The sequence below is a fragment of the Acetatifactor aquisgranensis genome, from assembly GCF_943193215.1.
Taxonomy (GTDB): domain Bacteria; phylum Bacillota; class Clostridia; order Lachnospirales; family Lachnospiraceae; genus Acetatifactor; species Acetatifactor aquisgranensis.
Map to the genome: position 1 here is coordinate 115344 of NZ_CALPDH010000001.1, position 228711 is coordinate 344054.

233 protein-coding genes, 3 tRNA genes, 1 other RNA gene, 1 pseudogene and 1 riboswitch (1 of these 239 cut by a window edge) are annotated in these 228711 nt (G+C 54.6%); of the genes and pseudogenes, 182 read left to right on the top strand and 56 right to left on the bottom strand.

Annotated elements, in window-relative coordinates:
• The 3 genes in view from NFS35_RS00525 to NFS35_RS00535 are tightly spaced (at most 44 nt apart) and all read left to right on the top strand, a layout consistent with a single transcriptional unit that may run on beyond the window.
• Nucleotides 1–635: the 3' portion of a vWA domain-containing protein gene (locus NFS35_RS00525; protein ID WP_251205190.1), read on the top strand. 466 nt of this gene lie to the left of the window's left edge; only the last 635 of its 1101 coding nucleotides appear in the window; its start codon lies off the left edge, out of view; its stop codon occupies nt 633–635.
• Nucleotides 636–679: 44 nt separating this feature from the next.
• Nucleotides 680–1147, top strand: coding sequence for a GyrI-like domain-containing protein (locus NFS35_RS00530; protein WP_251205191.1), 468 nt, complete (start codon nt 680–682; stop codon nt 1145–1147).
• A 17-nt stretch (nt 1148–1164) separates the two neighbouring features.
• On the top strand, nt 1165–1926 hold the full coding sequence (locus tag NFS35_RS00535) for an MBL fold metallo-hydrolase (protein ID WP_251205192.1): 762 nt from the start codon (nt 1165–1167) through the stop codon (nt 1924–1926).
• A 13-nt stretch (nt 1927–1939) separates the two neighbouring features.
• Here the strand turns inward: NFS35_RS00535 and NFS35_RS00540 are convergent, their stop codons facing one another.
• Genes NFS35_RS00540 through NFS35_RS00550 form a run of 3 tightly spaced genes read right to left on the bottom strand, consistent with a single transcriptional unit; the run spans nt 1940 to nt 3178 of the window.
• A complete protein-coding gene (locus NFS35_RS00540; protein WP_251205193.1) occupies nt 1940–2254 on the bottom strand; it encodes a hypothetical protein in 315 nt (104 codons plus the stop codon).
• Nucleotides 2251–2718, bottom strand: coding sequence for a DUF3021 family protein (locus tag NFS35_RS00545; protein ID WP_251205194.1), 468 nt, complete (start codon nt 2716–2718; stop codon nt 2251–2253). Before NFS35_RS00545 ends, NFS35_RS00540 begins: the two co-directional genes overlap by 4 nt.
• A 10-nt stretch (nt 2719–2728) precedes the next feature.
• Nucleotides 2729–3178: a LytTR family DNA-binding domain-containing protein gene (locus tag NFS35_RS00550; protein ID WP_251205195.1), complete on the bottom strand. Its 450-nt coding sequence runs from the start codon at nt 3176–3178 to the stop codon at nt 2729–2731.
• Between the two features lie 921 nt (nt 3179–4099).
• Between NFS35_RS00550 and NFS35_RS00555 the strand changes: the two genes are divergently transcribed.
• From NFS35_RS00555 to NFS35_RS00595, 9 genes are all read left to right on the top strand, one after another.
• Complete coding sequence (locus tag NFS35_RS00555; RefSeq protein WP_251205196.1) at nt 4100–4390, top strand: hypothetical protein; 291 nt, start codon at nt 4100–4102, stop codon at nt 4388–4390.
• A gap of 291 nt (nt 4391–4681) precedes the next feature.
• Nucleotides 4682–5260: a helix-turn-helix domain-containing protein gene (locus NFS35_RS00560; RefSeq protein WP_251205197.1), complete on the top strand. Its 579-nt coding sequence runs from the start codon at nt 4682–4684 to the stop codon at nt 5258–5260.
• A 314-nt stretch (nt 5261–5574) separates the two neighbouring features.
• Nucleotides 5575–6675 (top strand): tryptophan--tRNA ligase, encoded by a 1101-nt coding sequence (gene trpS, locus NFS35_RS00565; protein WP_251205198.1) that lies wholly within the window; start codon nt 5575–5577, stop codon nt 6673–6675.
• A gap of 238 nt (nt 6676–6913) precedes the next feature.
• Nucleotides 6914–7942, top strand: coding sequence for a stage V sporulation protein AD (spoVAD, locus tag NFS35_RS00570; RefSeq protein WP_251205199.1), 1029 nt, complete (start codon nt 6914–6916; stop codon nt 7940–7942).
• Between the two features lie 192 nt (nt 7943–8134).
• The gene (locus tag NFS35_RS00575) at nt 8135–8602 is read left to right on the top strand and encodes a zinc ribbon domain-containing protein (protein WP_251205200.1); all 468 of its coding nucleotides are present in this window, start codon (nt 8135–8137) and stop codon (nt 8600–8602) included.
• A 55-nt stretch (nt 8603–8657) separates the two neighbouring features.
• Nucleotides 8658–8900 (top strand): hypothetical protein, encoded by a 243-nt coding sequence (locus NFS35_RS00580; protein ID WP_251205415.1) that lies wholly within the window; start codon nt 8658–8660, stop codon nt 8898–8900.
• A gap of 35 nt (nt 8901–8935) precedes the next feature.
• Nucleotides 8936–9310 (top strand): RidA family protein, encoded by a 375-nt coding sequence (locus tag NFS35_RS00585; protein ID WP_251205201.1) that lies wholly within the window; start codon nt 8936–8938, stop codon nt 9308–9310.
• Between the two features lie 3 nt (nt 9311–9313).
• Nucleotides 9314–9808 carry a shikimate kinase gene (locus tag NFS35_RS00590; RefSeq protein WP_251205202.1) on the top strand — a complete coding sequence of 165 codons (495 nt, stop codon included), beginning with the start codon at nt 9314–9316 and terminating at the stop codon, nt 9806–9808.
• 256 nt (nt 9809–10064) lie between these two features.
• Nucleotides 10065–10421, top strand: coding sequence for a SpoVA/SpoVAEb family sporulation membrane protein (locus NFS35_RS00595; RefSeq protein WP_251205416.1), 357 nt, complete (start codon nt 10065–10067; stop codon nt 10419–10421).
• Here NFS35_RS00595 and NFS35_RS00600 read toward each other — a convergent pair.
• Nucleotides 10418–10921 carry a DUF5721 family protein gene (locus NFS35_RS00600; protein ID WP_251205203.1) on the bottom strand — a complete coding sequence of 168 codons (504 nt, stop codon included), beginning with the start codon at nt 10919–10921 and terminating at the stop codon, nt 10418–10420. The genes NFS35_RS00595 and NFS35_RS00600 overlap by 4 nt on opposite strands.
• 295 nt (nt 10922–11216) lie before the next feature.
• Between NFS35_RS00600 and NFS35_RS00605 the strand changes: the two genes are divergently transcribed.
• The gene (locus NFS35_RS00605; protein ID WP_251205204.1) at nt 11217–12053 is read left to right on the top strand and encodes a DegV family protein; all 837 of its coding nucleotides are present in this window, start codon (nt 11217–11219) and stop codon (nt 12051–12053) included.
• Between the two features lie 120 nt (nt 12054–12173).
• On the opposite strand, the gene NFS35_RS00610 is transcribed toward NFS35_RS00605, so the two are convergent.
• The 3 genes from NFS35_RS00610 to NFS35_RS00620 all read right to left on the bottom strand — a co-directional run bounded on the left by NFS35_RS00610 (nt 12174) and on the right by NFS35_RS00620 (nt 15245).
• A complete protein-coding gene (locus NFS35_RS00610; RefSeq protein ID WP_251205205.1) occupies nt 12174–12443 on the bottom strand; it encodes a DUF1294 domain-containing protein in 270 nt (89 codons plus the stop codon).
• Nucleotides 12444–12534: 91 nt separating this feature from the next.
• A complete protein-coding gene (locus NFS35_RS00615) occupies nt 12535–13758 on the bottom strand; it encodes an argininosuccinate synthase (protein ID WP_251205206.1) in 1224 nt (407 codons plus the stop codon).
• 416 nt (nt 13759–14174) lie between these two features.
• The gene (locus tag NFS35_RS00620) at nt 14175–15245 is read right to left on the bottom strand and encodes an MATE family efflux transporter (RefSeq protein ID WP_275564652.1); all 1071 of its coding nucleotides are present in this window, start codon (nt 15243–15245) and stop codon (nt 14175–14177) included.
• Between NFS35_RS00620 and NFS35_RS00625 the strand changes: the two genes are divergently transcribed.
• Entirely contained in the window at nt 15227–15925 is a 699-nt protein-coding gene (locus NFS35_RS00625) for a Crp/Fnr family transcriptional regulator (RefSeq protein ID WP_251205208.1), read from the top strand. The genes NFS35_RS00620 and NFS35_RS00625 overlap by 19 nt on opposite strands.
• A 21-nt stretch (nt 15926–15946) precedes the next feature.
• Entirely contained in the window at nt 15947–17533 is a 1587-nt protein-coding gene (cls, locus tag NFS35_RS00630; RefSeq protein ID WP_251205209.1) for a cardiolipin synthase, read from the top strand.
• A 97-nt stretch (nt 17534–17630) separates the two neighbouring features.
• On the opposite strand, the gene NFS35_RS00635 is transcribed toward cls, so the two are convergent.
• The 6 genes from NFS35_RS00635 to NFS35_RS00660 form a co-directional block, all read right to left on the bottom strand.
• Nucleotides 17631–19706 (bottom strand): FtsX-like permease family protein, encoded by a 2076-nt coding sequence (locus NFS35_RS00635; protein WP_251205210.1) that lies wholly within the window; start codon nt 19704–19706, stop codon nt 17631–17633.
• Entirely contained in the window at nt 19696–20463 is a 768-nt protein-coding gene (locus NFS35_RS00640; RefSeq protein WP_251205211.1) for an ABC transporter ATP-binding protein, read from the bottom strand. The genes NFS35_RS00635 and NFS35_RS00640 overlap by 11 nt, the downstream gene beginning before the upstream one ends.
• A gap of 202 nt (nt 20464–20665) precedes the next feature.
• A complete protein-coding gene (locus tag NFS35_RS00645; protein WP_251205212.1) occupies nt 20666–21676 on the bottom strand; it encodes a sensor histidine kinase in 1011 nt (336 codons plus the stop codon).
• The gene (locus NFS35_RS00650) at nt 21673–22338 is read right to left on the bottom strand and encodes a response regulator transcription factor (protein WP_251205213.1); all 666 of its coding nucleotides are present in this window, start codon (nt 22336–22338) and stop codon (nt 21673–21675) included. Before NFS35_RS00650 ends, NFS35_RS00645 begins: the two co-directional genes overlap by 4 nt.
• Before the next feature lie 53 nt (nt 22339–22391).
• Entirely contained in the window at nt 22392–23342 is a 951-nt protein-coding gene (locus NFS35_RS00655; RefSeq protein ID WP_251205214.1) for a methyl-accepting chemotaxis protein, read from the bottom strand.
• A 42-nt stretch (nt 23343–23384) separates the two neighbouring features.
• Nucleotides 23385–24440: an FIST signal transduction protein gene (locus NFS35_RS00660; protein WP_251205215.1), complete on the bottom strand. Its 1056-nt coding sequence runs from the start codon at nt 24438–24440 to the stop codon at nt 23385–23387.
• A 424-nt stretch (nt 24441–24864) separates the two neighbouring features.
• Between NFS35_RS00660 and argC the strand changes: the two genes are divergently transcribed.
• The 24 genes from argC (at nt 24865) to NFS35_RS00780 (ending at nt 50416) form a co-directional block, all read left to right on the top strand.
• Nucleotides 24865–25923 carry an N-acetyl-gamma-glutamyl-phosphate reductase gene (gene argC, locus NFS35_RS00665; protein ID WP_251205216.1) on the top strand — a complete coding sequence of 353 codons (1059 nt, stop codon included), beginning with the start codon at nt 24865–24867 and terminating at the stop codon, nt 25921–25923.
• A 101-nt stretch (nt 25924–26024) separates the two neighbouring features.
• The gene (locus tag NFS35_RS00670; protein ID WP_251205217.1) at nt 26025–26456 is read left to right on the top strand and encodes a pyridoxamine 5'-phosphate oxidase family protein; all 432 of its coding nucleotides are present in this window, start codon (nt 26025–26027) and stop codon (nt 26454–26456) included.
• Nucleotides 26457–26732: 276 nt separating this feature from the next.
• Complete coding sequence (locus tag NFS35_RS00675; protein WP_251205218.1) at nt 26733–27197, top strand: GNAT family N-acetyltransferase; 465 nt, start codon at nt 26733–26735, stop codon at nt 27195–27197.
• A 269-nt stretch (nt 27198–27466) separates the two neighbouring features.
• Nucleotides 27467–28690 (top strand): bifunctional ornithine acetyltransferase/N-acetylglutamate synthase, encoded by a 1224-nt coding sequence (gene argJ / locus NFS35_RS00680; protein ID WP_251205219.1) that lies wholly within the window; start codon nt 27467–27469, stop codon nt 28688–28690.
• An 83-nt stretch (nt 28691–28773) separates the two neighbouring features.
• On the top strand, nt 28774–29664 hold the full coding sequence (gene argB, locus NFS35_RS00685) for an acetylglutamate kinase (protein ID WP_251205220.1): 891 nt from the start codon (nt 28774–28776) through the stop codon (nt 29662–29664).
• 111 nt (nt 29665–29775) lie between these two features.
• Complete coding sequence (locus NFS35_RS00690; protein WP_251205221.1) at nt 29776–30978, top strand: aspartate aminotransferase family protein; 1203 nt, start codon at nt 29776–29778, stop codon at nt 30976–30978.
• Between the two features lie 35 nt (nt 30979–31013).
• Nucleotides 31014–32411, top strand: coding sequence for a sugar ABC transporter substrate-binding protein (locus tag NFS35_RS00695; RefSeq protein WP_251205222.1), 1398 nt, complete (start codon nt 31014–31016; stop codon nt 32409–32411).
• A gap of 102 nt (nt 32412–32513) precedes the next feature.
• Nucleotides 32514–32945: a DMT family transporter gene (locus tag NFS35_RS00700; protein ID WP_251205223.1), complete on the top strand. Its 432-nt coding sequence runs from the start codon at nt 32514–32516 to the stop codon at nt 32943–32945.
• A gap of 54 nt (nt 32946–32999) precedes the next feature.
• Nucleotides 33000–33644, top strand: coding sequence for a YczE/YyaS/YitT family protein (locus NFS35_RS00705; protein ID WP_251205224.1), 645 nt, complete (start codon nt 33000–33002; stop codon nt 33642–33644).
• A gap of 109 nt (nt 33645–33753) precedes the next feature.
• A complete protein-coding gene (locus NFS35_RS00710; RefSeq protein WP_251205225.1) occupies nt 33754–34368 on the top strand; it encodes a helix-hairpin-helix domain-containing protein in 615 nt (204 codons plus the stop codon).
• Nucleotides 34369–34398: 30 nt separating this feature from the next.
• The gene (locus NFS35_RS00715) at nt 34399–35097 is read left to right on the top strand and encodes a response regulator transcription factor (RefSeq protein ID WP_251205226.1); all 699 of its coding nucleotides are present in this window, start codon (nt 34399–34401) and stop codon (nt 35095–35097) included.
• Nucleotides 35098–35143: 46 nt separating this feature from the next.
• Nucleotides 35144–36646 carry a sensor histidine kinase gene (locus tag NFS35_RS00720; RefSeq protein WP_251205227.1) on the top strand — a complete coding sequence of 501 codons (1503 nt, stop codon included), beginning with the start codon at nt 35144–35146 and terminating at the stop codon, nt 36644–36646.
• A gap of 24 nt (nt 36647–36670) precedes the next feature.
• Nucleotides 36671–37585: a GerMN domain-containing protein gene (locus tag NFS35_RS00725; RefSeq protein WP_251205228.1), complete on the top strand. Its 915-nt coding sequence runs from the start codon at nt 36671–36673 to the stop codon at nt 37583–37585.
• A 77-nt stretch (nt 37586–37662) separates the two neighbouring features.
• Nucleotides 37663–38364 (top strand): response regulator transcription factor, encoded by a 702-nt coding sequence (locus tag NFS35_RS00730; protein WP_251205229.1) that lies wholly within the window; start codon nt 37663–37665, stop codon nt 38362–38364.
• Nucleotides 38365–38378: 14 nt separating this feature from the next.
• Entirely contained in the window at nt 38379–39998 is a 1620-nt protein-coding gene (locus NFS35_RS00735; protein WP_251205230.1) for a sensor histidine kinase, read from the top strand.
• Between the two features lie 121 nt (nt 39999–40119).
• Complete coding sequence (locus NFS35_RS00740; RefSeq protein ID WP_251205231.1) at nt 40120–40998, top strand: ATP-binding cassette domain-containing protein; 879 nt, start codon at nt 40120–40122, stop codon at nt 40996–40998.
• Nucleotides 40988–41770 carry an ABC transporter permease gene (locus NFS35_RS00745; protein ID WP_251205232.1) on the top strand — a complete coding sequence of 261 codons (783 nt, stop codon included), beginning with the start codon at nt 40988–40990 and terminating at the stop codon, nt 41768–41770. The genes NFS35_RS00740 and NFS35_RS00745 overlap by 11 nt, the downstream gene beginning before the upstream one ends.
• A gap of 14 nt (nt 41771–41784) precedes the next feature.
• On the top strand, nt 41785–44211 hold the full coding sequence (locus tag NFS35_RS00750; protein WP_251205233.1) for a ComEC/Rec2 family competence protein: 2427 nt from the start codon (nt 41785–41787) through the stop codon (nt 44209–44211).
• Nucleotides 44212–44351: 140 nt separating this feature from the next.
• Nucleotides 44352–45176: an AraC family transcriptional regulator gene (locus NFS35_RS00755; protein WP_251205234.1), complete on the top strand. Its 825-nt coding sequence runs from the start codon at nt 44352–44354 to the stop codon at nt 45174–45176.
• A gap of 132 nt (nt 45177–45308) precedes the next feature.
• Nucleotides 45309–46277 carry a sugar phosphate isomerase/epimerase family protein gene (locus NFS35_RS00760; protein WP_251205235.1) on the top strand — a complete coding sequence of 323 codons (969 nt, stop codon included), beginning with the start codon at nt 45309–45311 and terminating at the stop codon, nt 46275–46277.
• Nucleotides 46278–46462: 185 nt separating this feature from the next.
• Nucleotides 46463–47515 carry a Gfo/Idh/MocA family protein gene (locus NFS35_RS00765; RefSeq protein ID WP_251205236.1) on the top strand — a complete coding sequence of 351 codons (1053 nt, stop codon included), beginning with the start codon at nt 46463–46465 and terminating at the stop codon, nt 47513–47515.
• 22 nt (nt 47516–47537) lie between these two features.
• Nucleotides 47538–48302, top strand: coding sequence for a sugar phosphate isomerase/epimerase family protein (locus NFS35_RS00770; RefSeq protein ID WP_251205237.1), 765 nt, complete (start codon nt 47538–47540; stop codon nt 48300–48302).
• A 145-nt stretch (nt 48303–48447) separates the two neighbouring features.
• Nucleotides 48448–49527: a Gfo/Idh/MocA family protein gene (locus NFS35_RS00775; RefSeq protein WP_251205238.1), complete on the top strand. Its 1080-nt coding sequence runs from the start codon at nt 48448–48450 to the stop codon at nt 49525–49527.
• A 106-nt stretch (nt 49528–49633) separates the two neighbouring features.
• Nucleotides 49634–50416, top strand: coding sequence for a sugar phosphate isomerase/epimerase family protein (locus NFS35_RS00780; RefSeq protein ID WP_251205239.1), 783 nt, complete (start codon nt 49634–49636; stop codon nt 50414–50416).
• Nucleotides 50417–50497: 81 nt separating this feature from the next.
• On the opposite strand, the gene holA is transcribed toward NFS35_RS00780, so the two are convergent.
• Complete coding sequence (gene holA, locus NFS35_RS00785; protein WP_251205240.1) at nt 50498–51472, bottom strand: DNA polymerase III subunit delta; 975 nt, start codon at nt 51470–51472, stop codon at nt 50498–50500.
• Nucleotides 51473–51982: 510 nt separating this feature from the next.
• On the opposite strand from holA, the pseudogene NFS35_RS00790 reads away from it, so the two are divergent.
• Nucleotides 51983–52330: pseudogene (locus NFS35_RS00790) on the top strand (sporulation initiation factor Spo0A C-terminal domain-containing protein); the annotation flags it as partial.
• 92 nt (nt 52331–52422) lie between these two features.
• Here NFS35_RS00790 and NFS35_RS00795 read toward each other — a convergent pair.
• Complete coding sequence (locus NFS35_RS00795) at nt 52423–53757, bottom strand: FecR domain-containing protein (RefSeq protein WP_251205242.1); 1335 nt, start codon at nt 53755–53757, stop codon at nt 52423–52425.
• A 152-nt stretch (nt 53758–53909) separates the two neighbouring features.
• On the opposite strand from NFS35_RS00795, the gene glgA reads away from it, so the two are divergent.
• Both glgA and NFS35_RS00805 read left to right on the top strand, forming a co-directional pair.
• Nucleotides 53910–55355: a glycogen synthase GlgA gene (gene glgA / locus NFS35_RS00800; RefSeq protein ID WP_251205243.1), complete on the top strand. Its 1446-nt coding sequence runs from the start codon at nt 53910–53912 to the stop codon at nt 55353–55355.
• Between the two features lie 4 nt (nt 55356–55359).
• Nucleotides 55360–57012, top strand: a complete 1653-nt coding sequence (locus NFS35_RS00805; RefSeq protein ID WP_251205244.1) for a putative polysaccharide biosynthesis protein — start codon at nt 55360–55362, stop codon at nt 57010–57012.
• A 41-nt stretch (nt 57013–57053) separates the two neighbouring features.
• On the opposite strand, the gene NFS35_RS00810 is transcribed toward NFS35_RS00805, so the two are convergent.
• Nucleotides 57054–58868 carry an Rqc2 family fibronectin-binding protein gene (locus tag NFS35_RS00810; RefSeq protein ID WP_251205245.1) on the bottom strand — a complete coding sequence of 605 codons (1815 nt, stop codon included), beginning with the start codon at nt 58866–58868 and terminating at the stop codon, nt 57054–57056.
• An 18-nt stretch (nt 58869–58886) separates the two neighbouring features.
• Nucleotides 58887–59318: a hypothetical protein gene (locus NFS35_RS00815; protein WP_251205246.1), complete on the bottom strand. Its 432-nt coding sequence runs from the start codon at nt 59316–59318 to the stop codon at nt 58887–58889.
• Nucleotides 59319–59538: 220 nt separating this feature from the next.
• On the opposite strand from NFS35_RS00815, the gene NFS35_RS00820 reads away from it, so the two are divergent.
• The 12 genes from NFS35_RS00820 to NFS35_RS00875 all read left to right on the top strand — a co-directional run bounded on the left by NFS35_RS00820 (nt 59539) and on the right by NFS35_RS00875 (nt 71239).
• Nucleotides 59539–60417 carry a YicC/YloC family endoribonuclease gene (locus NFS35_RS00820; protein ID WP_251205247.1) on the top strand — a complete coding sequence of 293 codons (879 nt, stop codon included), beginning with the start codon at nt 59539–59541 and terminating at the stop codon, nt 60415–60417.
• Between the two features lie 10 nt (nt 60418–60427).
• A complete protein-coding gene (locus NFS35_RS00825) occupies nt 60428–60709 on the top strand; it encodes a DUF370 domain-containing protein (RefSeq protein WP_251205248.1) in 282 nt (93 codons plus the stop codon).
• 16 nt (nt 60710–60725) lie between these two features.
• Entirely contained in the window at nt 60726–61367 is a 642-nt protein-coding gene (gmk, locus tag NFS35_RS00830) for a guanylate kinase (protein WP_251205417.1), read from the top strand.
• Nucleotides 61367–61597: a DNA-directed RNA polymerase subunit omega gene (gene rpoZ, locus NFS35_RS00835; RefSeq protein ID WP_251205249.1), complete on the top strand. Its 231-nt coding sequence runs from the start codon at nt 61367–61369 to the stop codon at nt 61595–61597. Before gmk ends, rpoZ begins: the two co-directional genes overlap by 1 nt.
• 54 nt (nt 61598–61651) lie before the next feature.
• Nucleotides 61652–62980 carry a 30S ribosomal protein S12 methylthiotransferase RimO gene (gene rimO / locus NFS35_RS00840; RefSeq protein WP_251205250.1) on the top strand — a complete coding sequence of 443 codons (1329 nt, stop codon included), beginning with the start codon at nt 61652–61654 and terminating at the stop codon, nt 62978–62980.
• Between the two features lie 97 nt (nt 62981–63077).
• Nucleotides 63078–63644, top strand: coding sequence for a CDP-diacylglycerol--glycerol-3-phosphate 3-phosphatidyltransferase (gene pgsA / locus NFS35_RS00845; RefSeq protein ID WP_251205251.1), 567 nt, complete (start codon nt 63078–63080; stop codon nt 63642–63644).
• A 31-nt stretch (nt 63645–63675) separates the two neighbouring features.
• Entirely contained in the window at nt 63676–64947 is a 1272-nt protein-coding gene (locus NFS35_RS00850) for a competence/damage-inducible protein A (RefSeq protein WP_251205252.1), read from the top strand.
• Between the two features lie 299 nt (nt 64948–65246).
• Nucleotides 65247–66398 carry a recombinase RecA gene (gene recA / locus NFS35_RS00855; protein WP_251205253.1) on the top strand — a complete coding sequence of 384 codons (1152 nt, stop codon included), beginning with the start codon at nt 65247–65249 and terminating at the stop codon, nt 66396–66398.
• Nucleotides 66395–67018: a regulatory protein RecX gene (locus tag NFS35_RS00860; protein ID WP_251205254.1), complete on the top strand. Its 624-nt coding sequence runs from the start codon at nt 66395–66397 to the stop codon at nt 67016–67018. Before recA ends, NFS35_RS00860 begins: the two co-directional genes overlap by 4 nt.
• Before the next feature lie 326 nt (nt 67019–67344).
• The gene (rny, locus tag NFS35_RS00865; protein WP_251205255.1) at nt 67345–68892 is read left to right on the top strand and encodes a ribonuclease Y; all 1548 of its coding nucleotides are present in this window, start codon (nt 67345–67347) and stop codon (nt 68890–68892) included.
• A 242-nt stretch (nt 68893–69134) separates the two neighbouring features.
• Nucleotides 69135–70466, top strand: a complete 1332-nt coding sequence (locus NFS35_RS00870; protein ID WP_251205256.1) for an aminotransferase class I/II-fold pyridoxal phosphate-dependent enzyme — start codon at nt 69135–69137, stop codon at nt 70464–70466.
• A 173-nt stretch (nt 70467–70639) separates the two neighbouring features.
• Complete coding sequence (locus tag NFS35_RS00875) at nt 70640–71239, top strand: stage II sporulation protein M (protein WP_251205257.1); 600 nt, start codon at nt 70640–70642, stop codon at nt 71237–71239.
• A gap of 100 nt (nt 71240–71339) precedes the next feature.
• Here the strand turns inward: NFS35_RS00875 and NFS35_RS00880 are convergent, their stop codons facing one another.
• Entirely contained in the window at nt 71340–72368 is a 1029-nt protein-coding gene (locus NFS35_RS00880; protein ID WP_251205258.1) for a 3-deoxy-7-phosphoheptulonate synthase, read from the bottom strand.
• Between the two features lie 240 nt (nt 72369–72608).
• On the opposite strand from NFS35_RS00880, the gene NFS35_RS00885 reads away from it, so the two are divergent.
• The 4 genes from NFS35_RS00885 to NFS35_RS00900 all read left to right on the top strand — a co-directional run bounded on the left by NFS35_RS00885 (nt 72609) and on the right by NFS35_RS00900 (nt 75166).
• Nucleotides 72609–73088, top strand: a complete 480-nt coding sequence (locus NFS35_RS00885; protein WP_251205259.1) for an RNA polymerase sigma factor — start codon at nt 72609–72611, stop codon at nt 73086–73088.
• Nucleotides 73089–73271: 183 nt separating this feature from the next.
• Entirely contained in the window at nt 73272–73475 is a 204-nt protein-coding gene (locus NFS35_RS00890) for a KTSC domain-containing protein (protein WP_251205260.1), read from the top strand.
• A 170-nt stretch (nt 73476–73645) separates the two neighbouring features.
• Entirely contained in the window at nt 73646–73954 is a 309-nt protein-coding gene (locus tag NFS35_RS00895; RefSeq protein WP_251205261.1) for a PadR family transcriptional regulator, read from the top strand.
• A 12-nt stretch (nt 73955–73966) separates the two neighbouring features.
• A complete protein-coding gene (locus NFS35_RS00900; protein ID WP_251205262.1) occupies nt 73967–75166 on the top strand; it encodes a DUF4097 family beta strand repeat-containing protein in 1200 nt (399 codons plus the stop codon).
• Nucleotides 75167–75316: 150 nt separating this feature from the next.
• Here NFS35_RS00900 and NFS35_RS00905 read toward each other — a convergent pair whose 3' ends face one another.
• Nucleotides 75317–76513, bottom strand: a complete 1197-nt coding sequence (locus NFS35_RS00905; RefSeq protein ID WP_251205263.1) for an anhydro-N-acetylmuramic acid kinase — start codon at nt 76511–76513, stop codon at nt 75317–75319.
• 278 nt (nt 76514–76791) lie between these two features.
• On the opposite strand from NFS35_RS00905, the gene NFS35_RS00910 reads away from it, so the two are divergent.
• On the top strand, nt 76792–77847 hold the full coding sequence (locus tag NFS35_RS00910; RefSeq protein WP_251205264.1) for a serine hydrolase domain-containing protein: 1056 nt from the start codon (nt 76792–76794) through the stop codon (nt 77845–77847).
• 213 nt (nt 77848–78060) lie between these two features.
• Here NFS35_RS00910 and NFS35_RS00915 read toward each other — a convergent pair whose 3' ends face one another.
• Nucleotides 78061–78792, bottom strand: a complete 732-nt coding sequence (locus tag NFS35_RS00915; RefSeq protein ID WP_251205265.1) for an energy-coupled thiamine transporter ThiT — start codon at nt 78790–78792, stop codon at nt 78061–78063.
• 133 nt (nt 78793–78925) lie between these two features.
• Nucleotides 78926–79039, bottom strand: a riboswitch (TPP riboswitch).
• 126 nt (nt 79040–79165) lie between these two features.
• Between NFS35_RS00915 and NFS35_RS00920 the strand changes: the two genes are divergently transcribed.
• A complete protein-coding gene (locus NFS35_RS00920) occupies nt 79166–82024 on the top strand; it encodes a translation factor GTPase family protein (RefSeq protein ID WP_251205266.1) in 2859 nt (952 codons plus the stop codon).
• Nucleotides 82025–82082: 58 nt separating this feature from the next.
• Here the strand turns inward: NFS35_RS00920 and NFS35_RS00925 are convergent, their stop codons facing one another.
• Complete coding sequence (locus tag NFS35_RS00925) at nt 82083–83099, bottom strand: LacI family DNA-binding transcriptional regulator (protein ID WP_251205267.1); 1017 nt, start codon at nt 83097–83099, stop codon at nt 82083–82085.
• A 119-nt stretch (nt 83100–83218) separates the two neighbouring features.
• Here NFS35_RS00925 and NFS35_RS00930 point away from each other — a divergent pair, with 119 nt between their 5' ends.
• Both NFS35_RS00930 and NFS35_RS00935 read left to right on the top strand, forming a co-directional pair.
• The gene (locus tag NFS35_RS00930; RefSeq protein WP_251205268.1) at nt 83219–83758 is read left to right on the top strand and encodes a hypothetical protein; all 540 of its coding nucleotides are present in this window, start codon (nt 83219–83221) and stop codon (nt 83756–83758) included.
• Between the two features lie 289 nt (nt 83759–84047).
• On the top strand, nt 84048–85535 hold the full coding sequence (locus tag NFS35_RS00935) for a glycoside hydrolase family 32 protein (protein WP_251205269.1): 1488 nt from the start codon (nt 84048–84050) through the stop codon (nt 85533–85535).
• A 118-nt stretch (nt 85536–85653) separates the two neighbouring features.
• Here NFS35_RS00935 and NFS35_RS00940 read toward each other — a convergent pair whose 3' ends face one another.
• From NFS35_RS00940 to NFS35_RS00955, 4 genes are all read right to left on the bottom strand, one after another.
• Nucleotides 85654–86679: an RpnC/YadD family protein gene (locus NFS35_RS00940; protein ID WP_251205270.1), complete on the bottom strand. Its 1026-nt coding sequence runs from the start codon at nt 86677–86679 to the stop codon at nt 85654–85656.
• Nucleotides 86680–86955: 276 nt separating this feature from the next.
• Nucleotides 86956–87744: a hypothetical protein gene (locus NFS35_RS00945; protein WP_251205271.1), complete on the bottom strand. Its 789-nt coding sequence runs from the start codon at nt 87742–87744 to the stop codon at nt 86956–86958.
• A 263-nt stretch (nt 87745–88007) separates the two neighbouring features.
• A complete protein-coding gene (locus NFS35_RS00950; protein ID WP_251205272.1) occupies nt 88008–88733 on the bottom strand; it encodes a YesL family protein in 726 nt (241 codons plus the stop codon).
• 30 nt (nt 88734–88763) lie between these two features.
• On the bottom strand, nt 88764–89828 hold the full coding sequence (locus NFS35_RS00955; RefSeq protein ID WP_251205273.1) for a LacI family DNA-binding transcriptional regulator: 1065 nt from the start codon (nt 89826–89828) through the stop codon (nt 88764–88766).
• Nucleotides 89829–90243: 415 nt separating this feature from the next.
• Between NFS35_RS00955 and NFS35_RS00960 the strand changes: the two genes are divergently transcribed.
• From NFS35_RS00960 to NFS35_RS00975, 4 genes are all read left to right on the top strand, one after another.
• Nucleotides 90244–91209 carry an ABC transporter permease gene (locus NFS35_RS00960; RefSeq protein ID WP_251205274.1) on the top strand — a complete coding sequence of 322 codons (966 nt, stop codon included), beginning with the start codon at nt 90244–90246 and terminating at the stop codon, nt 91207–91209.
• Nucleotides 91210–91228: 19 nt separating this feature from the next.
• Nucleotides 91229–92122 (top strand): carbohydrate ABC transporter permease, encoded by an 894-nt coding sequence (locus NFS35_RS00965; RefSeq protein ID WP_251205275.1) that lies wholly within the window; start codon nt 91229–91231, stop codon nt 92120–92122.
• 118 nt (nt 92123–92240) lie between these two features.
• Nucleotides 92241–93905, top strand: coding sequence for an extracellular solute-binding protein (locus NFS35_RS00970; RefSeq protein ID WP_251205276.1), 1665 nt, complete (start codon nt 92241–92243; stop codon nt 93903–93905).
• Between the two features lie 243 nt (nt 93906–94148).
• Nucleotides 94149–95636, top strand: coding sequence for a glycoside hydrolase family 32 protein (locus NFS35_RS00975; RefSeq protein ID WP_251205277.1), 1488 nt, complete (start codon nt 94149–94151; stop codon nt 95634–95636).
• Between the two features lie 83 nt (nt 95637–95719).
• Here the strand turns inward: NFS35_RS00975 and NFS35_RS00980 are convergent, their stop codons facing one another.
• Nucleotides 95720–96109 (bottom strand): substrate-binding domain-containing protein, encoded by a 390-nt coding sequence (locus tag NFS35_RS00980; protein WP_251205278.1) that lies wholly within the window; start codon nt 96107–96109, stop codon nt 95720–95722.
• 40 nt (nt 96110–96149) lie between these two features.
• Between NFS35_RS00980 and NFS35_RS00985 the strand changes: the two genes are divergently transcribed.
• The 6 genes from NFS35_RS00985 (at nt 96150) to NFS35_RS01010 (ending at nt 103020) form a co-directional block, all read left to right on the top strand.
• The gene (locus tag NFS35_RS00985) at nt 96150–97103 is read left to right on the top strand and encodes a substrate-binding domain-containing protein (RefSeq protein WP_251205279.1); all 954 of its coding nucleotides are present in this window, start codon (nt 96150–96152) and stop codon (nt 97101–97103) included.
• A gap of 136 nt (nt 97104–97239) precedes the next feature.
• Nucleotides 97240–98448, top strand: coding sequence for a glucose-1-phosphate adenylyltransferase (locus NFS35_RS00990; protein WP_251205280.1), 1209 nt, complete (start codon nt 97240–97242; stop codon nt 98446–98448).
• Nucleotides 98442–99584 (top strand): glucose-1-phosphate adenylyltransferase subunit GlgD, encoded by a 1143-nt coding sequence (gene glgD, locus NFS35_RS00995; RefSeq protein ID WP_251205281.1) that lies wholly within the window; start codon nt 98442–98444, stop codon nt 99582–99584. The genes NFS35_RS00990 and glgD overlap by 7 nt, the downstream gene beginning before the upstream one ends.
• Nucleotides 99585–99825: 241 nt before the next feature.
• Nucleotides 99826–101733 carry a BMP family ABC transporter substrate-binding protein gene (locus tag NFS35_RS01000; RefSeq protein ID WP_251205282.1) on the top strand — a complete coding sequence of 636 codons (1908 nt, stop codon included), beginning with the start codon at nt 99826–99828 and terminating at the stop codon, nt 101731–101733.
• A 22-nt stretch (nt 101734–101755) separates the two neighbouring features.
• Entirely contained in the window at nt 101756–102376 is a 621-nt protein-coding gene (locus NFS35_RS01005) for a metallophosphoesterase family protein (protein WP_251205283.1), read from the top strand.
• Nucleotides 102377–102438: 62 nt separating this feature from the next.
• Nucleotides 102439–103020 (top strand): HDIG domain-containing metalloprotein, encoded by a 582-nt coding sequence (locus tag NFS35_RS01010; RefSeq protein ID WP_251205284.1) that lies wholly within the window; start codon nt 102439–102441, stop codon nt 103018–103020.
• A 98-nt stretch (nt 103021–103118) separates the two neighbouring features.
• Here the strand turns inward: NFS35_RS01010 and NFS35_RS01015 are convergent, their stop codons facing one another.
• Together NFS35_RS01015 and NFS35_RS01020 are read right to left on the bottom strand one after the other, a co-directional pair.
• A complete protein-coding gene (locus tag NFS35_RS01015) occupies nt 103119–103976 on the bottom strand; it encodes a helix-turn-helix domain-containing protein (RefSeq protein WP_251205285.1) in 858 nt (285 codons plus the stop codon).
• Nucleotides 103977–104050: 74 nt separating this feature from the next.
• Entirely contained in the window at nt 104051–104638 is a 588-nt protein-coding gene (locus tag NFS35_RS01020) for an HD domain-containing protein (protein ID WP_251205286.1), read from the bottom strand.
• 82 nt (nt 104639–104720) lie between these two features.
• On the opposite strand from NFS35_RS01020, the gene NFS35_RS01025 reads away from it, so the two are divergent.
• The 17 genes from NFS35_RS01025 (at nt 104721) to NFS35_RS01105 (ending at nt 124027) form a co-directional block, all read left to right on the top strand.
• Complete coding sequence (locus NFS35_RS01025) at nt 104721–105002, top strand: hypothetical protein (RefSeq protein ID WP_251205287.1); 282 nt, start codon at nt 104721–104723, stop codon at nt 105000–105002.
• 101 nt (nt 105003–105103) lie between these two features.
• Nucleotides 105104–105964 (top strand): 5-dehydro-4-deoxy-D-glucuronate isomerase, encoded by an 861-nt coding sequence (gene kduI / locus NFS35_RS01030; protein ID WP_251205288.1) that lies wholly within the window; start codon nt 105104–105106, stop codon nt 105962–105964.
• Nucleotides 105965–106018: 54 nt separating this feature from the next.
• A complete protein-coding gene (locus NFS35_RS01035; RefSeq protein WP_251205289.1) occupies nt 106019–106822 on the top strand; it encodes a gluconate 5-dehydrogenase in 804 nt (267 codons plus the stop codon).
• 35 nt (nt 106823–106857) lie between these two features.
• Nucleotides 106858–107496 (top strand): RpiB/LacA/LacB family sugar-phosphate isomerase, encoded by a 639-nt coding sequence (locus NFS35_RS01040; RefSeq protein WP_251205290.1) that lies wholly within the window; start codon nt 106858–106860, stop codon nt 107494–107496.
• A gap of 113 nt (nt 107497–107609) precedes the next feature.
• Complete coding sequence (locus NFS35_RS01045; RefSeq protein ID WP_251205291.1) at nt 107610–108569, top strand: bifunctional 4-hydroxy-2-oxoglutarate aldolase/2-dehydro-3-deoxy-phosphogluconate aldolase; 960 nt, start codon at nt 107610–107612, stop codon at nt 108567–108569.
• Between the two features lie 69 nt (nt 108570–108638).
• Nucleotides 108639–109670, top strand: coding sequence for a sugar kinase (locus NFS35_RS01050; protein ID WP_251205292.1), 1032 nt, complete (start codon nt 108639–108641; stop codon nt 109668–109670).
• Nucleotides 109671–109868: 198 nt separating this feature from the next.
• On the top strand, nt 109869–110471 hold the full coding sequence (locus tag NFS35_RS01055; RefSeq protein ID WP_251205293.1) for a hypothetical protein: 603 nt from the start codon (nt 109869–109871) through the stop codon (nt 110469–110471).
• A 116-nt stretch (nt 110472–110587) separates the two neighbouring features.
• Nucleotides 110588–111241, top strand: coding sequence for a response regulator transcription factor (locus NFS35_RS01060; RefSeq protein ID WP_251205294.1), 654 nt, complete (start codon nt 110588–110590; stop codon nt 111239–111241).
• Nucleotides 111242–111344: 103 nt separating this feature from the next.
• Complete coding sequence (locus NFS35_RS01065) at nt 111345–112727, top strand: sensor histidine kinase (protein ID WP_251205295.1); 1383 nt, start codon at nt 111345–111347, stop codon at nt 112725–112727.
• On the top strand, nt 112717–113562 hold the full coding sequence (locus NFS35_RS01070) for a hypothetical protein (protein ID WP_251205296.1): 846 nt from the start codon (nt 112717–112719) through the stop codon (nt 113560–113562). Before NFS35_RS01065 ends, NFS35_RS01070 begins: the two co-directional genes overlap by 11 nt.
• A 158-nt stretch (nt 113563–113720) precedes the next feature.
• On the top strand, nt 113721–115997 hold the full coding sequence (locus tag NFS35_RS01075; protein WP_251205297.1) for an ABC transporter substrate-binding protein: 2277 nt from the start codon (nt 113721–113723) through the stop codon (nt 115995–115997).
• A gap of 133 nt (nt 115998–116130) precedes the next feature.
• Nucleotides 116131–116973 carry a sugar phosphate isomerase/epimerase family protein gene (locus tag NFS35_RS01080; protein ID WP_251205298.1) on the top strand — a complete coding sequence of 281 codons (843 nt, stop codon included), beginning with the start codon at nt 116131–116133 and terminating at the stop codon, nt 116971–116973.
• A gap of 120 nt (nt 116974–117093) precedes the next feature.
• Nucleotides 117094–117969: a sugar phosphate isomerase/epimerase family protein gene (locus NFS35_RS01085; protein ID WP_251205299.1), complete on the top strand. Its 876-nt coding sequence runs from the start codon at nt 117094–117096 to the stop codon at nt 117967–117969.
• A 157-nt stretch (nt 117970–118126) separates the two neighbouring features.
• Nucleotides 118127–120262: an alpha-L-rhamnosidase-related protein gene (locus tag NFS35_RS01090; protein WP_251205300.1), complete on the top strand. Its 2136-nt coding sequence runs from the start codon at nt 118127–118129 to the stop codon at nt 120260–120262.
• 35 nt (nt 120263–120297) lie between these two features.
• A complete protein-coding gene (locus NFS35_RS01095; RefSeq protein ID WP_251205301.1) occupies nt 120298–121092 on the top strand; it encodes a copper homeostasis protein CutC in 795 nt (264 codons plus the stop codon).
• A complete protein-coding gene (locus tag NFS35_RS01100; RefSeq protein ID WP_251205302.1) occupies nt 121082–123319 on the top strand; it encodes a DUF2264 domain-containing protein in 2238 nt (745 codons plus the stop codon). The genes NFS35_RS01095 and NFS35_RS01100 overlap by 11 nt, the downstream gene beginning before the upstream one ends.
• Nucleotides 123320–123382: 63 nt before the next feature.
• Nucleotides 123383–124027, top strand: a complete 645-nt coding sequence (locus tag NFS35_RS01105; protein WP_251205303.1) for a DsbA family oxidoreductase — start codon at nt 123383–123385, stop codon at nt 124025–124027.
• A gap of 112 nt (nt 124028–124139) precedes the next feature.
• Here NFS35_RS01105 and NFS35_RS01110 read toward each other — a convergent pair whose 3' ends face one another.
• The 4 genes from NFS35_RS01110 to NFS35_RS01125 form a co-directional block, all read right to left on the bottom strand.
• On the bottom strand, nt 124140–125087 hold the full coding sequence (locus NFS35_RS01110; RefSeq protein WP_251205304.1) for a hypothetical protein: 948 nt from the start codon (nt 125085–125087) through the stop codon (nt 124140–124142).
• Nucleotides 125077–125313, bottom strand: a complete 237-nt coding sequence (locus NFS35_RS01115) for a helix-turn-helix domain-containing protein (protein WP_251205305.1) — start codon at nt 125311–125313, stop codon at nt 125077–125079. The genes NFS35_RS01110 and NFS35_RS01115 overlap by 11 nt, the downstream gene beginning before the upstream one ends.
• Nucleotides 125314–125326: 13 nt before the next feature.
• Nucleotides 125327–126271 carry a hypothetical protein gene (locus NFS35_RS01120; RefSeq protein WP_251205306.1) on the bottom strand — a complete coding sequence of 315 codons (945 nt, stop codon included), beginning with the start codon at nt 126269–126271 and terminating at the stop codon, nt 125327–125329.
• A 105-nt stretch (nt 126272–126376) separates the two neighbouring features.
• Nucleotides 126377–127771, bottom strand: a complete 1395-nt coding sequence (locus tag NFS35_RS01125) for a phospholipase D-like domain-containing protein (protein ID WP_251205307.1) — start codon at nt 127769–127771, stop codon at nt 126377–126379.
• 180 nt (nt 127772–127951) lie between these two features.
• Between NFS35_RS01125 and NFS35_RS01130 the strand changes: the two genes are divergently transcribed.
• From NFS35_RS01130 to NFS35_RS01150, 5 genes are all read left to right on the top strand, one after another.
• Entirely contained in the window at nt 127952–128251 is a 300-nt protein-coding gene (locus tag NFS35_RS01130; RefSeq protein WP_251205308.1) for an ATP-dependent Clp protease adaptor ClpS, read from the top strand.
• A gap of 2 nt (nt 128252–128253) precedes the next feature.
• Nucleotides 128254–130866, top strand: coding sequence for an AAA family ATPase (locus NFS35_RS01135; RefSeq protein WP_251205309.1), 2613 nt, complete (start codon nt 128254–128256; stop codon nt 130864–130866).
• 3 nt (nt 130867–130869) lie between these two features.
• Nucleotides 130870–131523 (top strand): leucyl/phenylalanyl-tRNA--protein transferase, encoded by a 654-nt coding sequence (gene aat / locus NFS35_RS01140; protein ID WP_251205310.1) that lies wholly within the window; start codon nt 130870–130872, stop codon nt 131521–131523.
• A gap of 183 nt (nt 131524–131706) precedes the next feature.
• On the top strand, nt 131707–133065 hold the full coding sequence (locus NFS35_RS01145; protein WP_251205418.1) for a Mur ligase family protein: 1359 nt from the start codon (nt 131707–131709) through the stop codon (nt 133063–133065).
• Nucleotides 133062–133799 (top strand): type 1 glutamine amidotransferase, encoded by a 738-nt coding sequence (locus NFS35_RS01150; RefSeq protein ID WP_251205311.1) that lies wholly within the window; start codon nt 133062–133064, stop codon nt 133797–133799. The genes NFS35_RS01145 and NFS35_RS01150 overlap by 4 nt, the downstream gene beginning before the upstream one ends.
• Before the next feature lie 99 nt (nt 133800–133898).
• On the opposite strand, the gene NFS35_RS01155 is transcribed toward NFS35_RS01150, so the two are convergent.
• From NFS35_RS01155 to NFS35_RS01180, 6 genes are all read right to left on the bottom strand, one after another.
• Nucleotides 133899–135098 (bottom strand): ABC transporter substrate-binding protein, encoded by a 1200-nt coding sequence (locus NFS35_RS01155; RefSeq protein ID WP_251205312.1) that lies wholly within the window; start codon nt 135096–135098, stop codon nt 133899–133901.
• Nucleotides 135095–135910 (bottom strand): ABC transporter permease, encoded by an 816-nt coding sequence (locus NFS35_RS01160; protein ID WP_251205313.1) that lies wholly within the window; start codon nt 135908–135910, stop codon nt 135095–135097. The genes NFS35_RS01155 and NFS35_RS01160 overlap by 4 nt, the downstream gene beginning before the upstream one ends.
• Nucleotides 135907–136734 (bottom strand): ABC transporter permease, encoded by an 828-nt coding sequence (locus NFS35_RS01165; RefSeq protein WP_251205314.1) that lies wholly within the window; start codon nt 136732–136734, stop codon nt 135907–135909. Before NFS35_RS01165 ends, NFS35_RS01160 begins: the two co-directional genes overlap by 4 nt.
• Nucleotides 136724–137959: an ABC transporter ATP-binding protein gene (locus NFS35_RS01170; RefSeq protein WP_251205315.1), complete on the bottom strand. Its 1236-nt coding sequence runs from the start codon at nt 137957–137959 to the stop codon at nt 136724–136726. Before NFS35_RS01170 ends, NFS35_RS01165 begins: the two co-directional genes overlap by 11 nt.
• A gap of 298 nt (nt 137960–138257) precedes the next feature.
• Complete coding sequence (locus NFS35_RS01175; RefSeq protein WP_251205316.1) at nt 138258–139706, bottom strand: D-alanyl-D-alanine carboxypeptidase family protein; 1449 nt, start codon at nt 139704–139706, stop codon at nt 138258–138260.
• Between the two features lie 82 nt (nt 139707–139788).
• Nucleotides 139789–140511, bottom strand: a complete 723-nt coding sequence (locus NFS35_RS01180) for a hypothetical protein (RefSeq protein ID WP_251205317.1) — start codon at nt 140509–140511, stop codon at nt 139789–139791.
• Nucleotides 140512–140573: 62 nt separating this feature from the next.
• On the opposite strand from NFS35_RS01180, the gene NFS35_RS28930 reads away from it, so the two are divergent.
• Nucleotides 140574–140702, top strand: coding sequence for a hypothetical protein (locus tag NFS35_RS28930; RefSeq protein ID WP_275564653.1), 129 nt, complete (start codon nt 140574–140576; stop codon nt 140700–140702).
• Between the two features lie 9 nt (nt 140703–140711).
• Here NFS35_RS28930 and NFS35_RS01185 read toward each other — a convergent pair whose 3' ends face one another.
• On the bottom strand, nt 140712–142628 hold the full coding sequence (locus NFS35_RS01185) for a S8 family peptidase (protein WP_251205318.1): 1917 nt from the start codon (nt 142626–142628) through the stop codon (nt 140712–140714).
• A gap of 233 nt (nt 142629–142861) precedes the next feature.
• Between NFS35_RS01185 and NFS35_RS01190 the strand changes: the two genes are divergently transcribed.
• The 5 genes from NFS35_RS01190 (at nt 142862) to NFS35_RS01210 (ending at nt 147438) form a co-directional block, all read left to right on the top strand.
• Nucleotides 142862–143263, top strand: coding sequence for a DUF3842 family protein (locus NFS35_RS01190; RefSeq protein WP_251205319.1), 402 nt, complete (start codon nt 142862–142864; stop codon nt 143261–143263).
• Nucleotides 143264–143530: 267 nt separating this feature from the next.
• Complete coding sequence (locus NFS35_RS01195) at nt 143531–144592, top strand: FecCD family ABC transporter permease (protein ID WP_251205320.1); 1062 nt, start codon at nt 143531–143533, stop codon at nt 144590–144592.
• On the top strand, nt 144586–145350 hold the full coding sequence (locus NFS35_RS01200) for an ABC transporter ATP-binding protein (RefSeq protein ID WP_251205321.1): 765 nt from the start codon (nt 144586–144588) through the stop codon (nt 145348–145350). The genes NFS35_RS01195 and NFS35_RS01200 overlap by 7 nt, the downstream gene beginning before the upstream one ends.
• 103 nt (nt 145351–145453) lie before the next feature.
• Nucleotides 145454–146638, top strand: coding sequence for an ABC transporter substrate-binding protein (locus NFS35_RS01205; protein WP_251205322.1), 1185 nt, complete (start codon nt 145454–145456; stop codon nt 146636–146638).
• 203 nt (nt 146639–146841) lie between these two features.
• Nucleotides 146842–147438 carry a class I SAM-dependent methyltransferase gene (locus NFS35_RS01210; RefSeq protein ID WP_251205323.1) on the top strand — a complete coding sequence of 199 codons (597 nt, stop codon included), beginning with the start codon at nt 146842–146844 and terminating at the stop codon, nt 147436–147438.
• Nucleotides 147439–147445: 7 nt separating this feature from the next.
• Here NFS35_RS01210 and NFS35_RS01215 read toward each other — a convergent pair whose 3' ends face one another.
• Nucleotides 147446–148225, bottom strand: coding sequence for a helix-turn-helix domain-containing protein (locus tag NFS35_RS01215; RefSeq protein ID WP_251205324.1), 780 nt, complete (start codon nt 148223–148225; stop codon nt 147446–147448).
• Between the two features lie 207 nt (nt 148226–148432).
• On the opposite strand from NFS35_RS01215, the gene arfA reads away from it, so the two are divergent.
• The gene (gene arfA, locus NFS35_RS01220; RefSeq protein ID WP_251205325.1) at nt 148433–149932 is read left to right on the top strand and encodes an arabinosylfuranosidase ArfA; all 1500 of its coding nucleotides are present in this window, start codon (nt 148433–148435) and stop codon (nt 149930–149932) included.
• A 73-nt stretch (nt 149933–150005) separates the two neighbouring features.
• Here arfA and NFS35_RS01225 read toward each other — a convergent pair whose 3' ends face one another.
• Nucleotides 150006–151913, bottom strand: coding sequence for a DUF5696 domain-containing protein (locus tag NFS35_RS01225; protein WP_251205326.1), 1908 nt, complete (start codon nt 151911–151913; stop codon nt 150006–150008).
• Between the two features lie 213 nt (nt 151914–152126).
• On the opposite strand from NFS35_RS01225, the gene carB reads away from it, so the two are divergent.
• Together carB and NFS35_RS01235 are read left to right on the top strand one after the other, a co-directional pair.
• Nucleotides 152127–155351 carry a carbamoyl-phosphate synthase large subunit gene (gene carB, locus NFS35_RS01230; RefSeq protein WP_251205327.1) on the top strand — a complete coding sequence of 1075 codons (3225 nt, stop codon included), beginning with the start codon at nt 152127–152129 and terminating at the stop codon, nt 155349–155351.
• 252 nt (nt 155352–155603) lie between these two features.
• Nucleotides 155604–155786, top strand: a complete 183-nt coding sequence (locus NFS35_RS01235; RefSeq protein ID WP_251205328.1) for a hypothetical protein — start codon at nt 155604–155606, stop codon at nt 155784–155786.
• 236 nt (nt 155787–156022) lie between these two features.
• On the opposite strand, the gene NFS35_RS01240 is transcribed toward NFS35_RS01235, so the two are convergent.
• The 4 genes from NFS35_RS01240 to NFS35_RS01255 all read right to left on the bottom strand — a co-directional run bounded on the left by NFS35_RS01240 (nt 156023) and on the right by NFS35_RS01255 (nt 159787).
• On the bottom strand, nt 156023–157027 hold the full coding sequence (locus tag NFS35_RS01240; protein ID WP_251205329.1) for a site-specific integrase: 1005 nt from the start codon (nt 157025–157027) through the stop codon (nt 156023–156025).
• A gap of 172 nt (nt 157028–157199) precedes the next feature.
• Nucleotides 157200–158063, bottom strand: a complete 864-nt coding sequence (locus tag NFS35_RS01245) for an Abi family protein (protein ID WP_251205330.1) — start codon at nt 158061–158063, stop codon at nt 157200–157202.
• Between the two features lie 290 nt (nt 158064–158353).
• Nucleotides 158354–159079, bottom strand: coding sequence for a hypothetical protein (locus NFS35_RS28935; protein ID WP_275564654.1), 726 nt, complete (start codon nt 159077–159079; stop codon nt 158354–158356).
• Nucleotides 159080–159124: 45 nt separating this feature from the next.
• Nucleotides 159125–159787, bottom strand: a complete 663-nt coding sequence (locus tag NFS35_RS01255) for a helix-turn-helix domain-containing protein (RefSeq protein ID WP_251205331.1) — start codon at nt 159785–159787, stop codon at nt 159125–159127.
• Between the two features lie 147 nt (nt 159788–159934).
• Here NFS35_RS01255 and NFS35_RS01260 point away from each other — a divergent pair, with 147 nt between their 5' ends.
• Together NFS35_RS01260 and NFS35_RS01265 are read left to right on the top strand one after the other, a co-directional pair.
• Nucleotides 159935–160126 (top strand): helix-turn-helix transcriptional regulator, encoded by a 192-nt coding sequence (locus NFS35_RS01260; RefSeq protein ID WP_251205332.1) that lies wholly within the window; start codon nt 159935–159937, stop codon nt 160124–160126.
• Nucleotides 160127–160172: 46 nt separating this feature from the next.
• Nucleotides 160173–160325 carry a hypothetical protein gene (locus NFS35_RS01265; RefSeq protein ID WP_251205333.1) on the top strand — a complete coding sequence of 51 codons (153 nt, stop codon included), beginning with the start codon at nt 160173–160175 and terminating at the stop codon, nt 160323–160325.
• Between the two features lie 2 nt (nt 160326–160327).
• On the opposite strand, the gene NFS35_RS01270 is transcribed toward NFS35_RS01265, so the two are convergent.
• The gene (locus NFS35_RS01270; protein WP_251205334.1) at nt 160328–160486 is read right to left on the bottom strand and encodes a hypothetical protein; all 159 of its coding nucleotides are present in this window, start codon (nt 160484–160486) and stop codon (nt 160328–160330) included.
• Between the two features lie 194 nt (nt 160487–160680).
• Here NFS35_RS01270 and NFS35_RS01275 point away from each other — a divergent pair, with 194 nt between their 5' ends.
• Nucleotides 160681–160854, top strand: a complete 174-nt coding sequence (locus NFS35_RS01275) for a hypothetical protein (RefSeq protein WP_251205335.1) — start codon at nt 160681–160683, stop codon at nt 160852–160854.
• A gap of 17 nt (nt 160855–160871) precedes the next feature.
• Here the strand turns inward: NFS35_RS01275 and NFS35_RS01280 are convergent, their stop codons facing one another.
• A complete protein-coding gene (locus NFS35_RS01280) occupies nt 160872–161048 on the bottom strand; it encodes a hypothetical protein (protein ID WP_251205336.1) in 177 nt (58 codons plus the stop codon).
• Nucleotides 161049–161170: 122 nt separating this feature from the next.
• Here NFS35_RS01280 and NFS35_RS01285 point away from each other — a divergent pair, with 122 nt between their 5' ends.
• From NFS35_RS01285 to NFS35_RS01390, 22 genes are all read left to right on the top strand, one after another.
• A complete protein-coding gene (locus NFS35_RS01285) occupies nt 161171–161458 on the top strand; it encodes a helix-turn-helix domain-containing protein (RefSeq protein ID WP_251205337.1) in 288 nt (95 codons plus the stop codon).
• A gap of 19 nt (nt 161459–161477) precedes the next feature.
• A complete protein-coding gene (locus NFS35_RS01290) occupies nt 161478–161681 on the top strand; it encodes a hypothetical protein (protein WP_251205338.1) in 204 nt (67 codons plus the stop codon).
• Nucleotides 161671–161841: a hypothetical protein gene (locus NFS35_RS01295; RefSeq protein WP_251205339.1), complete on the top strand. Its 171-nt coding sequence runs from the start codon at nt 161671–161673 to the stop codon at nt 161839–161841. The genes NFS35_RS01290 and NFS35_RS01295 overlap by 11 nt, the downstream gene beginning before the upstream one ends.
• Before the next feature lie 128 nt (nt 161842–161969).
• Nucleotides 161970–162518, top strand: coding sequence for a hypothetical protein (locus tag NFS35_RS01300; RefSeq protein WP_251205340.1), 549 nt, complete (start codon nt 161970–161972; stop codon nt 162516–162518).
• A complete protein-coding gene (locus NFS35_RS01305) occupies nt 162505–163041 on the top strand; it encodes a ribonuclease H family protein (RefSeq protein WP_251205341.1) in 537 nt (178 codons plus the stop codon). The genes NFS35_RS01300 and NFS35_RS01305 overlap by 14 nt, the downstream gene beginning before the upstream one ends.
• Before the next feature lie 43 nt (nt 163042–163084).
• On the top strand, nt 163085–163579 hold the full coding sequence (locus NFS35_RS01310; RefSeq protein WP_251205342.1) for a hypothetical protein: 495 nt from the start codon (nt 163085–163087) through the stop codon (nt 163577–163579).
• Complete coding sequence (locus tag NFS35_RS01315) at nt 163576–164208, top strand: DUF7666 domain-containing protein (RefSeq protein ID WP_251205343.1); 633 nt, start codon at nt 163576–163578, stop codon at nt 164206–164208. Before NFS35_RS01310 ends, NFS35_RS01315 begins: the two co-directional genes overlap by 4 nt.
• Nucleotides 164205–166319 carry a PcfJ domain-containing protein gene (locus NFS35_RS01320; RefSeq protein ID WP_251205344.1) on the top strand — a complete coding sequence of 705 codons (2115 nt, stop codon included), beginning with the start codon at nt 164205–164207 and terminating at the stop codon, nt 166317–166319. Before NFS35_RS01315 ends, NFS35_RS01320 begins: the two co-directional genes overlap by 4 nt.
• Nucleotides 166319–167815, top strand: a complete 1497-nt coding sequence (locus NFS35_RS01325) for a hypothetical protein (RefSeq protein ID WP_251205345.1) — start codon at nt 166319–166321, stop codon at nt 167813–167815. The genes NFS35_RS01320 and NFS35_RS01325 overlap by 1 nt, the downstream gene beginning before the upstream one ends.
• Nucleotides 167784–168092 carry a hypothetical protein gene (locus tag NFS35_RS01330; RefSeq protein ID WP_251205346.1) on the top strand — a complete coding sequence of 103 codons (309 nt, stop codon included), beginning with the start codon at nt 167784–167786 and terminating at the stop codon, nt 168090–168092. The genes NFS35_RS01325 and NFS35_RS01330 overlap by 32 nt, the downstream gene beginning before the upstream one ends.
• A gap of 80 nt (nt 168093–168172) precedes the next feature.
• Nucleotides 168173–168346, top strand: a complete 174-nt coding sequence (locus NFS35_RS01335) for a hypothetical protein (RefSeq protein WP_251205347.1) — start codon at nt 168173–168175, stop codon at nt 168344–168346.
• A gap of 8 nt (nt 168347–168354) precedes the next feature.
• On the top strand, nt 168355–168543 hold the full coding sequence (locus NFS35_RS01340) for a hypothetical protein (RefSeq protein ID WP_251205348.1): 189 nt from the start codon (nt 168355–168357) through the stop codon (nt 168541–168543).
• The gene (locus tag NFS35_RS01345) at nt 168540–169304 is read left to right on the top strand and encodes a hypothetical protein (RefSeq protein WP_251205349.1); all 765 of its coding nucleotides are present in this window, start codon (nt 168540–168542) and stop codon (nt 169302–169304) included. The genes NFS35_RS01340 and NFS35_RS01345 overlap by 4 nt, the downstream gene beginning before the upstream one ends.
• A gap of 31 nt (nt 169305–169335) precedes the next feature.
• Complete coding sequence (locus tag NFS35_RS01350; protein ID WP_251205350.1) at nt 169336–170163, top strand: DNA adenine methylase; 828 nt, start codon at nt 169336–169338, stop codon at nt 170161–170163.
• Nucleotides 170157–170867, top strand: a complete 711-nt coding sequence (locus tag NFS35_RS01355) for an NUMOD4 motif-containing HNH endonuclease (protein ID WP_251205351.1) — start codon at nt 170157–170159, stop codon at nt 170865–170867. Before NFS35_RS01350 ends, NFS35_RS01355 begins: the two co-directional genes overlap by 7 nt.
• A gap of 10 nt (nt 170868–170877) precedes the next feature.
• Nucleotides 170878–171048 (top strand): hypothetical protein, encoded by a 171-nt coding sequence (locus tag NFS35_RS01360; protein WP_251205352.1) that lies wholly within the window; start codon nt 170878–170880, stop codon nt 171046–171048.
• 131 nt (nt 171049–171179) lie between these two features.
• Complete coding sequence (locus tag NFS35_RS01365) at nt 171180–171404, top strand: hypothetical protein (RefSeq protein WP_251205353.1); 225 nt, start codon at nt 171180–171182, stop codon at nt 171402–171404.
• Nucleotides 171397–172023, top strand: coding sequence for a hypothetical protein (locus NFS35_RS01370; RefSeq protein WP_251205354.1), 627 nt, complete (start codon nt 171397–171399; stop codon nt 172021–172023). Before NFS35_RS01365 ends, NFS35_RS01370 begins: the two co-directional genes overlap by 8 nt.
• Before the next feature lies 1 nt (nt 172024).
• Entirely contained in the window at nt 172025–172363 is a 339-nt protein-coding gene (locus NFS35_RS01375) for a hypothetical protein (RefSeq protein WP_251205355.1), read from the top strand.
• Between the two features lies 1 nt (nt 172364).
• Nucleotides 172365–172793 carry a YopX family protein gene (locus NFS35_RS01380; protein ID WP_251205356.1) on the top strand — a complete coding sequence of 143 codons (429 nt, stop codon included), beginning with the start codon at nt 172365–172367 and terminating at the stop codon, nt 172791–172793.
• Complete coding sequence (locus NFS35_RS01385) at nt 172790–173113, top strand: hypothetical protein (protein WP_251205357.1); 324 nt, start codon at nt 172790–172792, stop codon at nt 173111–173113. The genes NFS35_RS01380 and NFS35_RS01385 overlap by 4 nt, the downstream gene beginning before the upstream one ends.
• Before the next feature lie 41 nt (nt 173114–173154).
• The gene (locus NFS35_RS01390; protein WP_251205358.1) at nt 173155–173556 is read left to right on the top strand and encodes a hypothetical protein; all 402 of its coding nucleotides are present in this window, start codon (nt 173155–173157) and stop codon (nt 173554–173556) included.
• A gap of 13 nt (nt 173557–173569) precedes the next feature.
• Here NFS35_RS01390 and NFS35_RS28940 read toward each other — a convergent pair whose 3' ends face one another.
• The 3 genes from NFS35_RS28940 to NFS35_RS01400 all read right to left on the bottom strand — a co-directional run bounded on the left by NFS35_RS28940 (nt 173570) and on the right by NFS35_RS01400 (nt 174493).
• A complete protein-coding gene (locus tag NFS35_RS28940) occupies nt 173570–173701 on the bottom strand; it encodes a hypothetical protein (RefSeq protein ID WP_275564655.1) in 132 nt (43 codons plus the stop codon).
• Nucleotides 173702–173867: 166 nt separating this feature from the next.
• The gene (locus NFS35_RS01395; protein WP_251205359.1) at nt 173868–174278 is read right to left on the bottom strand and encodes a type II toxin-antitoxin system HicB family antitoxin; all 411 of its coding nucleotides are present in this window, start codon (nt 174276–174278) and stop codon (nt 173868–173870) included.
• Between the two features lie 35 nt (nt 174279–174313).
• Nucleotides 174314–174493 carry a type II toxin-antitoxin system HicA family toxin gene (locus NFS35_RS01400; RefSeq protein ID WP_251205360.1) on the bottom strand — a complete coding sequence of 60 codons (180 nt, stop codon included), beginning with the start codon at nt 174491–174493 and terminating at the stop codon, nt 174314–174316.
• 217 nt (nt 174494–174710) lie between these two features.
• Here NFS35_RS01400 and NFS35_RS01405 point away from each other — a divergent pair, with 217 nt between their 5' ends.
• From NFS35_RS01405 to NFS35_RS01505, 21 genes are all read left to right on the top strand, one after another.
• Entirely contained in the window at nt 174711–175079 is a 369-nt protein-coding gene (locus NFS35_RS01405; protein WP_251205361.1) for an HNH endonuclease, read from the top strand.
• The gene (locus tag NFS35_RS01410; protein ID WP_251205362.1) at nt 175063–175305 is read left to right on the top strand and encodes a hypothetical protein; all 243 of its coding nucleotides are present in this window, start codon (nt 175063–175065) and stop codon (nt 175303–175305) included. The genes NFS35_RS01405 and NFS35_RS01410 overlap by 17 nt, the downstream gene beginning before the upstream one ends.
• A 49-nt stretch (nt 175306–175354) precedes the next feature.
• Nucleotides 175355–175771: a hypothetical protein gene (locus NFS35_RS01415; RefSeq protein WP_251205363.1), complete on the top strand. Its 417-nt coding sequence runs from the start codon at nt 175355–175357 to the stop codon at nt 175769–175771.
• Nucleotides 175768–177465 (top strand): terminase large subunit, encoded by a 1698-nt coding sequence (locus tag NFS35_RS01420; protein ID WP_251205364.1) that lies wholly within the window; start codon nt 175768–175770, stop codon nt 177463–177465. The genes NFS35_RS01415 and NFS35_RS01420 overlap by 4 nt, the downstream gene beginning before the upstream one ends.
• A 39-nt stretch (nt 177466–177504) precedes the next feature.
• A complete protein-coding gene (locus NFS35_RS01425) occupies nt 177505–178902 on the top strand; it encodes a phage portal protein (protein WP_330639934.1) in 1398 nt (465 codons plus the stop codon).
• Nucleotides 178841–179533, top strand: coding sequence for a head maturation protease, ClpP-related (locus tag NFS35_RS01430; protein ID WP_251205365.1), 693 nt, complete (start codon nt 178841–178843; stop codon nt 179531–179533). Before NFS35_RS01425 ends, NFS35_RS01430 begins: the two co-directional genes overlap by 62 nt.
• The gene (locus NFS35_RS01435; protein ID WP_251205366.1) at nt 179530–180765 is read left to right on the top strand and encodes a phage major capsid protein; all 1236 of its coding nucleotides are present in this window, start codon (nt 179530–179532) and stop codon (nt 180763–180765) included. Before NFS35_RS01430 ends, NFS35_RS01435 begins: the two co-directional genes overlap by 4 nt.
• A gap of 29 nt (nt 180766–180794) precedes the next feature.
• The gene (locus tag NFS35_RS01440) at nt 180795–181067 is read left to right on the top strand and encodes a hypothetical protein (RefSeq protein WP_251205367.1); all 273 of its coding nucleotides are present in this window, start codon (nt 180795–180797) and stop codon (nt 181065–181067) included.
• Nucleotides 181052–181399, top strand: coding sequence for a hypothetical protein (locus NFS35_RS01445; protein WP_251205368.1), 348 nt, complete (start codon nt 181052–181054; stop codon nt 181397–181399). Before NFS35_RS01440 ends, NFS35_RS01445 begins: the two co-directional genes overlap by 16 nt.
• Nucleotides 181365–181826 (top strand): hypothetical protein, encoded by a 462-nt coding sequence (locus NFS35_RS01450; RefSeq protein ID WP_251205369.1) that lies wholly within the window; start codon nt 181365–181367, stop codon nt 181824–181826. Before NFS35_RS01445 ends, NFS35_RS01450 begins: the two co-directional genes overlap by 35 nt.
• Nucleotides 181826–182176, top strand: coding sequence for a DUF3168 domain-containing protein (locus NFS35_RS01455; RefSeq protein ID WP_251205370.1), 351 nt, complete (start codon nt 181826–181828; stop codon nt 182174–182176). The genes NFS35_RS01450 and NFS35_RS01455 overlap by 1 nt, the downstream gene beginning before the upstream one ends.
• Nucleotide 182177: 1 nt before the next feature.
• Nucleotides 182178–182846 carry a hypothetical protein gene (locus tag NFS35_RS01460; RefSeq protein ID WP_251205371.1) on the top strand — a complete coding sequence of 223 codons (669 nt, stop codon included), beginning with the start codon at nt 182178–182180 and terminating at the stop codon, nt 182844–182846.
• On the top strand, nt 182843–183211 hold the full coding sequence (locus NFS35_RS01465; protein ID WP_251205372.1) for a hypothetical protein: 369 nt from the start codon (nt 182843–182845) through the stop codon (nt 183209–183211). The genes NFS35_RS01460 and NFS35_RS01465 overlap by 4 nt, the downstream gene beginning before the upstream one ends.
• A gap of 14 nt (nt 183212–183225) precedes the next feature.
• Entirely contained in the window at nt 183226–183480 is a 255-nt protein-coding gene (locus NFS35_RS01470) for a hypothetical protein (protein ID WP_251205373.1), read from the top strand.
• Between the two features lie 5 nt (nt 183481–183485).
• Nucleotides 183486–186179, top strand: a complete 2694-nt coding sequence (locus NFS35_RS01475; RefSeq protein WP_251205374.1) for a phage tail tape measure protein — start codon at nt 183486–183488, stop codon at nt 186177–186179.
• The gene (locus NFS35_RS01480; RefSeq protein ID WP_251205375.1) at nt 186146–186808 is read left to right on the top strand and encodes a hypothetical protein; all 663 of its coding nucleotides are present in this window, start codon (nt 186146–186148) and stop codon (nt 186806–186808) included. The genes NFS35_RS01475 and NFS35_RS01480 overlap by 34 nt, the downstream gene beginning before the upstream one ends.
• Nucleotides 186805–188550, top strand: coding sequence for a phage tail spike protein (locus NFS35_RS01485; RefSeq protein ID WP_251205376.1), 1746 nt, complete (start codon nt 186805–186807; stop codon nt 188548–188550). Before NFS35_RS01480 ends, NFS35_RS01485 begins: the two co-directional genes overlap by 4 nt.
• On the top strand, nt 188547–189344 hold the full coding sequence (locus NFS35_RS01490; RefSeq protein WP_251205377.1) for a hypothetical protein: 798 nt from the start codon (nt 188547–188549) through the stop codon (nt 189342–189344). Before NFS35_RS01485 ends, NFS35_RS01490 begins: the two co-directional genes overlap by 4 nt.
• A 125-nt stretch (nt 189345–189469) precedes the next feature.
• A complete protein-coding gene (locus NFS35_RS01495; protein WP_251205378.1) occupies nt 189470–190468 on the top strand; it encodes a hypothetical protein in 999 nt (332 codons plus the stop codon).
• 38 nt (nt 190469–190506) lie between these two features.
• A complete protein-coding gene (locus tag NFS35_RS01500) occupies nt 190507–190983 on the top strand; it encodes a phage holin family protein (protein WP_251205379.1) in 477 nt (158 codons plus the stop codon).
• Nucleotides 190961–191974, top strand: a complete 1014-nt coding sequence (locus tag NFS35_RS01505; RefSeq protein WP_251205380.1) for a GH25 family lysozyme — start codon at nt 190961–190963, stop codon at nt 191972–191974. The genes NFS35_RS01500 and NFS35_RS01505 overlap by 23 nt, the downstream gene beginning before the upstream one ends.
• 188 nt (nt 191975–192162) lie before the next feature.
• On the opposite strand, the gene NFS35_RS01510 is transcribed toward NFS35_RS01505, so the two are convergent.
• Nucleotides 192163–192236, bottom strand: a tRNA-Val gene (locus tag NFS35_RS01510).
• Between the two features lie 156 nt (nt 192237–192392).
• Here NFS35_RS01510 and NFS35_RS01515 point away from each other — a divergent pair.
• The 32 genes from NFS35_RS01515 to NFS35_RS01670 all read left to right on the top strand — a co-directional run bounded on the left by NFS35_RS01515 (nt 192393) and on the right by NFS35_RS01670 (nt 224735).
• Nucleotides 192393–192476 (top strand) — tRNA-Leu (locus tag NFS35_RS01515).
• A 171-nt stretch (nt 192477–192647) separates the two neighbouring features.
• Complete coding sequence (locus NFS35_RS01520; RefSeq protein WP_251205381.1) at nt 192648–193988, top strand: alcohol acetyltransferase; 1341 nt, start codon at nt 192648–192650, stop codon at nt 193986–193988.
• Between the two features lie 53 nt (nt 193989–194041).
• On the top strand, nt 194042–194782 hold the full coding sequence (locus NFS35_RS01525; RefSeq protein WP_251205382.1) for a DUF6320 domain-containing protein: 741 nt from the start codon (nt 194042–194044) through the stop codon (nt 194780–194782).
• Nucleotides 194783–194844: 62 nt separating this feature from the next.
• The gene (locus tag NFS35_RS01530) at nt 194845–195864 is read left to right on the top strand and encodes an alpha/beta hydrolase (RefSeq protein WP_251205383.1); all 1020 of its coding nucleotides are present in this window, start codon (nt 194845–194847) and stop codon (nt 195862–195864) included.
• 203 nt (nt 195865–196067) lie between these two features.
• Nucleotides 196068–197072: a deoxyguanosinetriphosphate triphosphohydrolase gene (locus NFS35_RS01535; protein WP_251205384.1), complete on the top strand. Its 1005-nt coding sequence runs from the start codon at nt 196068–196070 to the stop codon at nt 197070–197072.
• Between the two features lie 30 nt (nt 197073–197102).
• Nucleotides 197103–198878: a DNA primase gene (gene dnaG, locus NFS35_RS01540; protein WP_251205385.1), complete on the top strand. Its 1776-nt coding sequence runs from the start codon at nt 197103–197105 to the stop codon at nt 198876–198878.
• Between the two features lie 76 nt (nt 198879–198954).
• A complete protein-coding gene (gene rpoD / locus NFS35_RS01545; protein WP_251205386.1) occupies nt 198955–200064 on the top strand; it encodes an RNA polymerase sigma factor RpoD in 1110 nt (369 codons plus the stop codon).
• Nucleotides 200064–200807, top strand: a complete 744-nt coding sequence (locus NFS35_RS01550; RefSeq protein WP_251205387.1) for a tRNA (adenine(22)-N(1))-methyltransferase — start codon at nt 200064–200066, stop codon at nt 200805–200807. Before rpoD ends, NFS35_RS01550 begins: the two co-directional genes overlap by 1 nt.
• Nucleotides 200808–200821: 14 nt before the next feature.
• Complete coding sequence (locus NFS35_RS01555; RefSeq protein ID WP_251205388.1) at nt 200822–202477, top strand: nucleoside kinase; 1656 nt, start codon at nt 200822–200824, stop codon at nt 202475–202477.
• Nucleotides 202478–202586: 109 nt separating this feature from the next.
• Nucleotides 202587–202964: RNase P RNA component class A (gene rnpB / locus NFS35_RS01560), an RNA gene on the top strand.
• 117 nt (nt 202965–203081) lie between these two features.
• Complete coding sequence (gene pyrE / locus NFS35_RS01565) at nt 203082–203756, top strand: orotate phosphoribosyltransferase (RefSeq protein WP_251205389.1); 675 nt, start codon at nt 203082–203084, stop codon at nt 203754–203756.
• A gap of 45 nt (nt 203757–203801) precedes the next feature.
• Nucleotides 203802–203954, top strand: a complete 153-nt coding sequence (locus NFS35_RS01570; RefSeq protein ID WP_251205390.1) for a hypothetical protein — start codon at nt 203802–203804, stop codon at nt 203952–203954.
• Between the two features lie 170 nt (nt 203955–204124).
• On the top strand, nt 204125–204448 hold the full coding sequence (locus NFS35_RS01575) for a DUF6142 family protein (protein ID WP_251205391.1): 324 nt from the start codon (nt 204125–204127) through the stop codon (nt 204446–204448).
• Nucleotides 204445–206520 carry an aminopeptidase gene (locus NFS35_RS01580; protein WP_251205392.1) on the top strand — a complete coding sequence of 692 codons (2076 nt, stop codon included), beginning with the start codon at nt 204445–204447 and terminating at the stop codon, nt 206518–206520. Before NFS35_RS01575 ends, NFS35_RS01580 begins: the two co-directional genes overlap by 4 nt.
• Nucleotides 206521–206632: 112 nt before the next feature.
• Nucleotides 206633–207151: a 5-(carboxyamino)imidazole ribonucleotide mutase gene (purE, locus tag NFS35_RS01585; RefSeq protein ID WP_251205419.1), complete on the top strand. Its 519-nt coding sequence runs from the start codon at nt 206633–206635 to the stop codon at nt 207149–207151.
• A 67-nt stretch (nt 207152–207218) separates the two neighbouring features.
• Entirely contained in the window at nt 207219–208244 is a 1026-nt protein-coding gene (gene purM / locus NFS35_RS01590) for a phosphoribosylformylglycinamidine cyclo-ligase (protein ID WP_275564656.1), read from the top strand.
• Nucleotides 208238–208864, top strand: a complete 627-nt coding sequence (gene purN / locus NFS35_RS01595; RefSeq protein WP_251205393.1) for a phosphoribosylglycinamide formyltransferase — start codon at nt 208238–208240, stop codon at nt 208862–208864. The genes purM and purN overlap by 7 nt, the downstream gene beginning before the upstream one ends.
• A gap of 68 nt (nt 208865–208932) precedes the next feature.
• Entirely contained in the window at nt 208933–210210 is a 1278-nt protein-coding gene (gene purD / locus NFS35_RS01600; protein ID WP_251205394.1) for a phosphoribosylamine--glycine ligase, read from the top strand.
• A gap of 39 nt (nt 210211–210249) precedes the next feature.
• Nucleotides 210250–210702, top strand: coding sequence for a hypothetical protein (locus NFS35_RS01605; RefSeq protein ID WP_251205395.1), 453 nt, complete (start codon nt 210250–210252; stop codon nt 210700–210702).
• Nucleotides 210703–210721: 19 nt separating this feature from the next.
• Nucleotides 210722–212236: an SH3 domain-containing protein gene (locus tag NFS35_RS01610; protein WP_251205396.1), complete on the top strand. Its 1515-nt coding sequence runs from the start codon at nt 210722–210724 to the stop codon at nt 212234–212236.
• A 181-nt stretch (nt 212237–212417) separates the two neighbouring features.
• A complete protein-coding gene (locus NFS35_RS01615) occupies nt 212418–212786 on the top strand; it encodes a GntR family transcriptional regulator (protein ID WP_251205397.1) in 369 nt (122 codons plus the stop codon).
• 52 nt (nt 212787–212838) lie between these two features.
• Nucleotides 212839–215280 carry an ATP-dependent Clp protease ATP-binding subunit gene (locus tag NFS35_RS01620; protein WP_251205398.1) on the top strand — a complete coding sequence of 814 codons (2442 nt, stop codon included), beginning with the start codon at nt 212839–212841 and terminating at the stop codon, nt 215278–215280.
• Nucleotides 215281–215386: 106 nt separating this feature from the next.
• Nucleotides 215387–215800, top strand: coding sequence for an endosialidase (locus NFS35_RS01625; protein WP_251205399.1), 414 nt, complete (start codon nt 215387–215389; stop codon nt 215798–215800).
• Nucleotides 215801–215803: 3 nt separating this feature from the next.
• On the top strand, nt 215804–217186 hold the full coding sequence (gene radA, locus NFS35_RS01630) for a DNA repair protein RadA (protein WP_251205400.1): 1383 nt from the start codon (nt 215804–215806) through the stop codon (nt 217184–217186).
• A gap of 210 nt (nt 217187–217396) precedes the next feature.
• Nucleotides 217397–217467 (top strand) — tRNA-Trp (locus tag NFS35_RS01635).
• 101 nt (nt 217468–217568) lie between these two features.
• A complete protein-coding gene (locus NFS35_RS01640) occupies nt 217569–217958 on the top strand; it encodes a hypothetical protein (RefSeq protein WP_251205401.1) in 390 nt (129 codons plus the stop codon).
• Nucleotides 217959–218185: 227 nt separating this feature from the next.
• Nucleotides 218186–218647, top strand: a complete 462-nt coding sequence (locus tag NFS35_RS01645; RefSeq protein ID WP_251205402.1) for a hypothetical protein — start codon at nt 218186–218188, stop codon at nt 218645–218647.
• Between the two features lie 117 nt (nt 218648–218764).
• Entirely contained in the window at nt 218765–219367 is a 603-nt protein-coding gene (locus NFS35_RS01650) for a TetR/AcrR family transcriptional regulator (RefSeq protein WP_251205403.1), read from the top strand.
• Between the two features lie 84 nt (nt 219368–219451).
• Nucleotides 219452–223267, top strand: a complete 3816-nt coding sequence (locus tag NFS35_RS01655; RefSeq protein ID WP_251205404.1) for a phosphoribosylformylglycinamidine synthase — start codon at nt 219452–219454, stop codon at nt 223265–223267.
• A gap of 212 nt (nt 223268–223479) precedes the next feature.
• Nucleotides 223480–223752: a hypothetical protein gene (locus NFS35_RS01660; RefSeq protein ID WP_251205405.1), complete on the top strand. Its 273-nt coding sequence runs from the start codon at nt 223480–223482 to the stop codon at nt 223750–223752.
• A gap of 68 nt (nt 223753–223820) precedes the next feature.
• Complete coding sequence (locus tag NFS35_RS01665; protein ID WP_251205406.1) at nt 223821–224342, top strand: hypothetical protein; 522 nt, start codon at nt 223821–223823, stop codon at nt 224340–224342.
• Nucleotides 224343–224345: 3 nt separating this feature from the next.
• Nucleotides 224346–224735, top strand: a complete 390-nt coding sequence (locus NFS35_RS01670) for a hypothetical protein (RefSeq protein WP_251205407.1) — start codon at nt 224346–224348, stop codon at nt 224733–224735.
• A 70-nt stretch (nt 224736–224805) separates the two neighbouring features.
• Here NFS35_RS01670 and NFS35_RS01675 read toward each other — a convergent pair whose 3' ends face one another.
• The gene (locus NFS35_RS01675; protein WP_251205408.1) at nt 224806–226023 is read right to left on the bottom strand and encodes a flagellar filament capping protein FliD; all 1218 of its coding nucleotides are present in this window, start codon (nt 226021–226023) and stop codon (nt 224806–224808) included.
• Between the two features lie 205 nt (nt 226024–226228).
• Between NFS35_RS01675 and NFS35_RS01680 the strand changes: the two genes are divergently transcribed.
• Nucleotides 226229–226672 (top strand): hypothetical protein, encoded by a 444-nt coding sequence (locus NFS35_RS01680; RefSeq protein WP_251205409.1) that lies wholly within the window; start codon nt 226229–226231, stop codon nt 226670–226672.
• 156 nt (nt 226673–226828) lie between these two features.
• On the opposite strand, the gene NFS35_RS01685 is transcribed toward NFS35_RS01680, so the two are convergent.
• The 4 genes from NFS35_RS01685 to NFS35_RS01700 form a co-directional block, all read right to left on the bottom strand.
• Nucleotides 226829–227464, bottom strand: a complete 636-nt coding sequence (locus NFS35_RS01685; RefSeq protein ID WP_251205410.1) for a nucleotidyltransferase domain-containing protein — start codon at nt 227462–227464, stop codon at nt 226829–226831.
• A gap of 145 nt (nt 227465–227609) precedes the next feature.
• Nucleotides 227610–227783, bottom strand: a complete 174-nt coding sequence (locus tag NFS35_RS01690) for a hypothetical protein (RefSeq protein ID WP_251205411.1) — start codon at nt 227781–227783, stop codon at nt 227610–227612.
• 18 nt (nt 227784–227801) lie between these two features.
• Nucleotides 227802–228299, bottom strand: coding sequence for a hypothetical protein (locus NFS35_RS01695; protein WP_004054766.1), 498 nt, complete (start codon nt 228297–228299; stop codon nt 227802–227804).
• Between the two features lie 90 nt (nt 228300–228389).
• Nucleotides 228390–228711, bottom strand: a 322-nt coding sequence (locus NFS35_RS01700; protein ID WP_251205412.1) for a DUF4368 domain-containing protein, incomplete at its 5' end; no start/stop codon positions are given.

The following is a 228711-nucleotide window of genomic DNA, read 5'->3' on the forward strand; positions in this document are numbered from 1 at the left end:
AGCGGGGGCTGGACTTCCATCAGACCCATAACAGGGGCTACCTGCCCGCCGGGCTGGTGGAGGAGATCCGTGCCCTGTCCCAGCCGCCCATCCCCTGGGACGTGGAACTGGCCAGGTGGTTCGACGAGCGGTTCGAGCCTCTGGAAAAGCGGCGCACCTATGCCAGGCTCAGCAGGAGACAGTCTGCCACGCCGGACATCCCCCGGCCCTCTTACCGGTATGAGGAGGCGGCCCGGGAGGGGCGGACTTTCGGCGTGCTGCTGGACACTTCCGGCTCCATGGACCGGGCCCTGCTGGCCGCGGCTCTGGGGGCCATCGCCAGCTACAGCGCCGCCCGGGACGTGAACCGGGTGCGGGTGGTGTTCTGCGATGCGTCCCCCTACGACCAGGGGTACATGGAGGCGTCGGACATCGCCGGCAGCGTCCGGGTGCGGGGGCGGGGCGGCACGGTGCTCCAGCCGGGGGTGGAGCTGCTGGAGCAGGCCGGGGATTTCCCGAAGGAGGCCCCGCTGCTGATCATCACCGACTGCGAGTGCGACAGGCTGAACCTTTTTGGACGGGATCACGCGTTTCTGGTGCCCCGGGGAAGGAGCCTTCCTTTTCCGGCCAAAGGGCCGATATTTTATTTGGAATAGAAAAGCTTTTTTGATGCGCAAAAGAAAGAAGAGGAGATGATTAGATGGAAATCAAAAGATGCGTGAAGGAATCCTTTTCCGTGATAGGAAAGGAAGGCTCTACAAATGATGGGGAAGGCTTTATCCAGAGACTCTGGGAGGATGCCAACGGCCATTTCCAGGAGGTGCAGCACCTGGCCCAAAAGGACGGGGACGGCAATCTGGCGGGGATATGGGGCGCCATGTCCGATTTTTCCCATTCTTTCCGGCCATGGGAGAATGGGTTTACGGAAGGCCTGTATCTGGCGGGCGTGGAGGCCGCGGACGGCGCGGAAGCCCCGGCGGGCTGGGTGAAGTGGACGATTCCGGCTTACGAATACCTGTATGTGAAAGCCTCGGAAGACGATGTTTTCCGGAAAGTGCTGGACTATATGGCCGAACAGGGCCTGGAACTGGCAGGGGCCGTCCATGATTTCAACTGTCCGGCGGAGAATGGACAGGGCTATATGTTCTTTCCCATTAAGAAACGGTAGGAGAAAAGAGGAGAAAGATGAAGAAATGGTTTACGATTGATACGATTGACGAAGATACCTATTGCATCAGCGAATACCGCCACTGGGAGGAGACCCATTGCTATCTCCTGAACGGATCCGAGGGCAGCCTGCTGATTGATACAGGGCTGGGAATCTGCGACATCCATGAGGAAGTGGAAAAGCTGACGGACAGGCCGGTCACGGCTGTGGCCACCCATATCCACTGGGACCACATCGGCGGGCATAAATATTTTCCGGAGTTCTGCGCCCATGAGGAGGAGCTGGACTGGCTGTCCGGCGGCTTCCCGCTCTCCATGGAGACGATTCGGGGCATGGTCATTGACCGGTGTGATTTGCCGGAAGGCTATGATGTCAGCGGCTATGAGCTGTTTCAGGGAAAGCCAACGCGGGTTCTGCGGGACGGGGATGTAATCGACATAGGCGGCCGGAGGATAGAAGTCTGCCACACGCCGGGGCATTCGCCGGGGCACATGTGTTTCTGGGAAAAGGAGCGGGGGTATCTCTTTACCGGGGATCTGGTTTACAAGGACACGCTGTTCGCCTATTACCCGTCCACAGACCCGGAGGCGTACCTTGCCTCCCTGGAAAGGATAGCCGCTCTGCCTGCCCGGAAGGTGTTCCCGGCGCATCATTCTCTGGATATCCGGCCGGAAATCATCTTTCGGATGCGGGACGGGTTCCGGGAGCTGAAAGAAGCCGGGAAGCTGCACCATGGGAGCGGCACTTTCGACTATGGGGACTGGGCGGTCTGGCTGTGACGGGGAAGGGTTATCAGCAGAACAGTACCGGCGGCAATCCGTTCTCCGGCATCAAAAAAGCGAACCATGTGAACGCTGCCAGGCACAAAGTAATCAACATGAGCGTAATCTTGCCCAGGAAAGAGACCTTGTGCCTGGGCAGAAACAGGAGGATGTTGAGCACCAACGATACGGCGCAGATAGCCACATCGAGGATGAAGTTGACCCAAAGTATGGTGCGGTTCCCGCTGCCCAGAGTTCCCAGGATGAAAAAGGCGGCGGCAAAGATGCCATAATTTGCCCACAGCCAGATAACGATTTTTTTGCTGTCAGATGATAGTCTGTTCATTGCAGTCCCTCCTTGTCCGCCTGGATGGCGTTCCTTATTTTTACAATATCATTCCGCAAGTTTATCCAGCCGATGAGATACAGCAGCGCCGATATGGATCCAAGGAAAATCAGATAGCTGAATATTCCGACGAACAGATGTTCATACCAGCGCCCCAAAAATGAGACCGGCCCAAGCCCGGCGGTCAGAGCGCACAGATACCCCGCAGCCTGTCTCCACAAGGCCAGATTCGTACTGTTCCCGATAGCATACGCAGCCCCGCACATCCCTCCCAGCCAGAGAAAGGCCAGAATCTGCAGAATCCCGGCAGTCATTCCATTTCCGTAATCAGCCGCCAGCGCAGGCAGCACAAAACAGAATTCGCCCGTGTTCAGGCGCAAGGATAGCAGGATGGAAAAGAGCAGAAAGGCAAAGCTTCCCCAAAGCATCCCGTTTACGCCGCATTTTAAGATTGTTTTCTTCATTCACATCACCTCATATCCCCAATGATTTTTTGATTTTTGGAATATATCTTCTTGACACATAAGTGTACACATCCTCCCTGAAACGGATACAGATTCTCCCGGTAACGCTCAGGTCGATATCCTGAATCTTCCTGACATGGATGATTTCGGAGTTGGATATCCGCAGAAAGCGCTGCCTGTCAAGCAGTTCCTCCAGTTCGTACAGCCTGTGGCGGAGCAGGTATTCTGCTTTGGCCGTCTGGACATACACCTTTTGGTTCGCGGCATATATCCGCAGGATGTCCGCCACATCAATCAGGTACGCCTTGTCGCCGATATAGCCGGTGAGCGAAGCAGTAGGTTTTTTATCAAAATCCTCTATGACGTCCACAAGACGGCAAAGGAACCGGCTCCTTTTTTCCGCTGTGATCAGAACCTGCGTATCTTTCACCTCCGGGTCGATTTTCACTGTAACATTCAAGTCCTCACCTCCTAAGCTTTCTGTGATGATTATATCTGATTCCTGGCGGGAAATCCATATTTTGGCCGTAGGTGGCGGCAGATTCGAGATGGACGGTAAAAGGGTACTGTCAAGAATTACAAACAATAGTTGCAAAAAGAACCCATAGGGTAACCAGTATTCCACGACCACTTGACAAACTGCTCTGCGGCTATCCTGCCAATTTTCTCCCGTTCTCTTTTCCATCTTTTCTCCCTATGCTCTTTTCTTTCTGTTTCTGTTATAATAGCAAGTCCCTGGAGGGCTACTTGGACGCGACAAGCCGGATTTATATTTTATTTATGGTCTCCAGCAAAGCTTTTATTTTTTATCGGCTGTTTTTCCGCCTCCAGGAACCTGTCATTTCCGCGGACGAAATCATATTCTTGGCGCTCCAGCTCCTTCCCGCCGGAGGGCAAAAAGGAGCAGATAGGAAAATCAGGCCGATATCGGTCTGAAATGCCGATAATGCCGATTTGCGTGCTGATTTGGACAGGACACTTTTACAGAACTGTCCGGCAGTGGTATAATAAGCCGTAGGGGCAGGGCATCCGGCTTTACATAGACTATGCGAAGAGAGAGTCCTGTGATATAGATTCGTATACAGGGGAGTGTTTTTTTCAGCTTCCGCCATATGATATTTGGAAGGAATTTGCAGAGGAATACGAGGAAGCGATACAGGAAGAAGAGGATGAAGAGGATGAAGATGCAGAGGATTGGGAAAGCCCTGTGAAGAAATGGGAATCTTTCGAGAAAACCATCCTTAGTGAGGAAGAGCCGCACGCACGGTTCTGTAAGGGTATCGTGAGGTGACTGTCTGCGTTGATACCGATATAGAAGATCTCGAGATAGATTATATCGAAGTCGAGTTGGTCACTGGCAAGACCGTGACGGTGGACTGGGATGAAAGTGACATCACACGGGAAGACGATGGTTTTGAGGCCCGCTATAAGGGGGGCTTTTGATGAGGAATATGCGAACGGGAAGCTGTCCAGTCTCCATGGGATGCAGATTGAATATATGAGTCTCGATACGGAATCCGACAGCGATTCGGATATTGTCATAACGGATATGACTTTTGAGGATGAAGGAGAACGGTATACCCGGAGCATCTTCTTCCTGTCCTTAATCTGCTGCAGGGCAGAACTGACAGATTTGTCATCTGGCCATAAAATGCCCCGAATCTGCCATTGATGTTTCCTGTGTCAAACCCCTTTGACGCCTGTTTTCAGGCCAATGTCAAAGGCTTTTGGTGGAACTTGCACCTGTCTGATGGTACACTCGGGGCAGGTCAGGGATACAAGTCGCCGTTGCAAGGCGGGGCAGGTCAGGGATACAAGTCGCCGTTGCAAGGCGGGGCAGGTCAGGGATACAAGTCGCCGTTGCAAGGCGGCGCAGGTCAGGGAACGCATGTAAGGGCATGTTCCGGACGCAGCCCGCAGACCGGCAGGCATCAGGGAAATAAAAGGAAAGGAGAGAGGAAAATTGGAAGTCGGAGCGCAGATCAGGAAGTATCGCAGCAATATGGGAATCTCACAGGAGCAGCTGGCCGAAAAGGTGTACGTCAGCAGGCAGACTGTCTCTAACTGGGAAACGAATAAGAATTACCCGGATATCCACAGCCTGTTGCTGTTAAGCACACTGTTCGACATATCCCTTGACCAATTGATAAAAGGAGATGTTGAACGCATGAGAAAAGAAATCAAGGAAACGGAAATCAGGAGGCTGAACCGCTATGGAAACATCTATGCGGCGCTCCTGGCATCGACAGTGCTCTCGGCGGTGCCCCTTGTCGCGTGGATGGGCTGGTACGCGCTCATTCCATGGGCAGCGCTGGCTGGGGTCACAATGTATTTTGCGGTGAAGGTGGAGAAAGTCAAAAAGGACAATGACATCCATACCTACAAAGAAATCGTCGCGTTTACGGAAGGACGGCGGCTGGACGAGATGGAGACCTGGCAGGAGCTTGGAAAACGTCACTACCAAACGGTGCTGTACGCGCTTGGAAGCGCGGCAATCGGTTTCATAGTGAGCTTTTTTCTGGCAAAACTCTTTCTGGCATGAACGGCCCCGGAAGGCTGTAAGAAGACCGAAAGAAGGCCCAAAAAGACGGAAAGAAAGGCGAAAAGAAGTTCAAAAATAAGATTGCCTATCCGCAAATCCATGATATAATAGTCAAAGAGCGATTCTACTATCAAAGTGCTATAATGGGTGTTGGCCAGGGATGGTGCCAAGTCCTCTGTCATTGCCAGGAAGGGGTGCAATGTCCAGGAACGGTCATAGCGGCCAGGAGAGGTCACGATGTCCGGAAACGGTCACATCGGCCACCGTGGCCATTCCCCGGGCCGCAGACATCCCGTATAAAGGAGACAATTATCATGGAAAACAAAGCATGCGACAAAATCATCCTCACAGGAGACCGCCCCACGGGCAGGCTGCACATAGGCCACTATATCGGATCCCTGCTCAGGCGGGTGGAGCTGCAGAATTCCGGCGAGTATGAGAAGACATTCATCATGATCGCCGATGCCCAGGCTCTCACGGACAACATCGAGAACCCTGAGAAGGTGCGCCAGAACATCATCGAGGTGGCCTTGGACTATATCGCCTGCGGCCTTGACCCGGAGAAGTCCACTCTGCTCATCCAGTCCCAGATTTCGGAGCTGTGCGAGCTGACATTCTACTACATGGACTTAGTCACAGTGGCCAGGCTCCAGCGCAACCCTACCGTGAAGAGCGAGATCCAGATGCGCAATTTCGAGTCCAGCATCCCTGTGGGCTTCTTCACCTACCCCATCAGCCAGGCGGCGGACATCACCGCCTTCAAGGCCACCACAGTCCCCGTGGGGGACGACCAGCTGCCCATGATCGAGCAGACCAGGGAGATCGTGCACAAGTTCAACACGGTGTACGCCCCTGTGCTGGTGGAGCCGGAAGCCCTTCTGCAGGAGAACGAGGCCAGGCGCAGGCTCCCGGGCACGGACGGCAAGGCCAAGATGAGCAAGTCCCTGGGCAACTGCATCTACCTGGCGGACACGGCGGATGAAGTGCGCACGAAGATTATGAGCATGTTCACAGACCCGCTGCACCTGCAGGTCAGCGACCCTGGCCATCTGGAGGGCAACACGGTATTCACCTATCTGGACGCCTTCTGCAGGCAGGAGCATTTCGAGCGGTATCTGCCCGACTACGCGAACCTGGACGAACTGAAGGCCCACTACCAGAGAGGCGGCCTGGGGGACGTGAAGGTGAAGAAGTTCCTGAACAACATCATGCAGGAGACCCTGGAGCCCATCCGGAACCGCAGGAAAGAGTGGGAGAAGGACATCCCCGCCATCTATGATATCCTGAAGAAGGGCACCGATGAAGCCAGGGAGGTGGCGGCAAGAACTCTGTCCGAGGTCAAGAGCGCCATGCGCATCAATTATTTTGAAGACGCAGAACTGATACGCGCCCAGGCCGAGAAATACGAGGCGTAGGGCAGAAAAGCCGTATTCTGACAGTAAACTGAGAATAGATTTTCCTCCCCCGGAGATAATAATGGTAGTTAGCCGTCGCGCAGCGACAGCCCTGTATACAGCCTGGTAAAGTCGCGAAGACGCACGAGGGAAAATTTTGCGAGTGAACTTTCGAGAAAAATTTCCTCTCAAAAAAGTGCGTCGAAGTGACTTTACCCTTCAGAGCCGTCGCGCAGCGACTTAATTAGGAGGAAAATCTATGAACCAGAAATTGGGCAGAGCCAGCGTCCGGCTGGAGAGGCCGGTATATATCCTGAACAGCGCCAGCATAGTGGGCACCAAGGAGGGACAGGGGCCCTTGGGCCTGCTGTTCGACAAGGTAGGCCGGGACGACATGTTCGGCTGCAAGACCTGGGAGGAGGCGGAGAGCGCCCTCCAGAAAGAGGCCGTGGGACTGGCCCTGGAAAAGGCGGGTCTGCGGCCGGAAGACATTTCCTATATCTTTGCGGGTGACTTGCTGGGTCAATCCATGGCCACTTCTTTCGGCATCTCTTCCTATCAGATTCCCCTGCTGGGCGTATACGGCGCCTGCTCCACCTGCGGTGAGTCGCTGGCTCTGGGGGCCATGAGCATCGCCGGCGGCTTTGCCGACAAAGTTGCCTGCGTCACCTCCAGCCATTTCGCCAGCGCGGAGAAGGAATTCCGCTTCCCCCTGGACTATGGCAGTCAACGGCCCCTCTCCGCCACCTGGACTGTCACAGGCAGCGGGGCCTTTGTGCTGACGGATGAACCGGAGGGAGGAGGGCGGAAAGCCAGAGCCCGGATCAGCGCCATGACCGTGGGGAAAGTGGTGGATTACGGCCTGAAGGACTCCATGAACATGGGGGCATGCATGGCTCCGGCAGCGGCTTCCACCCTGGAACAGCACTTCACTGACTTTGCCGGTCAACCGGAAGAATACGACAAAATCATCACCGGCGACCTGGGAAAGGTGGGCCAGCGTGTGCTGATCGACCTGCTCCGTAAGCAGGGCTACGACATATCCGAGCAGCATATGGACTGCGGCCTTGAAATATATGACGCGGCCTCCCAGGACACCCATGCCGGGGGAAGCGGCTGCGGCTGCAGCGCCGTGACCCTGTCCGCCTATATCCTGAAGCAGCTGGAGGAGGGCAACTGGAAAAAGGTGCTCTTCATGCCCACTGGCGCATTGCTGAGCAAGACCAGCTTCAACGAGGGCATGAGCGTGCCGGGCATCGCCCATGCGCTGGTGATTGAGACCATATAGCCATGAAACAGAGAAGAGCATGAGAGAAATCGGGCATCTGACTGCTGCAAAACAGCCGTCGGCTGTCCGATTCTGCTGTTGTCTGTTGACAAAGAATCAATAGAACTATATAATATAGAATAGTGAGGGGTATTTGATGGCATTTTGCAAATGCTTACATATTATTTAAAGAAGGAAAGGGGTAAAGAAGTTATGGCAAATTGGAGAGAGAAGCTGAATCAGGCGGCACAGAACACGATTTCCAAGAGCAAGGAGGTAGCCGGCGTGGCGAAGCTCAATGTGGAAATCAGCACATTGAACCAGAGCATGAAGAACATCTATACGGAAGTGGGCAAATATGTCCTGGAGAATGGCTTTCTGTCCGAGGACGAGACTGTGGCAGAGTGGGCATCCAAGGCTGCGGATATCAAAGCGGACATCGAGGCCAATACGGAGAGAATCAAGACGCTGAAGAATGTCAATACCTGTCCGGGCTGCGGCGCAGAGGTGCCTAAGAGCAGCAAGTTCTGTGACAAATGCGGCACGCCAATCGTGGTGGCCAGCACGGATCCTGTAAACGAGGAAAAGGAGATTATCGACGCGGACTACAGCGAGGCTCCCCAGGAGACGGAAAAGGCGGAAGAAGTGAAGTCCGGGGAGACAGAGGGAACAGAGGTTTAAAGGCCGCCGGGGGACGAAAGAGAGGCACAGGCAGGAAAAAGGGGAGGTGGGCGTTCTGCGCAGAATGGAATTCAAGATGGAGCGAAAAGGCCTGTTAGAGCCCGGACAAAGGATTACGGTGACAGAGGGTCTGCTTCCCAGCAACTATTACTATGTGATAGACCCGGCTCTCGCCATGTCCGCCAATATTCCTTTCCGCAATCGTCTGAAGAGCGGCGAGGGCGTAGTGGTGGATGTGGTGGAAAATGCCAGAGGCTTTTATGTGACGGCGGAGTTTGACGAGCCGGAGACGGACTGAAATTTTTCAAATAATAAAGAAAAGAGGAAATTACCATGTTAAAGAAGATTTCGACAGATAAAGCGCCCGCGGCAATCGGCCCTTATTCACAGGGCATCATCGCAAACGGCATGCTCTTCGCGTCGGGCCAGATTCCCATCAACCCTGCCACAGGCAATATAGAGGGCGAGGATATCACTGCCCAGGCTGAGCTTGTGATGAAGAATGTGGGCGCACTGTTGGCGGAGGCAGGGACTGACTACACAAATGTAGTCAAGACTACCTGTTTTCTGGCTGATATGGGAGATTTTGCCGCGTTCAACGAAGTATATGCCAGATATTTCACGGAGAAGCCGGCCAGGAGCTGCGTTGCGGTAAAGACCCTGCCCAAGAATGTCCTCTGTGAAGTGGAAGTCATCGCTGCGGTGTAGGAGATGAAGGATAATATCGTGCTGATTGGAATGCCCGGAGCGGGAAAGAGCACCGTGGGCGTGGTGTTGGCCAAGCGGCTGGGATACCGCTTCGTGGATTCCGATCTGGTGATTCAGGAAAAACATGACAAGCTGCTCCACGAGCTGATAGAAGAGCATGGCGTGGAGGGCTTCTGGAAGATTGAAGAGGAGGTAAACGCCTCCTTAAAGCCCCGCAGGAGCGTCATCGCCACAGGCGGAAGCGTCATCTACGGAGCGTGTGCCATGGAGCACCTGCGGGAAATCGGCACAGTGGTTTATCTGAAGCTTCCTCTTGAGGATGTGGCCGAGCGTCTGGGGGATTTGAATGCCAGGGGCGTGACGCTGATGCCGGGCCAGACCCTTGCGGATCTTTATGAGGAGCGGGTTCCCCTGTATGAGAAGTATGCCCATGAAACGATAGACTGCCATGGGATACGGATTCGGGAAGTGGTCCAGAGGATTGCGGTCTTGAACTGACAGGCATCGCCCGCAGGCCATAAATAAGCAGCAAACGGGCCATAGAATGAAAGAGCAGATACATAATCTTCAAAAAATGGCAGATACTAGTCCCATGAAACCGAAATTCATGCTGACGATTGTTAAAACTTGCCAGGCAACCCGATTCACGAGCGAAAGCTTCCAGGGACATTGCGGCAGATTTTACCGCTCGTGAGTATGGCAAAGAAAGGAGCGGGCAGCCGTTTTGGACCGCCCGCAGAGGGAGTAGTATATGATGGATTATGTAAATGCGTTCTGGGTGGGCGGCCTGATATGCGCTTTGGTGCAGATTCTGATGGAGAAGACGAAACTGATGCCCGGGCGCATCATGGTGCTGTTGGTGGTGACCGGCGCGGTAATCGGATTCCTTGGATGGTACGAGCCGTTTCAGGAATTCGCGGGAGCCGGAGCCAGCGTGCCTCTGCTGGGCTTTGGAAATGTGTTGATGAAAGGCGTCAAAGAGGCAGTGGATGAACAGGGGCTGCTGGGATTATTCGCAGGCGGCTTCAAGGCCGGGGCCGTGGGAACTTCCGCAGCTTTGATATTCGGCTATCTGGCCAGCCTCATCTTCAAGTCCAGAATGAAGCGCTAGTCCAGCTCTTCATAGGCAATCCCTTTGCCGTCCAGGAACTTGCGCAGGGCCTTGTCCCAGATGGCGTCCGGCATTTTGGACAGATGGAAGCTGTTCAGGGCGGTGCCGGTGGTAAGGGTAGCCTTGGAGCCGTCGTAGCGGATGTTCAGCACCAGGGCTTTCACTTCGGACGGTTCCACGTCACAGTTTTCTTTTTCCAACAGGGCGGCCGCCTTGTCGGGCATTAAATGCAGTACGAAACGGAAGAACAGGGGTGTGCGCTTGCCTTTAATCAGGTCAAAGCACAGCCCTTTCACTTTGCCCCAGGGGCGGAATTCATAAGTATCTTTTTCTGAGGAATCCCCGTCGCTGCCAAAGAATTCCTGGTTGACGTGTCCGTCTATGTGAAAGGTGCATGCAGTGCTGATGACAGCCTCCTGCAGCAGGAAAGACTCGAAAGTATCTGCCACCAGAAGCTGGTTCATAAATTGTTTCATGGAAGTAATCTGCATTTGTTTCATGGAAATCCTCCTGATTCTGATGAAATTCCTGTCGAAAAGGATTATATCATAAAATTCGGCATGCGGTCAATCGGTGGCCGGTGTTTTGCATGGCCTGCACCTTTTTCCGAAAGTTTTTTTGTGTTTAAAAACGGAAAAGTTGGAGAATATGCTTTACAGGAAAGGGAAATATGTGCTATCATATATAGTAATTAAAACTATGTAAAAAAGAAAGCAAAACCTGAAAGAATGAAGCACTGAATCCAGATAATTGGTTTTCGCATCCATGAAGCGGATTCGGCTGGAGGGAGTCAAAATGAGTTATAAGATTGTGGTGGATAGTTGCTGTGAACTGCCTGCGGATTTTCTCTGGGATAAGCACTTCGAGAGAGTGCCTCTGGGGCTGGACGTAGGGGATTATCATATATTGGACGATGAGAATTTCAATCAGGCGGAGTTTCTGCGTAAGGTGGCGGAGTATCCAAAATCCCCGAAATCTTCCTGTCCCTCGCCGGAGCGTTTCATGGAAAGCTATCATGGGGAGGCTGACCATGTGTATGCGGTGACCCTTTCCTCCCATCTGAGCGGCAGCTACAACAGCGCTCATCTGGGGAAAGAACTCTACCATGAGAAATACGGCGGGAAGCAGATACACGTGGTGGACTCCGAGTCGGCCAGCGGCGGCGAGGCGCAGATTGCGCTGAAAATCATGGAGCTGGAGGAGAGCGGGCTTTCTTTTGAAAAAATCGTGGAGAAGATTGAGACGTTCCGGGACAGCATCCACACCTATTTCGTGCTGGACAATCTGGAGACGCTGCGGAAGAACGGCAGGCTCTCCGGCGTGAAAGCCCTGGTGGCCTCCACCTTGAATATCAAGCCCGTGATGGGCTCCCACAAGGGGGAAATCATTCAAAAGAGCCAGACCATCGGCATCAAAAAGGCGCTGGGCAAAATGGCGGAGCTGGCAGCAGCCGAAGTGAAGAACGCGGCGGAGCGCAGGCTGATAATCACCCACTGCAACGCATTGGAAAGGGCGGAACAGGTGAAGCAGATGATTTTAAAGAAAGCGGCGTTCAGGGAGTGCATCATCATGGATACCAGGGGCGTCAGCAGTATGTATGCCAATGACGGCGGGGTGATTGTGACGACATAGAGGATGTCTGTGCAGATACAGATTGACCGTTTTGGACAATGCTTTCCGTGAAGCGGATAAGGGACAGGGAGAATCCGTAAAAGCGGGATGCAATAGAGGAAAAACGGGGGCAAAGGCACGTCAGGACATCATATGGTACAGAAAAAGAAACAGGAAAGTCTCCGCGATAAAGATAATCGGCATACCGTACTTAAAGTACCAATGTTTCGTCTTGTGGCGGAAGTGCTGCATGCCCAGCGTGCAGCCCAAAGCGCCGCCCAGAAATGCGGTCAGGAATAAAGTAGCCTCCGAGATGCGCCAGGCACCCCGGATGGCTCTTTTTTTGTCCACGCCCATGACGACGAAGCCTGCTATATTGATGGCTGCTATGTAGATAATGAATATTTCCATGAAAACATCTCCTCGCCAGGGCATTTCCGCACCCAGGAACATCTGCCCGCCTGGGCGAACCATGGATGTTCCCGGGCATGGTTTTCGTGCTTTAGAACATCTGCTCGCCCTGTTCGGCCATCTTCATCGCCCTGACCTTGCAGGAAAGCCCGAACAGATTGATGAAGCCCTCCGCGTCATGATGGTCATACAGGTCGCCTGTGGTAAAGGAGGCGATGCTCTCATTGTACAGGGTATAAGGAGAGGTAGTCCCGGCTTTGATGATATTGCCCTTGTAGAGCTTGAATTTCACCTCGCCGGTCACATACTTCTGGGTCTCCTGGATGAAAGCCTGCTCGGCCAGGCGCAAAGGCGTGAACCATTTTCCCTCATACACAAGGCTGGCGAAACGGCTGCCAATCTCTTTCTTCATGGCATAGGTATCCCTGTCCAGGATAAGCTCTTCCAGCTGCTGATGAGCCTCCATCAAAATGGTTCCTCCGGGAGTCTCATACACGCCCCGGGACTTCATGCCCACCACGCGGTTCTCCACGATGTCGATGATGCCGATGCCGTGTCTGCCGCCCAGCTCGTTGAGTTTTGTGATGATATCGGAGACTTTCATCTTCTCTCCGTTCAGTGAGGCGGGCACGCCCTTTTCAAAGGTCATGGTCACATACTCGCCCTCCTCGGGGGCTTTCTCGGGCGTTACGCCCAGCACCAGAAGATGCTCGTAATTCGGCTCGCTGGCGGGATCCTCCAGCTCCAGCCCCTCATGGCTGATATGCCAGATATTGCGGTCGCGGCTGTAGGAGGAATCCGCGGAGAAAGGAAGATGGATGCCGTGGGCCCTGCAGTATTCTATCTCGGATTCCCGGGAATCCATAGTCCACTTATCGTTTCTCCATGCAGCGATGATTTTGATATCGGGGGCCAGGGCTTTGATGCCCAGCTCGAAGCGGATCTGGTCGTTGCCCTTGCCGGTGGCGCCGTGGCAGATGGCGGTAGCGCCCTCTTTCCTGGCGATTTCCACTAACTTCTTAGCGATAAGGGGCCTTGCCATGGAAGTGCCCAGCAGGTATTTGTTCTCATAGATGGCATTGGCCTGGACGCAAGGGACTACATACTCGTCGCAGAACTCATCGATGACATTCTCGATGTAGAGCTTGGAAGCGCCGCAAGCTATAGCGCGTCCCTCCAGGCCGTCCAGCTCATCTGCCTGTCCGCAGTCCACGCAGACGCAGATGACTTCGTAGTCGAAATTCTCCTTCAGCCAGGGAATGATGGCAGTGGTGTCAAGGCCGCCGGAATAGGCTAATACTACTTTTTCTTTCATGAATGGGAATCCTCCGTATAGAATGTATTTTGGTTCTTCTTTTATCTTAAAACACTATACAACATTCCGGTGGGAAATGCAACAATTCTGTTTAAAAAATGCAATAGTTTTAAAAAAAATACAATATTTTCTTTTAAATGCGGAGAAATATGCATTTGAAAGATAGTAATATGCAAAAAAATGCATATTTAAGGAGCTATGTGCCATGACGATGGAAGAAATCGGGCTTTTGCTGACTTGGAGCGGCAATGGTTTTGCTTTGTGACGGAGGAAGAGGGGCAGTGGCGTATGGGGTACGGCTGCCAATTTCCGGACAGTGAGAATGCGAAATCAGTTGCATCCACAGACTGGAGCATCAGGCGGCATTCCAACCTCTTTCCGGGGGAGAGGGAGTGTTCCCTGTTGTTCATTTCAATCTACATATCAATCCTGCCAGCTTTCAGGAGGAGCAGGCCAAGCAGTGCGGACAGGAAGTCCGCGGCGGGCTGGGCGGCTGTGACGCCGGCATACCCGAAGCATGCGGACAGGGTAAACAGCACGGCGGCGAAGACGATGCCCTGGCGGCTCAGGGACAGGAGCAGCGTGGCCAGGGATTTGCCCGTGCTCATGAACAGGGTACTGCACACCAGGAAGACACCGATACAGGGCAGGCCCAAGAGCAGTCGGCGCAGCATGAGAGTACCGGCCTCCAGGATGGCCGGGTCGTCCATGAACAGCCGAATCATCCGGGGAGCCGAAAGCATGAGGACGGTGCCGCCCGCGAAAGCAATCCCCATCTGTACCATCAAATCGAATTTCAGCACTTCCCGCAGCCTCGCCTTATTCCCGGAGCCGTAATTGTACCCGATCAGGGCCTGAGCGCCGAAAGCGAAAGCGATCATCACCATTGCCGCCATCATGTTCACCTTGCTGGCGATTCCCATTGCCGCCACCTTGTCGGCGCCGTAGGATACCAGGCTGCGGTTCAGCAGGGCGGTTCCAAAGCTGTTCATCAGATTATTGAGGCTGGAGGGCAGGCCGATGGCCAGGACAGCGGCTATGGTGGCCAGGTCGGTTTTGGCCAGCCGGGGGTCTGTGGTGAGCTTGCTGCTCTTTTTGCGGATACAGACGGCAAATACGATGTCTGTGGCCAGATTGCCCAGCACCGTGGCGATGGCCGCGCCGCCTGCGCCCATGCCGAGCCCGAAGATGAACAGGGGATCCAGCACGATATTGACCACGCTGCCCACGATGCTGCCTGCCATGGAAAGGCTTGCCAGCCCCTCCGTGCGCAGCTGATTGGCGGGAATCAGGGTCAGGATGATGCAGGGAGCGCCCAGCGCAATCCAGGTATAATACTGACTGGCATAGTGGAACACCTGGCCCTGGGCGCCCAGCAACCCGAGGATGGGACTCTTTGTTCTGCATCTGTTCTTCTCCTTTTTCTTTTCTGATATCTGTTTTTCTGAAAATATTTTAGCAGAAACACTTGGCAGATAACGTGACATATGTCACAATAAATATAAAACGGCCCATGGGGCGGGAAGGATGTGGGACTATCAAAAAAGTATATGACAAAGATATAGTAGAAGACAGCATCAGGAAAGCGAAGCTGTCAGACAAGTTCCGCACGGAGGGCCTGGACTTTTTTGTCATACTATACCAGCGGGGGGAATTTCTGTCCACGCCGGACAGCCAGATGCCATATTTCCAGTTCCTTGTCAGGGGGAGCGTGGCGCTGTATTATCTGGATGAGAACGGAGACAGGAGAAATGTGGCGCTGATGGACGGCGAGGGGCTGCTGGGGGATATGGAATTTGCCCTGGGCAACAGGCCCATCTTCTATATCGAGGCGGTGACGCCGGTGGTGGTGGCCGCGCTGCCCATGGAGAAGAACAGGGACAGGCTGGAGAAAGACAGCGATTTTCTGATGTATCTCCTGCGCAACGCTTCCCGCATGAAAGTGTTCACGGCCCGCAATTCGGTGGTGCTGCCCCGGCTGGAAGAACGGCTCCTCTATCATCTGAAGAATGAGTGCCTGCACCGGACTATCATCGGAATGGACGATACCGCGGCGAGGCTGCGCTGCAGCAGGCGGCAGCTGCAGCGGGTGGTAAAGAAGCTGGAGGAGCAGGGGAGGCTTAAAAAGCTCCGGAAAGGATGCTATCGGCTGCTGGGGGAGAACTGACTTTTCTACGAAAGGAGAAATATGGAGAAACGAAAGAACGATAACGACAATATGGGGATTCGCCTGTTGAAGAAAGGGCAGAATGGCATCATCCATGCGGTGTTCAGCCGTATGGGCTTGTTTCTGCTCCTGATGCTTTTGCAGATAGGGTTCCTGGTGAGCGTATACCAGTGGTTCAGGGAGTTCCGCCCTCATATCTTCAGCGGTACCATTTTGTTCACTGTCATTATGGTATTGTATCTTCTGAACTGCCGCCGGGATGCCACAGCGAAGATTACGTGGCTGATTGTCGTGATGTTTGCCCCGGTGTTCGGTTCCCTTTTGTATCTGTACACACAGAAGGATATCGGACACCGGGCGCTGAAAGCGCGTTTTGGCCAGATTATCGCAGCCACCAAAAAGAGCATCCCCCAGTCGGAAACAGTCCTGCAGAATCTGGCCAGGGAGGATGCAGGGGCAGCGTCTTTGGTCCATTATATCCAAAGGAGCGGCTGCCATCCGGTCTATGACAGGACGAAAGTGACCTATTTCCCGCTGGGGGAGGACAAGTTCGCCGAGATGCTGCGCCAGCTGGAGAAGGCGGAGCATTTCATTTTCCTGGAGTATTTCATCATCGCGGAGGGCCTGATGTGGGGAGAGATTCTGGAAATCCTCATCCGCAAGGCAGGGGAGGGCGTGGATGTGCGGCTGATGTATGACGGCACCTGCGAGTTCGCCCTTCTGCCCCATAAGTATCTGAAGCTTCTGCGGGCACAGGGAATTCAGTGCAAGGTATTCGCCCCGGTCTCGCCATTTATTTCCACCCATTACAATTACCGGGACCACCGGAAGATTCTGGTGATAGACGGCCATACCGCCTTTAACGGCGGGATCAACCTGGCCGATGAATATATCAATCAGGTGGAGAGATTCGGCCACTGGAAGGATACTGCCGTCATGGTGCAGGGCGAGGCCGCAAAAAGCTTTACGCTGCTGTTCCTGCAGATGTGGAATATCGATGTCAGGGAGCCGGAATTTGATAAATTCCTTGCTTTTCCGGCTTTTTTCGGGGAACAGGAGAAAGGCTATGTGGTGCCATATGGGGACTGGCCGCTGGACGATGACAAGCTGGGGGAGCGGGTCTACATGGACATCCTGAACCGGGCGGTGAAATATGTACATATCATGACACCTTACCTGATACTGGACGGCGAGATAGAGACCGCTCTGAAATTCTCTGCGGAGCGGGGCGTGGAGGTGGCGCTGATTCTGCCGGGCATCCCTGACAAGCGGATTCCCTATGCGCTGGCCAAGACCCATTATGCCTCTCTCCTGGAGTCGGGGGTGAAAATCTATGAATATACGCCCGGGTTCGTCCATGCCAAGGTCTTTGTCAGCGATACAAAAGAGGCGGTGGTGGGGACCATCAACCTGGATTACCGCAGCCTGTACCATCACTTCGAGTGCGCCACCTACATGCATGGGACAGACTGCATACCGGACATCGAGGCGGACTTCCAGGCCATGCTGCCCAAATGCCGCCAGGTGACCCGGGAGACCATCCGGGAGGAGAAATGGACCGTGAAGCTTCTGGGGGTGCTGATGAAAGTGGCGGCGCCGCTTTTGTGACAGCGAAAATTCGGAAAATTCCTGCTTGATACATCCAACAAATTTCGCCAAAGGACATCCGGACTCCTCCGCCGAGGAGAACGTACATTCAGAGAAATCAGGAACCCGGCTCTGTCAGCACATTCCGCTGGAACCCCACATAAGTCACCGCAAAATAAAACCCATAGACAGACAGGAACATCAAAAACGAAACCCCGAAATACCCTGCCGCCGCCGTGTGCGTGCCGGTATAGAAATTGAACATCCATCCCAGATACACCGAAATAATCCCGCTGACAAGGGCCGCGAACAAAATGGGGCACAGATAGAACAGGGCCAGCTGCTTCAGGATGACGCCGGATATCTCTTTCCGGCTCAGCCCGATCTGGTGCAGCACCTGATAGCGGAACCGGTACCTGGCGGAATCCGAGAGCTGCTGCACGGAGAGCACGGTCAGCGCCACGCAGACGAAGACCAGCCCCACATAGACCAGCGCGAAAATGACGGAGGACAGCAGGAACTTTGCTTCCGGAATCAGATTGTCCCTGACCATATTTTTGTATACATACACCGCGATTTGATCCGTGCCGGAGGCCATGGAGTCCAGCACCCTGTGGCTGCCGAAATCCTCATAACTGTCCCGTGATTCCAGGGCGTCCAGGGACTGCTGGAGGGTGTCGGGTGCTTTTTCCGCCAGATTCGCCACCAGCATCCTGTAATAGGGAGTCATCTGCCGGGCCGCCTCGTCGGAGACTACAAGCAGATAATCCGCTCCGTTATGGCCGTCCTGAGAGAGCGGCTCCGTGCGGATGCCTGCCGGGCGAAGCGCCCCGCCCTCCGGGCCGGATACCGCGATTTCCCCCGTGAAGTCCCCGGTCTCGTTCCAGACCCGTTCCTTCAGGTGGAGCAGATATTCCCCTTCGCCCAAAGCGACGGCGTAAAGACCGGCCATTTCCCGGATGCGGTTGTAGTCGGACAGCGCGATGTAGGTGTCGAACCTGTAATAGGCCCAGGTGTCTCTGCTTGTGATTTCCGCCTGGTTGGGAGTCCCGTCGCTGTTCAGGTAATCATCGCCGAAGATTCTGAGATGGGTGCACAGCCATGTATTGACCGGATTGGTACCGTTCTGATAGATAAAATAAGTATGGCTTTCCTCCACATGAGCCTCCCGCTCCAGCACCTCCCATTCCCGCCGGAAATCCTCCTCGGTATCCCCGCTGAATATCTGGATGTCAAAGGGCCATTTCACCGCCAGCATCTGGTTCTGGAAATCATTGAACATCAGAGCGATGGCGCAGCCTAAGAGCGCCAACACGAACAGGGAGGTCAAAGTGCCCAAAGTAAAGCGCAGCGTCCTGACCTTGGAGGCGAACTGCCGCAGCAGAAACAGGTTCTGCCCATGAAAGACCCCATTCCCTTTCTTCCGCACATAGCAGACAATCCTGGCCGCAAGGCCTGAGTAGAACAGGTAGATGACCAGCACCAGCCCCGCCAGGAAGCCCAGAATCGTGACATTGCTCCAGTTCTTATAGAAGAACAGCATCAGTCCCAGTCCCAGCAGTCCCAGCCCGGAAAGGGGGAGCAGCCAGCGCCTGGCCTCTACGCGGGACTCCTTGAGCTGTTCGTTCAGCCGCTCTCTGTTCATCAGGGCGTGGATGTTCATCTTCCGGAAGCGCCTGCGGCACCGCAGCAGCGCCAGCAGATAGCACCCGCCGTAACAGGCGGCGGTGGTGGCCAGACATCCCGGGTTCCACTCCAGGCGGATGCGGTATTCCATCTGGATGCAGCTGTATAGGATGGCCATCAGGATCTGCTGCAGCAGAAGCCCCAGCAGCAGCCCGCCCCCGAATGCCCCGACGCCCAGCAGCAGACTCTCCCGTAAGTACAGCTTTGCAATCTCTTTTTTCTTCATCCCGATCAGCAGGTAGATGCCGAATTCCCGGCTCCTTTTTTCCAGGATGAAGCGCACCATGTAATTGATCAGCCAGGCCACGATCAGGACTACGAAGAAAGAGGCCAGGCCAATCAGCACAGCAAGAAGCAGGGCCATCTCAAAAAGCTGCCGGAGGTCCTCGGAGAATATCAGGGAGTGGAAAGCGAACATGATGGCCGTCACCAGCATCATAGTCAGAAAATACACCATATAATCCCTGGCGGAGCGCAGGACATTGCGCAAAGCAAGCTTATTCAGCATGGGAAAGCTCACCTCCTGTCAGGGACAGCACGTCCAGAATCTCGTTCAGGAATTCCCGTCTGCTTTTCCGGCCCCGGCGCAGCTCGTGGAAAATCCGGCCGTCCTTCAGGAACAGGATCCGGCCGCAGTAGCTGGCGGAGAACGCGTCATGGGTCACCATGAAGATGGTGGCGTTCAGTTTCCGGTTCATGTCGGTGAAAGTCTCCAGAAGAGTCTGGGCGGAGCGGGAATCCAGTGCCCCGGTGGGCTCATCCGCCAGGAGCAGCCTGGGGCGGTTGGCCAGGGCCCTGGCACAGGCACAGCGCTGCTTCTGGCCGCCGGAGACCTGGTAGGGAAAGCTGTTCCGGATGTCTTCGATGCCCAGAAGAGAGAGCAGTTCCTGACAGCGGCCCAGGATTTCCGCCTTGTGCCGGCTGTGCAGAGTCAGGGCCAGCAGAATGTTCTCCTCGATGGTGAGGGTGTCCAGCAGATTGTACTCCTGGAAGACGAACCCCAGGTTCTGTTTACGGAATTCCGACAATTTGTTTTCGGACAGTTCCGTGATGTCGATGTCTTCATAATAGATGTGGCCTGCGGTGACGCTGTCGATGGTGGAGAGCATGTTTAAGAGCGTGGTCTTGCCGGAGCCGGAGGCCCCCATGACGCCCACGAACTCGCCCTGTTCCACCTGGAAACTGACCCGGTCTACGGCCTTGGAGGCGTTGGAGCCGTTTCCGTAGTATTTCTCCACATCGCATACCTGAATGTAATTGCTCATTGTATGTCCCTTTCTGCCTGTTCCGGCAGTTTTTATAATCCGTCTCAGCGTTGCCTGAAAAATGGTTCCTGCCGGGATAAGGCTTTGCATAAAGATACTATAACAGACAGAAGGGAAATATGGTATCAGGGTCCATTGCAATAATCTTTCTTTTTTGAAAGATTGTGCCAGCGGGGGGATGGGAACATCATGCCGAAAGCAGTCAGTGCTTCATCAGATAATCGCTCACAGGAAACTCCAGCATAATCCGCGTCCCGCGCCCCTCCGCGGACTCTGCCCCAATCCGGATTCCCAGCTTCCCGCAAAGCTTCCGGCACAGGTACAGCCCCATGCCGGTGGACTGGCCGCGGATCCTGCCGTTGGTCCCGGTGAAGCCCTTGTCGAAGATGCGGGGCAGCTCCTCCGGAGGGATGCCCAGCCCATTGTCCTCCACCGTCAGCAGGACGCTGCGGCTTTCCCTTTCGGTGGAAATCCGTATCCGGGGCCCGGAATCCCGCCGGTATTTCACCGCGTTCAGAATCAGCTGGTTCAGGATAAAAGCAATCCATTTTACATCGGTATACACGGTATCCGGGCAGCACACCTCCGCCTGTATCCGGTTTTCAATCAAATAATACTTGTTTTTCCGAAGCATCTCCTCCGCGGTGTCCTGCAGGGTGGTCTCTTTGATGAGATAGTCCTGATAGACTTCATCCGAGCGGGCGTAGAAGAGGGCCATGTCCACATAGTTCTCCGTCCGCCGGTTCTCCATCAGGATACGGCGGCCGATGCCGTCCTTTTGCTTCTCGCACAGCAGACCGATGTCCGCGATGGGGGCCTTGATCTCATGGACCCAGCTTTCGATGTACTCCCGGTAATCCTTTCCGGCGTCCTCCACAGCGTGGATTCGCTCGATGACGGATTTGCTGGATCTGCGGATCATGTCCCGGTACAGCCTGTCCTCCAGCCGGAAAGACTCCGGCATCAGCTCCCCCAGCAGATACTTCTGGTCGGCGTCCTCCAGAATCCGCTCCAGCTGCCGGAAATACCGCCGTCTGCGGACATACTCCCCCAGGAGCCACACAGAGAGGATCAAAAACCAACAGAACAGGAGGATGCCGATGGATGCCGCCGGATAGCCGGTGGCATACAAAAAAGCCGCCGACGCCAGCATACAGGCAGCCTGGAGCGTCAGCAGCAGTAGTTTGTCTTTCAGAAAGTCGAGAAAGTTCATATGAAATACCCCATTCCCCGTTTCGTATGGATGAAGTCAGGCAGGCCCAGCTCCTTTAGCTTGCCGCGGATGCGGGTGACATGGATGCTCAGGGAATTGTCGTCGATGAAGACGGAAGCGTCCCACAGATACTCAATCAGCTCTGTCCGCGGCACGATCTCCCCCGGATGCCGGAACAGGCAGTGCAGTATCTTCAGCTCGTTCCTGGTCAGCTCCGCCCGCCGCCCCTGATAGCGGACCTGAGCCTTTGCCAGATCCAGCTCCAGTCCCAGGTGGATCAAGACGGCGCTGTCCTGTGCTTCTTTCCGTGTCCGTTTCAGCACGGCCGAGATATGGGCCAGCAGCACGGAAGGGTGGAAAGGCTTGGTGATGTAGTCGTCTCCGCCTTTCAGAAGGGCAGCCGCCTCGTCCATGGAGTCCTCCCGCCCTGTGACGAAAATGATGGGGACATCCGAACAAGCGCGGATTTCCGCACAGAGCTCAAAGCCGGACTGCCCGGGAAGATTCCAGTCCAGCAGGATAAGGTCCGGCCGGAGGGAGAGGGCCTTTGGGACAATGCGGTCGAATTCCGTCAGCGCGGTGACATGATACAGGGAATTCTCCAGGAAATCTTTCACTTCCCGGCGGAACAGGGGATCGTCTTCTATAATCAAAATATGCATAAGCCACCGCCTTTATGCGGCTCCCAGGGAGCCCGGATGTGCGGCTGCGGGTTTCAGTCCGCGCCCGGATCGGTATCCTTTACGATGGGCGGAATCTGGGAGAGCATATTCTCCACATCCTCGAACATGACGCTCTTGGTGGTGCCCAGGCGGCTTGCCCGGTCGATATGCTTCACCACTTCCTGATACTGGAGCTTGATTCTGTCGAAGAACTGGCAGAGCGTCTGTAAGTCCTGCTGGGACCCGGCAATCACCCCGGAGATCTCTGCCTGTACAGAGGAAGCGCCTTCCGCGGCGGATGTGATCTGCCGGAAAGATTCCGACGTGCCGTTTACGATGCCGAAGCCCTGCCCCAGCGCATCCTGGGAAGCCTGTATGCTGCCGCTGAGTTCCGCGGCGCCTGATTCCACGTTATGGATACTGGAGTCCACGTCGTCGGTGAGCTCCTTGATCTCCCTTGCCAGCTCTCTGACCTTCTCGGCCACCACCGCGAAGCCCTTGCCCTGCTCCCCGGCCCTTGCGGCCTCGATGGAGGCATTGATGGCCAGGATGTTGGTCTCGTCCGCGATGGACACGATTTTGCTCATGCACTGCTGGATGCTTTTCACGGCGGCCTGGAGATGCTCAAAGGTATGCTCCATTTCGCTGTAGGTCTTCTGTACCTGTGCCGAGGTGAGCTTGAGCTCTTCCACCATATCCTGGGCTTCCGACACCGTCTGAGTGATATCCGTCCGCACCTGGGCGAACTGGCCGGCTGCCTGATTGATGCTGGAAAAAGACTGCCCGAAATCCTGGAGCTGTCCCTGGAACTGGTCGGCTTCGTTCAGCACGCCGTCAAAGGAGCTGCCCACCTTGCTGAGCTCCAACAGGGATTCCACTTCCTTTCGGACCATCTCTTTCTGGTAGTCCTTCAGGGTGCTGATCACATGCAGCACCGGGTAGAGGGTTTCCGCGTCGTGCAGCCCTTTCCTTTTGTTGGAGCGTCCTTTTTTTGAAAACAACATTATAATGTCCTCCTCGCATTCATCGGTTTTTCGTTCAGAAAACTACTCAAAGACAACACATGTCATGGACTGGTTCACGAACTGATTGTTGTAGTGCTCCCCATAGCCCACGAGACCGGCATGGCTGCCCAGGGCGCTCATTTCCTTCAGGTAATCCTGCATATAGCGGCGCTCGCTGAAGAGCTTGTACCGGAACAGGCAGTTCACGGAGAAGACAGCGGAGCGCTTGGGGAAATCCCGGCAGATCTGCTGTATGGTATTGCGCACCGTCGCCTGGTAATCGCCCAGTTCCAGCAGCATCAGCACATCGGAGTCGTTCACCTGGCGGAAACAGGCCAGGGAGTTGCCGCTGACTTCTTTGATGGAAATGATACAGGTGTCGTCTCCGTTGAGTTTGCCGAAAGGATTCTTGAAAGTCTGTGTGAGGATTTCCTGATCCGTCACATGCAGGATGTTCTGGTATACCTGCTTGGCGGGCTGACCGTTCAGGGAACCGATTATGTAATTGGCCCGGTCCGTATTTGACGCGATGAAACGGTAATTGCCGAGAGGATGGTAGATATTCTCCTTGTAGGCCTTCACCCGTCCGCTCTGGTTGCGGATCAGGGCATAGGCCACGGAATCTTCGTAGACCTTGCCGTTGGCGGACACCTTGCCGCCGTCGCCTGTGCCGCCTACCAGCTGGATGCCTCTGGATTTCAGCACTGTATAGAGCGTGGTCAGGGCGCAGGCATCGTTGCCGGTACAGAAATCGATGCATACCGTATCCTGCTTCGAAGCGTTGATCCTGCTCACGTCCGCTTCCAGCCGGTGGATATATTTTACCGGCATGAGGGATACCTGTTCCAGCACATTGGCCGTGGCGCTGACTCCACCCGAAAACGCGACGACTCCCACGCCGTTCTCCACGACGCTCGTGTCATAGCTCATTCCGATGCACCCGATGCTGGGAATACCGGGGTAAAGTTTCTCCAGGGTCTTCACATGCTCCTCGAACTGGGTGTTGTTCGACAGCAGCATGATGAACTGGGGGCTGCTCAGATTGCGGACCGCTTCCGACAGATCCCCACGCTTGCTCATTCCGAAAAATTGCCTCATACAGTAGCCTTCCTTCCATTGTTTAGGGTGTATTTCCAGCCATCGTGACAGTTCCGCGGATGACGGCTGTAATGATTATACTTTATCAGGCAAGGATACGTCAACAATGATTTGCCTTAAGTTTCGGCGGACGGGGCTGTTGACAAATACCGGGCGATTGGTTATTATAGTTCTGTCATCTGAAGTCTGTATTTTCCGGCAGAGTCTGTCAGAGAATCCTATGCTCACGAGCGGTTCGATTTGCCTGCGATGTCCCCGACGATGAATAAATATACATCAATATAAAAAGCTTTGCATAAAAATAAAAAAGATATAGACATTTATGCAAAATGTGCTATACTTACGTAAGGCGCATCCGCCTTGGCTCAAATGTCCGCTGAGCGGCATGCAGAAGACAGGGCCGTGCAGAAATGAGGAGAAGAGAATGATAAAAGCAGGGATTATCGGGGCAACCGGCTACGCGGGAGGCGAGCTGGTCAGGATTTTGAAGAACCACAGGGAGGTGGAAATCGTCTGGTACGGTTCCCGCAGCTACATAGACAAGAAATATTATGAAGTATACCAGAACATGTTCCGTATCGTGGAGGATGTGTGCAGGGACGACAATCTGGCGGAACTGGCTGAGCAGGTGGATGTCATCTTCACGGCCACGCCCCAGGGGTTCCTGGCGGGCCTTCTGACAGAGGAAATCCTCCGGAAAGTAAAAATCGTAGATTTATCAGCGGATTACCGTATAAAAGACGTGAAAGTATATGAGAAATGGTACGGCATAGAGCATAAGTCCCCCCAGTTCATCCCGGAAGCCGTCTACGGGCTGTGCGAACTGAACCGGAACCAGATCACGGCCTCCACCAGGCTGGTGGCAAATCCGGGCTGCTATACCACCTGTTCCATCCTGACCGCGTATCCGCTGGTCAAAGAGGGGCTGATTGATGTGGACACCCTGATTGTGGACGCGAAATCCGGAACCTCCGGTGCGGGGCGGGGAGCCAAAGTGCCAAACCTGTTCTGTGAGGTGAACGAGAATATCAAGGCATACGGCGTGGCCACCCATCGGCATACTCCCGAGATTGAGGAACAGCTTTCTATTGCGGGCGGCTGCGAAGTGACCGTCAACTTTACCCCGCACCTGGTACCTATGAACCGGGGCATCCTGGTGACGGAATACGCGAAGCTGAAGAGGAAAGCGGACGGCACCCTGCCCGCGTGGGAGGAAATCCGCGCCGCTTATGACAAATATTATGGGAAAGAGAAATTCGTCCGTATCCTGGACAAAGGCATCTGCCCCGAGACCAAATGGGTGGAGGGCAGCAATTACGTGGACATAGGTTTCGTCATCGACGAGAGGACAGGGCGCATCATCATGATGGGGGCGCTGGACAACCTGGTAAAAGGCGCCGCCGGACAGGCGGTGCAGAACATGAACCTGCTGTTCGGCCTGAAAGAGAGCGAGGGCCTGGAACTGGTGCCCTGTTTCCCGTAAGCGCGGAAAGCATCAATGACCAGGAAGAATAATGCCATTATGTGGAACCTCAAATGATTCAGGGAGACTTATCGACATCACAGAGAAAAATGGAGAAGAAAATGGGAGAGAAACTTTCGAAAGAAACCGCGGAAATCATGGATGAAAGATTCGGATGCGACACGCTGCTTTCCGTCGCCACCGTGGAGGAGGGCAGACCTTTCGTGCGGATTGTGAACAGCTACTACGAGGACGGCGCGTTCTATGTCGTCACGTATGCCAAGTCCAACAAAATGAGACAGATTGCAAAGAATCCGGCTGTGGCCATATGCGGCGAGTGGTTCACTGCCCATGGCACCGGCGAGAACCTGGGCCATGTCAGGGCAAAGGAAAATGAGGAAATCATGTCCAAACTGAGGACAGTTTTTGCGGAATGGTACGGCAACGGACATACGAATGAGGATGACCCTGCCACTTGCCTTCTGCGCATCCGGCTTGCCGAGGGGACGCTGTTCCATCATGGCACCAGATATGACATAGATTTCCGCGGATAACGAAAGAAGAGCGGAATCAGAGTTGGATAATCGCCGGATATCAATAGAATTGGATAGAAATGGAAAATAGCGTTGCCCTTTCCGGGAAAACGGTGTATACTATTGAAGTTTAAAAGCGCCGCCTGAGCAGAAAGGCAAAAAATTGCCGGAAGCGGAAAAGAATTTCTTGCCCCGGCTTTCTGCGGCGCAGAATGTATAGAGTGCATAAAATATACATAGCGCTGATAGAAAAAGCCGGGAGGACAGGAGTCGAAAAGACGGCCACGGAGTGGAAAGATGAAGGACAAGACATTTACCGTCAGAACGATGACGACAGAAGATTACGAGGGGCTCTATGCCCTGTGGAAAACCATTCGCGGCTTCGGTATGCGCAGCATCGATGATTCCCGGGAGGGCGTGGAGCGCTTCCTGAAAAGGAATCCCACTACCAGCGTAGTGGCAGTGGACAGGGAGGGTGACATTGTGGGAGGCATCCTCTGCGGCCATGACGGGAGGAGGGGCTGCCTGTACCATGTGTGCGTCCGGGAGGACTGGCGCAGGCAGGGCATCGGCAAAGCCATGGTAGTCCACTGCATGAACGCCCTGAAAGCGGAGGAAATCAATAAAGTCAGCCTGATCGCCTTCACGGCCAACGATGTTGGGAACGCGTTCTGGAAGCGCATCGGCTGGACCAGGCGGGAGGATCTGAATTATTACGATTTTACGTTGAACGAGGCGAATATTACGGCGTTTAACCGGTAAATGTGCTGTCCCTTTCAGACCGTTCCATCGGGCTGTCTGTTCTTCTGCTGAGCCCGTGCGGCTCCGGTACAGAGGCGGTTCGGGCGATAAACGGCGGAGGAATATCAGTGGCATCAGCGTGTTTGCGGGCCTGACGAATCTGGCCGGCCTGTATCTGAAAGGGAATGCTATAAGCGACTATTCACCTGTGGAGTTTGTGAATAATTTGACAAAATAAACATCCAAATTTTGATTGGTATATGCGCTGAAGCGCATACGGAGGTGTAAAAGTGAAACAAATCGAAGGCGGCGTGACCGCAGCGAAAGGCTTCCAGGCGGCGGGCGTGGAGGCAGGCATAAAATACAGGAACCGTAGGGACATGGCTTTGATTTACAGCACGGCTCCCTGTACGGCGGCGGGAACCTTTACCTCCAATGTAGTAAAGGCCGCGCCGGTAGTATGGGATAAAAAAATCGTGGAGGAGTCGCCCGCTGCCCGGGCAGTGGTGGTGAATTCCGGCATCGCCAACGCCTGCACCGGAAAACAGGGGACGGACTGCTGCGCGGCGGAGAGCAGATGCGCGGCGGAGGCCCTGGGAATCTCTGCGGATTCCGTGCTGGTGGCCTCCACCGGCGTCATCGGCATGCAGCTGCCTCTGGACAGACTTACAGAGGGCATAAGGAAACTGGCAGCGGTAAAATCAGACACCCTGGAAGCCGGATCGGACGCGGCGAGGGCCATCATGACCACGGACACCGTGCCGAAAGAAATCGCCGTAACGTTTGAAATCAGTGGGAAAACCGTCACCCTTGGCGGCATGTGCAAGGGCTCCGGCATGATTCATCCCAATATGTGCACCATGCTGGGTTTCCTTACGACGGATCTGAAGATTTCCAAACCCATGCTCCAGAAAGCCCTGCGGGCCGATGTGGTGGATTCCTTCAATATGATATCCGTGGACGGGGACACCAGCACCAATGACACACTGCTGATTCTGGCCAACGGCCTTGCGGACAATGAGGAAATCGCGTCCGAGGGAGAGGCCTATGATACATTCCGTGAAGCCCTGCGTTTCGTCACCACCTGGCTGGCCAGGAAAATGGCGGGAGACGGAGAAGGCGCCACCGCCCTGTTCGAGACGAAAGTCACAGGCGCCGCCACCAAAGAGGACGCCCGCACCCTGGCCAAGGCTGTCATCTGCTCTTCCCTGACCAAGGCTGCCATCTTCGGCCACGATGCCAATTTCGGCAGAATCCTCTGCGCCCTTGGCTATTCCGGCGTACAGTTCGACCCGGAGAACGTAGACCTGTATTTCCAGGGGAAGAACGACAGCATCCATATCTACGGAAACGGCGTAGCCTGCGACTACAGCGAAGAAGAGGCTACAAGGATACTTTCCGAGCGGGAAGTCACGGTTTTAGTGGATATGCATATGGGGGACGCGGAGGCCACCGCCTGGGGCTGCGATTTGAGTTATGATTATGTGAAAATCAATGCGGATTACAGAAGCTGAAGCCCGGCTGGCCGAACACTTTTCCGAAAAGGAAGAAATAAATAAAAAGAGAAATGGCAACAATTAGAAAGGAAACCAGAACCATGGAAAAAGACATGGAGAAAGTACTTCAGAAAGCCGAGGTCCTCATAGAGGCGCTCCCCTACATCCAACGTTTCAACCGTAAGATTATTGTAGTGAAATACGGCGGCAGCGCCATGAGCAATGAGGAATTGCAGAAAAATGTCATAAAGGACGTGACGCTCTTAAAACTGGTAGGCTTCAAGCCCATCATCGTCCACGGCGGCGGCAGGGAAATCAGCCGCTGGGTGGGGAAAGTGGGCAAGGAATCCACCTTCGTAAACGGCCTGCGCGTCACAGACGGCGAGACCATGGAAATCGCCGAGATGGTGCTGAACAAGGTGAACAAGAACCTGGTCACCATGGTCCAGGAGCTGGGCGTGAAAGCCGTGGGCGTCAGCGGCAAGGATGGCGGGCTGCTGCAGGTGGAGAAGAAATACTCCGACGGACAGGACATCGGCTTTGTGGGAGAGATCACCGATGTGAACCCCAAGGTGCTGTACGATTTATTGGAGAAAGATTTCCTTCCTATCGTAGCCCCCATCGGCCTGGACAGCAGGTTCCAGACCTACAACATCAACGCCGACGACGCGGCCTGCGCCATTGCAAAGGCCGTGAACGCGGAGAAGCTGGCCTTCCTGACGGACATCGAGGGAATCTATAAGGATTACGAGAAGAAAGAGGGCTTCATTTCCAGAATCACAGCCTCCCAGGCGGACGAGCTGGTCTCCGGCGGCTTCATCGGAGGCGGCATGCTGCCCAAGCTGAACAACTGCACCTCTGCGGTGCGCAATGGCGTGAGCCGCGTCCATATCCTGGACGGCAGGATTCCCCATTGCCTGCTCTTGGAGATTTTTACGAAACAGGGTATCGGCACCGCCATCGTGGAAGACGGAGAAGCCGGGCAGTTGTGAACCAATCCGGGGAAACGGACAGTTTTAGAACAGGATAAACAGTCTCAAGACGGAATTGGCCGGAAGGAAATTGAGGTGGCGAGGCGAAACTTTGAATCAGGAGGAAGACACATGAGCATGCAGGAGTATATCGAAGAAGCGGAGCAGTCCCTGCTCCATACCTATAATCGTTATCAGATTATCATCGAAAAAGGAAAGGGCGTCTATCTGTACGATACCGACGGCATAAAGTATCTGGATTTTGTGTCCGGTATCGCGGTATTCGCGCTGGGATATGGCAACAGGGAGTACAATGACGCCCTGAAAGCCCAGATTGACAAGGTGATTCACACATCGAATTACTACTATAACATGCCTGCCATCCGCGCGTCGAAGAAGCTGCGGGAAGTCTCCGGCCTGGACAGAGTGTTCTTCACCAATTCCGGTGCGGAGGCTATTGAGGGCGCCATAAAGGCGGCCCGCAAATACGCGTATTTAAAGGACGGCGCCACAGATCATGAAATCATCGCCATGAACCATTCTTTCCACGGCAGGACGTTCGGCGCCCTGTCCGTCACCGGCAATCCCAAGTACAGGGAGCCCTTTGAGCCCATGATCGGGAATGTCAGGTTCGCACAGATGAATGACCTGGAGAGCGTGGAAAAACTGATAAGCGAAAAGACGTGCGCAATCATCCTGGAAACCGTACAGGGAGAGGGCGGCCTGGTACCCGCAACGGAAGAATTCCTGAAAGGCGTGAAAGCCCTCTGCGAAGAGAGGGACATCCTTCTGATATTGGACGAGATTCAGTGCGGCATGGGCAGGACAGGGCATATGTTCGCCTGGCAGCGCTGCGGCGTGAAGCCCGATATCATGACAGTCGCCAAGGCCCTGGGCTGCGGCGTGCCCGTGGGGGCTTTTCTGATGACGGAAAAAGTGGCGCGGAATTCCCTGGCGGCCGGAGACCACGGGACTACCTACGGCGGGAATCCCCTTGCCTGCGCGGCAGTGGAAAAAGTGCTTGATTTATTTGAACAGAACCATATAATAGATAATGTGAGAGAGGTGGCGCCTTACTTAGAGCGGCGTCTGGAGGAATTAAAGGACAAGTACGACTGCATCACAAATAGGCGGGGAACCGGTCTGATGCAGGGGCTGGTGTTCGACCGCCCTGTGCGGGACGTGATAGAACGCGCTATGGAGAACGGCCTGCTTTTGATTAACGCTGGCCCGGACATTATCCGCTTCGTGCCGCCCCTTATCATTTCAAAGGAAAACATTGATGAGATGATCGAGATATTGGAGAGCTGTCTGGAACCTTCTGAGACAGAGTAGGGAAGGGCGCGGCGGCAGCGATATAGGAGTTTGGTATGTATCTGAAAAAGAGATTGACTGCAGCGGCGGCTGTGCTGGTCATGGCTGCTGCCGTTTTATATGGAAGTACCTTTGCTGCGGGCGACGCGGAGGAGACGGGCAGCCCTCTCACATGGGGGGACGATAAAGAGACTATTTATTTCTGGTATTCCGATGACGGGATGACGAATTTCGTCAATAGTGCATCCGTGTCTTTCGGTGAGAGGGAGGGAGTGAGGGTCATTCCCGTGCTGACTTCCGAGAGCGAGTATCTGGAGGCAGTCAGCAGGGCCAGCGCCGGCTCCAGCCAGGTGCCGGACGCTTACCTGATTAGCCACGATTCTCTGGAGAAAGCATATCTGGCGGGACTGGCCACGCAGATTCAGGACATAGAGGGAATCTGCACCGAGTCCAATTTCCCTCAGGCGGCTCTGTCGGCGGTATCCTATCAGGGGATGCGGGTGGCGTATCCGCTCTGCTTTGAGACCAGCGCTCTGGTCTACAACGAGACGTATCTTCATGAATGGGCCTCCCAGATTGCTACAAAGGAGCTTCTGGAGGCCGGCGAGGAAGAGGAGAATCCGAGTGAGGATTCATCGGGAATCGAAGTGGATGAGGCGCTGCTGGCGCAGAATACGGAAAATTATTTCCGGAACGCGGTTCCCGGTACCATAGACGACATCCTGCACATCGCGGATACTTTCGATGTGCCACAGGGCGTGGACGTCATGAGATGGGATGTGTCGGATATCTTCTACAATTACTGGATTGTGGGGAATTATATGATTGTGGGCGGGGACGCGGGGGATGACGCCTCGCTGGTCAATATCAACAATCCTGAGACGATACAGTGCCTGGAGGTCTATAAGGCCCTGAACCAGTTCTTTTTCATAGAGCCGGACAAGGTGGACTATGAATCTGTAATGGATGACTTCTGCCAGGGCAGGCTGGTATTCACCATAGCCACCACAGATGCTGCGGCGCGGCTGGCCGAGGCGAAAGCGAGCGGGGAGATTGCCTTTGACTACGGCATCGCTCCCCTGCCCCGGATAAGTCCCGAACTGCTAAGCCGCACCATGTCGGTCACCACTGCCGTGGCGGTGAACAGCTATTCCGCGCACGAGGAGCTGGCCAACCGTTTCGCGGCCTACCTGGTGGGCGAATGCGCCCAGTCCCTGTACGACAGGACGGGCAAGGTGCCTGCGAAGCTTGGGGTGAACGAGGAGAACGGAGCGCTGCAGATTTTCAAGCTGGCTTACGCGGACAGCATACCGCTGCCGAAGATGATGGAGACAGGAAATTTCTGGGTACAGCTGGAGAGCCTGTTCTCAAAGGCGTGGAACGGGGCTGACGTGACGGCTCTGGTACAGGAGCTGGCCGGCCAGATTCAGCTGCAGATCGATGCTTCGCGTTGACGGGAGACAGGAAATTGATATATGCATAACCGATAGTGCGCATATTTTTCCAATCATGGGAGACACTTTTGTTCATAAGATGTGTAAAGAAAGGTGGAACCTATGATTGGAATTTTTATTGCATTGATTTCCGGAGCGCTGATGAGTGTACAGGGCGTGTTCAACACTCAGGTGACCAAGTCCTCCAGCATCTGGTCAGCCAGCGCCTTCGTGCAGCTGACGGCACTGTTGGTCTGTCTGGGAGCCTGGGTCTGTACGGACAGGAGCAATCTGCTGCAGGTATTTCAGGCAGAGCCCAAGTACATGCTGCTGGGCGGCGCAATCGGAGCATTCATCACCTACACCGTCATCAGGAGCATGGATATGCTGGGGCCTGCCAGGGCGGTCATGCTGATAGTGGTGGCGCAGCTGGCGGTGGCCTACGCAATCGAGCTCTGCGGGCTTTTCGGGGTGGAGAAGCAGCCCTGGGAGTGGCGCAAGGCAATCGGGATGGGACTGGCTGTAGCGGGCATCATCATCTTTAAGTGGAAGTGAAAACATTGATTCCCGGCTTCGGGCCGGGACAGAGATTAAGAGTGGGAAAGTAAAATGGAAAAAACGGAAAAGAAATGTTTTGCAAGACCTCCTAAATTCAGGAACCGGTTCATCATGATGATTCTGGGAGTCACCGTGCAGGGATTCGGGCTGTCGCTTCTGATCAGGCTGAATCTGGGCACGGATCCCTGCACCAGCCTTACCCAGGGCGTGGTCAACCATGTGCCGATCAGCTTCGGAACGGCGCAGCTGCTGTGTCAGCTTATCCTGTTCGGGTTCGTGATACGGTATGACCTGAGCAAGATCGGCTTCGGGACCATAGGGAATATGGTCTGCATGGGCTATATCGCGGATTTCTTCGGCTGGGTATGGGACAGCGTCCTGCCGGAGGGTTTCTTCGCGGGACTGCCCATGCGGCTGGGGTTCCTGATTCCTGTGCTGATCGTGTTCATCGCGGGAGCCGCCACCTATATGGCCGCCGGACTGGGGACATCACCTTATGACGGAGTTCCTTTCATCATCGCGGACCATGTACATAAACTGTCCTTTCGGATGGTAAGGATGATTTGGGACATCTGCGTCATGGCCATCGGAGCGGTCCTCGGAGGTGATGTGGGGCCTGTCACCATAGTCGCCGCGTTCTTCATCGGGCCGGTGATAGCCTGGGTCGGGAAGAGGCTGGAGAGATTCATACGCTGATTATTTTTTGTGAAGATTTCTGAAAGGCACTTGATAAAAAGCTGCCTTTCCAGTACAATAAAATCAGTCAGCATAGAGAGGCAATCCCTTTTTCAGAGAGAAAGGGACTATGATGAAAAAAAGTATATTCAAAATCGCGTGCCTGATAACGGCATGTCTGTTGCTGTGTTGTGGCTGCGGCGATAAGGGGGCCGAAATACTCATCGGAGAAGCGGATGGTACGGAGACGGCGGATTCCGCGGAAGCGGGGGCGGCAGAGGCCTCTGAGGGCACAAAACAGCCGGAGGCCGCCCGGCAGGATACGACAATCCGTGTCTATGTGTGCGGCGCAGTTGTAAATCCCGGCGTGGTGGAGATTCCCCAGGGCAGCCGGGTGGAGGATGCGCTGAAAGCCGCAGGGGGCTTCGGGGCGGATGCCGGGCAGGAGGCCGTGAATCTGGCGGACTGGGTGTCCGACGGGCAGAAGCTGTACTTTCCCACAGCGGACGAAGCGCCGGAGGAAGGCCAGACGCAGGCCGATGCGGCAGCGGGGCTGATAAATATCAATACCGCGGATGAGGCGGCGCTGTGCACCCTGCCGGGAATCGGGGAGAGCAGGGCCCGGGATATCATAGCCTACAGAGAGGCCAACGGCAGGTTCGAGAGCTGTGAGGATATCATGAAAGTATCCGGCATCAAGACAGCGGCATACGAGAAAATACGTGACAAGATAACGGTTAAATGATTAGAAGATGGTGGATAGCAGGGGGTTGACATGGCAAAGAAGAGGGCTTTGGTGGTAGACGACGAGAAGCTGATCGTAAAGGGAATCCGTTTCAGCTTGGAGCAGGATGATATGCAGGTGGACTGCGCATACGACGGGGAGGAAGCCCTGGAATACGCGCATAATAACCAGTATGACATCATCCTGCTGGACGTGATGCTGCCGAAGCTCACCGGCTTTGAGGTCTGCCAGCAGATTCGCGAGTTCTCCAATGTGCCCATCGTGATGCTTACGGCAAAGGGCGAGGACATGGACAAGATACTGGGGCTGGAATACGGCGCCGACGACTATATCACCAAACCTTTCAACATCCTGGAGGTAAAGGCGCGCATCAAGGCGATCATGCGCCGCATAGAGCCCAAGCGCATCATGGGGGAGGCGTCTCCGGCAAAGGTAGTGGAGCATGGGGAAGTGCGTCTGGACTGCGAGGGCAGGAGGGCTTTCATCGCCGGAAAGGAAATCGGGCTTACGGCCAAGGAGTTTGAGCTGCTGGAGCTTCTGATGACCAACCCGGACAAGGTGTACAGCCGCGAAAATCTTCTGCATCTGGTGTGGGGCGCGGATTACCCGGGGGATGTGCGCACCGTGGACGTGCACGTCAGGAGGCTCAGGGAAAAGATAGAGCCCAATCCCAGCGAGCCCCAGTATGTATATACGAAATGGGGAGTCGGTTACTACTTTAGGAACTGAGCAGGGATGCGCGTAACTTGACTGGGTAAAAGCCGGAGTAGGGAAAATGATAGCAAAAATATTCAGAGAGCTGAAAGCATTTCTTTCCATGCGCAGCTTACAGACACGCATGTTCCTGGTGGTGTTGGTGGCCGGGCTTGTGCCCAGCGTCATCATGCGCTACGGAATCCTGGGAAGCTATGAGGAGCGTTCGGTACAGCAGCGTATTTCTACCGTTCAGAATCAGCTGATGATTGTGGGAAATCACCTGATCAGCAACAATTATTTCAATACAAAGCCCGAGGGCTATACCAGCAGCGTGTCCAGGGAAGTAATCGATGCGGAGCTGGAAATGATATCGAATCTGTATGAGGGCCGGGTCATGATCATCGACCCCGGGCTGAAAGTGCTGAAAGACACCTATGGCATCAGCGAGGGGAAGACTATCATCTCCGAGGAGGTCATCAAGTGCTTTCAGGGGCAGATCACCAATAATTACGACAGCGAACACGGCTACATAGAGATGACCACATTCATTACGGATGCCGGCAGCGATACCGGGGAGATCATCGCGGTCATGCTGACCAGCATATCCAATGAATCCATCGCGGCCAACCTGGAGGTGCTGGGGCGCAATGCGCTGATTCTGGAGAGCCTGATGATCGTGGTCATCGTGGCCATGGCAATCGTGCTGTCGGTGGTGATGACGAGACCCTTTAACAGGGTGACGGAGGCCATCAATGAGGTGAAAGCCGGTTACAGGGATGAGAGCATTTTCGTGCAGGGCTACGCGGAGACGGACCATATCGTGGACGCGTTCAATCAGTTGCTGAAACGGATGAGGACGCTGGACAATTCCAGACAGGAATTCGTGGAGAACGTGTCCCATGAGCTCAAGACCCCCATGGCTGCCATCAAGGTGCTGGCGGATTCTCTGCTGGCCCAGGGAGACGCCCCGGCGGAGCTGTACCGGGAATTTCTGGAGGACATCGCTTCAGAGATAGACAGAGAGAACCAGATCATCACGGATCTCCTTGCGCTGGTCAAAATGGATAAGAAAGCCCAGGAGCTGAACATCGTCTCGCTGAACATGAACGAACTGGTGGAGCTGATTTTAAAACGCCTCCGCCCCATCGCCAGAAAAAAGGATGTGGAAGTGGTCTTTGAGAGCATCCGCCCTGTGGTGGCCGAGGTAGACGAAGTGAAAATGACATTAGTCATGACTAATCTGGTGGAGAACGCCATCAAGTATAACAAGGAGCATGGCTGGGTGAAAGTGGAACTGGACGCGGACCACCAGTATTTTATCTTCAAGGTCAGCGATTCCGGGCTGGGAATCCCGGAAGATTCCCTGGCGCATATCTATGAGAGGTTCTACCGGGTGGACAAATCCCATTCCAGGGAAATCGGAGGAACGGGGCTGGGACTTGCCATCACAAAGAGCTCTGTCCTGATGCACAGGGGGAGCATCACTGTGGCCAGCGTGGAGGGGGAGGGGACCAGCTTTACGGTAAAGGTTCCTCTGATTCACACGGTCGGCAATGCGGTTCTGGCAGCGGAAAGAGTATGAGTCGCAGGATTGAGGAGTGGCATTATGAAGAAAATATATGGAATCCTGCTGGCATGTATATGTATGCTGGCAATCGTCTCCTGTGGTCAGGATGGCACGGAGGCGGAAAATCTGTACCAGGTCTATTATGTGAGCAACTCCGAGACCAAGGTGGAGATGCATGCCCATGAAATGGAAGCGCTTACGGCAGAGGATGAACTGCAGGAGCTGATGGAATGCCTGTCCACCAGCCCGGAGAAGCTGGAGTATAAGGCGCCTCTGGATATGGGATTCCGGGTGCTGGGCACAAAGCTGGAGGAGGGCAATCTGGCGATTGACGTGGACGCCGCCTATAATGAACTGCCGGTGATGACGGAGGTCCTGGTGCGGGCTGCGGTGGTGCGCACCCTGACTCAGCTGGAGAACGTGAATCTGGTGATGATAACCGTGGAGGGGAACCAGCTAAGCGACAGGAACGGCAATGTGATTAGCTGGATGAACGCGGATCAGTTCATCGACAATGACGGCAATGAAATCAATACCTATGAGCTGGCAAGGGTAAAGCTGTACTTTGCCGGGGAGAGCGGTACGGATCTGATAGCCGCTTACCGGGAAAAACATTATTCCACCAATACGCCCATGGAGCGCTTCGTGGTGGAGGAGCTGATCGCAGGTCCCAGCGGCCAGATAGAGGGGCTGTATCCGTCCATCAATCCAAATACGAAAATCGTCAATGTAATGACCAAGGACGGCGTCTGCTATGTGAATCTGGACGAGAATTTTCTGAATGTGGTGAATAACGTATCTACGGATGTATCTGTCTATTCTATCGTCAATTCCCTGGCGGAACTGAGCAATATCAATAAAGTGCAGATTCTGATCAACGGGGAGGTGCCGTCGGCGCTGTCTTCCGCCGCCTATGAGAGGAATCTGGACATCGTGACGACTCTGGAGAATTAATTTTTGCCTCTGTCTTTACAATCTTCATATGAAATTCACATCAAAGTGTTATAATAACACCCGGAGGGATGCTTAAAATGAAAGAGACAGCGTACAGGGTCTTATTTCTGGAGGATGAGCCCACTATCCGGGAAGTCCTGACAGAATATATGACAATGTCCGGATACCGGGTGACCGGGGCAGAGCGGGGCGACAAGGCGATGGCGCTTCTGCGGGAACAGGATTTCCACATAGCGGTGCTGGATATCTGCGTGCCGGGGGCGGACGGCTTTGAGGTGCTGCAGTCTGTCAGGAACAGCGGGAAAGACACGGCGGTAATCATGCTGACGGCGCTGGAGGATGAACAGACCCAGGTGAGAGCCTTTAATCTGTATGCGGACGATTATGTCATCAAGCCGGTCTCCCCCATCATTCTGCTGAAGAGGATGGAGACCATTCTGCGCCGCACCGGGGGCGGCGGGGGAGAACAGGCCAGGAAAGAGGGCCTTGTGCTGAAAGAGGAGGCATACTGCGCTTTCTATCAGGGGGAGAAACTGCCTCTGACACTCAGCGAGTATCTGCTGCTGCACACGCTGATGGGACATCCTGACAGGGTCTTTACCAGAGAGCAGCTTATCTTAAGTATCTTTAACGAGGATTACATCGGAAATGACAGAATCATCGATGCCCATGTGAAGAATCTGCGCAAAAAGCTCCCCATCCCCTGCATCAGGACGGTGATCGGCGTGGGATATCAATTCGACAGAAACGCGCAGCAGCCTGCCCCGGGCGGCGGCTGAGACAGGAGATTTTCATGCGTCTGGGACGAAAGAATTTATTCTACAGTATGGCCCTGGCGGGGATCATGCTGATATTTCTGGTAGGGTATTTTATCTATATGCTGCCCTCCCTCTACGTGGATTACGTGATGGAAGAGAATCTGAAATCCATCCGCAGGCAGCATGAGGCCTATGTGGAGCAGGGCTCATATGAGGGGGTCAGCGTGAGGAATTCCACGGCCTGCATTTCTCTGGAAATTCCCCTGGAGGAGGACTATGTCCTGGTTACGGGGAAGGCGTTTTCGGCGGAGATCACCTTTCATGATGAGCGCATGAACCAGATTCTGGACAGATGCCGGGAGCTGCTATTTTTGGCGGATGCAGAGGAGGACGGGGATTTACGGGAGGAGATGGGCCGGTTCGGCGATATCCTTGAAGAGGTTGTGCAGGAGGACAGTTCCCTGCCGGTGAGCCTGAATTTCCGTTATCTCCAGGACATGGAAGAAGAGTTCTACAATGAATCTGTCAAAATTCACACCTATTCTGACAATCTGTTCATCACCGAGTTGAGCGTGGAGGATGCCAGCAACCGATACACCAATTACATCGCCTTTGAGAAGACGGAAGAACGTATGATCATGTCCGTCCTGCCGGTGGTGGCTCCTGATGTGGACGAAATCCGACCTGTTGTGCTGCAGAGCCTCCCTATGCTGGGCGCGGTTATATTTCTGCTGGTGCTGCTGTCTTCCCGCCTGTATTCTAAAGGCATCGTAAGCCCTGTCATGGAGCTGGTGCGGCATACGGAAGAGATGAAATACGACAGGAATTTCTCCGTGAAGCGGCTTTCCGAAAAGCGGCCGGATACAGGGGACGAGATACAGGAGCTGGCAGATACCCTGGATGATCTGTATCAGCAGATCAAAGAAGGCTACTGTCAGCTGGAAGAAAAGAACAGGGAGCTGGCAGAGGAGAACAGGCGGCAGGAAATCTTCCTGAGGGCTTCCTCCCATCAGCTGAAGACCCCGATTGCGGCGGCGCTTCTGCTGGTGGACGGCATGCTGAACGAAATCGGCAGATATAAGGACACGAAAGTCTATCTTCCCAGGGTAAAGGAACAGCTTCTTTCCATGCGCAAGATGGTGGAGGATATCCTGTATCTGAACCATTGCGCGGAGGATATGCGAATCCGGCAGACAGATGTGGGAAAGCTGCTGGAGGAAAGGCTGCGGTCCTGTCAGGTGGCTCTGGCGGATAAAGGGATTGCGGTGGATGTGCCGGAAAATATGGTGTTTGCGGCAAAGACGGATGAGATGATAATCTCCCAGATACTGGACAATCTGCTGTCCAATGCGGTGCGGTATACGCCTGAGGGAGGACATATCCGAATCGCGTATTTAGAAGCGGGGGGCTGTGGGCGGAGGATTCTGATTGAGAACTTTGGCGTGACCATTCCCGAAGAGCTTGCGCCCCATATCCTGGAACCTTTCGTCAGCGGCAGCCACCAGGCGGATTCCTCCGGGATGCGCAGCCATGGTCTGGGTCTGTACATCGCCTCTTATTACGCGAAAAAGCTGGGCATCCTCCTGGAAGTGCGAAATGGGGAGGACAGTGTGGCGGCGGAACTGACTTTTCTGCCAGAATATCAGAAATCATAAAGTTTCATCTATTCTTCATTTGAAATTCATCCGGATTTGCTAAGCTGATTATAGCCGCTGAAGTTACGGGGAATTCAGTGGAAATGTCCCAAAGGGGAATAAGGCAAAGGAGATGATTCATATGTTGTTATCCATTCAAAATCTCACAGTGCGCTATGGAGCGGATACGGCCCTGTCCGTCAGCTCGCCCATAGACATTGAGGAAGGGGACCGGGTGGGGGTGATAGGTTCCAACGGCGCGGGGAAGACCACGCTGATAAAAAGCATCCTGGGGCTTGTGCCCTATGAGGGCGCGATTCGGACGGGCCTTAGGCCGGAGCAGATGGCGGTGCACATGCAGTTCAATGAATATACGGACGCCATGCCGGTCCGGTATATCATGGAGGCGGTTCTGGGGACCAAAATCGCCCGGGACAAAAAGCTGCAGGAGCTGATTGCCTTTTTTGAGTTCGGGGACTGCCTGCGGAAAAAGTACGCGAAGCTTTCCGGCGGGCAGAAGCAGCGGTTCACTATCATCATGGTCATGATGCAGGAGGCGGCTCTGACCTTTTACGATGAGGTCACATCGGGGCTGGATTTTGAGACCAGGCAGAAGCTGGTGGAGAAACTGGTGGAATGGTACCGGGGAAAAAAGGAGAGTCTTGTGGTGGTGTCCCACTACTATGAGGAGCTGGACCAGCTGGCCGAAAAGCTGCTTATACTGGACAAAGGGCAGGTCATCGATTACGGCAGCAAAGATGAACTGTTCCGGAAGTACTGCGGCAGGGCAGTCATCGTGGTAAGCCATTCCGAGAGGAACGAAGAGCTGCTGTCCGGTTTTCGGAAACTGTCCGCTCCGGCCCATTTGATTGCCGTGTCCTGCGAGAGCGAGGGAACGGAAAAGGCGGTCACGGAGCTATTGCAGAGAAATGATGTGAATTACAAGCGCAGTAACAATGATATCGAAATACTCTATACCAATGCAAAGGCTGCGAAAGGAGGGCAGACTGATGGAAAATAATGAACGGAAAACCGTATCCCGCCAGATGCTGGCATTTGAGTTCCGCAAGACGATTGGAAATCCCTATGTGCATATTTTCGGCGTGGGCATGCCGGTGCTGATGATGATTATCATCACCCGGGCCGTAGTAGGCGAAATCGCGGATGCTGCAATACGCTCCGGTGTCAATACAACTGTTTTTCTGGGAATCGGCGCATTGATTCCCATGGCTACCATCTTCATGGGCTACGGCGTATCCAATGCCCAGGAACTGGAGAAGGGCATTCCCCAGCGCATGGAGCTGTTCGGCATCAAGCCCGGCGTCACTATCTGTAACCGCATTCTGGCGGAAGCCATCTTCATGTTTCTTGCCTTTCTGATTTATTTTGCGGTGGGGTATGCGGCGGTGGACCTGGAGGCGCCTGAACTGTCGGGGGCTCTGCTGTATGCGGTCTGTATTTTGGGCTTCAGCGTATTTCTGTTCTGCTTCGCCTATGGGATTTCATCGCTGCTGCGGAAATTTTCGCTGACCTACTGCGTGACCATGCTGCTGTATTTCGCGATGATGATACTGGGAGGCATGATGGGAATCAGCTATGAGAATCTGCCCCCGGCGGTGCAGCTGGTGGCAAAGCTCCTGCCGGTCACATATATCAACCGGGATTTTTATACTGTGTGGAAAGGGGAGAATTATAATTTCGTGCCCATGCTGCAGTCCTATCTGCTGATGGGGGCGGCAGCGGGGATTCTGATGTTCTTTACCATGAAGCGCAGAGAGAGGAAACTGCATTAAGTGGGGGGATCTGTATGAGGAAAAGGCCATTGTTCCTGGCGGCCCTGTTCCTGGTAATCGTGGCGGCCCTCCGGCTGGGAGCCGGAGGCGCCTCAAATCCGCCGCCGGGCTTTCGGAGCACGGCAGAGCTGAATACGGCGGAAGAGCTGCTGATTGCGGGACAGGTATACCAAAAGGACGAGACATCTATTTATCTGAAATCTGTTGTCATTTTGAAATCTCATGCCTTAGGGCATTCGGCCGCGGATTTGCGGCAGGGGCTTCCATGTTCGGAAAATTTCATATGCGAGGTAGAGAATCCGGGGGATTTTCCTTTGGGGAGGACTGTGGCGGTACAGGGCATTTTCTATCCCTGTTCTTCTGCCACGAACCCGGGGGAATTCGATTCGGCAGTGTATTATCGGACGCTGGAAATCGGCGGGAGACTGCGGAAAGCGGAGGTAAATGCCTGTGGGGAGGATTCCTGGCCTGTACGGAACGGCCTGTATGAGCTGAAATGCATATTGAAAGAGCGGCTGTATAGCATCTTCCCGGAGAAAGAGGCGGCTGTGATGAGCGCGCTGCTTCTGGGAGATAAAAAGGACCTGGACAGTGAGCTGAAAGATTTGTATAAGAGGAACGGCATCCTGCATATCCTGAGCATTTCGTCGCTGCACATCACTATCATCGGTATGAGTGTATACAAGCTGCTGCGGAAAATGGGCCTGTCGGTCTGTCCGGCTGCTGTCGGGGGCAGTGTCCTGCTGCTTCTATATGGCGGCATGACAGGATTCAGTGTGTCCGCCTGCCGGGCTATCGGGATGTACCTGATCAGAATGCTTGGAGAGATTGCAGGCAGGACTTATGATATGCTGACGGCGCTGGGGGTGATGGCAGCGGTGATGGTGATCAGGAATCCCTGGTATCTGAGAAGCAGCGGCTTCCTGCTCTCCTTTGGCTCAGTGCTTGGGATTGGCGTGGTGTGTCCGGCCCTGTCGCCGGAACTGCCCCGGGGAAAGCCCGGCCTGTTCAAATCGCTGTTCCAATCCGTCATAGCCAGTCTGTCCATCACTTTGATGACCCTTCCCATCCAGCTCTGGTTCTATTATGAGATTCCGGTCTATTCTGTTTTTTTGAATCTGTTCGTCTTACCTCTGATGAAACCCATGATGATAACAGGGCTCCTGGCCATGCTGGTGCCGGGGCTGGGAATATTGGGCGGCGTGGATTATTTTATCCTGAAATCCTATGAAATTCTGTGCGGCTGTTTCGACAAGCTGCCTTTCCGCACATGGAATCCGGGCTGTCCGGCAATCTGGCAGATTGTGGCGTACTATCTGCTGCTGGCAGGGGTGGTCATGGCGGGAAACCGGGGAAAAAGGAAGAGGGACGCGGCGTTCCCGGAGGACGGAGAGAGGCGGAGAGACGCAGGCCTGCCAGAGAGGGCGGAATTGCTGAAAATGGCAGAAGTACAGAAAGGCATTGCGGCGCCGGAAGCCCCTGCGGGTGACAGGACAGGGGGATTGCGCGGGAGGATGAAAGGACGGGCTGCGGGCATTCTCGCGGAAGTATGTATCCTGACGGCTGCGGTCCTGCTCTTCGCGCTCCGTCCGCCCGCGGTAAACAGAGTCACATTTCTGGATGTCGGACAGGGGGACTGCATCCTGGTGCAGACCGCCTCCGGCCAGAATTATATTTTCGACTGCGGCAGCAGCAGCCGGAGCAGCGTGGGAAAATATCTGCTGATTCCCTGTTTAAAGTATAACGGAATACGTTATATCGATGCCGTATTCCTCTCCCACCCGGACGCGGACCATGTAAACGGTGCGGTGGAACTGTTTGAGATGGGAGGGGAGAACAATATTACCGTAGGCCAGCTGCTGCTCCCCGCTATCAGGAAGGAGGCCAGGCAGGAGCATCTGGGAGAGCTGATTGCGGCAGCCGGGGAGGCCTCCCGGGAAAAACCTGTCTCTGTAGGCTATCTGAAAGCCGGGGACAGCTTTCGCTGCGGCAGCGCGGACTTTACCTGTCTCCATCCCGATGAAAGCATTGGCACTGAGGACATCAACGCATGCTCGGAATGTTTCTATGTGGAGTTCGCGGAAAGAAAAGGGCAGAGCTGGACCATGCTTCTGACAGGGGACGTGCAGAACGAGGGGGAGGACGCCCTGCAGGAGGAGCTGGAATCGCGGGATATCAGAGACATCACGGTGCTGAAAGCTGCGCATCACGGTTCCAGGAATTCCACGCCGGAAGAAATGCTGGAACGTCTCTCTCCCATGCTCACTGTGATTTCCAGCGGCAGGGACAATCGCTACGGCCATCCCCATGCAGAGCTTTTGGAGCGTCTGGAGGAAAGTGGCACCGTCATTGCCCAGACAGCACATTCCGGCGCGATTACCGTCAGCTTCGGCCGGAGCGGAATCAGAGTGTCTGTTTTTTGCGCAGAACCGCCGCGCTGAAAGGAGTGTTTTCGGCAGGTATTTCGGCGGGCGGCGCAAAGAAAGATTTGCATAATCCGCGCATTTGTAATATAATATCACTAAAGCCCCGGGCAACCGGTGGGGGACATGATGCCTTATATTGATATGAGGGGAAGGATATGCAGTCGCTAGAATTATATGAACAGAAGATTATCAGTGATTCCGAGTTTCCGGTCCAGATGTTCGTCAACGATGTGAGCAAGAAGACCTGGTATTTCACCCAGCACTGGCATGAGCATATCGAGCTCCACTATGTGCTGGAGGGGAAGACTACGCTACGGCTGGGGCAGAGGGAGTTTCTTGCCAGGGAGGGAAATCTGGTCATCGTCAACAGCAACGAGCTCCATGCGGGATACTGTGACGGAACCCATATGAGGGTATTGGTAATCATATTTGACATGAGCGATTTTTATAAGGAGCTGGCTGACAAGAATGTCATTTTTCAGTCTCTGGTGGAACAGGACGAGGCGATAGATGCCATCATGTCCGCCATCCAGAAAGAATACAGGGAGCAGAAAATCGGCTACCGCCTGATCTGCAAGGGAGAACTGCTGCACTTAATCGTCCATCTGGCCCGGGAATACGCGGCAGAGGTGCTCACGGAGCGGGAGAGCGATAGCAGAAAGAGACGTTTGGAGCGGCTGAATACAGTGCTGGATTATATCCAGATGAATTATACCAAGCAGATCAGCAACAGGGAGTTGGCCGACATCATTCATCTCAGCGAGGACAGGTTCAACCATCTGTTCAAGGAAAGCATGGGAATGCCGCCGCTTCAGTACATGAACGAGGTTCGCATGAAGAAAGCCATGAACCTGCTCAAGAGAAAAGAGGGCACCGTGGTGGAAATCGCGGACAGCGTGGGATTTACGGATTATAATCATTTCGGGAGGCAGTTCAGACGGTATTACGGCTGTACGCCGTCGGAAATCCTGAAGAAATAGGTTTTGGTCAATTTTGAAAATAAATAGCAGAATCGTATGTATAAACAGCAGAAAGAATCTATCTTCTTCTGCTGTCTTTTTTTATAATCAGTACAATAGGTGAATTTGTATAAAAGAAACGGAGGAGATATCATGAAATTAGGTACATTGACGGTTGCGCTGGGAGATTTGCCCTTTGACGAGGCATGCAAGTTCCTGGCAGAGAGAGGCGTGCAGATGGTGGAAATCGGATGCGGCGGTTTCCCCGGCAAGGCTCACTGCGACGGGGCGGCTTTTCTGGCAGACCAGAGCAAGAGAGAGGCCCTTATGGAAACGCTGGATAAGTACCATCTGGAAATCAGCGCCCTGAGCAGCCATGGGAACATGATTCATCCCAATCCCGCCATAGCGGAAAAGTTCGAGCAGGATTTCGACAACGCCATCCTGCTTGCGGAGAAGCTGCATGTGCCGGTGGTGAACACTTTCTCGGGCTGCCCCGGAGGAAGCAAGGATGACAAGACTCCCAACTGGGTGACCTGCCCCTGGCCGGACGACTTCAGCGAGATTCTGGAGTATCAGTGGAATGAAGTGCTGATTCCCTACTGGAAAAAGAAAGCGGCTTTCGCCCAGGCCCATGGCGTGAAAATTGCTTTTGAGCTGCATCCGGGTTTCTGCGTCTACAATACCAAGACCATGCTGCGCATCCGCAGGGAAGTAGGGCCCCAGATCGGCGCGAATTTCGATCCCAGTCATCTGATCTGGCAGGGCATGGATCCCTGTGCTTCTATCAGGGAGCTTGGCAAGGAGGGAGCTATCTTCCATTTCCATGCCAAGGATACTCGCGTGGACGCCAGGAACACCGCTGTCAACGGCGTGCTGGATACTACCCATTACGGGGAAGAGCTGGAGAGGTCCTGGATTTTCCGCACGGTGGGCTATGGAAACGGCGAGGATTACTGGAGAGACATCATTTCCCAGCTGCGCATGGTGGGCTATGACTATGCCATCAGCATAGAGCATGAGGACGGCCTGATGTCCGGCAGGGAGGGCCTGGAGAAAGCAATCAGTTTCCTGAAGAATGTATTGATATACGAAGACAGAGGGGCCATGTACTGGGCCTAGCGCGCAAAGAAGTTCCAGGGCGTCAAAGTATGCCGCCCAAGAACTTCTAAGCTGTACGCGGGAGAATGCCCAAGCGAATCCTGCTCGGGTTGCGCAGGGGTATCTGTTCGAACTTGCACCTTGGAATGCGAAAGTAAGCCCAAAGCGGGCAGGAGAATCATGCCTGCGGGCGAGGAGGTATAGAAATGAAGCATAAGATGGCCATTGTCGGTTTTGGAGGAATGGCAGGCTGGCATTATGATGAGATTCAGACCATTGAGGGGCTGGAGATTGCCGGCATCTGGGACATCAAGGAAGAAAGGAGAGTCTATGCCGCTGGGGAGAAAGGGCTCCATGTGTACAGCAGTCTGGAGGATCTTTTGGCGGATCCGGAGACGGATTTGGTGCTGATCGCTACGCCTAATGACGTACATAAGCCCGTGGCTATCGCCGCCATGGAGGCAGGCAAGAATGTGATCAGCGAGAAGCCCATCACCTTGAATTCCGCGGATCTGCAGGAGATGATTGACGCCTCCGAACGGACCGGGCGGTTCCTGACAGTCCATCAGAACAGACGCTGGGACGAAGATTTCCTGACGGTAAAGAAAATCCTGGAGGAGGGGAAACTGGGAGAACTGTTCCGCATAGAGTCCAGAGTGCACGGCTCCAGAGGCATTCCCGGAGACTGGAGGCAGGAAAAGGAGCATGGCGGCGGAATGATTTTGGACTGGGGCGTCCATCTGTTGGATCAGCTGCTGCAGATATTTGCCGATGTGCCTGTAAAAAGCGTCTACGGAGTGGAGACCCATGTGACCAATCAGCTGGTGGACGATGGCTTCTACACGGAGATTACCTTTGAGAACGGCGTGACCGCTCTGGTGGAGGTAGGCACCAGCAATTTCATCTCCCTGCCCAGATGGTATGTGATGGGAGCGGACGGAACGGCAGTCATTGAAGACTGGTCCCTGAACGGGAAAATCGTGCGTGCGTCCGGCGTAGATGAAAAGGACGTGGCGCCTGTGATTACCGCAGCCGGCCTGACCAAGACCATGGCTCCCAGAAGAGACGACAGCATCTTCACGGAAGAACTCCCCAAAGTCAAGAGCGATGTGAGGGATTTCTATTTCAACGTGATGGCCGTAATGGAGGGCAGGGAGGAAAGCCTGATTCGCCTGCCCGAGGTGATGCGCGTCATGAAGCTGATGGAAGCGATTCATAAATCGGCGGAGACAGGAGAAATCATAAAAGAGGCTATATAAAAAAGAAAGGTGGCTGAATCATATGGGAAAAATGGGAATTGCCGCACAGGTATATTCCGTGCGTGACGAGGCAGAGAAAGATTTTGCCGGAACCATGAAAGCGCTGAGAGAATGCGGCTATGAGGGCGTGGAACTGGCAGGATTGTATGGATTGAGCCCGGAGACAGTCCGCGACTGCTTAAAGCAGCTGGGACTGGAAGCTGTCAGCGCCCATGTGGGACTGGAGCCGTTCATGGAGGATATGGAGGGGACGGTAAAAGCCTACCAGACCATAGGCTGCAGCTACATCGGAATCCCCGGAATGTCCATGGACTGCCATTACGGCGGAGCGAAGTTCGAGGATACCTGCCAGTTCATCAGGAAGCTGGCGGACTGCTGCGCGGAGCATGGAATCATATTGATGTACCACAATCATGACTTTGAATTCAAGAAGACGGATAAGGGCACCTGTTTCCTGGACGAACTGTTCGGCGCCGTGGAGGCTAAATGGCTGCAGACAGAGCAGGATACCTGCTGGGTGAATGTGGGCGGAGTAGACCCGGTGGCCTATCTGGAGAAATATAAGGGACGCTGCCCCGTGGTCCACATGAAGGACTTCATCCGAAACAATGGGGAAGTGGAGCAGGTGGCCCTGGGCGGAGGCGAGCAGGACAATGCCGCCATCGTGAAGAAAGCCGGGGAATGCGGCACGAAATGGCTGGTAGTGGAGCAGGATGACCATCCATACGGAGAACCGATGGAAAATATGGCAAAAAGCGCACAGTATCTGAAAGGAATCCTGGCCTGAAGCGCTTCTCTGCGCCCGAGAGGCCGGGGAGAGCGACAGTAGGACATAGCGGAGCGTCACCAGACGGCCCAAGTAAAACACAACGCCTGCCTGTCCGGACACAGCCGGGCGATGCAGGTGCGGAGCATAAACAAGGAGGCTTAAAATGAGGAAATTAAGAGTAGGAATCGTAGGCTGCGGAGGAATCGCCAACGGAAAGCATCTCCCCGCAATGAAGAGGAACGGGAACTTCGAGTTCGTCGCGTTCTGTGACCTGATTGAGGAGAGGGCCCAGAAGGCCAAGGAAGAGTACGGCACAGAGGAGTCAAAGGTCTATACCGATTACAATGACCTGCTGAAAGAGGACATCGAGGCCGTCTATGTACTGACTCCCAACAGCGTCCATGCGCCCGTGAGCATCGCCGCCATGGAGGCCGGCAAGAACGTCATGTGCGAGAAGCCCATGGCGAAGACCTACGCCGAGGCCAAGAAGATGGTGGAGACCGCCGAGCGCACCGGCAAGGTCCTGACCATCGGCTACCAGAGCCGTTACCGCGGGGATTCCGCCTATCTGAAGAGAGCCTGTGTGAACGGAGATTTGGGAGAGATTTATTACGCCAAGGCTCATGCCATCCGCAGGAGAGCCGTTCCCACCTGGGGCGTGTTCCTGGATGAGGAGAAGCAGGGCGGCGGTCCGTTGATCGACATCGGAACCCATGCGCTGGATCTGACCCTGTGGATGATGGACAACTATGAGCCTGAGATGGTGGCAGGCTCTGTATACCGGAAGCTTGCGGACCAGAAAGGGGATACCGGCAATGCCTGGGGCGACTGGGATCCGGAAATCTATACCGTAGAGGATTCCGCTTTCGGCTTCATCAAGATGAAGAACGGTGCTACTATCGTGCTGGAGTCCTCCTGGGCGCTGAACAGCCTGGACGTCAACGAGGCCAAGACTTCCCTGTGCGGCACCAAGGCGGGAGCCGACATGCTGGACGGCCTGCGGATCAACCGCGTGAACTATGGCAAGCAGTGTGTGGAGAAGCCCGAGTTGGCAGCCGGCGGCGCGGCGTTCTTTGACGGAAAGTCAGAAGCGCCTGAAGACATAGAGCAGAGGGTGTTCTACAATGCCATCGTAAACGGCGAGCCTTTGACCGTAGAGCCCAGACAGGCCATGGTAGTGACCCAGATTCTGGAGGCCATCTACGAATCCGGCAAGAGCGGGAAGCCTGTATTTTTTGAATAATGACTGAATAATTTGCGGACAGGGACTATAGGTCTGTAGTGAAACGGCTGCTGTCTGCCCCCGTCCGGCGGGGCAGGCGGTGGCATTCGGGAAAGGATATGGAGCAATGAAGCTTGGAAGAATCGCATGGTTTGAAGAGAAAGATTTCCAGAGCGCAAAAGAGCGCGGCATGGCGTTCATCGAACTGGATGTGAATGACAGGGCCCAGGAATTCCTGGACAATGTGGAAGTCATCCGGGGGAGGAGCCTGGAGTACCAGATACCTATCGGGGCTGTGGGCAGATGGGGGAGCGACCGCATCTGCAAGGACGGCATCCGTAAAGAGGAACTGGAACTGGAATATAAGCTGATTGATGCCGCAGCACAGCTGGAATGCGGAGTGTACATCACCGGCTGCAACCAGGTGGAAGAATTGTCCTACTATGAGAACTGCGGCCTGGCAATCGCCTATTTTGAGAAGCTGATTGCCTACGGTGCGGAAAAGGGCGTAAAGATAGCGGTCTATAACTGCAGATGGAACAACTTCGTCTGCGACCCTATGGCCTATACCGTGATCATGGGGTACTTGAAAGACCTGTATATCAAATACGATCCCTCTCACTGCATCTATGCAGGAGGAGACTATCTGCAGGAGACCAGGGACTGGGGCGACAGATTTCTTCATGTGCATCTGAAGGGCTCCCTGGTGATCGGCGGCGAGCGCTACGATGATCCCCCCGCAGGTCTGGACCAGACCAACTGGGGCGCGTTCCTGGCCATTCTGTATGCCAAGGGATACGACAAGGGCTTAAGCATCGAGCCTCACTCTGCCAACTGGAGAGGCGAGCTGGGAGAAAAGGGAATCGACTTCACGGTTCAGTACTTCCGCAATCTGATGCTCAAGGACTGAGACAGGGCATCTGTATAAAAGAATGTATGAAAAAGGGCCATCGCAATATGCGGCGGCCCTTTTTGTGGCGATTATGTCTCATTACAGCACAGACAATATGAGAATCTCCACGCTCATCTTATCGTTCATGCGCCCGGTCTTGACGGCCTCCTCGGCCTCCACGCACTTTTCCACGGCATCCCGCAGGGCTGCGGTCTTAAACTTCGCCGCCTGCCCGGCATACTTTCCTGCCACAAAGGGCGGAACCCCTATTTTGGAGGCAATGGTGCGGTTGTCGAATCCCTTTGCGCTCAATTCCTTTACCTGGAGCAGCATATTGCACTGCCTGGCTATCAGGAACAGAATGCGCATGGGCGGCTCTTTCAGGGCAAGCAGGTCATAGTACAGCTCCAGGGCCTGTTTCTGCTGCCTGGCGGCGATGGCGTTAATCATGTCGAAAATGTGGTTGCTGACGCGGACGGTACAGACCGTTTCCACATCCTCAGCCGTGACCACGTCCCGCCCCATGCAGTAGCAGATCAGTTTCTCCAGCTCCATCTGGATATTCTCCATGTCCGTGCCGGTCTTCGACAGGAACAGCTGCACTGTATTTTCCGTAATCTTCAGGTTTTCCCTCCCCAGAATGCCTGCCGCCCAGCGCTTTAAAGTATTCTCGTCCTGCTCGGCGAATTCTGCCGCGTAACCCTTTGCCTTCAGGGCCTTGTACAGCTTGCTGCGCTTGTCCACTTCGTTTTCCGTGAAGATGAAATAAGTGCTCTCACTGGGATTCGACATATATTCCGCCATTTTTTCACCGCCGGATTTGAACAGGCCGCTGTCAGTGATAAAAATGACACGTCTGTCAGCAAAGAATGGCATAGTCTCCGCCAAATCGATGATTTCCCCCACAGAAATGTCTTTTCCCTCAAAAAAATGGGTATTCATCGTGTCCCCCTCCTGGCAGAGGGCCCTTTGGAGTTTTTCCCGGTATTGTCTGCGCAGATACCGCTCCTCCCCATAGAGGAGATAGAACTGCCTGAAATTCTGTTGTCTGATATCTTCGTTGATCTGTCTCATGTCCCGGCATTCCCTTCTGATGCGATTTCCTATGATACTTATTGTGCCCTCTCGCCTGCCCTGCTGTCAAGCATAAATTGCAGGAGTCGTATTTTATCAGAATTTCAAAACAATTCTGGAAATATCAAAAATTATAGTTTTTTACACATCTTTTTGGAAAATGCGGTAGAATTTACTTTTATTTTGTATTCATTTCAGTGGTTTTTGGGGTTATCGCGGTGGATATCGGTTGCTGTAACAAAGGATTCTCTTTTATAATGGGAAAGGACGAATTTAGACAATTTGTAACGCGAGAACAAAAAAAGTCCACGAATTTTCGCGAGGAGGTAAGATATGGAACAGCTGAATATCACAGCTACAAAGGACAACGAGAAGATATACAGGATTCTGGGCGATTTGATGAACGGGGACAAGGAGTTCCAGATTATGATTACGGTGCCGTCCGGGAAAGGCGCTGTCCACAAAAGCGCATCCCAGGAACCGGTGAAGACGCAGACAGCGATGCGCAATCTGGAACAGGATGTCACCAACATGATACATGAGATAGGAGTTCCTGCACATATCAAAGGATACCAGTATCTGAGGGAGGCAATCATGATGTCCGTGGACGACCCGGCCATGATCAGCTCCATCACCAAGATTCTCTATCCCACCATAGCGAAGCGGTTCCAGACTACGCCCAGCCGTGTGGAGCGTGCCATCCGCCATGCCATCGAGGTGGCCTGGAGCAGAGGCAAGATGGAGACATTGGACGCGCTCTTCGGATATACCATCGACACAGGGAAAGGAAAGCCTACCAATTCGGAGTTCATCGCCCTGATCGCGGACAGGATAAGGCTTTCCTACCGGATGAAATAAAATGCCCTTTTATGTCGCTGGCTCAGACGGCTTTGCAGTTTTCTGCTCCCGATGCTCTCGGGGACAGGAAACCGCATGGCTCGTCCGGACTGTTACTCCGCTGCGGCGGCATAGCTGTTCAGTGCCGCGATTACATCCTCTGCCGGAGCCAGGCCTACGATCTCGCCCGAAGAGCCGTCAGGTTCTATGAAAACATAGGCAAGGGAGTCGTCCCTAAGCCATTCACGAATCCACTGTGAATATTCGTCACCGGATACCTGGGCGCCGTCGATAACGTAAGTGGAAGGCAATTCCCAGGACGAGGTAGTCGAGGGTTCATCAGGGATTTGGCCGTCCGTGAACGCATATGCCTCCCAGAACCCGTCTGTACCGCCGGATTCGCCCAGAGTCAGGTGATTCATGTGAAGATGGAACCAGGTCTCCTTTACAGAGAGGCCGTCCTCTGTATAATACAGGAAGCAGGGCATGGATGGAAGTTCGCCCACATCGTCCCCATCGTACTGGGTGGCGGAGGTGAACAGCAGCGCGGGCACCCCGCATCCGGGATCGAACAGGGCCGCATAGCTGCCGGAGTATAAGTCGCTGAGCCATAAGTCGCCAAGCCGCTTCTGTTCGGCAGCCATCCGTTCCCCGATGGCATTGGCCAGCTCCGTCGCTTGCTGGGCCGTCATGATGCACGTCTCCGGATCGCCGTAGTAGAGGATTCCCTCCAGCGCCGCCCTGCGGGCAGCATCCCGCTGTGCCTGTAGAGCCAGCTCTTCTTCCTGTTGCCGGAGCAGCTCCAGTGTGTCGGCTATTTCCGCATTGTCCGTGTCAGCCACTTCTTCCGATACAAATGCGGGGACATCATCCGCCTGAAGCTTCCGGACGATGATTTCTCCGTCCGCGGACATGGCCGCCATCTCCCCGGCGTTCACGACAGAGGTCTGCTCCCCGGCACGGCATTCCACGCTGCCCTCGAGCAGGTAGAGGTTCATGTGGTCCGGGTCGGGGACTTCCGTCCAGCCGCAGGTGCCCCGGATGCCCGCCATCATGGAAGAAGAACGGATTTCCATTGTCTCGTCCTCCGCCAGGGGTTCCGTGACCTGGAAGAACAGGGAGCCTGTCTTCATCTGGATTTCCAGGTACTTGTCCTCTTTGACGATCTCGGCCTGGCTGTCCTGGTCCAGTTTGGTCAGCTTCACCTGATCCAGGTCGATCCAGGCATAGCTGTCGGATTCGGTGCCCACCCCGTAGCCGGAGTAAAGATTCAGGTTTTCCGCAGGGGCCACGTCTTTTCCCGCGCCGTCACGGACGCTCACAGTCCCTTCTGTGCGGTTCAGATGCATGGACGTGGCTTTGGCGCCGCCGCAGGAGCCAAGGACCAGTGCCGACAGCAACGCAATAAGAATTATTAAAAAACGTTGAGACAAATATGTTTTCTTCAAGATGATTCCTCCCCACTGTAATGATGATATAGAACATAGGATATTATAACAAAGAATCGGGAAAGATGCAAAAGAAATGCTTTCCACTGAAGCGATATTGTTGTATAATAAAGATAAGATTGTTGTGATTTCATAAGCAGTGGAGGTTTCCGATGAAAAAAATTCTATTCGCGGCGTCAGAGGGAGTCCCTTTTATCAAGACCGGCGGCCTGGCCGATGTTGTGGGATCCCTGCCGAAATGTATCGACAAGCAGTATTTTGACGTAAGGGTCATGATTCCGAAGTATGCCTGTATGAAGCAGCAGATGAAAGACAAGATGAGATATGTGACCCATTTCTACATGGATTTCAACTGGACAAGTTCCTATGTGGGAATCTTTGAGGCAGAGGAAGAGGGCGTACATTACTATTTTATTGACAATGAATATTACTTCAGCGGCGACAAGGTCTACACGGACGATCCCAGGTGGGAGATTGAGCGCTACGCATACTTTTCCAAGGCAGTGCTTTCCGCTCTGCCTGTGGTGAATTTCCAGCCGGATGTGGTCCACTGCCATGACTGGCAGACCGGCCTGATTCCTGTCTATATGAAAGAGCGCTTCAGGGGCGGGGATTTCTTCCGTAATATGAAATCCGTCATCACCATCCACAATCTGAAGTTTCAGGGAAAGTGGGATACCAAGACCGTGCGCAATATTACGGGGCTGTCGGATTATTTCTTCACGGCAGACAAGCTGGAGGCTTACAAGGACGCCAATCTCTTAAAGGGCGGAATTGTCTACGCGGACGCGGTGACCACGGTAAGCGCGACCTACGCGGAGGAAATCAAGACGCCTTTCTACGGAGAGGGCCTGGACGGCCTGCTGAGGGCCAGGAGCAATGACCTTCGTGGAATCGTGAACGGCATCGATTATACGGATTTCAACCCGGAGACGGATAAGCATATCCCCAATCCTTACAATGCCGTCAACTTCCGCAAGGAAAAGGTGAAGAATAAGCGCGCGCTGCAGCAGGAGCTGGGACTGGCAAAGGATGACAGGAAGATGATGATCGGCGTGGTCTCCAGGCTCACGGATCAGAAAGGCTTCGACCTGATAGCCTATATCATGGATGAACTGTGCCGGGACGATATCCAGCTGGTGGTGCTGGGAACCGGCGAGGCGCGCTATGAGAATATGTTCCGTCATTTCGACTGGAAGTACAGCGACAAGGTGTCGGCCAATATCTACTATTCCGACCCTCTGTCCCACAAGATTTACGCGTCCTGTGACGCGTTCCTGATGCCATCCCTGTTCGAGCCCTGCGGTCTGAGCCAGCTCATGGCCCTGCGGTATGGGACCATCCCCATCGTCCGCGAGACAGGAGGCCTGAAGGATACGGTACAGCCCTACAATGAATTTGAAAGTACAGGTACAGGTTTTAGCTTCACCAACTATAATGCCCATGAAATGCTGAATACAATCCGGTATGCGGAGCGTATCTATTATGATAAGAAGCGTGAATGGAATAAGCTGATCGACAGGGCCATGGCGGCGGATTTCTCATGGCAGGTATCCGCGAGAAAGTATCAGGAAATGTACGATTGGCTGATAGGTTAGAGGTATGTCGGGTAAAAAGAACGATTTCATTGTGCAGGCGGGGATTCTGGCGGCGGCCGGAATCATCAGCAAAATCATCGGGCTCCTTTACAGGAGCCCTTTGTACAATATCGTCGGGGCGCTGGGGATGGGGTATTACAACTCCGCGTACAATTATTATTCCATCATCCTGATGATATCCACTTACAGTATCCCCTCTGCCATGTCAAAGGTCATAGCCCAGAAGCTGGCGGTGAAAGAGTACCGCAATGCCCACCGGATTTTCCTGGGGTCCATCGGCTATGTGCTGGCGGTGGGAGGCGTGGCCAGTCTGGCACTGTATTTTGGCGCAGGGCTTTTCGTGTCGGGAAATGCGGTCCCGGTGCTGAGGACATTCGCGCCCACTGTTTTCATCTACGGAATCCTGGGGGTGCTGCGGGGATATTTCCAGGCCCATGAGAGCATGGTGCAGACCTCCGTGTCCCAGATACTGGAGCAGATTTCCAATGCGGCCGTCACCATCGGCGCCGCTTATCTGCTGATACGGGGCCAGATGGGCAGTCTGGAAATGCCTGCGGATGAGGCCGGACAGGTGAAAAGGGCGGTGTACGGAGCCATCGGCAGCGCTACGGGAACCGGGGCAGGCGTGGTGGTGGCGCTTCTGTTCATGGCGGCGGTCTATGGGATGAACCGCGGTATCATCAAGAAGCGTATTGCAATTGACAAACATAAGAATACGGAATCCTATGGTGACGCCCTCAAGATGATCACCATGGTGGTGACGCCCTTTATCTTAAGCAGCGCAGTGCTCAATATGAGCAGCGTGGTGAACAACAGCTTGTACCTGAAGCTGCTGCCTGCCCGGAAGGAGCTGGATGAGCTGGCGCTGAACGCTCGCTGGGGTGTCTTCCAGACCCAGCCTGTGACCATATCCAATATTCCCACCGCCTTTGCCATGGCCATGGCGGCGGCTATGATTCCTGTGGTAGCGCAGCTGATTGCCTCCGCCGATTATGCGGGAGCCAGGGAGAAGATAGGACTGTCCATCAAGACTACCATGATTATCTCCATCCCCTGTGCGGTGGGCCTGTTCGTGCTGGCCCGTCCGGTGACAGGGCTGCTTTTCCGCAATACTGCAGAGGAAGAGGATCTGGCCACAGGACTTCTGATGGCGCTGGCCCTGTCCATCATATTCTACGCCCTGTCCACTCTGACCAGCCAGATCCTGCAGGGGCTGGGCAAGGTGAGCATACCGATTGTCAATGCGGGCGTGGCGCTGGCCCTGCAGACAGCTACCGCGGCATTGCTGCTGCTTTTCACGGAGCTGGATCTGTATGCTATCGTGATTGCGAACACGCTGTATGCGGGCAGCATCTGTGTGCTGAACCAGATAGCCGTCCGCAGGGCGGTAGGCTATAGGCAGGAGATTGTGAAGACTTTCCTGATTCCCGGGCTGGCTTCAGCCTGTATGGGAGGAGTGGCCTGGGCAGTCTACGAGGGCCTTCTGATGCTCACATCCTCGCCGAGGATTTCCGTGGTGATTGCGATCTGTGTGGCGGCATGTGTGTATTTCGTCATGCTGCTCCTGTTCCGGGGGCTGTCGGAGGATGAGCTGAGAGGGTTCCCCAAGGGATATCTGCTGGTGAAGCTGGCGAAGAAATGCAGACTGATGAAATAGAAAAAGGGCGGAGGTTTCCGCCGGGGCGGGCTTTCCCGCCCCTATTCATTTACAAGCTGTATATTGGAGATATCACTGTCGATTGCCATGGAGAAATTCGTATAGTAGACCACAAAGCCCGGTTTGCTGCCGCCCGGCTTTTTTACATGCTTTTTCTGGATATAGTCGATTTCCACTTTTTCCTGCCCGCGGCCCCTGGAGTAGTAAGCGGCCAGGCGCGCCGCCTCTTCAAAGGTGCGGTCCGGCAGTTCGTCCGCGTTCCCCGTCTTTACGATGACATGGGAGCCGGGAACCTGCTTGGCGTGGAACCACCAGTCGTTTCCTGTGGCGAATTTGAAAGTCAGTTCGTCATTCTGGAAATTATTCTTCCCCACATACATATGGAACCCATCGCTGCTGAGATAGTGGAAAGGCTTGCTGGTGATTTTCTGCTTCTTTTTGCCTCCGTTTCGGGGGCTGCCTTTCCGGCGGATATAGCCGTTCTCGGTGAGCTCTTCCTTGATCTGGGCCAGATCCTCCTCGTACAGAGCGATGTCCAGGGCATTGGAGACGGACTCCAGATGCTGGATTTCTTTCTTGACTTCTTCGGTCAATTGCGACAGGGCCTCATAAGTCCGCTTCATCTTCCCATATTTGTCGAAATATTTCTTGGCATTTTCCGTGGCGGTGAGGGTGGAATCCAGCGGGATGGTCACCATCTCATCGGTATAGTAGTTCAGCGCCTCAAAAGATTTAGCGCCGGGTTCGGCGCTATAGCCGTAGGTGTTCAGCAGTTCTCCGTAGACACGGTAAGTCTCCCGCTTTTCCGTGTCTTTCATCTGGCGCAGCTGCAGGTCATATTTCTTTACGTTCCGCTCCAGGGCGGTCTGCACGATGCGGCGCAGATCCGCAGATTTCTGGCGGATGCGGGTCAGGATGTTCTTCTCCGCGTAATAGTTCTCCAGCAGAGCGGACATGGAACCGTAGGCGACCACATGGTCCTGCGCGGGAGCGGATTCCGGATTGACTGATTGAGTCGAAGCGGAATCCGCCCGGCTATATCCGTACATGGTCAAGGGCAGAGCGCAGAACTCCACAGGGCTGTCGCCTGTGTATGCGATATTGGGGGAAAATCTTTCTTCCCGAATGGCGGAGACCATGCGGGCGAAGGCGTCATACAGCCGCTCATAATTCAAATCGGTCAACGCCGCGGTGGGCATATCTCCGTCAACGCCCGCCTCATAGCACAGCTCCTGTGCCAGAACGGGGGAAATGCCTGTAAAGCTGCCGTAAATGGCCTTAAAGACAGCCTGGGGCCTGGCGGAAAGGGCGTTTCGGAATGTCCCTTCCTCTGTGGTCAGGGCATCCAGCTTGTCCTGGGTCTGGGCCACGAAATAGGGCTTGCCCGGCAGCACCTCGCGGAGGGAGCTGACAGCGGCGGACACATGCTTAATGCTGTCGATAATCGTGTTGTTGCCGTCGCAGAAGATGATATTGCTGTGCTTTCCCATGATTTCCACCACCAGAGTCTTCCGGCACAAATCCCCCATTTCGTCCAGATGCTCGATTTCGATGTGGACGATGCGCTCCAGTCCCGGCTGGAAGATGTCCGTGATGCGGCCGTTCTGCAGATGTTTGCGCAGGAGCATGCAGAAATTGGGGGCTGTCATGGGGCTGGGCTTGCTGTTCTCGGTCAGGTAAAGCAAGGGCAGGGAAGCCTCCGCGGAAATCAACAGTTTCTTTGTGCCGTTTGGCTGTTTGATGGTGATCAGCAGTTCGTCCGCTTCCGGCTGAGCGATTTTATAGAGCCGCCCGCCCATGAGCTCTTTTTTCAGTTCCGATACCACATTTGCTATGGTTACGCCGTCAAAGGCCATTTTTTGATTCCTCCGTCCTTAAATCTGGGTCCTGACGCCCTTTTGCTTCAGGAATGCGATGATTTCATGGGCGTTTTCCATGTGGAAATCATCGAATGTCACGAGTTTCTTTCCGTCTTTTCCATAGAGGATGTAAGTCTTTCCGCCCATGTCGATTCTGTCAAGGTCGCTGTAGGACAGGTTCCTGGGCGTGCCGAAGAGGGGCATGTAGACACAGTCGTTTGCCTGCAGGGTCAGCTTGTGCTTTCGCGTCCGCACCAGCCGGAGCAGCAGGAATATGCTGCCCAGCAGAACGATGCCATAGAGAATCACAAGAACCAGCGTGCTGCCGGGGGCTTCCAGCTCCGTCATCAGATAGAGCACCGCAACGAGTCTTGCCGAGGCCGTAATGAGGACGAGGACCGTGATTGACAAAAGTACATTATCTTTTTGGGATTTAATCGTATACATGGCATTGGCTCCTTTGTCATAAATGATACAATCCTTTGATTGCGGAATAATTTCATTATGGCATAATTCCCGGGGCTTTGCAAGACAGAGGCTGGAAAAATCAGGAAAATCGGGAAAATATGGAAAAGGAATGTCAGTGCCCCTTGACGCTTGCCGAAACTTATTCTATAATAAGAAGAAGTATGCAGCAACAGGGAGTCATTCCCGGACAGGAGCGCCTATGATTAAGAGCATGACTGGTTTCGGCAGATGTGAGGTGGCCGAGAACAACAGGAAATTCACGGTGGAGATTAAGTCGGTGAACCACCGTTATCTGGATATCAATATCAAGATGCCCAAAGCGCTCAATTTCTTTGAATCATCCATCCGAAATGAATTGAAGAGCTATATCTCCAGAGGGAAAGTGGATGTCTTTGTCTCCTATGAGGATTTTTCCGAGAAGACCTCTGTGGTGCGCTATCACAGAGAGGTGGCGGAGGAGTATCTGGGATATCTGAACCAGATGGCGGAGGAGTTCGGGCTGGAGAATGATATCCGTGTGTCCGCGCTTTCCAGATTTCCCGAGATTTTCACCATGGAAGAGGCCGGGGTGGACGAGGAAGAGCTGTGGAAGGAGCTCCGCAAGGCTCTCATCGGCGCTGCCGGGATGTTCGTGGATACCCGGGTGGTGGAGGGTGAGCATCTGAAAAATGACCTGATAGAGAAACTGGACGGAATGCGGATGAGAGTGGACTTTATCTCGGAGCGTTCCCCGCAGATTGTGGCGGAATACCGCCGTAAGCTTAAGGAACGGGTCAGGGAGCTTCTGGAGGATACAAATATCGACGAGGGAAGGCTTCTCACGGAGGTGACGATTTTTGCGGATAAGGTGTGCGTGGACGAGGAAATCGTGCGGCTGCGCAGCCACATCGAGACCACGAAAAATACTTTGCTGGAAGGCGGCTCCATAGGAAGGAAGCTGGACTTCATCGCCCAGGAGATGAACCGGGAGGCCAATACCATACTGTCCAAGGCAAGCGACCTGGAGACTTCCAACTGTGCCATAGAGCTGAAGACAGAGATTGAAAAGGTCAGAGAGCAGATTCAGAATATAGAGTAGGAGTGGCGGCATGCTGATTCATATCGGATTCGGAAATATCGTGAATTCTTCAAAAATCATCGCCATAGTCAGCCCCGAATCCGCGCCCGTCAAGAGGATGGTGCAGAGCGCCAGGGAAAAGGGCATTGCCATCGACGCCACGCAGGGGCGCAAGACTAAGTCCGTGCTGGTCATGGAGAACAGTCAGGTGGTACTGTCGGCGCTTCTGCCGGAGACCATCGCGGGGCGTGTGCAGGGCAGCGCGCAAATGCAGGAGGAAAGCAGCGTGGAGGGGACGGATGAAAGACAGTAACGCATTATTATATGATATGGAACAAAAAGGAATTCTGATTGTCATATCCGGTTTTTCCGGCGCGGGAAAGGGTACACTGGTAAAGGAACTGCTGCGCAGGCATGCGAACGACTATGCTCTGTCGATTTCCATGACCACTCGTACCCCCAGGCCGGGAGAGCGGGACGGTGTGGAATATTTTTTCACGGACAAGGAACGTTTCGAGGAGACCATAAGGCAGGACGGACTCATTGAGTACGCGTCATACTGCGGGAATTACTATGGGACGCCAAAGGCCTATGTGGAGGAGCAGCTGTCCGAAGGCAGGAATGTCATCCTGGAGATAGAGATACAGGGAGCCTTGAAAATCAAGGAAAAATTTCCGGAGAGCCTGCTGATTTTCGTGACGCCTCCCAATGCCGGGGAACTCAAGCGCAGGCTTGAGGGAAGAGGGACAGAGAGCGAGGAGGCAATCGCCAGCCGTCTGGCCAGAGCCGCGGAGGAATCGGAGGGCGTTGAGTTCTACGATTATCTGGTGGTGAACGACAAGCTGGAGGAGAGCGCGGAGGAGGTACATCACCTGGTGGCCGCAGCCCGCAGAGCTCCGGTGAGAAGGGAAGAATTTGTAAAAGGAATCAGAGAGGAACTGTATAGTTTCGCGAAAGGAGCGCAAGAGTAATGTTACATCCATCCTATTCAGATTTGATGAAAGTAGTGAACAAAGGGGTAGAGCAGGGAGATACTCCCGTGGTGAGCAGCCGCTATTCCATCGTCATGGCTACGTCCAAGAGGGCCAGGCAGCTGATCGGCGGCGAGGAGGCCATGGTGGACAGCAAGGACAAAAAGCCTCTGTCCGTGGCGGTCGAGGAGCTCAATCAGGGCAAAATCAAGATACTGGGCAGCGAATAAAGAGGAGGGATAGCTGGCAGTTTGCCAGCTATTTTCATCCCATATGAGGTTTTTATGGATATTTTATTTATATCGCTTGGCTGCGACAAGAATCTCGCCGACACGGAGATGATGCTGGGCATTCTGCAGAAAAAGGGCTTTGGCTTCACGGATGATGAAGAAAAGGCGGATATTGTGATAGTCAATACATGCTGCTTCATCGGAGACGCCAAGGAGGAGAGCATAGGGACTTTGCTTGAGATGGCGCAGCTCCGCAAGGCGGGAAAGCTGAAAGCTTTGATTGCCACAGGCTGTCTGGCCCAGCGCTATCAGGAGGAAATCCAGAAAGAGATTCCTGAGGTGGACGCGCTGGTGGGCACGGCCGCCATAGGAGAAATCGGAGATGCGTTGGAGGAGGTGCTCTCTGGAAACGGACGAAACCGTTATCGGAATCTGGACGCGCCTCCTGCCTCGTGCAGGGACAGGATTGTGACCACAGGAGGCCATTATGCCTATCTGAAGATTGCGGAGGGCTGTGACAAGCGCTGTACTTACTGCATCATTCCAAAGGTTCGGGGCAGATACCGCAGCATTCCCATGGAGAGTCTGGTGGAACAGGCCGGGGTATTGGCCGGGGGCGGCGTGAAAGAGCTGATTCTGGTGGCCCAGGAGACCACCTTGTACGGCACAGATTTATATGGAAGAAAGAGCCTTCCTGAATTGCTTTGGAAGCTGGCGGCCATCCCTGGCATCCGCTGGATTCGTGTATTGTACTGCTACCCGGAGGAGATTACGGAAGAGCTGATAGACGTGATTGCCAGAGAGCCGAAAGTATGCCATTATCTGGACATTCCCATTCAGCATGCTTCGGATGAAATCCTGCGGCGGATGGGCAGGCGGACCAATGAGGAGCAGCTGCGGCGACAGATTGCGATGCTCAGGGAGCGGATCCCGGATATCTGTCTGCGGACGACGCTGATCAGCGGTTTTCCCGGGGAGACCCAGGAGGACTTTGAGGAGCTATACCGCTTCGTCAATGAGATGGAATTCGACAGGCTGGGGGTGTTCCCCTATTCTCAGGAGGAGGATACCGTGGCGGCGGCCATGCCGGACCAGATTGCGGAGGATGTGAAAGCATTCAGGCGGGACGAACTGATGGAGCTTCAGCAGGCCATTGCCTTTGAGAGAGCCGGGGACATGATCGGGCGCGAGCTCACTGTGATGGTGGAGGGCAAGGTGGCCGACGAGGATGTGTATGTGACCCGGACCTACCGGGATGCGCCGGATGTGGACGGGTACCTGTTCCTGCACACGGACAGGGAGCTGATGAGCGGGGATTTTGTCAGAGCCCTGGTGACGGATTTCAACGAGTATGATTTGATTGGCGAGATAGTCAGTCAGTAACGATTGATCAGATGCCCGCCGGAGCGGGCGGGTCACTCGGAAATTTTAACTGTTAAGCAGTATAATATACGCGCCAAAGCGCGCAGGGGGTGTAAAGATGAATTTGCCTAATAAACTGACGATATTCCGTATCCTGCTGATTCCGCCTTTCGTACTGCTCCTGCTGGGAGAGGGCAGCGGCTGGGGCTGGTATGGGGCGCTGTTCGGCGGTATCCTGGAATATGTGGACTACATTGCACTGGCGGTCTTTATCATCGCCAGCCTGACGGATCTCATAGACGGCAAGATTGCCAGAAAATACAATCTGGTGACGAATTTCGGCAAGTTCATGGATCCGCTGGCCGACAAGCTTCTGGTCTGTTCTGCCTTGATCGCGCTGATAGAACTTGGGCGGATTCCGGCATGGATTGTCATCGTCATTATCAGCAGAGAGTTCATCATCAGCGGATTCCGTCTGGTGGCCGCAGACAAGGATGTGGTCATAGCCGCCAGCTACTGGGGGAAGTTCAAGACCACTTTCCAGATGGTCATGGTATGCCTGATGATCGCAGATATCCCGCAGCTGCAGCTGGTGACGGATATCGTCATGTGGGCCGCGCTGGTGCTGACTGTGATATCCCTGGCGGACTATCTGGTGAAGAACAAAGGCGTGATGCGGGAGTAGAAATAGCGACACAGCACGGAGGAGAAGAATTATGAAAGTTGAACTGATTTGCGTGGGAACGGAGATTCTGCTGGGAAATATCGTGAATACCAACGCCGCCTATCTGTCTGAGAAATGTGCCGCCCTGGGTCTTTCCTGCTATTTCCAGACTGTGGTGGGGGACAATGAGGAGAGGCTTGCGCAGGTGATAGAGACAGCCGTGGGGCGCTCCGACATCGTGATTCTTTCCGGGGGCCTTGGACCTACGGAGGATGATCTGACGAAAGAGACGGCGGCAAAGGTCTGCGGGAAGTCCTTGTATCTGCACGGGCCCAGCAAGGAAGCCATAGAAAAATTTTTTGCCGACAGGGGGATGGAACCTACGGACAACAACTGGAAACAGGCCATGCTGCCCGAGGGAGCCATCATCATGGAGAACCATAACGGCACGGCGCCGGGGGCCATCATAGAGACGGAAAGCGCAAAGGTGATTCTGCTTCCCGGACCGCCTAACGAGCTTTATCCCATGTTCGAGGAGAGCGTGGAGCCCTATCTGGCATCCCTGAATTCCCAGGTAATCTGTTCCCAGACAGTGAAAATCTGCGGCGTGGGGGAGAGCAGGGCGGAGACCATGGTGAAGGATTTGATCGACACCCAGACCAATCCCACCATCGCCACCTATGCCAAGACCGGCGAGGTGCATATCCGCGTCACGGCCAATGGGGAGGATAAAAAGAGCGCGGGCAAGCTGATCAAGCCCGTGGTGAAAGAGCTGAAAGCAAGATTCGGCAACCATGTGTATACCACCGATGAGACTGTGACCCTGGAGAAATCCGTGGTGGATCTGCTCCTGGCCAATGACCTGACTATCACCTGTGCGGAGTCCTGTACGGGAGGGATGCTCTCCGCCAGACTGGTGAACGTGCCGGGCATTTCGGAGGTCTATAAATTCGGTATGGTTACTTATTCCAACAAGGCAAAGCGGCGTTTCCTGGGGGTGAAGAAGAGCACCCTGCAGAAGCACGGTGCGGTCAGCGAGAAGACGGCGGAGGAGATGGCGAAAGGAGCGGCTCTGGAGTGCAAGGCGGATGTGGCGGTGGCCATCACGGGCATCGCGGGCCCGGACGGAGGGACGCCGGAGAAGCCGGTGGGCCTTGTGTACATCGCATGCTTCGTAAAGGGAAAGACCACCGTGAAGAAATGTCAGTTCTCCGGGAACCGGAGCAAGATACGGGAGTCGGCGGTGTCCTCTGCCCTGACCCTGACTCGCAGCTGTGTGCTGGAATACTTCAGTAAGGTGACATTTGGAAAAAAGGAGTCCTGACTCCTTTTTTCTTTGCGATTTCTCTGCATATTACCGATTATCCTGTTGCCACCGGCGGTATCCTGTGGTATGATTTTCTTGTCTGATTCAATCTCTGATAGTTCGCAGATTCGTATTGTTCTCAGAATCCGGCGCTTTCGCCACAGTTTTCAGAAAGAATTTCCAGACAGGAAGGTGGGATGCCTTTGAGGGAGTTTTAAGGTACTTAAAATAAGGTAAAATATAGTTGACAAATGCGAACGGATGTTTTATCCTAATAATAGGGAAGAACGTCTGTTCTTGTAAAAAGGAGATTCCAGATGGAAAGAGAAGAAAAATTAAAAGCATTGGACGCGGCAATCGGCCAGATTGAGAAGCAGTACGGCAAGGGCGCAGTGATGAAGCTTGGCGACCCTAACAGACAGATGAACGTAGAGACCGTCCCCACAGGCTCCTTAAGCCTTGACATAGCGCTGGGGCTGGGAGGGATTCCCAAGGGGAGGATCGTGGAGATATACGGACCGGAATCCAGCGGTAAGACCACAGTCACCCTGCATATGATCGCGGAGGTACAGAAGAAAGGCGGCATAGCCGGCTTCATCGACGCGGAGCACGCGCTGGATCCCGTATATGCCAAGAACATCGGCGTGGACATCGACAATCTCTATATCTCGCAGCCTGACAACGGAGAGCAGGCGCTGGAGATCGCGGAGACTATGGTGCGCTCCGGGGCCATCGATATCGTGGTGGTGGACTCCGTAGCGGCGCTGGTGCCCAAAGCCGAGATTGACGGTGACATGGGCGAGAGCCATGTGGGCCTGCAGGCTCGTCTGATGTCCCAGGCGCTGCGCAAGCTCACCTCCATCATCAGCAAGTCCAACTGTGTGGTGATATTCATCAACCAGCTCCGCGAGAAAATCGGCGTCATGTTCGGCAACCCGGAGACCACTACCGGAGGCCGGGCGCTGAAATTCTATTCCTCCGTCCGCATGGATGTGCGCCGTGTGGAGTCCCTGAAACAGGGCGGGGAAGTGATCGGTAATCACACCAGGGTCAAGGTGGTGAAGAATAAGGTGGCCCCTCCTTTCAAGGAGGCGGAATTCGACATCATGTTCGGCAAGGGCATTTCCAGGGAAGGAGATATCCTGGATCTGGCGGCGGATTTGAATATCGTGGTGAAGTCCGGCGCATGGTACGCTTATGAGGGGAATAAAATCGGCCAGGGCCGTGAGAACGCAAAGCAGTATCTCAGGGACAACCCGGAAATCTGTAAGACCGTGGAAGATAAGGTGCGGGCACACTATGGATTTGGTGATGCTGCCGCAAACGCGGAGGCGGTGAATAAGGAAAGCGGCAAGACAGAGGCCAAGGCCGGGACGAAGACGGGGGGCAGGGCAGGCGGCAGAACCAGCGCGTCCAAGGCAGAGGAGAAAGCGGCTGATGGAGATGGGGCCGAGCAGGAGAATAAATGAAGGTTACGCAGATGACAGAGGTCTCCAAATCCCGCGTCAGAGTATCTACGGACGAGGAGTATGCTTTTGTACTATATAAAAGCGAACTGCGCAGATTCCATATCTGTGAGGGCGAGGAGATAGAGGAGACCGTTCTGTGTGCCATTACAGAGGAAATCCTGCCGAAGCGGGCGAAGCTGCGGGCCATGAATCTGCTGAAGAACCGGGACTACACGGTAAAGCAGCTTCATGACAAGCTTAAAAGCGGCGGCTATCCGGAGCAGATCATAGCGGAAGCATTGGGCTATGTGGAAGGTTTCCGCTATACGGACGACTTGCGGTATGCCGTGAATTTCATACGCAACCATGCCCAGGACAGGAGCCGCAGGCGGATAGAGCAGGATCTCCTTGGCAGAGGAATCGGCAGGGAGGTCCTGGAGAGCGCCTGGGACGAATGGGAGAAAGAGGGCGGCGGCCAGAATGAACAGGCCATGATACAGTCGCTTCTTAAAAAGAAAGGCTTTGACTTTGAGACGGCAGAGCCGAAAGCGCGCCAGAGGATATATGGCTTTCTGATGCGGAAAGGGTTTTCCGGTGAAGAAGTGCGGAAAGCCCTGCATTCGGATATGTGGTACGAATAAAAGGGGTCGGTTTCCATTTTTGTGCAAATACTACAAGAAATTTTCGGGATTTTAGGAAGATCTTTTGTAAAATATGTAGACTTATGCTTGACATTAGCTTCATTTGCGGTTAAAATAGAATTTGTTGCAAATTGCTTGTTAGAATGTTGTACATATACTCACGAGCAATAGGGTTTGCCGTTGCGCTCATAAGTGGTTTTGCTCATGGGTCGGATAAAATGGCAAATGTCAGTGGCAGTGTGTATGCATTCTAAAAACTGCGGGGCAATGGCAATGCCCCATGGTTTAAATGTACAATGAAAATGGAATAAGGAGGTGCTCCTGTAATGCTTGAGATTATAATCACGATCGTTGTCTCTGTGGCAGTGACTGCGGTGGTGACAGCATTCATCGTCCTGAATCATTACAAAAAGACGACGGAAGCGACCATCGGTAACGCACAGGATCAGGCCAGGGAAATCATTGATGAAGCTCTCAAGACTGCAGAGTCCAAAAAGCGAGAATCGCTCCTTGAGGTAAAGGAAGAGTCCATTCGTACCAAGAATGAGCTGGACAAGGAAATCAAGGAACGCAGAGCGGAGGTACAGCGCTCGGAGCGCAGGATTCAGCAGAAAGAAGAGAACATTGACAAGAAAACCGAGGCCCTTGAACGGCGCGAGACAAATCTGGCGGCCAAAGAGGAAGCCTTGAACAAAATCAAGGTAGAGGTCTCCAAATTAAACGAGCAGCGAGTGCAGGAACTGGAACGTATTTCCGGGTTGACCTCTGAACAGGCAAAAGACTACTTATTGAAAATTGTCGAAGACGAAGTGAAGCATGAAACGGCCGTGATAATCAAGGAAATGGAGAGTCGGGCCAAAGAGGAAGCAGACAAGAAGGCGAGGGAATATGTGGTGTCAGCTATCCAGAGATGTGCTGCAGACCATGTCTCTGAGACCACGATTTCCGTCGTACAGCTGCCGAACGATGAGATGAAGGGAAGAATTATCGGGCGCGAGGGCCGCAATATCCGTACTCTCGAGACCATGACAGGTGTGGATTTGATTATCGATGATACGCCTGAGGCAGTCATTCTGTCAGGCTTCGACCCTATCCGCCGGGAGGTGGCAAGGATTGCGCTGGAAAAGCTGATTGTAGATGGACGTATCCATCCCGCCAGGATTGAAGAGATGGTGGAGAAGGCGCAGAAAGAAGTGGAAATCATGATTAAGGAAGAGGGAGAGGCTGCCACGCTGGAGGTTGGCGTGCATGGCATCCATCCCGAACTGGTCAGGCTGTTAGGTAAGATGAAGTTCAGGACAAGCTATGGCCAGAATGCATTGAAGCATTCCATCGAAGTGGCGCAGCTGTCAGGACTGCTGGCGGCGGAGCTTGGATTGGATGTCCGGATCGCGAAGCGTGCCGGACTGCTCCATGACATTGGTAAGTCCGTGGATCATGAGATGGAGGGTTCCCATATCCAGCTGGGTGTGGAACTCTGCAGACGGTATAAGGAAAATGCCACTGTCATCAACGCCGTGGAATCCCATCACGGCGATGTGGAGCCTACTTCCCTGATTTCGTGTATCGTACAGGCTGCAGATACGATATCCGCTGCAAGACCAGGGGCAAGGAGGGAGACGCTGGAGACATATACCAGCAGATTGACCAAATTAGAGGAAATCACAAACAATTTCAAAGGTGTAGATAAGTCTTTTGCTATTCAGGCAGGCCGGGAAGTCCGTGTAATGGTAGTTCCGGAACAGATTACGGATACCGATATGGTTCTGTTGGCGCGTGATATCTCCAAACAGATTGAAGCTGAACTGGAATATCCCGGACAGATCAAGGTAAATGTCATTCGCGAAAGCCGCGTCATTGATTATGCCAAATAGTCATCAAAATTGAATAAAGAAAATGTCACAAGAGGGACGTCGGACCGAAAGGCCGGCGTCTCTTATACATTTTCACTAATTGTCGTAAAAATTTACCGACAAATTTGTTATATTACCACTTGTGCATCGAAGCGGCTTATAGTATGATAATTCAAGCGCCTGATTGTATACAATGATACAAATGTGCGGGTATAATGTGATAATAACGAGGCGTCATGGCGGCGCATGGGATGGAGGAAGACATGAAGGCATATCAGGAACTGAGCAGAGAGGAATTATTGTCACTGAAAGCGAAGCTGGAGAAGGACTATGAGGATGTGAAGGGAAAGGGACTGAAGCTTGATATGTCCAGAGGGAAGCCCTCTGTGGCGCAGCTGGAGATGGGAATGGATATCTTTGATGTCCTGAATTCCCAGAGCGATATGATCAGCAGGGAAGGCGTAGATGTCCGCAACTACGGCGTGCTGGACGGCCTGAGCGAGGCAAAGCATATGATGGCTAATATCATGGGCGTCCAGGCGGAGAATGTGATCATATACGGCAACGCGAGCCTGAATATCATGTATGATGCCGTTTCCAGCGCCGTGACTCATGGCGTTATGGGAAGCACGCCCTGGTGCAGGTTGGACAAAGTGAAGTTCCTCTGTCCTGTTCCCGGCTATGACAGACATTTTGCCATCACACAGTATTTCGGTATCGAGATGATTACGGTGCCGATGACTCCTCAGGGACCCGATATGGATTTGGTGGAGAAGCTGGTGTCTGAGGACGAAAGTATCAAGGGAATCTGGTGCGTGCCTAAATATTCCAACCCTCAGGGCTATACCTATTCCGATGAGACGGTGAGAAGATTTGCCAATCTGAAGCCGGCTGCTAAAGATTTCCGCATTTTCTGGGATAATGCCTACTCGGTGCACCATCTCTACGATGAGGAAGAGCGGCAGGATCAGCTTCTGGAAATCTTAAGTGAGTGTGAGAAAGCGGGCAATCCTGATATGGTATATGAGTTCGCCTCCACTTCCAAAATCAGCTTTTCCGGCGCAGGCGTAGCGGCCATCGCATCCTCCCAAAAGAATCTGGAGTGCATCAGGAAGGCGCTGACCATACAGACCATCGGATATGATAAAATCAATCAGCTCCGCCATGTGCGGTACTTCAAGGACTTTGAGGGCATCAAGGCACACATGAGAAAGCATGCCGCCCTGATGCGGCCGAAGTTTGAGGCGGTGCTGAAAGTGCTGGAAGAGGAGCTGGCCGGCACGGGAATCGGGGAATGGACCAGGCCTAATGGCGGCTACTTCATTTCTTTTGAGTCCATGGAAGGATGCGCAAAGGAAATCGTGGCAAAATGCAAAGAAGCGGGAGTCACGATGACCGGGGCAGGCGCTACCTACCCTTACGGAAGGGATCCTAGGGACAGCAATATCCGTATTGCGCCCACCTATCCCTCGCCGGAGGAGCTGGCTCTGGCCACGGATCTGTTCGTGCTCTGCGTGAAGCTGGTGAGCGTAGAGAAGCTTTTGGAGAACTATGCCGGGGGCGGGAATGGATTCAGCGACAGACTGGCGGGCTGAGGCTGGGTAGGATTAAGACAAGATACAGATTCCGCTCTGCATAGATGACGGAGCCGCCGCATACAAATGGATGAGGGACATTTCATGGAAGAGGAGCTTTCCATGGAAGAGGAGCTTTCCATGGAAGAGAGGTATTCCATGAAGTGTCACGATTTCAGAGAGGCGGTGGGCAGATGCAGCTTGCAGGGAGGAGGTTCCTGTCCAGACAGCGCAATTTCCTGGCTTGTTTCGGCGTGGGACTGTTGATAGGAATTATCGTGATAAACATAGGAAAGAGCATTCTGTTGGGCGAGACGGGGCTATTCGATGAATATACCCTGTACCATATGAAATACATGACAGTGGACAGCAATGCTCTTTTCTGTTATATTTTCCGAAAGCGGATTGGCAGGATGCTGATATTGGCGGTGATTTCCACCACCTATCTGGGGCTGGTGGCCTGTATGGGCGCGGCTTTCTGGTACGGCATGTCCGCAGGGGCTTTCCTGGCCTCGCTGGCTCTGCGCTATGGGCTGAAAGGGATATTGCTGGCGGTTATCAGCCTGTTTCCCCATTATCTGCTCTATGTACCGGCGATTCTGCTGCTGTTGATCTGGTGCGAGGAGCTTTTCCGCGGAATCTATGTGAGGGGAGAGTTCAGTGTGGAGGACAAGGGCTTTCTGCTGAAAAAGGCAGGACGGCTTCTGCTCATCCTTGTCTTGATTACGGCGGGATGCCTGCTGGAGGGATATATGAACCCGTATCTGCTGTTGGGCTTTCTGAAGATTTTCTGATCTGCCTGTCGAATGATATTCAATGGAATACAGTGCAAAGCCCCGCCATGAAAACGGCAGATTCAGATGCCGGCTTTCCTGGCGGGGCTTTTATAGGGTCTTATTCATATTCTGCAATTTCGTAGATCAGCTTCTCGGACGCTTCCCAGCCAAGGCAGGGGTCCGTGATGGACTTGCCGTAGATGCCGCCGCCCACTTTCTGGCAGCCCTCTTCGATATAACTCTCGATCATGACGCCCTTTACCAAATCGTGGATGTCGCGGCTGAGCTTGCGGCTGTGCATGACCTCCTTGGTGATGCGGATTTGCTGCTCGAACTGCTTGCCGGAATTGGAGTGATTGGCATCGATGACACAGGCGGGGTACATCAGATCCATCTTTCCATACAGCTCAAAAAGGAGATTCAGATCTTCGTAATGATAGTTGGGCACGTTGTTGCCATGTTTGTTCACGGCGCCCCTTAGGACAGTGTGGGTCAGCTCGTTGCCGGTGGTGGATACTTCCCAGCCTCTGTAGATGAAGGAATGGGGATGCTGGGCCGCATAGACGGAATTCAGCATGACGGACATGTCTCCGCTGGTAGGGTTCTTCATGCCGGCAGCCACATCGAAGCCGCTGGCGGTGAGGCGGTGCTGCTGGTCCTCCACGGAACGGGCGCCGATGGCCACGTAGGAGAGGATGTCGGAGATGTATCCCCAGTTCTCGGGATATAACATCTCGTCCGCGGCGGTGAGGCCTGATTCCTCAATGGCGCGGATGTGCATTTTCCGCATGGCAATCAATCCGGCCAGGAAGTCCGGCTTTTTCTCCGGATCCGGCTGATGGACGATGCCCTTATAGCCCTCGCCGGTGGTCCGGGGCTTGTTGGTGTAGATTCTGGGTATCAGTATCAGCTTGTCCTTTACGCTTTCGTTTATTTTTGCCAGCCGGCTGATGTAGTCGCAGACAGAGTCCTCGTTGTCCGCGGAGCAGGGACCGATGATGACGAGAAATTTGCTGCTTTTTCCGATGATGACATCTCTGATTTCAGCATCCCTCTCCTTCTTGATTTCCGCGAACCTTGCGGGGAGGGGATGTTCCAGCCTGATCTGTTCCGGAGTGGGCAGATGCGTTATGAATTCAAAACTCATGGTATTTTCTTTGCCGTAGCAATCCTTTCTGTATAGTATTTCATTCAATCCACTATTATAATATATGAATTTGTATCCTGCAAGGCTTTTATGTATGGGGTTGCGGCCGGCTGCATGGGAGTTTAGGAAATATGAAAAATGCGGGAATAATTCTACATATTGTGAAAATCGAATAAATGTATAGAAATAAATGATAAATTATTCATCGAAAGTATATCTAACTAACGAGGAGGATTGTCGATGGATAAGTGGATTGATGCATTTGCGGAAGTTTACGAGGCATATTTTGACGATGTTTTCAGAGCGGTGTACCGTAAGGTTTTGGAAAGGCAGACAGCGGAGGATATTGCGCAGGATACTTTTTTTGCGGCGTTCAAGATCGGAGAGCATTTCCTGGAACATCCGGAACCAAAGCTGTGGCTGCTGCGCACAGCGTACAATAAGGTACATGAGCTGTACAGGAGGAGAAAGCGCCGGGCCACAGAGCCTCTGGAGAACTGCAAAGAGCTTGCGGAGCAGGACTGCCATTACGGGGAGGTAGAGCTGAACCTCTCGGCGCTGGCCACTGTCACTGAGAAGGAGTGGCGGACAGTCATGGCGCATCATGTGTTCGGGACCACCATTGCGGAGATGGCGGAATCGGAGGCAGTGACGGAAAATAATATGCGGGTGCGCCTGTTCCGCGTCAGGAAAAAGCTGAAAGACGGGATTGAACGCTGATTTTTTGACAAAAGTAAGATTATTTTGTAATAAACTGTCGATTTGAAGTCATATATATAGTAGAAGGATAATTTAATCAGGCTTCAGGGAAAGGAGGAGAAACATCCTTCAAAACAATACTAATGAGAAATGGAGGAATAGACGATTAAGCATATAAGTTTTTACACTGGATTGATTCAGACAATGGGGTATGACCCACAATGCGCTGTCCTGGAAATCAGGCTGAAAGACAGGGGAGAGACGCGGCAGTACTGTGATGTACCGGAAGAAATCTGGTACCATCTCAGGGAAAGCCGCCAGCCGGATACCTATTACCGAAGATACATCTGCGGACGCTTTGCGGAATCTGTGGTTCCTTACGGGAGGGCCATGAATAATCTGACTTGATACATAGCGGGGCCGGGAAGCTTTCAATTTCCGGCCTCAAGCTATGCGGAAAGATAAAAGTTTATAATTTGTTAATATTTATTTTAAAATAGTATATTGCAATATATAATAGTATATGATAAACTGAACCTGTCAAAGATAAGTAGTGGAACTCGGAAAGGAGGTTGCACATGAATACACAATTTAAAAAAGGCGCTCTGGAGCTCTGCGTCCTGTCCCAGCTCGTGGGAGGGGACAAGTACGGATATGAGCTGACGGAAAAAATATCCGGTGAGATGTCCATCGCAAGCGGCACATTGTATCCCATTTTAAGGAAGCTGAAGGCGGATGACTATGTGACGACATATCTGGTGGAATCAGAATCCGGCCCGGCGAGGAAGTATTATAAGCTCACCGAAAAAGGGAAGCGGTACCAGTCGGATGTGAAGCAGGAATGGAAAGCATTTGCCAATGCAGTGAATCAGTTGATTATGGAATAGGAGGGATGCGCGATGACAAAGCAGGAATATATGGCCAAATTGCAGGAAAAGCTGGAGCGTTTCGGCCGGGAGCTGCAGGAGGAGATTCTGGAGGATTACAGGCAGCACTTTGCCGAAGGGGAAAATGAGGGAAAGACGGATGGGGAGATTATCGAAGAGCTGGGCAATATCGAGGAGATGATCAGGGAGCTGTCGGAGGAGGATCTGACTGAAGAGTTCACCCAGAGGGCTATATCCGAGAGGGCAGGAGAAGAGATTTCCAAGGCCGGGGAAGAGGCAGGCCGGGAGCCTGGGGATACGGATTTGAAGAGGAGCTTTTCCTACTCAGGTTTCTATAAAGCGATGGTCCTGGAGGGGAAGGTGGCGAACGTGCATGTGGAGCGCTCCGAGGATGACCAGATTCATGTGGAGTATGAGGCAAAGGGCGTCAGCAGCCAGATAAATTATGAGTATTATCAGTACGAGGAGGACGGAGTCTTCTACGCGGGAGTGAAGCGCAGGAAAGGAGCCAGGGACGAGGATGACAATGGGGAGAAGATGGTGAAGGTGACTCTGTTCGGGCATACCATCATATCCTATGGGAACGTGGGAGGCTTCAATATAGGCGGGCAGAGCATCACTCTGACAGTGAGAGTGCCAAAGAGCGTGCCCAAGCTGACCGCCAAGGCGGCCAGCGGGAACGTGAATGTGTCCGGCATCGAGATGGAGTCGCTGGAGATTGCCAGCGCCAGCGGGAACGTGGGCGTAGGGGAAGTCGTGGCAGACAGGCTGAAAGCCCGCGCAGCCAGCGGCAATGTGGCAGTGAATCACGCGGAGTTCATTTCGGCGAACCTGGATACGGCCAGCGGGAACGTGAAAGCAGAGATGATAAAAGGCAGGGATCTGCACTGCGGCACCGGAAGCGGGAATGTCAAGGTGGACGCCGCCGTGGCGGAGTATCATCTGGGCACCGGAAGCGGCAGTATCAGGCTCAAATCCGTGGGAGCCTGTGAGAGGATTGACATGGGCACCGGAAGCGGCAGCATCAGGCTGGAGATGGAGGGCACAGAGGGCATGGAGGCAACGGTCAGGAGCGGCTCCGGAAGCATCCACATCGGCTGGGGCGATGAAGAGCCGCAGAAGATGAAGAACGGCACCTATGCCTATGGGAACAGCGCCTGCAAGGTGAAGGCCAGCACAGGAAGCGGCAGCATCAGGCTTTTCGGGAGATAAGGCGCGGACTGCATTAGCATCTGCGGAATAGGGGCAGTGTCCGCAAAGGGAAAAGCAGCTACGAAAGAGGTAGCTGCTTTTCTTCTGTCCTGACGGCGGGCTGTCCGGGAAGTAATCCCATTCAGGGAAACGGCAAGAGAAGCGGAATGTCTAAGGCAGGGAAATCTTGCCCATGACCACGGGTTTCTCCGCTCCTGTGACGCTGGGGAGGGTGTTGGGCAGGCCCCGGACGCAGCGATCTGCCAAAAGGGCGAAAGCCACTGCCTCCTTGGCGTCGCTGCTGAAGCCTAAATCCTCCTGGGTCTGGACTTCCACGCCGTAAGGGGCGAATCGCTTCTGCAGGAAACCGAGCAAGGTCTTATTGTAGCTACCGCCTCCGCCTACCACCAGCTTTGAGGCCCGATATTTTGGCAGCACATACTGCTCATAGGCGTTTTCGATGGACCAGGCGGTGAGATCCGTGACAGTGGCCACCAGGTCTGCCTCAGGAATCCGGTGGGCTCCCTGCCAGCTTAGGATTTTTGCCGTATACTGGGTGCCGAACAGTTCCCGTCCGGTGGTCTTCGGCAGGGGCCTGGTATAATAGGGCTCCTGCCGCAGCAGGGCCAGAAGTTCCTCGTTTACAGTGCCTTTCGCGCCAAAAACACCGCCGTCATCGAAAGCTTTCGCACCTTTAGTGAGGGCTGAGATGACCGCGTCGATGATCATGTTGCCGGGGCCTGTGTCGAAAGCGCAGACTTCCTCCGGCTTTGCGGAAGCTGGCATGACAGTCATGTTGCCGATGCCGCCGATGTTCTGGAGCAGCAGCGTCTCATCCTCCCTGCGGTAGAGGAGATATTCCGAGAAAGGCACGAGAGGAGCGCCCTGCCCTCCGGCGGCCATGTCGGCTACCCGGAAATCAGATACCGTGACCAGGCCGGTGCGGTTTGCGATGACGCTGCCCTCTCCAATCTGAACCGTGTAGCGCACAGGCCAGCCGTCCCTCCCGCAGGGCACAGGCTCATGCCAGATGGTCTGCCCATGGGAACCGACGAAGTCCACGTCGGCGGGGGTGAGTCCGGCCTTTTCGATGACAGACAGAGCCGACTGGGCATAGATTTCGCCCAGAAGGAAGTTCATGTAGCCGATTTTGTCCACCGTGGCGGTCTCGGGGCGGAAAAGCGCAAAAATCTGCTCCCGCACCGCCTCCGGGTAGGGGTTATTCTCAAAGGCCAGGAGCTTTATCTGCAGCGAACCGTCATTTTGACGGATTTCCACCAGAGCGGCGTCCACGCCGTCCACGGAGGTGCCCGACATCATGCCCACTACGCGGCGGACCTTATTTTCATGCATACTTTGGAATATCATTTTAAGCCTCCTCTCTGTTGCGCATGATTGTGCCATTATTATAGCAGATATTCTGTAAAAAACATACCCCGGAAGCGATAAATCCGCAGCTGTCGGTTCGCTGCCTGTGCGCGTTGCTTTTAGATGTGACAGACCGGCATTTCAGGTAAAATGCCGGTTGCCCGATGCAGACGGACAGGGAATTCCCGCAGACTTATGGACTTCCTCCCATGGTTTTGCTATACTGGGGATACAGGGGAATCCGGCAGTCAGAGTTTCCGCGAGAGGAGAGTGGATTTATGGATTTTAATCGGATTGACAGCATTCTGGAGGACTATCGGGAGAAAGGGTACTATCCGTCTGCTGTATGTGAGATTTTCGATAAGGAAAAGACGCTTTATCATAAAGCGTTCGGTGATGCGGCGCCAGATACATGGTTCGATTTGGCTTCTGTGAGCAAGATTATCTGTACTACCATGCTCTTGTCCGTCATGGAAGAAGGGAGGCTGTCGCCGGAGAATCTGGCGCTGGATCATCTGCCTGCGGATAAGCTTGGGCCTGTGACAGGGGAGCGTCTGCGGGATGTGACCATTGCCAGGCTGATGACCCATACCTCGGGCATCGTTCCCTGGTATCCGTTCTATGCGGACGGCAGGGAGTTCTATTCGGTTCTGGAACATGTGCTCGCCGCATCTTCCGTGGAGGAGGGGATGGCATACAGCGATTTGAATTTCATGCTGCTGGGGGAGATTTTTTCCCATATCACGGGGCTGACGCTGCGGGAGGGACTGGAACGGTATATAAAGAAAGGAATCGGCATCTCCGAAATCGCCTATGGTCCTGTGGAGCCATCCCTCTGCGCGCCCGGCTGCTATGGAAATCAGATTGAAAAGCGGATGTGCGCCGAGAGAGGGATTGTCTTTGAGGGCTGGCGCCCTGACGGGGTGGAGGTGCGGGGCAGCTGTAATGACGGCAACGCTTATTATTACTGGAAAGGGGCCAGCGGGCATGCGGGAACTTTCGGAAACTCCCGGGCGCTGGCTGAGCTGTGCCGGTTTTATATGAATACGGATAAGCCCGCTTTTTGCCATGCCATGGAAGCAGAGATATGCGGGAGAGGGCTGGGATTCGACAAGAGCGACGTCTATCCCGAGGGCTGCGGCCACAGCGGCTTTACCGGTACCAGTATATGGTTCAGCCGCAAATACAATATCGGCGCAGTGATACTTACCAATAAATATTTCTGCGGGGAGGAAAAAGCCATTGGGAATTCCAATGAATTCCGAAAGGCGGTGCACTATGCGCTGCTGAGCGCCGCGGGCGGCCCGGATTATGCCTGGAACTGCTGTCGATAGGGGACACAGGCCAGGGGACGAAATGTCCGCAGAGCAAACGGATTGCTTTGCGGACATTTTTAGCTCCTGTTTCGGGAAGAACGTCATGCTCAAGTGCGTCTGCGGCAGACGTGTCCCGGTTTCCTGAAGTCCCGCCTGATTTTGACTGGAGCAGTCAAACTGGTGGGCCGGGATTGTCGGGCGGCTCTCAGACCTGCACCGATATGCCGGGCATCAGGACGCAACGGCCATCTGCTTCACTTTCGCGAAGGTCCTCCGCACGGCGGGGATGGCCAGGAGGATGCAGGTGACGGCGGCTTCGGCGAAGATGTAGATGCCATTGTAGACCAGGGAGTAGGGCAGAGGGGCCCATCCGTCCCAGGCGTATTCCGCGAAGAAAATCCAGCCGGAGATGGTGACGAAGATCCACCGGCCGACTATGCCTGTGGCGTAGCCTTTCAACAGGCCGTTCTTCCTGTCGGTGAACAGGCCCGAAAGCCCTAAAGCACCGAAAGCCAGCGGGTAATCCACCAGCAGCTGTACGGGATGGATGACATAGGGGTCGATGATCAGCTGCAGCACGCCGTAGGCCACGCCGGTGATCAGGCCGGCTTCCGGTCCGAACCAATAGCCGGGGAGGCAGATAATCAGCATGGAGAACAGGGTGATGGATCCGCCGAAGGGAAATTCATAGATTTTCAGGTTGGAGAGCACCGTGCCCAGGGCGATGGCCATGGCGCAGAATGCCAGCTGCTTTGCGCTGAGCCTGGCCGACGCGCCTTTCCGGCCGGAGGCTGTTTTGCTTTCCGCGGCATCGGAAAGGGATTTTGAGCTCGCCGATTTCTTTCCCGCAAAGAAGACGGCAGCGGCCAGCAGGGCGAAAAAGACGGCGGCCAGAGCCACCTTGCCGAGTGTGGTGGGGATATAGCTGACGCTGTCCCCGTCTGCGATTACATTGTACAACATAAAAAATCCTCCTTACTTTTGGCTAAGGAGGAACGACATCGGCAACCCGGGACGGAAATGGACCGGCTGACAGGGTCTGTCCTGTGCAGGCAATCCGTTAGCCGCCGCAGGATTATGGCTGTCTCGCGGCTGTCCTTTCGTTGCTGTGCTTCCTTACGCCGGTATTATCCGGTTCAAGTAGTGAGGGTTAGAAACCGTGCGTCGGCACTGGTTTCAGTCTCAGCGATGTGCTCCCCTAGCGGTTATTTTGTTTACACATCCCACTATACGGGATTCCGGCGGGTGTGTCAAGGGGAATTTTCAAAGCGTCTCGACTAACGCTTTTTCTTGTGATATACTGAAAAGCATGTAATCAAGACTAGGAGGCGCTTTCATGAGCGGAGGGGAATCCAAAAGAGCGAAAAAACAGATATGTATCGGCCTGCTGGCCCATGTGGACGCGGGGAAGACCACGCTGGCGGAGGCGCTTTTGTATACCGGAGGCAGAATCCGCAGACTGGGCCGGGTGGATCATCAGGACGCGTTTCTGGATAATGATTCCATGGAGCGGGAGCGGGGCATCACGATTTTCTCCAAGCAGGCGCAGCTTACCTGGGAGGGGCTTGACATCACACTGCTGGACACCCCGGGACATGTGGACTTCAGCGCGGAGATGGAGCGCACCCTGCAGGTGCTTGACTACGCCATGCTGGTCATCAGCGGCTCGGACGGCGTACAGGGGCATGTGCAGACGCTCTGGAGGCTGCTGGGGGAGTATGGGATTCCCATATTCCTTTTCATCAATAAAATGGACCAGCCGGATACGGACAGGGAAAAACTGCTCCGGGAGCTGCAGGCGAAGCTGGACGGCAGCTGTCTGGAATTCGGCCCGGAGGCGGAGAAAAAAGGAGAGGACTGGCTGGAGGAGCTTTCCATGTGCGGCGAGGATCTGCTGGAGGAATATCTGGAGACGGGCAGCCTGGCAGATGCCTCTCTGGCGGGAGCCATAGCAAAGAGACGGATTTTCCCCTGCTATTTTGGTTCCGCATTGCGTCTGGAGGGCGTGGAGGAACTGCTGAGGGGTGTCCGCAGGTTCACAGAGAAACCGGAATATCGAACAGAATTCAGCGCAAGAGTGTACAAAATCTCCAGGGATTCCGCCGGCAACCGCCTGACCCATCTGAAAGTCACAGGGGGCGTTCTGCGGGTGAAGATGCCTGTGAGCAATGCGGAGAGTGCGGAGTCGGATGCGGATATCTGGGAGGAGAAAGTGAATCAGCTGCGGGTGTACGGCGGCGCGCAGTATGAGGCAGTGGAGGAAGTGGCGGCGGGCGGTATCTGTGCCGTGACGGGGCTGGACAAGACTTTTGCGGGGCAGGGGCTGGGAAAGGAGAGCAGGAATGAACTCCCGATTCTGGCGCCTGTGCTGACCTATGGGCTGCTGTTGCCGGAGGGCAGCGACGGGGTGAAAGTGCTGGGACAGCTGCGGAAGCTGGAGGAGGAAGAGCCCCAGCTCCATGTGGTCTGGCAGGGGGCGGCAGGGAGCGGACAGGCCGGAGGCACGGGCACCGGTCCACAGATTCATGTGCAGGTTATGGGCGAGGTGCAGATAGAGGTTTTGAAAAGGCTGGTTTCTGAGAGGTTCGGCCTGGATGTGGAATTCACGGATGGGCAGATTCTGTACAAGGAGACCATTGCGGGCACGGTGGAGGGCATCGGGCATTTCGAGCCTCTGCGCCATTACGCGGAGGTGCATCTGCTGCTGGAGCCGGGAGAGCCCGGCAGCGGCCTGCAGTTTGGAAACGTCTGCAGCGAGGACGTGCTGGACAGGAACTGGCAGAGGCTGGTTCTGACCCACCTGGAAGAGCGTTCCCATCCGGGGGTGCTGACAGGCTCGCCTATTACGGACATGAAGATTACGCTGCTGACGGGCCGCGCCCATATCAAGCACACGGAGGGCGGCGATTTCAGGCAGGCCACCTACCGGGCGCTGAGACAGGGGCTGATGCAGAGCAGAAGCGTGCTTCTGGAGCCGGTGTTCTCGTTTACCCTGGAAGTGCCCGGGGGACAGGTGGGCAGAGCCATGTCCGATATACAGAGGATGCATGGACGGTTCGACGTGCCGCAGACTTTTGGGGAATATGCTGTCATCACCGGCAGTGCTCCGGCGGAGACCATGCGGGGATACCAGAGCGAGGTGAACGCCTATACCCGGGGATTGGGCAGGCTGAGCTGTATTTTGAAAGGATATGAGCCCTGCCATGACATGGAGCGGGTGGCAGAGGCGTTTGGGTACGACCCGGAGGCGGATGTGGAGAATCCGGCTTCTTCGGTCTTTTGCGCCCATGGGGCGGGTTTTATCGTGCCCTGGGACCAGGTGGCGGAATATGCCCATTTGGAGAGCGGCTGGCATGGGGAGGCTGCGCTCCGCGGCGGTAGCGGGTCCGGAGGAGTTGAAGCCGAGGGGGCCGGTGAGGGGATGTCTGGCAGCGATGGGATTGCGGCATCCGGCCGAAAGCGGGCTGCCGACAGAAAGCAATCCGTTTCTGATTACATCACGCAGGAAGAAATCGAGGAAATCTTCAGCCGCACTTACGGAAAAAGCAGCAGCGATTATACGCCCTACCGATATAACGGGATGCAAGGGCGGTCTGGCGGGCAAAATGCCGGCAGAGGGACAGCGGCGGAAGAGGCATCTCTTTCCGGGCAGGCTGCCGGGTCAGGGCCGGAGAAAGAGGCGGCAGAGAGAGGCTCTCTTTCCAAAGGCAGTCAGGGGAAGCGGGAGGAATATCTTCTCGTGGACGGCTATAACATCATCTTCGCCTGGGAGGATCTGCGCGGCCTCGCGGAGGTGAATATCGACAGCGCCAGAGACCGTCTGATGGATATCTGCAGCAACTATCAGGGATTTGCGGGCTGTACTTTGATTCTGGTCTTTGATGCCTACAAGGTAAAGGGGAATACGGGCTCTGTGCAGAAGTATCACAATATCTATGTGGTGTATACCAAAGAGGCGGAGACTGCAGATCAGTATATCGAGAAGACCGTGCATGAAATCGGCAGGAAACATGCAGTGAGCGTAGCCACATCCGACAGGCTGGAGCAGATGATTATCTGGGGGGAGGGCGCGGTGAGGCTGTCCGCGGCAGGGTTCCGGGAGGTCATAGAGGAGACCTCGGCGCGGGCCAGAGAGCAGTATGAGCGGCAGGTGGAAATCGTCAGGAACCGGCCTTTCGAGGGATTGAAGCCCTGAAAAGGCCCTAAAATACTTTCTGTGACGCCATGGCTTATGCGATATGTTGCCGCGTTATCTAGGGTTGTTCACTATGGTTTGCCGCACCCGGAGTTTCCGCCGTAGTCCCCCCATACGCATAACTGACCGGCAAACAGACCAGCGGCGGCTTCACGGACATATTCTCCTGCAGCAGAAGCGCCACGCACATTTCGGCGATTTCCGCCACAGGCTGCACGATGGTGGAACACACGTAATCCTGTACACCAAAGTGCCTCGTACCGTCAAATCCAATCAACTGCACATCTTCCGGCACCCGCTGGTTCAGCCGCTTCAGCACTTTCAGGATATAATAGGCCAGAGAATCCGTCACACAGAAAATCCCGTCAAAGGTCAGTCTGCCATTCTGTATATGCTTTGTCAGGAATGCATCAAATTCTTCCAGGGAATCTCCGTCATTCAATATTTTCATCTCATAAGGAAGACTCCGGGACAGGCAGCCATTTTCAAAACCGGCTTTCCGTTTGTTGGGCTCGTTGGTCAGGGATGCGCCTGTCCGCAGGAAAGCCACATTTCTGCACCCTAAATCTGCCAGCTTTTCTGCGGCCAGCTGCCCGCCTGCGAAATTGTCGCTGGCCACACAGGGAATCTTCTGTCCCATGGAGCGGTCGATGGCGATGAAAGGCGTGCCCTCCTCGATGACCAGGTTGGGATTGTAGGTCAGGCCTATGATGCCGTCCACCTTATTCTGCCGGGCCATTTTGATGTACTCCTGCTCCTGACCCATGTCGGAATCGGTGGAGCAGAGCAGCATCCGGTAGCTGCGCCTAAGCAGGGCGCTGTTGATATGGTAGGCCAGGGAACCGTAATAGGGCTCCTGGGTGTTGGGAATCAGGAGGGCCACGGTGCGGGTCTTGTTCAGCTTGAGGCCCTGGGCGTAGCTGTTGACCTGATAGTTCAGCTTTCGGATGGCCTCTTCCACGCGTACCCTGTAGGATTCGCCTACGGGCAGGCCGTTCACCACCTTGGATACCGTGCCGAGAGCCACGCCGGCTTCAGCGGCCACATCTTTCATAGTAGGATTTGCCTTGCTCATAAAAACCTCCGATGAATCGTTTTGCGAAAAAGGTTTCACGAAAGGCGCGCAGCGTGAAGCGAAAGTCAGCCGGAATGCGTTTCGATAAAATCATCCGCCTGACAGGAAAGGAGAGAAATATGAGCAAGAACAAGTCGGCTGCCATCCGTCCGGCAGTGAGAGTGAAAAGGCCGCTGAAAAAACGTATAGCGGACAATTGGCAGCTATATGCGATGCTGGCGGTTCCCGTGATACTGACAGTCATCTATAAGTACATACCCATGTACGGCATACAGATCGCGTTCCGGGATTACAAAGCCAGCCGTGGCTTCATGGGGAGCGAATGGGTGGGTCTTGAGTGGTTTCAGCGATTCTTCAGCGCTCCTACCTTTGGCCGTATGATGAAGAACACCATACTGCTGAGCCTCTTCAGCCTGCTGTGGAGCTTCCCGATTCCCATCATTCTGGCGCTGATGCTGAATCAGGTAAGGTTCCAGCGCTTTAAGAGAATCACTCAGACCGTGCTGTATGCGCCCCACTTCATCTCCGTCATGGTGGTCTGCGGCATGATCAAGATATTCTTAAGCCCCTCCGGCGGCCTGCTGAACCTGATTGCGGGAACGTCCATCGATTTCCTGACAGAGTCCTGCTATTCGGGCAAGGCGGCTGACGGCGAATAGCGTGAGGGAATTTTGGCCTGTGGGAAAATAATCAGCGCAGCCATCATGACGAGGGGCAAAAGGCTTAACATCGGAGCGGAGAACAGAGAGCAGAGAGGCTTCCGCTCCGATGTTTTGCTTCAGCAGACAGAAATAATCGGAATAACATACAAAAGGGCGTCTTGCGGCGATATGCGGGAACGGAATCCGATGTATGCCGTAAAAATGAAAATTTCGGAAAATGTATTGTGAAAACAAAACGAAAATGATAGACTGGGAATAAAGTTTTGGAAAAGGAGCAGGTTATTGTATGAGAAGTCAGACATTATGGGAAGCGCGTAAATACGAGGAAGCTTTCGGGAAAGCGATTTCGCTCCAGGAGCGGCCGGGCTTCCATCTGTCCCCCCGGACCGGGTGGATGAACGATCCCAACGGATTCTCCTGGCATGACGGGAAGTACCACATGTTCTACCAGTACCATCCCTATGATTCCCACTGGGGCCCCATGCACTGGGGGCATGCGGTGAGCACGGATCTCCTGCATTGGGAATATCTTCCGGCGGCGCTGGCTCCGGATGAAATCTATGACAGGGACGGATGCTTTTCCGGCAGCGCGATTACGCTTCCGGACGGCAGGCAGCTTCTGATGTACACAGGCGTGGTCAAGGAGCGCCAGGCAAACGGCGGTTATAATGAAGTCCAGGCACAGTGCCTTGCCGTGGGGGACGGAGTGGACTATGTAAAGTATGATAAGAATCCGGTTCTGGACGAGAAAGATATCCCGGAAGGCGGCAGCCGATTCGATTTCCGCGATCCCAAGATGTGGAGGGAAGAGGACGGGACCTACCGCTGCATCATCGGCAACAGGCCTGCGGACGGCAGCGGACAGATCCTGCTTTTTGAAAGTCCGGACGGTTATGCGTGGCATTATAAAAAGGTGCTGGCGGCGAATCACAACCGTTTCGGGAAGATGTGGGAATGCCCTGACTTTTTCCCGCTGGACGGGAAGTGGGTGCTGCTCACCAGCCCCCAGGACATGCTTCCCTCCGGCTTCGAGTACCATAACGGGAACGGGACGTTGTGCCTGATCGGGGCGTATGACAGGGAAGCGGAGGAATTCACGGAAGAGACAGATCAGTCGATTGACTATGGAATCGATTTCTATGCGCCCCAGACTGTCCTGACGCCGGACGGACGGCGGGTGATGATTGGATGGATGCAGAACTGGGATACCTGCAACCACAGGAGGATTCATGACGAGGCCTGGTTCGGCCAGATGAGTCTGCCCAGGGAGCTGTCCATAAAGAACGGACGGCTTTATCAGACGCCTGTCAGAGAGCTGGAGGAGATGCGGCGCGACAGGGTCTCTTACCAGGGAGTCACTGTCTCGGGTACGGTCAGGCTGGAAGGCGTCAGGGGGCGGAGAGTGGATATGGAAGTGACGGTCCGTCCGGAGGAGGGCTGTGACCTTTATCGGAAGTTCGCGATTCGCCTTGCCCAGAATGACCTGTATCATACTTCCCTCAGTTTCCGGCCCGGCGAGTCCGTGCTGAAGGTGGACCGGAAGTTCTCCGGCTCCAGGAGGGCGATTATCCATCAGAGGCGCAGCAAGGTGAACCATCGGGGCGGGGAGCTGAAGCTGCGGATTATCCTGGACCGGTTCAGCGTGGAAGCTTTTGTGAACGATGGGGAGCAGGTCCTGTCGGCTGTGCTGTACACGGATCAGGAGGCAGACGGGATTTCGTTCCTTGCGGACGGGACTGTGAACATAGATGTAGTCAAGTATGACCTGGTGTAACGGAGTGGTACGCCATCTTTAAGGGGGCCAAGATGGATGAAGCCCCCGTTTTGCGACACTATCTGAAGACACGGGAGCCGCCATAAGGGCTTCCCGTGCATCAGGCAAGAGATGCGATTCAGCGCCGGGCAGGGCGCTTTTTCCTTTTGCGGCTTGGCTTTTGACTGGAAACATGCTTCTTATTTTTTGTCTGTGGCAAAGTTTCGATTTCTGAAAGCGACAGTCCTGTCATTTTTGAGAGATACTCAGGGGAGGCTCCGTTTTGGAGCATGGTGCTTAGCAGACGGTTTTGTCCTTGTTGCAATCCCTGCTGCAATCCTTCCTGCAATCCTAATGTCCGTCCTTCTTTCAGTCCTTCTTCCCGGGCTTCTTTGCGGAACATCCGCATGTACTTCTTTTCGTTGTATTCGGTCAACAGCATTTTCGTCACCTCCGCCCAAAAGGGCAATAAAATATCTTCCATGATACCGTGGTCAATACAATATACTACCGCATTTTCGATGGCCTGAACGGCAGAGCTGCCGTTCTTGCGGTATGCCTTGATGCAGTCGACAAAGAGGGAATATTCCTCCAGGCGCCTGCAGCCTGCAGTCAGCTGACTGTTATGGCCATAATTGATGTTCAGCATCCGGACTGTCAGCTCCAGGCAGGGTGCGCCCTTTGCGTTCGGAAAGGCATCTGCCAGGTGCAGGTACTGTTCATCCGGCATTTCGTCATCCCCATTGTAGAATACCACACACTGGGGCGCGGGAAGGGGGATGAGCGTCTGCCCGTAAATGTTCGCTTTCATTCTTGCCACCAATCCTTCATACTCCGCGGCGATATAGAGCAGGAACCGCAAGGGAAGATTGGGGCAGAATGTGCTCTGATGCTCATACAGGTTCAAAGCCCCGGCCAGGAGGAAAGCCACATCGTTCTTCATGGACATATAGACTACATTGTCCAGGGTGACAATCTGCAGCGCCTGGGAATCCTGGTAGTCCGTATGGTTCAGCGCATTGTAGAGTTGCAGCAGAGCTTCTCGGTCGTGCTCGAATATATAGCAGAAAAGCCTGTCCTTTACATTGCGGTTGCCGGTGAAGCGCCGCAGAGGCAGCCGGAAACGCCGGTTCTTTCGCGGAACGAATTCCATCCTGGGATTCATGTGATATCCTCTCTTTTTGAAATGGTGGGCAGAGGACATACATGACCAGAGGGCCGCCCCTGCCAATGTGTGAAAAATATCCGGCAGAAACTGCCTGAACGTGCGATGTGCACCCTTCACAGATAAAATATTGATAAGATTATCATAATACAGAAAGACAGGGTTGTCAAATAAATTTTTTCCACCTGTGCGGTTGCAATCCAATGGCTTGTCTGCATGCAAGCTATTGCAATGCAGACGGGCCATTGGATTAGCAACCGCACAGGTGGAATTTTTTCAGGATTCTTCACCCGCGGTCAGATACCGCAGGTACTCCATGACGGCATCCAGCCGGGGGGAATTGGCGATGATGCCCAGATAGACCGGATCTTCGAACCCGGCCTGACGGATGAGAGGTGTGTCCGACAGATCCAGCCCATAAAGAGCCTCCCGGGTCACTGCGGTGTATTCCACAGAATCGTCCAGGGCCAAATCATCGGCATTATCCTCCAGGATGACCATGTTGCTGACCAGGTCCGGCCTCAGATATTCATACAGGTCCGGGGCGTGCTCGGAAAGGATGCTGTCCAGGTCATGCAGATACCCGTTCTGGGAAAAAGCGTCGAAGGCCTCCTGGTTCATGAGAACCACATCCATCTGTTTCCCTTCGATGCAGGCCAGGATCTTCATGCGGGAGGCATAGGTATATTCATGATAGGCGTTCAGCTCATCGTCTGTCAGGTACAGCTCAGTGTAGAGCTTCAGCTCATATTTGGACAGGTCTGCTCCTGAGCGCGCCAGGAAATCCTCCCCAAGCTGCCTGGTCAGATCCTCCCCGGCCACCACGTTCACCAAAGCGGCATAGAGGACTATGTCCTTGTGGGTAAAATGCCTGTGGACATTGTAGCCGATGATATACAGGAAAATGCACAGGATGACCAGGGGAAATTTATAGTAAGCCAGGATATGCCCGATTTTCTTCCGGCCATGAAGGGTGTTCAGATTATCGTCCTTCAGCAACAGGGCCAGGCGCTCCTGGATGGACTTAGGGGCGGTATCTGTGGAATCATTTCCTGCGGATTTCATTGCGTTTATCCTCCTGTCATGCTGGCTTCGCGGCATCCCGGTGTCGCTGAAAGTTTTCTTACCTGCCAGACGCCGGGATGCGGAGACGGGTTTCTCTGCGGTTTTGAGAGACTGCCGTCTGCCGAAGCCGCTTTCTTTACGGTTTTGAGGGTCTGTCATCTGCCAGAGCCAAGTATATTTTGCAGAATTTGGCCATAGGGTGTCTGCGTTCTGGGATGCAGGACATATTAGTGGGATTCCGCACTACTATTATCCGCGTAGCGTCATGTTGTATAGTCCTGGCCTTCAGGCACGCTTTCGTTTCCGTTTTTCCCTTCGCCCTCCGCCATATCGGTCATATCCGCTGTGTCCGCCATAGTTTCGCTTTCCGGCCTCTCCGCTTTCTCCTCGCACATCAGCAGGATATTGGACAGCAAATAGGAGCACAGCAGGGCGCAGAGCCCCTCCCCGAATACGACAGCCGGCGTGAACACATTGATGACTACGAAGACCATGACAAAATAGATGACAGCCATCGCGGCAGTGCACAGCAGAAACCGCATCCCCAGCATAAGGGAATTGAAGAGCATGGCCCGGACCGTGTTCTCGAACCGGGCAAGCAGCGGGAAGATATACATCAGCACGACGGCGTAGGCCGCCAGCGCCACCAGAAAGACAGCGGTGCCCACGGTCCAGAACGCGTTCTCATACCGCATATGGTAGAACACATATCCGTCCAGCGCCAGCACCACGCCCAGCCCCAGAAGAATCAGCCAGATTACAGTGGCTTTTTTGAAATTCTGCCGGAAAGCCTGGAAAAAAGATTTTGTGACATTCCCCTCCTCATCCTTAGCCATCTTCAGGGTCACATAAAACAGCGCGGTAGTGGACGCCCCTGCCGTCACAACGGGCAGGCAGCAGAAGAACCACAGAATGTTCAGGTACGCGCTGTAAGCGATTTTGGTAAAAAAGAGCATCACTTTCCCTTCCGGATTCAATAAACTGTTCATACGCATTCTCCTCGCTTTTGATATTCGGTTTTAGTCCCCTGTAGACTCCCTGTAGATCAGGCTGGTCTCCGTGTGCATGGTGCGGAAGTTCAGGGACGGCTCCTTGATGCGGGACAGCAGCAGGTGCGCCGCCGAGAATCCCATGATCTGGCTGTGGATATGGATCGTGGTGAGGGAGGGCGTCACCACTTTCGACTCCGGCGAATCGTCGAAGCCGCACAGCCAGATGTCCTCCGGCACGGACAACCCCAGCTTCTTCAGCACCGCCAGGGCGTCCAGGGCCACGAAGTCATTGGCGCAGAGGAACACGTCAGGCATGGAGCGCAGGCCCCGGAAAGCTTCCTCCAGATACTCTCTGTAGTCGTCCGTGCTGGATATCTTAGTCCCCTCTTTGCAGCCGATGATGCAGTATTCCTCCGGGCAGGGCAGCTTCAGCAGGTGCATGGCGTTGCGGTAGCCCATATAGCGCTCGAAGAAAGACTGGCAGTGCAGATACTCGCCGATGAAGCCGATCCGGTCCTTGCCCCGTCTGTGCATTTCCTTGACGATGTTGTAGATATTGGACTCGTTCTCCATGTAGAGACAGTCCGCCCGCAGAGGCTCGCCCAGGCCTGCCACCGGAGAGTCCACGAACAGGATGGGCTTTTCCATGCCGCAGAGCATGGCGCTGTATGCCCTGTCGAAAGTCTCCACGCAGATGATGCCAGCTGTTCTTTCCTTATTATAAGAGGAGGGCAGCTGCATGGCTTCCAGCTCCTCGTCATGAATCCTGTGCATGGTAAAGCTGTAGCCCAGCTGGGAAAGCTCCCGCTGCAGTTTGTCCAGCATAGTGGACGCGAAGTGGGAATTGCCGATGGGGCTGGTGGAAAACATGGCGATTTCCTTTGCCGGCGATGGGACTTCTGTCTTCCTTTCGTTCAATCCAGCGATGGTCACATAGGAAAACTGCTTGTATCCCATGTCCATGGCTTTCTGCAGGACTTTCTCCCTGGTGGACTCGGCCAGGAGCCCTGTGTTGTTGATGGCCTTGGAGACTGTGTTCCGGGACAGCCCAAGGGCGTCTGCGATGTCTTGAATCGTAACTCTTTCTGCCATACGTATTTCTCCGTCTTTGTTGTTACAGTTTGCTGCAGCGTCTCATTACTTCTATTATAGTGTACAAATCAAAAAGTGTCAAATGTAAAAGTGCAAAATGAATAATATTCTTCATGAAGCATTTGCCGATTCCTACGAGGAATTCCCGGAATAAAAAACAAAAATCGGCGATATGGGCATAATTATAAAAATAAAATAGTCAAATGTAAAAATTAAATAAAAAATATTAGATAAAATGTAAAAAAGGTATTGACCAATCGTAAAATATGTGATACATTATTGCTATGAAAACGTAAATATGATTTTACAAATGCACAATAACAGCGCAGCGAGGAGGGGAGGAAGAGGATGTGCGGTGCAGATTGTAATTTTTTATGAGTGATTTTATAGAGAAAACGGAAAGGAGAAATCTTTCATGAAAACAAGTACAAAAACGGCTTCTTCCAAGGGCGTCGCTCCCCTGGGGAAGGAAAAAGAAGGAAAGGGGCTGCACGGCACGCTTGTCTACCTGCGCCAGCACTGGCAGCTGTATGTGATTTTCCTGCTTCCGGCATTCGCCCTGACGATCATCTTCCGTTACATACCCATGGGCGGCATCCTGATTGCCTTTGAGGACTACAACGCAATCAAAGGATTCCTTGGCAGCCCGTTCGTAGGCTTCAAGCACTTCCAGAGGTTCCTGTCCTCGCCGGACTTCCTGGCCTATCTGGTGAACACCCTGAAGCTGAGCATCTACGGCCTGCTGTGGGGCTTCCCCATTCCCATCCTGCTGGCCTTCCTGCTGAACCGGGTGGAAAGCTCCAAAATCAAGCAGAAGATTCAGCTGGTGCTCTACATGCCCAACTTCATCTCTGTCATCGTGCTCTGCGGTATCGTGAGGATTCTGTTATCGGTTACCGGCCCTGTGAACCTGCTGCTGGGCACCTCCACGGACTTCATGACCATGCCCGAGGCGTTCCGCACCATCTACATCGCCAGCGGCATCTGGCAGGGCGCGGGCTGGGGCTCCATCATGTACACGGCAGCTCTTTCCAACGCCAGCCAGGAACTGAAGGAGGCGGCCGTCATTGACGGAGCCAACATCTTCCAGCAGATCAAAGCGGTAGAGTGGCCTGCCATCAAGGACGTGGTCATCATCCAGTTCATCATGTCGGCAGGCAATATCATGAGCATCGGCTTTGAGAAGGCCTACGCGCTGCAGACGGACCTGAACATGAAGACATCGGAAATCATTTCCACATATGTGTACAAAAAAGGTCTTCTGGACGGCGACTATGGCTTTTCGACGGCGGTGGGGCTGTTCAATACGGTCATCAATCTCATCTTGCTGGTCACAGTGAACAAGGTCGTGGCAAGGATGAACGAAGGCAAAGGACTGTAGAGGAGGTGCGAAACATTTTATGAAGAAAAAATTTAGCAGATATTCCTTACAGGATAAGACATTGCTGATGACAGGCTACATCCTGCTGGGGCTGTTCGTGGTAGCAATCATCATTCCTATGATTTACATCGTGGTGGCATCCTTCATGGATCCCATCACTCTGCAGAACAAGGGCATCACCTTTGATTTCAGCAAGTGGACTCTGACGGCTTATGAACGTGTGTTCAGCAACGCGCAGATCTGGATTGGCTTCCGGAATGCAGTGATTTATTCCGTGACATTCACGGCGGTGTCGGTGTTCATCACCCTGCTGGCAGCGTATCCCATGTCCAGGCCGGATTTCAAGGGCAAAGGATTCTTTAATGTAATCTTCGTCATCACCATGTTCTTCGGCGGCGGCCTGATTCCCACCTACCTGCTGATCAAGAGCCTGGGCATGATAGACACCATCTGGGCCATCATCATCCCCGGCGCCTTCAGCGTGTGGAACATGATCATCGCCAGGACTTACTACCAGGGCATCCCCACGGAGCTGCGGGAGGCGGCGGACGTGGACGGAGCCAATGAGATGACATTCTTCTTCACGATCCTGCTCCCGGTATGTATGCCCATCATCGCCGTGCTGTGCCTGTGGTCCTTCGTGGGCATGTGGAACAGCTACTTCGATGCCTTGATCTACCTGGACAGCGCGTCAAAGAAGCCCCTGCAGGTGGTGCTGCGCTCCATCCTGATTCAGAATAAGCCGGAATCCGGCATGATATCGGATATGCAGAGCACTGCCGCCAGAGCCCAGCTGGCAGAGCTGCTGAAATATGCCACGATCATCGTCTCCAGCCTGCCCCTTCTGGTGATGTACCCTTTCTTCCAGAAGTATTTCGATGCCGGGATCATGGTAGGATCCGTAAAGGGTTAAGAGAGGTTGCTGCGGCAGGATGCCCTGCGGGATTCTGCCGTGAAAACAATAAAGCAATGCAGCAAGCTGCAAAGTGAATAAGTATACAGGAAAGTATACATAAAAATAGGAGGAAAGTATGAAGAACAAAGTATGGAAACGAATCGTCACCGCAGGGCTTGCGGCGACCATGGTATTTTCCCTGACGGCATGTGGGGGGGATGAAGCAGAGCTGAACGACGGTACCTTTAAGCCCATGGACGCAGGCGAGCTTGCTTTCCCTCAGGCAGAGAAGGTGACCCTGACCGGTCTGATCAACTATCCGGCCAACACCACGGAGCCCAAGGACCGTACCATCTTCAAGCGCCTGGAAGAGCAGACCAACGTACATATCGAATGGAATGCCATCACCAACAGTGAGTGGGGGGATAAGATCCAGACCCTTATGACGGACGTGAACTCCCTGCCTGACTTTATCTTCACAGCGGGATTCGGCGAGGCTGACCTGCTCCGGTTCGGCCAGGGCGGCACCATCATCGCCCTGGAGGAGTACATTGACAACTATATGCCGAACCTGAAGAGCGTGTTCGACAAATATCCTGAGTACAGGAAGATGACCACTGCTTCCGATGGCCATATCTATTCCCTTCCCTGGATCGAGCAGCTGGGCGCTGACAAGACTGCCATCCAGGTCATCGACAATATGCCCTTCATCAACAAGAAGTGGCTTGATTTTCTGAAACTGGAGGTTCCTCAGACCGTTGAGGAGTTCGAGGCGGTGTTGATCGCATTCCGTGACCACGCGTCCGAGCTGCAGGCGGAGTTCGGGATTGAAGGAAGCATCATCCCCATGTCCTGTATCGTAAATGACGGCGGACAGGATCCCGGTGTCCTGTTCAACTCCTTCGGCGAGGGCTATGGCGATGCTGACAAGTGGAGACATATCGCTGTTACCGATGATAAGAAGGTCGTCTGCAGCGCCACCTCAGAAGGCTGGAAGGAAGGTATCGCATGGCTGCATTCCCTGTATGAGCAGGAACTGATCGATCCCGAATCCTTCACCCATGACTGGTCTACCTATGTGGCAAAGGGCAAATCCCATCGCTACGGCGTGTTCTTCAGCTGGGATCCGGCGAACATTGACAATCTGGAAGACTATGTCCCCCTGCCTCCTCTGGAGAAGGACGGCAAGAGGGTGCTCACTCCCTGCAACGGTTCCTACACCAGCGGCTATGACCGCGGACGTGCAGTGGTGACGGCCACCGCACAGAAGCCCGCGCTGGTATGCGCATGGCTCGACCAGATGTACGCTCCCATCCAGTCCCCGCAGAACAACTGGGGCACCTACGGCGAGGAGGATGATTTCGATATTTTCGTGATGGGCACCAATGCCAACGGCGGAGAAATGCTGCAGCATGCCCCTCTGGGAGACGCCTCCCCTGTAGAAGTAAGAGAAGCAGAGGCTGTAGGCGGACCTCTTGCGATTCTGGACGAGTACTACGGCGAATATGTGACCTGCCCGGACGATGCCCAGTACCGTCTGGACTGGATCAAGGAATACTATACTCCTTACATCGAGGCGGAATATGTATATCCTCCCATCTTCATGAATAAGGAAGATATCGAGGAGCTGTCCAATATCATGGCTGATATCGGTAAGAACGTAAATGCCAAGAAGGCCGAGTGGATCCGCGACGGCTTCACCGATGCGGACTGGGATGCTTATAAAGAAATGCTTCAGAGCTACAAGCTTGACAGGTATCTGGAAATCTTCCAGCAGTATCTCGATGAGTACTATAAATAGGGTATGCTGTAGAAGCAGAGCGGATTTTGAGAAGGATAGCAGGAATTATACTGCATAACGCTGAATACTGCCTAATGTAATCATGCGATTGAACCAGTCAGCGTTATGCAGTCTGGCTTCACGGCAAGTGAAATCGTTAAGCAGTATAAGTTCAAGTAAGGCGAGGCGGCCGTCCAGTCCTCTGCGAGAGTGGCTGGATGGCCGTTTTTGACAAAATAATGAATCAGGAGCATGGAAAGTATTATGACAAGTCAGACATTGAGAGAAGCGCGCAAATATGAAGAGACCTTCGAGAAGATGATAACCGATGAGGAAAGGCCCGCATTCCACCTGTCCACGCGCACCGGATGGATGAACGATCCCAACGGCTTCTCCTGGTATCAGGGAAAATACCATCTGTTCTACCAGTACAACCCCTATAATTCCTACTGGGGCCCCATGCACTGGGGGCATGCGGTGAGCACAGACCTCCTGCACTGGGAATACCTCCCTGCCGCCCTGGCCCCGGATGAGGTCTATGACCGGGACGGCTGCTTTTCCGGCAGCGCGGTGGAGCTTCCTGACGGCAGGCAGCTTTTGATGTACACCGGTGTGGTCAGAGAGCGCCATCCCAATGGGGGGCATACGGAGATTCAGACCCAGTGCCTGGCCGTGGGGGACGGGATGGACTATGAGAAATATGAGAACAATCCGGTCCTGGACGAGAGGGATCTGCCGGAGGGCTCCAGCCGGAACGATTTCCGGGATCCCAAGATGTGGCAGGAAGAGGACGGGACCTATTGCTGCGTGATAGGCAATCGGCCGGCGGACGGAAGCGGCCAGCTTCTGCTCTATACCAGCGGGGACGGATTCCACTGGGCGTTCAAAAGCATACTGGCATCCAACAATAACCGGATCGGCAAGATGTGGGAGTGCCCCGATTTCTTCCGGCTGGACGGGAAGTGGGTGATTCTCACCAGCCCTCAGGATATGCTGTCCAAGGGCTTCGAGTACCACAACGGCAACGGTACGCTGTGCCTGATCGGCGATTACGATAAGGAGGCCGGGAGGTTCCTTGAGGAGAGCGACCAGTCTGTTGACTACGGCATCGACTTCTATGCTCCCCAGACCGTGCTGACGCCGGACGGGCGGCGGGTGATGATCGGGTGGATGCAGAACTGGGATACCTGCGGCCACAGGAGAAAGAATGAAGAAGCCTGGTTCGGGCAGATGAGCCTGCCCCGGGAGCTTTCCATCCAAAACGGCAGGCTCTACCAGAAGCCCGTCCGGGAGCTGGAGGACATGAGGAGCAATAAGGTCGCCATAGAGGGGCTTACCTTCTCGGGAAATGTCTATCCGGAAGGCCTTAAGGGGCGCAGGGTGGACATGGAAATCGTGGTACGCCCGGTGGAGGGCTGCGACATGTACCGGAAATTCGCGGTGCGCTTCGCCCAGAACGACCAGTACCAGACCTCCTTCAGCTACAGGCCCGGCGAATCCGTGCTCAAGGTGGACAGGAAATTCTCCGGTTCCCGCAGGGCCATCATCCACCAGCGGCGCAGCAAGGTACTATGTAAGGACGGCGTGCTGAAGCTGCGGATCATCCTGGACCGCTTCAGCGTGGAGGCCTTTATCAACGACGGAGAACAGGTCATGACCGCCGTCCTGTATACAGACCAGGAGGCGGACGGCATCTACTTCTCCGCGGACGGGACCGTGAGCATAGATGTGGTGAAGTACGATCTTATGTAAGAAAAAACAGACGCGCTATGCGCATGGGAAAGCCAGGCTGCTGATGACGGCAGTCTGGTTTTTTGGCATCCGGAAGCGCCTGTTCACGGTGCCGGCTCCCGGGTGCTCCCTCCGCAGACATAAGTGACAGGAAGACAATAAGTGTGGAGCCTGGCGGAGGAGGGCTCCCGGAACAAAAGGCCGACGCTTATCCGGGCCATTTCCTCCACCGGTTGGACGATGGTGGAGCAGATATAATCGAAATCCCCCAGCTGGCGGATGCCGTCGAAACCGATTACCTGCACGTCTTCCGGAATCCTCAGGTTCATGCGCCGCAAGGCTTTCATCACGTAATAAGCCACCTTGTCCGTCACGCAGAAGATGCCGTCGATGGACAATCTGCCATGGGTCATATGCCCGGCCAGAAAGGTGTCAAATTTTTCATAAGGCTCGCCGTCGTCCAGAGTTTCCCGGAATACAGTTTCAAAAGCCATCAACAATACGGGGATCCTGGCCGAGAGCACCAGGGAGAAAGTGCTGAAGAAAGCCATAGGGATGGGCTACAAGCAGTTTTCCTATATGAATGACGCTGTGGGGCAGGCGAGGGAAAGCCTGCCGCCTGGGGGCGGAACAGGGGAGATAGCCCTGCTGACCAGTGGATTCCCCGGAAACTCCGGATATATATCGGCAATGCTGAACCGGTTCCAGGAGGCGTTTTCCCGAAAGGGCTATGCCTTTACCATGCACTGGATCCGGGAGGAGGGCGAAGAGGGCCTGCGCCTGCCGCTTTCTTTTGACAGGGGCAAGACCTCCGGCGTCATCTGCATCGAAACGCTGGACCATCGGTACTGTTCCATGCTCTGCGGCCTGGATATCCCTGTCCTTTTCGTGGATTCGCCGGTGACGGAACTGGGCAGCCCGCTGAAAGCGGATTTCATCTATCCGGACAACCGGTCCGCCGTATGCTGTCTTGTGAGGGAGATGGTGCAGCGCGGCAGAAAGCGGATCGGGTTCATCGGGGAATATATGCATTGCCGGTCTTTCTTTGAGCGTTATATGGGGTACCGCAATGCCATGTACCTGTGCGGGCTGCCCTGCCCGGAGGAGATGTGCGTCACCGGCAATCAGGAGGGCGTCCAGAGGCCCGCGGCGGAGGAGTACCGGGCGTATCTGAAAGCGAGTTTCCGGAAGATGGCGGAGCTGCCGGAGGTATTTGTCTGTGCCAATGACTATGTGGCCTTTGACGCCATGCGGGTGCTCAAGGGCCTGGGCGTGGCGGTGCCGCAGGATGTGTGGCTTATCGGCTTTGACGATACCGTGGGGGCCAAAGTCAGCACGCCCTCCCTTACCACGGCCTGTATCCACGGCCATGCCATGGGAGATTCCGCAGTCTATCTGCTGGCCTCCAGAATAAAAGAACCGTCTCTGGACTGCCGCGCCATGCATGTGCAGACAAGCCTGATTTACAGGGAATCAACCGCCGATTGAAGCGAATCATGCAAATGATCCATCGAAAATGAGAAATTCTGACAAGATATTCTGAAAAAATTGCCAAAAAAGCCTATTATTTCTTCTGATTTTGTGGTACAATGCATAGGAAGAACTAAAATCAGGAGGGTATAATATGGCAAAAGAAATGATTGCAATGCTTCTTGCCGGCGGACAAGGCTCCCGTCTGTATGCTCTGACAGAGAAGCTTGCAAAACCGGCAGTTCCTTTTGGCGGGAAATACCGCATCATCGATTTCCCCCTTTCCAACTGTGTCAACTCCGGAATCGATACAGTCGGCATCCTGACCCAGTATCAGCCCCTTGTGCTGAATGAGTACATCGGAAACGGCCAGCCCTGGGACCTTGACCGTCTCTACGGCGGCGTACATGTGCTGCCTCCTTACCAGAAAGCCAGCGGCTCCGACTGGTACAAGGGCACGGCCAACGCAATCTATCAGAACATTTCCTTTATCGAGAGATACGATCCCCAGTATGTCATCATCCTTTCCGGAGATCAGATCTGCAAGCAGGACTACAGCGATTTCCTGAAGTTCCACAAGGAGAAGAACGCGGAGTTCAGCGTGGCCGTCATGGAAGTGCCCTGGGAGGAGGCGTCACGCTTCGGCCTGATGGTGGCGGACAAGGACGACAGAATCACGGAATTCCAGGAGAAGCCCAAGAATCCCAAGTCCAACCTGGCGTCCATGGGCATCTACATCTTCAACTGGGACATCCTCAGGAAATACCTGGAGGAGGACGAGGCAGACACCAATTCCGAGAATGATTTCGGCAACAACATCATCCCCAACCTCTTGAAGGACAACCGCAGGATGTACGCTTACCACTTCAACGGCTATTGGAAGGATGTAGGGACCATCTCCTCGCTCTGGGAGGCCAATATGGAGATTCTGGATCCCGAGCACAGCGGCATCAACCTGTTCGACGAGGACTGGAAGATTTACAGCCGCAACAGCGGCATGACGGGCCATAAGGTCAGCGCAGGCGGCGTGGTGGAGAATTCCATGATCACAGACGGCTGCAGGATTAAGGGCGAAGTGAAGCACTCCATCCTTTTTGCCGGCGTCAGGGTGGAAGAGGGCGCGGTGATCGAGGACGCGGTAGTGATGGGCGGCACGGTGATCAAGGCAGGCGCGACGGTGAAGCACTGTATCGTGGCGGAGAACGTGACCATCGGCGAGAACGCGGTGGTGGGCGCCATGCCTACGGAAGAGGAGAACGGCGTGGCCACTGTGGGCGCAGGGGTGACCATCGGCGACAATGCCAAGGTAGGCCCCAAAGCCATGGTGAATAAAAACGTAGGAGGCGGTGAAGAAGAATGGTAAGATCAAATACAAGTGCCCTGGGCATTATTTTCCCCAACAGTTACGATGCACTGGTTCCGGATCTGGTGAATGTGCGCCTGATGGCTTCCATTCCTTTTGCCAGCCGTTATCGTCTGATTGATTTCATTCTGTCCAGCATGACCCACTGTGATATCAACAATATCTCCGTGATGGTGAACAACAATTACCACTCCCTGATGGACCATCTGGATTCCGGCCGCGAGTGGGACCTGGTCCGCAAGAACGGCGGGTTACATATCTTCCCGCCCTTTATGGAGAAGAGCGCGAAGCCGTATGTGGGCCGGGTGGGCGCATTGTCCAACATCCTGGACTTTTTGCGGGACGAGAAGGAAAAGTACGTGGTGATCACGGACACCAATATCGTAGTCAATTTCGACTTCGATGACATGATCCGGGCCCATATCGAGAGCGGCGCGGACGTGACTATCGCATACAATGAGCAGGAGCTGCCTGAGAGCTTCCTGAAGAGCCAGGCCAACGATCTGGGCTATTATTACACTTTCGGCCTGGAGAAGGGCAGAATCCGGAAGATATATGTGAACGCCAAGGATGCGGGCGTCCAGAACGTCTCCATGAACATGTTCGTGGTGGAGCGGGAGCTTCTGATCGACATGATCAACACGGCTTTCGTCCGGGGCCAGGAGTATTTCGAGCGGGACGTGCTGCTGCCTCAGCTGGATAAGCTGAACGTACAGGCGTACAAATATGAGGGATATATCGCGCGCATCTGCGATATGAAGAGCTATTTCGACGAGAACATGAAGCTTCTGGACGACTATAATCTGGACGCGCTGTTCTCCGGCGGGCCGATCTACACGAAGATCCGTGACGACAACCCTACCAGGTATATCGAGGGCGCGAAAGTCCAGAACGTCATGGTGGCTGACGGCTGCGTCATCGAGGGCGAAGTGGAGAACAGCATCCTCTTCCGCGGTGTCAGGGTGGCGAAGGGCGCGAAGGTCAGGAACTGCATCCTGATGCAGGATACCGTGGTGGAAGCCGGAGCGAATGTGGAGTATCTTGTCATGGACAAGAATGTCACCATTACAGCCGGAAAGGATATGAAAGGGACTTCGACTTATCCGGTGTATATCGGTAAATTCCAGGTAGTTTAAGCGCGTAGGACGGGGATTCCCATGACAGCAGGGAAATGACTTCACAGGAGGGGATTCCGGTCTTTATCGCATAAAACCAAAAGGGAATTCGGTCTGCTTGGCTGGATTCTCTTTTTTTCTTGCATTTCCGGCCATCTTTACATATAATGGTACTGGGAATCGGGACAGGACGAATTCCCGGGGAGGATAAGAACAGTTCGGTACTGAAAAGAAAGATGTGTAACTGAAATGGAGGATAATTATGGGAAGAGATGATTATGCAAGAGCATATAAGGCAGGAAAGAAGGATTATCAGGCGAGGATGCTCCGGGGTGAGAAGCCGACTCTGGCAGTGCTGGATGACATCATGCCGGAAAAGGGCCATTATCATGAGGTGCCGTTAGGCACGGTGCAGATTCCTATCGAACGTATCGTGGGGACGAAGACAGTGGGGCGGAGCAGTTCCTTTGCGGGCAATTTCATGCCAATCCTGCGGGACAGCTCCGAATTTGCCGCCAAATGGTCCAGCCTCAGCGACTACCAGAAGAACGAAGGCATCCGCGATCCCATCAAGGCCTATGAGTACATGAACAGATTTTATGTGGAGGAAGGCAACAAGCGGGTCAGCGTCATGAAATATTTCGGCGCGGTGTCGATTCCGGGCAATGTAATCCGCATCGTGCCCCAGCGCACGGATGAAAGGGAGAACAGGATTTATTTTGAATTTCTGGACTTCTATAAGGCGGCTCCCATAAACTATATCTGGTTTTCCAGAGAGGGGAGCTTTGCGAAGCTGCAGAAAATCGTCGGAAAGGAACCGGGGGAGGTATGGACAAATGATGAGATGCTGAAATTCAGCGCCCTTTATACCCGGTTCGGGGCAGAATACAATGCGGAGGGCGGCAGCAAGCTGACCATCACCCAGGGAGATGCGTTCCTGGCGTTCATCACACTGTATGGATATGAAGAGGTGGATGAGAAGACCACCAATGAGCTGAACGAGCTGATTACGAAGAGCTGGGAGGAGTTCGAGCTTCTTCAGGAAAGAGGGGACATTGACCTGAAGATGGAGCCCAGCCATGAGAAGAAGCCGCTGCTTTCCATGCTGCTTCCGGTGAGCGCGCCGAAAGTAAAGGCGGCATTCATCTATGAGAAGACACCGGGGACTTCCGCCTGGACCTATGCCCATGAGCTGGGCAGACTCTATCTGGAGCAGACTTTCCCCGATGAGGTGAGCACTGTGGCCTATGAGAACGGGACGGAGGAGAACGCGGAGGAGCTGATAGCGGAAGCCATCCAATCGGGCTGCAACCTGATTTTCACCACCACGCCGCCTTTCGTGCAGGCCAGCGTGAAAGCTGCCATCGCCAACCCGGAGGTCAGGATACTGAACTGCTCCCTGAATACATCGCATCGCTACATCCGTACATACTATTCACGGATGCATGAGGCGAAGTTCCTGATGGGCGCCATTGCCGGGGCCATGGCGGAGAACAACCGGCTGACTTATATTGCGGATTATCCTATTTTTGGGTCCATTGCCAATATCAATGCCTTTGCGCTGGGAGCGAAGATGATCAATCCCCGTGCGAAGGTCTATCTGGTGTGGTCTTCCATGAAAGAGACGGACATGGAGAAGGAGATGCGGGAGACGGCATCTGCCTGCATCTCTGGCCGGGACATGGTGATTCCGGAGGAGGCTTCCCGTTTCTTTGGCATCTACCATGTGGAGGGGGAGCATCCCAGGAACCTTGCCATGCCGCTGTACCACTGGGGGAAGTTCTATGAGCAGCTGATTCGTACGATCATGGACGGCACGTGGAAATATGATGACAACTCGTCCACCACGAAAGCTATCAACTATTGGTGGGGCATGTCCGCGGGGGTCATCGATGTGGTCTGCTCCAGACATCTGCCTCTCGGTACCAGGCGTCTGGTGGAACTGCTGAAGAGCACCATCAGCGCAGAGGCGTTCAATCCGTTCTCCGGCATCCTGTATTCCCAGGACGGCGTGGTACAGGATGATCCGAGCCGCATCATGCTGCCGGAGGAAATCATGACCATGGACTGGCTGGCGGAGAATGTCATCGGCTCCATCCCGAAGAAAGAAGAGTTGAAAGAGCAGGCGGAGCCGGTCATCAAGCAGCAGGGCATAAAGAGCGGAAGCTGAGGGAACTGAGGGGAACTGGAACATGAAGATTTTGGTAATCGCGGACGAGGAGTCCAAATATCTGTGGGACTATTTTGAGAAAAGCAAGGTGGAAGGAATCGATCTGATTATTTCCTGTGGTGATTTGGATCCGCGGTACCTTTCTTTTCTGGTGACCCTTTCCAATGTGCCGGTGCTGTATGTGCACGGCAATCATGACAAGAAGTATGCGCAGGTGCCGCCGGAGGGCTGCACCTGTATCGAGGATCAGATTTTTGTCTATCAGGGAGTGCGCATCCTGGGGCTTGGGGGCTCCATGCGCTACAAGCCGGGTCCGCACCAGTATACGGAAAACGAGATGAGGCGTCGGGTCAGGAAGCTGTCCTTCCAGCTGTTCAAAAAGCGGGGATTCGACATTCTGGTGACTCATGCCCCGGCCTATCAGCTGAATGACGGGCGAGATCTTCCCCATCAGGGCTTCCAGATCTTCAGGACTTTGATGGAAAAATACCATCCAAAATATTTCCTGCACGGCCATGTGCACATGTCCTATGGAAGGCAGCATAAGCGGTACGACAAATATATGGATACCCATATCGTCAATGCCTATGAGCGGTGCGTCATCGACCTGGATGATGAAAATCCGCAGGAAAACATACGGTAAAGCGTCCTGCGCGGGCATGGTACAATGCGCGGAGGACGCGGGAATAAAATCAGGAGAAGAATATGACCAGTAATCTATCGAGAGCAGAAGCGCTGGAGCTTCTGAAAAAGTATAATAAGGAGCCTTTCCACATCCGGCACGGACTGACCGTGGAAGGCGTGATGCGCTATTTTGCCAGGGAGAGCGGAAATGAGGCGGATGAGGAATACTGGGGCATCGCAGGTCTGCTCCACGACATTGATTTTGAGCTTTATCCGGAGCAGCATTGTAAGAAAGCGCCGGAACTCCTGCGGGAGGCCGGGGTTTCAGAAGAGATGATATACTCTGTCTGCAGCCATGGCTATGGGCTGTGCTCCGATCTGGAACCGAAGCATTTCATGGAAAAGATACTGTTCGCCTGCGACGAGCTGACAGGCCTGATCGGAGCCGCCGCCAGGATGCGGCCCTCTAAGAGCGTCATGGATATGGAACTGGGGAGCCTTAAGAAAAAATATAAGGATAAGAGGTTTGCGGCGGGCTGTTCCAGGGAGGTCATAAGCCAGGGGGCGGAGCGGCTTGGCTGGACGCTGGACGAGCTTCTGGAGAAGACCATTCTGGCCATGCGCTCCTGCGAGGCCGGGGTGAACGAGGAGACGGGGCTGTAGAAATTCATCTGTATGGCGACTAATCCGGCAGGTTTTATGTAAAAAAGAATGTCATCGAGCTGCCGCTTGGCAAAAAAATAGGAGAGCAGAAAACCTCCTCAGCTGACGCTCAAACTCGCATACTTCTTCGGAGAAACCCCCACTGCCTTAGTGAAAGCCTTGAAGAAGCTGCTGTAGTCTCCAAACCCGCTCTTCTCAAAGGCCTCGCCCACGCTGTCCCCTTCGTTCAGATGGGCCTTGGCGATGCTGATGCGGCGGGCGGTGATGTACTTGTTGATGGTGGTGCCGGTGGCCTGCTTGAAGATACGGCAGATATAGGATTCGCTTAGGAAGAAATTCGCCGCCAGCTGTTCCACGGTGATGCCCAGGGCGATGTTCTGGTTGATATAGGCCAGGATGTCCTCCACCTGATGACTGTATTTATATTCCGCCGGAGCAGCCTGCGCGGCATTGGCGTTGGACAGGACATTAATCAGCACCAGCAGCTCCATGAAAGCCGTCTGCTCCAGGATGTCGTGGGCGAAGCCTGTGGCGGAGATCATCTTGTTGATGTAATACAGAAAGCGGTTCTGTCCCGCCTTGTCCAGCGAAACCTTGTGCTGGAAACCGGTATCCCGGTTGGAGAAGCAGTAGTCCAGATTCGTATCCGCGGTGGAAATCCGCTTTACATAGTCCGGGTAAATGGAAAGGACGATACGCTCGTGGATATGATTGTCGATTTGGGTGAGCTTGTGGCTCTCGTACTGGTTGATGATAAAGAGATCCCCCGGGGCGATGGAATAGAAGCGGTTGTCGATCAGGAACTGCCTGCCGCCGGAGATGGAATAGTACAGCTCATAGCAGTCATGGATATGCATGTCCATGGCTTTTTCTTCTTTGTAGAGATGGGCGATGGCGAATGTTTTCGTCTGGGCGCATTGATTTATGGCAGTTTTGCAGGAATTGAGTTCTTCCATAGCGGCTCCTTTCGGACGGTCTTTATTTCGTGATGAAAAATACGGTTTATTGACAGAAAAGCTCAGCTCATCTCTCATGGCCGGAAAGTATCTTTCTCCACGACTGTATAGATATCTCTCCCCATCTTTTCCTCGAAATGCTCTTTCAGCTTTATGTTATTGTCCCATTTCTGCTGCGGGTAGGAACCATAGCGCCGTTTCACATCGCTCATCCGCTCCTCGATATCCAGCACGCCCTCGGCGCCGGCAATGGAGTCGCACAGCTGGATCAGCATGTCGTACTCATCCATGACGGCGGCTTTCAGGGTATCCTGAATGAGCTTCAGCTCCTCCGGGGTAGTATCGAATTTTCCGATATAGTCGTCCAGGGTCTGGCTGTTGAAAGAATGGGTCAGGCATATCCTGGCGGCCTCCTCATAGCCCAGGGACATCATATAGGAATAGCCGTCCGATACATGTCCCAGATGCCTTACGCCGAACTTCCGCCCGATATCATGGAGCAAGCCCAGAATATACGCCTTGTCCGGATCCAGATTACCGCACTCCCTTGCGATTGTCTCGGCACAGTGGGCGGCGACACGGCTGTGGTCTCCCCATGGCCCCGGGTTGCATTTCTCCGCTTCTGCCAGAAGCTCTTCTGCTATTTCTCTTGTGGGCATCATTATTGTTTCCCTCTCTTTTGTCCGCAATATCCTCCCGGAATCTCGGACCGCATATCACGAAGCTTTTCGGAAATCGTTTTGGGTGATTCCCCCGCTTTCCGGTTGCTTTTCAGTCTTGATGCCTGATTCCGCACCTGAGATTCCCGGAGCTCTGTTGCTCTTCTTATTTTTATATTCTACCGGAAAAGTTCAAGATTTGCAAGGTTTTGAGAAATATTTGAATAGAAATGGAGAATCTTTTCGTTTATACTGGAATTGGAAACAGGGGCTGGCTGAACCGAACCCGGGCGGACATCATCATATCCGATGGGGACAGGAGATTTTAGAGAAAATTTATGGAAAAATTTACCGCGGCATGGTATAATTGAAAAAATGTAAGGGCTTACATGACCGGAATTTTCTGAAAGAACTCTAATCGGTGTACCAGCCGCACATTGGCATAAGACCAGAAAGAGAGGTGTAAAGGTGGAACTTAGAACAGCAGTATCACCAAGGGATGTGAAGCACTATACCACAGAGCGCCTGAGAGAGGAGTTCCTGATTCAGGATCTCTTCGTGCACGGCGAGATTAAGCTGGTGTACAGCCACATCGACAGAATCATCACGGGCGCGGCAGTGCCGGTACAGCCCATTGCCCTGACCGCGGGAGAGGAGCTCCGGGCAGAGTATTTCTGCCAGAGAAGGGAGCTGGGCGTCATCAATATCGGCGGCGCCGGGACGATTACCGTGGACGGACAAGCGCGCAAGGTAGGTTTCAAGGAGGCAATGTATATCGGCATGGGCTCCAGAGAAATCGTATTCGCCAGCGAGGATGCCGGAAAACCGGCCAAATTTTATCTGAATTCCGCACCCGCCCACAGGACATGCCCTACCGTGCTGATTAAGCCGGAGGGAGAGCCGGAGGAGGGCGTGGTCATCGTGAAAGATGAGAACAAGGTGGAGCTTGGATGCCTGGAGGACGCCAACCACCGGGTCATCTGCAAATACATTCTCCCCGGCCAGGTGGAGAGCTGCCAGCTGGAGATGGGCATGACCAAGCTGGAGCCCGGCAGCGTGTGGAACACCATGCCCTGCCATACCCACGACAGACGGATGGAAGTGTATCTGTATTTTGAGATGCCGGAGGACGCCTTTGTGATGCATTACATGGGCGAGCCCCGGGAGACCCGCCACATCGTCATGCGGAACGAGGAGGCTGTGATTTCGCCCAGCTGGTCCATCCATTCAGGATGCGGTTCCAGAGCCTACACCTTTATCTGGGGCATGGTGGGCGAGAACCAGGATTTCGACGATATGGACGGCATCGCCATGAAGGATTTGATGTAAGGAATGAATGGTAAGTAATTGACAGATTATATATAAGGAAAAGGAGAAGAGAACATGTCAGAATTTACGAACTTTTCACTGGAAGGGAAAGTGGCGCTGGTAACAGGAGCTTCCTACGGCATCGGTTTTGCGATTGCTTCCGCCTATGCGGAGTGCGGCGCCACCATCTGCTTTAACGATATCAACCAGGAACTGGTGGACAAGGGCCTGGCAGCTTATGAAGAGAAAGGCATCAAGGCCCATGGCTATGTCTGCGACGTGACCGATGAGACGGCCGTGAACGCGCTGGTAGCGCAGATTGAGAAAGAAGTGGGCGTCATCGATATCCTGGTGAATAACGCCGGAATCATCAAGAGGATTCCCATGACCGAGATGACGGCAGCCCAGTTCAGGCAGGTCATCGACATCGATCTGAACGGTCCGTTCATTGTTTCCAAGGCGGTCATCCCGTCCATGATCAAAAAAGGCCACGGCAAAATCATCAACATCTGCTCCATGATGTCGGAACTCGGCCGTGAGACGGTATCCGCATACGCTTCCGCAAAGGGCGGGCTGAAGATGCTGACCAGGAACATATGTTCTGAGTATGGCCAGTACAACATTCAGTGCAACGGTCTTGGGCCCGGCTATATCGAGACCCCCCAGACAGCGCCTCTGCGGGAGATTCAGCCGGACGGCAGCAGGCATCCTTTCGACCAGTTCATCTGTGCCAAGACCCCTGCCAACAGATGGCTGAAGCCGGAGGAGCTCACGGGCCCCGCGGTGTTCCTGGCCTCCGAGGCGTCCAATGCCGTGAACGGCCATATCCTGTATGTGGACGGCGGGATCCTGGCCTACATCGGCAAGCAGCCGGAATAATCGGAAAATAAAGCGTGATTGGAGGCAATGAGACCATGAAGATAGCATTGATCAATGAAAACAGCCAGGCGGCCAAGAATGAACTTATTTACACGACCTTGAAAGATGTGGTTGAACCCATGGGCCATGAAGTATATAATTATGGTATGTGCGGCGCGGAGGACCCAAATCCCCTGACCTATGTGCAGAATGGTATCCTTGCGGCGGTACTGCTGAATTCCGGGGCGGCTGACTATGTGATTACCGGCTGCGGCACCGGGGAGGGCGCCATGCTGGCATGCAACTCTTTCCCGAAAGTGCTGTGCGGCCACATCGAGTCCCCGCTGGACGCATACCTGTTCGCGCAGGTCAACGACGGCAACTGCGTGGCGCTGCCTTTCGCCGAGAATTTCGGCTGGGGCGGCGAACTGAATCTGCAGTATATCTTTGAAAAGCTCTTCTGCGCTCCCGGCGGCGGTGGGTATCCGCCTGAGAGAGTGGAGCCTGAGCAGCGCAATAAGAAGATTCTGGACAAGGTCAAGGAAGTGACCCATACGGACATGGTGACCATCTTGAAGAATCTGGACAGAGAACTGGTAAAAGGAGCGTTCTCGGGGGCGAAATTCAAAGAGTATTTCTTTGAAAACTGTAAATGCGACAAGATCGCGGAAGCGGTGAAGGAAGTCCTGGCTTAAGATTTTTTGTGACGCACACGCCAAAGCCACAGGGAACGGAAGTTTCCGGGGCTTTGGCTCACTGTGCGTGTAAAATAAAAACAGCATGTAAGGACATGCGGAAAAGAGGGAAAATGAACGCAGTATTAGAGCAGATCAGTAAAATCGGTATTGTTCCCGTGGTGAAGATCGACAGGGCGGAGGACGCGCTTCCTCTTGCAAAAGCTCTGTGCGCGGGAGGCCTTCCCTGTGCGGAGGTCACTTTCCGCACCAGCGCGGCTGCGGAGGCCATCAAGACTATGACCACTAATTTCCCGGACATGTGCGTGGGCGCGGGCACGGTGCTGAATGCGGAGCAGGTGGACGCGGCGGTGGAGGCCGGTGCGAAATTCATCGTCAGCCCCGGATTGAATCCCCGGACAGTGAAGTACTGTATCGAGAAAAATGTGCCAGTCACCCCCGGCACCTCCAGCCCCTCCGACATCGAGCAGGCCATCGAGCTGGGACTGGATGTGGTGAAGTTCTTCCCGGCGGAGCAGTCCGGCGGCCTGGCCAAGATCAAGGCCATGGCGGCGCCCTATGTGAACATGAAGTTCATGCCCACAGGCGGCATCAATGCTAAGAACCTGACCTCCTACCTTGATTTCGACAAAATCATCGCCTGCGGCGGCTCCTGGATGGTTCCCGGGAATCTGATCAATGAGGGCGCCTGGGACAAGATTGAGCAGCTCACCAGGGAGGCGGTACAGACCATGCTGGGCTTCGAACTGGTGCACATCGGCATCAATTCAGAGAGCAGGGAGGAGGCTGACAAGACTGTCAACCGCCTTGCGTTCCTGTTCGGCCTGCCCGTGAAAGCAGGCAGCGGCGGCAGCTTTGCGGGCACGATCGCGGAGGTGCTCAATACCCATGGCAGAGGCACACACGGGCATATTGCCATCAGGACGAACTATATTGAACGGGCTGTCAATTATATGAGCACGGTGCTGGGCGTGGAGTTCGAGGAGCCTGTCCTGCGGGCTGACGGCAAGATAAACGCCATCTACCTGAAAGAGGAAATCGGCGGATTCGCGGTGCATCTTCTTCAGAAATAAGTGTGTAAAGAAAGAGATTCTTTTCACGGATCGCAAGTGTGAGAATATACGAAAAAGGAGCAGACAACAATGGCAAAAGTGATAACCATGGGTGAGATTATGCTGAGGCTGTCCACCCCCAACTTCGAGAAATTCATCCAGGCAGACGAGTTCGACATCAATTACGGCGGCGGGGAGGCCAATGTGGCAGTGTCCCTGGCCAATTACGGACATGACGCGGAGTTCGTGACGGCGGTGCCGGACAATGAAATCGGCGAGTGCGCGGTGGCATCCCTCCGGAAATACAATGTGGGCACGAAACATATCGCCAGATGCGGCGAGAGGCTGGGCATCTACTATCTGGAGAGCGGCTCTTCCATGAGGCCCTCCAAGGTGGTCTACGACAGGGCCCATTCCTCCATTTCTACCGCTACGGCGGCGGACTTTGATTTCGACGCGATTTTCCAGGGCGCTGACTGGTTCCATTTCACGGGTATCACCCCCGCCGTATCCGACGCGGCGGCGGCTCTGACCGAGGAGGCCCTGAGAGCCGCGAAGAAGCATGGCGTGAAAGTGTCCGTGGACCTGAACTTCCGCAAGAAACTCTGGTCCTCCGAGAAAGCCCAGAAAGTCATGAAGAATCTGATGCAGTATGTGGACGTATGCATCGGAAACGAAGAGGACGCGGAACTGGTGCTGGGCTACAAGCCCGGCAAGACGGACGTCACCAGCGGGGATCTGGAGCTGGCAGGCTATAAATCCATCTTTGAGCAGATGGTGGCCGACTATGACTTTGAATACTGTGTGTCCTCCCTGCGGGTGAGCCATTCCGCCTCCGACAATGGATGGTCCGCATGTATCTATTCCAGGGACACCAAGGAATTCTATCACTCCAAGGAGTACAGCATCCATCCTATCGTTGACCGTGTGGGCGGCGGTGATTCCTTTGCTGGCGGCGTGATCTGCGGATTGCTGGACGGCAAAGATTTCAAGGCTGCTTTAGAGTACGGCGTGGCGGCTTCCGCGCTGAAGCATACTATCCCCGGAGATTTCAACCTGGTGAGCCGGAAAGAGGTGGAGACTCTGGCCGGCGGCGATGCATCCGGGCGTGTACAGCGATAAGTACAAAAATTGGGTAAAAAGATATCTGCAGGGGTGTATCAGCTGTGTCGGCATGACGATAAATAATTAGAAACGTTTATACAGGGCTGTTGGAAGATAGGATTCCGGCGGCCTTGTGTGGCGTGGATTGATACAGCGTCTGTCTGGCGCGGTGCCCCGGGACAGATGAGGAAATTATAATAAGGAGGATAAAGGAAGATGAGCTCGTATTACAAGCATACCAGAACAGAAAGCGCGAAAGTGCCCTATTCTTTCCGGTGTGAGCAGTGCACAAAGGACAGCGGGGTACGGCAGGCCACTATAACCGGCAACGAAGCCGTACATAATTCCATTTCCAGATCCCTGTCCCAGAAAGAGGAGACGAAATTGCAGGAAGAGGCTTTCCAGAAACTGAAGAACAGCCTCCAGGAAGCTTACGAGAACGCGGAGAAGAAGCATATCTATCATGCTGCGTTCAACGATACCTGCCCTCATTGCGGCAAGCCTCAGTCCTGGGCGGTGTCCAATCTGAAGAACAAACTCTTCGAGAATTCCATTGTCAGCATCCTGGTGGGACTGATTTTCAGCGTAGGCAGCTATTTTTACATAAAGAGCGAGCCCGGCCGGTTCGAGGAGTCCTGGCAGCTGGGAGTGCCCATCGGCATCATGGGCGTTGCCGTGGCCATCGCGGTCATATTCTTTGTCATCAATATGGTCAAGATGAGCTCCAAGCAAAAGAAGACGGCCGACGTGACCCAGAAGAACCTGCCTGATATCCAGTGGGACGCTGTGGAGGGCATGATTGACATGAGCCGGGTTTAGGAGGATTCAGGATATTTCAGCAGACAGAATATGCGGGGGAAAAGAGAAATCTTTTTTCCCGTTTTTCGCAAATAGGATACAATTTCAGGATATACTTGAAAGTGGGAGGTGATATCATGACAGAGATTCTGGTGGTGGAGGACGATGAGGCGATTGCCAATCTGATCTGCATGAACTTAAGCGCGGAGGGCTACCGCTGCACCTGTGCCCGGGACGGCATGGAGGGAGCCGATTACGTCGAGGGGAGAAGCTTCGACCTGGTGCTGCTGGACATCATGCTGCCGGAGGTGGACGGTTATGAACTCCTGGAATACATCAAGCCCACCGGCACTCCCGTGATATTCCTCACAGCCAAAGGGAGCGTTGACGACAGGGTGCGCGGGCTGAAGGCCGGGGCGGACGATTATCTGGTGAAGCCCTTTCAGATAGGGGAGCTCCTGGCCAGGGTGGAGGCAGTGCTGCGCAGGCTGGGAAAAGGCGAACGGCAGCTGGCAGTGGGGGATGTGTCCGTCCGGCTGGATTCCAGACAGGCGCTTAAAGGCGGCCAGCCGGTGACGCTGACGGTGAAGGAGTTCGATCTGCTGGTAGAACTGATGCAGAACAGGAATATCGCCCTGTACAGGGACCAATTATATGAAAAAGTCTGGAAAGAGCCTTTTAGCGGAGAGACCCGGACGCTGGACAGCCATATCCAGAGGCTTCGCAGGAAGCTGGGCTGGGAAGAGCGGATCCGGACGGTGTTCCGCATAGGCTACAGGCTGGAGGGATGACATGCGCCTCTTTGCGAAAATCTTTATATGCGGGACTTTGACTTTAAGTCTGTCATTTTCTGTCTCGGGGTATCTTCTACTCCATTTTTCCATGGAAAGCAGCATGGCGAGGGAAACGGATTTCGCTTTGAAACAATATCAATATGATAAATTCACGGTCCAGTCGGCGCTGCTGACATACGCGGATTTTTCGATGACCGTGGTGGTTGCCGAAAAGCCCATTATGGATCAGAATGAGTGCTTCACATTCTGGGAGGTTCTGCCGGAAGCGCAGAAACAGAAGGAACTGCCCGAGGAGCTCTTTGAAATCCTGGCGGAGGAGATCAGCCTCCCGGTGGCTTTCTACAGGGAGGACAAAACGCCTCTCTATGAGGGAATAGAGGGGCTGGATGTTTCCTTTCTGGAGAATCTGTCGGAGGGAGCCCATGCATACCGGTTTCAGGATACGCCGGAGGGCGGTTCCGTTCTGGTGGGAAGCGTGCTGGAGGCCGGCGGAAAGCTATATTTTCTCACCCAGTGGGACATTGGAAAGACGCTTGTGCAGCAGGAGACCCTGGAGCGGTATTTCCTGCGCTGCTACCTGATCGCCATCCTGGCGGGCATGCTGCTGCTGGGCTTTTTGTCGGCTTTTCTGACAGGGTCCCTGAAACGCATGTCGCGGGCGGCCAGGCGCATGGCCCAGGGGGATTATCAGGAGCGGCTTGCCATATCCGGGCGGGATGAAATCGGTGAACTGGCGGAAAGCTTCAACCAGATGGCCGGGGCGGTAGAGGAAAAAGTGGCGGAGCTGTCCCGCGCGGCCAGGCAGAAAGAGGACTTCGTGGCGAATTTTGCCCATGAGATGAAGACGCCGATGACTTCCATTATCGGCTACGCGGATATGCTCTACCAGAAAGAGCTGACCAGGCAGCAGGTGCGGGATGCCTCCTGGTATATCTGGAATGAAGGGATGCGCCTGGAGACCCTGTCCCTGAAGCTGATGGACCTGACGGTGCTGGGGCGGCAGGATTTCACGCTGCAGGAGATGGACGCGGAGGATCTGTTCCGGGACGTATCGGAGGGGCTTAGGCCGCTTTTTGCGGAGAAAGGAATCTCCTTTTCGCTATCGGCGGATCCGGCCTATATCAAAGTGGAGTATGATCTGTTGAAGACGCTGCTGATCAATCTGATGGACAATTCCATGAAAGCAGGCTGCAGCCGGATAGAGCTGTCAGGCAGACGTCTGGGGGAGGGAATATATCGGATCGGCGTCAGGGACGATGGCTGCGGCATGGAAGAGGAGGAGCTTTCCCGGATTACGGAGGCTTTTTATATGGTGGACAAGGCCAGGTCCAGAAAGCAGCACGGGGCAGGTCTGGGGCTCGCCCTGGCCGAGAGAATCGCCGGGATACATAAAAGCCGGTTGACTTTCCGGAGCAGGAAAGGAATGGGGACAGAGGTGAGCCTTGAAGTAGTATGCGGAGAAAGGGCGGAGGATGAAGAATAGAAGCTTTTTTGTGAATCTGTCAGGGATATTGCTGGCATTTGCCATCGCTTTCGGAGGCCTGTTCGCGGTGCAAAGCCGCCTTGCGGAAGAGAAAGCCATGCTGCTGTCGGGAGGCGGAGAAGCGCAGGTCTCCATGCAGGCCCAGGCGGGGGATTCCCGGAGCGCCACAATGGTGGACGTGGAGGTGACGGTGGCGGATCTGACGGAAGAGGAGCTGTGCCAGGCGGTGCTGGGACTGGAGAGCGCATCGGAAATCTATCCTCACGAGCCTTTGCAGGGGCAGCTGTCCATGTCGGGAGCCGTCGAGTGCGGCATGGCATGGATAGGGGATTTTTTCCTGCCCCATCTGGACGGAATGTCGGCTGTCCCCCGGGAGTATCGGATGAACTGTTATCTCTGGGCCGGGCAGGAGGAGCCCGGGAGCGCGGAGGAGGGTTCGCTGCCGGGTTATTGGTCCGTGTCCTTTGCGGGGCAGGGGCTGGAGGCTGAGCTGACGCTGGATGCGGTGACAGGGAAGGTGCTGGACGCGCGGGTGACGCTGTCCGATCAGGAGGGATATCCCGAGGAGGGCGTCCTGTCCGGGCTTTTGGAGGACTATGCGGATTCCTTTGGGATAGAGACCAGCTATGTGGTCTCCGCGGCGCAGGAGGGAAATGGGGATGAAACTATATATGAGAGAGAAAGCGATGGGAGCCGGAATTTCTGTCAGAGACTGGAAAGTGAGGAGATGGCGGCCGTGCTGGATGTGGACAGCTTGGTGAGCGGCCCGGCCCATGCCGGGGGCGGCGGGAGGACAATCTATTTCCATCTTTACTGGGAGACAAAGGCTGTGTGAAAAAACTGTGAACCCTCCGGATTTTACAACTTAGGCACAAGTAAGTCGCAGGCGTGTGACATCCGGCTGATATGATGGCCGGGAAAGAACGCAAAGGCAGCGTTCTTCCGGGTTTTTGGCCAGAAAAAGTAAATTGTAGAATCAGGAGGCAACAGAAAATGAGGAAGAGAAAAAAGAGCATAAAGCGGACCGCGGTCCTGCTGGCGGCAGCGTTTCTTGCCGGGGCGCTTGGCGGCTGCGGCAGACAGGCGGCGGGAGGAGACGAAGGGGCCGGAGGCAGCGAAAATGCCGCCGCATCAGGCGCGGAGAACAAAGGCAGATATGTGGAGATACAGGAGAAGCTGCCGGAGGAACTGGGCGGATGGGAAATCATGCAGATGTATTCGGTAAATGAAAAACTGCGTTTCCTCACATCCAGAACAGAGGATGGGAAGACTGCTCTGCGGGAGTGGGAAAAGCAGGGGGAGAACCTGACGGATGTGACCCAGAGCTGGCTGGCCTCCATGGAACTGACCGCTCTCGGGGACTGGCTGGAGGCGCGGCTGATACAGGGAAAGGACGGCGGACAGTACCTGTATGCCGGTTATGTGGCAGAGGATGAGGAAAACTACATGGGGCATCTGTGGAAGTCGGACGGAGAGACCGCAGTGGAAATCACGCCGGAGAAGTGGGCAATCCCCAATGAAGAATACGGCAGCTATGAGATGATACAGGGGCTGGCGGCGCTGGACAACGGCACATTGACCGTGCTCTCCTATTCTTCGCTGGATATCCTCTCCGGGGAAGACGGCAGAGTGATAGAAAGTGAACGGCTGGACAGCTATTATGAGGGCGGCGTGATATCGGACGGAGAAAATGTCTACCTGTGCTCCTCGGACGAAAGCGGCGGCCGGATTGAAAAACGCCCGGAGGGCAAAAGCGATGGCGCGGCGATGATTCCCTGCCCTTCCGCCGATTCCTCACAGTCCGGGGACGATACGGTCTTCAGCTTTGGCGGAGCGTCCGGCCGGGCCCTTGCTGCCTTGCCGGACGGGACATTGATTGCCGGCGGAGAGGATGGGCTTTTCCGAATGAAAGCCGGGGAGGAGCAGTGGGAGATGCTGATGTCCGGCACGGAGACGAGTTTTTCCATATCGGATTGCTGGTGCAAGGACTTCGCGGCATTCCAGGACGGAAGTGTCTACGCGCTTTTCCAGGAAGAGGACGGCCAGGCTTTATACCGGTATGAGTACGATCCGGAGGCGGTGTCCCAGGTGACAGAGGTGCTGAAGCTGTACACTGTCTTCGAGAATTCCCTGCTGAAGCAGGCGGCCGCCAAATATCATAAGGCCCACCCCGAGGTCTTGGTTGAGATAGAGAGCGTGTATCCCATGTACAATAACGGCGAGACGGACTATAATGCCGTCTATCAGGAGCTGAATACGATGCTCATGGGAGACGACGCGCCGGACATGGTGGTGATGGACCATCTGAACATGGATTCCTATGCGGAGAAAGGGCTGCTGGCGGATTTGGATGATGTGGTGAGGCCCATGGAGGAGAGCGGCGAACTGCTGTCTAATATTACGGGCGTTTATGCGCGGGAAGACGGCAAGAGGTACGCGGTGCCCCTGCAGTTTGGAGTGAATCTGGTCCTGGGCAGGGATATCGGAGTCCGGGATATGAGTACCATGGAGGCGCTGGCCGGCTTTTTGGCCGGAACAGATGAGCCTTATATGAGTCCCCAGACAGCCGCCGATCTGGTGAACAAGTTCTACCCCTATTTCTGTGATGAAATCGTGGACGGAAAACAGCTGGACAGAGAGGCGCTGGGGAAGTATCTGGAATATCTGAAAGCAATCGGGGACAACTGCGGCGTCATTGCCGCCCGGCCTGAAGGAGAGGTGGATTACGGTATCTTTGACCTGACAAAGAAAGCGAAGCTTGCCTTTAACGGCACGGCAGGCTTTACGGACTGCATGCTCCCCATGTCCATGGCGGACTATATCAAGGGGGATTTCGCGGCCTTTGAGAACAGCTTTGAGCCCCTGGTGCAGGCCGGCATCTGCGCCAAGAGCCAGCATATAGATACGGCAAAGGACTTCCTGCGGTTCGCGCTGTCGGAGGAGATTCAGGATTCGGAGTACAACGGCTTCCCGGTGAATCGCAACTCCATGGAAACCCAGGCGGCGAAAGACCGGTCCGAATTCACCATGGTTACGTCACTGGAGGCGGGCGATGGGGACTATATCCAGTTCGAGAGCAAGGCTTATCCAAAAGAGACGGCAGACAGGCTGGTGGCCATGTGCCAGGCGCTGGATAAGTCTGTGGGGGAGGACGCGAAGATCTGCGAGGTGCTGACCGAGAATCTGGGCGGGTACCTGGACGGATCCAGATCCAAAGAAGATACTATCCAGAAAATAGAAGACAGCCTGAAAATGTATCTGGCGGAATAAAACAGTCCTCCGGACAGATTAGTAAAAAAAGTAAATCAACTCTTTATCTTCCGGCAAAAATAGTATATACTGATAACACACAGGAAAGAAATACGTCAATCCGACAAATTTAAGGAAAGAGAGGAAATGTGTTATGTACAATTTTTCTATCGGTGTGATGCTGGAGTCTTTCAGACAGCCCACGGAAGTGGCGCTGAAAAAGGCCCGGGAGATAGGGGCTGCGGGCATCCAGATGTACGCGGTGAACGGTGATCTGACGCCGGAGAAACTGACCGGGGAGAAGAGGAGAGAGCTTCTGGACATGGTGAAATCCGAGGGGCTGGTAATCTCCGCCCTCTGCGGGGACCTGGGGAAAGGCTTTCACAATCCCGAGCTGAACCCTGAGCTGATTGAAAAGTCCATGCGTATTCTGGATCTGGCAAAGGATCTGGAGACGAATATCGTGACCACCCATATCGGCGTGGTTCCCGCGGATTCGAACCACGACCGCTATAAAGTCATGCAGGAGGCGTGCTTCAAGCTGGCTGAGTATGCAGACTCTGTGGACGCGCATTTCGCCATCGAGACAGGACCTGAAGAGTCCGCAGTGCTGAAGAGATTCCTGGACGGCCTGCACTCCACCGGCGTGGCGGTGAACTTGGATCCTGCAAACCTGGTCATGGTGACCGGCGACGATCCCGTACAGGCGGTACATAATCTGAAAGACTATATCGTGCACACCCACGCCAAGGACGGCGTGCGCAACTATTACCGCAATCCCGAGGAGGTCTACGGCCTGGTGGAGGCGGAGATGCTGGCAAGCCCCTCCTTTACGGAGGTTCCCCTGGGCAAGGGCGGCGTGGATTTCAAGAACTACCTGAAAGCGCTGGATGAGATAGGATATCACGGATTCCTGACCATTGAGCGCGAGGTGGGCGACAATCCGGAGGGAGATATCCGCCTGGCCGTTGATTTCCTGAATGACATGATCAGATAATCGGAAAAACGTATATACAAACGGCATTTAATCCTTGCCAGTCGCATAGCGCAGCCAGTCATGCCGTTTATCCGGTTTTTGGGCAATATTTAATCACCATATATATTAGGAGGGCTTGATATGAAGTTTTCTGTCAGTGCATATAGTTTCATGCAGTGTTTTCAGGATGGCAGGCTGACGCCCTTTACCGGTATCGCAAAGGTGAAGGAGATGGGCTTTGACGCCATTGAATTTGTGGACTTTGTCTTCCCGAAGGATGAGGATTCCGCAGAGTACGCGAAGAAGCTCCGGGCGGAAGCGGACAGAGTGGGCCTGGCGATATCGAACTATGCCGTGGGCGCGGACTTCTTAAGCGGCAGCGACGGAAACCTGGAAGCAGAGGTGGAGCGCCTTAAGGGACAGGTGGACATCGCCGCTATCCTGGGATGTCCTACCATGCGCCATGACGTGACAGGCGGGATTCAGGACCGAACCTATCAGGGATACGATACCGTGATAGAGCGCCTGGCCAAAGGATGCCGCGCGGTGACTGAGTACGCCGCCGGGAAAGGCGTCAAAACCATGACCGAGAACCATGGATTCTTCTCGCAGGACAGCCTGCGGGTGGAGAAGCTGATCAACACCGTGGCCAACGAGAACTTCGGACAGCTGGTGGACATGGGCAATTTCCTCTGCGCGGATGACAATCCGGCGGTGGCTGTGGGAAGATGCGCGCCTTATGCGTTCTATGTCCACGCCAAGGACTTCATCGTAAAGAGCGGCCAGGAGCCGGATCCCGGCCAGGGGTTCTTCCAGTCCAGAAGCGGCAATTTCCTGCGGGGGACGATTGTAGGGCATGGAGACGTTCCTGTAGTACAGTGCCTGCGGGCTTTGAAGAGAGAGAACTACGATGGATATGTGGCCATTGAATTCGAGGGCATGGAGGACTGCGTAAAGGGAGTCGCCATCGGCCTTGAGAATCTGAAGAAATATGTGGCGGAAGTATACGGAGGCTGATTCCCCGCGGCATGCCGGACGGCTGTGTCCGGCGGGATATCCGGCTTAAGGGCCGGAGGGACAAAAGGGAAGAGGCCGAAAAAAGGGGCTGTCGTGCTGCGGCAGCCCCGAACTGTATAAAACGGATTCCCCGCTGGGGAATGGAACAGGAGAAAACATGGACTTATATGGATTTAGGAAAGCGCAGGCAATCTGGGCTTCGGGCCGGGAGGAGGAGAAGAACTGCGAGCTGGCGTTCCGGGCGGTGATTCCGGCGGGAGACATAAAACTGTGCCTGGCGGCATCGACGATATACCGGCTCCGGATAAACGGAACATTCGTATGCGCTGGCCCTGCCAGAGTGGCGCACGGGTTCTACGCTGTGGACGAGATTCCTCTGTCCGGATATCTGACGGAACAGGAGAATGTGGCGGTGATCGAGGTGACAGGCTATAATGTCAACGCTTTTGATACCCTGGACCAGCCCGCTTTCCTGACAGCGGAATTTGTCCTGAAAGACCAGGCAGTGGCTGCCACCGGGGAAAACAGCGTGACAGTGCACGAACTGAAGCAGCGGGTTCAGAAAGTGCAGCGCTACAGCCTGCAGAGAGCTTTTGTGGAATGCTATCGCCTCCAGGCGGATAAGCAGGACTTTTATACACAGGCGGCATGGGGAGAGCTGCAGGCATCCACACAGATAACCTGGAGCCTGCAGCCTGAGAAACGCTGCCTGAAGCGCAGTGTCAGGATGCCGGAATATGAGAAGCTCCCTGTCCGGGCACTGGTGGAGACCGGCCGGGCGGAATTTTCGCCAGTCGCTTCCAAACCAGTGCTTGGCTGGGAGAGGGACCGCCTGGGCAAGACCTTGAAAGGCTATTTGCCCGAGGAGCTGGAAGAGCATCTGTCGGACGAGGGACAGAATATGACATTTGTGTCATCCGGGGCTGCCACGGGGGATGCGTTCCCGCTGGCGCTGGAGAATGGCTATGGCTTGTATGAACTTCCCTTTAATGCCACGGGCTTCATCTGCCTGGAGGTACAGTGCGGGGAACCTTGCTCGGTCTATCTGATGTTCGATGAGACGCTGGTGGACGGCAAGCTGGATTTCCTGCGCATGGGCACCTACAATATCTTCAAATACGCGCTGGATGCCGGCCGCCACCATATCATGACCTTTGCGCCCTATACGATGAAGTATGTCCAGGTAATCGTAAAGGGAAAAGCCACAGTCCGGGGACTGGAGCTGGTGGAGTACAAGCATCCGCCTGTGCAGCGCAGAGTGAAGCTGCCGGAGGATGGGCAGCTGGAGGCGATTTATCAGGCGGCAAAGGAATCCTATCTGTCCAACGCGGTGGATGTCTTCATGGACTGCCCCTCCAGAGAGCGGGCAGGATGGCTCTGCGACAGCTTCTTCACCTCCAGGGTGGAGCATGTGCTGACCGGGGAATGCCTGGTGGAGCGGACTTTCCTGGAGAACTTTATCCTGGCGGAAAAATTTGAATTCCTGCCGGAGGGGATGCTGCCCATGTGCTACCCCTCTGACCACAATGACGGCCTCTTTATTCCAAACTGGGCCATGTGGTTCGTGCTGGAGCTGGAGGAGTATCTGGAGCGCAGCGGCGACAGGGAGCTGGTGGACCGTGCGAAGAAAAGAGTCATGGCGCTGGTGGATTATTTCCGCCCCTTTGAGAATGAATCCGGCCTGCTGGAGAAGCTGGACGGCTGGGTATTCCTGGAGTGGTCCAGGGCAAATGACCCGGATGTGGTCCAGGAAATCAACTTCCCGTCGAACATGCTGTATATGAGGATGCTGAAAGCAGTGGCGTCTCTCTATGGGGAGAAGTCTCTGGAGGAGAAAGCGTCCCGCCTGAGACAGGTGATTAGGGAGCGTTCTTTCAACGGAACATTCTACACGGACAATGAGCGCAGGACGGAAAGCGGGCTGGTGAATCCGGGCAATTGCACGGAGGTCTGTCAGTATTACGCATTCTTTACCGGCACGGCCACGAAAGAGGAGGACGCCGCGCTGTGGGAGATGCTGATTCGGGATTTCGGTCCCGGGCGCAGGGAACTGGGACTGCATCCGGAGGTGGCTTTCGCCAATGCGTTCATCGGCAATTACCTGCGCATCGAGCTGCTGTACAGAGAGGGGCTGCACGAGGACGTGGTCGGGAACATCCGCGGATATTTCGCCAAGATGGCCAGGCTCACAGGCACTCTGTGGGAGAACGATACGCCCTATGCCAGCTGCAATCACGGGTTTGCCTCCCATGTCATCTACTGGCTTGCCGGCATCTACGGCATAGAGGGGTAGGCAGACGGGCAAAAGATGCGGAAAGGAGGCTGCAGTTGAAACAATATATTCTGGAGGCATGTATCGACTCCGCGGAATCGGCGGTGGAGGCTGTAAAAGGAGGGGCGGACCGTTTGGAACTGTGCGCAAATCTGATTATAGGAGGCACCACGCCGGAACAGGCATTGTATGAAAAAGTAAGGGAGCTTGCGGATACCAGGATTCATGTGCTCATCCGGCCCAGGTATGGGGATTTCCTGTATACGGAGCACGAGTTCGCCATCGTCGCCCGCAGTGTGGCGCTCTACCGGGAGCTGGGGGCGGACGGCGTGGTGGTGGGCTGTCTATTGCCGGACGGCTCCCTGGATACAGAGCGGATGAAAGCGCTCAGAGAGGCCGCCGGCCCTATGAGCATGACGCTCCACCGGGCTTTTGACATGTGCAGAGACCCCTATGAGGCGCTGGAACAGGCAAAGGACCTGGGAATCGGGACCATCCTCACCTCCGGCCAGAAGAACGGCTGCATGGAGGGCAGGGAGCTGATTGCCGGGTTGGTGCGGGAAAGCGGCGGCCAGGTGGACATCATGGCAGGAGGCGGTGTGGACGCTTCGGTCATCCGTCAGATGATTCCGGCCACAAGAGCCTCCAGCTACCATATGTCCGGCAAGACCGTACTGGACAGCGGCATGGCCTGCAGGAGGCAGGAGGTGTCCATGGGCGTGCCGGGGCTGGGAGAATATGAGATATTCCGCACGGCCCGGGAGAAGATACAGGAGGCCAGGCGGGTGCTGGACGAGGCGGCCGGACTGGCCGGGGAGTGGAACAGGGGGAAAGACAGGGATGAAATTTGAGCCGAAGACATTGGATTTTGAATTGAGCCCTTACACGGGGCTTACCAGGGAGAGCTGGCTGGAGGCTGGCAGATACATGCTGGAGGGAATTTTCCGGAATATCGATGATTTCCAGAAGCCTGTGGTCATGCCGAGAAAAGAGACAGAGATCACATATCCCCATCTGAAAGATTCGGAGGAAGCCCAGACCGTCCAGCGCACGGCTGAGGTGTTCGAGGGGCTGACCCGCTCCTTTTTCATCGCCGCGCCGATGATCGGCAATGTGCCTGACCTGACAGTGTGCGGGTATCCGATAGCGGAATATTATAAGAACCAGGTGCTGCGGGTGTGCACCAGAGGGGACGCCCTCTACGTGGGCACTTATGAGGACCAGCAGGAGATTACAGGGCATACGGATCCGTACAGGACTTTCCAGCAGACCGTGGAGACCTGCGCGCTGGTCATCTGCCTGTGGGTGAGCAAAAAGCAGATCTGGGATACCTACACGAAAGCGGAGAAAGACGTGATTGCCGGATTCCTGGACAGCTATGCCCATGCCAGCACGGTGCCCCAGAATTGGCGGCTGTTCAATATGCTGGACATGGCGTTCCTGCACATGGAGGGGTATCCCGTCGAAAAGGATGTGATGCGCGATCATGCCCAGGCCATCCTGGCTTATTATGCCGGGGACGGCTGGTACCGGGACGGACATTCTTTCGATTATTATTCCTGCTGGGCCTTTAATGTGTACGGTCCTATCTGGAATCTCTGGTACGGATATGAGAATGAACCGTATATTGCCAAACGGTTTGAAGAGAATTCCAACAGGCTCATGGAGACCTATGGGGACTTCTTCGACAGGGACGGCTGGACGAATATGTGGGGGCGCAGCAACATCTACCGCAATGCGGCTACCAGCGCCTTTGACGGCAATCTGATGATGCCGGGCGGCATGCCTGAGGGCAGGGCAGATCCTGGACGGGCCAGGCGGATTTCCTCCGGTTCCCTGATGCAGTTCCTAAGCAGGGAGGATTTCCTGTATCAGGGAGTGCCTGCCCTTGGTTTCTACGGGCAGTTCTCGCCTCTGGTGCAGGGGTATTCCTGCGCGGAGTCGCCTTTTTGGCTGGGCAAGGCTTTCCTGTGCCTGCATCTGCCCGCGGACCATCCTTTCTGGACGGCGAAGGAGAACAACGGTACCTGGGAGGAGCTGGGAGAGGGGGAAGTCAAGGTGACCTGCCTGGATGGGCCGGCCTTGTGTTTCTCTAATCATCAGGCCAACGGGGAGACCATCCTGCGCACGGGCAAGGTGGTGAAGCAGCCGGGGGACGAGCATGGGATGTGGAATTATTCCAAGCTCTGCTACAATACCAAGTATCCCTGGGAGGCGGCGCCGCGGGCGTATGCTCCGGAGTTAGTGCGGAGTCCGGAGGAGAGCGTTTGTGCCTGTTCGGATGAGGGGTTAGGGGAAAATGCAGCCCGGAGCGAATCTGCGGACAAGGGAGGCGGGTTTTGTGTGGAGGCTCAGCAGTATGTCCTGAGAGACGGCCCGCTGCCGGAAGGATACCATGACGCGGGAAACGGTAAATCGGGAAAGGCAGGATCCGGATTGCGGGCGCCGGAGAAAGCGAACGTGACTTTCTGGTATGGGCAAAGGGATGGCGTGCTGTACCGAAGACAATTTTTCGGCTACAATCTGGAGACGGAATGCCATTGGATACAGGCCATGAACCTGGCGGATTTTGCGGTGCCATACGGTATTCTGCGGGCGGACAGGCTGCGGCTGTACAAGGCGCCCGTGACTGTGACCCTGGGCTCCTACGGATTCCCGGACAATGGGACTGAAGTTATCAAAAAAACCTGCGGAAACGCAAAAGCCATTATCTTAAAGGGCACAGACGCTACAGGCTGTGAAAAACAGATGGCCATGACTGTTTATGACGGATGGCAGGGGCTGGGTTTGGTGCGCAGCAGAGGGACGAACCCGGATTCGGAGAAGTCCGTTATCCTGTACGCTTCCATGGAGAGGAAGAAACATTACGGCGGCTTTGAGCCTTATGTGCTGATTTCCCAGGTGATTACGAAAGAGAGCCATGAGGACTTTGGCGGGGAGGAGCTGTTTCCTGTGGCAGAGGTAATCTGCGCGGATCCGGAGGGCTGCGGCAGCTTTGGGCCGGTGGTGATCCGGATGAAAGATGGCAGTGAAAAGGTTGTTGACTTTGACGGTATGGAGGGGCGGTTGATGCTGTAGACGTAGGACTTATATGTCATAAAGTATCTTGAGCCGAGAGGTGCACAGGAAGGAGAGAAAGCCATGCTGGACATTTTATTCGTAACAGATTTTGTGTGCCCCTACTGTCTGGTGGCAAAGGTGGCGCTGGAGGAGGCCCTGAAAGAGACAGGCATCGAGGCTTGTATTCAGGTACAGCCCCTGGAACTGACGCCGGAGCCCGTTGAGCGGGTGGATACCTGCCATGACGAGGTTCGCAAGAAGCATTACCAGATTCTGGCGGAGCCGGCCGGGGCGCTGGGGCTTGACATGAAGCTGCCTCCCGCGGTCTGCCCCAGGCCTTACACGCGGCTTGCTTTCGAGGGCTTCTATTTTGCCCGGGAGAAAGGGCTGGAAGAGGTTTATTCCGACTTGGTATACCGAGCTTATTTTGAACAGGAGCAGGATATCGGGGAATTGGATACCCTGTGTGAAATCGCGGGAATGGCGGGGCTTGCCCGCGATGATTTCAGGCAGGCGCTGATGAAAGGGATTTATACGGGACAGGTGAAAGAGGAGACGGCCCGCTCCAGGGATGTGCTGAAAGTAGGAGGTGTCCCTGCCATCTATATCAATGGCGAAAGCGTCTGCGTGGAGAAGTATACTAAAGAAGAGATGATTCAGATACTCCGGCAAGGCCAGGCATCCGCGGGAGGCGGATTTGCCTGTGGAGTGGATGGCTGTGGCTGAGAAGCTCTGTGGCACGATGCGCTGGAACATGGCATCTGCAGAGGGGATGCGGTCCATGACGGGATTCTGCGGAAAGGGTGGGGTATTGAATAGCCGTGGCTCTGGAGTGGCGTTAAGGCCACTCCAGAGCCACGGAACAGTAGCCCAGATACCCGTCCTCTGCCGGTGTCAGATACTCCAGGCTGGAGTGGCTGCGGTCAAAGAGGCTGTGGATGTCCGGCTGGTCTCCGGGCATGGACTGCCGCAGAACCAGATAGGACACATCGGCGGGAAGAACCAGGGGCTCGCCTGTCTCGGACAGAGTCTCCAGCTGTTCGTCCGACAGGCATGCAAGCGGCCTGTTCTCCTGATTCATAAGGAACAGTTCCGTCTCCCGGGGAGGCACGGCGGCAACGATATTTATTGTGAAGCGCATGGTCTGAGAGGACTGTTCTCCGTTTTCGGTCCGGCTGACAGACTCGGAAATGCTGTGGCCCAATTTCTGCCCGTCCACAAAGGAGTCCGTGGATACCCCGGAACCGGCCAGCAGATAAATCTGCCCGTCCTCCTGCTGGTAGACAGGATTGAAATAGTATCGGGCAGAAACGGCCGTGGGGACGCAGAGGTCAGCCTCCATGCTCTCCTCCTCATCGGATACGTTAAAATGGAGATTTGAGAACGGAAAATCGCATGTGCCGTATCTTGCGGGCTCCTGCGTCTCTTCCTCCGAAATCTGCAGATTGTAGATGCCGTATCCCTCCAGACCGGGGAAAATGACCACGGAAGGGCTCTCTGCAGAGCTGCTGCAGCAGCCATATATTTTCTCGGGCCCGGTATCCTTTGCAACGATTTCCCCGCGGGAATTCACTTCCAGGGAGGGGAGGCCCGGTTCGATATAATTTCTGGTCACAAAGACACCGGCCAGCCGGTCTTTTCCTGTGGATACATCCTCCAGGGCCAGGCTGCAGCCGCTTAAGACAGGGACTGCCGCAAGGCAGATCACCAGGGCAGCTATCCGGGCGGGGGCTCTGAAAAGGGCCAGCCGTATTTTGCCTGTTTCCCGCATAAGTTTAAGCTTCATATTCCGGTTCCTCCTCATCCGGTTTTCCGTCAAATTTCAAGATATCGCCCACATCGCATTCCAGATAATAGCATATCTTATTCACCGTGCCGAAGCGGACGCCCTTTGCCCTGCCGCTGCGCAGGATGGACAGGTTCGCCTCCGTGATGCCCACCAGCCGGCACAGTTCCTTGGAGGTCATATGGCGTTCTTTTAAAATTTCGTCAAGATATATACGTATTGCCATGCTTCCGTCTCCCCTAGATGAACATGTCGTTATCTTCCTTCAGGCGCTTGCTTTCCAGATACAGGAAACTCAGCGTCCGGATGCCCAGCATGACGATGATTTCCCGCAGCGGGAACAGGATTCTGTGGCAGCTGGTCAGGAGGAACCGGGAGAGGAGCAGCTGCAGCACGTTAAAGCTTACATTGGCCAGCAGGAGCAACAGCAGCAGCCGTCCGCTGTTCTTTTTCAGCTGTTCCATCCGGAGACAGGATTTTGGGCCGAAAGGCTCTTTTTCATAGCAGCGCAGGAAGAGGCCCGTCATGAGAAGCAGGGCAATCTGGGCCACGGCGGGCAGCAGGCCTATGCCGGACTGAAGGGCCAGGAACAGGGCGCTGACTGTGAGCAGGAAATCGCCGGAACCGGTGTTGTTTTCCTGCAAAGCGGCCAGGGACTCTCTGAATTCTGTGACGCCCTCTGCCACAAGGCTCACGGCCAGAGCCAGCGCGTATAGATTCAGCAGCATGCGCAGCAGGAGCAGCAGCTTCCTCTGGAAATGCCTTTCTCCCCCGGGAAGATTCTCTCCTATAGGAAGCTCCGGAAGCCTGCCCGCCATGGAAGACTCCGTTTCCATGCGAAGCAGGAAGCGCAGCAGCAGCCAGGTCAGCAGCAGACTGTCGATGACGGCGGCCAGGGCATATTTGGCATTCCCGCCTGTGGGGATCGGGGACAGATAGCGGTCCATATAAGAGGGGTTTATGAAAAACCACAGCCCGACGAAGAGCGCCGCCGACAGGACGGCCAGCAGGAAATCTGTCCTGTGGCCCATGCGCCTGTACAGGAGAAAGGCAGCGGCAATCAGAGGGAGAGCGCCGAGAGCGATGAACAGAATCCAAGCGGCCGCATTGCCCATGCCGCCGGACAGGGAAAGGCGGCGCAGGGCCAGGCCCAGCTGTTCCCAGGGAAAAGTGATATAGTCCATGTCCGTACCTCATAGTTTTCAAAGTCTGAAATTATTGTTTTGCGATAATTCTGAAAACAGAGTATCACAGAAATTATCGTTTGTCAATAATTTTGAGGCCGAAAATTACATCAGAAATCTGGCCCAGTACGCCAGACGGTAAAGAAGTTTAAGCCGGAATTCTTTCCCGGAGGAAAGAGGCTGGGGAATCTGGCCCTCCGCCAGATCGTAGGAGTCCGCATCGATGACTTTCAGGGCCTCCCGCTCATAAGCCCCCATTTCTTCCCGGAGAATGGCATTCAGTTCCGGGCTGTCTATGACCAGCATCAGCTCCGTGTCCAGATAGGCGCTGCGCATATCCCAGTTGAAAGAGCCGATGGCAGAAAGGCGGTCGTCCACGGTAAAGCATTTCCCGTGATAGGAGACACCGCTGTCGTACTCCGACATATTGACGCCGCTGTCCAGCAGTTTTTCTTTATTGATATAGTAGTCCATGGCCCCGAAGGGATTTCCGTTGTTGGCCACGGAATTGGTCATCATATGTACCTCCGGCACCTGGGCGCAGATGTCCGAGAGCTGTCCCAGCATCCAGTCGTCGCACAGGATATAGGGAGTATGGATGAAGACGGATTCCTGTGCCTGTTCCATCAGTTCCGTGATGGAATAGAAGACCACGGGCTCCTTGGCGCGGGTGTGGACCGGGTTGGACACCAGCCGGATCCGGCGGGCCGGGACGGTCAGTTCCCTGTAGTCCACAGGCTGGAACCAGTCGGCATGTTCCTCCTGCATCTGGCTGTAAAGGGCCTGGAGGTCGCCCTGTTTTTTGGTGCTTCCTCCGCTGACGGCATGGCAGGCATCCAGCTCCCAGACGGATTCAAAATATTCCCGCAGCTGCTCCATGGAAGAGAAATCCTCCCCCTCCTCGCAGCAGACCAGCACATCCCAGTCGTAGTTCTTGTAGCCGTCATGGTCCCCCAGAAAAAAGTCATAGCAGTTCCTGCCGCCCAGGATGTAGGCTGTTCGGTCTGCCATCAGATATTTATCGTGGAGCCGTCCCATGAATTCCCAGGGCTTGAGGGGATTTAAGGGGTTATAGATTTTGAATTCCACGTTTTCGTTCTCAGTCAGCGCATAAAACCAGGAATTTCCAAGGATTCCCGTGGCATAGGAAATGCCGTCCACCAGGATGCTCACATGTACCCCGCGCCCGGCCGCCTGATACAGTGCGGCCAGCAGCATTCTGCCGCTGACATCCGCGTTGAAGTCGAAAGTGCTCAGGATGATTTCATCTTCTGCCTGGGAGATCAGGCGGATACGCTCGGCCAGGGCTTCGCCGTTGTCAGAAATAACCATAGCTCGTTCGCAAGTGTCCGTATTTCCGTAAAAGCCGGAGGCGGAGAATTGCTCCATGGTATCCGCCGTGACGGCAGGCTGTCTGGAGTAGGGGAGCACTATGGCGCAGGCATAGGCCAGAAGCAGGAGAAGTATGATGCATATTTTCCGCAATCTGTGTTTTTTCATGGACAGACACCTCTTTTTGTTCCGCTGTAATGTTTTTTGGGGTTTCTGATTCAAATATACATCAAATGAGGGGATGGGGCAATGGGAAAGGGAAAAGAAAGAATTGCTATTTTCCCCGCAAGGATTTATACTAGGAAGAAGTAAAGAAATGGATGACAGAAAAGGAATCAGGAAAACATTATGTCAGTACAGGGACAGACAAGAGAAAAGACAAGAATCAATATACGGGAGCCGAAGCATTACCGGGTGGTCATGCACAATGACGACTTCACCACCATGGAGTTCGTGGTGGAGGTGCTGATTGACATCTTCCACAAAAGCGTTCCGGAGGCGGAGCGGCTGATGCTGATGGTGCATGAAAGCGGCCGGGCGGTGATAGGAGCCTATCCTTATGACATCGCAGTGACAAAGGTGCAGACAGCCTTAGGGTTGGCAAAGGAGCAGGGCTACCCTTTCCGGATGACAGTGGAGGAGGCGTGAATATGTACGTATCAAGCGAAGTGGCGGAACTCATTGAAAAGGCCTTTTCCACGGCAAAGGCTGCCCGCTTTGAATATGTGACGCCGGAAGTGGCGCTGTACGCGGCCTGCCAGAACCCGGTGTTCGCCAGGGCCTTTGAAAACTGCGGCGGGAACCTGAGAGAGCTGGATATGGATCTGCGGAATTATCTGGAGGAATATATGGAACAGGGGGCGGATTCCGGGCAGGAGCCCCAGCTTTCCCAGGGCATGGGGGATGTGATGGCCCATGGGTGGGAGACTTCCCGGAACAGCGACAAGCCGATGATGGAGCTGCCCCATCTCATCTCGGCCATGTATGGGCTCACAGAGAGTTACGCGGTCTATTTCCTGCGGAAACAGGGAGTGGAGCGGGTGGATTTGCTGCAGGAGATGACTGTGGCTTACGAGGAGATTTCCCTGGAAAAAAAGCGTGGCAAAAATGCCGCCGGGAGAAAGGCGTATCAGACAGCTCCGGCCGCACCGGGCGGCAAAGGACGGCAATCTGTCGGTCCGGAGGATGAGGAAACGGGCTTTGGCAAGGAATCAGGCATGGAGGATGAGGTCGGGACAGATGGCGAGGAAGACTGGGGCGATGAGGAAGACGGCGAAGCGTCGGCTCAGGACAACTTCTGGCAGCAGTACGCCACCTGCCTGAACGACGGGCTGGAGGGGACGAATCCTCTGATCGGCCGGGCGGAGGAGCTGGAGCGGACCATGCAGATTCTCTGCCGGAAAGAGAAGAACAACCCCCTGCACATCGGAGAGCCCGGCGTGGGCAAGACCGCCATCACGTACGGTCTGGCCAGGCTTTTGAACGAGGGAAAGGTTCCCGCGCCCCTGGCGGGAGCAAGGATTTTTGCCCTGGATCTGGGCAGCCTGCTGGCCGGCACCCAGTACCGGGGAGATTTCGAGAAGCGCTTCAAGCGGGTCATGGACAGCATCGCCCGACAGGAGAAGCCCATCGTCTACATCGATGAGATTCATAACATCGTAGGGGCAGGCGCGGTGAACGGAGGGAGCTTCGATATCTCTAACATGCTCAAGCCCTATCTGGCCCGGGGGCATATCCGCTTCATCGGAGCCACCACCTATGAGGAGTACAAGAAGCATTTCGAGAAAAACAAAAGTCTGGTCAGGCGTTTCCGGAACATCGATATCAAAGAGCCGGAAACCGCGGACGCCGTCCGGATTCTGGAGGGGCTGCGGGAGAATTATGAATCGTTCCACGGTGTCCGCTATGAGGTGGGCGTGCTGGAATACGCGGTGGAGATGAGCGCGAAATATATCAATGAGCGCTATCTGCCGGATAAGGCGATTGATTTGATTGATGAGGCCGGCGCTTATCGCAGGATTCACCCCATGGGAGAGGAGTCTGCGGGACTGCCGGACAAAACACCGTGGGAAATGCAGCCTGTAGGACAGAGGGGAGAGGGCGTTTCCAGAGAGGGGGATATCCCGGTGGATTCCCGGGCAGCGGAGGGGAATGTCCAAAAAGTCGATTCGGGGGCCGCGCCGCCGCAGGAGGACGGCTGCCTGCCGGATGATGGGGCATCAGGCAGAGCGGGAACCATACAGACAGTGAACCGTAAGCTGATTGACGAAATATTATCCAGAACATGCCAGATTCCCAAACAGGTAGTGGAGAGCGATGAGACCGCCGCCCTTGCCACGTTGGAAGGACGCCTGAAAGCAAAGGTCTTCGGCCAGGAGGAGGCCATCTCCCAGGTGGTCAATGCCGTGAAGTTCTCCAGGGCAGGCCTTTTGGAGGAGGGCAAGCCCCTGGCGAGCCTCCTGTTCGTGGGCCCCACGGGCGTGGGCAAGACGGAGATTGCGAAGAGCCTTGCGGCGGAGCTGGGCATCCGGCTGATTCGATTTGACATGAGCGAATACGGGGAGAAGCATGCCGTGGCCAAGCTGATAGGCGCGCCGGCAGGATATGTGGGCTACGAGGAGGGAGGTCTCCTCACGGAGGAGATTCGGAAGAATCCCCACGCGGTGCTCCTGCTGGACGAGATTGAAAAGGCCCACCCGGATATCTACAATATCCTGCTACAGGCCATGGATTATGCCACGTTGACGGACAATCAGGGCAGGAAAGCGGACTTCCGCAATGTCATCATCATCATGACCTCCAATGCGGGAGCCAGCCGGATCGGAAAGCACGGAATCGGCTTCCAGGGCCAGGATGTTGGCAGCGATGTCATTTTAGAGGAAGTGAAGCGAATCTTCCAGCCGGAGTTCCGCAACCGTCTGAACCGGATTGTGGTTTTCCGGGGTATGGACGGGAAGATGGCGGAGCAGATTGTGGAGAGGAAGCTGGGAGAGCTGGCGAAAATGCTTCTTCGCAAAAACGTACATTTCTGCGCGGATGAACGAGCAAAGAAACTGACGGAAAAGAAAGGCATCAGCGCGGAATTCGGCGCCCGTGAGATAGAGCGGGTGATTCAGGGAGAAGTCAAGCCGCTGCTGGTGGACGAGATTTTGTTCGGAGCGCTGAAAGACGGGGGGACCTGTACCCTGACGGAGGCGGACGGGAAGTTCGGGCTTATGCTTTCCCCTGGAAAAGAAAGCGGCATTTCAGGGAGGGAGAGATGACATATGCCTGTCTATCGGCTGAATGAGGGGGAGATTTCTTTTCCCAGTCCCATGTATGCCCGCCGGGACGGCCTGCTGGCGGTGGGCGGGGATCTGACTGTGGAGCGGCTTCTGCTGGCCTACACCCATGGGATTTTTCCCTGGTATGACCCGGGGGAGGAGATATTGTGGTGGTGTCCCAGAGAGAGATTCGTGATTTTCCCGGAGGAGATACATATTTCCCATTCCATGCGGAAATATTGGAAGAAGCATAAACTCAGGCTGGAACTGAACCGGGATTTCGCGGACACCATGCACCGGTGCCGTACCATGAGGGAATTTAAGGAGGGCACATGGATTTCTGATGAGATGGAGGAGGCTTATCTGCGGCTCCATGAATCGGGATATGCCGTCAGCGCGGAGGTGTCGGAGGACGGCCAGCTGGCGGGAGGCCTGTACGGGGTGTCCATCGGCAGGTGCTTTTTCGGGGAGAGCATGTTCTCGGAAAAGGAGAACGGCTCCAAGGCGGCTCTGATTGCCTTTGCCAGGCTGCTGGAGCGCAGCCGCTTCCTGTTCATGGACTGCCAGTTCCATACGGAGCATCTGGAGAGCATGGGCGGCAGATATATTTCCTGGGAGGAATATGACAGGATGCTGGCGGAGGGCACGGGACGGTGAGCGAGAGGAAATCGAAATATACCGCAGGCCGCCGGGAGTCGTGCAAGTTTTATGGGAGTGCGGTATTGAAAACAAAAATTAACGGATAAAAGCGCATATCCGAAAGGAGAGACTTATGAATAAATTGACGGGGTTGCTTTGCGGGGCGGAAAAATCCGCGGACAGGGAAGCGGGGTGCAGAAGATGAGATTGCGGAGCAGAATTGCGGTGTGGTGCGGGAAGCTTGCCTGCGCAGTGAGCCGCAAGCTGGGCAAGGGGAACGGTTCCTCCTTTCCCGGGCGGGTGGCCAGGAAGATAGACCCGGAGATTCTGTCCGTGCTGAGCAGCATGGTAAAGGAGAAGACCATAGCCGTCACAGGAACCAACGGCAAGACCACTACCACCAGCCTTTTGGCCCATGTGCTGAGCGAGTCCGGGAAACGGGTGGTCTGGAACAGGATGGGGGCCAATCTGATGGACGGCGCCACCACCTCGTTCGTCCTGGCGGCGAAAAAGAGCGGGCGGCTGGACGCGGACTATGCCTGCGTCGAGGTGGACGAGATGGCTTCCGTGAAGGTCTTTCCCGAGATAAAGCCGGACTGCGTGCTGGTGACCAATATTTTCAGAGATCAGCTGGACAGAACCTGCGAGGTGGACATCACCTGCAATCAGATTCAGAAAGCCATGGGGACCGTGCCGGAGGCGAAACTGATTACCAACTGCGATGATATCTGCTCCTATACGCTGGCGGCAGGCTGCGGGAATCCGAAGCTGACCTATGGCATCGGCGAGCGGATTGCCGACGATATGCCGGCGGGAATGGGAGAGAGCGTCTTCTGTCCGGACTGCGGCTGCAGGCTGGAATATGATTTCGTCCACTACGGACAGCTCGGTGTCTATCACTGCCCGGACTGCGGCCTGAAGCGCCCGGAGCCGGACATGACCGTGACGGATGTGGAGTTTAAGGATGGGGCCTACTCTTTTACCATAGACGGCAGGAGGATAGAATCCGGCGCCCAGGCGCCCTACAATGTATACAATACGCTCAGCGTCTACGCGGCCCTCTGCGCGGTGGATGCTCCCAGGGACGGATTCGAGCAGGCCATCAGCAATTTTGACTATGGGAATAACAGGGAATGCGCCTACCAGGTTAACGGAGCGCATGTGCAGCTCTATCTGGCCAAAAACCCTGTGGGCTTTCAGCAGAAGATTTTCCTCATCCGCAGAGACCCGAAACCTAAGGATATCGTCATCCAGATTAATGACACTGTTCTGGACGGAGAGGATGTGTCCTGGCTGTGGGACGTGGATTTTGGCTACCTCCATGAGGCGGGCGTCGCCTCTATTGTCACAGTGGGCACCAGAGGCGCGGACATGGAAGTGCGCCTGAAGTACGAGGACATTGCAAGCCGCTGCGGCAAAGATATCCGAGAGACGGTGGAAGAGCTTACCAGGCGGGGGAGCCGGAATCTGTATATCATCACCAATTATTCCGGCCTGTACCGTACTATCGGGATGCTGGACGAAATGCAGGCTGCGGGAAAGGAGCGTGTCAGCGAATGAAAGTGACCATAGGACATCTGTACCCGGATCTGTTCAATCTATACGGCGACAGCGGGAACGTCCAGTGCATGAAGAAGCGGCTGGAATGGCGGGGCATGGAGGCGGAAGTGCTGGCCTTATGTGCCGGGGACGAAATAGACTTCGGAAAGCTTGACATCCTGGTCTGGGGAGGCGGTTCGGACAAGGGACAGGCCCTGGCTGTGGATTATCTGAAGCGGATTCGGCCTGATTTCAAAAACTATGTGGAAGACGGCGGCGTAGTGCTTGCGGTCTGCGGCGCTTACCAGCTTCTGGGAAAATATTATAAGGCCGGTGAGGAAGTGATAGAAGGCTTGGGCATCCTTGATATATACACGGAGCGCAGCGACGAGCGCCTGGTGGGGAACCTGATTCTGGAGAGCCCGCTTTCCGCGTCTCCTGTGGTGGGCTTTGAAAACCATGCCGGACGGACCATCATCGGGGACTGCGCGCCTCTGGGAAGAGTGCTGTACGGCCGGGGAAATACCGGGGACGGCGGCTATGAGGGCGTGGTCTACAAGAATACCGTCGGCACCTATCTCCACGGACCGCTGCTGCCGAAGAACCCGGAAGTCTGCGACTGGTTCCTGGAGAGGGCCCTGAAGCGCAGATACGGGGAGGATGTGAACCTGACGGAGCTTTCCGATGAGCCGGAGCTGAGGGCCAACGGAAATATGGTGGAGCGGCTGGTGACATCAGGAGGCAGGTCAAGATAGAAACCGGAAACCGGATGAAATTCAGACGAAATCAAGATAAAACCATGGCTGCCGGGACGAAAGGACGTTTAGTCAGTCCCCTGTCCCGGCAGCCTGTCTTTAAGCTAATTCTCTTTGACGTTTCCGCCTCTTGGAAATGATGATCGCGATATACACCCCCAGAAATCCCAGGATGATAGCCACCAATACCGCGGACTCCCCGGGGCCGCCCATCTTCACCTCCGCCCATAACCGGTCCACCAGCTTGCTGGTGCTCTCCGGCAGATTGACGAATACCTGGGTGCGGGCCAGGATTTCCTCATCCGGGTAATAGATGGGACTGGCCACCATCTCTTCGTCCATGTAGGCTTTCGCGGCGCTCTCCGGGGTGGAATATCCCACATAGTTCATGTTGGCGCCGGCGATTTCCGGGTCGCATAGGAAATTGATATATTCCTCGGCCTCCGCCTTGTGGCTGGAGGTGATTGGAATGCACATGGCATCCACGAAGAAATTCGTCCCCTCCTCGGGCACCACGAACCGGATATTGTCGCTGTTCTCCACCAGAATCGCTGCGTCTCCGGCATAGTAAGGAGCAATCCAGGCCTCGCTGCTCTCCATTTTGTCGAAGATCCGGTCCATCACGTAGGCTTGCACCAGGGGCTTTTGCTGTTTCAGAAGAGCCGCCGCCTCCGCCCAGTCGTTCTCGTCGGTAGTGTTCACCGACTGGCCCAGCACGAACTGGGCGATGGCAAAAGAGTCCCTGGGATTGTCGAACATCAGAATCTTCCCCGCATAGCGGTCGTCCCACAGGGAAGTCCAGCTGGTAATCTCTTCATCAATATAGTCCGTATTGTAGAACAGCCCCACCAGTCCCCAGGTATAAGGCACGGAGTAGCGGCTGCCCGGATCGTATTCGGGATCCCGGAACTGCTCATCGATATACTGGAAATTGGGGATGTTGGAGAAATCCAGCTCGGCCAGCATATTCTCATTGATGAATTTGGACACCATATAGTCGGAGGGGATGATGACATCATAATCGGCGCCTCCTCCGGCCAGCTTGGAGTACAGGGCCTCGTTGCTGTCAAAGGTAGTGTAGTTGACCCGGATTCCCGTGCGCCGGGTGAACTCCGCGTTTATGTCCAGGGAATCGTCGGTTCCGTTGGCGATATACTCGCCCCAGTTGTAGACATTTATGGTGACGCCCCGGTCAGGGGCAGCCTCCCCTTCCGCCAGATTCTGCGCAAAAACTGTCTGTGCCGGAACAAGCATCAGAGAAAGAGCCAGGCAAAAGGTCCCGAAATATCTTTTTGTCATACGGCGGCCTCCCCCTTTCTGCTCTTATTCTGATCCTTGAAATTGCGGACATTGATAATGATGAGCAACACCATCACCACCGCGAACAGTACCGTGGACAGGGCATTGATTTCCGGGCTGATTCGTTTCCTGGTCATAGAATAAATGTAAATGGGCAGAGTCTGGGTCGTGCCGCTGGTGAAATAACTTATCACAAAATCGTCAATGGACAGCGTGAACGCCATAATCATCCCGGTGACGATTCCCGGCATGATTTCCGGCAAAACCACCTTGAAAAAGGCTTTCACCGGCGGACAGCCCAGATCCTGAGCCGCCTCATAGAGATTGGAATCCATCTGGCGCAGTTTGGGCAGCACCGACAGGATCACATAGGGCAGGCAGAAAGTGATATGGGCGGCGAACAGCGAACCCATCCCCAGGCTCCTCCCGCCGAAGAGCCGGACCGCAGACACGAACAGCAGCATCAGAGACACGCCCGTGACAATCTCAGGATTGACCATGGGAAAATTCGTGATGTTCATCATGATGCGCCTGGGCAGGCGTTTCATGGAATTGATGCCGATGGCCGCCATGGTGCCCAGCACCGTGGACGCAGCCGCCGACACCACCGCGATGAGCAGCGTATTGCGCAGGGCCTCCAGAATCAGCCTGTCCTCGAAAAGCTTCTGGTACCAGCGCAGGGAAAAGCCGCCCCATACCGTGCGGCTGGCCGTTTCCGAATCGTTGAAGGAAAACACGATCAGCACAAAAATCGGGGCATACAAAAACAAAAAAATGAGAAAGGTATAAATACGCGCAGTTACTTTTTTCACAGCAGGATACCTCCTCCCCCGGCCTCCTCGCCGTCGTCGAACTGGTTCATGATGCCCATGCAGATCAGGATGATCACCATCAGCACCAGCGACACCGCAGAACCCAGATTGGGATTGTATGCGCTGCCTAAAAACTGCATGTCGATCAGATCGCCGATGAGCAGATTTCCGCCGCCGCCCAGCATCTTGGAGATGATGAAAGTGCTGACAGCGGGCACGAAGACCATGGTCACCCCGGAGATGACCCCGGGCATGCTCATAGGAATCACCACTTTCAGGAAGACCTTCCTGCTGTTGGCCCCTAAGTCCTGCGCCGCCTCTATTACGCTTGTGTCAATCTTGGTCAGCACCGAGTACAGAGGCAGGATCATATAGGGGATATAATTGTAGACCATGCCCAGCACCACCGCGCCTGCGGTGTTGATCATGTGCACCCGGGGCAGACCGATGGCGGCAAGGGCCGAATTGATTAACCCATTGTCTTCCAAAAGAGTCATCCACGCGTAGGTGCGCAGCAGGAAATTCATCCACATGGGCAGCATCACCAGCATGACCATGACATTCTGTCTCTTGACATTCATCTTCGCGATGATATAGGCCAGGGGGTAGCCCAGGGCCAGAGAAACCGCGGTGGCCACCGCTCCCAGCCAGATGGAGCGCAGGAATACATTGGAATATTGCCCCACGCTCAGCATATTTTCCATGGTAAAATGCCCCGACTTATCCGTAAAGGCGAAATAGCCTACCAGCAGCATGGGCAGCACGATAAAAATCGTCATCCAGACGGTGTAGGGCGCAGAGAGGAGCTTGGAGTTAGACTTCATCGGCACGGCCCTCCCTTTCTGCGCCAGCTTTCCCTGAAGCGCCTGCTTTACGTTCCTCTTCCGTTTCCCGCGGGGCATTTGCTTCATCGGAATCATCTGCCTCCTGCGTGGCAGCTTCATCCGATGCCATGATGTCCTCCCCCATCTCATCGCTGAAAGTGCTGTAGTCCCCGAACTTCCCGGAGTATTCAGACTTATGCATGACATGGATGTCATTAGGGGTGAGGGAAAGGCCGATGCGGTCGCCGGGCTGACGGCATTCCGTGGACTGTATCATCCACTTGAAGCCCGCCACATCCACGATGATTTCATAGTGCACGCCCTTGAAAGTCACGGCTGTGACTTCCCCTGTAATCAAAGTGGATTCCGGCTCCACCACTTTGATATCCTCCGGGCGTATCACCACGTCCACGGCGGCATTCCTGCCAAAACCGCTGTCCAGACAGCGGAAAATATGGCCTGCGAACTTCACGGAATAGTCCTCCAGCATGAGGCCGTCTAATATATTAGACTCTCCGATGAAATCCGCCACAAAAGCATTTTCCGGCTCATTGTAGATATCCGTAGGCGTACCGATCTGCTGTATCACGCCCCCGTCCATCACCACCACCGTATCGGACATGGACAGGGCCTCCTCCTGATCGTGGGTGACGAACACGAAGGTAATGCCGGTCTGCTGCTGGAGTTTCTTAAGCTCTACCTGCATATCCTTGCGCAGCTTCAGATCAAGCGCCCCCAGAGGCTCGTCCAGCAGCAGGACTTTCGGCTCATTGGCCAGAGCCCGGGCGATGGCCACCCGCTGCTGCTGTCCGCCGGAAAGCTGGCTGATGCCCCTGTGGGCGTATCCGGTGAGGTTGACCTTTGCCAGCATCTCGTGCACGGTCTGTTTGATTTCCTTTTCGCCGCGGCCTTTCAGGCGCATGCCGAAAGCGATGTTCTCATACACGTTCAAGTGCGGGAACAGGGCGTATTTCTGGAAGATGGTGTTGACTTCCCGCTTGTGGGGCGGAAGATCTGTGATGTTTTTCTCATAAAAAAAGACATCCCCCTTATCCGGCCTGATGAAACCGGCGATGGTGCGGAGTGCTGTGGTCTTGCCACATCCGGAAGGTCCCAGTAACGTCACGAACTCTCCGTCGTGTATGTCCAGATTGAAACCAGCCAGAACCTGCTCACCATCATAAGAAACGGTAATGTCCTTTAGAGATATAATAGTGTTTTTCAATTGATGCATCTCCTTTGCGGTGGCGCTTTCACGCGCCGTAATAAGTTGCGTGTCTATGTTATTCACACATAACCCGGCACGGTTTTTTCAGTTTGCCTCCCGCAAAGGATGGTATGTTATTTCGCGCTGCGCCGGACAGCTTGAAAAGGACCGTGGCAAAGAAACCGAGCCGCTTTTATGGCCGGCTTACCTCCGGAAGCGCGGCCTTTTTTCAGATGCAAACGCAATGAGTTAACTATAAGGGATAACGGGGCGTTTGTCAATCGTTTCTCCCCGATTTTTCAGATAATTTGTCAGTTCACTGTTTTCCTGCAGTCTTGAGAATCCGGTCCACTGCCGCCTCGGCGTGTACGGGCAGGTTTCCGGGGGTCTGGGATGCCTCGTTTTCCGATACTTCCGCGCCCTCCTGAAAGGCCTGCAGCGCGTATCTGGCCAGCAGCTCCGACACGCGCCCGCGCTCTACGGAATCCTCAGTGCCAAGGACTATGACCACCAAATCATGCTCCAGATTCCCGTCGTCCGCAGTCAGGGACGTGACCAGACAGGCCCCGGCCTTGTTGGTGGTGCCTGTCTTCAGGCCTGTGATATCAGGCAGGTTGTGCAGAAGCGGATTGGTGTTGCGCACTTCAATGCCGATGGACTCCAGAGGGGCTTTCTCCAGGGAAGTGATGTCCGTGACCTGGGGATAGACTTTTAACAGGTAGGATACCAGCCGGAACATGTCCTGAGCGCTCATTCGGTTCTGGCGCTTGGAGGGGACAGGGTCGTCCGTGTAGGAGGGCAGGCCGTTGCTGTTGTAAAAGACCGCCTGGGTAAGTCCCAGTTCCCGGGCTTTCTGATCCATCAGCCGGACAAAGTTCTCCTCAGAACCGGCAATAGTCTCCGCCAGGCACAGCGCGCATTCATTGCTGGAGGGCAGGAGAGCGCCCGCCAGGAGATCCTGCACGGTGATCTGATCGCCGGCTTTCAGAGGAATCACCCCATCGCCGGAATCGGCCAGCGCCTGCACCGCATCCGAGACGGTGACAAGGTCCGCCGGTGCAATCAGCCCGGAAGAGATGGCGTCCATGGTCAGGAGACAGGTCATGAGCTTGGAGGTGCTGGCTATGGGGTAAGCGATATCGGCCTGGTACTGGTAATAGATTTCCCCGGTGGTGGCGTCCCCTGCCAGCACGCTGTTGACACCGTAAAAATATCCTTCCTGCTCCAGAGCGGCGGGAGAGACGCGGAAAGAATCCATAGTATCAATCTGTAAAGAGCCCGGTCCGGGAGCGGTGAGATTTACGTCCAGGATCATGGCCAGGTCCGCCGCCATCATGAAACAGTCATAATAGCCGGAGGACAGCCTCGCTATCATGGTGTAATAGGATACCTTCTGTCCGCCCGCCTTGAATTCGTTTCGCCGAAGAGAAGTATCCGGGACATCGTCTTCTCCCCAGAGGATGTTCTCGGTTCCCACAGGTATGTAGACGTTTCCGGGATTCAGGGAGACGGCATCTGCCGTGATTTCCAGAGAGAAAGATTTATCCGTGCCGTTCAGGGCCATGGCTATGTCGCGCAGGGAGAAATAGGTGTTGCGCTCATAATCCTGATCCAAGGTCTTCACGCTGCATGTGGTTCCCGTATCCGTCTGTACCTGACAGACTCCGGGAACCTGGGAGACCGCATCCGCACTGATCGGCAGGACGGCGCAGAGCAGGGCTGCGGACAATATCAGGGAACATAGTTTCTGGCAAATTGTTTTCATGGAATCTCCTTTCCGCGTGTGTCCTATAAAGAAACGGGGATTTTGCTTTGTTCATGATAATGGGGCCTGAGAAGCATGGATTTTATTGCTGCTCCTGCTCCAGGGTGTATATTATTGGGTAGCGCTCCGGGGAAAGGCTGACGGAGGCAGATTCGGCTTCTTCGGACAGTATCAGGCTGGAATCTTTTCGGATGTAGCATTCCGATTTTGAGGCGGTTCCTCCGGCGTCAAAGCGTCTGGTCAGGACGCCTTTCTCCGTTTCATAGGCGCCGGTGCCATCATATCTGGCCTGCAGCTCTTCCAAGGAGGGCAGCAGGGCCGGGGCGCAGGCCATCAGGTAATCCACAGTGGACATCCCGAACGATTCTGTCACAAGCGCTTCTACGGCATCTTCATCCGTGCTGCCGGTATAGCCTGCCATCCTAAGCCTTTCGGACACAGATTCCCGGAACGCCGCGGCAAAGGCCTTATAGGCGGCCTGCCGGCAGGATTCATAGCTTTCCGGCAGGACAGTGCATTGGAAAGTTCCCTGATGGAGGCCTGTCTGCTCAAAGGTCAGGCTGACCTGAACAGTCAAATCCTGCATATAGGACTCCGTCTCCTCCAGGGAGACGGGTACGGCCTCTATGTCCTGCAGCCAGCTAAAAGCCGTGGCGGCTGCCTGTTCCGTCATGTCCAGCCTGGCCGTCCACCTCCCTGTGAGATTATCTGACGCGAAAAAGTGCAGATAGACCAAAATAGCGACGGAAACGCTCAATACCAGGAACAACAGTATCAGTGCGGTATTTTTGAAGCTCTTTTTCATCGAAATCCCCCCTGCCCAATATCTTTCTTTATTTAAGGTAGCGTATTTGGGGCGAATTGTCAATGTGGACGCCCCAAATAGCCTGTTTTCCTTTTCGGGAGAACAAAATAGTAAAACTGCCCATCGGCATTGAGGATTTTGAGGAGCTTCCCTGCATCCGCTCCAGGCTGTCACAGCCCGCAATGAAATAAATCTCATTATCACTCCGGCAGGCTGGTGCTGACACAGAGTCCGCCCCAGCCAACCCTGCCGTTGGGATATTCGGTCTCTCCCCGCAGCGCCCTTGCGCCGCGCCTTAAATACGCTTTCACTTTCTCACCGTATAAGAACACATCATTTCCCCGCACGATTCCCCACTCCATAAGCAGAGCGCAGCTTCCGGACACGATGGGCGTGGCGAAAGATGTCCCTGTCATCGGAGTGTATCCTCCATAGATGTCCGGGGCGATGATACCCACCCCCGGCGCGGCCAGGTCAGGCTTAGCGAGCCCCGCCGCAACGACTCCGATGGTCCGGTTCGCGTCTGCGTAGCCCCGCCCGGAGAAATCCGCGTAAGCCTCATAGGTGCTGTCGTAGGCCCCTATGGAAATCACCTTTGCCGCAGTGGCGGGTATGGTCAGGGTCACTTCCGGGGTAGAGCGGTAGAAGCCGGTGCCGGCGGACCGCACCACCGCAGAGGGCAGATAAAAATAATAACGCCCGGTCACTACCTGCAGAGGCTCCAGGCGGATAGTCCAGATGCCGCTGTTGATATAATTCCGTCCTACCGGCAGCATTTCAAAGTAGATTTCCTCCGCCACCGCATAGGGGGCGGGTTCGCCGAAATAGACCAGAACCTCTGTCTGCTCCAGGCGCAGGGTGTACTTCCCGCCGCTGATCATGCCCGGCAGCTGGGTCTCCTGTCCGCCGGGGGAGCGCAGGAAGATGCGGTAGGTGTCGCAATAATTTTTCCACAGCTGGACATTCAGGGTGCGCTCATAGTCCGCCACGGCCAGCTCCACGGAAACGGGCCTCGCAATCAGGCCGGTGCGGCTGGGAACGCCGTCCCTGCTGCCCGGCATGGTATTCTGCTGTAAAAGGCTTCCGGCCAGGTGCCCTCCGCTGTTCCCTTCGTTTCCGCTGCCCACGCAGATGACGGTACGTCCGATTTCGGCGGCATTGTCCAGGAAACGTTCTATCAGGGAGCTTCCGTCGTGAGCGCCGTAAGTGTTGCCGAAGCTTAAATTGATGACCAGGGGCATCCGCAGTTCGAGGGCTTTATTGATTACATAGGTCACCGCCCGCATGATTTCCGTGGTCCTGGGGAAAGAGGAGACATCCGGCACGCCCAGCTTGACGACAAGAAGCTCTGCCTCCGGGGCCACGCCCTGGTATGCAGGGCTGTTCCCTGCGGCGATACCGGCCACTGCCGTTCCGTGGCCGCTGGTATCCGTGCTGGGCAGCAGCTCGAACTGTTCCTGCATTGAGGGAGCGGTCAGGGCCTGATTGATTTGTTCGGAACTGAATTCCACGCCCAGGCGGTATCCTGCAGGGGGGCGGCGCAGGGGGGCGGCAGTGTCTTCGCCGCCGGAGTCTGGCTGCCCTATTCCGTTTTTGGCTGCCCTGTTCCGGCGCTCCGCGTTGTCCCCTGCCGCTTTTCCCGCCGGCGCATCCGGCAGCAGCGTCTGATCCCAGAGGAAGCGGATTCTGGTGCTGCCGTCAGGGTGACGGAATTCCGGCAATTTGTAATCGATTCCGCTGTCCAGAACCGCTACCAGCACACCGGCCCCCGAAAGGTTCGGATTCCGCAGCGTCACCTGAGGGATGCAGGAGTTGTCGGCAGGCATTTCTGCCTCATAGAAATAGCGCTTCGGCTTTTCCACATATTCTATCTCTTCCAGTTCCACCATATAATCCACCAGCTGCTCCGGCACGGTCAATATCGCATATCCCGCAATCAGATATTCCACCTCTATGCCCAGGGCTTTCAGTGTGTCCAGGCTGCCGTGGTATTTCACAATCAGCTCCCAGGTGCGGGTTCCGGCATTGAAGCCCACATTCAGCTCCTCTGTCCGTACTCTGGTCTCCTCCGGTGTCTGCAGGGCCAGCTGCAGCATATCCTCCAGTTTCTGGTTCATACCCATTCCCTTTCGTCAGCCCCTAAGATTTCTTTCCGCAGTTTATGCGGCGGGACGCATGTTTCAGAACGTGTTTTAAGGACTGTCTGCTTTTTGCTGTTGCGAAAGCCCGGGTAATCACTTATAATAATAGGAATAGAATCCTGCCTTGGATTCTATTATTCATGCACAGGCACTCCTGTGTGATTGAGAAAGCAGGGAAGTGAATCCGGAACGGCAAGGGAGGAAAATTTATGACCATATTGGTAATCGATGCCCAGGGCGGCGGAATCGGCGCAAGGCTTGTGGCCGCCGTCAGGCAGAATATGCCGGAGGCCCGTGTGATTGCGGTGGGCACCAACAGTTCCGCCACCACGGCCATGCTGAAAGCGGGGGCCGACGAGGCGGCAACGGGGGAGAATTCTGTCAAGGTCTGCTGCCGGAAAGCGGATGTGATTGTGGGACCGGTGGGAATCGTGATTGCGGATTCCCTGCTGGGGGAGATAACGGCGGAAATGGCGGCGGCGGTGGCGCGGAGCAGCGCCAAACGGATTTTGATTCCGTTCAATCATTGTGACAATGTCATTGTGGGGGTGGCTAATTTTAATACCGGGGCGCTGATCCAGGGGGCCGTGGAGGAGATCAAGAAGTTATAGGGGAATTGGCGGAGAAAAAATTGCAACGACATCTTGAATAAATCCCCACAATATAGTATAGTAAGAAAAGTCCTCAGACCATAAGCCGCCGGCAGGAAGCTGGCATGGACGCTGAAGCGTCTGAAATATCCGAACCGGTGTCTGCAGGTACTGTTATCTAATTATTTGATTATCCGACCGCATTACCAGAAGGTATGCCTTTCTTCAGAAGGAGAAGTGTATGCCTTTTTTGTTTTGCGGTAAAATCTGCTGAAAGGAAAGACGGAAATGGAAAAACGTCTGCATACGGACTATAAAAAGAAAATATCAATAATAGCTTTCCTGGGCATAGCAGCAGCGCTGCTGTCTTTCTTGTGTCTGTTCGCGGGCTCCTCCCATATGTCCCCGGGAGAGTGTCTGGCCGCCCTGCTCCAAAAAAGCACAGCAGCGAACAACCGAATCATCTGGAACATCCGCATCCCGCGGGTGCTGGCGGCCCTGATTGCCGGTGCCGGCTTGTCCGTATCCGGCCTGATTATGCAGACGAACCTGAACAACCCCATGGCGTCTCCCTCGACACTGGGTGTCTCCAACGCCGCGGTCTTCGGAGCGAACCTGTCCATCATTGCCTTTTCCGGCGGCTTCCTGTCCACCGGGAACAACCTGACGAACTATGGAGCCGGTGCGAATCCCTACTCCGCTTCGCTGATGGCTTTCGCTTTTTCCGTGCTGTCCATCCTCCTTATCCTCGCGCTGTGCAGGATGAGGGACTTCTCACCTAATGTGGTGGTCCTGGCCGGAATCGCGGTGGGCTCCGTCTGGACGGCGGCGACTACGGTGCTGCAGTTCTACGCCACGGATGTGGGGCTTTCCGCCGCCGTCATCTGGAATTTCGGGGATTTGGGCAGGGCGACATACAGAACCAGCTTTATCATGCTGGCGGCGGTGGTCTGCGGGCTGTTCTTTTTCTCGCTGATGTCCTGGAAATACAATGCCCTTTTAGGCGGGGACGCCGCTGCCAGGAGCATGGGCGTCAGCGTAGGGCCTCTGCGGTTCTTTTCCATGCTGTTCGCCTCCGTCATCACGGCGGTGTGCGTGTCTTTCCTGGGAATCATCGGCTTCGTGGGAATCATCTGCCCCCATGTGACGAAAAAACTCCTGGGGCAGGACCATCGCTTCGGAATTCCGGCTTCAGCGCTAGGCGGGAGCCTGCTGCTTCTGGCTGCGGATACCCTGTCCCGGAGCATGGGGAATGGCTCAGCCCTGCCGGTGGGGGCCATCACCTCGCTGCTGGGGGCGCCCTTTTTCCTAGCCATCATTTTTTCGGGAAAGGAGAACAGACGATGCTGAAGATAGAAAATATGTGCTTCCGTTACGGAAAGCGCGCCGCGCCTGTCCTCCGGGGCGTATCCTTGGAGCTGAAAGCCGGAGAAATCGGAATTGTCCTGGGAAAGAACGGCTCCGGGAAGACCACGCTTTTTAAAAATATCCTGGGAATCGTCTCTCCGGACAGTGGAACGCTGGAATTCAACGGGAAGGATCTGGCCGGAATGTCCCCGAAAGAGCGGGCCCGCAGCATTGCCTATGTGCCCCAGGATATCCGGTTCGGGGCCTTGAGCGTCATGAATTCCGTCCTGCTGGGCCGGATTTCCTATTTCGGACTGAGGGCAGGGCCGGAGGATTACGCGGCGGCGGAGAGGGTTCTGCGGGATATGGGGCTGGAGGACTTTGCCCACAGGAACGTGGAGGAGCTTTCCGGCGGAGAGCGGCAGAAGATTGCCATAGCCCGGGCGCTGGCGCAGGAGCCGGAGCTGATGATTTTCGACGAGCCCACGGGCAATCTGGACATCGCCAATGAGCATTTGATTTTAAAGGAGGCGAAGCGGCTGGCCAGGGAGAAGAATATCGGTATACTGAGTTCCCTTCATGACCTGAACCAGGCCATGGATTTCGGCGACAGGTTCTTCTTTATGAAAGAGGGAGTCGTCAAATACTCTGTCACGGCAGAGGGGATGACGGAAGAGGTCATCAATGATATTTTTGACACATGTGTCAGAATTATCACAGTGGAGGGCAGGAGAATTGTCCTGAACGAAGCGCTTGTGTAATTGCGCCGCCGCGCACAAAAGTCCGTGCGCCTGGCCAATGCCCATTAACGGAGCATAAAAGGGGCGGAGAAAGCTTAGTCTGACTTACAGAAAAGGAGTGAATATGAAATCTAAAACAATAGCGGCAATGGTTCTTGCAATGAGTATGGTTTTCACATTAGTTGCCTGCGGCAATCAGCAGGCTGCATCAAGTTTGGAAAGTTCAGGGAAATCCGGAGAGCCTGCCGGAGTGACCATCACCGACATGATCGGCCGGGAAGTCACCGTGCTGCCCGGAAGCTATGAAAGGGTGGTCTGCATCGGCGCAGGAGCCCTTAGGATGTACAGCTATATCGGCGACACCGGGCTGCTTAGCGGCGTGGAGGACATAGACAACATGAACCTGGAGGAGCGCCCGAAGATGTTCGACTCCGTGGCGAGGCCTTACACAATCGCTTATGGTGATGTCTTCTCCAAACTTGACTCCTGCGGTGTCGGCGGCCCCAATGCCCAGACCGCGGAGGCGGAGAAGATTCTGGCCTGCAGCCCCGACATCGTTATCTCCGAGTACGAGGATGTGGAGAAAGAGGATGCCCTGCAGGAGCAGCTGGGCGTCCCGGTCATCACGCTTAAGAGCGGCCCTGACGGTGTCTTTGACGATGCTTTCGCACAGTCCATGGCATTGCTGGGAGAGATATTCGGGAAAGAAGAAAGGGCGGAGCAGCTGGCCGCGTTCATCGACGCGCAGCGGGCTGACATCACAGAAAGGACTGCCGGCATCAGGGAGGAGGACAGGCCCAATGTGTACATCTGCGGCCTTGGCAACTGGGGCACCACCAACCACCTGATGACGGCGCAGGATTACATTTCCTTTGACATTGCAAATGTGAGGAACGTGGTCACGGATCTGGAGGCTCCCGGCATCCAGCCCATTGAGGAGGAGAAGTTCGTGGCCCTCGGCGGGGATATGGACATCATGATTATAGACGCGGCGGCTGTCAAGAATATCGCGCCGCTTTTTCAGGCGGATGATACCATGTTCGATGCCTGCAAGGCATGGCAGGAGGGGGAGGTGTATCTGCAGATGGCCTACAATGCGTACTATACCAATTACGAAACCGCGCTTATAAATGCATGGTACATTGGAAAGGCAGTGTATCCGGAGGCGTTTGCAGATATCGATATGGCCGCGAAGACCGACGAGGTCACGGAGATGTTCCTGGGGCGTGGGCTTGCGGAGGAAATCTTCGCCTGTCCCTCCAGCTTCGGGGGATATACAAAGATAGATACGGCTTCTTTTTTCCAGTGAAAATTTGTTCCGGCAGTAAGAAGTCGGGGTTTATGTGAAAAATATTCGGATATTCGGCTCAGGCATATGGCAGAGAGCGTCCTCGGCTGAAATTCATGCCAGGGCAACCGGATATGACGTATACTGCTTAGTGGTATAAAATGGCATGTGTAAGGGAAAGGATGACCGCATGCCCGGTTTCAGGAAAAATGGGAGGATACAGGATGATAGAGAAAGCGGATGTGATAGAGTTTTTTGACCGCAACGCGCCCGGATGGGACGCGGAACTGGTGCGGGACGATGCTGTGATAGAGAGGATCCTGGACAATGGCGGAATCGTACCCGGATGCCATGTGCTGGACGTGGCCTGCGGCACGGGAGTCCTTTTTCCGGATTATATAAAGAGAAAAGTGGGGAGCGTCACTGCTGTGGACATCTCGCCGGGGATGGCGGAGATTGCCGGAAAGAAGAGCCGGGACACACAGATACAGGTCATCTGCGGGGACGTGGAAGCGCTTACATTCCACAGGCTCTTCGACTGCTGCATGGTGTACAATGCCTTTCCCCATTTCCCGGACCCGGAGCGCCTGATTCAGGTGCTGGCCGGGCATTTAAGGCCGGAGGGCAGGCTTTCCATTGCCCACGGAATGAGCAGGGACAAAATCAATGAGCGCCATGGCGGCGCGGCCCGCAGGGTCTCTGAGGGATTGATGGAGGCCCGGGAGCTGGCGGAGCTGTTCGCACCGTATTTCAAGGTGGACACTGTGATTTCCGACGAGCGGATGTATCAGGTCAGCGGCGTGAAACTGCGAGAGGGGTGACTGTGGGTCACATCCGGGGCTGTCTGGCGTAGGCCCCGGGGGCGCAGCCGCAGCAGGATTTGAAATAGCGGGTGAAATGGGCCTGGCTGCCAAAGCCGCACAGCTGTGCCACCTCTTTGACCTGCAGGGCTTCGTTGCTCAGCAGATTTTTGGCTTTCTCCAGCCTGGCGTGGAGGAGGTCATTTTTTGGTGTGGAGGAGAAGAAGCTGCGGTAGTACATGTAGAACTGGCTTTTCTCCAGGTTCACCCGTCTGCAAAGGCGCTCTAGGTCCCAGTCCTTTTCGCATTCCGTGAGCATTTCCAGGCGCAGGCTCTGGAACAGGGGATAGAGCAGCCCGGCCTCCTCTTTCTGTGCCGTCTCCTGGGTCAGGCGACGGCTGATGGAGAGGAACAGCAGTGTCATCAGGGCGTGGACGGCCTCCTCTCTGTGAGGGAGGCCGGAGAAATATTCCTGCTGCAGGCGGGAAATCAGGGAATCGATCTGCATGGCGTTTTCCGGGTAAAACACCGTATTTTCCGGCATGGGAAAGCAGCGGGCGGGATTCTCATCGGAAGAAAAGTGAAGATAGCTGTTGCGGAACTTCTGGACGGCCTGATAGTGCTGGGGCATGCCCGGGGTGTAAAGGATGCAGGCATTTTCCTTTGTGATTACTATTCTGTCTTCTGTATAGACTTTCATGGGAGATTTGAACTGGAGGAAGAGGTAATCCCCGCTTCCCGCCGGGCGGAAAATCGTGTCGTAGTCGTGATTGGACCGGTTATATTCACAGAAATTCAACTGATGCATGGCATGCTGCTCCTCGTTCGTCCGGGAAAGCCCTGATGCCGCCCGGACTGAATTTTTTCCTGAAAGTAAGCATACCATATGACCGGAAGAAAAGTCAAATAAAACGGAAAGAATGAGATAGCATCCGCAGGAAAACCGGTTTATGATAAGGGTATAAAAGGACAGCGCCGCGGGTACAGCGCGAAGCGGTGCGGAAATGAGGCAAAAATGAAAAAGGCAGAGATTATTGTAGACAAATATTATCTCACAGGGGCAGTGGACAAAAGGATTTTCGGCTCTTTCATCGAGCATCTGGGACGCGCCGTATACGAGGGCATTTACCAGGAGAACAGCCCCTTTGCGGATGAGCAGGGAATGCGGAAAGATGTGCTGGAACTGGTGCGGGAGCTCCGGGTTCCCATCGTGCGCTATCCCGGCGGGAACTTTGTGTCCGGCTATCACTGGGAGGACGGCGTAGGCCCCAAGGCGGAGCGCCCGGCCAAGGTGGATCTGGCCTGGCATGTGATCGAGTCCAACCAGTTCGGCCTGAACGAGTTCGCCGACTGGGCGAAAAAGGCCGGGACAGAAGTCATGATGGCCGTGAACCTGGGAACCAGAGGGCCCGAGGAGGCCAAGGACCTGCTGGAGTACTGCAATTTCAAAAAGGGCAGCTACTACAGCGACCTGAGAAGAAAGCACGGCTATGAGGAGCCCCACGACATCAAGCTCTGGTGCATGGGAAATGAGATGGACGGCCCCTGGCAGATGGGCCATAAGACAGCGAAAGAGTACGGGCGTGCCGCGGCGGAGACCAGCAGGCTGATGAAATTCATGGATCCGGAAATCGAGACGGTGGCCTGCGGCAGTTCCGCTCTCACCATGGATACTTTCGGCTACTGGGAGGACGAGGTCTTAAGCGAATGCTATGAGCAGGTGGACTATCTGTCCCTCCATCAGTATTATGGGAACCGTGACAATGATACGCCGGAATTTCTGGCAAATTCCAAGGGCATGGACGAGTTCATCAGCTCCGTCCTGTCCATTGCTGACAGCGTTAAGGCAAAGAAGCGCAGCAGGAAGCAGATCAACCTTTCCTTTGACGAGTGGAATGTGTGGTACCACAGCAACGAGGCGGACACCCGGCTGGAGAAGTGGGTGCAGGCCCCTCATCAGCTGGAGGACGTGTACAATTTCGAGGACGCGCTGCTGGTGGGGAGCATGCTGATTACCATGCTGCGCCACGCGGACAGGGTGAAGGTGGCCTGCCTGGCCCAGCTGGTGAATGTAATCGCGCCCATCATGACCTCCGACACGAAAGCCTGGAGACAGACGATTTTCTATCCTTATTTCCATGCCAGCGTATACGGCAGAGGGACTGTGCTGAATACCCTGGTGAAAGCGCCTTTCTACGAGAGCAGAAACTATGGGGAGGTTTCTTTCCTGGACAGTGTCTGTGTCTGGAATGAGGAGAATGAGGAGCTGACTATCTTTGCCGTGAACAAAAATCTGGAGGAGGACATGGAGATAAGCTGCGACCTGAGGCAGTTTGCGGACTACAAGATAGCGGAGCATATCATCCTGACCAAGGAGGACATGAAAGCCGTCAATACGGAGAGCAATCCTGACTGCGTGGCTCCTGTCATGGGAAATGCCTCCCGCATGGAGGACGGAAAGTTCACCACGGTATTTGGGAAGCACAGCTGGAATGTGGTAAGGCTGAAGAAATAAAAATCTGAGAAAGGGCGGCCGGTTCATAAAACGGCAGCCCTTTCCTGTTTCCTCATTTCCTGTCCCCGCGCTCTTATCCCTGTGCCACGGCGCTTCTGTCAATTTCATAGTTCAGGAGATTCAAATCGATCCGTACCCTGGTGCCGTCGCTGAACACGGTTTCCTGCCTGGAACCGTCCGGAGCGAGCAGACGATGGGATACCATCTCGCAGGCGGCAATCTGTTCGTGGAGTCCGGCCACCACCCGGCAGCGCTCATAGTTCTCCTGGGCGGTGAAAGTGCATTCCGGCTGAAAAGAGCCGTCGATGCCGGGATAAGCGCCGTCTCTGATCAGGTAGGGCGCGCCGCCGTTGAGCAGGGCGTAGAGCATATAGTCGGTTTTTTCATTCATCTTTTCCATCATCCACGGAATGATGACGCAATCGTGGTAGACCAGGTTGAATAGAGGGACGGGAATCCCTTTCTGGGGCGTGCCGGGCTGATACATCTGGAACCGGTAGGGCGCGTAATGACAGAATACCAGGCTCTTCATGCTCCAGTCGGAAACCTCCTCGGAGCTGGGGAGTATCCCCTGGGAGAGCAGGTACTCGAAGCACTGTCCTCTGAAATCCAGGCAGTCCTTACGGGTCATATAGTGCATGGGATTGGCGCACTCATCGGGCTCGTTGCAGGTGAAGACATCCAGGTAAGCACAGTCCAGACCGATGCCGTGCTCCGCCAGCTGGCGGAAGTTGCGCTTCACATAATGAGGGGCCTGGGTGGCGCAGAGGTAGGTCTGATGCCCGCCGGCCCATGCGGAATGCTCCGGGATGGTGCCATCTGCCTGAAGACAGCCGAAAGAGGCGTCGAAAGTCTCGCCGTTGAAATAGTAATCCCTGTACTGGTCATGGATGCCGAAAAGGTACCCGCAGGAATGGATGGTGTCAGCCAGCTCTTTCATTCCCTCCCAGCCGCCGGCCTCCTCACAGGGCGGCAGATAATCGGGGTGCTGATTGTCGTATCCGGGGTCTCCCCAGCCGTCCAGATGGAGATACAGCTTTTCAAAGCCCTGCTCGCGGAGGGCCTTTATTTCCTCTGTCCGTGTCCGGAAAGGAACTACCCGGTTGTATTTGTCGGGATGCTCCGGGTCATACATGGAAGATTCTTCGCACACATGATTCTTGATTCCCTGATGGATAAAAAGACTTCCAATCAGCTGATTCACTTTGGGGGCTTTTGCGGCTTTTTCCCGCAGGCTGCAGAACAGTCCCTTTTCCTTTACAAAGCTGCGGTATACCTTGCAGAGTTTGTTGTAATCGCAATTGCTCAGCATGCAATAGCGCATTACCCGGCGGTAGCGGATTTTCCCCAGACTGGCCGCCCAGCGGACGTTTACTTTTGTGTAAGGGCCGCCGGCAGGATGCTCTGCATAGAACATGCTGTCCCAGGGCTGCTCGCAGATGGCGATATAACCGTTCCCGGCTTTCACCTGCCCGAACCAGGGCATGTAGCTGGCGGCGGAGCACAGGAAGCCGTCAAAGGGCAGCTTGCCCAGCTCTGTCTCCCAGGTGTTGGGAATCAGAAGCCCCTGGTGCTGATTCAGCAGTGTGTACCAGTCGTCTCTCTTTTCCCGGAAATCCATAGGCCCCGGCCATGTGACGGACTGGATGGATACGCCCTCTTCGCACAGGGGAATCCACTCAAAGAATACATCCCCTGTGGCCCCCTCGATCCAGACATAAGTACAGAAAGCCAGGGCCGACTCCTTTCCATCCGGAGCAAATCCGCTATAATGGGAGAGAATTCCTTTTCCCAGCCCTGTTTCCCGCACTTTATGGGAGACGGAAGAAGCGTCTGCAAAAGGGATTTCTTTCTGCATGACAGAGAATACAGGGATATAGTCGGACTCCCAGTTCCAGGCAGTTCCATTCCGGGTCATGGAGACATGCAGACTGGCTTCATCAAAGTGCAGATCAGTCCCGGCAAGTGTGATATGTATCATGATGATACCCTCCTGATTCTATTATCTAAATCCCACTATAGCATCCAATAGACATAAATGCAATGAATGGATTAGAAAAGCATGGATTTTGTAATAAATTTGTATTGCAAAATTGCTTTCTTGCCGGCCTGATGCTATAATGGCAGAAGAAAAACGGATGCCCGCAGGGAAGATGCTGCTGTAGGACACCGATGCCAATCAGGAGGTTAATACATGCCAAAGAGAACCGATATCCAAAAAGTGCTTATCATAGGATCCGGCCCCATCATCATCGGCCAGGCCTGTGAGTTCGACTATTCCGGCACCCAGGCCTGCAAGGCGCTGAAGAAGCTGGGGTACGAAATCGTACTGGTGAATTCCAACCCCGCCACCATCATGACGGATCCGGAGATGGCGGACGTCACCTATATCGAACCGCTGAACAAGGAGAGGCTGGAGCAGATTATCGCCAAGGAGCGTCCGGACGCGCTGCTGCCCAATCTGGGAGGGCAGTCGGGCCTGAACCTCTGCGCGGAGCTGGCAAATGCCGGCATCCTGGAGAAATATCAGGTGAAGGTCATCGGCGTACAGGTGGATGCCATCGAGCGGGGCGAGGACCGCATCGAATTCAAGAATGCCATGAACGCTTTAGGGATAGAGATGGCCAGAAGCGAAGTGGCCTACACGGTGGAGGAGGCATTGTCCATCGCGGACAGGCTTGGTTATCCGGTAGTCCTGCGCCCTGCCTACACCATGGGCGGCGCAGGCGGCGGGCTGGTATATAATAAGGATGAGCTGCGCACGGTCTGCACCAGGGGACTGCAGGCTTCTCTGGTGGGCCAGGTTCTGGTGGAGGAGTCCATCCTGGGCTGGGAGGAACTGGAGCTGGAAGTGGTCCGGGACGCGGAGGGCAATATGATAACGGTCTGCTTCATCGAGAATATCGATCCCATGGGCGTGCATACGGGAGATTCTTTCTGCGCGGCCCCCATGCTCACCATTTCTGAAGAACTGCAGAAGCGCCTCCAGCGACAGGCATACGCCATCGTAGAGTCCGTGCAGGTCATCGGCGGCACCAATGTGCAGTTCGCCCACGATCCCTTAAGCGACCGCATCATCGTCATAGAGATCAATCCCCGGACCTCCCGTTCTTCCGCCCTGGCTTCCAAGGCCACAGGATTCCCCATCGCTTTGGTCAGCGCCATGCTGGCGGCGGGGCTGACCCTGAAGGACATTCCCTGCGGAAAATACGGTACATTGGATAAATACGTACCAGACGGCGATTATGTGGTAATCAAGTTCGCCCGCTGGGCCTTTGAGAAATTCAAAGGGGTGGAGGACAAGCTGGGCACCCAGATGCGCGCCGTGGGCGAGGTCATGAGCATCGGAAAGAACTATAAGGAAGCTTTCCAGAAAGCGATCCGCTCCCTGGAGACCGGCAGGTATGGCCTGGGGCAGGTCCGTAATCTGGAGGAGAAATCCAGGGAACAGCTTATGCGGATGCTGGCCACCCCGTCCAGCGAGCGGCATTTTGCCATGTACGAGGCTCTGAAGAAAGGCGCCTCCGTGGATGAATTGCATGAAATCACGCACGTAAAGAAATGGTTCATCGAGCAGATGGCAGAACTGGCGGAAGAGGAGCTTGCCTTGTTGGAATGTAAGGGAGTGATTCCCTCTGACGAGAGACTGATTCAGGCCAAGAAAGACGGATTTTCAGATAAGTATCTGAGCCTGCTGCTGGATGTGCCGGAGCAGGATATCAGAGAGCGCCGCGTCGGCCTCGGAGTGGAGGAGGCCTGGGAGGGTGTCCATGTAAGCGGCACGCCGGACAGCGCGTACTATTATTCCACCTACAACGCCCCTGACAAGAATCCTGTCCGCACGGACAAGCCCAGGGTCATGATCTTAGGAGGAGGCCCCAACCGCATCGGCCAGGGCATCGAGTTCGACTATTGCTGCGTCCACGCCTCGCTGGCCTTAAAGAAGCTGGGCTTTGAGACCATCATGGTGAACTGCAACCCCGAGACCGTATCCACGGATTATGATACCTCGGACAAGCTGTATTTCGAGCCTCTGACGCTGGAGGATGTGCTGAGCATTTACAAAAAAGAGCAGCCGGTGGGCGTCATCGCCCAGTTCGGCGGACAGACCCCTCTGAACCTGGCGGCGGATCTGGAGAAAAACGGCGTGCGCATCCTGGGCACGGCCCCCTCTGTCATCGATATGGCGGAGGACAGGGATCTGTTCCGGGCCATGATGGATAAGCTGGAAATCCCCATGCCGGAGTCAGGCATGGCCACTACGGTGGAGGAGGCGCTGGAAATTGCCCACCGCATCGGTTATCCTGTGATGGTGCGTCCCTCCTATGTGCTGGGCGGAAGAGGCATGGAGGTGGTGCACCATGACGGCAGCCTGACAGATTATATGCGGGCTGCCGTGGGGGTGACGCCTGACAGGCCCATCCTGATAGACCGCTTTTTGAACCATGCCACAGAGTGCGAGGCGGATGCCATCAGCGACGGGCACCATGCCTTTGTGCCTGCGGTCATGGAACATATCGAGCTGGCGGGAATCCATTCCGGGGACTCTGCCTGCGTCATCCCCTCCAGGCATATTTCCGCGGAGAACGTGGCCACCATCAAGGAGTACACCAGAAAGATTGCCGAGGAGATGCATGTGCAGGGCCTGATGAACATGCAGTACGCCATCGAGAACGGAAAGGTTTATGTGCTGGAGGCCAATCCCAGAGCCTCCCGGACAGTGCCGCTGGTATCCAAGGTGTGCAATATCCGCATGGTCCCTCTGGCCACGGAAATCATCACGGCGGATATCACGGGAAGCCCCTCCCCGGTGCCGGAGTTAAAGGAACAGGATATCCCGTATTTCGGCGTGAAAGAGGCAGTGTTCCCTTTCAATATGTTCCCGGAGGTGGATCCCGTCCTGGGGCCGGAGATGCGCTCCACCGGCGAAGTGCTGGGACTTTCCGTTTCTGTGGGCGAGGCTTTCTTCAAAGCCCAGGAGGCCACCCAGACCAGGCTGCCTTTAAGCGGTAACGTTCTGATCAGCGTGAACCGCCAGGACAAGGCGGAGGTAGTGGAAGTGGGCCGGGCTTTTGCCGAGGCAGGATTCAGGATTCTGGCCACGGGCAGCACCTGTTCGCTCCTGCAGGAGGCGGGCATTGAGGCCAGGCTGGTGAAGAAGCTCTATGAGGGCAGGCCGAACCTGCTGGATCTGATTACCAATGGGGAAGTGGATTTGATCGTGAACTCTCCTGTGGGAGACGAGAGCGAGTATGATGACAGCTATCTGCGGAAAGCCGCCATCAAGGCAAAGATTCCCTATATGACCACCATTGCGGCGGCCAGGGCTACGGTGGAGGGCATCCTCTATATGCAGAAAGCAGGAAACGGAGAGGTGCATTCCCTGCAGGCGCTTCATGGACAGATTCGGGAGAGATAATTGACTGTCAGACCATTCTGGTTAGATGAATCGGACGGCGAACAATTCTCATATGTGGCAAGTTTAGGACGAAGCTGTTTCTGGTTCATTGAACGAAAAAATATAGGCCAGCCACTTGAAACAAGAGTGTGGCATCAAAGCAATCTGGTCATAGGCACCTTATAACTGAATAAAGGCTTTACACTTTGGGCATAGATTGCTATAATAGTTGTAGATACAAGTCAACAACGTTTCCGGAAAGCAGGTGATTATATGACTGAAAAAGAGATTATCCAAAAGAATATTGAGGAATTTTCCAGATTGCAGACATATATGTTAGCAACTGAAAAGGACTCAAACGGATACAAGCTTATGAAAGACCGCTATATAGAATTAAAGGTCATCTTAAATTCTTTTGGCATAAATCTTTCAGAAATCGACAAAATCAAAGAATAACATTCTGGACAATTGAATAGCAGCCACCAAACAAGGTGTAAAGTCTTTATTGGATTATCAAAGGCTTTGCACCTTTTTGATTACCTTTTGGCGAAAGGAAATGGGACAGACCCCGCAAAGCCAACAAAATCAACGCTTTCCGGGCAACAAAAAATGGAAGCAAGGGGGCTCGAACCCCTATGAAAACTGCCGATAAACCAAGTGTTTCTGCGGTTTTCATAATTCCATGACAAAATTCATGACAAAATCTTTCCCGCGATGTATTCCGCGGCCTGCTTCTGCATCCGCTCCTTCTCCTCGTCAAGCGCATGCCGGTACACGCTCTTCAGGACGTTGTCGGACTGCCAGCCCCCAGACTGCATGATATAGCTGTCAGGGATGCCTATGGCATGGGCGGTAGAGGCATAGTAGTGCCGGAGCGCATGGAGCTTGAACCTTGGTATCCCAAGCGCGTCCTGGGCCCGGTGAAGAAACTTCAGGATGTTCCCAGGGTATCCTTTGTATATGTAGCCCCGCTCGCGGATGAGCTCGGCCAGTTCGTCTGGAAGGTATATCTCCCGTGCGCTGTCCGTGGTCTTGGTTCCTTTTTCCGTGAAGCCGTGCTCGCTGTTTTCTACCAGCGCCTTGTTTATGCGCAGGGTGTTGCCCTGCAGGTCATCGGCCTTCAAGGCGCATATCTCAGACCGTCTCAGCCCAAGGGCGGCCAGCAGTATGGCTATCTCATATTCTGTGCCTTTTGCGCGCTCCACCACTTTCTTCACTTCATCATTTGTCGGGACGTAGGTCTCTGACTTTACCTTCTGCGGCAGGGATGTCCGCAGGCTGATTTCCGGACGGTACATGGAAAGAACCGCGGATATGAAGCAATGGGCGTTCCGCACAGTCTTGGGAGACCTTCCGGCAGAATAGTCGTTGACCTCCTTCTGTACGTCCAGAATCGATATGTCGCTGACCAGCAGCTTTCGGAACCAATCTGAAAGCGCCTTGGAAATCCTTTCGTATCCGGCAATCGTTGATGGGGACAGGACGTTGCGCTTCACTTCGATATAGCCCGTAGCGGCCTCCTGGAAGGTGACGTGCTTCTGGCTCCGGCCATCGGCCTTCACCCTGTCCAGTTCATCTGCCATGAGCTTCAGGGCCTCTTTCTGGGTGGGCTTGTAGTCGGTGATGACGGTGTAGGTCTGGCCCTTGTACATCTTCCGGATGCGGTAGGAGCCGGACGGCAGCTTCTCGATCTTCATGGTATCATCCTCCTTAAAAAAGCGTATAAAAATAACAGCCCGCGAAAAATCGCTTGCAAGCTGCTCCCGGAGATGGTACAATATTTTTGCAAATGTGGTATCCCTCCGGGGTATATCTAAAGCCGTTCGGTGCGCCAACACCGGGCGGTTTTTCAAATTTTGCAACTGTTTTTCATTGTTTCAACATTGATTGCCAACGGTATGGAAAGTCCAGGTGTTTTAAAGATATATCGTTCTTATTTTTCTTTATTAGTTTTGTTAGTGGCTTTATAAACTCGTCATTCCATTTCTCTTTATCCGGATACATAAGCTTGAGCATATAGAGTTGGGCAAATATCCGACGCGTGGGAATATACTTTTCTTTAGCAGGCATCTTAGGAGTGGCGGGGAATATCCAGTAATACAGTCTGGAATAGTGTGCACACCTATTGCGCAAGTCCGTAAGGCAACGCAGCCAACTTTCCAATGTTTGGTAATTGACCCCATAAGTGGTTTCGGCTATTTTTGCTTTGTCATTATTCTTCATTCCACGATAGAAATAGGAAAGCATCCCAATGGAAAAGAAATCAATGATGGCCCAGATAGGAATATGTCCATCGTATTTTTCCTTATGATGCTTTATGACAAGCGTATTTGCATTTTCCGCAATGCACATATTGACATGACTCATGTAAGAAGAATGTTTATGCTTCTTGTTAAATGAGGAGGAATCCATATATCCCTCAGCGCCATAGGCGTGCGCATGGAAATAAGCAAGTTGTGTCCGGACATGTATTTCAATCTTTTCTATCGCGAAAGAAATCAGGTTTCTTAACTCGGCATCGAACATGTATATATTTTGAATGCGCTCAAATTCAATTGCAATAAAGCACTTTTCTTCTTCTTTTCGTATGAAAGGAAGATAATAACCTGATAGACGATAGTAATTTGTCTTTGACAGAAAATCCATGCACGAGGCCTTGTCGGTAATGATTATGTTCTTCTTTTTTAGCAGTTCGGCCTGTTCCTCGAAGGTTGTAGGTTTCTTTAACTCCATTTTTTCTCCCGCAAAATAAAAAGTGCTCCCATTGGACACATCGTTGAGAGGTGTGGGAGCTTCTGTTACTTTTAGTATACCCCAAAACTCTCAAAAGTCAACCGTTTTTTGAAAAAATGTGGATAAAACAGTGGATAACTTGTGTATATCCAGTGTAGAAACACAAGATATGGTAATTGTCAATAGTAATCCCTCACTTTCCCTTGACTTTATTAAAACGCCGAAGCGGTTTAATCGGCAATCAGGTTTTTATGTTACGGGGGTTGCGACGTCGCAACGAATTCAAGATATTATTTAAAACATATTCCGCAGGTAGAATATCCTTTTGCTCGTAAATCATCTATCGATTCGCTGGAAGTACCATAATTTTGAGGGGCTATCTTTGGGACGGAGGAACAGCTGGGGTGGTGAATCTTCATGCTGCTAGTATTTAATACATAAGTGTCAGTCGTCTGTTGCTGTTCTGTATTGTCATAAGTATCGAAGTTGCTGTTCCCGCCGCCTGAATCTGTTCCTCCCATAGATTGCGATATGGCTTCACTGTCAGACTGTGTTTGAGATTCCATAGTGGACTGGGCCGTTGGCATTTCTGTAGGAACAGGAGTGGGGACTGGCGTGGATTGTGGAGTAGGTGTTTCTGTGGGCTGCAGGGTGGGGGTTGCCGTTGGGACAGGAGTAGGCACCATGGTAGGAGCTGGTGTAGGGCTTGGCGTGGGCGATGGTGCCAAGTCAGCAGCCGGAGTCGGTGATGGCTCCGCAGGTGTGTTTTCTGCAAGTGCGTAGCTGCTGGCAGGAACTTCAGCACTGCTGGAGCTGCTTTCTTTGGACGAGGCATCATCTTCCAATGTAAAACCAAAGCCGATGAGGCTGATGGCTAATGCAAGGGCGGAAACGCCAGCCAGCTTGAAACGTTTTTTGGATGGGCGTCTCCGGATGATGTTTACCAATCCCATTGTTATGAATATTGGGACGCAAATTAGGCATGCCAAAAAAGACAGTAAAAAAACAGTGTTCATAGTGATTTCCCCTTTTCATTTGTTCTTAATGATGCTTAAGTGATGTTAGAACTTTGCCCTTAGCTCGACAACCCTGCCAATAATCTTGACTGGCTTAGTCTCTATCTCCTCATTTGTGAAGAAGATAGGCTCATATGATGGATTGTTCGATATGAGCTCTATGCCGTCCCGATACTTGCGCAGCCTCTTGCAGGTGGCATCCGTGCCGTTCACGGTAACTATGACAATCTCTCCGGATTCTGCGTCATCCTGCTGGCGCACGATAACGATATCTCCCTCGGACATCTTAGGCTCCATGCTGTTTCCGTGAATCTGCAGCCCGAAGAATGTACCTGTTCTGGCCAGTTCCTCGGTGATTTCCTCTGTATCGATGACGTTCTCAATGGCCTCGATAGGGACACCGGCGGCTACGCGGCCCAGGACGTTGATGATGACACCTCCTTTCCTTTCAGGTTCTTTAGAGCTGACAAGAGTAACCTTTTGCCCACCGTCCATTATCTTAAGTAATTCGTCAAGCTCTATATTCATTGCGGACGCAATTTTCATAATCGATGGCAAGGTAGGAGCTATCGGTTTACTATTTCTGGGATTAATCCCATTTTCAATCATGGAAATATAGCCCTTGCTCAAAGAGCAGCGTTTTGCAAATTCATCCATGCTTAGATTGTTATCTGCTCGATATTGCTTAACAATATTCCCGAGTGTCATTATGTTCTTTCCTCCATGCTGTTTAGTATATTGTACAGCCATAAATGAAAAAAGTCAACATTTTTGTTCAGCATACTTGACAAGAAAAAACAAGCGTGATATTATGCAAATAGTTCAACATAATGAACGAAAGGAGATGGAGCGAAATTGCAGTACAAAATTAAAGAGCAGAGGGATAAATTAGGAATGTCTCAATCGGATCTGGCGGAACAGTCAAGAGTATCCAGAACTACTATTTCTGGATTGGAAAGTGGAAGTATTAAGGTTACTACTACAGAAACCTTGCTGAAAATTGCAAAAGTCTTAAAATGTAATGTCGCAGATATTTTTTTAGAATAAAAGTTCAACATGTAAAACGAATGGTATAGAGAGGAGGTGAGGACGGATGGAAAATGTGGACGAGACAATAGAAGCTCTTTGTAGCGAGATTCAAAAACTCCTGGATGAGGGGCGTGACTATGTGGTAGTTGTGGAAATGACAAAGGCACTGGCAGAATTAGTCACTGCCAGTGCGCATGTCCGCACTCAGAAGCCATAAATTTACATGTTATCGAGAGCGTGGATGGTTGAGTATATTTTCTTTAGCGCATTGGTAAAATCTTCGGTTGTTGCTGCTGAAGTGCGTTCAGCGGCATTCCATGATTTTATATACTCAATAGTTGCTTCGACAGCTAATTCTTTGTCAGTTTTTCGTTCCATAATGAAATCCCCCTTTCTTCGGTACTCGGCCATGGCAGTGGCCTGTACCACCAGTATGAGGAGAGAGCACGGAATGGCAAGACAAATATGTAGGCAGCAGCTGCCAGACACAAGCCATATTGGTGTGCAAGTTTTTGGAAGTTGACCCAAGAGATTTTGCGGATAAGGAAGCGGTAGGAGGGAGGTGAGAAAGAGTGAAAGACAATCAATTACTTATAAGAGTCTCTGTAGATAGAGAGAGCTTACTGGGAAAAGTGGCAGCCATAGAAAAGAAGGCGGAGGATTTGAGGTTCGAAGCCATGCGTTTGAGAGAGGAAATATCTTGTAGCCAGTTCACGGATGGTGAAAAGGAAAAGCCCGAAGCGTAAAACTCCGGGCGAGAATGTTATGTATCCTCTTCAGGACCGTACAATTTTTCACGGGTAGACTTTACAGCATTCTTTATGGCTTCAGCCAGAACAGTAGTTTTTTCATCCAAAAAGCCATCAAGATGTGTGTCTATTTCATTGTACAGTTCTGAAGATAAGGTATCCAACATTTCACATACCTCATTCTTCTGCATATGTTTCTCCTTTCTTCTGTACTCGGCCATGGCAGTGGCCTGTACCACCAGTATAAGGGAAAGGGAGGGAATAGCAAGACGAACATGTGGGCGGATGCCAGTATAGAGGGGAGGTGAAGAGGATGGCGAAAGTGGCATTGAGCTTTGAGCAGAAGAAAGCGCACAGGCTCAAGTATATCAAGGGATGGGTCGTGGCACAGATGAAAGTGACGGGAAAGACCCAGAAGGATGTCGGCGATGCGCTCGGGCTTACCCAAGGGACGATATCGACGATGCTGGCAATTCCGGACGGAAGGAAGAAAGATGGCAGGAGGATAAACCCGGATCCATTAAGCGTGGGGCAGATGCTGACGCTCTTTGAACTTTTCGGGACGGAGGCAGAAGAAAGACAGAAGCTCCTGACGTTATAGGGGCAGGAAGGAGGATACGATGGCAATCAGAGGATGTAAGACAATTGCAGAGTATGCTATCAGGAGGTGGCTTGTCGAGCAGGGCTTTGTGGCAGAGTACTTTGATATTGAGTTCAAAGGGAGCGAGGCAGTGCTCGCGGACAACAATGGACATAAGCTGCAGCTGGTCTATGACCATGACCTCAGGCTGGTATATGAGAAGGAGAGGGAGCATGCTACATAGGATATTCAATGCCGGCAACGTCTTTGGCACAGCTGCTTTCCTGGCGATGCTCGCTGCACCGGCAGCTTACGAAGGGGGGATGTACACGACATCCATCGTGCTGGTGGCAATCTTCGCTGGATGCACGTACTTTGCCATCAAGGAGGATGGCAAAAAATGAATAGGCCCCATGCTTTGGACGGCAGGAGAGGCCTATCATAAAAAACTAAGGGGAATACCCCTATGCCTATTATAAGGGCATGCAGGGGAAAAGTCAAACAGAAAGATTGGCGGGAAGGAGGGAGCCGCTTGGAGGCGATGGACAGTGCATATGCGGAGGGGCTCCGCTCCATGGATGACGCGGGGCTGCGCAAGGAATGGGAACGGGAGGAGGAGCCATCCCGAATCCGGAAAGTGGAGCATGAGATGGCGATGCGCTTCATGGGCCGCTCCGGCGGGCGGACGTACTTCGTAGACAAGTTCCTGCAGATGCCTGCGCTGTTCCGGGAGGCATTCCTGCAGAGGGACTGGTTCCGGGCGAAGTACATATATGACAGCGCCATCGTCATCGGCCTGTTCCTGGAGGCACCGGAGCGTATCCGGGAGCAGGTCTTCGGCAGCAGGCAGCACGAGGAGGTCATTGATGGGATGTTCCCGGAGTGTATGCTGGAGCAGGTGATGCGGGAATGCGTGATAAAGAACCGCCTGGGCTTCGAGTGCGTGGTCTATCGGATTCCCGGGGAGATTGGCTTCTATGGGGCCAGGAGAGGCCCGGGCACAGGGTTCCTTCCTGCGGAATCCAATCCGGCATACCATGCCAGGCAAGGATGGGGAGAGGGCAGGGATGAAAGCGGTTGAGATCTATATAGGGACCACCCTGCGCGGGTCGGCCAGGGGCATAGGGAAGGGCATGTACATCATGCGGGCCCATCTGGCAGACGGCAGGGTGCATGAGAGGATGGCGGCGGTGGAGATCGACGGCGCCACGGAGAGCCGCCTGGCGCTGTACTGCCTGCGGGACAGCCTGGCGAGGTTCCAGTACGCCTGCGAGGTGTCCGTGCATACGGAGTGCACGTACATGGCCGCGGCCATCAACAGCCATTGGCCGGAGGGCTGGAGGGGGATGGGCTGGATGACCGGCAGGGGGACAAAGGTGAAGGATGCGGGCCTGTGGAGGGACATACTCTGGCACCTGGAGGACACCGGCCATGCGCTCCAGGCCGTGGCCGGGAGGCATGAGTTCAGCGGCTGGATGCGGGCGAACCTGCCAAGGCTGTACGCCCCCAGGGACATCTTCGGCGAGGTGGCCGGGGAGGCGCTGAATCCTGTAGGCTACAGGAGCGGAGGGCACCCGATGGCGTCCTGGCACGGGGAGGACTGAGGAGGTTGCACCGGTGCAACCGGAAGGAAAGGAGAGGAATGGAATGGAGCATAGATTCGGGATATTTGGCACTGTGGAGGAGCTGAACAGGGCAGCAGCCGCCCAGAAAGCGGAGGGGGACGAGGAGGCCCTGTTCGCCCTGGCGGCGGAGAACGGCATCTGCAGGGAGGACGCGGAGGACTACCTGGACGGCGCTGCGGAGGAGCTGGCCACGCCGCTGATGGCGGCCCTGGGAAAGCTGGACATGGAGGCGGCAGAACTGGGGCTGAAAAGCCAGCTGGCGGACTGGAAAGGCTGCATAGCGGCCATGTGCTCTGATGATGAGGCACTGTGCCATGCGGTGTTCCGCCCGGAGAAGGAACTGGCATATGTGCTGGCGGAGGGCATCAGGCATGCATCCAAAAATCGGGTGTGGATTCCGGCGAGGATCATACAGATGGCGGATATCCCGGCAGGGTCAGCCATAGGGATGACCGGCCGGGACGAGCTCAGGAGAATCGCGTACAGGTACTACACAGGGGAGGGCGGAAGGACATGACTGTATTCAAGGCGACGAATGCCGACATGACATGCACCATGGGCGAGGGGACGTTCCAGTACCGGCTGGGCGTGGCCGCCGCAGCGGACAGGTCGAAATGCGGCCGCACAGGGCTCCATGCCTGCGAGTACATCCTGGACTGCACCGGCTACTACAGCCTGGGAGGAGGGAACCGGTTCTTCCTGGCCGAGGCGCGGGGAGACATCGCCGAGGACGGCCAGGACACGAGGATAGCCTGCACGGAGCTGACCCTGGTGCAGGAGCTGACGAACCGGGAGATGGCCGCCCATGCGATGCTCTATATGGTGCGGCACCCAAAGAGGGCGGGATGGGAGGCGAAAGGGGAGCATCTGGAGGCGGCAGCGGACAGGGCCGAGGCCATGCTGCCGGACGCGATAGCCATAGCCAGAGGGGCGCGCCCTGTAGCGAGAGGTGCGGCAGGGGCCCATCTGGGGCTGGTCCGGGAGACAGATGGAGAGATAGTGGACGCGAGGCTCGTGACGGTGGGGAGGGACGGCATCAGGCCGGGCACCTGGTACACCGTGGAGGGCGGCACCGTAAAGGAGGCCGTGATCCTGGAGGGTCCTGCAGCGGCGTCAATCGAGAGACTGGAAGAGGTGTGTAGATGAAGAGGAAACAGATTGAGAAAGTCCCGGTGAAGAGCCCTTGGGGGAGGGGACGGAAGAGAGCAGGCAAGCGTGTGGCGGCCCAGCTGTCCGGCGGATACCTGATCCTGGACCTATGGAACGGCGGGACATGGATATGCAGGCATGCCATGGACGTGGAGACAGGGGAGTATGCCTCCTGCGACATGACGGGGCTGTGGACGGAGGAGAACCTGCAGAACGCTTTCGCATGCGGCGACTTCTGGACCATCCTTAACGAGGAGAGGCTCCCTATATCGGCGGAGGGGCGCAGGCTGGTGCTGGATGCCCTGAAGGTCAGCTGGCCATGCAGCAACGTATACGAGAGGATAGAGTCCCTGGAGCTGGAGCATTCCAGGGACCGCAGGTACCGGAAGGAGGAGCGGCGCGTCCAGAGGGTGGCCGAGCTGATGGCCAGCGTCCCTGACGTAGGGAAGGACGTGATTGAATGGATTGGGGAGAGGGTGGCCGGCTCCCAGCATTATGCCATCTGGGACAAGGAGCCTGGCACATCGGGCACCTACCACTGCACGGCCTGCGGGGGCAGCTTCGGCGAGGCGGCAGCAGGCATCCGGATGAAGCACAAAGGAGAGGCTGCCTGCCCCCTGTGCGGACAGGCCCTCACCGTGGAGAAGAGGAGGGCATCCCTGCGCAAGGAGTCCAGGCTGACGCTGATCCATGGGCTGGACGATAAGAGGGGGATCCAGAGGCACTTCACCGTGACGGTCGTGTGGGACATCCACCGGGTGGTGAGGCTGCACGAGACCATCCGCTGCATGCTGCACAAGGGGGCATGGAGCAGGTACCAGTGCGACTTCTATTACCTGCAGCACGGCGCATGGGACAACAAGGGGAACCCATGCAACTGCAGGTGGAGAACTGGATACCTGTATCAGGACGGCATCCAGGAGGGGCTGGAGGGGACGGCGTACAGCGCCTGGGCGGACGTCTTCCAGTACATGGCGTCCATGGGGATGCGTGCGAACTATGACAGGCTCCTGGCGGACGTCAGGAGGGGCTTTATTGGGATGGTGGAGTACCTGGCGAAAGGGCGCTTCTACAGGCTGCTGGAAGAGACGTCGGAGCAGGTGCAGTTCGACCACGGATATGGCATCTACAACGCCCTGAACGTCATCGGGGAGGACATCTGCGAGGTGATGCATATCTGGGACATGCAGAAGATAGTCCGGCTGCGGCAGGAGGACGGCGGCGTCAACATGCTGGAATGGCTGCAGTGGGCGGACGCGGAGAAGAAGAGGATCGGAAGCGACGTGCTCGCCTGGTACGACAGGAACGGCATCTCCAACGCCAGGTACAGCAGAAGCCGGGCGTCCAGGCACCTGTCACCGGAGCAGCTTATGCACTACATAGAGCGGCAGGCCAAGGAGTCATATGGCGGGAAGAGGAAAGCGGGGAGCGTGTTCGAGGCATATGAGGACTACCTCTCCATGGTGGAGAGGCAGGGCAAGGACGTGTCGGACGCGATGGTGTACCGTCCCAGGGAGCTCAAGCGGCGGCATGATGAGGCCGTAGAGGAGCATAACCGGTACATGGAGGCCGAAAGGGCCAGGAAAGACGCAGAGCAGGCCAGGAAGGACGCGGAACGGATGGAGGAGAAGTATCCTGGCTCCGAGGCAGTCCTTGCCCAGATAAGGCCCAAGTACGAGTACGAGGGGGAGCGGTTCCGCATCACGGTGCCCGGCAGCTTCTGCGACATAGTCTCGGAGGGGATGGCGCTGCACCACTGCGTAGGGGGCACGGAGCGGTACTTCGACCGCATCATGCAGCATGAGACGTACATATGTTTCCTGCGCCGGGCGGAGGAGCCGGACAGGCCCTACTATACCATAGAGGTGGAGCCCGGCGGCACCATAAGGCAGCACCGCGGCATGTACGACGAGGAGCCTGACATAGAGGAGGTGAAGCCGTTCCTGCGGGAGTGGCAGCAAGAGGTCCGGAAGCGGATGCGGCAGGAGGACCATGAGCATGCCAGGCTGAGCGCCGTGAAGAGGGAGCAGAACCTGGAGGAGCTGAGGCAGAAGAACAACACGAGGGTCCTGGAGGCCCTGATGGAAGACTTGATGGAGGTGGTCTGATGGGGACGGTGGAAGAGATGCACGCCATGGCGGATGCCAGCGGAACGGAGGTGCTTGCCTTTGCAAGGTATCCGGACCTGGAGAGGGCGGCCGACCGCACGGCGGCAAAGATAAAAGAGGGCTTCATGGAGATGGGCTATATACTTAAGGTCGCCCGGGACACGGACATCCTGGCCGGGTCAGGGTATGCCGGCCACGAGGAATTCGCGGAGAAGCGGTATGGCCTGGACAAGGGCACGGTGTCCCGCTATATCCGGATCGTGGAGAGGTTCTCGGTAGGCGGCAGCAGCCATGTGCTGCAGGAGAGATACAGGAACATAGGTTTCGCCAAGCTGTCCCTGATGCTGCACATGCCTGACGCCATAGCGGAGGAGATAACCGGGAGCTACAGCAAGCAGGAGGTGCAGGCAATCAAGGAGGAGGTCGATGCCGAGCATGCGGTAAGCGACATAGAGGTGGCCATAGAGGCGGCGGAGGCCCCGGAGCCGGAGAGGGGAGGGAGCCTCCTGGAGCGGGCCGTCCGCCAGCTGGGACGGGAGCAGCAGTCGCTGTACCATAGGCTGCATGACATCTATACGGTGGACGGCACTGCGGCCATGGTGATGGACACTCTGGCCCCCCAGGGAGATGCCGTCTACATGGTGAGGGTGCCTGGCACAGGGAGGCTGATGCTCTCCCTTTCCGGAGATGCGGCCAGCGTGACGAACGTCCGCAGCTGCGAGAAGGAAAGATGCTCAGCGGAGGATGTCCGGGCAGCAGTCGCAGGCATCATGTATCCCGGTCCTGTGAAAGAATCCTGGCAGCAGGAGTATGGGGAGCCGATTGAGCCGATGGCAGAGGCCGGCCCGGAGCCAGCTGCAGATGGCCAGGATGGGAAGGCTGCCTCCGCCCAGCAGAAAGGGAAGAGGAAAGCATCGAAGGTGGTGAAGGCCGCGCCGCCCAAGGCCTCTGGCAAAAAGCCGGGGCAGGCATCGGATGGGGCCGGAGGCCCTGCAAAGGCCGTGGCGGAGGAGGCGCATCCGGAACCGGAGGAGCAGCTGCCTGGACAGATGGGGATAGTGGACTTCCCTGAGGCCATACCGGATGCCCATTACGAGGAAATCATAGAGGCACCTCTCGCGGATGCTGCAAAGGGGCCGGACGGAGAGGCGGGAGCACCAGAGGAGCGTGCTGCGGACGTGGCTGGCACGGAGGCGGCCAGCATGGCAGCAGGCGCAGGGGGCACTACAGTGGATAGGGACGTCCAGTCCTGCGGAAAAGAGGAAGAGGCCGCTGTGGATGCCGCTCTCCGCATGGAGGAACTATGGATGGAGGCATGGGGACATCTGGAGGGCCTGCGGAAATATTTTGCCGTATGGGACAGCAGGTCGATTCCTATGGAGTCCCTGGAGAAAATATACCAGGACGCTGTCTCCCTGGAAGTAGGCATAGAGAGGATGATGGACATGAAAGAGGAGGAGAGGGATGGCCAAGAGCATCATGCACAGCAAGGATGACAGGACATGCTACCTGTGCATGCTCCTGAGGGATGATTACAGCGCCAGGGTGGACCTGCAGGAGCACCATGCCATGCCGGGGACCGCCAACAGGAGGCTCTCCGAGCACTACGGCCTGAAGGTGTACCTGTGCGTCGAGCACCACCTGGTAGGGCCGGAGGCGGTGCACAACAATAAAAGGCTCCTGCGGCTCCTGCAGGCGAACGCACAGATAGCTTTCGAAAGGCGGTATTCCCACGAAAAGTGGATGGAGGTCTTCGGGCGCAACTTTATCTAGCCTTTTGGGAAGGATTTGATACATCACGGAAACTGTAGGCAAGGATTCTGGGGGTTCCGGCCCCCGGAAAGGAGGGATGTATGCTGACGTTGGAGCAGAAGAGGGGCATCAGGGACATGACGGGATTCCCTATGCGCTATCAGGAGGATTTCGATAGGCGATGGGAGGACGCAGTGGAAACGGCTCAAAAATCCGGCGCTGACCTCGGGAGGATAGCCCTTGCCATAGAGTGGAGCGGGGCGAGGGAACGTTAGGAGGCGCTATGGACAGTCAGGAGAAGCAGAAGCTGTATGAGAAGTACATAACAGAGGCCAGCCCCATGGCAGCAGCCGTTGGACGGAGGATACCGTACCATCTGGAGTACATAAGGAAATATGGGGAAACTGCACCAGTACCTACAGACAAGGGAAAGGTGGCATCTGAGCGGAAGGAGGGATTGATGGAAACGTGAATTACATATCAATCATCAATGCGTTCTGGGATGCGGCCACAACGAACCCATTGTCTACAGGGCAGGTGTCGCTATACATGGCTCTGCTGCATGTATGCAACCGGAGCAACTGGACAGAGTGGTTCCAAGCGCCGAATCAGGTGCTCTCCGTACTGACCGGACTATCAAGGTCAGGAATACTGAAAGCGCGGAACGAATTGAAGCAAAGGGGGCTCCTGGAATTCCGGGAACGTGGGACGAAGGCGACCCTGTACAGAATCACTATAGCATATAGTAGGCAAGATAGTGCGCAAGATGGTAAGCAAAAAGGTGCGCAAGATGGTAATCGAGATGGTGCGCGAAACAGTGGCACATTAAAAGACATAGACAAAGACAAAGAGAGGGAGAGGATGCGCGCATCTGCGGTGGAGCACTTTGACACGTTCTGGGAGGCATACCCGAAACGCGGGAACGACCGCCCTACGGCAGAGAGGGCCTACTGCAAGGTGCTGCTGGAGGACTGTCACATAACGGAGCAGGACTTGGTGGCAGCAGCCGCCAACTATGCGGAGGCCGTGAAAGAACTGGGCCGGGAGGAGAGGTATGTCCGGAGCGCGGCATCCTTCCTGACGGAAAATTTCTTTGTAGCTTATCTTCCAGGGCAGTATGTAAAACCGGAGGGTACGCGGAATGCATCGGCTGGCAAGAAAAACAGCTTCAATCAGTTTATCCGGCATGAATATGACTTCAAGGCGCTGGAAGCTGAATTGGTGTCGAATTGAGTTGCACCGGTGCAACTAGTGGAAGAGGATGATGAAAAGGGTATTGAAGTATTCTGGAAGCAAGTGGAACATAGCGAAAAAGCTGGTGGAGCTGATACCATCACATCACAGCTATGTGGAGCCCTATTTCGGCAGTGGGGCGGTGCTCTTCAATAAAACGGCCTCCCGCATCGAGACAATCAACGACCTGGACGGCGATGTGGTGAACCTGTTCAGGTGCATCCAGCAGGATTCTGATTATCTGGCCAGGCTGGTGATGACGACGCCGTACAGCAGGGAGGCATATGAAGGCTCCTTCAGGACGGTCCCGATTATGGGGATACCTCCGGGGGATGACAGGTTCCATAAGGCATGCCGGTTCCTGGCCCGGTGCTGGCAGGCCTACGGCTCCCGGAATGACGGATACAAGAGCGGCTGGAAGTATGACGCCATCGGGCGGGAGAGGATGTATGCCCTCTGGGACTGGTACGAGCTGCCGGTATGGATAGTGGAGACAGCAGAACGTCTGCGGAAGGTCCAGATTGAATGCAGGCCAGCTCTGGAGGTGATAAAGCGGTTCGACAATCCGGATGTGTTCATGTACCTGGACCCGCCGTATCTGCTGGGCACCCGGAACCGGAGGCAGTACAGGCATGAGATGGAGGACGCGGATCACGAGGAGCTCCTGGAGACGGCCAGACAGAGCCAGGCGAAGATGATGATATCCGGCTATGAGTCGGACATGTACAACGACTATCTGCAGGGATGGCACAAGAAGTGCTTCGCCAGCTGTGCAGAAGGCGGGAGGGCGCGGCAGGAGGTGGTATGGATGAACTATGAGCATGATGCGCAGGCAGAACCGGGAGGGGCTGGATGGTAGGGACATGGACGGACATACCGGGATATGGAGGGAAGTACCAGGTGGACAAAGAGGGCAACGTGCGGCGCGTATATCTTTCCGGCAGGACGCGGGCATTGAGCCCATACCACAGGAAGATGTCCGGCAGCCAGCGCCTGGTGGTGAAGCTGACCAGGGATGGGAAACCCAAGGAAGAGGTATTGATGCAGCTGGTGGCCCTGACGTTCCTGGGGCTTCCGCCCAAAGGGCATGTACCGTACCATAAGAACGGCTGCCAGTCGGACAACTACTTGAACAACATCGCCTACATAAGCAAGCGGGAGCTGGGGCTGCTGACCGGCGCATCATCAAGGAGGCGCCCTGTGGCGAAGCTGGATGCGGACGGAGAGATAGTAGAGGTGTATTCCTCTGCAAGAGAGGCCGCCCGGCGGAACCACATGAGCTACCAGACGGTGATGGACCGGTGCAACGGCAAGGTGAAAGGCGCGTTCGCGCCAGACGGATATGCGTATGCATGGGACGACAGCGAAGCCAGCATAAGACGAGCCGTGAGGAAGATAGAGCAGAAGAAGGAGCAGAGAAATGGGAAGGATGACGGAAAAGGATGCATCCGGCAGGTGGCAGGTGAAAGGGCTGCCGTGGGAAAGGCTGCAGGAGGGGCAGGCAATCACGAAGGAGACAGGCCAGATTCTGTATGGGTGCCTCTGCAAGCTGAAGGCCTATGAGGACTGCGGCATGGGCCCGGATCAGCTGGAGGGCTGGAAGGACAGGCTGGAGGACGTGGCGGCTCATGTATGCGACAAGCTGTGCCGCCATCCGATGGAGGTGGCGGAACAGGAGGAGCTTGATGCGATATGTGAGGGCTGCCCTGTCAGTGCATGTGCGGGCACCCTTCTGGACAGCTGAGGCGGCTGTTGAACGAGCAGGTTACGACAGAGAAATACCTGTTCAGGAACCGGGAGTTCAAGAACCGTGTGGACTGAATGGGATACATGCAGGTTGCACCAGTGCAACCAGAAAGGATGGTGGATGGGAGTTTGAGACTGATTGATGCAGATGCTTTTAAGACGCTCGTTACAGCTGTGGCTATAGCAGATGGGCTCAGCGGTGGATTCCTGAATGAATTCTGCAGGCTTATTGATAGCCAGAAAACCGCCTATGATGTAGACGGAGTTGTAGGGCAGCTTCGGGAATTGAACGAGAACGAATTTACCTATGCGAGGGTCATGCACATTGTAAAGGCAGGTGGGGTAGATGGGTAGGGTATTGCCGATTCTTTTTAACGGTGACATGGTACGTGCTATTCTGGACGGTAGGAAGACTGTGACGCGGAGGGTGATTAGATTTCCGGTAAACAGTTTCACTGGGAGGATTCCGATAGCAGACGATGTGAGGGTGAGTACAAATACGTTATGGTCTAAGGAAGTCAGTTTTTTCGAAGGATCTGTCACTTTTGGCGTCAGGCCGCCATATGGGATAGGAGACATCCTGTATGTCCGGGAGACATGGCATAAATATAAAAAACGGGTTGGCCATGGAGAAAATTGCCGCTTGCGAGAATTTTATGGTTACAAGGCCAGTATCGCGAACTCCGAAGACGCAAGCGAAAAATGGCGTCCGTCTATCCACATGCCGAAGCAGGCCGCCCGAATCTGGCTAAAGGTCACGGACGTGAGGGCGGAGCGGCTGAAGGATATTGATGCTTTGGGGTGCCAACGAGAGGGAGTGGACATAACCAGAAATGGCGTTTTTAAGAGGTTTTCATCATTGTGGGAGTCTTCCATCAGGAAAGAAGAAATTGACAGGTATGGCTGGGACGCGAACCCCTGGGTGTGGGTGATAGAGTTCGAGAGGTGCGAGAAGCCGGAAAGAGAGGGATGATTTGGCTATCAGGGAAGCAAAGCTGAAAACACTCAATATGCTCAAGGATATCGAGCCAGATGATGCAGATTACTGTCTTTGGGAAAAGATTACAGCATACATGGATGGAGAGATAGCACTTGTCATCGAAAGTAGTGCAGGGGATGGAAAGTATTTATTCCTTGCACTGAAAGATAAGGAAAAGGACAAGGAGCTGCATTATATGATGGAGCAGGATAGCAGGTTTGGCATATATATCGATGACCGGGAACAGTTTGATGAGGACTGGGACAACAACGATTATGAACCTGATGGGTGCCATTATCTTGAGCCCGGAAATGTGGAGATATTGGAGGGATGACATGGACAGGGAGGTTCTGTTCCGCGGGAAGCGGACTGATAACGGAAAATGGGTGGAGGGATGGTATTGCCCGAAAAAGACAGGGCATTATGAGGGCGATAGATTTGTGGAAGAGATGCAGTCTATCATTATAGCCAGCATGACAGGTGGCGGATATCAGTATGCAGTAGTAGACCCAAGGACCGTCTGCCAGTACACAGGCCTGACCGACAGGAACAGCAGGAAGATTTTTGAGGGGGACATCTCGGCTATCCCCTACTCGAAGAAGCAGGGCCTGCCTGCAGAAGTGCGGTACAATGTACGGAGCGGTGCATACGAAATCAGGCGTAATGGATATAGGCCTATATCGCTGGCGGATGCGGATGAATGGTGCGAGGCCGTTGGAAATGTGTTCGACAATCCCGCCCTTCTGGAAGGAGGCGCCGAATGAAAGCGATACTGGTGATGGAGATGCCCGGGAGCTGCCTGGAGTGCCCGATGGAGATGGATGTGGAAGATGCATCAGGCAACAAATGGCAGGGCAATATCTGCCGGGGATGCGGGAAAAGGCATGCGGATAAAAGAAAAAAACCAGAATGGTGCCCGCTGGCGCCGATTCCGGAGCGGAAAGATGAAAAATGTGACCTGTACGAAAAGGATGGTTCCGGAAACTGGAAGAAATGCGGTAAGAAGACGGATTTGCTTGCAGCTGGATTCAACGCCTGCCTGGATACGATAGAAGGGAGTGAAGTTGCACCGGTGCAACCTTAAGGAAAGCTGCATGGCAGCAGCCGTAGAAAAGAAGGAGTGTGATGGAGCAGGTGACAAGGGTGCAGCTGGAATCATATGGGAGCATGAAGCGGGAGATACTGGAACTGAAGCATAAGCTGGCCAGCCTGGGGGAGGGCGACTCCAGGCTCGGCAGTTCCGTCATAAAGGACTACCGGAAAGGCTATCCGGTGCCTCAGGCTGTCGTAGGGGTGGATTGGGAAAGGTATAAGTGGCAAAAGGAGCATTATGAGAAAAGGATCCGTGCACTGAAGGAAGAATGCGATGCCATAGAGAGATATGTGGAAGAGGACATAGAAGACAGCCTTACCAGGAGGATATTCCGGATGTATTTCCTGGAGGGGAGGACGCAGAAAGAGATTGCCGGCCTCATACATATGGACAGGAGCTCGGTCAGCAGAAAGCTGAATGCCCCAGCCAGGTAAAGGGCCAGGCGTCTTAAAGTTCATCCTTGAAATTGGCACGAATCAGATGAACGAATTCGCCGGGGGCGGCTTCAATGTCGTTTAGGCTGCCTGCCAGCGGAATCTCCAGTTTCTTGTCTATTAGGTATCCAATCCATTGCATCAAGGCAGAATGTGCCATATGTAGGGCATTTTCACCGGATTTGCCTTCGCTGATGCATATATTCTACCATAGATGGATTCTCCTTTATTTTGGCATAGCGACAGGGCTTCATTTTGGCCCTGTCGCTGTCATTCCTGAATTCTGTATAGCAATGGGCCGGATGGGCATATCAGGCGTGTTGCTTTTGCTGATAGATTGCCATAAGCGAATCCTGGAGAACCTGTGAAAAATTGATGTGGTTCTTTTCTGCGAAAGTATTGAGCCATGCAGGGATGGTGAGGTTTTTCCTGACAGCCTTTTCGCCATATTTTTCCGCATAGGAATCCATGTCCAGGACGAGCATGCTGACAAAGCCGCCGGGCTCTGGGGTTATGCTTTCCAGCGGGCTGGCCGGAGGGGCAGGCTTTCCGTCCTCCAGTTCATCCAGGACCCAGCCGGAGGCGGCATCCATGCCCATGACCATTGCTTCTGCCAAAGTATCGCCGCCGCTTACGCAGCCAGGGAGATCGGGAACTACAACAGCATAAGCGCCTTTCCTTTCCTCATCGGGATAGAAACAGGCTGGATAAGTCAATTTCATAAGAGAACCTCCTTTATTGTGTGCGTCACCGGGCTCTATAGCCCGGCCTGCTTAAGAATCTGCTTGACTATTTGCGGGGCAATGTCTCCGGGATGATTCGGAATCGTGACTTTGCCTGGTTTAGTGGGATGGATGTATTGATAGTGTGAACCTTTTGCTTTTTTGAATTGCCATCCATCAGCTATGATTATCTTTTCTATTTCCCGGAATTTCATGTAAATACCTCCTCATGATTTGATTATACGCATAATGCGCATAAAGGTCAAGGTATCTGAGAAATTTTTCAAAAAAATAGAGATTTTTAAAAGTTGCACACAATTCACACGATGCACATGTATAATAATACTTGAAGAGGTAGGCGGAAACGACATAGCTTCTTTCACATTGCAGGAGCACGGCAGCAGCCGTGTCCTTTTACGTGGGAAGCTTTCCATGGCAGTAGGGCTGGAGGGAGACGGGATGGCACAGGAATGGGCGAAAGCATTCTATCGGTCGAAGCGGTGGCTGAAGTGCAGGGACGCATACATAAAGGACAGGATCCTGGCAGACGGCGGGCTGTGTGAGGAATGCCATGACAGGCCCGGCTACATCGTGCACCACAGGGAGCCGCTCACCCAGGAGACCATAACGAATCCTGAGATATCCCTGAACCATAGGAACCTGGAATATGTCTGCAAGGACTGCCATGACAGGTTCGGGGGCCATGGGATAGGCGGGGGCAGCAGCCTTACATGCAGGTTCGATGAAGACGGCCAGCCGATATCGATGAGGGAGGTGGACAGAGATGGAAGAAAACATTAATAGCTGTGAAGGAATCCTGATCGGAAGAGAAGCCGTGACAGTCATTGGAGAAGGGGCCATCGTCATCCGGCTCGGACAGTGCTGCAGGAAAGAGACGACAGAGGAGATGGAAAAGGAACTGGCTGAGAAGTTCGGGAGGAAGGTCATCTTACTTGACTCGAGGTTCGGCGAGATCCTGACACTCCCCCCTGAAAAGGAGCCGGGGGGCGCTCCCGGGAGACCGTAGGGGTGGCTTTCCTTTAACACACAGGTCGCGCATAAAGGGGGTGTGGTATATGGATGCGAATGAAGCAGCGGGAGGGCAGCTGGTTGGGGCGGATGAAGCCGAATATCAAAAGAAAGTTAAGAGGATAAAGAAAGAGGAAGCCCGGATAAAGAAGCTCTTCGGGAATATCGAGGAGGACAGAAAGAAGCTGGTGCTCACTACCATCGCGGATGTCGCGTTCATGACCATCACCATGCAGGATTTGCGGGAGACGATTAACCGTAAGGGCACCACGGCCATCTACAAGAACGGAGAGAACCAGTACGGCACCAAGCAGAGCCCTGAGTCCCAGACATACCTGCAGCTTTCCCAGAAGCTGACCCAGGCGATGAAGATTCTGGTGGACTGCATGCCGAAACCGGAAAGGAAACAGGCAGGGACAGGGGACGACTTTGAGGATTTTGTTGAAGGGCGTGAGGATGTATGAGAAAGATTGCATATCCGTCTGACTACAATCCGGTTCTGGAATACTGGGAAGCCATTGAGGGCAGGCAGGAAGTGGTCAGCAACAAGATATACCGCTGGTACAGATACCTTGCCCATCTGGCGATGCATCCAGGGGAATATTTCTATTCCAACAAAAGGGCGAACCATATCCTGGAGTTCGCGGAAAACTACTGCAGGCTGTCCAAAGGTGCAGGGGCAGGAAAGCCGGTGCGGCTGGAGCTCTGGGAAAAAGCGCACCTGGCGGCCATCTTCGGCTTTATAGACATCAATGGCAACAGGATGTGCCGGGAAGCGGTGCTCATCGTTGGCAAGAAGAACGGCAAATCCCTGCTGGCATCCATCGTGGGGCTGTACATGCTCCTGGGGGACGGAGAGCCGGGCCCGGAAGTGTATGCCGTAGCCACGAAAAAGGATCAGGCAAAAATCATCTGGACGGAGTCCAAGCGCATGGTCCGCAAGTCAAAGGCTTTGATCAAGCGGGTGAAGCCGCTTGTGGCGGAGCTTTCCAGCGAGCTGTTCAATGATGGAACGTTCAAGCCGCTGGCATCGGACAGCGATACCCTGGACGGCCTGAACATCCATTGCGGCCTGATGGATGAGATACATCAGTGGAAGGACGGGCGCAAGCTGTATGACATCATCGCGGACGGCGTCACCGCCAGGGAGCAGCCCTTGATCTATATCACTTCCACGGCGGGGACTGTCAGGGAGGATATCTATGACCAGAAATATGAGGAGGCGGAGCGCGTCATCAACGGACTGTTTGATGACAATGGCTATAAGGACATCCACTTCTTCCCATTCATCTATGAGCTAGACAGCAGGAAGGAATGGCCGGATCCGAAATGCTGGAAAAAGGCGAACCCCGGCCTCGGGACGATCAAGAAACTGGAGGCCCTTGCGGAGAAAGTGCGCAAGGCCATGGAGAACCCCAGCCTGGTCAAGAACCTGGTCTGCAAGGAGTTCAATATCAGGGAGACGTCCACCGAGGCATGGCTCACGTTCGAGCAGATCGACAACCAGGAGCTGTTCGACATCGGCAGCCTGAAGCCGAGGTATGGGATAGGCGGGTGCGACCTGTCCAGCACCACGGACCTGACCTGCGCCACGGTCATCTTCATGGTGCCGGGGGATGAGAACATCTATGTGAAGCAGATGTACTGGATCCCGGAGGACCTGCTGGAGGCCAGGGTAAGGGAGGACAAGATTCCCTACGACATCTGGCGGGACAAAGGGCTCCTGCGGACATGCCCCGGGAACCGGATGCATTACAAGTATGTGGTGGACTGGTACCGTGAGGTGCAGGACCAGGACGACATCTACCTGTTCAAGTGCGGCGTGGACGGATGGAGCGCCACCTATTTCGTGGAGGAGATGCGCAACGTGTTCGGCACCTCCGTGATAGACCTGGTCTTCCAGGGCAAGAAGACCTTGTCCGGCCCAATGAAGTCCCTTGGGGCGGACCTGACGAAGAAGAAAATCGTCTACAACAACAATCCAATCCTGAAATGGTGCCTCTGCAACACTACGGTGGACGTGGACCGGAACGACAATATCCAGCCGGCCAAAGGGAAGCAGGGGGCGACGCGCCGCATCGATGGGATGGCCAGCCTGTTGGACGCCTATGTGGAGCTGGAGAACCATCTGGAGGAGTATCTGAGCATAGTGGCATAGGAGGTGGCCGAATTGGGGCTGTTCAAAAGGCGGAAGGCCATGGATGACATAAAGACGGAAAAGAACGTGATGCAGATGGTCACTACATATGGGGAGCATTACTATTCCTGGAATGGGAAGCTCTATGACAGCGACATCGTCAGGTCGTGCATCCGCCCAAAGGTGAAGGCTGCCGGGAAGCTGGCAGGGAAGCACATCCGGGCGGACGCGGAAGTGCTGAAGGTGAACCCGGACGCGAACATCCGATTCCTGCTGTCGGAGCCGAACCCGTTCATGACAGGGCAGCAGTTCCAGGAGAAAGTGGCCACTCAGCTGTGCCTGAACAACAACGCCTTTATCCTGATCATCCGGGACGTGAACGGAAAGCCCATGCAGCTGTACCCGATTCCCTGCGTGATGTGCGAAACAAAATACATCAATGAGGAGCTGCACCTGAAGTTCCAGTACCGGAACGGGAAGACAGGCACGTTCCCCTATGACCAGATAATCCATCTGCGGCAGGACTTCAACGAGCACGACATCTTCGGGGAGAGCCCGGCGCCCGCGCTGGCTTCCATGATGGAGGTCATAGGCACCATCGACCAGGGCATCGTCAAGGCCATCCGCAACAGCGGGATCGTCCGATGGCTGCTGGCGTTCACCAGCGCCATGCGCCCGGAGGACATCAAGAAGAACGTGAAGGAGTTCGTGGACAACTACCTGAGCGTGGAGAGCGACACCTTTGGGGCAGCGGGCGTGGACTCCAAGGCCACGGCCACGCGGATAGAGCCGAAAGATTATGTCCCCAATGCCCTACAGACGAAGGAGACCATAAACCGCATCTATTCGTTCTTCAACACCAATGAGAAAATCATCCAGTCCCGGTGGACGGAGGACGAATGGAACGCCTATTACGAGGCGGAGGTGGAGCCGCTGGCAGTGCAGATGGGGGAGGCCTATTCCGTCAGGCTTTTCTCCCGGCGGGAGAGGGGCTGCGGGAACCGCATCGTCTTCGAGGCCAGCAACCTGCAGTGCGCCAGCCTACAGTCCAAGCTGGCCATGCAGGCCATGGTGGATCGTGGGGCCATGACCCCGAACGAGTGGCGGGCGGTGATGAACATGGCCCCGGTGGAGGGCGGCGACCAGCCGATCAGGAGGCTGGACACCCAGGTGGTGGACATGGCAGGGCGGCTGCTGGGGATGGCGGAGGCGCTGGATACAGGAAAAGTCGAGGCCATGGCGGGCGTGATGGTGAAGCTGCTGGAAGCGGGCATGGCGGGCCCGGGGGTGCCGTCTCTGGAGACCGCCCTGACAGGGATCCTGGCAGCAGGGGCTCCGGAGCCTGTCCTGGGTGGGCAGGAGGGGCGGCTCCCGGAGGCTGCGGAAAGGGGGAAGGATGAAGCACAGGATAAACATCAGGGGCGTGATGGTCCCGAACGACTACAAATGGTTCTATGATTTCTTCGGGGAGGACTGCACCTGCCCGAAGGACGTGCAGCAGGTGATGGACGCTTTCCAGGATGGGGATGAGATCGAGGTCTACATCAACTCCCCGGGCGGCGTCATAGACGTGGGGTCGGAGATCTACACGCTGCTGAAGGGCAGGAAGGACGACGTGAAAATCTACGTCACGGGGGAGGCCTGCAGCGCTGCCAGCGTAGCTGCCATGGCGGCATATTGCGAGATGTCGCCTACGGCCCTGATGATGGTGCACTGCGTGTCCACCTATGCGGAGGGGAACCACAGCGACCTGGAGCATACTGCGGAGGTGCTGCGGACTGCGGACAGGGCCCTGTGCAGCGCCTACGTGGACAAGAGCGGCATGACGGAAGAGGAGGCCCTGCAGATGATGGAGCACACCACATGGCTCACGGCGGAACAGGCGCTGGAGCGCGGGCTGATTGATGCGGTCATGTTCCGGGATGAAGCTGCGGCACCGCTGGTGGCGGGCCCGCTGTTCTCCCTGCCCACAAAAGAGCAGCTGGAGAAAGCAGAAAGGGCGATGAAAGAGAAAGCAGGGGGGCCTGAAGGACATCAGGAGGCCCGTGCAAGGTTGAATCTATTGAGGTTGAGAGGAGAGTCAGCATGAACAGGAAAAAGTATGAAGCGATGCGCAGGAAACTGATGGACGAGGCCCAGGGGCTCCTGGATGCCGGGAAGGTCGATGAAGCGAACGCGAAGATGGACGAGGTGAAAGCGCTGGATGAGGAATGGGGCGTCATCGCCCAGGCAGCGGCGAATCTTGCGGCGCTCAATGGGATGCAGACGGCAATGAATCCTATGGGGAACCTGGAAGATTCTTTCGGGGAAAGGGAAAAGCCTGGCGAGGACTCCCCGAAAGCCATGGCCTGGAAGTCGGAGGAGTACAGGACGGCCTGGGCGAAGCACCTCATGGGAACGCCTATGAGCGACAGCGAGAAGGAGAAGTTCCTGCTGGTCAACGAGGCATATACCCATACGACGAAGAACACCAGCGTCGTGATCCCGGAGACGGTCAGCAAGGGAATCTGGGAGATGGCGGGGGAGTACTATCCGTACTTTGCGGATGTGACGAAGACGTATGTCAACGGCCTGCTCACGATGATTCAGGAGGACACATCCTCTGATGCCAAGTGGTACGATGAGGGGACGAAGACCGATGACGGCAAGGAGGGCTTCAAGACCTATAAGCTCAGCGGATGCGAGCTGTCCAGGGCCATCACGGTATCCTGGAAGCTGAAGGAGATGGCCATCGAGGACTTCATCCCTTACATCCAGCGGAAGATGGCCAAGAAGATGGGGGCGGCCGCAGGATATGGCGTCACCCATGGAGCCGGTGAGAAGGCAGCGTCCGGCAAGCCGGAGCCTGTGGGGACGGTGACGGCGCTGGAAGCGGAAGAGGGAACCCCGCAGGTGGCGGAATATGCCAAGGGCACTGTGCCCAAGTACGATGACATCGTGAAGGCCAGGTCCAAGGTGAAGTCCGGATACGGCGCAGGCCTGGCAATCTATGCGAACTCGCATACCATCTGGAACAAAATCGCGATGATTCAGGATCAGAACAAGCGCCCCCTGTTCGTGCCAGACGTGACCAGCCAGGGTCAGTTCCGCATCCTTGGCATACCGGTCAAGGAGGACGACTCCATGAAGGACGGGGAAATCCTGTTCTCCAACACGGCTGATGGGTACCACCTCAATGTCAACAAGGAGGTCAGCATGATGACGGAGGACCATGTGAAGGAGCGCACCACGGACTACGTGGGATATGGGATCATGGACGGGAACGTGGTGACGACCAGGGCCCACGCCCTACTGAAGGAGGCCGCGGCTGCCGGAGCCTGAGCGGCTGCCGCCCGGGGGAGGTGCAGGCCATGATGACGGCTGAACAGGTAAGGAAGAAGATGCGCATCAGCCATTCCCGCACGGACGATGACATCTCCGGGAACATCGAGGCCGCCCGGCTGGACATGGCCAGGGTGGGCATCGACCCGGGGGCGGACGATGCGCTGGTGGACAAGGCGGTGGAGCTGTACTGCAAGGGGCAGTTCGACTACCTGGGGAAAGGGGAGCAGTTCATGCAGAATTACGAGCGGCTCCGGGATGCCATGAGCATGGCGGAGGGGTACAAATGCGGGACGAGGTGATATATTTCGCTGACATGGTGCCGGCTGCGGCAGGGGAAATGGATCCTTACGGGGATCCGGCCATGGAGCTCAAGCTGTCGGATGCGGTCTTCGCGGAACTGAGGTCCGTCAGCCAGAGCGAGTTCTACCAGGCGCAGACAGCCGGGAAGAAGCCGGAAGTGAAGTTCAAGCTGACCGACTATATGGACTACCAGGGGCAGAGGTACCTGATCCATGAGGGGATCCGGTACGTCATCCTGAGGACGTACCGTACCGCCAGCAACGAACTGGAGATTACATGTTATGGAGGTGTGAGGGATGCCGCTGCCGCCGTCAGTGACGAGGGTGACTAAGGATGGGCTGAAAATCGTATCGAACGTGGACAGGTGCGCCTATACCATAAGGGAGCTGACCCGGGCGGCCCTCAGGGACGTGGGCAAGTATGTCTGCATCACGTCCAACAAGGCCGCACAGAAGCTGTACCACAACAGCATGAAAAAGTCCAGGCGCGTCAGGGGCTCCAAGGGGGCCTTCCAATACTGGGCCAGGAAGAAGGAGGGGGACCTGCTGGTGGGGATCAAGCATGGGACATGGTACGGCACGGAGCAGGAGCTGGGCTCCAGCAGGATGAGGAAGCACGGAATCCTGACAGGCGCCGTACAGGACAATGTCCCGGACATCATCAGGATAGAGAGCCAGTACCTGTCGGCCCTGGAGGATGAGGCCAGGGCCCTGGCGCTGATCAGCGATGAGGAGTACCAGGGAGGCGGTGAGGACTGATGGAGGGCCTTGGGAAGGCGCTGGAGGACCTGACCGGAGCATACCGCGAGGAGGCCCCGGAGGATGCGGCATACCCGTACCTGGTCTTTTCTGCCAGGAGGCTTACGGAGGAGGGCGGAGGGCAGGTGTATGCCCTGGAAGTCAGCGCATGGGACCAGCATCCGTACTACTCCAGGGCCGAGGGCATGATGGACATGCTGGAAAGGAAGTTGCACCGGTGCAACTATATGGCAGGAGGGCGCCTGATAAGGATATTCAAAGGGGCGCGGCAGAACGTCCCCGATCCGGACAGGACGATCAAGCGGGTGAGGGAGCAATTCGGGATGCATGTCTATGAAATGGAGGAATGAGATGGGAAAGAAAAAGCGGTCATATTCAGGATATACGAAGAAGACGGTGGAGAACCTGCTGCTGGATGCAGGGGCGTTCTTCAAGAACTTCACATACGAGGAGGGCGGTACGTCCAACGACACGTTCGATTCCGCCGTGAAGGCCGGGAAGCTGATAGGGGCCACCAAAGGAGGCGGGGAGTTCTCCGCCGTGGCCACGATCAGGCAGATCGAGGTGGACGGCGTGAAAGGGCGCGCGAAAGGGCTGGAGACTCTCGACTTCTGGGATGTGTATCTGAAAGCGACGGTGCTGGAGACCACGGCGGAATCCATCAGGACGGCACTGGGGGCGGCTACCGTGGATACCGAGTCCGATGAGAGATATGACGTGATTACAGGGAACTCGGCCATAGACCTGGAGGACTACCTGGACAACGTGACATGGGTCGGTACCCTGAGCGGCAGCAACGAGCCGGTCATCATCCAGGTCTTCAATGGGCTGAACACGGAGGGGCTGAAGCTGACCGTGCAGGACAAGAACGAGGCCACGATACCGATGACGTTCTATGGCCATTATACGGATGACGACCTGGACAGCCCACCGTTCAAGGTGCTGTACCCGAAGAAGCCGCAGGGGGGACAGGCTGGTGAGGATGGCGGTGAGACCACGGAAGGAGGTGCTGGAGCTTGAGGAAGATAAATACAGGGGACGTGTTCAAGATGGCGCGTCTGTTGAAGAATGCGAACGTGATGGATGCGGTCAAGGATGCCTATAAGGCATCCAAAAAGGAGGATGGGGCCAAAGAAGCCCATAAGGAAGGCCCGGACAAAGGGAGCATATGGGTGGACGCGGCCATGAAGGTGCTGGCCTCCTGCACCAGCCAGCAGGCGGAGGAGCAGTTCTATGACCTGATGGCCGGCATCTGCGAGAACAAGCCGGAGGACATCAGGGATCGCCCGCTGGACGGCCTCATGGAGGACATCAGGCGGATATGCCAGGAGAACAACGTGGCAAATTTTTTGCGCTCAGCGTCCGATTTTGCCGAGAAGCTGTAAGGCTGGAGGACCTGGTGTACCGGCGGTACGGGGGCGGCGCGGTCAGCGTCCTGGCCATGCCGTTCGAGGATGGGTGCGAGCTGGTATGCCATGCATCGGATGCCGAAGAGGAGGACAGGCTCTTCCTGCGGTGGGCAGCCATGTACCAGGAGAGCATGGGGTTCGAGGAGTTCAAGGCAGAGCTTTCCGCTGGACATGGTGCCCAGGAGGCCGGGGATGGACGGTCTGCAGCGGAGATCCTGGAGGGCGTGAAAGGGATAATTGGGTGACATAGATGGAGCTGTTTAAGCTGTTCGGGTCGATTTTCATAGATACGGATGCCGCGGAGAAGAGCATGCAGAAGGTGGAGGATGCCGCGGAAAAGCTGGGCTCGAAGCTGCAGAAGTATGGGGATGGCATCTCCGACTTAGGCGGGAAGCTGACGAAGACGGTCACGGCGGGCGTGACGGCCCTCGGCACCGCCTCGGTGATGTCCGCCTCGTCATTCGAGGACGCCATGGCGAAGGTCTCCACGATTGCGGACGAATCCGAGATGTCTATGGACGACATGCGGGCCGCCATCCTCGGGCTGTCCGACCAGACGGGCATCAGCGCCGTGGCCATAGCCGAAGATGTCTACAATGCTATTTCTGCAGGGCAGAAGACGGCGGATGCGGTCAACTTCGTCAGCAATTCCACGAAGCTGGCCCGGGCTGGGTTCGCTGAGACGGGCCAGTCGCTGGACGTGCTCACCACCATCATGAATGCCTACGGCATGGAGGCAGAGGACGTGACCAGGGTCTCCGATGTCCTGATACAGACGCAGAACCTGGGCAAGACGACAGTGGCGGACCTGTCCTCTTCCATGGGCAAGGTGATACCCACGGCGAAGTCCTATAACGTGTCCCTGGAGCAGGTGGCTTCCGCGTATACGATCACGACAGCCAAGGGCATTGCCACGGCAGAGTCCACCACGTACATCAATTCCATGCTCAATGAGCTGGGCAAGAGCGGGACGAAGGTATCGGATGTCCTGAAGGAGAAGACAGGGAGATCCTTTGCGGAGCTGATGGACGAGGGGTATTCCCTTGGGGACTGCCTGGAAATCGTAGATGAAGCGGCCAAGGAACAGAACCTTGCGTTCAACGATATGTGGGGGAGCGCAGAGGCAGCAAAGGCCGGGGTCACCCTGCTGGGGGAGAGCGCGGAGGTGTTCAACAGCAGGCTGGCAGAGATGAACGATGTGACCGGCTCCACCGAGACGGCATTCGGGAAGCTGGAGACCACATCGTTCAAGGCGCAGAAAGCCATGAACGAGGCCAGGAACGTGCTGGTGGACTTAGGCGGCACCATCATCGAGATGCTCGTCCCATATTTAGAAAAAGGCGCGGAGAAGGTGCACGAGTTCGCGGAGTGGTTCAAGGGGCTGGATGACGGCACGAAGGAGCTCATTGTCAAGATTGGGCTGCTGGTGGCAGCTGCCGGCCCGCTGCTGACTGTCTTCGGGAAAGGCGTCTCTGTGATAGGCAACGTCATATCCATCGGCGGGAAACTGTCCGGAGGGATCAGCGGCATCATGAAGATAGGAGGAGGCCTGGCCACAGGAGTGGTGAAAGTGATAGGGCTGTTCAGTGGCGCAGCATCTTTCATCGGGACGACATTGGTTCCCGCCATAGCTTCAATAGGGGCTCCTGTGCTGGCTGTAATCGGCGTGGTCACTGCCCTGGTGGCAGCAGGCGTGGCACTGTACAAGAACTGGGACGAGATATGCCAATGGGCAGGCGAGGCATGGGGGGCAATCAAGGACACTGTAGGTGGTGCGGTTGACGGAATCAAGGGATTCTTTTCTGACCTGAAAGAGAAAGCCTCGGCCAAGTTCCATGAGCTGACGGAAACGGTCGGCAGCAAGGCAGAGGAGCTGAAGGAGAAAGCGGTCAGCAGATTTGGAGAATTGAAGGATAAAGCATTTGAGAAGATATCATCCCTAAAAGATAAAGCAGTGGATAAGTTTGAGGAGCTGAAAGAGGCGGCCACAGAAAAGGCATCATCTATGAGGGAAAGGGTAGTCTCTGGCGTGGAAGAAATGAAGGAGAATGCCTCCCGGAAGATATCAGAGATGAAGGAAAGAATCTCCATGGGCTTCCAGGAGATGAAGGAGCACGCCGCAGAAAAGTTCAGTGACCTAAAGGAAAGATGGTCGGATAAGTTCTCCGCGGCAAGGGAGAAGATGGTATCCGAGGCTGAGGAAATCAGGGAGAAGGTAGGGAGCAGTCTTTCCCAGCTGAGGGACAATGCGGTGGACAGGATATCGGACATCGCGCAGAGGGCAGAGTCGGGCTTCGGGAAGCTGAGGGAGAAAGGCTCTGAGGCGGTGGGCGCATTGAAGGAAAAGGTCTCGCGAGACTTTGAGAGCATAGAAAGGTTCGTGTTCAGGACATTCGAGGGATTCGGGGAGAAGATGTCGTCCATCTTTTCAGGCGCACAGGAGACCGTGAAAGGCATAGTGGACAAGATAAAAGGATTCATGGAGTTTGATTGGAAACTGCCGAAGATTAAGCTGCCGCACTTCTCCGTGGAGTGGGACAAAGATGGCATGTTGGGGACGCTGGCCAGCAAGATGGGGCTGCCCGGCCTGCCCAAGCTTGGCGTGGAATGGTACAGGAAAGCTATGGACGCGCCGGTAATCATGGACAAGCCCACAGCGTTCGGCATCAACCGTTCCGGCCAGGTCATGGCAGGCGGGGAGGCTGGGAGCGAGGTGGTGTCCGGCACGGAGACGCTGATGGGGATGATTTCGGCAGCAGTCGCCGAGGAGAACACCCGGCTGTATGAGCTCCTGGAGGGGATATGCGGGCTCCTGGCAGAATACCTGCCGGGATGCGCCAGCAGGCAATTGGTGCTGGACACAGGGGCGCTGGTCGGGGAGCTGGCAGGGCCGTTGGATGAAGAACTGGGGTGGAAAAGGCATACGGATGGGAGGTGGAGATGATGTACGGTGCGGTGTTCGGCGACAGGTATTCCAGGGAGGACTACGGAGCCATCATGAATTATGCCAGGGTCATCCCGCCTGCCGTCAAGGAGGTCTACGTGGACATCGATGGAGGGGACTCCGCCATAGACCTGACGGAGGCCGTGGGCGGCGTGGCCTATGAGGACGCGAAGATAGAGTTCAAGTTCACGCTGTTCTCTGCGGACATGGCCGAACGGATGGAGAACGACCTCCATGGCAGGCGGATGGAGATCGTGCTGGAGCGGGAGCCGGACTACTTCTACGAGGGCAGGCTCTCCTGCACCAAGGTGGAGCAGGACGGCAGGCTGTACGAGGCTTGCTTCACGGCCAGGGTGCATCCCTATAAGTACGAGAGGCGGGAGAGCGTCCGTGAGGAGAAGGTCTCAGGGGCGGAGAAGGAGGTGCTGCTGCAGAATGACAGGATGCCGGCCATGCCGAGGATACAGGTGGAGGGGAACGTCCAGCTGGTTTATGGCGGCGTCCGCTACAGGATGGGGCCAGGCACGTACCAGATGCCGGAGGTCACGCTGCAGGAAGGGCTGAACCGTATCCGCCTGTCCGGAAGCGGCAGGGTCAGGTTCTCCTACAGGAAAGGGAGGCTTGCATGATCATAATCAAGAGCGGGGAGAGAGTCATCTACCATCCGCTGCACCCGCAGCTGAAGCTGGTGGGGCCGAAGCTCACCCTGGAGGACAATGCGGCGGGCAGCCTGACGTTCAAGGTGTATGGGGACAACATGAACCAGGGGAGCATACGCAAGCTCTTCCCTCTGATTACCGTGTACAGGGACGGCACCCCCATTTTCAGGGGGCGGGCCATCAGGGACATGAAGGACTTCCGCAACGGCCGGTCGGTGGAAGTGGAGGGCCAGCTGGCGCTCTTCAACGATTCCTGCCTGGAGCCGTTCTCGTTCCAGGGCAGCCCTGAGGAGCTGTTCCGGATGATTGTGGAGAACCACAATGCGCAGGTGATGCCATGGCAGCGGCTCAAGGTGGGGAAGGTCACGGTCCGGGACAGCAACGACTATATCGTCCGGAGCAGCGAGGGGACGCTGGATACCTGGGCCGCGCTGAAGGAGAAGTGCTTCAGGTCGAGCCTGGGCGGTCACATCCGGATACGCTATGAGGATGACGGCGACTATGTGGACTGGCTGTCAGACTATGAAAAGGTCTCTGCCCAGAGCATCGCGTTTGCAAGGAACATCATCAGCCTGTCCCAGGAGTCAGACGCGTCTGAGACGTACACGGCGATCCGCCCGGTCGGGGCGGAAGTGGATGGGAAGAAGGTGGACATCTCCTCCGTGAATGGAGGGAGGACGTACCTGGTCAACGAGGAGAGGGCGGCGGAATGCGGCATCATCTTCGCCCCCGTGGAGGAGTCCGTGTGGGAGGACGTGACACTGCCGGAGAACCTGCTGAAGAAAGCGAGGGAGCAGCTGTACGGCTCCATGGCGGCGCTGAGCGAGAGCTACGAGGTGAAGGCGGTGGACCTGCACCTGACGGATCCGGAAGTGGAGGCGCTGGACATCTGCGAGTATGTCCCGGTGGTGAGCAGGCCCCATGGCATCGATGGGAACTACCTGCTCACCAGGGCGGACATCTCCATAGCGTCCCCACAGGATTCCGTCTACCACCTGGGGGCCAGCAGGAGGGTGCTCAGCGGGATGGGAACCGGAGGTGGCGGGCAGCAGGAAGCCGTGCCGCAGAAGGTCAGCGCCCTGGAGAACGATGCCGGGTACATCTCAGAGGAGAAGGCGGGGGAGATGCTGGCGGAATACCCAAAAGAGGAGCGAGTCGAAGAAATCGTGAAGGAGGCGGTGACGCTGGTGCCTGCCGGGGAGGATGGGTTCTCGCCTACAATAGCCGAAAGCCCCGACAACACGGCGGATATGTACAGGCTTGACATCACGGACAAGAATGGGAGCCGCACCACTCCGAACCTGAAAGGGGCAGACGGAATCAATGGCAGGGACGGCATGAATGGCTTCTCTCCTGTGATAGCCGAAAATCCAGAGAACACGGTGGATGTGTACAGGCTTGACATCACGGACAAGAATGGGAGCCGCACCACCCCAAACTTAAAGGGGGCGGATGGGGAGGGAACGGAAGCCCTTGGAGGCCTTGTGTTTGGGCAGGATTCGGAAGGGAATTGGGGGTACATTCCGCCGGGTGCAGATACAGTAATCCCTTTTAAGAAAGGCGGAGAAAGCGGAGGCGGCTCTGGTGTCGAGGTGAAAGGCTGGGCAAATCTTGCTAGATTTCACCCAGCGATTGCACTTGTAGGGATTTCTGCTGTTGATACAGAATCTATCATTTTGGTCGGTTCTGCTTGGAAGAAGGTGAATGCATGATAGTGAAGAAGACAGTCTCTTGTCCTGGGCTGAGTTATGAGGGCGTGACGACTCTTACAATATATTATGGCTTAGCGAACACATCGGCATATAAAAAGAATTATGTGGATTATTTAAGCAACGAAATTGTTGCTTTCTTGAAAGAGTGCGGGGTTTCGTCTGCGAGATATGAGGATTCGTTTGTATGGATTAATGGGGTTCCTATTGGGGTAAGGGTTGCCAATGCTTCTTCAAATAATTTTTCGATTTCGTATCCCTTCCTTATAAATAATGGTGGTGCGTTCGCTTGGCTCCAAGGAACCGGAAACACGGCAAGCTTTACGTTTAATCTTTACTTTGCGGGAAATTCGGAAACCTTTGTTTTTTCGATTAATGTTGGAAGTTATTGTTATCATGTATGGATTGTGAATGGCAGGAATGTTGCAAGAGGAACAAAGGCGGTTGGGCTTTTAATGGTTTTGGCCAATTCTTTGACATATGGTGCTCAGACTGCTATCTATCCCTATGACTTTGATTCGTCCGGTAACATAGAGGCTTTTGGTGGGGATGCCACGCAGTCGACAAAATATGAGATACTGAAGCTCACATCGTCCTCGTTTGCGGCAGATTTCACGAGGTACAGGAAGTTCCCTTTGCGGCACCAGTTCTTGTCTTTTTTTGAGTTCGACAGCTATATCAATCCGGCTAACAGTGGGTACACAAATTCTACCGCTCCTGGCCCGAACCAGACGGTGCTGGAGATAGATGGAGAGCAGTATGTTCTTCTGCCTCTCCTGGACTTCGTGAAGATGTGATGAGCCGCTTATACGCAAGGTTGATATAGAACTTTTACAAGATAGGCGGCAAGAAGTACTGGTGCGGGCATACGTTCGGGTTTGTGGAGTGCAAGACAGAGATATAACGAAAAGGAGTTGAAGCTATGGCACAGATAGAGCTTTTATTGGAGAAGCAGCTACTCACGATACGGAACCAAGAGGTCATATCCAGCGGGGACATAGACTATGACACCTGTTCGTTTGCGTTCGATGAGTCATGGGATGGGTTCACGAAGACGGGGGTCTTCTACCAGGACAAGAAAAATGTCCAGTATGCGGTGCTGGGGGCCGATGGGAGCTGCAGGATACCGGCTCAGGCCATGGCTGGGGAGGGGAACATGTACATCGGTGTGTTCGGGGTCAGCGGCTCCAAAGTGGTGACGTCCACGGTGGAGAGGGTGTACATCAGGCAGGGCGCCATATCCGTGGGCACGGTCAGCACGGAGCCGAGCGATGATGTGTTCCTGGCTATCATCGCACAGTACCAGCGGATGGCGGAGATGATGCAGGGATATGATGCCACAGCAGCCGAACTCTCAGAGATGCTGAGAGACCTGAACGCCTATGACGTGGCAGATGTCCTGATGAGGCTGGAGGTAGCAGAAGCAGCCGTAAGGAACATCGAGCTGGCCTCCGGCGGGCTGAGGTTCGGCATGGACGCGGACGGAAACTGGGGCTACATCATTCCGGGAAGCGAGGATGTCATTGGGTTTGGGGCTGGCAGGGCGGACGTCCCTGGGGAAACCCTTGAGACCTATCGGTGGCAGACTGTGGAATGCAGCGCCGAATTCATAGAAGGTGACAGGGAGTGGAATGTGGATGTCTCAGACGGCAATCCTGTGGGCAAGAAGAACTTATTCCTGGCCGTCAAAGTCCCGGAGGCCTGCAAAACGATTATGCATTTAACGAAAGGCGAAAATTGCGCGCTTTTTGTATGTGTAAACGATGAATTTATCGTTGAAAATACAAAAAGTGAAAAATATGACGTCCAAAAAATCCTGCCACTAGTGAAAGGGGGCAATTATGTTTTTCTGGAGTGTTGGCGTATTTCTTCTTCTGGCAATAATAATGTGCGTATTTCGTTCGCGCCGATAGTAGTTTAGTAAAAAGATTTTCAGATAAGGAAAGAGAGGGATGATGCATGTATAAAGTAAAAGCTGCTGTGATTACGGCGATGTCCGCACTGATGGGCTGGCTGGGCATCCTGGCCGTTCCGGTATGCCTGCTGGTCCTGTGCAACCTGATAGACTATGCCACGGGGCTCATGGCGGCGCCCTACAGGACAGAGAGCGTGAACAGCTACAAGGGCATCAGGGGCATCGTCAAGAAGGTGTGCATGTGGCTGCTCATCGTGGTGGGAGTCATTGTGGATGCGATGCTCAATTACGCAGTGGAGTACATAGGCTGGGGGATTGCGCTGCCTTTTATCGTGGCCACTGTAGTTGCGGTATGGCTGCTGGTCAACGAGATTATCAGCATCCTGGAGAACATTCTGGATATAGGTGTCACTATCCCTCCGTTCCTCCTGCCATTGGTCAGGAACATAAAGAAAACGGTGGAAGAGAAGACAGACGTGCTGGCAAAGGAGGGCGAGGATGGAAAAGGAAATATTATATGAAGGGCCGGACATCTCCTATCACAATGGGAACGTGGACATCAAGCGCGTCCGGGATGCCGGGTGCGGGCGTGTAGGCATCCGGGCCGGGTACGGGAAGAACAACGTCGACCAGAAGTATGTGGTGAACGCCCTGGCCTGCTACAACCTGGGAGTGGCCGTGCTTCTGTACTGGTTCTCCTATGCCTGCAATGTGGCCATGGCGGTTGGAGAGGCCGGATATGCCATCGCACAGGCGGCGAAGTACTGGAAGAGATGCCCTATCGCATTCGACTTTGAGTACGATTCCGTCAACTATGCCAGGAAGAACGGCGTGGCCGTCACGAAGGCACTGGCTACGGACATGGCCATCGCCTTTCTGCAGCGTGTGGAGGAGGCCGGTTATGTCCCAGTGATTTATACAAATAGGGACTATCTCCGGAACTACTTCGACATGGACAGGATTGCTGCGGCGCTCGGTACCGTATATGTCTGGTATGCCCGGTACACGTCTGCGCTCCCGGAAGGAGAGAAGGCCATCGCCGATGTCTGGCAGTACAGCTCCACCGGCCGACTGGCAGGGGTCACCGGCAATGTGGACATGAACAGATTCTACACAGACTTTTCTGGAAACACCGTTCCGGCGGAGCGGGAAGACAGGTGCAATCTCAACATCAAGTCCTTCCAGGCAGCGGCCAATGCGGACGGGTACCGGGACGCTGATGGCAAGCCTCTGGCGGAGGATGGCATTGATGGCCCGAAGACCCAGTATGTCCGGAGGCAGATCGCCCTACAGGCAAAAAAGTCCGGGGGCAGATATGTAGCAGGCTCCACCGGGGCGGTCGTGGGATGGTGGCAGACACGCTGCAACGAGATCCTGGGCCACAGCCAGGCAGTGGATAAGAGGTACGGCCCGACATCCCGGACGGAGACCATGGCCGTGCAGCGCAAGCTGAGCCTGAAGGTCGATGGCATTGCTGGGTACAATAGCATCCAGGCAGCATTCTATAATTAGCAAAAGGGCGGCAGGGTCATCCTGCCGCCTGTACCTTTGGGTAGATTTTTTGTGACAAATTTCATGACAAAAAATTGTATTTGCATGACAAATTTCACATTTGAGACCCCAATAATTTTAGGTAGCTAAAAAGCCGCAAACCCTTGAATTTACTGGGAAATCCTTGGATTTGCAGCTTTAAACAAAAATGGAAGCAAGGGGGCTCGAACCCCTGACCTTTCGCGTGTGAGGCGAACGCTCATCCCAGCTGAGCTATGCTTCCATGTCCTCTATTGTACCACGCTTTTCAAAAAAAGCAAGAGGAAAAATTGTTTTCCTGCAAATTTTTGTATATGGTATTTTTTCGAAAAAAATATTTAAAAAATTTCAAAAAACATATTGACTTTTTGAGAGGAATAGTTTAGAATATGATTTGTTCGCAGGAATGGCGGAATTGGCAGACGCGCACGGTTCAGGTCCGTGTGGTAGCAATACCATGAGAGTTCAAGTCTCTTTTCCTGCACGAAGCTGAAAGGTACTTGATGAATGTCAAGTACCTTTCAATATATATACAGGTTTTATGGGAGCGGGTGTGAAGTGTGACTGTTGAATGCTTTGCGCTCTTTTCTTTTCCCCTGAAAGAGGCCGGCCCAACAGAATGAACACCCGCCGCAGGCGGCATGGGAGCGTGAGAATGGAAAAAACGGGAAAACAATATACAGCCGATAAAAATAGGCATGCGCACCGCAGGGACTGGTACCAGCTGGATCTTTCAGCCATTGTGTATCCTACGCTTCAGAGGAGGGATTTCTCCTCGGTGTACAGGCTCTCCGTGGTGCTGAAGGAAGAAATACAGCAAGATCTCCTGCAACAGGCTCTGGACATGACGCTTCCCAGGTTTCCCACCTACAAGGCGGCTATCCGCAAGGGATTGTTCTGGCGCTATCTGGAGCCCAATGACCGTCCGGGGCCTTTTGTGCAGAAAGATGTGCGCAATCCCTGCCAGCCCATGTATTTCAAGGCAAACAACCGCTACCTGGTCCGGGTCTATTATTTCCGCAACAGGATCGCCCTGGAGGCCCATCACAGTCTGGGAGACGGGACAGGCGGTATGTGCGTTCTGATGACTCTGACAGCCACTTACCTGCGCCTGCTGGGGGCGGAAGGAATCGATAACGGCGGTTTTGTGCTGGACATCCACGGCACGCCGGAGGAGGGCGAGCTGGAGGATGCCTATATGCGCTATGCCAATGCTAAAGTGCGCCCGCCCAGGGTGGAGGAGAAATCCTACCGGGTCAGAGGCACGGCGGAGCCCTTTTATACGCTGAACATCATAGACGGCATCATGTCCGTCTCGGAAGTCATGGCTGCGGCAAAGCGTTACGGAGCCACCATCACGGAGTATCTGAACGCGGTGCTTCTCCAGGCGCTTCTCCTGAAACAGGAGGAGGACCACGCAAGCCGCCTGCGCCCGGTGAAGATTGCCATGCCCGTGAACCTGCGGCGCTTTTTTCCGTCTATTACTCTGCGGAATTTCATCACCATGATATATCCGGGGGTGGATCCCAGGCTTGGGGAGTATACTTTTGAGGAAATCGTGGTTCAGGTGCGCAATTATATGAGATACTATCTCAACGAGAAGCTTCTCAGAGGGGACATCACCACCAATGCTGCCACACAGCGCAACCCCTTTATCCGGGTAGTGCCGCTGTTCATCAAGGATTTCGTGGTGCGGATGTTCTACACGAAAGTGCAGGACAGAAATTCTTCGGCCGGGCTCACCAATATGGGCGTGATGAAAGTGCCGGAGGGGATGAAGCCCTATATCGAGAGATTCGATATCTACATGGGACAGCCCTTTTCCCGCAGGACCAACTGCGCCATCATCAGCTTTGGGGATATCCTGACGGTGAATTTTGCCAGCAGCATCGTGGAGACGGATGTGGAGCGGCATTTTTTCCGGCGGCTTGTCAAAGACGGCATCCATGTGAAGATTGAGAGCAACCGGGAGATGGACAGGGAGGACGGAGCGTAAGCCCTGATAGATGTTTCGGGTGCGGCGGAAAGGCTGCCGCGGAAAGGATGGATATGTCATATTGTGTGAATTGCGGCGTGGAACTGGAACAGAATGCCAGGGAATGCCCTTTGTGCAACACGCCGGTGCTGAATCCCAGGGAACAGATGCTGCAGGGGCGGCAGGAAAAACCGATTACCGGAAAAAATGCGGAGGGGATTTCCGCGTTTCCGAAAGAAAAGGGACAGGTGGAGACGGTAAAGAGAAAGGATTTGGGGTTATTGCTCACCATGGTGATACTGGCGTCTGTGGCCACCTGCGGCATTCTGAACCTGCTGGTATTTGACGGTGTGCCCTGGTCGCTGGCGGTCATCGGGGCCTGCGTTATTTTATGGGTGTTCATGATTCCGGTGGTAATCTGCACAAGACTGCCGATTTATGTCTCTCTGCTGTTTGACGGCGGCGCGGTGGCCCTTTATCTGTATATGCTGACTTTCCTGGCCGGGGGCGACGAGTGGTTCCTGGGACTGGGCCTGCCCGTCACCGTGCTGGTAACGGTGACAGCGGAGCTGGTGACGCTGTGCATCCTCCGGCTTCCCCGCTCTTTCCTGACAGTGGCGCTCTACCTGTTCACGGCGCTGGGGCTGCTGTGCATGGGGCTGGAGATGCTGATCAGGCATTATCTGGAAGCGAGGATATTTTTGACCTGGTCCGCGGTGGTGCTGACGATCTGCACCATACTGGATATCGCGGTGATAACGATGCTTTCCCGCAGGCGGCTCCGCAATGAGGTGCGCAGGCGGCTGCATTTCTGAATCACTGAAAGATTGAGATGAATGTCTGCCGAGAGCGGACATGAGGGGGGATGGAAACGAAAATGGAAACAGAATTGAAAAGGGATATGAAAACGGAGGCCAGGGCGGAGGCAGAGTCCCCGTCGGCAATCGAAATCGAGGCAGGAGTAGAAAACGGAATCAAGACCGGGAAGGATATCGAGGAAGCTGACAGCATGGACAAAAGGCGTCAGGGCCTGATGAACCTGATCAGGCGTGTCCACGGCATGGTGGAGAATACGGATATCGAGAAGCACAGGCAGTCCCAGGATCATATCGGGACTATCTTAAGCAACACGAAAGCCATTGAGTACCGGGAAGTGGACATAAGCGGCATGTACGGTGAATGGGTCGGCGTCAACCGGGCGCATATGAAGAAATATGTGCTGCTGCACTGCCATGGGGGCGGATACTCCACCGGCAGCAGCCTGTATGCCAGGACGCTGACCTCGAAGCTTGCAGAGTCCACCTCCATGGATGTGCTGTGCTTCGATTACCGCCTTGCCCCTGAGCACCCTTATCCCGCGGCCCTGGAGGATGCCATGCAGGCGTGGAACTATCTGATGCTCTTAGGATACGGCGCCCGGGACGTAATCGTGACAGGAGATTCTGCGGGAGGGAATCTGGCACTGGCGCTGACTTTGAAGCTGAAAGAGGAGAAGAGGCTCCTGCCCAGAGGAATCATTCTCATGTCGCCCTGGACAGATCTGACCTCCTCGGGCAAGTCCTTCCAGACAAAGGCGGAGGCAGACCCGGTGCTGAACTGTGCTTATATCGACAGGATGGTGCATGCCTACGCGGAGGGACATGACCTGACGGATTCTTTGATTTCTCCGCTGTTCGGGGATTTTGAGGGCTTTCCGCCCACCTATATCCAGGTGGGGGAGAATGAGATTCTCCTAAGCGACGCCCTGCGGCTCCATCGGACTTTCATAGAGAAGAATGTACCTGTGAAAATAGATATCTATCCGGGCATGTGGCATGTATTCCAGATGTCCCCGGTAAAGGCCGCCAGGGCCGCCATGGACAAAAACGCGGAATTTATTTTTGATGTCTGCAGATAACAGTGTGCAAAGATTTTCTAAGCGGTCAAAGGACGCCCGCTAAGAAAATCTAAATTGCACACGGAAGAATGCCCAAAGTGCGGGCATTCTTCCGGACTTGCACCATATTCGTCAGGAGAAAAAAGGATTTTGCCCACAGACGCAGAATAATATAAATAGAGTAAGTAGACTGGTCAGGAACTGGATTAGGAGCAGAGGCTGGTATGACGATCAGAGAAAATCTTGAACAATGGGAGAAGCAGTATTTAAGCCCTTTCGCGTCCCACAGCACGGATTCTAAGGGGAGATTAAAGCCTGAGCCGCACTGCGATGTACGGCCCGTGTTCCAGCGGGACAGGGACCGGATTATCCACTGCAAGGCGTTCCGCAGGCTGAAGGACAAGACCCAGGTATTCCTGTCGCCGGAGGGAGATCATTACCGCACCCGGCTGACCCATACCCTGGAGGTTTCCCAGAACGCCCGCACCATCGCGAAGGCTCTGCGGCTGAACGAAGAGCTGGTGGAGGCCATCGCACTGGGGCATGATCTGGGGCACACACCTTTCGGGCATGCGGGGGAGAGGGCGCTGAACAGGATATGTCCTCTGGGTTTTGAGCACAATATTCAGAGCGTCAGGACGGTAGACCGCCTGGAGAAGAAAGGACAGGGTCTGAACCTGACATACGAAGTGCGCGACGGCATCCTGAACCATCAGACCAGCGGAACTCCCCACACCCTGGAGGGGAAAATCGTGCGGCTCTCCGACAAGATTGCCTATATCCACCATGACATGGACGACGCGGTCAGGGCAGGCATTTTAAGGGAGAGCGATGTGCCTGCGGAGATTCGCGATGTCATCGGCAGCACTCCCAGCGACCGTTTCGACCACTTTATTCACGACATCGTGAATACCAGTATGGGGAAGAACGATATCCTGATGTCGGAAGAGACCCATACGGCCATGACGAAAATGCGTGCGTTTATGTTCGAAAATGTATACGAGAACCCTGTGGCCAAGAGCGAGGAGGCCAAGGCCGAACAGCTGATGGAGACGCTTTATCTGCATTTCCTGCATGATATCGACAGCCTGCCGGAGGAATTCAGGGGCCTCCTGGAGCAGGGAGAGCCAAAGGAACAGGTGGTATGCGATTACGTGGGGGCCATGACGGACCGATTCGCGATTGCCACCTACGACGACATATACATACCGAAGTCCTGGATGGGCTGAGTCTGTTCCGAAAGGAAGAGGGAGGTGCAGATGTACTATTCGGAGACAATCGTGGAGGAGGTCAGGACGAGGAACGACATCGTGGAGGTAGTCTCAGGGTATGTGAGGCTGCAGAAAAAGGGCGGCCGCTACTGGGGACTCTGCCCTTTCCACAATGAGAAATCACCCTCCTTTTCCGTAAACGGAGATATGCAGGTGTACCACTGTTTCGGCTGCGGGGCCGGCGGAAACGTATACACTTTCGTGATGAATTATGAGAATTATTCTTTTCCGGAGGCGGTGCGGATGCTGGCGGAGCGGGCCGGAGTGGAGCTCCCTCAGGAAGAGGACTCCGGGGAGGCCAGAAGTAAGGAGAGCAGGCGGGCCAGGCTTCTGGCGGTGAACAAGGCGGCGGCGCAGTTCTTTTACTATCAGCTCCGCAGCCCCCACGGAGAAATCGGCTATCAGTATCTGAAGAAAAGGGAGCTTTCCGACGAGACCATGCACAGATTCGGCCTGGGCTTCGCGGGGAAGAACGGAGCCCATCTGGTGCAGTATCTGCGGAAAAAAGGCTTTGAGGACGAGCTGATACAGGAGGCGGGGCTGGCCAGACATTCCGAGAAAGACGGAGGGATGCTCAGCCAGTTCTGGAACAGGGTCATGTACCCGATTCAGGATATCAACAACCGTGTCATCGGTTTCGGCGGCCGGGTGATGGGGGACGGTGAACCCAAGTACCTGAATTCGCCGGAGACCCCGGTGTTCGACAAGCGGCGCAATCTGTACGGCCTCAACTACGCAAGGCGGGCCAGGTGCGGCAACATCATACTCTGTGAGGGCTATATGGATGTCATCGCCATGCACCAGGCAGGCTTCACCCAGGCGGTGGCCTCCCTGGGTACGGCTTTCACGGCGGAGCAGGCGGCTCTGCTGCGGCGGTATACGGAGAACGTGCTGTTAGCCTACGACAGCGACGGCGCGGGGGTGAAAGCGGCCCTGAGAGCCGTCGGCATCCTGCGGGAGGCAGGACTTACGGGGAAGATCATCAATATGCAGCCCTACAAGGATCCGGATGAATTCATGAAAGGGCTGGGGAGAGAGGCCTTTGAGGAACGGATCGGCCAGGCGGAGAACAGCTTCTTCTTCGAGGTGCGGATACTGCAGGGGCAGTTCAACATGGAGGATCCGGAGGAGAAGACGAAATTCCACAGAGAAATTGCCAAAAAACTGTGCGAATTCTCCGAGGACGTGGAGCGGGACAATTATCTCCAGGCAGTGGCCGAGAAATATTACATCGGTATTGAGAACCTGCGCAGGCTGGTAGCGCGCTACGCGGCCGGCACCGGCGGGGCGAAGCCCTTAGAGCGCCCCAAATCGGGTATACAATCTAAAAAAGACCCGGAGGAGAACGCAAAGCGGTCCCAGAGGCTCCTGATCACATGGATTTCGGGGGAGCCGAAGCTGTACGGCAAAATCAAAAAGTATATCTCCCCGGAGGACTTTACGGTGGAAATCTACCGCAAAGTGGCGGAGCGGCTATTCCCGGAGCTGGAAAAAGGAGAGATCAATCCCGGGGGCATCGTCAGTATGTTCGAGGACGGAGAGGAGCAGAAAGAGGCGGCGGCGCTTTTTTCCGCGCTTATCCCGAAGCTGGATACACAGCAGGAGCGGGAGAAGGCCTTTCATGAAATCCTGCTTACCGTGAAAAAGAACAGTTACCAGTACCATCTCTCCCACATGGGAGCGGATGTAAGCGCCCTGGCCCGGGCCATTGAGGGCAAGAAAGCGCTGGAAGAGCTGGCAGGAACGCATATTTCCTTAGATTAAGGTAAAGATATTGGTAACTCTTAACAGTAAATCAAAAAGGGGAACGGATTTCCCGAGGAAGGATGGAAACTTTACAATGGATGAAAACACACGGGCAAAGTTTGAAGAGAAGGTGAAAGAACTTCTCAATATGGCCAAAAAGAAGAAGAACGTGCTGGAGTATCAGGAAATCAGCGACTTTTTTGCGGACATGCCTTTGGAAGAAGAGCAGTTTGAGAGGATTCTGGACGCCCTGGAACAGAACAATGTGGACGTGCTGCGCATCACCGAGGACGAGGCCGATGTGGAGGAGATTATCCTCTCGGACGAGGACGACGTGGATGTGGAGAATCTGGATTTGTCTATTCCGGACGGAATCAGCCTTGAGGATCCTGTGCGCATGTACTTAAAGGAAATCGGCAAGGTGCCCCTGCTCTCCGCGGAGGAGGAAATCGAGCTGGCCAAGAAGATGGAGCTGGGGGACGAGGACTCCAAGAAGCGCCTGGCTGAGGCGAACCTGCGTCTGGTGGTCAGCATAGCGAAGCGGTATGTAGGCCGGGGGATGCTTTTCCTGGATCTGATTCAGGAGGGCAATCTGGGCCTGATTAAGGCTGTGGAAAAGTTCGACTACCGCAAGGGCTATAAATTCTCCACCTACGCCACCTGGTGGATTCGTCAGGCCATCACCAGGGCCATCGCGGATCAGGCCAGGACCATCCGCATCCCGGTGCATATGGTGGAGACCATCAACAAACTGATCAGAGTCAGCAGGCAGCTGCTCCAGGAGCTGGGGCGTGAACCGACCCCGGAGGAAATCGCGGAGGAGATGAATATGCCAGCGGACCGGGTGCGGGAGATTCTGAAGATCAGCCAGGAGCCGGTGTCCATGGAGACTCCTATCGGCGAGGAGGAGGACAGTCACCTGGGAGATTTCATTGAGGACGATAAGGTGCCGGTGCCCGCGGACGCGGCGGCGTTCACCTTGCTGAAGGAATCCCTGGTGGAGGTGCTGGGGACGCTTACCGAGAGGGAGCAGAAAGTGCTTCGCCTGCGGTTCGGCCTGGACGACGGCAGGGCCCGTACCCTGGAAGAGGTGGGAAAGGAATTCAATGTGACCCGTGAGCGCATCCGCCAGATTGAGGCGAAGGCGCTGCGCAAGCTGCGCCATCCCAGCCGCAGCAGAAAGCTGAAGGATTATCTGGACTGATGGAGAGGCGGGTACAGGAGGGCGGTGTGGCGCTGTCCGCGCGTCTTCAGATGCTGGCAGACATGGTGACGCCGGGAAGCAGGCTGGTGGACGTGGGCTGCGACCATGGTTTTCTGTCCGTCTATCTGGTGCAGAAAGGCATCTGCCCTGAAGCGATTGCCATGGACGTACGCCAGGGGCCGCTTGCGGGGGCCAGGCGGCATGTGAAGGAATATGGGCTCGGGGATTACATATCTTTAAGGCTGTCGGACGGGCTTAAGGCATACAGGGCAGGAGAGGCCGACGCCCTGGTCTGTGCCGGTATGGGCGGCAGGCTTATGGAGCGGATTCTGCGGGAGGGGAGGAGCCAGGCGGCGCAGCTGCGGGAGGTAATCGCGCAGCCCCAGTCGGAGATTCCCCGGTTTCGGGCATTCCTGCGGGAGACAGGCTTCCTGGTGACGGAAGAAGCGGCGGTCTGCGAGGAGGGAAAGTATTATTTTGCTATGAAAGCAAGGCCCGCGGGGCCCGGTCAGGAGCGGACGGAGGAAAGCGAAGAGCAGCTGCGTCTGTACGATTTGTTCGGGGAATTTTTGCTAAAAGACAGGCATCCGGTGCTTTTGGCTTACTTGCGGCAGCGGGAGGCGTATCTGAGAGGGCTTGCGGACTCCCTGAAAGCGGCTGGCTCCTCCAGGGCCGGAGGACGGCTGGAAGAGGTGCGGGAAGAACTTGCGCGGACGGAGAGGGCGCTGGCCTATAAAAAATGAAAGGAAGGGCGGATATGGTTACGATTACGATTCACGGAGAACAGAAGCAGGTAGAGCAGGGGACCACGTATGAAGCTATTGCGGCGGAATATCAGAAAGAGTACGACGGCACAATCGCGCTGGTGTCCGCGAACGGCAAAATCCGGGAGCTATTCAAGAAAGTCACCAGGGACTGCACGATTGAATTTTTCACCCTGAAAGACAGCGTCGGTCATAAATCTTATTTACGTGCCGCCAAGATGCTGTTTCTCAAGGGGCTTAACGATGTGTTCGGGGAAGAGGCCGCCAGAAAGAGCTGCGTGGAATTCTCCATAGGCCGGGGACTCTATGTCAACGCCTGCGGGACGGTGGAGGCCACGGCCAGGAACGCGGAGAGAATCAAGGACAGGATGCGGCAGCTGGTGGAGGCGAAGACGCCTTTCATGAAGAAGTCCTATTCTCTGGATGACGCCATAGAGCTTTTCCGTAAAAAGGGCATGGAGGACAAAGTGAAGCTGTTCCGCTTCCGGATGGGTTCCACGGTGAATGTGTACGAAATAGAGGGGTATTATGATTATTATTACGGATATATGCTTCCCGATGCCGGTTACATAAAGTGGTTCGATGTACTTCCCTACGAGGAAGGTTTCATGCTGGTGCTGCCTTCTGAGTCGAACCCTACTGTGATGGAGCCTTTTGTGGAGAGCAGGAAACTATTCGACACCATGGAGAACGCCAAGAAATGGGGCAGGACGGCAGGCATCGAGACGGTGGGGGATTTGAACGAGCAGATTTGCAGGGGCTCCGTCAGCGACCTGATTCTGGTACAGGAGGCGAAGCAGGAGAGGATTATCGGCGAGATCGCAAAGGATATCGCCAGCGAAGGGAATGTGAAGTTCGTCATGATCGCAGGCCCCTCCTCCTCCGGCAAGACCAGCTTTTCCCACAGGCTTTCCATCCAGCTGCGGACTTTGGGCAAGGTGCCCCATCCGATTGCCCTGGACAATTATTTCGTGAACAGGGAACAGACCCCCAGGGACGAGAAAGGGGACTACAATTTCGAGTGCCTGGAGGCCATAGACGTGAAGCTGTTCAATGAGAACATGGTCAGTCTCCTGGCAGGGGAGAGAGTGGAGATGCCGTCTTTCAATTTCAAGACAGGACAGCGGGAGTACAGAGGCGATTTCCTGCAGCTGAAAGAGGATGACATTCTTGTAATAGAAGGGATTCACGGCCTGAACGAGAAGATGTCCTATGCCCTGCCGGAGGAGAGCAAGTACAAAATCTACATCAGCGCCCTGACGACGCTGAATATCGACGCCCACAACAGGATTCCCACCACGGACGGCAGGCTGCTGCGCAGGATGGTCAGAGACGCCCGCACCAGGGGCTCCAGCGCCCAGAGGACGATCCAGATGTGGCCCTCCGTGCGCAGGGGCGAGGAGGAGAACATCTTCCCGTTCCAGGAGGAGGCCGACGCCATGTTCAATTCTGCGCTGGTGTATGAACTGGCAATGCTCAAGACTTTCGCGGAGCCTTTGCTGTTCCAGATTCCCAAGGGGGATCCTGAGTACTACGAGGCCAAGAGGCTCCTCAAGTTCCTGGACTATTTCCTGGGCGTGCCCAGCGAGAGCCTGCCGGGTAATTCCATCTGCCGGGAATTTGTGGGCGGGAGCTGCTTTAATGTATGACGCGTAAACGCATAATTGCGACTTTGCTCTTGTTTTTTGGGAATACGGTTGTTATAATAGTTCTTATATAATAGAATCCGCTTGTTGATTCTGTTATAGTCTAAAACGGTGAGTAGGATAAACAATCGCGCCTGCCTGGGCATAGCCCCGGGCGGGTGAGGAAAGTCCGGGCTTCACAGGGCAGGATGCCGGATAACGTCCGGTGGAGGCGACTCCAAGGCCAGTGCAACAGAAAGATACAGCAGGGAATCGGGCTTGCTCTGATTCCCTGTAATGGTGGAAAGGCAGTGTAAGAGACTACCGTCCGTCCGGTAACGGGCGGAGCCATGTAAACCCCATCCGAAGCAAGACCAGAATGAGAGCGACAGGCTTGCCCGGCCTGCTTTCAGGTAGGTCGCTGGACGCGGCTGGCAACAGCCGTGCAAGATAGATGATTGTTCCGTACGATAGTACACGACAGAACCCGGCTTATCGTCCTGCTCACCATTTTTTGAAAATTTCTGAATCAAATTTTCTTATTTTCTGGAAATCAATTGAAAATATCACGAAACTATGATAGGATAAGTAAGGATAACAGGCTCGTTTACAGGAGGGTTCTATATAGATGGAACAATATAAGCAGGACTTTATTGAATTTATGGTGGATAGCAATGCGCTTAAATTCGGTTCGTTTACCTTAAAAAGCGGCAGGCAGTCCCCCTTTTTCATGAACGCGGGTTCTTATGTGACCGGGACTCAGCTGAGGAAGCTGGGAGAGTATTATGCCAGGGCCATTCATGAAAAGTATGGGGATGATTTCGACGTACTGTTCGGACCGGCCTATAAGGGGATTCCCCTGAGCGTAGCCGCGGCCATGGCCTACAGTGAGCTCTACGGCAAGGACGTGCGCTACTGTTCCAACCGCAAGGAAGCCAAGGACCACGGTGATGCGGGCATTTTGCTGGGAAGCGGCATGAAAGACGGCGACAGAGTCGTGATCATAGAGGATGTGACCACTTCCGGGAAGTCCATAGAGGAGACATACCCCATTATTACCGCCCAGGCAAAAGTGGAGATCAAGGGGCTGATGGTATCCCTGAACCGTATGGAGAAAGGGCCGGCCGGAAAGGGGAGCGCGCTGGATGAAATCAGGGAGCGCTATCATATAGAGGCTGCCGCTATCGTGACCATGCAGGAGGTAGTGGAGCATCTGTACAACAGACCGTATAAAGGACAGGTTTACATCGATGACGCCGCAAAGGCAGCCATAGATGAGTACTATAAGGTGTATGGAGCATAATAGGCGGCGGGACGTCAGGGCGCCTGGAAAGAAGGGAGCGGATTTATGAGCGAGAAGATATATAAAGTAATGAGGGGAGCGGGCGCGACCTGCATTACCATGGGAGTGATTTCCCTGGTAGTAGGAATCGTGTCGGGTATTCTGATGATTATCAGCGGAGCGAAGCTGATTGCGGGGAAGTCCAAAATCATATTCTAAGCAAGGAGCAGCTGGCGGGCATTTCCTAAGAGGGGACAGACCTTTTTGGGGAGTGCCCTTTAGAGTTTATACTGCTTAATGATTTTACCTGCCGTGAAACCAGACTGTATAACGCTGACTGGTTCCATCGCATGATTACATTAGGCAGTATTCGGCGTTATACAGTATATATGAAGAAAAGAAAAGGATTCATTTTTACAGATAAAAAGCATTCAAACCGGGCCGTCATGGCCACGATTCTGGGAGTCATCAGCCTGGGGTCACTGGGCCTCATGGTGTTTCTTTCCTACCGGAATGAGGGAAATGTGGGAGCGGGCTTCGGGGTGGGAGCCCTGCTTGCCGTGCTCTATTCTACCATCGGGCTGATACTGGGGCTGGTGACCGTACAGGAGAAAGAGTACTACAGGTTCTTTCCGGCGCTGGGAATCCTGCTGAACCTGGCGGCGCTGGTGAGTATCGGTTTGATTGTATACGCAGGAGGGAGTCTGCAATGAGCGGAACAGAGATTATAGAAGAGCGGTACGGGCTGGTGACGGACAGAATCCGGGAGATTTCCGAGGAGCATTTCGGGGATGAGAAACTGGAGGCTTTCTTTTCATCCTGCGCGGAATTTCTCCTGATGATTGATGATACAGTGAGCTTTCTGGCAGAGGGCGGCGTGGAGAAAGCGCGGATCGAGGAACTTGCGGAGAGGAACCGGTCGCTGTACGCGGATATCCTGCCGGAGCACTACGGGGAGAGCTATGGGAATCCCGGCTATGCAGTGCAGGAGCTGGGGGAGGAGCTGGGTGCGCTGCTTTCGTTCCTGTATACGGAGCTGCGCAGCCTGATTGGGTTTGCCTATGAGGGCAGACTGGAGGAACTGGTCATCCGCATGGAACTGTTCGTGGAAATCTACACGGTCTTTGTATATGCGGCGGACCAGAAAGAAGGACGCCCCTCCGCCAGGGAGATAAAGGATATCATTTACTGGTTCGTCAGCGACTATGCCGACATGGCGGCCCGGAGGAGGATAGAGGAGCAGGTATCTCCCCACGGCTTTGCGGTGCGCAGAATCATGGAGAGCGATCTGACGGATGTGAGATATCTGTACAGCTATGGGGAGTATGTGGGCGTCAACGAGCTGGAGACAGCCAGATTCCTGGCGGGGGTGCCTGAGGAGACTATCGCTACCATGGCGGATACTTACACAGAGGGATACCGCATGGGATTTGAGGCCACGGGGGTGGACCTTTCAAAAAAGGGTATGGTGACGCTGGGCTATCAGATCGGCTTTGAGAGGATGCTGCGCCGCGCCGTGGAGAATTTCGAGAAGATGGGGCTTAAGTCCGCGGCCTGCCGCGCCGCCAGCAGCGTCCTGGACAACAGAGGCGCCAGCAGACGCACGAAAAACGGCTTCAGCGGCGGGAGCCCGAATCCCCAGTTTGAATATGACCACAAAGACGACAAAGCGATATTTTTTGATAAAAATTATGTGAACCGGAAACTGGAGGCCGTCAGGACCGCCAGCGAGAAATGGAAAGCGCAGCTGAGAGACTGCGCGGGGCCTGCCATCGTGGAGACTTTCGGGGAGGCGGATTTTATGCCGGCGACATGCAAAGAGGCAATCCGGCTTTCCGGAGAACAGGAACGCCTGTGGGTGGAGTATGTGGCAAAAGCAGGCATGCTCGGCAGAGAATATACGCCGGAGGAGGAGACCAGCTTCACCATCATCGCGTTCCCTGTGCCGGAAATCGGGCCTGTGTTCGAGGAGCTGTTCCGGGAGACCATCCGCATCAATACATTGGACTATCTGCTGTACCGCAGAGTGCAGCAGACATTGATCGACGCGCTCAATACGGCGGACTATTGTGAAATCAAAGGCAGGGGAGCTAACCGCACGGATTTGAAAGTGAATCTTTACAAGCTGGAGAATCCTGAGAAAGAGACGATTTTTGAGAACTGTGTGGCGGATGTGAATATTCCTGTGGGAGAGGTGTTCACGTCGCCGGTGCTGCAGGGGACGGAAGGGCTGCTTCATGTGACCAGGGCTTTCTTAAAAGGGCTGGAGTACAGGGAACTGGCGATTACGTTCAAGGACGGCATGATTCAGGAGTACTCCTGCCGGAACTTCGGGACCGAGGAGGAGAACCGGAACTTTATCTACGAAAATATCCTGGCCCGCCACGCCACGCTGCCCATGGGAGAGTTCGCAATCGGCACCAACACAACGGCCTATGTGGCGGCAAAGCGGCTGGGAGTGGAAGCGAAGCTGCCCGTCCTGATCGCGGAGAAGATGGGGCCTCATTTCGCGGTGGGAGATACCTGCTATTCCCATTCGGAGGATACAAGGGTATACAATCCGGACGGCAGGGAAATCGTGGCAAAGGACAATGAGGTGTCGAGACGGCGCCATGAGAATCCCATGGAGGCGTACTGCAACTGCCACACGGACATCACCATTCCCTATGATGAGCTGGGAGAGCTGACGGCGGTCAGAAAGGACGGCAGCCGCATCTGCATCATAAAAGACAGCCGCTTCGTGCTGCCCGGCTGCGAGGAGCTGAACAGGGCTTTTGAGGCATAGCATGTATTTCGGAAAATAGTGGTTGCACGGAAAGCTAATCTTTAGTAAACTTAAAAAGAAAGGCAGAGTCCTTAAGGAGGAATATATGGGAGAGATACAGAATAAGACAGATGTGCCGAAGGTCGGCATTGTGATGGGAAGCGATTCCGACATGCCTGTCATGGCGAAAGCGGCGGACATCCTGGAGGAGCTGGGCATCCCCTATGAGATGGCGATCATCAGCGCCCACAGGGAGCCGGATGTATTTTTTGAATATGCGAAGAGCGCTGAGGAAAAGGGGTTCAAGGTGATTATCGCGGGAGCCGGTATGGCGGCCCATCTGCCGGGTATGTGCGCGGCGATTTTCCCCATGCCGGTCATAGGGATTCCCATGCACACCTCCTCTCTGGGAGGGCGGGATTCCCTGTACTCCATCGTGCAGATGCCCTCAGGCATTCCCGTGGCCACGGTGGCTATTAACGGCGGCGTCAATGCGGGGCTCCTGGCCGCGAAGATTCTGGCCACTTCGGATGCCGCTCTTTTGCAGAAGCTGAAAGACTACAGCGCAAAGCTGAAAGACCAGGTGGAGGCCAAGGACGCGAAACTGCAGGAGCAGGGATACAAGACTTATCTGGCAGGGCAGAAGAAATAAGGCGGAGCTTACAGAAACGGAAAATTCCTGCGGACAGAGGCCCGACAGGACGAGTAGGAGGCTGAATATGGATTATAAAAAAGCGGGTGTGGATATTGAGGCAGGCTATCGGTCTGTGGAGCTGATGAAAGCAGACGTGAAGGCGACCATGCGGCCGGAAGTGCTGGGCGGCATCGGCGGCTTTTCCGGAGCGTTCTCCATGGAGGCCGCGAGGGGCATGGAGAAGCCTGTGCTGCTGTCCGGCACGGACGGCGTGGGCACGAAGCTGAAGCTGGCGTTCCTGATGGACAGGCACGATACAATCGGCATCGACTGCGTCGCCATGTGTGTGAACGATGTGGCCTGCGCCGGCGGAGAGCCGTTGTTTTTCCTGGATTACATTGCCTGCGGCAAGAATGTCCCGGAGAAAATCGCAGCAATCGTAAAGGGCGTGGCAGAGGGCTGCAGGCAGGCCGGGGCGGCGCTGATCGGCGGCGAGACGGCGGAGCATCCGGGCATGATGCCTGAGGAGGAATACGACCTGGCAGGCTTTGCGGTAGGCCTGGCGGATGAGAGAAATCTGATCACGGGAGAGCAGATCAAGGAGGGCGACCTGCTTATCGGAATAGCGTCTTCCGGCGTACATTCCAACGGTTTTTCGCTGGTGCGGAAAGTGTTCGAGATGACCAGAGAGAGTCTGGATACATATTATGAGGAGCTGGGCGGCACATTGGGAGAGACGCTGCTGACACCCACGAAGATTTATGTGAAAGCCCTGAAGTCCGTCAAGGACGCAGGGCTACGGATAAAGGGCTGCAGCCATATCACAGGCGGCGGCTTTTATGAGAACATCCCCAGAATGCTGCCGGAGGGCATCCGCGCGGCAGTGGAGAAAGACAGCTATGAAGTGCCTGCCATTTTCCGCCTCCTTGCCAAGAAAGGGGATATCGAAGAGCAGATGATGTACAGTACCTATAATATGGGGCTGGGCATGGTGCTGGCGGTAGCGCCTGATGACAGGGACAAATGTCTGGAGGCCATCCGGGCCGCAGGCGAGACGCCCTATGTGGTGGGCCGCTGCGCTGCCGGGGAAAAGGGAGTGGACATATGCTGAAAATCGTAGTGTGCGTGTCCGGGGGCGGCACCAATCTGCAGGCCATCCTGGATGCCATTGAAAACGGAACGATTACCAATACGGAGGTGTTGGCGGTCATCAGCAACAATGGGGGCGCAAAGGCGCTGGACCGGGCGAGGAATCGGGGGATAGAGGCAAAGGTGATTTCTCCCAGGCAATATCCCCGCAGAGAGGCCTTTGACGAGGACTTTACCAATAAGATGAAGGAGCTTTCACCGGATCTGATTGTGCTGGCCGGATTCCTGGTGCGGATTCCGCCTCAGATGGTGGAGGCCTTTGACGGCAGAATCGTCAATATCCACCCGTCCCTGATTCCCTCTTTCTGCGGAGTGGGATACTATGGGCTGAAAGTGCATGAAAAAGTGCTGGAGCGCGGGGTGAAGGTCACAGGGGCCACGGTGCATTTTGTCAATGAGGGCATGGATGAGGGCCCGATCATCGCCCAGAAGGCAGTGTATATAGAGGACGGCGACACCCCGGAGATTCTGCAGCAGCGCGTGATGGAGCAGGCGGAATGGATTCTGCTTCCACAGGCCATAGACGATATAGCGAATGGAAGATTGCGGATAATTGACAATAAGGTCAGAAAGCTGAAATAGGAAATGCCGGAGCCTGCCGAAAGACAGGCCGCGCAGGCGTTTGAAAGGATAGAGGAAAGAGGTGCGGCATGAGAGTTTTGATTGTAGGCGGAGGCGGACGGGAGCATGCAATCGCGGTCAGCATGAAGAAAAGCAGCAGGCTGGACGCGCTTTATTGTGTCCCCGGCAACGCGGGGATTGCGCAGATCGCGGAATGCGAGCCGTCCATCGGCGTCATGGAGTTTGACAGGATTGTCTCCTACGCAAAGGAGAAAGAGATAGATTTGGTGTTCGTAGCGCCGGACGATCCGCTGGCGGCAGGCCTGGTGGATGTGCTGGAGGAGGCGGGCTTTCGGGTATTCGGGCCTAAGAAATGTGCGGCCATCCTGGAAGGCAGCAAAGCGTTCTCCAAGGATCTGATGAAAAAATACCATATCCCCACGGCCGGATATGAGACTTTCGACAATGCGGAGGACGCGCTTGCATATCTGGAGCACGCGTCTTTACCGATTGTGCTCAAGGCCGACGGGCTGGCCCTGGGAAAGGGCGTGCTGATCTGCAATACCCTGGAAGAGGCAAGGGCGGGCGTCCGGGAGATTATGCAGGAGAAGCATTTCGGCGATGCCGGCAATGTGATGGTGGTGGAGGAATTCCTCACGGGCAGAGAGGTGTCCGTGCTGGCTTTCGTGGACGGAAAGACTGTCAGGACCATGACTTCTGCCCAGGATCACAAGCGGGCGGGAGATGGGGACAAGGGCCCCAACACCGGCGGCATGGGCTGCTTTTCGCCCAGTCCTTTCTACACACGGGAGGTGGATGAATACTGCCGCAGATATATTTACCAGCCCACTGTGGACGCCATGGCGGCCGAGGGCAGAGAGTTCAAGGGAGTCATCTTTTTTGGACTGATACTGACTTCCGAGGGGCCCAGAGTGCTGGAGTACAATGCCAGGTTCGGAGACCCTGAGACACAGGTGGTGCTCTGCAGGATGAAGAATGATATTCTGGATGTGGTGGATGCATGCATCGACGGAAATCTGGATAAAATAGACTTAGAGTTTGAGGACAATGCGGCTGTGTGCGTGGTGCTCGCCTCGGACGGCTATCCGGTTTCCTATAAGAAAGGATTTGAAATCACAGGCCTTGAACGGTTCGAGGGGAAAAGCGATTATTACTGTTTCCATGCGGGGAGCAGGCTGGATGAGCAGGGCCGCGTGGTGACGAACGGAGGCCGGGTGCTGGGCGTGACGGCAAAGGCAGATACCCTGGCGGAAGCGCGCAGCAAGGCATATGAGGCCACTGAGTGGGTTGATTTTGCCAACAAGTATATGCGCAGGGACATTGGAAAAGCAATCGAGGAAGCATGACGACAGGCAATCTTCTCAAGAGAATGGAGGTGTTTACATATGAGTGTTCTGGGATCGTTAGATATGTATAATATTCCGCAGGTATGTAAGAAATGCGGCGGTGTAATGGTTTTTAAGGGAGTGGGCGAGTATCATTGTGAGGACTGCGGCGCAGTGGATTACGATGACTATGGAAAGGTGAGATGCTACATTGAGACTAATAAGGGAGCTACGGCAGCGCAGATAGAGCAGGCCATAGGAGTATCCCAGCGCACGATAAGGCGTCTCCTGAAAGACGGCAGGATAGAGATAACGGAAGGGTCCAATGTGTTCCTGCGATGTGAACTATGCGGAAAGCAGATTCGTTCCGGACAATATTGTCCTGAATGCGAGATTAAGGCGCACCGCAATCTGGAGGAAAAGCAGAGGGAACTGCTGCACAAGGCGGTTCAGGGCTTTGGACTGGAGCAGAAGTCTGAGGAGGGCCAGAGGAGATTCACCAGAGACGATTAAAGCAAGGAGAAGAGGACACATGAGAAAAGCAAACGGGTTGAGAGGAAGAATGCGGGGAGGCATACTGGCGTTCCTGCTGGCAATCGGCATATTCGCCACAGGATTCTGCATGGCTTCGCTGACAGGGTACGCTGCGGGACAGGCTAAGGTCACGGCGCCCAACGGCGCGAAAATCAGGGCGAGCGCGGACACCGCGAGCACCATGGTGGGAGGCGCTGAGAAAGATAAGGTATTGAGCGTTCTGGGACAGACACAGGGCGCGGACGGCTATACATGGTATCAGGTGCAGGTGAATGATACTACCACAGGCTTTGTCCGTGCCGATCTCGTGGAGGTGTCGGGAGATATTCCTGCCGGCACTGTGGGAGACGGAGGCGGAGAAAACGCCGGGGACGGTGAGAATGCCGGGGGCGGTGAGAGCGCGCCGCCTGTTGAGGTGACTCAGGTGAATCCTGTCAGCGCCACCATAGAGGGAGAGGGCGTGGAGATACGCGACTCGGCTTCCCTGGCCGGAGGAGTCCTTGGGACAGTGCCGGGAGAGACTGCGGTCACGGTCACGGGCTATGTGACGGACGCGGAAGGCACCACATGGTATCAGGCAAATTATATTTCCGGCGAGACACAGGTGGAGGGCTTTCTTCTGGCGGATGCCTGCAGGCTGTCAGCCGATTTGGTTCCGCTGGGGCAGGAGCCTGCGGGCAATGAGACGTCTCCCGAACCCACGCAGGAGCCTGAACCGGAACGGTATAAGCTTGTGCAGAATAACGGAGAATGGCTGCTGGTGGACAATGTGGAAGACCCCGGAAATGGCTATTCCGTCGAGAAACTGATGAGCGGCCTCCAGAATAATGCACAGATGTATTTTGACAGCGAGGCAAAGGTAAAGAGCCAGAAAATCATCATCATCGTGTTGGTATTTTTATTGGTGGCAGCGGTGGCAGGCATTGCTTTCCTGGTCTTCAAGATTCGGGATATGATGGATTCCGCGTACTTTAACGAAGTAGAGAACGAGACCCTGCGCAGAAAGAATGCTTCCGGAAATTCCGGCAAGCAGAAGCCGGCCATGCACACGGTAGGTCCTAAGGACCAGCCGCCCAGGACGGCAGGGCCGCGACCTGCCGAGCGGCCTGCGGGATCTGCAGGCCAGAAACCGGCAGCCGCTGCCGGTCAGCGCATCGCCGGGCCGGAAGCAAGGGGGAGCAGCGGCATACAGGGCCAGCGGGCGGCAGGCCGCAGCGCAGGCACACGTCCTGCCGGCAGTGTACAGGGGCAGCGCCCTGCACAGGGCACGCGCCCTGTCGGCGGCGCCCAGGGCCATCGCGGCACGGGAGCTGCCCCGCGCACCGGAGGCACACAGGGCCAGCGTCCGATAGGGGCACCCCAGGGCGCAAGGAGAACAGAGGGTCCCCAGCCCAAAGCGCCCCAGGGAGCCAGGCCCGTACAGGGCGCCCAGAAGGCACAGCCGAAGAATTTCATGGCAGATGACGATGAGTTCGAGTTTGAATTCCTGAATTACGATGGGGATGAAGAATAACCCGCGGATATAAAGAGGCTCCAAGACAGGGAATATTCTAAAAGGATACTCCCTGTTTTCATACGGAGGTTTTTACGTAATCCCTGTATGATATCTAAAAAACCTCTAAAATTTCGTTTTCTTTGGTTGACAGCACCCGGCTGCTGTCTTATGATAAACGGAGAAAAAAGAGGAGGCGTTCATGATTATTGAAATCGATTTCAACAGTGAGGAAGCATTGTATCTGCAGCTGTGCAACCAGATTATCATGGGCATAGCCACCTCACGCTTCAGAGAGGGGGATCCTCTGCCCAGCGTCCGCCAGCTGGCGGATTCCATCGGAATCAATATGCACACGGTGAACAAGGCGTATACCGTCCTGAAGCAGGAGGGATATGTCAAGGTGGACCGCAGGAGAGGGGCGGTAATCGCCATAGACGCGGATCGCTGTGAGACGCTCGAGATACTGAAGAAGGAGCTGCAGGTCATTCTGGCAAAGAGCAGCTGCAAAAATATTTCGAAAGAAGAGATTCATGAATTGATTGAGGAGATTTACGAAGATTATGCATAGCAGGGAATGCGGACGATTCCCGGGAAATGATTGAGTAGAAAAGAGGAATGAGATGAGTTCACAGTTTACAGACAGGGCGCAGGAGGCATTGGCCCACGCGTCCAAATTTGCCAGCCGTCTGAAGCAGGGGTACGTGGGGACTGAGCATATCCTGGCAGGACTGCTGAAAGAACAGACCGGCGTGGCGCACAAAGTTCTGACGGATAATCACATTGAACTGCAGCAGGTCATAGACATGATTCAGGAACTGATCGCCTTTGACGGCGGCACGGGATTAAAAGAGAGGGGAGGGTATTCACCCAGGGCAAGGAAGATTCTGGAGGAGGCCCACAGACAGGCGGAGCGGTTCGGCCAGAAAGAGACCGGAACGGAGCATCTGCTGCTGGCGATTATCAAGGAGGGCGAGAATGTGGCGGTCCGTCTTCTGAACACCCTCGGAGCCAATGTGCAGAAGCTGTATGCGGATACCCTGATCGCCATCGGACAGGACGGCAATCTCTATAAGGAGGATCTGGGACGGCGCATGCCCGGAAGGGGCCGCCCGTCTACGCTGGACCAGTACAGCAGGGATCTGACGGATCTGGCCAGGGAGGGGCAGCTTGACCCCTGCATCGGCAGGGAGGATGAAATCCGCCGCCTGATTCAGATTCTGAGCCGCCGCACCAAGAACAATCCCTGCCTGATCGGGGAGCCCGGTGTGGGAAAGACCGCGGTGGTGGAGGGCCTTGCCCAGCAGATCGTGGAGGGGAAAGTTCCCGCCACTGTGCGTGGAAAGAGGCTGCTGACCCTGGACCTGTCCGGCATGGTGGCCGGGAGCAAATACCGGGGCGAATTCGAGGAGCGCATCAAGCGGGTCATTCGGGAAGTGATAGAAGACGGGAATGTCATCCTGTTTATGGACGAGCTGCACACGCTGATCGGGGCAGGCGGGGCGGAGGGGGCAATCGATGCCTCCAACATCCTGAAGCCGTCTCTGGCCAGGGGCGAGCTCCAGATGATCGGCGCCACCACCATTGCGGAGTACCGTAAATATATCGAGAAAGACGCGGCCCTGGAGAGGCGTTTCCAGCCGGTGAATGTGGAGGAGCCTGCGGAGGAGGAGGCCATCCGCATTCTGGAGGGCATCAAGGGAAAATATGAGGAGCACCATAAGGTGATTATCACGCCGGCGGCAGTGGAAGCTGCGGTGAGGCTTTCCAACCGCTATATCAATGACAGGAATCTGCCCGACAAAGCCATCGACCTGATAGACGAGGCGGCGGCCAGCGCAAGGCTCAGGGCCGTGGATATGCCGGATAAGCAGAAGGAGCTTCTGGAACAGATTAAAAAGATGGATCAGCAGATTGAGCGCTCCGTCCGCATGGAGGCTTTCGCCCAGGCGGTGGAAATCAAAAACAAACAGGATGAGCTGGTCAAGAAGTTCCAGCGTATGAAGAAGCGCGCGGAGAGTCAGGACAGCAATAGGAAATGTGCCATAGGGGAGGATGAAATCGCCGCTGTGGTGGCCATGTGGACGAAAATACCGGTGCAGAAGCTGGCCCAGAAAGAGAGCGACAGGCTCCTGAAGCTGGAGAGCATCCTGCACAAGCGTGTCATCGGCCAGGAGGAGGCCGTAGTGGCTGTGGCCAGGGCCATGCGCAGGGGGCGCGTAGGCCTCAAGGACCCCAGGCGCCCCATAGGATCCTTCCTGTTTCTGGGGCCTACCGGCGTGGGCAAGACAGAGCTTTCCAAGGCGCTGGCGGAAGCCGTGTTCGGCACGGAGGAGGCAATCATCCGCGTGGATATGTCGGAGTATATGGAGGGGCATTCGGTCTCCAAGATGATAGGCTCCCCGCCCGGCTATGTGGGCTTTGACGAGGGCGGACAGCTCTCCGAGAAAGTAAGGCGCAATCCCTATTCCGTGGTGCTGTTCGACGAGATTGAGAAAGCGCACCCGGATGTATTTAACATCCTGCTGCAGATACTGGACGACGGACACATCACGGATTCCAAGGGCAGAAAGGTGAGCTTCAAGAATACGGTTCTGATCATGACCTCCAACGCGGGCGCCCAGCGCATCGTGGATCCCAAGAATCTGGGATTTGCGGCTGTGAGCGACGCGAAGCGGGACTATGAGCGCATGAAGTCGGGAGTCATGGAGGAGGTGAAGCGCAGCTTCAAACCGGAGTTCATCAACCGAATAGACGACATCATTGTCTTCCATCAGCTGAACAAGGAGAACATGAAAGATATCGTAGGCCTGCTCTCCTCCAATCTCCATGACCGCTGTGAGGCACAGATGGATATCAGGCTGACCCTGACAAGCGCCCTGAAAGAGCATCTGGTGGAGAAATACTCGGATGCCAAGATGGGCGCCAGGCCCCTGAAGCGCGCTATCCAGTCCGTGGTGGAGGACGCGCTGGCGGAGGAAATCCTCTTAAAGCATGTGCAGCCGGGGGATACGGTGTCCGTGGGTTTCAAGAACGGAAAGGTCACTTTCACAGTCAAAGACTGAAAAAAATATAAAATCTTGTAGAAAAAGACCGTAAGTTATATTATACTAATAATATGAAGCTGCTTTTGGCTTTTCGGAATACGATAAAATGCAGGAGGGTTTAGACATGGCAGTTGTGGAGGAGTTGATTCGCAGCGAATCGAACGGCGCTATCAGTTTCGGCAATCATAAGCTGGAGAAAAAGGCTAAGCTGGAGGATTACCAGCATGCAGGAGATCTGCTGAAAGTAAAGACTTTTAAGGAAATCACCAAGCTGGAGAAAAACGGCTCTTTCCTCTATGAATCCGTACCGGGCACCAGTGTCCTGGACTTTACGGAAAAGGCGGACGGCGTGGAATTTATCGTAGAGGGGGACGAGGACACGCAGATTACCATCGGGCTGGCGGACGACAAGGCCTATGAGGTATTCGTGGACGGCGAGAGCATCGGCGCCATCAAGACGAAATTCGGAGGAAAGCTATCCTTAAGCGTGGAGCTGGAGACGGCCGGTGAGGTTCCCGTGAAGATAGTACAGATTTAAAAGATGGCAAAGACAAAGGCATCGACTGTTTTTTTCTGCAGCAGCTGCGGGTACGAGTCCTCGAAATGGATGGGGCAGTGCCCCGGCTGTAAGGAATGGAATACTTTTGTGGAGGGGACTTCGCTTTCGGCCAGGTCCTCTCATGGGGGCGGCTTCTCTGCATCTGCCGACAGGCTGCGCAGGGCCGTCCCCACTGTTTTGTCCGAGGTGCGGGTCCGGGAGGAGGACAGGATGGTCACCGGCATCGGTGAGCTGGACAGGGTACTGGGAGGCGGCATCGTACAGGGATCTCTGACGCTGGTGGGCGGCGATCCGGGGATAGGAAAGTCCACGCTGCTGCTGCAGGTATGCCGCAATCTTTCCAGGCAGGGCAGAAGCGTGCTCTACATATCAGGAGAGGAATCTCTGGCCCAGATTAAGATGCGGGCGGACCGCATCGGCGATTTTTCGGACAAGATGCTTCTGCTGTGCGAGACGAATCTGGAGGAGATTGCGGAGATCATCCGCTCCAGCCGTCCGGAGGCCGTGATCATAGATTCCATCCAGACCATGTACAATGAAAATGTGTCCTCCGCGCCGGGCAGCGTGTCCCAGGTGCGGGAATCTACCAGCGTCCTGCTGCAGCTGGCCAAGGGGCTTGGCGTGTCGGTGCTCATCGTGGGCCATGTGACCAAAGAGGGCACGGTGGCGGGCCCCAGGGTGCTGGAGCATATGGTGGACGCGGTGCTGTATTTCGAGGGCGACGGCCATGCCTCCTACCGCATTCTGCGGGGAGTGAAGAACCGGTTCGGCTCCACCAATGAAATCGGGGTCTTTGAGATGCGCCGGGAGGGACTGGCGGAGGTGGCCAACGCCTCGGAATATATGCTGAACGGCAGACCGGAGAATGCCAGCGGATCTGTGGTGGTGGCCACCTGCGAGGGGACGAGACCGCTGCTCATCGAGATTCAGGCGCTGGTGTGCCACAGTAATTTCGGGATACCCCGCAGACAGACTACGGGGACGGATTTCAACAGGGTGAACCTCCTGATGGCTGTGCTGGAGAAGCGTTCCGGCATACAGCTTGCCTCCTGCGACGCCTACGTGAATATCACCGGGGGCTTAAAAGTGCTGGAACCGGCTGTGGACCTGGGGATTGTGATAGCCATATTGTCAAGCTTTCAGAACCGAGCGCTGAATCCGAAGCTGATGGCTTTCGGGGAAATAGGCCTAAGCGGCGAGGTCCGCGGGGTCTCGATGGCAAAGCAGCGCGTGGCGGAGGCGGAGAAGCTGGGCTTCGAGGTCTGTTTCCTGCCCGCCGTGTGTGTGGAGGAGTGCGGCAGGACTGCCGGGATGAAGATTATCGGCGTGAAGACAGTACAGGATGTGATAGACAGGCTTTTTTAAAGCGGCAGAGTTTATTTGACAGAATCGGGTTTGACAGAGGAGGGCTTTGCGGAGTCCGGCCGGGGAAGGGAAGCCTTTTGAACTGGAGGCTGTCGGGGAATTCATGACGGATGAGGGAGCGGAAAAGAAATAAGAAAAATTTGCAAAAATTACTTGATAAATACAGGACATCTGTGCTATAATATCCTTTGTCGGCGGAAAGCGGCGTACAGGGGAATAGTACAATGGTAGTGCGGCGGTCTCCAAAACCGTTGATGGGAGTTCGATCCTCTCTTCCCCTGCTGAAAAAAAGAATTGTCAGGAAATGTCCGTTTGTGGCATGGCTGACAATTCTTTTTTATGTGGGAAATACGCTTCGGAACAAGCGGAAGGAGGTTTTGGGATGGACGAGAGGGAACAGCTGGAGAGGGCGCCTAAGGCGCTGGAGGATTTTGTGCGCGGATTGGCTGTGCAGGCGGGCGAGACGGAGGAGTACGGAGAAAGGCTGTGGGAGGGAATCCGGCGGTCTGGCGGTCTGCTCCAGGAACTGGCTTACTATTACGACAATGGGCAGTTCCTGTGTAAATATGAGGTGGCAGGGTATACGCTGGCGGATATCCTGGTGTGGCAGGTGGACCATTTCAAGCTGTACATGGACAGGCCGGAGGAGATGAACCGTTACAGGCAGCCCAGACTGCTGCTGGCCTCTTTCGACACGATGCTGCAGATGGAGGAGAATCCGGAAAGCTTTGCGGAGAAAATGCGCCTTGAGACAGGGCAGGACATTCTGTAAAAAGACAAAAGCACTCACGAATAACAGGTATCCGCGGGTGCTTTCGCCTTAAAAGGGGAATTCTTTAATATCATACATGAAATGCCGTCAGATGTCAATCTTTTTTTCTTCATTTTGCTAAAAAATTTGATAAATTTTTTATGCTGTACTTTTAAGAAAAATGTGTTAAAATAAATTACACATGTGTCATTTTTTGCAGGAAAAGGATTAAGAAGGTGAAAAGTTCTATGGAACAGAATGTGGAATACCGGCAGCAGATGATAGGAGAGTACAGGGCTGCCGCAGAGCCGCTTTTCAAGTATCTGCCCTGGATGGAGAAGAGCGCGGGGCGGGCCGTGAGCCGCAATTACCAGGGAAACGGACTGAGCAGGAACAGCATCAGCTTTCCGGTGTATGATGCCACGCTGATGAATTTTGTCAAAGAGGCTGCGGCCTCGACACTGATGAACCGCAATTACGTCTATGTATATACGAGAAATCGAATCAGAAGCCACGCGGACGAGAAAAAGCTGATTGCGGGGGCGGAATTGAAGGACTGGGAGATTCTGTGCGGAATCTTATCGAAGTATGTGCTGGAGGGGAGGACGAAAGCGACTCTCTGGGGGGAAGCGGTGCAGGAGGACATCTTCCTGCTGGTGCTTCGGAAGATGCAGGAAATCATCAGGTATTGGGATAAAAAAGGACGATAACACGGAATAGAGAGCATTCCGACGGAATAGAGAGTGTTCCGACGGAATAAAGAGCATTCCGACGGAATATTCCATAAAATAAAAAGCATTCCAGAAGAAGGGGCAGTGTGGGGGAGCATGGGAGAAAAATCGGTACAGAAGAGGAAGTATATATTGGAGACAGCCCGGAAAGTCTTTGTGGACAAGGGGTTTAAGAAAGTTACCATGAAAGATATCGTGGAAGCCTGCGGTATCAGCCGTGGAGGTCTTTATCTGTACTTTGATGATACCAGCCAGATTTTCATGGAGGTCATGAAGATGGAGAGCCAGGAGGCGGACGATGTGTTCTCGGACAGCATCACGGAGGACGCTACGGCTGCGGATATCCTGTTTCTGTTCCTGCGGGAGCAGAAGAAAGAGCTGCTCCGCAGAAACGACACGCTGACCCAGGCCATCTACGAGTTCTATTTCCAGAGCGAGCCGGTGAAGAAAGGAAATGTGCTGAAGCGGCAGTTCGACTCGGCGGTGAAGATTATGGAACGGCTGATCGGGATGGGTGTGGAGCAGGGGGGATTCGCCTGCGAGGACTGCAGGGGAATGGCCAGGCATATCATGTTTGTATTGGAAGGCCTGAAGATTTCTGCGCAGACGATAGGGATTACGTCGGAGGTTGTAGACAGAGAGATTCGGTTTATCATGAAATCGCTGGGAGTGGAAGTAGGCGAGGAGTCCTTGGGCTGAGCCGGGACTTTTCACGAGTCATGGATTTAGAGACACAGGGAACATAAAAAGAAAAAAGAGTTCCAGAAAAGATTGGAGGAACATATGGGAATCGTCAGACGTATCTATGTGGAAAAAAAGGAGCCCTTTGCGGTGAAAGCAAAGGAACTGCATGAGGAAATCGGAAACTTTCTGGGCATCCGGGTGGAGGGCGTGAGAGTTCTCATCCGCTATGATGTGGAGAATATTTCCGATGAAGTGTTTGCAAGAGCATGCAAAACTGTTTTCTCTGAGCCTCCTGTGGATGAGCTCTGCCAGGAGAGCATTGAGATTCCGGAGGGCGCCAGGATATTTTCAGTGGAGTTCCTGCCCGGGCAGTTCGATCAGAGGGCGGATTCGGCGGTGCAGTGCGTCCAGTTCCTGAAAGAAGACGAGGAACCTGTCATCCGCACGGCGGTCACCTATCTGATTCTGGGAGACATCACAGAGGAGGAATTTGCGCGAATCAAAGGCTACTGCATCAACCCTGTGGACTCCCGGGAGACAGGGCTGGAGAAACCGGACACGCTGGTGGCGGAATTTGAGGAGCCCGCGGACGTGGCCGCGCTGGAGGGATTTGCGCAGATGGAAGAGGAGGCTCTTCGGAAACTGTATGAGTCTCTGTCTCTGGCCATGACTTTCAAAGATTTTCAGCATATTCAGAACTATTTCAGGAATGACGAGAAGCGGAATCCTACCATGACGGAAATCCGTGTGCTGGATACCTACTGGTCCGATCACTGCCGCCACACCACTTTTTCCACAGAACTTAAGGATGTGGAATTCGGCGAAGGTTATTACCGTACGCCTTTGGAGACCACCTACAGAAGCTATCTGGACACCAGAGAAGAGATTTTTGGCGACAGAACGAAGGAAGGGCATTCAGGGGACAAGTTCATCTGTCTGATGGACCTGGCCCTGATGGCCATGCGGAAGCTGAAAAAAGAGGGCAGGCTGGAGGATATGGAGGAGTCGGATGAAATCAACGCCTGTTCCGTGGTAGTGCCTGTGGAGATGGACTACGGTGACCATAAAGAGACAGAGGAATGGCTGGTGTTCTTCAAGAACGAGACCCACAACCATCCCACTGAGATAGAACCTTTCGGCGGCGCGGCTACCTGTCTGGGCGGCGCCATCCGGGATCCCCTTTCCGGGCGGGGCTATGTGTATCAGGCCATGCGCGTGACCGGCGCGGCAGATCCCACGGTGCCGGTGGCGGATACCCTTAAGGGAAAACTGCCCCAGAAGAGGCTGGTGCGCGGCGCGGCACAGGGGTATTCCTCCTATGGCAATCAGATTGGACTGGCCACCGGCTTTGTAAAGGAAATATATCATCCCGATTATGTGGCTAAGAGAATGGAGATCGGCGCTGTCATGGGCGCTGCCCCCAGGAAGAATGTCATCCGTGAGACCTCAGATCCCGGCGACATCATTATCCTGCTGGGCGGGCGCACCGGGCGTGACGGCTGCGGCGGAGCTACCGGCTCCTCCAAGGTGCATACGGAAGAGTCTATCGAGACCTGCGGCGCGGAGGTCCAGAAAGGTAACGCGCCCACAGAGCGCAAGATTCAGAGGCTGTTCCGCAGGGAAGAAGTCAGCCGCATCATCAAGAAGTGCAACGACTTCGGCGCAGGCGGCGTGTCCGTGGCCATCGGAGAGCTGGCGGACGGCCTGACGGTGGATTTGGATAAGGTACCCAAGAAGTACGCCGGACTGGACGGCACGGAGCTGGCTATCTCAGAGTCCCAGGAGCGCATGGCCGTGGTGGTAGACCCTAAAGATGTGGATGCGTTCTTAGGCTATGCGGCCGAGGAGAATCTGGAGGCCGTGGCTGTGGCTGTGGTCACTGAGGAACCCAGGCTGGTGCTGAACTGGAGAGGCAGCAGAATCGTAGATTTGACAAGAGCTTTCCTGGATACCAACGGCGCTCACCAGGAGACCAAAGTCAGGGTGGATATCCCGGATGAAAAGGAGAATTATTTCAAGAAATATGCGCTGCCTGCAGTGGAGGAGGCCCTTGAGAGAAAGGATGTAAAGGGCGCCTGGCTGGCGCTTCTGAATGATTTGAACGTATGTTCCCAGAAAGGCCTGGTGGAGATGTTCGACGCCTCCATCGGTGTCGGCAGCGTGCTGATGCCCTACGGCGGAAAGCATCAGCTGACGGAGACCCAGGCCATGGTGGCCAAGCTCCCTGTGCTTAAGGGAAAGACGGATACCGTCACCATGATGAGCTACGGCTTTGACCCCTATCTGTCCTCCTGGAGCCCTTATCATGGCGCAGTGTACGCGGTCGTGGAGTCCATGGCGAAAATCGTGGCGAATGGCGGCGATGCCTCGAAAATCCGGTTCACGTTCCAGGAGTATTTCCGCAGGATGACCCAGGAGCCCTCCCGGTGGAGCCAGCCTTTCGCGGCGCTGCTGGGCGCTTATGACGCGCAGATTGGGTTCGGTCTGCCCTCCATCGGCGGCAAGGACAGTATGTCGGGTACTTTCAATGATATCGATGTACCGCCTACTTTGGTCTCTTTTGCCGTAGATATCGCAAAGCAGCAGGATATCGTGACGCCGGAGCTGAAGAAAGCAGGACATAAGCTGGTTCGTTTCCGGATTGAGACGGATGAGTTTGATATACCGATATATGATGCGACAGCGTCTCTTTACGATTATATCCACGGGCTTACTCAGAAAGGCGTGGTTGCTGCAGCCTATGCGCTGGACGCAAAGGGTGTCGCTGCGGCTGCGGCCAAGATGGCATTCGGAAATAAGCTGGGTGTTGCCGTTGACAGCGAGGTCACAGAGGCTTCTCTCTTTGAGAACGCCCTGGGAGATATCCTGGCAGAGGTGGCCAGGGAGGATGTGGCGGCTCTGCTGGAGTCTGGATTCGACTGTACTGTAATCGGCACTGTCACGGAGGAGCCTGCCTTTGTGTACGGCGATGTGCGGATAAGCATGGAGGAGGCGCTGGAGGCATGGACTTCCAAACTGGAGAAAGTATACGCCACGAAAGCGGTGCGGGAGACGACTCCCGTGGCAAGCGAATGCTACCATGCTGAGAATATATACGTCTGTAAGCACAAGGTTGCGCGGCCTACCGTATTCATCCCCGTGTTCCCGGGAACCAACTGCGAATACGACAGCGCCAGAGCCTTTGAGAGGGCGGGAGCGGACGTGGTCACTAAGGTGTTCCGGAACTTAAGCGCCGAGGATATCCGGGCTTCTGTGGACGAGTTCGGGAAAGCTATCTCCCAGGCCCAGATTATCATGTTCCCCGGCGGATTTTCTGCGGGCGACGAGCCGGACGGCAGCGCGAAGTTCTTTGCCACTGCTTTCCAGAATGCGAAGCTGAAGGAGGCAGTGACGGACCTGCTGCAGAAGAGGGACGGACTGGTGCTGGGGATCTGCAATGGTTTCCAGGCTCTGATTAAGCTGGGGCTGTTGCCTTACGGTGAAATCCTGGGGCAGACAGAGGATTCGCCTACCCTGACTTTCAACACGATTAACAGACATATCTCCAAGATGGCATATACGAAAGTGGTCTCCAATAAATCTCCATGGCTCCAGGGAGCTAAGCCGGGCGCCGTGTACTGTAATCCGGCCTCTCACGGCGAGGGCAGGTTCGTGGCGCCGAAAGAGTGGATAGACAGGCTCTTCGCGAACGGACAGGTGGCCACCCAGTACTCGGACCAGGAGGGAAATGTGTCCATGGACGAGGAGTACAATATCAACGGCTCCTATGCGGCCATCGAGGGAATCACTTCCCCTGACGGACGGTGCCTGGGCAAGATGGCCCACTCCGAGAGGCGGGATGAGGCGGTTGCCATGAATATCTATGGAGAGCAGGACATCCGCATTTTTGAATCGGGAATTTCGTATTTTAGATAAGTTGTGCGCGTTATCCAGAATATAAAGAAAGCAAATGACCTTATAGAGAGGAAAATTCCTTTCTATGAGGTCATTTTTATTTGGTATGCATATGCAGATCTGCTAATAGTTCAGAGAATATTTTTGTTTTGGTGAAACCTTTTGGAGAAAAGGATGCTCCCTTATATAGAAAGCAGCAATGAGGACTCAGGAAAGGAGCGGAGAGTAAAGTGTTGAACACTTCAACGGAAGTATCAGGAACGGTGCAGGGAACCCCCATGATACTGGAGAACTGCTGTATTTTTTCGGTGGAAGGAGAAGAAGGGGTGTATTTGGTTTTATCCACTGACAGGCAAGCCGTGAAAGACTACGTTTTTGTAAAGGAGGGACAGAGCATACAGATAGCCGGAAACAGCCTGAAACAGGACAACATCAAAGGTATTATAGTCACTGAAAGGGCCAAAATTGAAATTGAAAAAATATTTGAAAAAGTGAAACCTTTTTGAAAGAGCGGAACTCCCTTATATAGCAGGGATGAAAAGAACTGTAAAAAAACAAAAGGAGGGAAGACAAGATGAAGAAATCAGGAAACAAAAGTGGATTGAGAGGTTTTATGTCAACATTGGCGGCGATGCTGCTGACAGCGGCCATGTCGATTACGGCATTGGCAGACGGGGTGTTCGCAGGGGACATTACGATTACGAACGTGCTCGCAGGGTATGAGTACAAAGTTTTTGAAGTGCTTGATTGTATAGCGGCGGGCGGTAACGATTCTGTTTTTATGGCGACAGAAAACTGGAAAGAGTTCCTTAAGACGAACGAAAATGCTGTGGCGATGCTGACGCCGCAAGAAAACAATGGACAATATCCGATGGCGGAAAAAGGGGACGAGCTCTATACAGTGAACATGGAGTCGGATAAGGCAGTCAGGGAGGCTTTTGCGGCGGATGTGCTCAAGTATGCGGCGGAAAACGGGATAGAGGCCACAGAGAGCAGGACAGCGGGAGAAGGAGACAGCGAAGTATCTTTCGCTGGCCTGATGCTTGGGACATATGTGATTGATACAGCAGGCAGGGCAAGGATTATTGTCATGTGAGATATGGAATGGCAGTCAGAGATAAAGGAGAGCTACAAGCCGGAGGCGCAAGGAGCGGGGGACGGTGCCGAGGCAGAAGGAGATGCCCAAACGCGGGAAACCGGCAGCGGCGCAGCAAATGGTGGTAGTGCCCTGGAGAGCAGCGTCACGGAAACCGGCAACGGCACAGAAACCGACAATGCAGAAGCTGCCCGCGGCGCAGAAGAAAGCGGCAACAGCCAAGATGCGGCGGCAGATACGGAGACGGAAAACGGTGAGGAATCTGCGGAATCACCCGCGTCCGCAGAGGATAAAGTCCCCGAAGGAAAAAGCATGGTTCCTGTAGTTATCGTGGCGGCGGTAATCGTGCTGGCCGTGGCGGTAGCCCTGGTTTTCGTGAAAGGGAAAAAATAGAAAAAACGGTCCTGAGATGGGAAATGATTCCCGACTCAGGGCCGTTATATATTCTGCTGTTTTCCGATAATTATACGATGCCGGTATACCCGGAGCCACCGCCTACATTATATGCGCCGTTGGCTGTATAGCCGTTGGCGGCATTCGCCTGTGTAGTCATATAGTAATCCACCAGGGAGGCGTTGCCGGCGACAGAGGAACCGTAGTCCTTGAAGAACTTCTGAACCTGGGCCATATCGGATTTCTTGAACGTGCTCTCGTTTATCGTCATCCTGCCCTTGGTATCCACGTTGATGCCGAACTGCTTCAGAGCGTCCGCATTTGCCGCCGTCTTGCTCTTGATATAGGACAGGTTCGCCACTACGCCGGAATTGGAGCTGGATTCGGCGGCATTGAGCATGCGGTTGTAATTGTTCACAAAGCTCTTTGCCGTGGCGAAAATCTTTGCCACATCATAGTCTGTGTTGCCGTCCTTGTCTTCTACTTTCTCATACAATTCAGAGGATGCCAGCGTCTTGCCGTCAGCCTTGACTCCGGCGGCACCGGAAACGTTTGTCTTGTTGTCCGTCTCCGTGGTGGTGTCCGTCTTGTTCGTAGAGCTGGTGCTGCCGGCGGAACCGGCAAACTGAACCCGGGACGCAAGTCTGGAACCATAGCTCATGACTTCCTCAGAGGAAAACAATTCCTGTACTTTGGAGATGTCCGCCGCTTTCAGTTTCGCCTCATTGATTTCCAGCGTGCCCTTTGCGTTGACTTTGATGCCGATTTCGGCAAGCTGGTCCGCGCTGGCCGCTGTAGTGCTCATCATATTAGCCACATAAGCCGTCTGGCTTGTCAGAGTGGAACCTTTTGACGCAGTCACCACGTCATTATAATTCGACACAAAAGATTTCACGGCGGAAACTACCTTGTCGGCAGCGGTCTTGCCGTTTTCCGTGTCAGAGTAGGTTGCGTCGTTCTGCAGGGTCGAAATAGAATTCTTCAGGGTTGAAAGTCCCGATTTCAGTTTGGAATTCGCTTCCTGCACATCCTTGGAAACTTTCGGATTCCGTTTCTCTGCTTCAAGCTTTTCAAGAATATTGTAAGAGCTTCTCCTCGTGCCATCGGACGATGTGCTCGAACTCTGTCCAGGGCTGTAATAAGCTTTCATGAGCTTGCCATAGCTGCCGTTCTTGATGCTGGCGTAATCAGAGAGGAAATTCAGATTCCCCATACTGCCGCTGGATGAAAGGCTCTGGAACAGATAAGAATAATCCTGGCTTCCGTCTACGTTAATACGTACACCCATTGTCATCACTCCTTTGCATAAAAATATGAGCATCCATGCTCTCATGCTCTCATGCTCTCATAACTGCTATTTATGATATCGGCATAAATTACCATATAATTTATAGCAATGCGGCACAAGTTTTTCCTGAAACTTTTTGGGATTTCCCGCCCTCTCTTATATAAAGTAAAACGAAGCTGTTTCGTTTATGGAAGGAGAAATTTTTGTGGACAAGGGAAATTTAACGGGGATGCTGAATGATATTCTGCAATCCGGCTTTTTTGCGGTGAGCTGCAGCTTTACAGGAGCACAGTTAAAGGCAGGCGATGACCGTATATGTCTTCTGCAGAGCATGATGCTTCTTGACACAAAATATGTGACGGGCTTTGAACGGAAAGATTTCTCAGCGGATTCCGTTTTGAGATACTGGGAAAGCATAAGGGATGATTACAGTGACAGGCAGAGCAACATGCTGAAATCGGCAATCCAGTATCTGACTGATGCCTTTCAGGTAAGGGACAAAGGCTTAAAGAAAATCAATATCCCTATCGTGGTCTATATTTCCGATGTGGCAATGGATGCAGGGATAATACCCACGTTTTTCAGGCGGTGGTGGGAGGTCTTAATTTCCATGCAGAATACATCTATCATTTGGGATAGTGACGGTTGACCGTTTGCTAAATTTCTGCTACTAATGTGGTGATAATTACCGATTTAGGTTTCATTTTTTCTCTTTTGCTACTAGAGAAATAATTATTTCTATGTGCCTTTAATATCTGAACTACTCTCTGCAAGGAAGATCTTTCCATTTCTTCTGGAATTTCCTCTATGGAAGCGTACTCATTACATGACTCAAAAATGCTTGGCGAAATTGTTCTCTACTTGCTTCTTTATAAGGTGAATTTATCTCATTAAACCACTTTCTATATCCCAATGGATTGTTTGTAATCCAATCATATTCTTCCTCATCAACACAATGTGGAATTGCAATCGCAGTATCAGCAATTTTTTCATCACATACCATTTTTATTTTAGATTTTATTTCCTCATTTTCACCTGTTGCTGGAACAATATCAATCGAAAATCCCATATCCCCTATATCAGCATAATTAATTGTAAAACATTCATCCCATATATCTAACCTATCCCTATATGTTTTATCACTATTTAATATGTCTTTAATTTGACTATATACATCAAGAGGGTTTTGGTTTTCCCTTGTTCCGCTCACTTGACAAATAAAATCCAAATCATAACTAGGATTTTGATTTTTTTTGCTCGGACATACTACAGTTCCTAATGCGAAAGAACCTTGTGGGTATATATCAGCCTCTATTCCTTTTTCATTTAAAAATTTAGCTAGATTATTATATTTTTCAACCGCATTTCTATATAAAGAAGGTGAAATATCTAATTGTTCTACAACTTTTGTAATGTTTTTTATTCTTTCTGATACAATCACTTTATTCTCCTTTCGTTGTTAGACTCTTTATTGTTGAGTGCTAATGCCTGTATAAGAACACACCATTATATTTCCTTTGTCAACCACAAAACCTGTAAAAAAGCAAGAATTCTCTTGAATCCTTGCTTTTCAAACATGCTCTTAATTATTTAATTCTAAATTCCTCCGCTTCCTCCTCTGTAAGCGGTCTGCCCAACTGCTTGAATCTTTCTATCATCGCTCTCCATTGATACCGCTTGCCGTCCGGTTCTCCTGTCAGCCTGCTGTCTTTTGCATAATAAGAAATATCATGTGTAAAATCTACTGGTTTTCGTTCCATTGCCAACATAGCCACCACCTACTTTCTCATATATTTGTCTAACAGTATCTGCGCAGCATTTTCAAAAATAACCATTCTTCTTGGCGTGATTTCCACTGCATTTAGTTTCTCCATATAGTATTCCACCAAATCACTCTTAGATGTAAAAGCCACTACACCATCACACCCTGCATCAAGGCTTGCCTGACAGGCTATGGCAAATAAATGTGCGCCAACGCCTGCATAGATGCCTTTATGGCTGTAATTATGGGGTGCTGTTTCGACAATCTCCACATCAGCCACGCCACCATCAATTTTTAAGGATATTCTGCCCTGCACCGTATCATCATCTTTTACGAACAGCTCATATATATGATACCCGTTTTTCTCTGTAATACTCCAGTTAAACTTCCACCCTTTGTAATCTTTCGGCCTTATCGGCGTTCTACGCATTCGGTATTCTGTCTCCACTTCTTCCCCGGTTCTTGTATCTATCAGGCAGTCTGTAATCCTGTCGATTAAAATATCAACTTCCATTTTGTATATATTCCCTTCTTTCTTTTAAATTTTATCACATTTTCCTGCAAAATACCACTAAAAAGTTTTGCAATGATGCCAGGAAACATATTACAGTTCCCCAACAAAATTATAAACAATCCGTACTTCCTGTGTCCTTACCCCGTCAATCTTCTCCGGCTTGCCTATCAGTATGCGGTTAATCAGCCTGTTTAACACCGTTTCGTCAAGTTCCGTAATGGCGGCATACCGCTTTATTTCCTCCATGAACGTCCGCACATCACCCTCCGAATGTTCTTCCTCACTGATAAGCGCCGCTATTTCCTGCATACGGTTCTGGTTGTTTTCCTGCTCCTTTTCCATTGCGTCCGTCAGCTTCAGGAAACGCTTTTCCGTAAGTATCCCCTTTGCCTTGTCCGCATAAAGGCTGATA

Excerpts from the sequence above, each read along its gene's own strand:
- NFS35_RS00530 (WP_251205191.1), top strand. The coding sequence starts at position 680 with ATGGAAATCAAAAGATGCGTGAAGGAATCCTTTTCCGTGATAGGAAAG.
- NFS35_RS00535 (WP_251205192.1), top strand. The coding sequence starts at position 1,165 with ATGAAGAAATGGTTTACGATTGATACGATTGACGAAGATACCTATTGC.
- NFS35_RS00540 (WP_251205193.1), bottom strand. The coding sequence starts at position 2,254 with ATGAACAGACTATCATCTGACAGCAAAAAAATCGTTATCTGGCTGTGG.
- NFS35_RS00545 (WP_251205194.1), bottom strand. The coding sequence starts at position 2,718 with ATGAAGAAAACAATCTTAAAATGCGGCGTAAACGGGATGCTTTGGGGA.
- NFS35_RS00555 (WP_251205196.1), top strand. The coding sequence starts at position 4,100 with ATGAAAGTGACATCACACGGGAAGACGATGGTTTTGAGGCCCGCTATA.
- trpS (WP_251205198.1), top strand. The coding sequence starts at position 5,575 with ATGGAAAACAAAGCATGCGACAAAATCATCCTCACAGGAGACCGCCCC.
- spoVAD (WP_251205199.1), top strand. The coding sequence starts at position 6,914 with ATGAACCAGAAATTGGGCAGAGCCAGCGTCCGGCTGGAGAGGCCGGTA.
- NFS35_RS00575 (WP_251205200.1), top strand. The coding sequence starts at position 8,135 with ATGGCAAATTGGAGAGAGAAGCTGAATCAGGCGGCACAGAACACGATT.
- NFS35_RS00585 (WP_251205201.1), top strand. The coding sequence starts at position 8,936 with ATGTTAAAGAAGATTTCGACAGATAAAGCGCCCGCGGCAATCGGCCCT.
- NFS35_RS00590 (WP_251205202.1), top strand. The coding sequence starts at position 9,314 with ATGAAGGATAATATCGTGCTGATTGGAATGCCCGGAGCGGGAAAGAGC.
- NFS35_RS00595 (WP_251205416.1), top strand. The coding sequence starts at position 10,065 with ATGGATTATGTAAATGCGTTCTGGGTGGGCGGCCTGATATGCGCTTTG.
- NFS35_RS00600 (WP_251205203.1), bottom strand. The coding sequence starts at position 10,921 with ATGAAACAAATGCAGATTACTTCCATGAAACAATTTATGAACCAGCTT.
- NFS35_RS00605 (WP_251205204.1), top strand. The coding sequence starts at position 11,217 with ATGAGTTATAAGATTGTGGTGGATAGTTGCTGTGAACTGCCTGCGGAT.
- NFS35_RS00610 (WP_251205205.1), bottom strand. The coding sequence starts at position 12,443 with ATGGAAATATTCATTATCTACATAGCAGCCATCAATATAGCAGGCTTC.
- NFS35_RS00615 (WP_251205206.1), bottom strand. The coding sequence starts at position 13,758 with ATGAAAGAAAAAGTAGTATTAGCCTATTCCGGCGGCCTTGACACCACT.
- NFS35_RS00620 (WP_275564652.1), bottom strand. The coding sequence starts at position 15,245 with ATGTCACGTTATCTGCCAAGTGTTTCTGCTAAAATATTTTCAGAAAAA.
- cls (WP_251205209.1), top strand. The coding sequence starts at position 15,947 with ATGGAGAAACGAAAGAACGATAACGACAATATGGGGATTCGCCTGTTG.
- NFS35_RS00635 (WP_251205210.1), bottom strand. The coding sequence starts at position 19,706 with ATGCTGAATAAGCTTGCTTTGCGCAATGTCCTGCGCTCCGCCAGGGAT.
- NFS35_RS00640 (WP_251205211.1), bottom strand. The coding sequence starts at position 20,463 with ATGAGCAATTACATTCAGGTATGCGATGTGGAGAAATACTACGGAAAC.
- NFS35_RS00645 (WP_251205212.1), bottom strand. The coding sequence starts at position 21,676 with ATGAACTTTCTCGACTTTCTGAAAGACAAACTACTGCTGCTGACGCTC.
- NFS35_RS00650 (WP_251205213.1), bottom strand. The coding sequence starts at position 22,338 with ATGCATATTTTGATTATAGAAGACGATCCCCTGTTCCGCCGGGAAGTG.
- NFS35_RS00655 (WP_251205214.1), bottom strand. The coding sequence starts at position 23,342 with ATGTTGTTTTCAAAAAAAGGACGCTCCAACAAAAGGAAAGGGCTGCAC.
- NFS35_RS00660 (WP_251205215.1), bottom strand. The coding sequence starts at position 24,440 with ATGAGGCAATTTTTCGGAATGAGCAAGCGTGGGGATCTGTCGGAAGCG.
- argC (WP_251205216.1), top strand. The coding sequence starts at position 24,865 with ATGATAAAAGCAGGGATTATCGGGGCAACCGGCTACGCGGGAGGCGAG.
- NFS35_RS00670 (WP_251205217.1), top strand. The coding sequence starts at position 26,025 with ATGGGAGAGAAACTTTCGAAAGAAACCGCGGAAATCATGGATGAAAGA.
- NFS35_RS00675 (WP_251205218.1), top strand. The coding sequence starts at position 26,733 with ATGAAGGACAAGACATTTACCGTCAGAACGATGACGACAGAAGATTAC.
- argB (WP_251205220.1), top strand. The coding sequence starts at position 28,774 with ATGGAAAAAGACATGGAGAAAGTACTTCAGAAAGCCGAGGTCCTCATA.
- NFS35_RS00690 (WP_251205221.1), top strand. The coding sequence starts at position 29,776 with ATGAGCATGCAGGAGTATATCGAAGAAGCGGAGCAGTCCCTGCTCCAT.
- NFS35_RS00695 (WP_251205222.1), top strand. The coding sequence starts at position 31,014 with ATGTATCTGAAAAAGAGATTGACTGCAGCGGCGGCTGTGCTGGTCATG.
- NFS35_RS00700 (WP_251205223.1), top strand. The coding sequence starts at position 32,514 with ATGATTGGAATTTTTATTGCATTGATTTCCGGAGCGCTGATGAGTGTA.
- NFS35_RS00705 (WP_251205224.1), top strand. The coding sequence starts at position 33,000 with ATGGAAAAAACGGAAAAGAAATGTTTTGCAAGACCTCCTAAATTCAGG.
- NFS35_RS00710 (WP_251205225.1), top strand. The coding sequence starts at position 33,754 with ATGATGAAAAAAAGTATATTCAAAATCGCGTGCCTGATAACGGCATGT.
- NFS35_RS00715 (WP_251205226.1), top strand. The coding sequence starts at position 34,399 with ATGGCAAAGAAGAGGGCTTTGGTGGTAGACGACGAGAAGCTGATCGTA.
- NFS35_RS00720 (WP_251205227.1), top strand. The coding sequence starts at position 35,144 with ATGATAGCAAAAATATTCAGAGAGCTGAAAGCATTTCTTTCCATGCGC.
- NFS35_RS00725 (WP_251205228.1), top strand. The coding sequence starts at position 36,671 with ATGAAGAAAATATATGGAATCCTGCTGGCATGTATATGTATGCTGGCA.
- NFS35_RS00730 (WP_251205229.1), top strand. The coding sequence starts at position 37,663 with ATGAAAGAGACAGCGTACAGGGTCTTATTTCTGGAGGATGAGCCCACT.
- NFS35_RS00735 (WP_251205230.1), top strand. The coding sequence starts at position 38,379 with ATGCGTCTGGGACGAAAGAATTTATTCTACAGTATGGCCCTGGCGGGG.
- NFS35_RS00740 (WP_251205231.1), top strand. The coding sequence starts at position 40,120 with ATGTTGTTATCCATTCAAAATCTCACAGTGCGCTATGGAGCGGATACG.
- NFS35_RS00745 (WP_251205232.1), top strand. The coding sequence starts at position 40,988 with ATGGAAAATAATGAACGGAAAACCGTATCCCGCCAGATGCTGGCATTT.
- NFS35_RS00750 (WP_251205233.1), top strand. The coding sequence starts at position 41,785 with ATGAGGAAAAGGCCATTGTTCCTGGCGGCCCTGTTCCTGGTAATCGTG.
- NFS35_RS00755 (WP_251205234.1), top strand. The coding sequence starts at position 44,352 with ATGCAGTCGCTAGAATTATATGAACAGAAGATTATCAGTGATTCCGAG.
- NFS35_RS00760 (WP_251205235.1), top strand. The coding sequence starts at position 45,309 with ATGAAATTAGGTACATTGACGGTTGCGCTGGGAGATTTGCCCTTTGAC.
- NFS35_RS00765 (WP_251205236.1), top strand. The coding sequence starts at position 46,463 with ATGAAGCATAAGATGGCCATTGTCGGTTTTGGAGGAATGGCAGGCTGG.
- NFS35_RS00770 (WP_251205237.1), top strand. The coding sequence starts at position 47,538 with ATGGGAAAAATGGGAATTGCCGCACAGGTATATTCCGTGCGTGACGAG.
- NFS35_RS00775 (WP_251205238.1), top strand. The coding sequence starts at position 48,448 with ATGAGGAAATTAAGAGTAGGAATCGTAGGCTGCGGAGGAATCGCCAAC.
- NFS35_RS00780 (WP_251205239.1), top strand. The coding sequence starts at position 49,634 with ATGAAGCTTGGAAGAATCGCATGGTTTGAAGAGAAAGATTTCCAGAGC.
- holA (WP_251205240.1), bottom strand. The coding sequence starts at position 51,472 with ATGAGACAGATCAACGAAGATATCAGACAACAGAATTTCAGGCAGTTC.
- glgA (WP_251205243.1), top strand. The coding sequence starts at position 53,910 with ATGAAAAAAATTCTATTCGCGGCGTCAGAGGGAGTCCCTTTTATCAAG.
- NFS35_RS00805 (WP_251205244.1), top strand. The coding sequence starts at position 55,360 with ATGTCGGGTAAAAAGAACGATTTCATTGTGCAGGCGGGGATTCTGGCG.
- NFS35_RS00810 (WP_251205245.1), bottom strand. The coding sequence starts at position 58,868 with ATGGCCTTTGACGGCGTAACCATAGCAAATGTGGTATCGGAACTGAAA.
- NFS35_RS00815 (WP_251205246.1), bottom strand. The coding sequence starts at position 59,318 with ATGTATACGATTAAATCCCAAAAAGATAATGTACTTTTGTCAATCACG.
- NFS35_RS00820 (WP_251205247.1), top strand. The coding sequence starts at position 59,539 with ATGATTAAGAGCATGACTGGTTTCGGCAGATGTGAGGTGGCCGAGAAC.
- NFS35_RS00825 (WP_251205248.1), top strand. The coding sequence starts at position 60,428 with ATGCTGATTCATATCGGATTCGGAAATATCGTGAATTCTTCAAAAATC.
- gmk (WP_251205417.1), top strand. The coding sequence starts at position 60,726 with ATGGAACAAAAAGGAATTCTGATTGTCATATCCGGTTTTTCCGGCGCG.
- rpoZ (WP_251205249.1), top strand. The coding sequence starts at position 61,367 with ATGTTACATCCATCCTATTCAGATTTGATGAAAGTAGTGAACAAAGGG.
- rimO (WP_251205250.1), top strand. The coding sequence starts at position 61,652 with ATGGATATTTTATTTATATCGCTTGGCTGCGACAAGAATCTCGCCGAC.
- pgsA (WP_251205251.1), top strand. The coding sequence starts at position 63,078 with ATGAATTTGCCTAATAAACTGACGATATTCCGTATCCTGCTGATTCCG.
- NFS35_RS00850 (WP_251205252.1), top strand. The coding sequence starts at position 63,676 with ATGAAAGTTGAACTGATTTGCGTGGGAACGGAGATTCTGCTGGGAAAT.
- recA (WP_251205253.1), top strand. The coding sequence starts at position 65,247 with ATGGAAAGAGAAGAAAAATTAAAAGCATTGGACGCGGCAATCGGCCAG.
- NFS35_RS00860 (WP_251205254.1), top strand. The coding sequence starts at position 66,395 with ATGAAGGTTACGCAGATGACAGAGGTCTCCAAATCCCGCGTCAGAGTA.
- rny (WP_251205255.1), top strand. The coding sequence starts at position 67,345 with ATGCTTGAGATTATAATCACGATCGTTGTCTCTGTGGCAGTGACTGCG.
- NFS35_RS00870 (WP_251205256.1), top strand. The coding sequence starts at position 69,135 with ATGAAGGCATATCAGGAACTGAGCAGAGAGGAATTATTGTCACTGAAA.
- NFS35_RS00875 (WP_251205257.1), top strand. The coding sequence starts at position 70,640 with ATGCAGCTTGCAGGGAGGAGGTTCCTGTCCAGACAGCGCAATTTCCTG.
- NFS35_RS00880 (WP_251205258.1), bottom strand. The coding sequence starts at position 72,368 with ATGAGTTTTGAATTCATAACGCATCTGCCCACTCCGGAACAGATCAGG.
- NFS35_RS00885 (WP_251205259.1), top strand. The coding sequence starts at position 72,609 with ATGGATAAGTGGATTGATGCATTTGCGGAAGTTTACGAGGCATATTTT.
- NFS35_RS00890 (WP_251205260.1), top strand. The coding sequence starts at position 73,272 with ATGGGGTATGACCCACAATGCGCTGTCCTGGAAATCAGGCTGAAAGAC.
- NFS35_RS00895 (WP_251205261.1), top strand. The coding sequence starts at position 73,646 with ATGAATACACAATTTAAAAAAGGCGCTCTGGAGCTCTGCGTCCTGTCC.
- NFS35_RS00900 (WP_251205262.1), top strand. The coding sequence starts at position 73,967 with ATGACAAAGCAGGAATATATGGCCAAATTGCAGGAAAAGCTGGAGCGT.
- NFS35_RS00905 (WP_251205263.1), bottom strand. The coding sequence starts at position 76,513 with ATGATATTCCAAAGTATGCATGAAAATAAGGTCCGCCGCGTAGTGGGC.
- NFS35_RS00910 (WP_251205264.1), top strand. The coding sequence starts at position 76,792 with ATGGATTTTAATCGGATTGACAGCATTCTGGAGGACTATCGGGAGAAA.
- NFS35_RS00915 (WP_251205265.1), bottom strand. The coding sequence starts at position 78,792 with ATGTTGTACAATGTAATCGCAGACGGGGACAGCGTCAGCTATATCCCC.
- NFS35_RS00920 (WP_251205266.1), top strand. The coding sequence starts at position 79,166 with ATGAGCGGAGGGGAATCCAAAAGAGCGAAAAAACAGATATGTATCGGC.
- NFS35_RS00925 (WP_251205267.1), bottom strand. The coding sequence starts at position 83,099 with ATGAGCAAGGCAAATCCTACTATGAAAGATGTGGCCGCTGAAGCCGGC.
- NFS35_RS00930 (WP_251205268.1), top strand. The coding sequence starts at position 83,219 with ATGAGCAAGAACAAGTCGGCTGCCATCCGTCCGGCAGTGAGAGTGAAA.
- NFS35_RS00935 (WP_251205269.1), top strand. The coding sequence starts at position 84,048 with ATGAGAAGTCAGACATTATGGGAAGCGCGTAAATACGAGGAAGCTTTC.
- NFS35_RS00940 (WP_251205270.1), bottom strand. The coding sequence starts at position 86,679 with ATGAATCCCAGGATGGAATTCGTTCCGCGAAAGAACCGGCGTTTCCGG.
- NFS35_RS00945 (WP_251205271.1), bottom strand. The coding sequence starts at position 87,744 with ATGAAATCCGCAGGAAATGATTCCACAGATACCGCCCCTAAGTCCATC.
- NFS35_RS00950 (WP_251205272.1), bottom strand. The coding sequence starts at position 88,733 with ATGAACAGTTTATTGAATCCGGAAGGGAAAGTGATGCTCTTTTTTACC.
- NFS35_RS00955 (WP_251205273.1), bottom strand. The coding sequence starts at position 89,828 with ATGGCAGAAAGAGTTACGATTCAAGACATCGCAGACGCCCTTGGGCTG.
- NFS35_RS00960 (WP_251205274.1), top strand. The coding sequence starts at position 90,244 with ATGAAAACAAGTACAAAAACGGCTTCTTCCAAGGGCGTCGCTCCCCTG.
- NFS35_RS00965 (WP_251205275.1), top strand. The coding sequence starts at position 91,229 with ATGAAGAAAAAATTTAGCAGATATTCCTTACAGGATAAGACATTGCTG.
- NFS35_RS00970 (WP_251205276.1), top strand. The coding sequence starts at position 92,241 with ATGAAGAACAAAGTATGGAAACGAATCGTCACCGCAGGGCTTGCGGCG.
- NFS35_RS00975 (WP_251205277.1), top strand. The coding sequence starts at position 94,149 with ATGACAAGTCAGACATTGAGAGAAGCGCGCAAATATGAAGAGACCTTC.
- NFS35_RS00980 (WP_251205278.1), bottom strand. The coding sequence starts at position 96,109 with ATGGCTTTTGAAACTGTATTCCGGGAAACTCTGGACGACGGCGAGCCT.
- NFS35_RS00990 (WP_251205280.1), top strand. The coding sequence starts at position 97,240 with ATGGCAAAAGAAATGATTGCAATGCTTCTTGCCGGCGGACAAGGCTCC.
- glgD (WP_251205281.1), top strand. The coding sequence starts at position 98,442 with ATGGTAAGATCAAATACAAGTGCCCTGGGCATTATTTTCCCCAACAGT.
- NFS35_RS01000 (WP_251205282.1), top strand. The coding sequence starts at position 99,826 with ATGGGAAGAGATGATTATGCAAGAGCATATAAGGCAGGAAAGAAGGAT.
- NFS35_RS01005 (WP_251205283.1), top strand. The coding sequence starts at position 101,756 with ATGAAGATTTTGGTAATCGCGGACGAGGAGTCCAAATATCTGTGGGAC.
- NFS35_RS01010 (WP_251205284.1), top strand. The coding sequence starts at position 102,439 with ATGACCAGTAATCTATCGAGAGCAGAAGCGCTGGAGCTTCTGAAAAAG.
- NFS35_RS01015 (WP_251205285.1), bottom strand. The coding sequence starts at position 103,976 with ATGGAAGAACTCAATTCCTGCAAAACTGCCATAAATCAATGCGCCCAG.
- NFS35_RS01020 (WP_251205286.1), bottom strand. The coding sequence starts at position 104,638 with ATGATGCCCACAAGAGAAATAGCAGAAGAGCTTCTGGCAGAAGCGGAG.
- NFS35_RS01035 (WP_251205289.1), top strand. The coding sequence starts at position 106,019 with ATGTCAGAATTTACGAACTTTTCACTGGAAGGGAAAGTGGCGCTGGTA.
- NFS35_RS01040 (WP_251205290.1), top strand. The coding sequence starts at position 106,858 with ATGAAGATAGCATTGATCAATGAAAACAGCCAGGCGGCCAAGAATGAA.
- NFS35_RS01045 (WP_251205291.1), top strand. The coding sequence starts at position 107,610 with ATGAACGCAGTATTAGAGCAGATCAGTAAAATCGGTATTGTTCCCGTG.
- NFS35_RS01050 (WP_251205292.1), top strand. The coding sequence starts at position 108,639 with ATGGCAAAAGTGATAACCATGGGTGAGATTATGCTGAGGCTGTCCACC.
- NFS35_RS01055 (WP_251205293.1), top strand. The coding sequence starts at position 109,869 with ATGAGCTCGTATTACAAGCATACCAGAACAGAAAGCGCGAAAGTGCCC.
- NFS35_RS01060 (WP_251205294.1), top strand. The coding sequence starts at position 110,588 with ATGACAGAGATTCTGGTGGTGGAGGACGATGAGGCGATTGCCAATCTG.
- NFS35_RS01065 (WP_251205295.1), top strand. The coding sequence starts at position 111,345 with ATGGCGAGGGAAACGGATTTCGCTTTGAAACAATATCAATATGATAAA.
- NFS35_RS01070 (WP_251205296.1), top strand. The coding sequence starts at position 112,717 with ATGAAGAATAGAAGCTTTTTTGTGAATCTGTCAGGGATATTGCTGGCA.
- NFS35_RS01075 (WP_251205297.1), top strand. The coding sequence starts at position 113,721 with ATGAGGAAGAGAAAAAAGAGCATAAAGCGGACCGCGGTCCTGCTGGCG.
- NFS35_RS01080 (WP_251205298.1), top strand. The coding sequence starts at position 116,131 with ATGTACAATTTTTCTATCGGTGTGATGCTGGAGTCTTTCAGACAGCCC.
- NFS35_RS01085 (WP_251205299.1), top strand. The coding sequence starts at position 117,094 with ATGAAGTTTTCTGTCAGTGCATATAGTTTCATGCAGTGTTTTCAGGAT.
- NFS35_RS01090 (WP_251205300.1), top strand. The coding sequence starts at position 118,127 with ATGGACTTATATGGATTTAGGAAAGCGCAGGCAATCTGGGCTTCGGGC.
- NFS35_RS01100 (WP_251205302.1), top strand. The coding sequence starts at position 121,082 with ATGAAATTTGAGCCGAAGACATTGGATTTTGAATTGAGCCCTTACACG.
- NFS35_RS01105 (WP_251205303.1), top strand. The coding sequence starts at position 123,383 with ATGCTGGACATTTTATTCGTAACAGATTTTGTGTGCCCCTACTGTCTG.
- NFS35_RS01110 (WP_251205304.1), bottom strand. The coding sequence starts at position 125,087 with ATGAAGCTTAAACTTATGCGGGAAACAGGCAAAATACGGCTGGCCCTT.
- NFS35_RS01115 (WP_251205305.1), bottom strand. The coding sequence starts at position 125,313 with ATGGCAATACGTATATATCTTGACGAAATTTTAAAAGAACGCCATATG.
- NFS35_RS01120 (WP_251205306.1), bottom strand. The coding sequence starts at position 126,271 with ATGGACTATATCACTTTTCCCTGGGAACAGCTGGGCCTGGCCCTGCGC.
- NFS35_RS01125 (WP_251205307.1), bottom strand. The coding sequence starts at position 127,771 with ATGAAAAAACACAGATTGCGGAAAATATGCATCATACTTCTCCTGCTT.
- NFS35_RS01130 (WP_251205308.1), top strand. The coding sequence starts at position 127,952 with ATGTCAGTACAGGGACAGACAAGAGAAAAGACAAGAATCAATATACGG.
- NFS35_RS01135 (WP_251205309.1), top strand. The coding sequence starts at position 128,254 with ATGTACGTATCAAGCGAAGTGGCGGAACTCATTGAAAAGGCCTTTTCC.
- aat (WP_251205310.1), top strand. The coding sequence starts at position 130,870 with ATGCCTGTCTATCGGCTGAATGAGGGGGAGATTTCTTTTCCCAGTCCC.
- NFS35_RS01145 (WP_251205418.1), top strand. The coding sequence starts at position 131,707 with ATGAGATTGCGGAGCAGAATTGCGGTGTGGTGCGGGAAGCTTGCCTGC.
- NFS35_RS01150 (WP_251205311.1), top strand. The coding sequence starts at position 133,062 with ATGAAAGTGACCATAGGACATCTGTACCCGGATCTGTTCAATCTATAC.
- NFS35_RS01155 (WP_251205312.1), bottom strand. The coding sequence starts at position 135,098 with ATGACAAAAAGATATTTCGGGACCTTTTGCCTGGCTCTTTCTCTGATG.
- NFS35_RS01165 (WP_251205314.1), bottom strand. The coding sequence starts at position 136,734 with ATGAAGTCTAACTCCAAGCTCCTCTCTGCGCCCTACACCGTCTGGATG.
- NFS35_RS01175 (WP_251205316.1), bottom strand. The coding sequence starts at position 139,706 with ATGAAAACAATTTGCCAGAAACTATGTTCCCTGATATTGTCCGCAGCC.
- NFS35_RS01180 (WP_251205317.1), bottom strand. The coding sequence starts at position 140,511 with ATGAAAAAGAGCTTCAAAAATACCGCACTGATACTGTTGTTCCTGGTA.
- NFS35_RS28930 (WP_275564653.1), top strand. The coding sequence starts at position 140,574 with ATGTGGACGCCCCAAATAGCCTGTTTTCCTTTTCGGGAGAACAAAATA.
- NFS35_RS01185 (WP_251205318.1), bottom strand. The coding sequence starts at position 142,628 with ATGAACCAGAAACTGGAGGATATGCTGCAGCTGGCCCTGCAGACACCG.
- NFS35_RS01190 (WP_251205319.1), top strand. The coding sequence starts at position 142,862 with ATGACCATATTGGTAATCGATGCCCAGGGCGGCGGAATCGGCGCAAGG.
- NFS35_RS01195 (WP_251205320.1), top strand. The coding sequence starts at position 143,531 with ATGGAAAAACGTCTGCATACGGACTATAAAAAGAAAATATCAATAATA.
- NFS35_RS01200 (WP_251205321.1), top strand. The coding sequence starts at position 144,586 with ATGCTGAAGATAGAAAATATGTGCTTCCGTTACGGAAAGCGCGCCGCG.
- NFS35_RS01205 (WP_251205322.1), top strand. The coding sequence starts at position 145,454 with ATGAAATCTAAAACAATAGCGGCAATGGTTCTTGCAATGAGTATGGTT.
- NFS35_RS01210 (WP_251205323.1), top strand. The coding sequence starts at position 146,842 with ATGATAGAGAAAGCGGATGTGATAGAGTTTTTTGACCGCAACGCGCCC.
- NFS35_RS01215 (WP_251205324.1), bottom strand. The coding sequence starts at position 148,225 with ATGCATCAGTTGAATTTCTGTGAATATAACCGGTCCAATCACGACTAC.
- arfA (WP_251205325.1), top strand. The coding sequence starts at position 148,433 with ATGAAAAAGGCAGAGATTATTGTAGACAAATATTATCTCACAGGGGCA.
- NFS35_RS01225 (WP_251205326.1), bottom strand. The coding sequence starts at position 151,913 with ATGATACATATCACACTTGCCGGGACTGATCTGCACTTTGATGAAGCC.
- carB (WP_251205327.1), top strand. The coding sequence starts at position 152,127 with ATGCCAAAGAGAACCGATATCCAAAAAGTGCTTATCATAGGATCCGGC.
- NFS35_RS01235 (WP_251205328.1), top strand. The coding sequence starts at position 155,604 with ATGACTGAAAAAGAGATTATCCAAAAGAATATTGAGGAATTTTCCAGA.
- NFS35_RS01240 (WP_251205329.1), bottom strand. The coding sequence starts at position 157,027 with ATGAAGATCGAGAAGCTGCCGTCCGGCTCCTACCGCATCCGGAAGATG.
- NFS35_RS01245 (WP_251205330.1), bottom strand. The coding sequence starts at position 158,063 with ATGGAGTTAAAGAAACCTACAACCTTCGAGGAACAGGCCGAACTGCTA.
- NFS35_RS28935 (WP_275564654.1), bottom strand. The coding sequence starts at position 159,079 with ATGAACACTGTTTTTTTACTGTCTTTTTTGGCATGCCTAATTTGCGTC.
- NFS35_RS01255 (WP_251205331.1), bottom strand. The coding sequence starts at position 159,787 with ATGACACTCGGGAATATTGTTAAGCAATATCGAGCAGATAACAATCTA.
- NFS35_RS01265 (WP_251205333.1), top strand. The coding sequence starts at position 160,173 with ATGGAAAATGTGGACGAGACAATAGAAGCTCTTTGTAGCGAGATTCAA.
- NFS35_RS01270 (WP_251205334.1), bottom strand. The coding sequence starts at position 160,486 with ATGGAACGAAAAACTGACAAAGAATTAGCTGTCGAAGCAACTATTGAG.
- NFS35_RS01280 (WP_251205336.1), bottom strand. The coding sequence starts at position 161,048 with ATGCAGAAGAATGAGGTATGTGAAATGTTGGATACCTTATCTTCAGAA.
- NFS35_RS01285 (WP_251205337.1), top strand. The coding sequence starts at position 161,171 with ATGGCGAAAGTGGCATTGAGCTTTGAGCAGAAGAAAGCGCACAGGCTC.
- NFS35_RS01290 (WP_251205338.1), top strand. The coding sequence starts at position 161,478 with ATGGCAATCAGAGGATGTAAGACAATTGCAGAGTATGCTATCAGGAGG.
- NFS35_RS01295 (WP_251205339.1), top strand. The coding sequence starts at position 161,671 with ATGCTACATAGGATATTCAATGCCGGCAACGTCTTTGGCACAGCTGCT.
- NFS35_RS01305 (WP_251205341.1), top strand. The coding sequence starts at position 162,505 with ATGAAAGCGGTTGAGATCTATATAGGGACCACCCTGCGCGGGTCGGCC.
- NFS35_RS01310 (WP_251205342.1), top strand. The coding sequence starts at position 163,085 with ATGGAGCATAGATTCGGGATATTTGGCACTGTGGAGGAGCTGAACAGG.
- NFS35_RS01315 (WP_251205343.1), top strand. The coding sequence starts at position 163,576 with ATGACTGTATTCAAGGCGACGAATGCCGACATGACATGCACCATGGGC.
- NFS35_RS01320 (WP_251205344.1), top strand. The coding sequence starts at position 164,205 with ATGAAGAGGAAACAGATTGAGAAAGTCCCGGTGAAGAGCCCTTGGGGG.
- NFS35_RS01325 (WP_251205345.1), top strand. The coding sequence starts at position 166,319 with ATGGGGACGGTGGAAGAGATGCACGCCATGGCGGATGCCAGCGGAACG.
- NFS35_RS01330 (WP_251205346.1), top strand. The coding sequence starts at position 167,784 with ATGGCCAAGAGCATCATGCACAGCAAGGATGACAGGACATGCTACCTG.
- NFS35_RS01335 (WP_251205347.1), top strand. The coding sequence starts at position 168,173 with ATGCTGACGTTGGAGCAGAAGAGGGGCATCAGGGACATGACGGGATTC.
- NFS35_RS01340 (WP_251205348.1), top strand. The coding sequence starts at position 168,355 with ATGGACAGTCAGGAGAAGCAGAAGCTGTATGAGAAGTACATAACAGAG.
- NFS35_RS01350 (WP_251205350.1), top strand. The coding sequence starts at position 169,336 with ATGAAAAGGGTATTGAAGTATTCTGGAAGCAAGTGGAACATAGCGAAA.
- NFS35_RS01355 (WP_251205351.1), top strand. The coding sequence starts at position 170,157 with ATGGTAGGGACATGGACGGACATACCGGGATATGGAGGGAAGTACCAG.
- NFS35_RS01360 (WP_251205352.1), top strand. The coding sequence starts at position 170,878 with ATGGGCCCGGATCAGCTGGAGGGCTGGAAGGACAGGCTGGAGGACGTG.
- NFS35_RS01370 (WP_251205354.1), top strand. The coding sequence starts at position 171,397 with ATGGGTAGGGTATTGCCGATTCTTTTTAACGGTGACATGGTACGTGCT.
- NFS35_RS01380 (WP_251205356.1), top strand. The coding sequence starts at position 172,365 with ATGGACAGGGAGGTTCTGTTCCGCGGGAAGCGGACTGATAACGGAAAA.
- NFS35_RS01385 (WP_251205357.1), top strand. The coding sequence starts at position 172,790 with ATGAAAGCGATACTGGTGATGGAGATGCCCGGGAGCTGCCTGGAGTGC.
- NFS35_RS01390 (WP_251205358.1), top strand. The coding sequence starts at position 173,155 with ATGGAGCAGGTGACAAGGGTGCAGCTGGAATCATATGGGAGCATGAAG.
- NFS35_RS01395 (WP_251205359.1), bottom strand. The coding sequence starts at position 174,278 with ATGAAATTGACTTATCCAGCCTGTTTCTATCCCGATGAGGAAAGGAAA.
- NFS35_RS01400 (WP_251205360.1), bottom strand. The coding sequence starts at position 174,493 with ATGAAATTCCGGGAAATAGAAAAGATAATCATAGCTGATGGATGGCAA.
- NFS35_RS01405 (WP_251205361.1), top strand. The coding sequence starts at position 174,711 with ATGGCAGTAGGGCTGGAGGGAGACGGGATGGCACAGGAATGGGCGAAA.
- NFS35_RS01410 (WP_251205362.1), top strand. The coding sequence starts at position 175,063 with ATGGAAGAAAACATTAATAGCTGTGAAGGAATCCTGATCGGAAGAGAA.
- NFS35_RS01415 (WP_251205363.1), top strand. The coding sequence starts at position 175,355 with ATGGATGCGAATGAAGCAGCGGGAGGGCAGCTGGTTGGGGCGGATGAA.
- NFS35_RS01420 (WP_251205364.1), top strand. The coding sequence starts at position 175,768 with ATGAGAAAGATTGCATATCCGTCTGACTACAATCCGGTTCTGGAATAC.
- NFS35_RS01425 (WP_330639934.1), top strand. The coding sequence starts at position 177,505 with ATGGATGACATAAAGACGGAAAAGAACGTGATGCAGATGGTCACTACA.
- NFS35_RS01430 (WP_251205365.1), top strand. The coding sequence starts at position 178,841 with ATGAAGCACAGGATAAACATCAGGGGCGTGATGGTCCCGAACGACTAC.
- NFS35_RS01435 (WP_251205366.1), top strand. The coding sequence starts at position 179,530 with ATGAACAGGAAAAAGTATGAAGCGATGCGCAGGAAACTGATGGACGAG.
- NFS35_RS01440 (WP_251205367.1), top strand. The coding sequence starts at position 180,795 with ATGATGACGGCTGAACAGGTAAGGAAGAAGATGCGCATCAGCCATTCC.
- NFS35_RS01445 (WP_251205368.1), top strand. The coding sequence starts at position 181,052 with ATGCGGGACGAGGTGATATATTTCGCTGACATGGTGCCGGCTGCGGCA.
- NFS35_RS01450 (WP_251205369.1), top strand. The coding sequence starts at position 181,365 with ATGCCGCTGCCGCCGTCAGTGACGAGGGTGACTAAGGATGGGCTGAAA.
- NFS35_RS01455 (WP_251205370.1), top strand. The coding sequence starts at position 181,826 with ATGGAGGGCCTTGGGAAGGCGCTGGAGGACCTGACCGGAGCATACCGC.
- NFS35_RS01460 (WP_251205371.1), top strand. The coding sequence starts at position 182,178 with ATGGGAAAGAAAAAGCGGTCATATTCAGGATATACGAAGAAGACGGTG.
- NFS35_RS01475 (WP_251205374.1), top strand. The coding sequence starts at position 183,486 with ATGGAGCTGTTTAAGCTGTTCGGGTCGATTTTCATAGATACGGATGCC.
- NFS35_RS01485 (WP_251205376.1), top strand. The coding sequence starts at position 186,805 with ATGATCATAATCAAGAGCGGGGAGAGAGTCATCTACCATCCGCTGCAC.
- NFS35_RS01490 (WP_251205377.1), top strand. The coding sequence starts at position 188,547 with ATGATAGTGAAGAAGACAGTCTCTTGTCCTGGGCTGAGTTATGAGGGC.
- NFS35_RS01495 (WP_251205378.1), top strand. The coding sequence starts at position 189,470 with ATGGCACAGATAGAGCTTTTATTGGAGAAGCAGCTACTCACGATACGG.
- NFS35_RS01500 (WP_251205379.1), top strand. The coding sequence starts at position 190,507 with ATGTATAAAGTAAAAGCTGCTGTGATTACGGCGATGTCCGCACTGATG.
- NFS35_RS01505 (WP_251205380.1), top strand. The coding sequence starts at position 190,961 with ATGGAAAAGGAAATATTATATGAAGGGCCGGACATCTCCTATCACAAT.
- NFS35_RS01520 (WP_251205381.1), top strand. The coding sequence starts at position 192,648 with ATGGAAAAAACGGGAAAACAATATACAGCCGATAAAAATAGGCATGCG.
- NFS35_RS01525 (WP_251205382.1), top strand. The coding sequence starts at position 194,042 with ATGTCATATTGTGTGAATTGCGGCGTGGAACTGGAACAGAATGCCAGG.
- NFS35_RS01530 (WP_251205383.1), top strand. The coding sequence starts at position 194,845 with ATGGAAACAGAATTGAAAAGGGATATGAAAACGGAGGCCAGGGCGGAG.
- NFS35_RS01535 (WP_251205384.1), top strand. The coding sequence starts at position 196,068 with ATGACGATCAGAGAAAATCTTGAACAATGGGAGAAGCAGTATTTAAGC.
- dnaG (WP_251205385.1), top strand. The coding sequence starts at position 197,103 with ATGTACTATTCGGAGACAATCGTGGAGGAGGTCAGGACGAGGAACGAC.
- rpoD (WP_251205386.1), top strand. The coding sequence starts at position 198,955 with ATGGATGAAAACACACGGGCAAAGTTTGAAGAGAAGGTGAAAGAACTT.
- NFS35_RS01550 (WP_251205387.1), top strand. The coding sequence starts at position 200,064 with ATGGAGAGGCGGGTACAGGAGGGCGGTGTGGCGCTGTCCGCGCGTCTT.
- NFS35_RS01555 (WP_251205388.1), top strand. The coding sequence starts at position 200,822 with ATGGTTACGATTACGATTCACGGAGAACAGAAGCAGGTAGAGCAGGGG.
- pyrE (WP_251205389.1), top strand. The coding sequence starts at position 203,082 with ATGGAACAATATAAGCAGGACTTTATTGAATTTATGGTGGATAGCAAT.
- NFS35_RS01570 (WP_251205390.1), top strand. The coding sequence starts at position 203,802 with ATGAGCGAGAAGATATATAAAGTAATGAGGGGAGCGGGCGCGACCTGC.
- NFS35_RS01575 (WP_251205391.1), top strand. The coding sequence starts at position 204,125 with ATGAAGAAAAGAAAAGGATTCATTTTTACAGATAAAAAGCATTCAAAC.
- NFS35_RS01580 (WP_251205392.1), top strand. The coding sequence starts at position 204,445 with ATGAGCGGAACAGAGATTATAGAAGAGCGGTACGGGCTGGTGACGGAC.
- purM (WP_275564656.1), top strand. The coding sequence starts at position 207,219 with ATGGATTATAAAAAAGCGGGTGTGGATATTGAGGCAGGCTATCGGTCT.
- purN (WP_251205393.1), top strand. The coding sequence starts at position 208,238 with ATGCTGAAAATCGTAGTGTGCGTGTCCGGGGGCGGCACCAATCTGCAG.
- purD (WP_251205394.1), top strand. The coding sequence starts at position 208,933 with ATGAGAGTTTTGATTGTAGGCGGAGGCGGACGGGAGCATGCAATCGCG.
- NFS35_RS01605 (WP_251205395.1), top strand. The coding sequence starts at position 210,250 with ATGAGTGTTCTGGGATCGTTAGATATGTATAATATTCCGCAGGTATGT.
- NFS35_RS01610 (WP_251205396.1), top strand. The coding sequence starts at position 210,722 with ATGAGAAAAGCAAACGGGTTGAGAGGAAGAATGCGGGGAGGCATACTG.
- NFS35_RS01615 (WP_251205397.1), top strand. The coding sequence starts at position 212,418 with ATGATTATTGAAATCGATTTCAACAGTGAGGAAGCATTGTATCTGCAG.
- NFS35_RS01620 (WP_251205398.1), top strand. The coding sequence starts at position 212,839 with ATGAGTTCACAGTTTACAGACAGGGCGCAGGAGGCATTGGCCCACGCG.
- NFS35_RS01625 (WP_251205399.1), top strand. The coding sequence starts at position 215,387 with ATGGCAGTTGTGGAGGAGTTGATTCGCAGCGAATCGAACGGCGCTATC.
- radA (WP_251205400.1), top strand. The coding sequence starts at position 215,804 with ATGGCAAAGACAAAGGCATCGACTGTTTTTTTCTGCAGCAGCTGCGGG.
- NFS35_RS01640 (WP_251205401.1), top strand. The coding sequence starts at position 217,569 with ATGGACGAGAGGGAACAGCTGGAGAGGGCGCCTAAGGCGCTGGAGGAT.
- NFS35_RS01645 (WP_251205402.1), top strand. The coding sequence starts at position 218,186 with ATGGAACAGAATGTGGAATACCGGCAGCAGATGATAGGAGAGTACAGG.
- NFS35_RS01650 (WP_251205403.1), top strand. The coding sequence starts at position 218,765 with ATGGGAGAAAAATCGGTACAGAAGAGGAAGTATATATTGGAGACAGCC.
- NFS35_RS01655 (WP_251205404.1), top strand. The coding sequence starts at position 219,452 with ATGGGAATCGTCAGACGTATCTATGTGGAAAAAAAGGAGCCCTTTGCG.
- NFS35_RS01665 (WP_251205406.1), top strand. The coding sequence starts at position 223,821 with ATGAAGAAATCAGGAAACAAAAGTGGATTGAGAGGTTTTATGTCAACA.
- NFS35_RS01670 (WP_251205407.1), top strand. The coding sequence starts at position 224,346 with ATGGAATGGCAGTCAGAGATAAAGGAGAGCTACAAGCCGGAGGCGCAA.
- NFS35_RS01675 (WP_251205408.1), bottom strand. The coding sequence starts at position 226,023 with ATGGGTGTACGTATTAACGTAGACGGAAGCCAGGATTATTCTTATCTG.
- NFS35_RS01690 (WP_251205411.1), bottom strand. The coding sequence starts at position 227,783 with ATGGAACGAAAACCAGTAGATTTTACACATGATATTTCTTATTATGCA.
- NFS35_RS01695 (WP_004054766.1), bottom strand. The coding sequence starts at position 228,299 with ATGGAAGTTGATATTTTAATCGACAGGATTACAGACTGCCTGATAGAT.